Annotated in this window: 208 protein-coding genes and 4 pseudogenes (1 of these 212 running past the window's edge); 110 read left to right on the top strand and 102 right to left on the bottom strand. The window is 70.6% G+C overall.

All coding sequences use genetic code 11. The features are described 5' to 3' along the window. Window positions 1-794: the end of a proline--tRNA ligase gene (locus tag ACFXJ8_RS10285; protein WP_379643523.1), read on the top strand. Its footprint begins 952 nt before the window's first position; the window shows 794 of its 1,746 coding nt (coding positions 953-1,746); its start codon lies off the left edge, out of view; the stop codon is at window positions 792-794. A gap of 301 nt (window positions 795-1,095) precedes the next feature. Here the strand turns inward: ACFXJ8_RS10285 and ACFXJ8_RS10280 are convergent, their stop codons facing one another. From ACFXJ8_RS10280 to ACFXJ8_RS10270, 3 genes are all read right to left on the bottom strand, one after another. Beyond that, window positions 1,096-1,302: a DUF4236 domain-containing protein gene (locus ACFXJ8_RS10280; RefSeq protein WP_379643522.1), complete on the bottom strand. Its 207-nt coding sequence runs from the start codon at window positions 1,300-1,302 to the stop codon at window positions 1,096-1,098. A gap of 219 nt (window positions 1,303-1,521) precedes the next feature. Next, entirely contained in the window at window positions 1,522-2,055 is a 534-nt protein-coding gene (locus ACFXJ8_RS10275; protein WP_379643521.1) for a ferritin-like domain-containing protein, read from the bottom strand. Window positions 2,056-2,210: 155 nt separating this feature from the next. After that, a complete protein-coding gene (locus tag ACFXJ8_RS10270) occupies window positions 2,211-2,693 on the bottom strand; it encodes a hypothetical protein (RefSeq protein WP_379643520.1) in 483 nt (160 codons plus the stop codon). A gap of 241 nt (window positions 2,694-2,934) precedes the next feature. Here ACFXJ8_RS10270 and rimP point away from each other — a divergent pair, with 241 nt between their 5' ends. The 8 genes from rimP (at window position 2,935) to truB (ending at window position 11,243) form a co-directional block, all read left to right on the top strand. Next, complete coding sequence (gene rimP, locus ACFXJ8_RS10265) at window positions 2,935-3,438, top strand: ribosome maturation factor RimP (protein ID WP_379643519.1); 504 nt, start codon at window positions 2,935-2,937, stop codon at window positions 3,436-3,438. Window positions 3,439-3,461: 23 nt separating this feature from the next. Further along, window positions 3,462-4,454 (top strand): transcription termination factor NusA, encoded by a 993-nt coding sequence (gene nusA, locus ACFXJ8_RS10260; protein ID WP_379643555.1) that lies wholly within the window; start codon window positions 3,462-3,464, stop codon window positions 4,452-4,454. Then, entirely contained in the window at window positions 4,438-4,734 is a 297-nt protein-coding gene (locus ACFXJ8_RS10255) for a YlxR family protein (protein ID WP_379643518.1), read from the top strand. The genes nusA and ACFXJ8_RS10255 overlap by 17 nt, the downstream gene beginning before the upstream one ends. 124 nt (window positions 4,735-4,858) lie before the next feature. After that, complete coding sequence (infB, locus tag ACFXJ8_RS10250; RefSeq protein WP_379643517.1) at window positions 4,859-7,975, top strand: translation initiation factor IF-2; 3,117 nt, start codon at window positions 4,859-4,861, stop codon at window positions 7,973-7,975. 490 nt (window positions 7,976-8,465) lie between these two features. Continuing rightward, complete coding sequence (locus ACFXJ8_RS10245; protein ID WP_379643516.1) at window positions 8,466-8,762, top strand: DUF503 domain-containing protein; 297 nt, start codon at window positions 8,466-8,468, stop codon at window positions 8,760-8,762. 22 nt (window positions 8,763-8,784) lie between these two features. Then, the gene (rbfA, locus tag ACFXJ8_RS10240) at window positions 8,785-9,255 is read left to right on the top strand and encodes a 30S ribosome-binding factor RbfA (RefSeq protein WP_379643515.1); all 471 of its coding nucleotides are present in this window, start codon (window positions 8,785-8,787) and stop codon (window positions 9,253-9,255) included. After that, window positions 9,252-10,382: a bifunctional oligoribonuclease/PAP phosphatase NrnA gene (locus ACFXJ8_RS10235; RefSeq protein ID WP_379643514.1), complete on the top strand. Its 1,131-nt coding sequence runs from the start codon at window positions 9,252-9,254 to the stop codon at window positions 10,380-10,382. Before rbfA ends, ACFXJ8_RS10235 begins: the two co-directional genes overlap by 4 nt. Beyond that, entirely contained in the window at window positions 10,383-11,243 is an 861-nt protein-coding gene (gene truB / locus ACFXJ8_RS10230) for a tRNA pseudouridine(55) synthase TruB (protein ID WP_379643513.1), read from the top strand. Window positions 11,244-11,258: 15 nt separating this feature from the next. Here the strand turns inward: truB and ACFXJ8_RS10225 are convergent, their stop codons facing one another. After that, window positions 11,259-12,245 carry a TRM11 family SAM-dependent methyltransferase gene (locus tag ACFXJ8_RS10225; protein ID WP_379643512.1) on the bottom strand — a complete coding sequence of 329 codons (987 nt, stop codon included), beginning with the start codon at window positions 12,243-12,245 and terminating at the stop codon, window positions 11,259-11,261. A gap of 72 nt (window positions 12,246-12,317) precedes the next feature. Between ACFXJ8_RS10225 and ACFXJ8_RS10220 the strand changes: the two genes are divergently transcribed. From ACFXJ8_RS10220 to ACFXJ8_RS10170, 11 genes are all read left to right on the top strand, one after another. Further along, the gene (locus ACFXJ8_RS10220; RefSeq protein WP_379643511.1) at window positions 12,318-13,301 is read left to right on the top strand and encodes a bifunctional riboflavin kinase/FAD synthetase; all 984 of its coding nucleotides are present in this window, start codon (window positions 12,318-12,320) and stop codon (window positions 13,299-13,301) included. A 58-nt stretch (window positions 13,302-13,359) separates the two neighbouring features. Continuing rightward, window positions 13,360-14,160, top strand: coding sequence for a pentapeptide repeat-containing protein (locus ACFXJ8_RS10215; RefSeq protein ID WP_379643510.1), 801 nt, complete (start codon window positions 13,360-13,362; stop codon window positions 14,158-14,160). 189 nt (window positions 14,161-14,349) lie between these two features. Next, entirely contained in the window at window positions 14,350-14,619 is a 270-nt protein-coding gene (gene rpsO, locus ACFXJ8_RS10210; protein ID WP_379643509.1) for a 30S ribosomal protein S15, read from the top strand. A gap of 264 nt (window positions 14,620-14,883) precedes the next feature. Continuing rightward, the gene (locus ACFXJ8_RS10205; RefSeq protein ID WP_379643508.1) at window positions 14,884-17,223 is read left to right on the top strand and encodes a polyribonucleotide nucleotidyltransferase; all 2,340 of its coding nucleotides are present in this window, start codon (window positions 14,884-14,886) and stop codon (window positions 17,221-17,223) included. Next, a complete protein-coding gene (locus ACFXJ8_RS10200) occupies window positions 17,220-18,530 on the top strand; it encodes a M16 family metallopeptidase (protein WP_379643507.1) in 1,311 nt (436 codons plus the stop codon). Before ACFXJ8_RS10205 ends, ACFXJ8_RS10200 begins: the two co-directional genes overlap by 4 nt. Before the next feature lie 318 nt (window positions 18,531-18,848). Beyond that, the gene (gene dapB, locus ACFXJ8_RS10195; protein ID WP_379643506.1) at window positions 18,849-19,586 is read left to right on the top strand and encodes a 4-hydroxy-tetrahydrodipicolinate reductase; all 738 of its coding nucleotides are present in this window, start codon (window positions 18,849-18,851) and stop codon (window positions 19,584-19,586) included. 137 nt (window positions 19,587-19,723) lie between these two features. Then, the gene (locus ACFXJ8_RS10190; RefSeq protein ID WP_379643505.1) at window positions 19,724-20,197 is read left to right on the top strand and encodes a GNAT family N-acetyltransferase; all 474 of its coding nucleotides are present in this window, start codon (window positions 19,724-19,726) and stop codon (window positions 20,195-20,197) included. Then, complete coding sequence (locus ACFXJ8_RS10185) at window positions 20,194-20,853, top strand: TenA family protein (protein ID WP_379643504.1); 660 nt, start codon at window positions 20,194-20,196, stop codon at window positions 20,851-20,853. Before ACFXJ8_RS10190 ends, ACFXJ8_RS10185 begins: the two co-directional genes overlap by 4 nt. Continuing rightward, window positions 20,823-22,349: a PucR family transcriptional regulator gene (locus tag ACFXJ8_RS10180; protein ID WP_379643503.1), complete on the top strand. Its 1,527-nt coding sequence runs from the start codon at window positions 20,823-20,825 to the stop codon at window positions 22,347-22,349. Before ACFXJ8_RS10185 ends, ACFXJ8_RS10180 begins: the two co-directional genes overlap by 31 nt. A gap of 54 nt (window positions 22,350-22,403) precedes the next feature. Beyond that, the gene (locus ACFXJ8_RS10175; RefSeq protein ID WP_379643502.1) at window positions 22,404-23,843 is read left to right on the top strand and encodes an ATP-binding protein; all 1,440 of its coding nucleotides are present in this window, start codon (window positions 22,404-22,406) and stop codon (window positions 23,841-23,843) included. A 60-nt stretch (window positions 23,844-23,903) separates the two neighbouring features. Then, window positions 23,904-25,385 carry an ATP-binding protein gene (locus ACFXJ8_RS10170; RefSeq protein WP_379643501.1) on the top strand — a complete coding sequence of 494 codons (1,482 nt, stop codon included), beginning with the start codon at window positions 23,904-23,906 and terminating at the stop codon, window positions 25,383-25,385. A 4-nt stretch (window positions 25,386-25,389) separates the two neighbouring features. Here the strand turns inward: ACFXJ8_RS10170 and ACFXJ8_RS10165 are convergent, their stop codons facing one another. Both ACFXJ8_RS10165 and ACFXJ8_RS10160 read right to left on the bottom strand, forming a co-directional pair. Then, the gene (locus tag ACFXJ8_RS10165) at window positions 25,390-26,055 is read right to left on the bottom strand and encodes an alpha/beta fold hydrolase (RefSeq protein WP_379643500.1); all 666 of its coding nucleotides are present in this window, start codon (window positions 26,053-26,055) and stop codon (window positions 25,390-25,392) included. Between the two features lie 2 nt (window positions 26,056-26,057). Next, a complete protein-coding gene (locus ACFXJ8_RS10160; protein ID WP_379643499.1) occupies window positions 26,058-26,201 on the bottom strand; it encodes a hypothetical protein in 144 nt (47 codons plus the stop codon). 71 nt (window positions 26,202-26,272) lie between these two features. On the opposite strand from ACFXJ8_RS10160, the gene ACFXJ8_RS10155 reads away from it, so the two are divergent. Beyond that, on the top strand, window positions 26,273-27,157 hold the full coding sequence (locus tag ACFXJ8_RS10155) for a LysR family transcriptional regulator (RefSeq protein WP_379643498.1): 885 nt from the start codon (window positions 26,273-26,275) through the stop codon (window positions 27,155-27,157). Window positions 27,158-27,283: 126 nt separating this feature from the next. Here the strand turns inward: ACFXJ8_RS10155 and ACFXJ8_RS10150 are convergent. From ACFXJ8_RS10150 to ACFXJ8_RS10140, 3 genes and pseudogenes are all read right to left on the bottom strand, one after another. Then, window positions 27,284-27,406: pseudogene (locus ACFXJ8_RS10150) on the bottom strand (IS5/IS1182 family transposase); the annotation flags it as partial. Window positions 27,407-27,678: 272 nt separating this feature from the next. Then, on the bottom strand, window positions 27,679-28,155 hold the full coding sequence (locus ACFXJ8_RS10145; protein WP_379643497.1) for a hypothetical protein: 477 nt from the start codon (window positions 28,153-28,155) through the stop codon (window positions 27,679-27,681). Next, window positions 28,152-28,382, bottom strand: coding sequence for a hypothetical protein (locus ACFXJ8_RS10140; RefSeq protein WP_379643496.1), 231 nt, complete (start codon window positions 28,380-28,382; stop codon window positions 28,152-28,154). The genes ACFXJ8_RS10145 and ACFXJ8_RS10140 overlap by 4 nt, the downstream gene beginning before the upstream one ends. Here ACFXJ8_RS10140 and ACFXJ8_RS10135 point away from each other — a divergent pair. Continuing rightward, window positions 28,318-28,629, top strand: a pseudogene (locus ACFXJ8_RS10135) (IS5/IS1182 family transposase); the annotation flags it as partial. The gene ACFXJ8_RS10140 and the pseudogene ACFXJ8_RS10135 sit on opposite strands and share 65 nt — an antisense overlap. A gap of 280 nt (window positions 28,630-28,909) precedes the next feature. On the opposite strand, the gene add reads toward ACFXJ8_RS10135, so the two are convergent. The 6 genes from add to ACFXJ8_RS10105 all read right to left on the bottom strand — a co-directional run bounded on the left by add (window position 28,910) and on the right by ACFXJ8_RS10105 (window position 36,106). Continuing rightward, window positions 28,910-29,902 (bottom strand): adenosine deaminase, encoded by a 993-nt coding sequence (gene add, locus ACFXJ8_RS10130; protein WP_379643495.1) that lies wholly within the window; start codon window positions 29,900-29,902, stop codon window positions 28,910-28,912. Further along, complete coding sequence (locus tag ACFXJ8_RS10125; protein ID WP_379643494.1) at window positions 29,899-31,623, bottom strand: adenine deaminase; 1,725 nt, start codon at window positions 31,621-31,623, stop codon at window positions 29,899-29,901. Before ACFXJ8_RS10125 ends, add begins: the two co-directional genes overlap by 4 nt. Beyond that, window positions 31,616-32,965 carry a purine-cytosine permease family protein gene (locus tag ACFXJ8_RS10120; RefSeq protein ID WP_379643493.1) on the bottom strand — a complete coding sequence of 450 codons (1,350 nt, stop codon included), beginning with the start codon at window positions 32,963-32,965 and terminating at the stop codon, window positions 31,616-31,618. Before ACFXJ8_RS10120 ends, ACFXJ8_RS10125 begins: the two co-directional genes overlap by 8 nt. Window positions 32,966-33,071: 106 nt before the next feature. Continuing rightward, window positions 33,072-33,947 carry a 1,4-dihydroxy-2-naphthoate polyprenyltransferase gene (locus tag ACFXJ8_RS10115; protein ID WP_379643492.1) on the bottom strand — a complete coding sequence of 292 codons (876 nt, stop codon included), beginning with the start codon at window positions 33,945-33,947 and terminating at the stop codon, window positions 33,072-33,074. Continuing rightward, a complete protein-coding gene (locus ACFXJ8_RS10110) occupies window positions 33,947-34,555 on the bottom strand; it encodes a GNAT family N-acetyltransferase (RefSeq protein WP_379643491.1) in 609 nt (202 codons plus the stop codon). The genes ACFXJ8_RS10115 and ACFXJ8_RS10110 overlap by 1 nt, the downstream gene beginning before the upstream one ends. A gap of 153 nt (window positions 34,556-34,708) precedes the next feature. Then, window positions 34,709-36,106, bottom strand: coding sequence for a PLP-dependent aminotransferase family protein (locus tag ACFXJ8_RS10105; protein ID WP_379643490.1), 1,398 nt, complete (start codon window positions 36,104-36,106; stop codon window positions 34,709-34,711). Between ACFXJ8_RS10105 and ACFXJ8_RS10100 the strand changes: the two genes are divergently transcribed. The 3 genes from ACFXJ8_RS10100 to ACFXJ8_RS10090 all read left to right on the top strand — a co-directional run bounded on the left by ACFXJ8_RS10100 (window position 36,105) and on the right by ACFXJ8_RS10090 (window position 38,780). Further along, complete coding sequence (locus ACFXJ8_RS10100; RefSeq protein WP_379643489.1) at window positions 36,105-37,028, top strand: DMT family transporter; 924 nt, start codon at window positions 36,105-36,107, stop codon at window positions 37,026-37,028. The genes ACFXJ8_RS10105 and ACFXJ8_RS10100 overlap by 2 nt on opposite strands. Window positions 37,029-37,083: 55 nt before the next feature. Further along, window positions 37,084-38,106 (top strand): hypothetical protein, encoded by a 1,023-nt coding sequence (locus ACFXJ8_RS10095; protein WP_379643488.1) that lies wholly within the window; start codon window positions 37,084-37,086, stop codon window positions 38,104-38,106. Window positions 38,107-38,372: 266 nt separating this feature from the next. Then, window positions 38,373-38,780: an ASCH domain-containing protein gene (locus ACFXJ8_RS10090; protein ID WP_379643487.1), complete on the top strand. Its 408-nt coding sequence runs from the start codon at window positions 38,373-38,375 to the stop codon at window positions 38,778-38,780. Here ACFXJ8_RS10090 and ACFXJ8_RS10085 read toward each other — a convergent pair. Both ACFXJ8_RS10085 and ACFXJ8_RS10080 read right to left on the bottom strand, forming a co-directional pair. Next, entirely contained in the window at window positions 38,766-39,254 is a 489-nt protein-coding gene (locus tag ACFXJ8_RS10085; protein WP_379643486.1) for a GntR family transcriptional regulator, read from the bottom strand. The two genes, ACFXJ8_RS10090 and ACFXJ8_RS10085, sit on opposite strands and share 15 nt — an antisense overlap. A gap of 26 nt (window positions 39,255-39,280) precedes the next feature. After that, window positions 39,281-39,769: a GntR family transcriptional regulator gene (locus ACFXJ8_RS10080; protein ID WP_379643485.1), complete on the bottom strand. Its 489-nt coding sequence runs from the start codon at window positions 39,767-39,769 to the stop codon at window positions 39,281-39,283. 108 nt (window positions 39,770-39,877) lie between these two features. Between ACFXJ8_RS10080 and ACFXJ8_RS10075 the strand changes: the two genes are divergently transcribed. Beyond that, window positions 39,878-40,378: a hypothetical protein gene (locus ACFXJ8_RS10075; RefSeq protein ID WP_379643484.1), complete on the top strand. Its 501-nt coding sequence runs from the start codon at window positions 39,878-39,880 to the stop codon at window positions 40,376-40,378. Between the two features lie 1,226 nt (window positions 40,379-41,604). Here ACFXJ8_RS10075 and ACFXJ8_RS10070 read toward each other — a convergent pair. Both ACFXJ8_RS10070 and ACFXJ8_RS10065 read right to left on the bottom strand, forming a co-directional pair. Further along, on the bottom strand, window positions 41,605-42,345 hold the full coding sequence (locus ACFXJ8_RS10070) for a RadC family protein (RefSeq protein WP_379643483.1): 741 nt from the start codon (window positions 42,343-42,345) through the stop codon (window positions 41,605-41,607). Window positions 42,346-42,654: 309 nt separating this feature from the next. Beyond that, window positions 42,655-43,377, bottom strand: coding sequence for a GntR family transcriptional regulator (locus ACFXJ8_RS10065; protein ID WP_379643482.1), 723 nt, complete (start codon window positions 43,375-43,377; stop codon window positions 42,655-42,657). Between the two features lie 833 nt (window positions 43,378-44,210). Here ACFXJ8_RS10065 and dapA point away from each other — a divergent pair. Together dapA and ACFXJ8_RS10055 are read left to right on the top strand one after the other, a co-directional pair. Next, window positions 44,211-45,125, top strand: coding sequence for a 4-hydroxy-tetrahydrodipicolinate synthase (gene dapA, locus ACFXJ8_RS10060; RefSeq protein ID WP_379643481.1), 915 nt, complete (start codon window positions 44,211-44,213; stop codon window positions 45,123-45,125). A 59-nt stretch (window positions 45,126-45,184) separates the two neighbouring features. Continuing rightward, window positions 45,185-46,870: a ribonuclease J gene (locus ACFXJ8_RS10055; RefSeq protein ID WP_379643480.1), complete on the top strand. Its 1,686-nt coding sequence runs from the start codon at window positions 45,185-45,187 to the stop codon at window positions 46,868-46,870. Between the two features lie 329 nt (window positions 46,871-47,199). On the opposite strand, the gene ACFXJ8_RS10050 is transcribed toward ACFXJ8_RS10055, so the two are convergent. Continuing rightward, complete coding sequence (locus tag ACFXJ8_RS10050; RefSeq protein WP_379643479.1) at window positions 47,200-47,961, bottom strand: ABC transporter permease; 762 nt, start codon at window positions 47,959-47,961, stop codon at window positions 47,200-47,202. A 74-nt stretch (window positions 47,962-48,035) separates the two neighbouring features. After that, window positions 48,036-48,665, bottom strand: a pseudogene (locus ACFXJ8_RS10045) (ATP-binding cassette domain-containing protein); the annotation flags it as partial. Between the two features lie 195 nt (window positions 48,666-48,860). Here ACFXJ8_RS10045 and ACFXJ8_RS10040 point away from each other — a divergent pair. From ACFXJ8_RS10040 to ACFXJ8_RS10030, 3 genes are read left to right on the top strand one after another with little or no spacing between them, the layout of a single operon-like run. Beyond that, window positions 48,861-49,997, top strand: coding sequence for a sensor histidine kinase (locus ACFXJ8_RS10040; protein WP_379643478.1), 1,137 nt, complete (start codon window positions 48,861-48,863; stop codon window positions 49,995-49,997). After that, on the top strand, window positions 49,994-50,626 hold the full coding sequence (locus ACFXJ8_RS10035; protein ID WP_379643477.1) for a response regulator: 633 nt from the start codon (window positions 49,994-49,996) through the stop codon (window positions 50,624-50,626). The genes ACFXJ8_RS10040 and ACFXJ8_RS10035 overlap by 4 nt, the downstream gene beginning before the upstream one ends. Next, window positions 50,623-51,114: a DUF402 domain-containing protein gene (locus ACFXJ8_RS10030; RefSeq protein ID WP_379643476.1), complete on the top strand. Its 492-nt coding sequence runs from the start codon at window positions 50,623-50,625 to the stop codon at window positions 51,112-51,114. Before ACFXJ8_RS10035 ends, ACFXJ8_RS10030 begins: the two co-directional genes overlap by 4 nt. Before the next feature lie 608 nt (window positions 51,115-51,722). Here the strand turns inward: ACFXJ8_RS10030 and ACFXJ8_RS10025 are convergent. Continuing rightward, window positions 51,723-53,210 (bottom strand): hypothetical protein, encoded by a 1,488-nt coding sequence (locus ACFXJ8_RS10025; RefSeq protein WP_379643475.1) that lies wholly within the window; start codon window positions 53,208-53,210, stop codon window positions 51,723-51,725. A 5-nt stretch (window positions 53,211-53,215) separates the two neighbouring features. Beyond that, window positions 53,216-54,472: a glucarate dehydratase family protein gene (locus ACFXJ8_RS10020; RefSeq protein ID WP_379643474.1), complete on the bottom strand. Its 1,257-nt coding sequence runs from the start codon at window positions 54,470-54,472 to the stop codon at window positions 53,216-53,218. Between the two features lie 113 nt (window positions 54,473-54,585). Here ACFXJ8_RS10020 and ACFXJ8_RS10015 point away from each other — a divergent pair, with 113 nt between their 5' ends. Next, on the top strand, window positions 54,586-56,013 hold the full coding sequence (locus tag ACFXJ8_RS10015) for an aldehyde dehydrogenase (NADP(+)) (RefSeq protein ID WP_379643473.1): 1,428 nt from the start codon (window positions 54,586-54,588) through the stop codon (window positions 56,011-56,013). Between the two features lie 48 nt (window positions 56,014-56,061). On the opposite strand, the gene ACFXJ8_RS10010 is transcribed toward ACFXJ8_RS10015, so the two are convergent. The 5 genes from ACFXJ8_RS10010 to ACFXJ8_RS09990 are packed head-to-tail and all read right to left on the bottom strand — an operon-like array spanning window position 56,062 to window position 60,870. Continuing rightward, complete coding sequence (locus ACFXJ8_RS10010) at window positions 56,062-56,964, bottom strand: 5-dehydro-4-deoxyglucarate dehydratase (RefSeq protein ID WP_379643472.1); 903 nt, start codon at window positions 56,962-56,964, stop codon at window positions 56,062-56,064. 34 nt (window positions 56,965-56,998) lie between these two features. After that, window positions 56,999-57,757 carry an IclR family transcriptional regulator gene (locus ACFXJ8_RS10005; protein WP_379643471.1) on the bottom strand — a complete coding sequence of 253 codons (759 nt, stop codon included), beginning with the start codon at window positions 57,755-57,757 and terminating at the stop codon, window positions 56,999-57,001. Window positions 57,758-57,797: 40 nt separating this feature from the next. Next, the gene (locus ACFXJ8_RS10000) at window positions 57,798-58,658 is read right to left on the bottom strand and encodes a carbohydrate ABC transporter permease (protein WP_379643470.1); all 861 of its coding nucleotides are present in this window, start codon (window positions 58,656-58,658) and stop codon (window positions 57,798-57,800) included. Beyond that, window positions 58,655-59,545, bottom strand: coding sequence for a carbohydrate ABC transporter permease (locus tag ACFXJ8_RS09995; protein ID WP_379643469.1), 891 nt, complete (start codon window positions 59,543-59,545; stop codon window positions 58,655-58,657). Before ACFXJ8_RS09995 ends, ACFXJ8_RS10000 begins: the two co-directional genes overlap by 4 nt. After that, the gene (locus ACFXJ8_RS09990; RefSeq protein ID WP_379643468.1) at window positions 59,542-60,870 is read right to left on the bottom strand and encodes an ABC transporter substrate-binding protein; all 1,329 of its coding nucleotides are present in this window, start codon (window positions 60,868-60,870) and stop codon (window positions 59,542-59,544) included. Before ACFXJ8_RS09990 ends, ACFXJ8_RS09995 begins: the two co-directional genes overlap by 4 nt. A gap of 137 nt (window positions 60,871-61,007) precedes the next feature. Between ACFXJ8_RS09990 and ACFXJ8_RS09985 the strand changes: the two genes are divergently transcribed. After that, on the top strand, window positions 61,008-61,802 hold the full coding sequence (locus ACFXJ8_RS09985; RefSeq protein ID WP_379643467.1) for an NAD-dependent epimerase/dehydratase family protein: 795 nt from the start codon (window positions 61,008-61,010) through the stop codon (window positions 61,800-61,802). Between the two features lie 7 nt (window positions 61,803-61,809). Here ACFXJ8_RS09985 and ACFXJ8_RS09980 read toward each other — a convergent pair whose 3' ends face one another. Genes ACFXJ8_RS09980 through ACFXJ8_RS09965 form a run of 4 tightly spaced genes read right to left on the bottom strand, consistent with a single transcriptional unit; the run spans window position 61,810 to window position 66,526 of the window. Next, the gene (locus ACFXJ8_RS09980) at window positions 61,810-63,705 is read right to left on the bottom strand and encodes a DUF6807 family protein (RefSeq protein WP_379643466.1); all 1,896 of its coding nucleotides are present in this window, start codon (window positions 63,703-63,705) and stop codon (window positions 61,810-61,812) included. Then, entirely contained in the window at window positions 63,696-64,745 is a 1,050-nt protein-coding gene (locus ACFXJ8_RS09975) for a mandelate racemase/muconate lactonizing enzyme family protein (protein ID WP_379643465.1), read from the bottom strand. The genes ACFXJ8_RS09980 and ACFXJ8_RS09975 overlap by 10 nt, the downstream gene beginning before the upstream one ends. Further along, window positions 64,742-65,623 (bottom strand): 5-dehydro-4-deoxyglucarate dehydratase, encoded by an 882-nt coding sequence (locus ACFXJ8_RS09970; RefSeq protein ID WP_379643464.1) that lies wholly within the window; start codon window positions 65,621-65,623, stop codon window positions 64,742-64,744. Before ACFXJ8_RS09970 ends, ACFXJ8_RS09975 begins: the two co-directional genes overlap by 4 nt. A gap of 21 nt (window positions 65,624-65,644) precedes the next feature. After that, window positions 65,645-66,526, bottom strand: a complete 882-nt coding sequence (locus ACFXJ8_RS09965; RefSeq protein WP_379643463.1) for an NAD-dependent epimerase/dehydratase family protein — start codon at window positions 66,524-66,526, stop codon at window positions 65,645-65,647. A 171-nt stretch (window positions 66,527-66,697) separates the two neighbouring features. Between ACFXJ8_RS09965 and ACFXJ8_RS09960 the strand changes: the two genes are divergently transcribed. From ACFXJ8_RS09960 to ACFXJ8_RS09895, 14 genes are all read left to right on the top strand, one after another. Further along, complete coding sequence (locus ACFXJ8_RS09960; RefSeq protein WP_379643462.1) at window positions 66,698-67,687, top strand: LacI family DNA-binding transcriptional regulator; 990 nt, start codon at window positions 66,698-66,700, stop codon at window positions 67,685-67,687. After that, window positions 67,684-68,637 (top strand): aldose epimerase family protein, encoded by a 954-nt coding sequence (locus tag ACFXJ8_RS09955; RefSeq protein ID WP_379643461.1) that lies wholly within the window; start codon window positions 67,684-67,686, stop codon window positions 68,635-68,637. The genes ACFXJ8_RS09960 and ACFXJ8_RS09955 overlap by 4 nt, the downstream gene beginning before the upstream one ends. Window positions 68,638-68,898: 261 nt before the next feature. Further along, complete coding sequence (locus tag ACFXJ8_RS09950) at window positions 68,899-69,870, top strand: carbohydrate ABC transporter permease (RefSeq protein WP_379643460.1); 972 nt, start codon at window positions 68,899-68,901, stop codon at window positions 69,868-69,870. Continuing rightward, window positions 69,854-70,717, top strand: coding sequence for a carbohydrate ABC transporter permease (locus ACFXJ8_RS09945; RefSeq protein WP_379643459.1), 864 nt, complete (start codon window positions 69,854-69,856; stop codon window positions 70,715-70,717). The genes ACFXJ8_RS09950 and ACFXJ8_RS09945 overlap by 17 nt, the downstream gene beginning before the upstream one ends. Before the next feature lie 27 nt (window positions 70,718-70,744). Then, complete coding sequence (locus tag ACFXJ8_RS09940; protein WP_379643458.1) at window positions 70,745-72,019, top strand: ABC transporter substrate-binding protein; 1,275 nt, start codon at window positions 70,745-70,747, stop codon at window positions 72,017-72,019. Between the two features lie 62 nt (window positions 72,020-72,081). Then, window positions 72,082-73,374 carry a Gfo/Idh/MocA family protein gene (locus ACFXJ8_RS09935; RefSeq protein WP_379643457.1) on the top strand — a complete coding sequence of 431 codons (1,293 nt, stop codon included), beginning with the start codon at window positions 72,082-72,084 and terminating at the stop codon, window positions 73,372-73,374. Window positions 73,375-73,385: 11 nt separating this feature from the next. Next, window positions 73,386-74,486, top strand: coding sequence for a dienelactone hydrolase family protein (locus ACFXJ8_RS09930; protein ID WP_379643456.1), 1,101 nt, complete (start codon window positions 73,386-73,388; stop codon window positions 74,484-74,486). Next, window positions 74,477-75,493, top strand: coding sequence for a LacI family DNA-binding transcriptional regulator (locus tag ACFXJ8_RS09925; RefSeq protein ID WP_379643455.1), 1,017 nt, complete (start codon window positions 74,477-74,479; stop codon window positions 75,491-75,493). The genes ACFXJ8_RS09930 and ACFXJ8_RS09925 overlap by 10 nt, the downstream gene beginning before the upstream one ends. Before the next feature lie 61 nt (window positions 75,494-75,554). Beyond that, a complete protein-coding gene (locus tag ACFXJ8_RS09920; protein WP_379643454.1) occupies window positions 75,555-78,056 on the top strand; it encodes a DNA translocase FtsK in 2,502 nt (833 codons plus the stop codon). 77 nt (window positions 78,057-78,133) lie between these two features. Continuing rightward, the gene (locus ACFXJ8_RS09915) at window positions 78,134-78,895 is read left to right on the top strand and encodes a helix-turn-helix domain-containing protein (protein WP_379643453.1); all 762 of its coding nucleotides are present in this window, start codon (window positions 78,134-78,136) and stop codon (window positions 78,893-78,895) included. Window positions 78,896-78,952: 57 nt separating this feature from the next. Next, window positions 78,953-80,359 (top strand): 30S ribosomal protein S12 methylthiotransferase RimO, encoded by a 1,407-nt coding sequence (gene rimO / locus ACFXJ8_RS09910; RefSeq protein ID WP_379643452.1) that lies wholly within the window; start codon window positions 78,953-78,955, stop codon window positions 80,357-80,359. Continuing rightward, window positions 80,356-80,928: a CDP-diacylglycerol--glycerol-3-phosphate 3-phosphatidyltransferase gene (pgsA, locus tag ACFXJ8_RS09905; protein ID WP_379643451.1), complete on the top strand. Its 573-nt coding sequence runs from the start codon at window positions 80,356-80,358 to the stop codon at window positions 80,926-80,928. Before rimO ends, pgsA begins: the two co-directional genes overlap by 4 nt. Window positions 80,929-80,932: 4 nt before the next feature. Continuing rightward, complete coding sequence (locus ACFXJ8_RS09900) at window positions 80,933-81,436, top strand: CinA family protein (RefSeq protein ID WP_379643450.1); 504 nt, start codon at window positions 80,933-80,935, stop codon at window positions 81,434-81,436. A gap of 259 nt (window positions 81,437-81,695) precedes the next feature. Next, complete coding sequence (locus ACFXJ8_RS09895) at window positions 81,696-82,055, top strand: helix-turn-helix domain-containing protein (protein ID WP_379643554.1); 360 nt, start codon at window positions 81,696-81,698, stop codon at window positions 82,053-82,055. Window positions 82,056-82,064: 9 nt separating this feature from the next. Here the strand turns inward: ACFXJ8_RS09895 and ACFXJ8_RS09890 are convergent, their stop codons facing one another. The 3 genes from ACFXJ8_RS09890 to ACFXJ8_RS09880 form a co-directional block, all read right to left on the bottom strand. Further along, on the bottom strand, window positions 82,065-82,847 hold the full coding sequence (locus ACFXJ8_RS09890) for a DNA-formamidopyrimidine glycosylase family protein (RefSeq protein ID WP_379643449.1): 783 nt from the start codon (window positions 82,845-82,847) through the stop codon (window positions 82,065-82,067). 128 nt (window positions 82,848-82,975) lie between these two features. Beyond that, window positions 82,976-83,425, bottom strand: a complete 450-nt coding sequence (locus ACFXJ8_RS09885) for an RrF2 family transcriptional regulator (protein ID WP_379643448.1) — start codon at window positions 83,423-83,425, stop codon at window positions 82,976-82,978. An 8-nt stretch (window positions 83,426-83,433) separates the two neighbouring features. Beyond that, on the bottom strand, window positions 83,434-85,263 hold the full coding sequence (locus tag ACFXJ8_RS09880; protein ID WP_379643447.1) for an endonuclease/exonuclease/phosphatase family protein: 1,830 nt from the start codon (window positions 85,261-85,263) through the stop codon (window positions 83,434-83,436). Between the two features lie 52 nt (window positions 85,264-85,315). Between ACFXJ8_RS09880 and ACFXJ8_RS09875 the strand changes: the two genes are divergently transcribed. After that, on the top strand, window positions 85,316-86,476 hold the full coding sequence (locus ACFXJ8_RS09875; protein ID WP_379643446.1) for an ROK family protein: 1,161 nt from the start codon (window positions 85,316-85,318) through the stop codon (window positions 86,474-86,476). Between the two features lie 32 nt (window positions 86,477-86,508). On the opposite strand, the gene ACFXJ8_RS09870 is transcribed toward ACFXJ8_RS09875, so the two are convergent. From ACFXJ8_RS09870 to ACFXJ8_RS09855, 4 genes are all read right to left on the bottom strand, one after another. Next, on the bottom strand, window positions 86,509-87,939 hold the full coding sequence (locus tag ACFXJ8_RS09870) for a glycoside hydrolase family 3 protein (protein WP_379643445.1): 1,431 nt from the start codon (window positions 87,937-87,939) through the stop codon (window positions 86,509-86,511). 247 nt (window positions 87,940-88,186) lie between these two features. After that, the gene (locus ACFXJ8_RS09865) at window positions 88,187-89,038 is read right to left on the bottom strand and encodes a carbohydrate ABC transporter permease (protein ID WP_379643444.1); all 852 of its coding nucleotides are present in this window, start codon (window positions 89,036-89,038) and stop codon (window positions 88,187-88,189) included. After that, window positions 89,035-90,051, bottom strand: a complete 1,017-nt coding sequence (locus ACFXJ8_RS09860) for a carbohydrate ABC transporter permease (RefSeq protein ID WP_379643443.1) — start codon at window positions 90,049-90,051, stop codon at window positions 89,035-89,037. The genes ACFXJ8_RS09865 and ACFXJ8_RS09860 overlap by 4 nt, the downstream gene beginning before the upstream one ends. A gap of 2 nt (window positions 90,052-90,053) precedes the next feature. Next, on the bottom strand, window positions 90,054-91,394 hold the full coding sequence (locus ACFXJ8_RS09855; RefSeq protein ID WP_379643442.1) for an extracellular solute-binding protein: 1,341 nt from the start codon (window positions 91,392-91,394) through the stop codon (window positions 90,054-90,056). A gap of 166 nt (window positions 91,395-91,560) precedes the next feature. Here ACFXJ8_RS09855 and ACFXJ8_RS09850 point away from each other — a divergent pair, with 166 nt between their 5' ends. Together ACFXJ8_RS09850 and ACFXJ8_RS09845 are read left to right on the top strand one after the other, a co-directional pair. Next, window positions 91,561-92,721: an ROK family protein gene (locus ACFXJ8_RS09850; protein WP_379643441.1), complete on the top strand. Its 1,161-nt coding sequence runs from the start codon at window positions 91,561-91,563 to the stop codon at window positions 92,719-92,721. A 12-nt stretch (window positions 92,722-92,733) separates the two neighbouring features. Beyond that, window positions 92,734-93,375: a M15 family metallopeptidase gene (locus tag ACFXJ8_RS09845; protein WP_379643440.1), complete on the top strand. Its 642-nt coding sequence runs from the start codon at window positions 92,734-92,736 to the stop codon at window positions 93,373-93,375. 286 nt (window positions 93,376-93,661) lie between these two features. Here the strand turns inward: ACFXJ8_RS09845 and ACFXJ8_RS09840 are convergent, their stop codons facing one another. After that, entirely contained in the window at window positions 93,662-95,386 is a 1,725-nt protein-coding gene (locus tag ACFXJ8_RS09840) for a 2-isopropylmalate synthase (RefSeq protein WP_379643439.1), read from the bottom strand. 178 nt (window positions 95,387-95,564) lie between these two features. Here ACFXJ8_RS09840 and ACFXJ8_RS09835 point away from each other — a divergent pair, with 178 nt between their 5' ends. After that, entirely contained in the window at window positions 95,565-96,233 is a 669-nt protein-coding gene (locus ACFXJ8_RS09835; RefSeq protein WP_379643438.1) for a FadR/GntR family transcriptional regulator, read from the top strand. A gap of 97 nt (window positions 96,234-96,330) precedes the next feature. Here ACFXJ8_RS09835 and ACFXJ8_RS09830 read toward each other — a convergent pair whose 3' ends face one another. Together ACFXJ8_RS09830 and ACFXJ8_RS09825 are read right to left on the bottom strand one after the other, a co-directional pair. After that, window positions 96,331-97,065: an NIPSNAP family protein gene (locus ACFXJ8_RS09830; protein ID WP_379643437.1), complete on the bottom strand. Its 735-nt coding sequence runs from the start codon at window positions 97,063-97,065 to the stop codon at window positions 96,331-96,333. 77 nt (window positions 97,066-97,142) lie between these two features. Beyond that, window positions 97,143-97,574, bottom strand: coding sequence for an Rrf2 family transcriptional regulator (locus ACFXJ8_RS09825; RefSeq protein ID WP_379643436.1), 432 nt, complete (start codon window positions 97,572-97,574; stop codon window positions 97,143-97,145). A gap of 448 nt (window positions 97,575-98,022) precedes the next feature. Here ACFXJ8_RS09825 and ACFXJ8_RS09820 point away from each other — a divergent pair, with 448 nt between their 5' ends. Beyond that, entirely contained in the window at window positions 98,023-100,005 is a 1,983-nt protein-coding gene (locus tag ACFXJ8_RS09820) for a hypothetical protein (protein ID WP_379643435.1), read from the top strand. Window positions 100,006-100,403: 398 nt separating this feature from the next. On the opposite strand, the gene ACFXJ8_RS09815 is transcribed toward ACFXJ8_RS09820, so the two are convergent. After that, complete coding sequence (locus ACFXJ8_RS09815; protein WP_379643434.1) at window positions 100,404-105,152, bottom strand: ATP-dependent helicase; 4,749 nt, start codon at window positions 105,150-105,152, stop codon at window positions 100,404-100,406. A gap of 117 nt (window positions 105,153-105,269) precedes the next feature. Between ACFXJ8_RS09815 and ACFXJ8_RS09810 the strand changes: the two genes are divergently transcribed. From ACFXJ8_RS09810 to ACFXJ8_RS09800, 3 genes are all read left to right on the top strand, one after another. Further along, on the top strand, window positions 105,270-106,589 hold the full coding sequence (locus ACFXJ8_RS09810) for a pyridoxal phosphate-dependent decarboxylase family protein (protein WP_379643433.1): 1,320 nt from the start codon (window positions 105,270-105,272) through the stop codon (window positions 106,587-106,589). 41 nt (window positions 106,590-106,630) lie between these two features. Continuing rightward, on the top strand, window positions 106,631-107,119 hold the full coding sequence (locus ACFXJ8_RS09805; RefSeq protein WP_379643432.1) for a VOC family protein: 489 nt from the start codon (window positions 106,631-106,633) through the stop codon (window positions 107,117-107,119). Between the two features lie 242 nt (window positions 107,120-107,361). Continuing rightward, window positions 107,362-107,556 carry a DUF3046 domain-containing protein gene (locus ACFXJ8_RS09800; protein WP_379643431.1) on the top strand — a complete coding sequence of 65 codons (195 nt, stop codon included), beginning with the start codon at window positions 107,362-107,364 and terminating at the stop codon, window positions 107,554-107,556. 2 nt (window positions 107,557-107,558) lie between these two features. Here ACFXJ8_RS09800 and ACFXJ8_RS09795 read toward each other — a convergent pair whose 3' ends face one another. After that, a complete protein-coding gene (locus ACFXJ8_RS09795; RefSeq protein ID WP_379643430.1) occupies window positions 107,559-107,879 on the bottom strand; it encodes a DMT family transporter in 321 nt (106 codons plus the stop codon). 12 nt (window positions 107,880-107,891) lie between these two features. Next, window positions 107,892-108,233, bottom strand: coding sequence for a DMT family transporter (locus tag ACFXJ8_RS09790; protein WP_379643429.1), 342 nt, complete (start codon window positions 108,231-108,233; stop codon window positions 107,892-107,894). A gap of 82 nt (window positions 108,234-108,315) precedes the next feature. On the opposite strand from ACFXJ8_RS09790, the gene ACFXJ8_RS09785 reads away from it, so the two are divergent. Beyond that, window positions 108,316-108,738: a MarR family winged helix-turn-helix transcriptional regulator gene (locus ACFXJ8_RS09785; protein ID WP_379643428.1), complete on the top strand. Its 423-nt coding sequence runs from the start codon at window positions 108,316-108,318 to the stop codon at window positions 108,736-108,738. A gap of 14 nt (window positions 108,739-108,752) precedes the next feature. Here the strand turns inward: ACFXJ8_RS09785 and ACFXJ8_RS09780 are convergent, their stop codons facing one another. Further along, window positions 108,753-109,052 (bottom strand): hypothetical protein, encoded by a 300-nt coding sequence (locus tag ACFXJ8_RS09780; protein WP_379643427.1) that lies wholly within the window; start codon window positions 109,050-109,052, stop codon window positions 108,753-108,755. 249 nt (window positions 109,053-109,301) lie between these two features. On the opposite strand from ACFXJ8_RS09780, the gene recA reads away from it, so the two are divergent. Both recA and ACFXJ8_RS09770 read left to right on the top strand, forming a co-directional pair. After that, on the top strand, window positions 109,302-110,399 hold the full coding sequence (recA, locus tag ACFXJ8_RS09775) for a recombinase RecA (protein WP_379643426.1): 1,098 nt from the start codon (window positions 109,302-109,304) through the stop codon (window positions 110,397-110,399). Window positions 110,400-113,718: 3,319 nt separating this feature from the next. Beyond that, a complete protein-coding gene (locus ACFXJ8_RS09770) occupies window positions 113,719-114,189 on the top strand; it encodes a regulatory protein RecX (RefSeq protein ID WP_379643553.1) in 471 nt (156 codons plus the stop codon). A 78-nt stretch (window positions 114,190-114,267) separates the two neighbouring features. Here the strand turns inward: ACFXJ8_RS09770 and ACFXJ8_RS09765 are convergent, their stop codons facing one another. Continuing rightward, complete coding sequence (locus tag ACFXJ8_RS09765; protein WP_379643425.1) at window positions 114,268-114,918, bottom strand: alpha/beta hydrolase; 651 nt, start codon at window positions 114,916-114,918, stop codon at window positions 114,268-114,270. Between the two features lie 34 nt (window positions 114,919-114,952). On the opposite strand from ACFXJ8_RS09765, the gene ACFXJ8_RS09760 reads away from it, so the two are divergent. Both ACFXJ8_RS09760 and rny read left to right on the top strand, forming a co-directional pair. Next, window positions 114,953-115,378, top strand: a complete 426-nt coding sequence (locus ACFXJ8_RS09760; RefSeq protein WP_379643424.1) for a TetR-like C-terminal domain-containing protein — start codon at window positions 114,953-114,955, stop codon at window positions 115,376-115,378. A gap of 357 nt (window positions 115,379-115,735) precedes the next feature. Then, a complete protein-coding gene (gene rny, locus ACFXJ8_RS09755) occupies window positions 115,736-117,355 on the top strand; it encodes a ribonuclease Y (protein ID WP_379643423.1) in 1,620 nt (539 codons plus the stop codon). Window positions 117,356-117,388: 33 nt separating this feature from the next. Here the strand turns inward: rny and ACFXJ8_RS09750 are convergent, their stop codons facing one another. From ACFXJ8_RS09750 to ACFXJ8_RS09730, 5 genes are all read right to left on the bottom strand, one after another. Next, window positions 117,389-119,215, bottom strand: coding sequence for a S9 family peptidase (locus tag ACFXJ8_RS09750; protein WP_379643422.1), 1,827 nt, complete (start codon window positions 119,213-119,215; stop codon window positions 117,389-117,391). A gap of 38 nt (window positions 119,216-119,253) precedes the next feature. Next, window positions 119,254-120,162 (bottom strand): amino acid ABC transporter permease, encoded by a 909-nt coding sequence (locus tag ACFXJ8_RS09745; RefSeq protein WP_379643421.1) that lies wholly within the window; start codon window positions 120,160-120,162, stop codon window positions 119,254-119,256. After that, on the bottom strand, window positions 120,159-120,827 hold the full coding sequence (locus tag ACFXJ8_RS09740) for an amino acid ABC transporter permease (RefSeq protein ID WP_379643420.1): 669 nt from the start codon (window positions 120,825-120,827) through the stop codon (window positions 120,159-120,161). Before ACFXJ8_RS09740 ends, ACFXJ8_RS09745 begins: the two co-directional genes overlap by 4 nt. A 72-nt stretch (window positions 120,828-120,899) precedes the next feature. Beyond that, window positions 120,900-121,769, bottom strand: coding sequence for a glutamate ABC transporter substrate-binding protein (locus ACFXJ8_RS09735; RefSeq protein WP_379643419.1), 870 nt, complete (start codon window positions 121,767-121,769; stop codon window positions 120,900-120,902). A 14-nt stretch (window positions 121,770-121,783) separates the two neighbouring features. Further along, on the bottom strand, window positions 121,784-122,533 hold the full coding sequence (locus ACFXJ8_RS09730; protein ID WP_379643418.1) for an amino acid ABC transporter ATP-binding protein: 750 nt from the start codon (window positions 122,531-122,533) through the stop codon (window positions 121,784-121,786). Between the two features lie 124 nt (window positions 122,534-122,657). Between ACFXJ8_RS09730 and miaB the strand changes: the two genes are divergently transcribed. Beyond that, on the top strand, window positions 122,658-124,139 hold the full coding sequence (gene miaB / locus ACFXJ8_RS09725) for a tRNA (N6-isopentenyl adenosine(37)-C2)-methylthiotransferase MiaB (RefSeq protein WP_379643417.1): 1,482 nt from the start codon (window positions 122,658-122,660) through the stop codon (window positions 124,137-124,139). A 155-nt stretch (window positions 124,140-124,294) separates the two neighbouring features. Here the strand turns inward: miaB and ACFXJ8_RS09720 are convergent, their stop codons facing one another. Further along, window positions 124,295-124,672: a hypothetical protein gene (locus tag ACFXJ8_RS09720; protein WP_379643416.1), complete on the bottom strand. Its 378-nt coding sequence runs from the start codon at window positions 124,670-124,672 to the stop codon at window positions 124,295-124,297. Between the two features lie 305 nt (window positions 124,673-124,977). Between ACFXJ8_RS09720 and ACFXJ8_RS09715 the strand changes: the two genes are divergently transcribed. Together ACFXJ8_RS09715 and ACFXJ8_RS09710 are read left to right on the top strand one after the other, a co-directional pair. Continuing rightward, entirely contained in the window at window positions 124,978-125,547 is a 570-nt protein-coding gene (locus ACFXJ8_RS09715; protein ID WP_379643415.1) for a hypothetical protein, read from the top strand. Between the two features lie 111 nt (window positions 125,548-125,658). Then, the gene (locus ACFXJ8_RS09710; protein WP_379643414.1) at window positions 125,659-126,336 is read left to right on the top strand and encodes a hypothetical protein; all 678 of its coding nucleotides are present in this window, start codon (window positions 125,659-125,661) and stop codon (window positions 126,334-126,336) included. A 25-nt stretch (window positions 126,337-126,361) separates the two neighbouring features. Here ACFXJ8_RS09710 and ACFXJ8_RS09705 read toward each other — a convergent pair whose 3' ends face one another. Further along, window positions 126,362-127,258, bottom strand: a complete 897-nt coding sequence (locus ACFXJ8_RS09705) for a ribonuclease Z (protein WP_379643413.1) — start codon at window positions 127,256-127,258, stop codon at window positions 126,362-126,364. 13 nt (window positions 127,259-127,271) lie between these two features. Between ACFXJ8_RS09705 and ACFXJ8_RS09700 the strand changes: the two genes are divergently transcribed. Continuing rightward, the gene (locus ACFXJ8_RS09700; protein ID WP_379643412.1) at window positions 127,272-127,796 is read left to right on the top strand and encodes a methylated-DNA--[protein]-cysteine S-methyltransferase; all 525 of its coding nucleotides are present in this window, start codon (window positions 127,272-127,274) and stop codon (window positions 127,794-127,796) included. 26 nt (window positions 127,797-127,822) lie between these two features. Here ACFXJ8_RS09700 and ACFXJ8_RS09695 read toward each other — a convergent pair whose 3' ends face one another. Beyond that, window positions 127,823-128,104 carry an antitoxin gene (locus ACFXJ8_RS09695; protein ID WP_379643411.1) on the bottom strand — a complete coding sequence of 94 codons (282 nt, stop codon included), beginning with the start codon at window positions 128,102-128,104 and terminating at the stop codon, window positions 127,823-127,825. A gap of 83 nt (window positions 128,105-128,187) precedes the next feature. Between ACFXJ8_RS09695 and miaA the strand changes: the two genes are divergently transcribed. From miaA to ACFXJ8_RS09665, 6 genes are all read left to right on the top strand, one after another. Further along, window positions 128,188-129,066 (top strand): tRNA (adenosine(37)-N6)-dimethylallyltransferase MiaA, encoded by an 879-nt coding sequence (gene miaA / locus ACFXJ8_RS09690; RefSeq protein ID WP_379643552.1) that lies wholly within the window; start codon window positions 128,188-128,190, stop codon window positions 129,064-129,066. Beyond that, entirely contained in the window at window positions 129,063-129,869 is an 807-nt protein-coding gene (gene dapF / locus ACFXJ8_RS09685) for a diaminopimelate epimerase (protein ID WP_379643410.1), read from the top strand. The genes miaA and dapF overlap by 4 nt, the downstream gene beginning before the upstream one ends. Window positions 129,870-129,892: 23 nt before the next feature. Beyond that, complete coding sequence (locus ACFXJ8_RS09680) at window positions 129,893-130,684, top strand: hypothetical protein (protein WP_379643409.1); 792 nt, start codon at window positions 129,893-129,895, stop codon at window positions 130,682-130,684. 19 nt (window positions 130,685-130,703) lie between these two features. Then, entirely contained in the window at window positions 130,704-132,986 is a 2,283-nt protein-coding gene (locus ACFXJ8_RS09675; RefSeq protein WP_379643408.1) for a tetratricopeptide repeat protein, read from the top strand. Further along, window positions 132,987-133,745, top strand: coding sequence for an SDR family NAD(P)-dependent oxidoreductase (locus tag ACFXJ8_RS09670; RefSeq protein ID WP_379643407.1), 759 nt, complete (start codon window positions 132,987-132,989; stop codon window positions 133,743-133,745). 179 nt (window positions 133,746-133,924) lie between these two features. Continuing rightward, window positions 133,925-134,587 carry an HNH endonuclease family protein gene (locus ACFXJ8_RS09665; RefSeq protein WP_379643406.1) on the top strand — a complete coding sequence of 221 codons (663 nt, stop codon included), beginning with the start codon at window positions 133,925-133,927 and terminating at the stop codon, window positions 134,585-134,587. A 1-nt stretch (window position 134,588) separates the two neighbouring features. On the opposite strand, the gene ACFXJ8_RS09660 is transcribed toward ACFXJ8_RS09665, so the two are convergent. From ACFXJ8_RS09660 to ACFXJ8_RS09650, 3 genes are read right to left on the bottom strand one after another with little or no spacing between them, the layout of a single operon-like run. Then, window positions 134,589-134,891 carry a PepSY domain-containing protein gene (locus ACFXJ8_RS09660; RefSeq protein ID WP_379643405.1) on the bottom strand — a complete coding sequence of 101 codons (303 nt, stop codon included), beginning with the start codon at window positions 134,889-134,891 and terminating at the stop codon, window positions 134,589-134,591. 35 nt (window positions 134,892-134,926) lie between these two features. Then, window positions 134,927-136,171: a sensor histidine kinase gene (locus ACFXJ8_RS09655; RefSeq protein ID WP_379643404.1), complete on the bottom strand. Its 1,245-nt coding sequence runs from the start codon at window positions 136,169-136,171 to the stop codon at window positions 134,927-134,929. Then, on the bottom strand, window positions 136,168-136,848 hold the full coding sequence (locus tag ACFXJ8_RS09650; RefSeq protein WP_379643403.1) for a response regulator transcription factor: 681 nt from the start codon (window positions 136,846-136,848) through the stop codon (window positions 136,168-136,170). The genes ACFXJ8_RS09655 and ACFXJ8_RS09650 overlap by 4 nt, the downstream gene beginning before the upstream one ends. A gap of 92 nt (window positions 136,849-136,940) precedes the next feature. Here ACFXJ8_RS09650 and ACFXJ8_RS09645 point away from each other — a divergent pair, with 92 nt between their 5' ends. Next, window positions 136,941-137,375, top strand: coding sequence for a hypothetical protein (locus ACFXJ8_RS09645; RefSeq protein ID WP_379643402.1), 435 nt, complete (start codon window positions 136,941-136,943; stop codon window positions 137,373-137,375). Here the strand turns inward: ACFXJ8_RS09645 and ACFXJ8_RS09640 are convergent. Together ACFXJ8_RS09640 and ACFXJ8_RS09635 are read right to left on the bottom strand one after the other, a co-directional pair. Next, window positions 137,356-139,260, bottom strand: coding sequence for a hypothetical protein (locus tag ACFXJ8_RS09640; RefSeq protein WP_379643401.1), 1,905 nt, complete (start codon window positions 139,258-139,260; stop codon window positions 137,356-137,358). The genes ACFXJ8_RS09645 and ACFXJ8_RS09640 overlap by 20 nt on opposite strands. Window positions 139,261-139,291: 31 nt before the next feature. Further along, the gene (locus ACFXJ8_RS09635; protein WP_379643400.1) at window positions 139,292-139,504 is read right to left on the bottom strand and encodes a DUF2277 domain-containing protein; all 213 of its coding nucleotides are present in this window, start codon (window positions 139,502-139,504) and stop codon (window positions 139,292-139,294) included. Window positions 139,505-139,580: 76 nt separating this feature from the next. Here ACFXJ8_RS09635 and ACFXJ8_RS09630 point away from each other — a divergent pair, with 76 nt between their 5' ends. Next, on the top strand, window positions 139,581-140,474 hold the full coding sequence (locus ACFXJ8_RS09630) for an SPFH domain-containing protein (protein ID WP_379643399.1): 894 nt from the start codon (window positions 139,581-139,583) through the stop codon (window positions 140,472-140,474). Between the two features lie 4 nt (window positions 140,475-140,478). Here ACFXJ8_RS09630 and ACFXJ8_RS09625 read toward each other — a convergent pair whose 3' ends face one another. From ACFXJ8_RS09625 to aceB, 5 genes are read right to left on the bottom strand one after another with little or no spacing between them, the layout of a single operon-like run. After that, window positions 140,479-141,228, bottom strand: a complete 750-nt coding sequence (locus ACFXJ8_RS09625; protein WP_379643398.1) for an IclR family transcriptional regulator — start codon at window positions 141,226-141,228, stop codon at window positions 140,479-140,481. Further along, the gene (locus ACFXJ8_RS09620) at window positions 141,225-142,469 is read right to left on the bottom strand and encodes a (Fe-S)-binding protein (RefSeq protein ID WP_379643397.1); all 1,245 of its coding nucleotides are present in this window, start codon (window positions 142,467-142,469) and stop codon (window positions 141,225-141,227) included. The genes ACFXJ8_RS09625 and ACFXJ8_RS09620 overlap by 4 nt, the downstream gene beginning before the upstream one ends. Before the next feature lie 4 nt (window positions 142,470-142,473). After that, on the bottom strand, window positions 142,474-143,643 hold the full coding sequence (locus ACFXJ8_RS09615) for an FAD-binding oxidoreductase (RefSeq protein ID WP_379643396.1): 1,170 nt from the start codon (window positions 143,641-143,643) through the stop codon (window positions 142,474-142,476). Further along, window positions 143,640-145,082, bottom strand: coding sequence for an FAD-linked oxidase C-terminal domain-containing protein (locus ACFXJ8_RS09610; protein WP_379643395.1), 1,443 nt, complete (start codon window positions 145,080-145,082; stop codon window positions 143,640-143,642). The genes ACFXJ8_RS09615 and ACFXJ8_RS09610 overlap by 4 nt, the downstream gene beginning before the upstream one ends. Before the next feature lie 48 nt (window positions 145,083-145,130). Beyond that, the gene (gene aceB, locus ACFXJ8_RS09605) at window positions 145,131-146,708 is read right to left on the bottom strand and encodes a malate synthase A (protein WP_379643394.1); all 1,578 of its coding nucleotides are present in this window, start codon (window positions 146,706-146,708) and stop codon (window positions 145,131-145,133) included. A 146-nt stretch (window positions 146,709-146,854) separates the two neighbouring features. Here aceB and ACFXJ8_RS09600 point away from each other — a divergent pair, with 146 nt between their 5' ends. From ACFXJ8_RS09600 to ACFXJ8_RS09575, 6 genes are all read left to right on the top strand, one after another. After that, entirely contained in the window at window positions 146,855-147,547 is a 693-nt protein-coding gene (locus ACFXJ8_RS09600) for a DUF4097 family beta strand repeat-containing protein (protein WP_379643393.1), read from the top strand. 73 nt (window positions 147,548-147,620) lie between these two features. Further along, complete coding sequence (hflX, locus tag ACFXJ8_RS09595) at window positions 147,621-149,075, top strand: GTPase HflX (protein ID WP_379643551.1); 1,455 nt, start codon at window positions 147,621-147,623, stop codon at window positions 149,073-149,075. Window positions 149,076-149,472: 397 nt separating this feature from the next. Beyond that, the gene (gene hutI / locus ACFXJ8_RS09590) at window positions 149,473-150,681 is read left to right on the top strand and encodes an imidazolonepropionase (protein WP_379643392.1); all 1,209 of its coding nucleotides are present in this window, start codon (window positions 149,473-149,475) and stop codon (window positions 150,679-150,681) included. Window positions 150,682-150,695: 14 nt separating this feature from the next. Further along, entirely contained in the window at window positions 150,696-151,529 is an 834-nt protein-coding gene (locus ACFXJ8_RS09585; RefSeq protein ID WP_379643391.1) for a DegV family protein, read from the top strand. 936 nt (window positions 151,530-152,465) lie between these two features. Then, on the top strand, window positions 152,466-153,251 hold the full coding sequence (locus ACFXJ8_RS09580; protein ID WP_379643390.1) for a helix-hairpin-helix domain-containing protein: 786 nt from the start codon (window positions 152,466-152,468) through the stop codon (window positions 153,249-153,251). A 587-nt stretch (window positions 153,252-153,838) separates the two neighbouring features. Further along, window positions 153,839-156,448, top strand: a complete 2,610-nt coding sequence (locus tag ACFXJ8_RS09575) for a ComEC/Rec2 family competence protein (protein WP_379643389.1) — start codon at window positions 153,839-153,841, stop codon at window positions 156,446-156,448. Between the two features lie 243 nt (window positions 156,449-156,691). Here the strand turns inward: ACFXJ8_RS09575 and ACFXJ8_RS09570 are convergent, their stop codons facing one another. Both ACFXJ8_RS09570 and ACFXJ8_RS09565 read right to left on the bottom strand, forming a co-directional pair. Then, window positions 156,692-157,171 (bottom strand): DUF4440 domain-containing protein, encoded by a 480-nt coding sequence (locus ACFXJ8_RS09570; protein ID WP_379643388.1) that lies wholly within the window; start codon window positions 157,169-157,171, stop codon window positions 156,692-156,694. Beyond that, window positions 157,168-158,493, bottom strand: a complete 1,326-nt coding sequence (locus tag ACFXJ8_RS09565) for an NmrA family NAD(P)-binding protein (protein WP_379643387.1) — start codon at window positions 158,491-158,493, stop codon at window positions 157,168-157,170. The genes ACFXJ8_RS09570 and ACFXJ8_RS09565 overlap by 4 nt, the downstream gene beginning before the upstream one ends. Window positions 158,494-158,563: 70 nt before the next feature. Here ACFXJ8_RS09565 and ACFXJ8_RS09560 point away from each other — a divergent pair, with 70 nt between their 5' ends. Together ACFXJ8_RS09560 and holA are read left to right on the top strand one after the other, a co-directional pair. Further along, window positions 158,564-159,532 carry an AraC family transcriptional regulator gene (locus tag ACFXJ8_RS09560; protein ID WP_379643386.1) on the top strand — a complete coding sequence of 323 codons (969 nt, stop codon included), beginning with the start codon at window positions 158,564-158,566 and terminating at the stop codon, window positions 159,530-159,532. Between the two features lie 606 nt (window positions 159,533-160,138). Then, window positions 160,139-161,077, top strand: a complete 939-nt coding sequence (gene holA / locus ACFXJ8_RS09555) for a DNA polymerase III subunit delta (protein ID WP_379643385.1) — start codon at window positions 160,139-160,141, stop codon at window positions 161,075-161,077. Window positions 161,078-161,106: 29 nt separating this feature from the next. Here the strand turns inward: holA and ACFXJ8_RS09550 are convergent, their stop codons facing one another. Beyond that, window positions 161,107-161,523, bottom strand: a complete 417-nt coding sequence (locus ACFXJ8_RS09550; RefSeq protein WP_379643384.1) for a MarR family winged helix-turn-helix transcriptional regulator — start codon at window positions 161,521-161,523, stop codon at window positions 161,107-161,109. Between the two features lie 121 nt (window positions 161,524-161,644). Here ACFXJ8_RS09550 and ACFXJ8_RS09545 point away from each other — a divergent pair, with 121 nt between their 5' ends. Then, window positions 161,645-162,817, top strand: a complete 1,173-nt coding sequence (locus ACFXJ8_RS09545) for an MFS transporter (RefSeq protein WP_379643383.1) — start codon at window positions 161,645-161,647, stop codon at window positions 162,815-162,817. Here the strand turns inward: ACFXJ8_RS09545 and ACFXJ8_RS09540 are convergent. The 6 genes from ACFXJ8_RS09540 to ACFXJ8_RS09515 form a co-directional block, all read right to left on the bottom strand. After that, the gene (locus ACFXJ8_RS09540; RefSeq protein WP_379643382.1) at window positions 162,774-163,472 is read right to left on the bottom strand and encodes an ABC transporter ATP-binding protein; all 699 of its coding nucleotides are present in this window, start codon (window positions 163,470-163,472) and stop codon (window positions 162,774-162,776) included. The two genes, ACFXJ8_RS09545 and ACFXJ8_RS09540, sit on opposite strands and share 44 nt — an antisense overlap. Continuing rightward, window positions 163,462-164,391 carry an ABC transporter ATP-binding protein gene (locus ACFXJ8_RS09535; RefSeq protein ID WP_379643381.1) on the bottom strand — a complete coding sequence of 310 codons (930 nt, stop codon included), beginning with the start codon at window positions 164,389-164,391 and terminating at the stop codon, window positions 163,462-163,464. Before ACFXJ8_RS09535 ends, ACFXJ8_RS09540 begins: the two co-directional genes overlap by 11 nt. 3 nt (window positions 164,392-164,394) lie before the next feature. After that, window positions 164,395-166,986 (bottom strand): hypothetical protein, encoded by a 2,592-nt coding sequence (locus tag ACFXJ8_RS09530; RefSeq protein ID WP_379643380.1) that lies wholly within the window; start codon window positions 166,984-166,986, stop codon window positions 164,395-164,397. Beyond that, the gene (locus tag ACFXJ8_RS09525; RefSeq protein WP_379643379.1) at window positions 166,983-170,153 is read right to left on the bottom strand and encodes an FtsX-like permease family protein; all 3,171 of its coding nucleotides are present in this window, start codon (window positions 170,151-170,153) and stop codon (window positions 166,983-166,985) included. The genes ACFXJ8_RS09530 and ACFXJ8_RS09525 overlap by 4 nt, the downstream gene beginning before the upstream one ends. Window positions 170,154-170,368: 215 nt before the next feature. Next, window positions 170,369-170,641: a 30S ribosomal protein S20 gene (gene rpsT / locus ACFXJ8_RS09520; RefSeq protein ID WP_379643378.1), complete on the bottom strand. Its 273-nt coding sequence runs from the start codon at window positions 170,639-170,641 to the stop codon at window positions 170,369-170,371. Window positions 170,642-170,792: 151 nt separating this feature from the next. After that, window positions 170,793-171,797, bottom strand: a complete 1,005-nt coding sequence (locus ACFXJ8_RS09515; protein WP_379643377.1) for a hypothetical protein — start codon at window positions 171,795-171,797, stop codon at window positions 170,793-170,795. Window positions 171,798-171,853: 56 nt separating this feature from the next. Here ACFXJ8_RS09515 and lepA point away from each other — a divergent pair, with 56 nt between their 5' ends. Both lepA and ACFXJ8_RS09505 read left to right on the top strand, forming a co-directional pair. Then, complete coding sequence (lepA, locus tag ACFXJ8_RS09510; RefSeq protein ID WP_379643376.1) at window positions 171,854-173,683, top strand: translation elongation factor 4; 1,830 nt, start codon at window positions 171,854-171,856, stop codon at window positions 173,681-173,683. 547 nt (window positions 173,684-174,230) lie between these two features. Then, the gene (locus tag ACFXJ8_RS09505) at window positions 174,231-174,539 is read left to right on the top strand and encodes a hypothetical protein (protein WP_379643375.1); all 309 of its coding nucleotides are present in this window, start codon (window positions 174,231-174,233) and stop codon (window positions 174,537-174,539) included. 207 nt (window positions 174,540-174,746) lie between these two features. Here the strand turns inward: ACFXJ8_RS09505 and ACFXJ8_RS09500 are convergent, their stop codons facing one another. Further along, window positions 174,747-175,994, bottom strand: a complete 1,248-nt coding sequence (locus tag ACFXJ8_RS09500) for a glycoside hydrolase family 18 protein (RefSeq protein WP_379643374.1) — start codon at window positions 175,992-175,994, stop codon at window positions 174,747-174,749. 200 nt (window positions 175,995-176,194) lie between these two features. Between ACFXJ8_RS09500 and hemW the strand changes: the two genes are divergently transcribed. Together hemW and ACFXJ8_RS09490 are read left to right on the top strand one after the other, a co-directional pair. Continuing rightward, a complete protein-coding gene (gene hemW / locus ACFXJ8_RS09495; protein ID WP_379643373.1) occupies window positions 176,195-177,415 on the top strand; it encodes a radical SAM family heme chaperone HemW in 1,221 nt (406 codons plus the stop codon). Between the two features lie 71 nt (window positions 177,416-177,486). Continuing rightward, a pseudogene (locus tag ACFXJ8_RS09490) lies at window positions 177,487-177,549 on the top strand (SUMF1/EgtB/PvdO family nonheme iron enzyme); the annotation flags it as partial. A 54-nt stretch (window positions 177,550-177,603) separates the two neighbouring features. On the opposite strand, the gene ACFXJ8_RS09485 reads toward ACFXJ8_RS09490, so the two are convergent. Genes ACFXJ8_RS09485 through ACFXJ8_RS09475 form a run of 3 tightly spaced genes read right to left on the bottom strand, consistent with a single transcriptional unit; the run spans window position 177,604 to window position 179,652 of the window. Further along, the gene (locus tag ACFXJ8_RS09485) at window positions 177,604-178,248 is read right to left on the bottom strand and encodes a DUF4870 domain-containing protein (protein ID WP_379643372.1); all 645 of its coding nucleotides are present in this window, start codon (window positions 178,246-178,248) and stop codon (window positions 177,604-177,606) included. Further along, window positions 178,248-179,054 carry a DUF3097 domain-containing protein gene (locus ACFXJ8_RS09480; RefSeq protein ID WP_379643371.1) on the bottom strand — a complete coding sequence of 269 codons (807 nt, stop codon included), beginning with the start codon at window positions 179,052-179,054 and terminating at the stop codon, window positions 178,248-178,250. The genes ACFXJ8_RS09485 and ACFXJ8_RS09480 overlap by 1 nt, the downstream gene beginning before the upstream one ends. Further along, window positions 179,041-179,652 (bottom strand): hypothetical protein, encoded by a 612-nt coding sequence (locus tag ACFXJ8_RS09475; protein WP_379643370.1) that lies wholly within the window; start codon window positions 179,650-179,652, stop codon window positions 179,041-179,043. The genes ACFXJ8_RS09480 and ACFXJ8_RS09475 overlap by 14 nt, the downstream gene beginning before the upstream one ends. Before the next feature lie 141 nt (window positions 179,653-179,793). On the opposite strand from ACFXJ8_RS09475, the gene hrcA reads away from it, so the two are divergent. From hrcA to ACFXJ8_RS09460, 3 genes are all read left to right on the top strand, one after another. Continuing rightward, window positions 179,794-180,798 carry a heat-inducible transcriptional repressor HrcA gene (gene hrcA, locus ACFXJ8_RS09470; protein WP_379643369.1) on the top strand — a complete coding sequence of 335 codons (1,005 nt, stop codon included), beginning with the start codon at window positions 179,794-179,796 and terminating at the stop codon, window positions 180,796-180,798. Window positions 180,799-180,809: 11 nt separating this feature from the next. Beyond that, entirely contained in the window at window positions 180,810-181,949 is a 1,140-nt protein-coding gene (gene dnaJ, locus ACFXJ8_RS09465) for a molecular chaperone DnaJ (RefSeq protein ID WP_379643368.1), read from the top strand. 126 nt (window positions 181,950-182,075) lie between these two features. Next, window positions 182,076-182,807, top strand: coding sequence for a 16S rRNA (uracil(1498)-N(3))-methyltransferase (locus ACFXJ8_RS09460; protein WP_379643367.1), 732 nt, complete (start codon window positions 182,076-182,078; stop codon window positions 182,805-182,807). Between the two features lie 3 nt (window positions 182,808-182,810). Here the strand turns inward: ACFXJ8_RS09460 and ACFXJ8_RS09455 are convergent, their stop codons facing one another. Further along, the gene (locus tag ACFXJ8_RS09455) at window positions 182,811-183,446 is read right to left on the bottom strand and encodes a hypothetical protein (RefSeq protein ID WP_379643366.1); all 636 of its coding nucleotides are present in this window, start codon (window positions 183,444-183,446) and stop codon (window positions 182,811-182,813) included. Next, window positions 183,443-183,922 carry a SigE family RNA polymerase sigma factor gene (locus ACFXJ8_RS09450; RefSeq protein WP_175595049.1) on the bottom strand — a complete coding sequence of 160 codons (480 nt, stop codon included), beginning with the start codon at window positions 183,920-183,922 and terminating at the stop codon, window positions 183,443-183,445. Before ACFXJ8_RS09450 ends, ACFXJ8_RS09455 begins: the two co-directional genes overlap by 4 nt. A gap of 300 nt (window positions 183,923-184,222) precedes the next feature. Here ACFXJ8_RS09450 and ACFXJ8_RS09445 point away from each other — a divergent pair, with 300 nt between their 5' ends. From ACFXJ8_RS09445 to era, 8 genes are all read left to right on the top strand, one after another. Next, window positions 184,223-184,567, top strand: coding sequence for a histidine triad nucleotide-binding protein (locus ACFXJ8_RS09445; RefSeq protein ID WP_379643365.1), 345 nt, complete (start codon window positions 184,223-184,225; stop codon window positions 184,565-184,567). Between the two features lie 90 nt (window positions 184,568-184,657). Beyond that, the gene (locus ACFXJ8_RS09440) at window positions 184,658-185,692 is read left to right on the top strand and encodes a PhoH family protein (RefSeq protein ID WP_379643364.1); all 1,035 of its coding nucleotides are present in this window, start codon (window positions 184,658-184,660) and stop codon (window positions 185,690-185,692) included. Between the two features lie 40 nt (window positions 185,693-185,732). After that, window positions 185,733-186,209 (top strand): rRNA maturation RNase YbeY, encoded by a 477-nt coding sequence (gene ybeY / locus ACFXJ8_RS09435; protein WP_379643363.1) that lies wholly within the window; start codon window positions 185,733-185,735, stop codon window positions 186,207-186,209. Next, entirely contained in the window at window positions 186,206-187,498 is a 1,293-nt protein-coding gene (locus ACFXJ8_RS09430) for a hemolysin family protein (RefSeq protein ID WP_379643362.1), read from the top strand. The genes ybeY and ACFXJ8_RS09430 overlap by 4 nt, the downstream gene beginning before the upstream one ends. Before the next feature lie 467 nt (window positions 187,499-187,965). Next, a complete protein-coding gene (locus tag ACFXJ8_RS09425; RefSeq protein WP_379643361.1) occupies window positions 187,966-188,616 on the top strand; it encodes a hypothetical protein in 651 nt (216 codons plus the stop codon). 9 nt (window positions 188,617-188,625) lie between these two features. Beyond that, window positions 188,626-188,946 carry a cytidine deaminase gene (locus tag ACFXJ8_RS09420; protein ID WP_379643360.1) on the top strand — a complete coding sequence of 107 codons (321 nt, stop codon included), beginning with the start codon at window positions 188,626-188,628 and terminating at the stop codon, window positions 188,944-188,946. A gap of 7 nt (window positions 188,947-188,953) precedes the next feature. Beyond that, window positions 188,954-189,427, top strand: coding sequence for an NUDIX domain-containing protein (locus tag ACFXJ8_RS09415; RefSeq protein ID WP_379643550.1), 474 nt, complete (start codon window positions 188,954-188,956; stop codon window positions 189,425-189,427). Between the two features lie 14 nt (window positions 189,428-189,441). Beyond that, complete coding sequence (era, locus tag ACFXJ8_RS09410) at window positions 189,442-190,344, top strand: GTPase Era (protein WP_379643359.1); 903 nt, start codon at window positions 189,442-189,444, stop codon at window positions 190,342-190,344. A 148-nt stretch (window positions 190,345-190,492) separates the two neighbouring features. Here era and ACFXJ8_RS09405 read toward each other — a convergent pair whose 3' ends face one another. Beyond that, window positions 190,493-190,948 carry a hypothetical protein gene (locus tag ACFXJ8_RS09405; RefSeq protein WP_379643358.1) on the bottom strand — a complete coding sequence of 152 codons (456 nt, stop codon included), beginning with the start codon at window positions 190,946-190,948 and terminating at the stop codon, window positions 190,493-190,495. 97 nt (window positions 190,949-191,045) lie between these two features. Beyond that, the gene (locus ACFXJ8_RS09400) at window positions 191,046-192,269 is read right to left on the bottom strand and encodes an MFS transporter (RefSeq protein WP_379643357.1); all 1,224 of its coding nucleotides are present in this window, start codon (window positions 192,267-192,269) and stop codon (window positions 191,046-191,048) included. Window positions 192,270-192,369: 100 nt separating this feature from the next. On the opposite strand from ACFXJ8_RS09400, the gene ACFXJ8_RS09395 reads away from it, so the two are divergent. After that, window positions 192,370-192,831, top strand: a complete 462-nt coding sequence (locus ACFXJ8_RS09395; protein WP_379643356.1) for a MarR family winged helix-turn-helix transcriptional regulator — start codon at window positions 192,370-192,372, stop codon at window positions 192,829-192,831. An 84-nt stretch (window positions 192,832-192,915) separates the two neighbouring features. Then, window positions 192,916-193,827 carry a TAXI family TRAP transporter solute-binding subunit gene (locus ACFXJ8_RS09390; protein ID WP_379643355.1) on the top strand — a complete coding sequence of 304 codons (912 nt, stop codon included), beginning with the start codon at window positions 192,916-192,918 and terminating at the stop codon, window positions 193,825-193,827. A gap of 16 nt (window positions 193,828-193,843) precedes the next feature. On the opposite strand, the gene ACFXJ8_RS09385 is transcribed toward ACFXJ8_RS09390, so the two are convergent. From ACFXJ8_RS09385 to ACFXJ8_RS09365, 5 genes are all read right to left on the bottom strand, one after another. After that, on the bottom strand, window positions 193,844-195,190 hold the full coding sequence (locus ACFXJ8_RS09385) for a sensor histidine kinase (RefSeq protein ID WP_379643354.1): 1,347 nt from the start codon (window positions 195,188-195,190) through the stop codon (window positions 193,844-193,846). Beyond that, window positions 195,187-195,849 (bottom strand): response regulator transcription factor, encoded by a 663-nt coding sequence (locus tag ACFXJ8_RS09380; RefSeq protein WP_379643353.1) that lies wholly within the window; start codon window positions 195,847-195,849, stop codon window positions 195,187-195,189. The genes ACFXJ8_RS09385 and ACFXJ8_RS09380 overlap by 4 nt, the downstream gene beginning before the upstream one ends. A gap of 62 nt (window positions 195,850-195,911) precedes the next feature. Continuing rightward, a complete protein-coding gene (locus ACFXJ8_RS09375) occupies window positions 195,912-197,225 on the bottom strand; it encodes an MFS transporter (protein WP_379643352.1) in 1,314 nt (437 codons plus the stop codon). A gap of 106 nt (window positions 197,226-197,331) precedes the next feature. Continuing rightward, a complete protein-coding gene (locus ACFXJ8_RS09370; protein WP_379643351.1) occupies window positions 197,332-198,333 on the bottom strand; it encodes a GNAT family N-acetyltransferase in 1,002 nt (333 codons plus the stop codon). A gap of 41 nt (window positions 198,334-198,374) precedes the next feature. After that, window positions 198,375-198,620 carry a DUF2630 family protein gene (locus ACFXJ8_RS09365; protein WP_379643350.1) on the bottom strand — a complete coding sequence of 82 codons (246 nt, stop codon included), beginning with the start codon at window positions 198,618-198,620 and terminating at the stop codon, window positions 198,375-198,377. A 38-nt stretch (window positions 198,621-198,658) separates the two neighbouring features. On the opposite strand from ACFXJ8_RS09365, the gene ddaH (ACFXJ8_RS09360) reads away from it, so the two are divergent. Both ddaH (ACFXJ8_RS09360) and leuA read left to right on the top strand, forming a co-directional pair. Then, on the top strand, window positions 198,659-199,417 hold the full coding sequence (gene ddaH / locus ACFXJ8_RS09360) for a dimethylargininase (RefSeq protein ID WP_379643349.1): 759 nt from the start codon (window positions 198,659-198,661) through the stop codon (window positions 199,415-199,417). A 153-nt stretch (window positions 199,418-199,570) separates the two neighbouring features. After that, a complete protein-coding gene (leuA, locus tag ACFXJ8_RS09355) occupies window positions 199,571-201,277 on the top strand; it encodes a 2-isopropylmalate synthase (RefSeq protein ID WP_379643348.1) in 1,707 nt (568 codons plus the stop codon). Between the two features lie 75 nt (window positions 201,278-201,352). Here leuA and ACFXJ8_RS09350 read toward each other — a convergent pair whose 3' ends face one another. Continuing rightward, window positions 201,353-202,048, bottom strand: a complete 696-nt coding sequence (locus ACFXJ8_RS09350) for a TetR/AcrR family transcriptional regulator (protein WP_379643347.1) — start codon at window positions 202,046-202,048, stop codon at window positions 201,353-201,355. A gap of 115 nt (window positions 202,049-202,163) precedes the next feature. On the opposite strand from ACFXJ8_RS09350, the gene ACFXJ8_RS09345 reads away from it, so the two are divergent. From ACFXJ8_RS09345 to ACFXJ8_RS09335, 3 genes are all read left to right on the top strand, one after another. Beyond that, window positions 202,164-202,517, top strand: a complete 354-nt coding sequence (locus tag ACFXJ8_RS09345) for a YrdB family protein (RefSeq protein ID WP_379643346.1) — start codon at window positions 202,164-202,166, stop codon at window positions 202,515-202,517. A 202-nt stretch (window positions 202,518-202,719) separates the two neighbouring features. Next, entirely contained in the window at window positions 202,720-203,631 is a 912-nt protein-coding gene (locus ACFXJ8_RS09340) for an NAD-dependent epimerase/dehydratase family protein (protein ID WP_379643345.1), read from the top strand. After that, complete coding sequence (locus tag ACFXJ8_RS09335; RefSeq protein WP_379643344.1) at window positions 203,628-204,539, top strand: Gfo/Idh/MocA family protein; 912 nt, start codon at window positions 203,628-203,630, stop codon at window positions 204,537-204,539. Before ACFXJ8_RS09340 ends, ACFXJ8_RS09335 begins: the two co-directional genes overlap by 4 nt. A 180-nt stretch (window positions 204,540-204,719) precedes the next feature. On the opposite strand, the gene ACFXJ8_RS09330 is transcribed toward ACFXJ8_RS09335, so the two are convergent. From ACFXJ8_RS09330 to ACFXJ8_RS09320, 3 genes are all read right to left on the bottom strand, one after another. After that, entirely contained in the window at window positions 204,720-205,478 is a 759-nt protein-coding gene (locus ACFXJ8_RS09330; RefSeq protein ID WP_379643343.1) for a trypsin-like serine peptidase, read from the bottom strand. A 374-nt stretch (window positions 205,479-205,852) separates the two neighbouring features. After that, complete coding sequence (locus ACFXJ8_RS09325) at window positions 205,853-206,332, bottom strand: cupin domain-containing protein (RefSeq protein WP_379643342.1); 480 nt, start codon at window positions 206,330-206,332, stop codon at window positions 205,853-205,855. A 59-nt stretch (window positions 206,333-206,391) separates the two neighbouring features. Further along, window positions 206,392-207,669, bottom strand: a complete 1,278-nt coding sequence (locus ACFXJ8_RS09320) for a Glu/Leu/Phe/Val dehydrogenase (protein WP_379643341.1) — start codon at window positions 207,667-207,669, stop codon at window positions 206,392-206,394. A gap of 201 nt (window positions 207,670-207,870) precedes the next feature. On the opposite strand from ACFXJ8_RS09320, the gene ACFXJ8_RS09315 reads away from it, so the two are divergent. From ACFXJ8_RS09315 to ACFXJ8_RS09300, 4 genes are all read left to right on the top strand, one after another. Then, complete coding sequence (locus ACFXJ8_RS09315) at window positions 207,871-209,379, top strand: alkaline phosphatase D family protein (protein WP_379643340.1); 1,509 nt, start codon at window positions 207,871-207,873, stop codon at window positions 209,377-209,379. Next, a complete protein-coding gene (locus ACFXJ8_RS09310; protein WP_379643339.1) occupies window positions 209,369-209,653 on the top strand; it encodes a hypothetical protein in 285 nt (94 codons plus the stop codon). Before ACFXJ8_RS09315 ends, ACFXJ8_RS09310 begins: the two co-directional genes overlap by 11 nt. Before the next feature lie 66 nt (window positions 209,654-209,719). Then, window positions 209,720-210,295, top strand: a complete 576-nt coding sequence (locus tag ACFXJ8_RS09305) for an RNA polymerase sigma factor (protein ID WP_379643549.1) — start codon at window positions 209,720-209,722, stop codon at window positions 210,293-210,295. Beyond that, a complete protein-coding gene (locus tag ACFXJ8_RS09300) occupies window positions 210,288-211,520 on the top strand; it encodes a CU044_5270 family protein (protein WP_379643338.1) in 1,233 nt (410 codons plus the stop codon). Before ACFXJ8_RS09305 ends, ACFXJ8_RS09300 begins: the two co-directional genes overlap by 8 nt. A 49-nt stretch (window positions 211,521-211,569) precedes the next feature. On the opposite strand, the gene rocD is transcribed toward ACFXJ8_RS09300, so the two are convergent. The 5 genes from rocD to ACFXJ8_RS09275 all read right to left on the bottom strand — a co-directional run bounded on the left by rocD (window position 211,570) and on the right by ACFXJ8_RS09275 (window position 216,958). Further along, a complete protein-coding gene (gene rocD, locus ACFXJ8_RS09295) occupies window positions 211,570-212,778 on the bottom strand; it encodes an ornithine--oxo-acid transaminase (RefSeq protein WP_379643337.1) in 1,209 nt (402 codons plus the stop codon). Between the two features lie 2 nt (window positions 212,779-212,780). Continuing rightward, entirely contained in the window at window positions 212,781-213,578 is a 798-nt protein-coding gene (gene ddaH / locus ACFXJ8_RS09290) for a dimethylargininase (protein ID WP_379643336.1), read from the bottom strand. A gap of 51 nt (window positions 213,579-213,629) precedes the next feature. After that, a complete protein-coding gene (locus tag ACFXJ8_RS09285) occupies window positions 213,630-214,142 on the bottom strand; it encodes an Lrp/AsnC family transcriptional regulator (RefSeq protein ID WP_379643335.1) in 513 nt (170 codons plus the stop codon). 603 nt (window positions 214,143-214,745) lie between these two features. Then, window positions 214,746-215,450, bottom strand: a complete 705-nt coding sequence (locus tag ACFXJ8_RS09280; protein ID WP_379643334.1) for a DUF5941 domain-containing protein — start codon at window positions 215,448-215,450, stop codon at window positions 214,746-214,748. After that, complete coding sequence (locus tag ACFXJ8_RS09275) at window positions 215,447-216,958, bottom strand: CDP-alcohol phosphatidyltransferase family protein (RefSeq protein ID WP_379643333.1); 1,512 nt, start codon at window positions 216,956-216,958, stop codon at window positions 215,447-215,449. Before ACFXJ8_RS09275 ends, ACFXJ8_RS09280 begins: the two co-directional genes overlap by 4 nt. A gap of 118 nt (window positions 216,959-217,076) precedes the next feature. Here ACFXJ8_RS09275 and recO point away from each other — a divergent pair, with 118 nt between their 5' ends. Both recO and ACFXJ8_RS09265 read left to right on the top strand, forming a co-directional pair. Continuing rightward, on the top strand, window positions 217,077-217,814 hold the full coding sequence (recO, locus tag ACFXJ8_RS09270; RefSeq protein WP_379643332.1) for a DNA repair protein RecO: 738 nt from the start codon (window positions 217,077-217,079) through the stop codon (window positions 217,812-217,814). After that, window positions 217,811-218,584, top strand: coding sequence for an isoprenyl transferase (locus ACFXJ8_RS09265; protein WP_379643331.1), 774 nt, complete (start codon window positions 217,811-217,813; stop codon window positions 218,582-218,584). Before recO ends, ACFXJ8_RS09265 begins: the two co-directional genes overlap by 4 nt. A 16-nt stretch (window positions 218,585-218,600) precedes the next feature. On the opposite strand, the gene ligD is transcribed toward ACFXJ8_RS09265, so the two are convergent. The 6 genes from ligD to ACFXJ8_RS09235 form a co-directional block, all read right to left on the bottom strand. Beyond that, complete coding sequence (ligD, locus tag ACFXJ8_RS09260) at window positions 218,601-219,551, bottom strand: non-homologous end-joining DNA ligase (RefSeq protein WP_379643330.1); 951 nt, start codon at window positions 219,549-219,551, stop codon at window positions 218,601-218,603. A 7-nt stretch (window positions 219,552-219,558) separates the two neighbouring features. Continuing rightward, window positions 219,559-220,107 carry a CGNR zinc finger domain-containing protein gene (locus ACFXJ8_RS09255; RefSeq protein WP_379643329.1) on the bottom strand — a complete coding sequence of 183 codons (549 nt, stop codon included), beginning with the start codon at window positions 220,105-220,107 and terminating at the stop codon, window positions 219,559-219,561. A gap of 98 nt (window positions 220,108-220,205) precedes the next feature. Beyond that, complete coding sequence (locus ACFXJ8_RS09250) at window positions 220,206-220,595, bottom strand: Fur family transcriptional regulator (protein ID WP_379643328.1); 390 nt, start codon at window positions 220,593-220,595, stop codon at window positions 220,206-220,208. Then, a complete protein-coding gene (locus tag ACFXJ8_RS09245) occupies window positions 220,592-221,428 on the bottom strand; it encodes a metal ABC transporter permease (protein WP_379643327.1) in 837 nt (278 codons plus the stop codon). The genes ACFXJ8_RS09250 and ACFXJ8_RS09245 overlap by 4 nt, the downstream gene beginning before the upstream one ends. Next, a complete protein-coding gene (locus ACFXJ8_RS09240; protein WP_379643548.1) occupies window positions 221,425-222,180 on the bottom strand; it encodes a metal ABC transporter ATP-binding protein in 756 nt (251 codons plus the stop codon). Before ACFXJ8_RS09240 ends, ACFXJ8_RS09245 begins: the two co-directional genes overlap by 4 nt. Window positions 222,181-222,194: 14 nt before the next feature. After that, window positions 222,195-223,106, bottom strand: a complete 912-nt coding sequence (locus tag ACFXJ8_RS09235; RefSeq protein WP_379643326.1) for a metal ABC transporter substrate-binding protein — start codon at window positions 223,104-223,106, stop codon at window positions 222,195-222,197. Between the two features lie 182 nt (window positions 223,107-223,288). Here ACFXJ8_RS09235 and ACFXJ8_RS09230 point away from each other — a divergent pair, with 182 nt between their 5' ends. Then, window positions 223,289-224,497, top strand: coding sequence for a molybdopterin molybdotransferase MoeA (locus ACFXJ8_RS09230; RefSeq protein WP_379643325.1), 1,209 nt, complete (start codon window positions 223,289-223,291; stop codon window positions 224,495-224,497). The last annotated feature ends 23 nt before the right edge of the window (window positions 224,498-224,520 follow it).

The raw sequence follows: 224,520 nt of genomic DNA, 5'->3' as shown, positions 1-224,520 counted from the left end.
GCCTGGAGGCCAACCTCGCCCCCGGCGAGCCCGCCATCTTCGAGGCCGACGACTTCGCCAAACACCCCGGCCTGGTGCGCGGCTACATCGGCCCGCAGGCGCTCAAGGACCTCGGCATCCGCTACCTCGTCGACCCGCGTGTGGTCACCGGCACCTCATGGGTGACCGGCGCCAACGAGCCCGGCAAGCACGCCGCCAACGTCGTCGCGGGCCGCGACTTCTTCCCCGACGGCACCATCGAGGCCGCCGAGGTGCGCGCGGGCGACGCCTGCCCCCGCTGCGGCAACGAGCTGTCTATCGACCGCGGCATCGAGATCGGGCACATCTTCCAGCTCGGACGCAAGTACGCCGACGCCGCCGGCCTCGACGCCCTCGGCCCCGACGGCAAGCCGATCAGGATCACCATGGGCTCCTACGGCATCGGCGTCTCGCGCGCGGTGGCCGTGATCGCCGAACAGAAGTTCGACTCGCTCGGCCTGCTCTGGCCGCGCGAGGTCGCCCCCGCCGACGTCCACATCGTCGGCACCGGCAAGGACAACCAGGTCGAGGTGGCCGTCCAGCTCGCCGAGGAGCTCGAGTCGCGCGGCCTGCGCGTCCTCGTCGACGACCGGCCCTCGGTGTCGCCGGGCGTGAAGTTCAAGGACGCCGAGCTGCTGGGCATGCCCACCATCCTGGTGGTCGGGCGCGGGCTGACGCAGGGCGTGGTCGAGCTGCGCGACCGCGCGACGGGGACCAAGGAGGAGATCCCGCTGGCCGAGGCCGCCGACCGCGTCCTCGCCGCGTGCCGCGACTGATCCGGTTTCTTCCTGTCAGGTTTCTTTGTGGCAGGTTTCTTTCTGGCAGGGCGCCCGCCGGTCCTTTCCGGTGCGGCGCCCGCCCGGTTTCTCTCTGGTACGGCAGGCGGGGTCAAGGCCACCGGGGTCACCGGTGGCCGCCCGTCCATCACGCCACGCCAGCGCGACTTCGGCCGGCCGCCGTCACATCGCCCGCCAAACCCGATAATCTGGGTTTACGCGGGGCGTCGCCCGTGCTGATCGCGCCCCACCAGGCCTGATGGAGGGGTGCTGGGCCGCGCGTTCCCGGGCCTGGTGCTCGCTAGTACCGGTAGTGGCGGTATTTGCCCCCGCCCAGGGACTTGCTGAGGTGGAAGCCGCCGGGGAGCCTGAGCGTGAGGTGGCGGCGACCGTCGGGGGTGGTGCTGACGTTGAACCTGCGGTTGCCGAAGCTGTGGCCGACCCCGTGGCGAGAAAGGTGGATTCTGAACGGTCCCACCTTGATCGACTTGCGGTAGTGCCAGCCCATCGATCCTCCTTGGGGAAGTCTTCCGTGGTGCCCTGAAAACGGACGGCGCGCCGGAAGAGTTCCCTGACCAGCGGCAAGAGCCGCTCCCTCATGACCCGCGGTGGCCGTCGCGGCGTGGGAGCCGGTGGCTGCGGCACGCGGTGGGTGGGGCAGCCGGTTGGCGTGGGAGAGGGTGGCTGGGGCGCGGTGGCCGTCGGGCGTGGGAGCCGGTGGGCCGGGTCAGCCGCTGGGCTTGGGAGAGGCGGGCGGTTGAGGTGCGCGTGGGGGCATGCCGGGGAAGGCGGTGACCGCGGGGCGGAAGCCGTACGACCTGACGGCGGACTCCTGCATGGCCAGCGCCGCCAGGCGGCGCGTCGCGGGCTCGGTGGCGGCGGCCAGCTCCAGGTAGGCCGCGGTGATGCCCGCCTCCACGTGGACGGCCAGCTTGACGGCCTCCGTCGCGCTGTCGGGCACGACGGGCAGCGCGTAGGCAGCCTCCGGCTCGGCGGGCTTGCCGCCGCCCGAGGAGACGAGTGTGCGCAGCTGGTCGCGCCTGGCCCTGTGGGCGTCGAAGGCGGCCGTCACCTTGGCCCGCAACGAGCCCGTCGTGCGCGCGCCCATGAGACCGTAGGCGTAGACGGCGGCATGCTCGGCGGCCAGGGCCTTGTTCACGACCGCCACATCGTTCACGGCAGCCCGGCTCATGACGGTCTCGTTCTCGGCCGCTGTGTCTTTCACGGTCGCCCCGGTGTTCGCGGTCGTCGCTTCGTTCATGATCGCTACGTCGTTCACCCTGAGCGAGCCCGCGCTGCGCCTCGCGGGTTCCCTGGAGAGCCCCGTGGAGGGATGCATGGCGAGCCCCGCCGAGGGGCGCGTGGCGAGTTCTGGGGGTGGCGTCGCGGACAGCTCCGTGCCGTGCCACGCGGTGTTCAAAGGGACCTCGGCAAGGCGTGGGCGTGCAGGGACTCGCAGGCGCCGATGCTGGCGATCAGCTGGGCCAGCGACGGCGAGGCCGTGCCGAGCTGGCGGGCGCGCGTGGCGGCCGCCTTCCGCTCGGTGGCGCGCAGCTTGGTCAGCGACACCCGCTTCTGCGAAAGCGGCTTCTTGGAGGGCGTCGCCGAGGCCGCCCCCGAAGGTGTAGTGGAGGGCTCCGCGGGCAACCGTGAGCGCAGCGCGGCCAGGTGCTCCTCGTGCCGCGCCATGAACGGCGCCAGCTTCGCGCCGCCCGCGTCCACCAGCACCGCGTAGAGGCCGATCATGCGCTCCTTGTCGGCGATCAGCTCGCGCAGCAGGAGCTGCTCGGGATCGGGCGCCTTCGGGACGACGGGCTCCGGCGGCCCCGCCGTACAACCGGAGAGCGCCGCCATCGCCGCGCCGCCCACGAGCACGGCACGCCGGGACAGGGGACGCAAGGAGAACCTCCGGTCGGATGAGGAACGCACACAGCATGGTAAGGGCAGACACCTGCCGTTGGCGCGTTCCGCCTGATCGCGCCGCAGTGCGATATGGTCTCGCTCTCTCAACTCTTCGCCGCTCGACCCGGTCGAGTGGCGCTCTTTCCGTGCCCTTGTACGGATAGGGTATTGAGCAGTCGTCGACTGAGCGGCCGCCACCACGGGCGGCCATGGATCGCAACACAATAGGGAGGTCGATATGGGCAGCGCATCATCCCGCGACCACCTGATGAAGCTCCTGGAGCCCGTCGTCGCCACCGCAGGTCTCGACCTGGAGGACGTCACGGTCACCCGCGCGGGCAAGCGAAGCCTGCTGCGCGTGGTCGTCGACAAGGACGGCGGGGTGACGCTCGACGACATCGCCGAGGTCAGCCAGGCCGTGTCCGACGCGCTCGACGGCGACGACACGATGGGCCAGGCGCCCTACACGCTCGAGGTCTCCTCGCCGGGCGTCGACCGTCCGCTCACCGAGCCGCGCCACTGGCGCCGCGCGGCCAAGCGGCTGGTCAAGGCCGAGCTGCGCGACGGCGGCCTGGTCGAGGGCCGCGTTCGCGGCGCCGACGACGAGGGTGTGGAGATCGACGTCGCCGGCGCGCTGCGCAGGATCGACTATCAGGACCTGACCCGAGGACGGGTTCAGGTGGAATTCCGCCGGTTCGAGGACGAGGAAGACGACCTCGACGATGACGGCGACGAGGGCTAAGGGGGAGCCTCGTGGACATCGACATGAGCGTCCTGCGCAGCCTTGAACGGGAGAAGGACATCTCCTTCGACCTGGTCGTGAAGGCGATCGAGGACGCGCTGCTGATCGCTTACTTCCGCACGGAGGGCGCCGCGGCCAAGGCCAGGGCGGAGCTCGACCGCGCCACCGGGCACGTCACCATCTACGCCGCCGAGCTCGACGACGAGGGTGACATCGTCAGAGAGTTCGACGACACCCCGAGCAACTTCAGCCGCATCGCCGCCACCACCGCCAAGCAGGTCATCCTGCAGCAGCTGCGCGACGCCGAAGACGAGATCAACTTCGGCGAGTTCGCCAGCCGCGAGGGCGAGCTGGTCTCCGGCGTCATCCAGCAGGGGCAGGACCCTCGCGTGGTGCTCGTCGACCTCGGCAAGATCGAGGCCATCCTGCCGCACAACGAGCAGGTGCCCGGCGAGGACTACGTCCACGGCGAGCGCATCCGCGCCTACGTGGTGCAGGTGAAGAAGGGCCACAAGGGCCCCTCGGTGACGCTGTCGCGCACCCACCCCGGTCTGGTGAAGAAGCTCTTCGCACTGGAGGTGCCCGAGATCGCCGACGGCACCGTCGAGATCGCGGCGGTCGCCCGCGAGGCGGGTCACCGTACGAAGATCGCGGTCGCCTCCCGCAAGGCGGGCGTCAACGCCAAGGGCGCGTGCATCGGCCCGATGGGCGCACGGGTGCGCAGCGTCATGACCGAGCTGCACGGCGAGAAGATCGACATCATCGACTGGTCCGAGGACCCCGCCGAGTTCGTGGGGAATGCGCTGTCGCCCGCCCGTGTTTCGCATGTAGAGGTTCTCGACCTCGCCGGACGAGTGGCCCGCGTCACCGTGCCTGACTACCAGCTCTCCCTGGCCATCGGCAAGGAGGGGCAGAACGCCCGGCTGGCGGCCAGGCTCACCGGGTGGCGGATCGACATCCGTCCGGACACCCAGGCGGATGATCCCGCCGGTTCCGTAGATGCGTCCAAGCGGTAAGCTGGAATATGGTGGCCAGGCGGCCCCGCTGAGAACATGCGTGGGCTGCAGGGTTCGCACGGCTAAGTCCGAGCTGCTCCATCTGGTGCTTGTCGAGGGCCACGTGGTCCCTGACCTGCACGGACGGCTTCCTGGCCGGGGTGCTTCGCTGCATCCCGACCTGGGCTGTCTGGAGCTTGCCGAGCGTCGCCGAGCGTTTCCGCGCGCTTTTCGCGTGCCGGGGCCGCTTGACGTCTCGCGACTGCGAGCGCACCTAGAGGGAGAACCACATGTCATGTAGGACGCCGAGTTGATGGGCGGAGTCAGATTGCTATGAGCGCCTGATGAGCACGCGGCGATGAAGACGTCAAGGTAACGACGGTCCGGACGGCACTGCCAGCCTCCCGGGCCAGTAAGGGAGTGCAGTGGCGAAGGTCCGGGTATACGAGCTCGCCAAGGAGTTCGGCGTCGAGAGCAAGGTCGTCATGGCCAAGCTCCAGGAGATGGGAGAGTTCGTCCGTTCGGCGTCCTCGACCATAGAGGCGCCGGTCGTCCGCAGGCTCACCGAAGCTCTGGGCGTATCCAAGCCCTCGAAGGGCGGCGGTTCGTCGTCCAAGCCGCAGCCGCCTAAGGCTGCGCCCCGGCCGGCTGACAGCCAGGCCGGCACCGGCGCCGCGGAGGCGCCTGTTTCCTCGAGCCCGCGTCCGGGCCCGGTTCCGAAGCCGGGGCCGCGCCCCGGTCCCGCCGGTGGCACTCCGCGCCCGCCGGTTCCGATGCCTCACCAGGCGCAGCCCGAGGCCGCGCCCGCCGAGGCTCCTCGCGAGGCTCCGCAGGCCCCGCAGGCTCCCAGGTTCGAGAGCCCGCGCCCCGCGTCTGGTCCTCGTCCGGGTCCCGCGGCCCGTCCAGGCCCGCGTCCTGGTCCCGCCCAGCAGGGCGGCCGTCCTTCCGGTCCCGGCGGCCAGCAGTCCGGCGCGCCGCGTCCCGGTGGTGCCGGTGGTCCAGGCCAGCGCGAGGGTGGGCGTCCCGGCCCGAAGCCGGGTCCGCGTCCTGGGCCCCGTCCTGGCAACAACCCGTTCTCGTCCAACGCCACCGGCATGGGCCAGCGCCCGCCGCGTCCCGGCGGCCCGCGTGAAGACCGTCCTCGCGACGAGCGCGGTCCCCGTCCCGGTCCCGGTGGCGGCGCTCCGCGTGACGGCGCGATGCCGCGTCCGCCCGCCGGTCGTGGCCAGGGTGGTCCCGGCGCGGGTGGTCCGCGTCCCGGGCCTGGCGCCGGTGGTCCGCGTCCCGGTCCCGGTGCGGGCGGTCCCCGTCCCGGTGGTCCGCGTCCCAACCCGATGATGATGCCGCAGGGTCGTCCTGCGGGCCCCGGCGGCGGTGGCGGCGCAGGCCGTCCCGGCGGCGGTGGCGGTCGTCCGGGTGGCGGCGGCGGTGGCGGTCGTCCGGGTGGCGGCGGCTTCGGCGGTCGTCCCGGTGGTGGCGGTGGCGGCGGCGGCTTCGCCGGTCGTCCCGGTGGTGGCGGTGGCGCGGGTCCGCGCACCGGCACCGGCGGTCCCGGTGGCGGCGGCGGCGGTTTCGCCGGCCGTCCCGGTGGCGGCGGTCGTGGTCGCGGCGGCGGTACGGCAGGCGCGTTCGGTCGTCCCGGTGGCCGTCCCGCGCGTGGTCGCAAGTCCAAGCGCCAGAGGCGCCAGGAGTTCGACAACATGTCGGCGCCGGCGATCGGCGGCGTGCAGGTTCCTCGCGGCAACGGCGCGACGATCAGGCTCCCGCGTGGTGCGTCGCTGTCCGACTTCGCCGACCGCATCGGCGCCAACCCCGCGTCGCTGGTGCAGATCATGCTGCACCTCGGCGAGATGGTGACCGCCACGCAGTCGGTGAACGAGGAGACCCTGCAGCTGCTGGGCGCCGAGCTCGACTACAACATCCAGGTCGTCAGCCCGGAGGAGGAGGACCGCGAGCTTCTCGAGGCCTTCGACATCGAGTTCGGCGAGGACGAGGGCGACGAGGCCGACCTGGCCGCGCGTCCGCCGGTCGTGACCGTCATGGGTCACGTCGACCACGGTAAGACGAAGCTGCTCGACGCCATCCGCAACACCAACGTGGTGGCGCGCGAGGCCGGTGGCATCACCCAGCACATCGGTGCCTACCAGGTCTCCACCGAGCACGAGGGCGAAGAGCGGAAGGTCACCTTCATCGACACCCCGGGTCACGAGGCGTTCACCGCCATGCGTGCCCGTGGTGCCAAGGCCACCGACATCGCCGTCCTGGTGGTCGCGGCCGACGACGGTGTGAAGCCGCAGACGATCGAGGCGCTCAACCACGCCCAGGCGGCCGACGTGCCCGTCGTGGTCGCGGTCAACAAGATCGACAAGGAGGGCGCGGACCCGAACAAGGTGCGGGCCCAGCTCACCGAGTACGGTCTGGTGGCCGAGGAGTTCGGCGGCTCCACGCTGTTCGTCGACATCTCCGCCAAGAACGGCATCGGCATCGAGAACCTCCTCGAGGCGATCATCCTGACCGCCGACGCCGAGCTCGACCTGCGGGCCAACCCGACGATGGATGCTCAGGGCCTCACGATCGAGGCTCGCCTCGACAAGGGCCGCGGCCCCGTCGCGACCGTCCTGGTCCAGCGCGGCACGCTGCGCGTCGGCGACTCCATCGTCTGTGGCGAGGCCTTCGGCCGCGTCAGGGCGATGCTCGACGACAACGGCGACCCGGTGGAGGAGGCCACGCCTTCGCGTCCCGTCCTGGTGATGGGTCTGACGGCGGTGCCGAGCGCCGGAGACAACTTCATCGTCGTCTCCGACGACCGGATGGCCAGGCAGATCGCCCAGCAGCGCGCCGCGCGCAAGCGCAGCGCCGACATGGCGAAGTCGAGCCGTCGCCTGACCCTCGAGGAGCTGTTCAGCAACCTCGAGAAGGGTCGCGTCGACGAGCTCAAGCTCATCATCAAGGGTGACGTGTCCGGTTCGGTCGAGGCGCTGGAAGACGCGCTGCTCAAGATCGACGTCGGCGACGAGGTCAGGCTCCGTGTCCTGCACCGCGCCGTCGGTGCGATCACCGAGTACGACGTCAACCTGGCCGTCGCCGACGACAACGCGGTCATCATCGGCTTCAACGTCAGGCCCGAACCCCGGGCCCGCGACCTGGCCGAGCGCGAGGGCGTCGACATCCGCTACTACTCGGTCATCTACCAGGCGATCGAGGAAATCGAAGCGGCGCTCAAGGGCATGCTCAAGCCCGAGTTCGAAGAGGTCCAGATGGGCACCGCCGAAGTCCGCGAGGTCTTCAAGGTGCCGAAGATCGGCAACGTCGCCGGTTCGCTGGTCCGGTCGGGCACGATCGTGCGCAACAGCAAGGCCCGGATCATCCGGGACGGTGTCGTCGTCGCCGACAACCTCACCGTGTCGTCGCTGCGTCGCTTCAAGGACGACGCGACCGAGGTCCGCGAGGGCTTCGAGTGCGGTATCGGTGTCGGGTACAACGACATCAAGCTCGACGACGTCATCGAGACGTTCGAGATGCGGGAGAAGCCGCGCGTGTAACGCGCGGTCGGGCGCCCGGCGGAGTCTTCGCCGGGCGCCCCTCGCACGCCAGGGTCCCTTCGGACCTCCCACCCCAGCCCCGGGACATCCCTGAGGCTGGGATCGGGCTCTTTCCGCGCATGCCGGGCCTCGAGTCTTCCCAGGTTCTTCTGGGGAGAGGGGGTTCGGTGGCCGCGGGGCCCGCCCGGGTTCCGCCGGGCCTCGTGCCTTCCTGGGGTCTCCCGAGGCGGCGGGGTCCTGTGTCCGCGGGCGGGAGCCGTACGGGCCGGTGGAGTGTGCAGTCTCACCCAGGCGAACCGGACTATCGGGTCGTGTGGGAACGTTGTCGATAATGGTGCCGGACGTGCGTCGCACGGACGGCGCCGCACCGCACGCCGGGGGACGGCCCGGGCGTGCGGGGCGTGCGAGGAATCGGGTAGGGCCTTCCACCGCGGCCCGTCCGGACGGCCTCGCACGCGACCGGAAAACGGACCCGCGGTGGTTGCCAACGATGTATGTCGGTGCCCTGACCCTGGACCTCCTGCTCGGCGACGTTCACTCGCTGAAGGAGAAACGATCCGTGGTGCGTCCCATCGTCGCCGAGGTGCAGCGGCGCTTCCCCAGCGTCGCCGTCGCCGAGACCGGTCATCTCGACCTGCATCGCAGGGCGGAGATCGGCATCGCCGTCGTCTCCGCCACCGCGGGCAACTGCGGCGAGGTGATGGACGCGTGCGAGCGGTTGGTGGCCTACCGCCCCGATATCGAGTTGCTGTCGGCCAGGCAGCGCCTCTACAACGACGAAGATTGACCGAACACTAGGGGGATCGAAGATGGTGGACGCCGCACGAGCGCGCAAGCTCGCCGACCGCATCCAGCAGGTCGTCGCCGAGATGCTGGAGCGCCGGATCAAGGACCCGCGGCTGGGCTTCGTGACCGTGACCGACACGCGCATCACCGCGGACCTGCGGGAGGCGACGGTCTTCTACACGGTGTTCGGCTCCGAGGCCGAGCGCGCCGACAGCGCCGCGGCGCTGGAGAGCGCCAAGGGCGTGATCCGCTCGGAGGTGGGCAGGCAGACCGGCGTCCGCTTCACGCCGACGCTGACGTTCAAGCACGACCCGTTGCCCGACAGCGCTCGCCAGATGGACGAGCTGTTCGCCGCGGCGAAGGAGCGTGACGCGGAGGTCTCCAGGCGGGCCGAGAGCGCCTCCTACGCGGGTGAGGCCGACCCGTACAAGAAGCCGGAGCTCGACGAGGAAGAGGACGAGCCCTCCGGCCGCGCGGGGTCCTCAGCGACGTGACGCCGGACGTGCGCGACGAGACCCGCCGCCGCTCCGCAGGGCCCGCCAAGGGTTCGGCGGGCGGCGGTGCGGCGCGCCCCGCGTCCACCAACCGTGGCCCCGAGCGTGCCGGCCCGAGCGCGCCCGCGGGTGGCGGCCCGGCAGGGCGCGCGTCAGGCGCGATCTCCGAATCGACATGGGCTGAGGCGCTCGACCTGATCCGTGACGCCGACGAGGTGGCGCTGGCCTGCCACATCTCGCCCGACGGCGACGCGCTCGGCTCGATGCTGGCCGCGGCCAAGGCCTTGACGGCGATGGGCAAGCGGGTCGTCGCCTCCTTCGGCGAGCGCAGGTTCGCGGTGCCCAGGCTGCTGCGCTTCCTGCCCGCGCAGGACCTGCTGTCCGTTCCCTCGGCCTTCCCCGCCGAGCCCGAGGTGATGATCACCTTCGACTCCTCGACGCTCGACAGGCTCGGGCTGCTGGCGGTCAACGCCGCCAAGGCGCGCGAGGTGATCGTCATTGACCACCACGCCTCCAACGACGGCTTCGGCACCGTCAGCCTCATCGACCCCGGCGTGGCGGCGACGGCCGTCCTGGTCGAGGAGCTGATCCGCCGCCTCGGGCAGCCGCTCGACCGCGACATGGCGACGCTGCTCTACGTCGGGCTGGTGACCGACACGGGCTCGTTCAAGCACTCCTCGACCACGCCCGCCGTCCACGAGATGGCGGCCAGGCTGGTGGCGGCGGGGCTGCGCACCGACGAGATCGCCCGCGAGCTGTGGGACCGCTCGCCGTTCGGGTACCTGAAGGTGCTCGGGGCGGCGCTCGACCGCGTGGTGCTGGACGACGACCTGGTGTGGACGTACGTGCCGCACACCGACAGGGCCGCGTACGGCCTGCCGTACGACGAGGTGGAGGGGATCATCGACGTGATCCGCCGCACCGACGAGGCCGATGTGGCGGTGGTGTTGAAGCAGGACGACGACGGCGTGTGGCAGGTGTCCACGCGCTCCAAGGGCGGCGCGGACGTCGGCGCGATCTGCACGGCGCTCGGCGGCGGCGGCCACGTCTACGCGGCGGGATTCACCTCGCACGACGGCGTGGAAACGACGATGGACCGATTTCGAGAACTGCTGAGGAAAAGGTAGATGGCCGAGAGCGGTCTGATCATCGTGGACAAGCCCGCCGACTGGACCTCCCATGACGTGGTCGGCAAGATGCGGCGCATCGCGGGCACCAGACGGGTCGGCCATGCCGGCACGCTCGACCCGATGGCGACCGGCGTGCTGGTGATCGGCGTGGAGAAGGCGACCAGGCTGCTGGGGCACCTGGCGCTGACCGAGAAGGTGTACGAGGCGACGATCCGGCTCGGCGTCACCACCAACACCGACGACGCCGAGGGCGAGGTCACGGCCACCGCGGCGACCGACGGCGTGACGGCCGAGGCCGTCCGCAAGGAGATCGGGGCGCTGACCGGGCGGATCATGCAGGTCCCCCCGCAGGTGTCGGCGATCAAGGTGAACGGCGAGCGCGCCTACAAGCGGGCGCGGGCCGGTGAGGAGGTCGAGCTGGCGGCCCGTCCCGTCACCGTCCACGACTTCGACGTCACCTCCATCAACGGGCCCGAGGTCAGGGCCACGATCAGATGCTCCAGTGGCACCTACATCAGGGCGCTGGCCAGGGACCTGGGCGCGGCGCTCGGCGTCGGCGGCCACCTGACGTATCTGCGGCGCACCCGGGTGGGGCCGTACGACCTGTCGCTCGCCAAGACGATCGAGGAGCTGGCGGGGGAGTGCGTGGTACTGCCGATCGGGCAGGCGGTCTCGGCTGCCTTCCCCCGGCGGGACGTGACGGCCGACGAGGCGCGGGTGATCTCGCACGGCGGGCGGCTGCCGTCGGCCGGGCTCGGCAAGGGGCCGATCGGAGTGTTCGGGCCCGAGGGCGAGCTGCTGGCGCTGGTGGAGGAGCAGGGCCGTACGGCCAGGCCGCTGGCGGTCTTCGTCGGCTGAAACCCCTCGATGGGGTTACGGCTTGCGGGCGACCATGATGTCGCGGACGATCGCCTGGTCCACCCAGTGGGCGAAGTCGGGGTAGTCGCGCACGTCGAGCCCGTTCGAGGTCAGGATCGCCGCCAGGTCGTCGCGCGAGCCGCCGTAGGTGTTCCACGCGATCCCGATCGCCCCTCCGGGCCGCAGCAGCTCGGCCCACACCGGCACCGCCTTGGCGATCAGGTCGAGCGGGCTGCGCGACAGCCCGGCCGAGCCCTTGCTGCCGTGCTGCACGCCGTACGGCGCGTCGGTCACGATGACGTCGAACGAGCGCGGCTTGAAGAACTCGCGGCTGCGCAGGGTGTCGGCGTTGACCACGGACACCTGCTGCGTCTCGCCCGTCTTGAACGCCTCCTTCGACAGCCCGAACGACACGTTGAGCCGCCGCCCGACCAGCGCCCGCTCCCGCCTGACCGGCACGGTCTCGGCGGTGTGCTTGAGTCGCTTGTTCTTCAGCCACGTCTTGAGGAAGCCGCTGTAGGCGTCGAAGTCCTTGCCGTCGACGTCGATCCCGTAGGCGTCGTAGCCGTACATGAGGGCCTGGTTGAGGGTCGTGCCGCGCCCGCACATCGGGTCGAAGACCGACAGGTGGCCGTCCAGCGGGAAGTCGGAGGCGAGCACGGTGACGTTGAGCAGCAGCTTGGTGAAGTGCTCGTTGGTCTTGCCCGCGTACTTCTGGATGGTGAGCAGGTCGCTGGACAGCCGGTCGAGCGGCCGCATGTGCATCGGTCGCAGCAGGTCGCCCTCGACGCCGAAGATCGCGTAGACGGATGACAGGTTCGACAGGAGCGCGAGATCGGGCTCGTCGGCCTCGAACGTCACGTACGGCACGCCGCCGATCCGCGTCTCCTCCACGTCGGAGACGGCGGCGAAGACCTCCAGCTCGCTGCGGGTCAGGCGGACGGAGCTCTCGCCGTAGACCCGGTTGAAGGCGGGCAGGATCAGCAACGCGTAACGGGACATGGAGCGGATGCTACCGCGCGGCCGTCCTTCACCCCGTTGCCAAGACCCACGTTGCCGACCACCCCGCGGGGCATGGCACGCTTGAGGGTGGTTGATCGGCCACGAGACGAATGGGGCACGGGCGTGCAGGAGTCGGGAAGATCCGTCGTCACGGTCGGTGTGTTCGACGGCGTGCACCGCGGCCACCGGCGCGTGGTCGAGCGCGCCGTGGCCGTCGCCCGCGCCCAGGGCATGCCGTGCGTGGCCGTCACGTTCGAGCCGCACCCCGCGCAGGTCGTACGGCCCGGCACCCAGCCGCCCCGCCTGAGCACCGCGCGGCACCGGGCCGAGCTGCTGACCGCGCTGGGCGTGGACGAGGTGTGCGTCGTGCCGTTCACGATGGAGCTGTCGCGCCTCAGCCCCGCCGACTTCGCGCAGAGCGTGCTGGCCGACCGGCTGCGCGCGGCCGTGGTCGTGGTCGGCGCGAACTTCACCTTCGGCCACAAGGCCGCGGGTGACCCTTCGACCCTGCGCGAGCTGGGCGACAAGTACGACTTCACGGTGGAGGAGATCCCCCTGGTGTCCGGTGTTTCATCCACTGCCGTCCGCGAGCTCGTCGCCGCGGGGGACGTCGAGTCCGCCGCCGCGGCGCTGGGCCGCCCGCACCGCGTCGAGGGCGTCGTCGTGCGCGGCTACCAGCGCGGCCGCCAGCTCGGCTTCCCCACGGCCAACGTCGAGACCCCGCCGGACACCGCGATCCCCGCCGACGGCGTCTACGCGGGCTGGCTGCGGTGCGTCGCGGTCGGCAACCTGCCCGCGGGCTACGACGGCTGCGTGTGGCCGGCCGCCATCTCGGTCGGCACCAACCCGACCTTCGAGGGCGTGCCGCGCACGGTGGAGGCGTACGCGCTCGACCGGGACGACCTCGACCTGTACGGCATGCACGTGGCCGTCGACTTCGGCGCGCGGCTGCGCGGGAACACGAAGTTCGACTCGATCGAGGCGCTCATCGCGCAGATCCACGCCGACGTGGACGAGGTCCGCCGTCTGACCGTCGCAGGCCCGCCCACCGCATAGGTCGCCGAGGTCCCCGGGCGGCGGCGCACTCCGCCGCCGCGGCTATCGTTGGGGGCCTATGGGAAGTCATGTGGACGGGCCCGGCAACCGTCGAGCCCTGGTGGCGCTGCGCGCCGACTGCGAGCGCTGCGTCGGGCTGTGCTGCGTCGTGCCGGCCTTCGCCGCCTCCGCCGACTTCGCGATCGACAAACCGGCCGGGAAGGCCTGCCCCAACCTGCGCGCCGACCACCGGTGCGGCATCCACACCCAGCTGCGGCAGAAGGGCTTTCCCGGCTGCACGGTCTACGACTGCTTCGGGGCAGGTCAGCAGGTCACCCAGGCGGGTCTCGCGGACCGGGCCGCCGAGGTGTTCCCCGTCATGCGGGACCTGCACGAGCTGCTCTACTACGTCACCGAGGCGCTGGGCTGGCCGGCCGCCGCGCCCGTGCACGAGGCGCTGGGCCGTACCGCCGACGAGATCGAGGCCATGGTCGGCGGCGACGCCGACGTCATCGCCAAGGTCGACACGGGGGCGTTGCGCGCCGGGATCAGCCCGCTGCTGCTGAGGGCCGGCGAGCTGGTCCGCGACCAGGCCGGCGGAGTCGGGCGCAGGATGAAAATGGACCTCATGGGCGCCAAGCTCAGGAAAGCCGACCTGCGCCGCGCCACGCTGCGGGGCGCCTACCTGATCGGCGCCGACCTCAGGGGCGCGGATCTGCGCGAGGCCGACGTCATCGGCGCCGACTTCAGGAACGCCGACCTCAGTGGGGCCGACCTCAGGGGCTGCCTGTTCCTGACCCAGTCGCAGCTCGACGCCGCCAGGGGCGACGCGACGACACGCATCCCGCCGTCGCTGACCCGTCCGGGGCACTGGCGGTAACCCCCGCCTGACGTGGGCCGGTCATGAACGATGTGTCAGGGGGTGGACCGCGATGGTAACCTTGCATGTCGGCTCTGTAACGGTGGCGCTGTGCGCTGCCCTGAAGTGCCTTCTCGCGGCGACTGTAGGCACGCACGGTCGCTCGCTTTCTCATCTCGTTCACGCGTGTCCGTAGATCGAAGGAGAGCCGTGTCCCTCGACACCGCTGCCAAGAAGGCAATCATCGCCGAGTACGGGACGGCCGAGGGCGACACCGGGTCGCCCGAGGTGCAGATCGCGCTGCTCAGCAAGCGCATCAGCGAGCTCACCGAGCACCTGAAGACGCACAAGCACGACCACCACAGCCGTCGTGGTCTGCTGCTGCTCGTCGGTCGCCGGCGCCGCCTGCTGAAGTACCTGCAGAACAACGACATCGCGCGTTACCGTTCGCTCATCGAGCGCCTCGGCCTGCGCCGATAAGCTAGGAGGGGAGTGGCGCGGCGCGCCGCTCCCCTCTCGCATAGATCCCGGCGCGCCTGGCGCCGGACAACTGAATATCCGAGACACACTGAAAGCCCCCGCGTCCGCTACAGCACCATGCGACCCGCGACGCCTGCGGGCCGGTCCTCGGTAGTGGCTTCCGGTCATCGTGACCGGGCGCTTCGATCGAAGACCGGCGCTGCACCTTACGAAGGGTGCCGGTGAAAAAGGGCGCGGGAGACCAACTCATCAAGGAGGTCCCCCGTGGAGGGTGTCCACACCGCCGAAGCCGTCATAGACAACGGCTCGTTCGGCACGCGCACGATCCGGTTCGAGACCGGCAGGCTCGCGCGGCAGGCGGCCGGTTCGGCCGTCGCCTACCTCGACGGCGAGACGATGGTCCTGTCCGCCACCACCGCGTCCAAGAGCCCCAAGGAAAACCTCGACTTCTTCCCGCTGACGGTCGACGTCGAGGAGCGCATGTACGCCGCGGGCCGCATTCCCGGCTCGTTCTTCCGCCGTGAGGGCCGTCCCTCCGAGGACGCCATCCTCACCTGCCGCCTGATCGACCGGCCGCTGCGCCCGTCCTTCGTCAAGGGTCTGCGCAACGAGGTCCAGGTCGTGGCGACCGTCATGGCGCTGAACCCCGACCACCTCTACGACGTGGTCGCGATCAACGCCGCCTCGCTGTCCACCCAGCTGGCGGGGCTGCCCTTCTCCGGCCCGATCGGCGGCGTCCGCGTCGCGCTGATCGACGGCCAGTGGGTCGCCTTCCCGACCCACCCCGAGCTGGAGCGCGCCACGTTCGACATGGTCGTGGCCGGTCGCGTGCTCGAGGACGGCGACGTCGCGATCATGATGGTCGAGGCCGAGTCGACCAGGCACACGCTCAAGCTCGTCGCCGACGGCGCGGTCGCCCCGACCGAGGAGACCGTCGCGCAGGGCCTGGAGGCGGCCAAGCCGTTCATCAAGGTGCTGTGCGAGGCGCAGTCCAAGGTCGCCAAGGTCGCGGCCAAGGAGACGGCCGAGTTCCCTGTCTTCCTCGACTACCAGGAAGACGCGTTCGAGGCGGTCGAGGGCGCGGTCAAGTCCGAGCTCGCCGCCGCGCTGACGATCGCGGGCAAGCAGGAGCGCGAGGCCGAGCTCGACAGGGTCAAGGGCCTGGTGGCAGAGAAGCTGCTGCCCGACTTCGAGGGCCGCGAGAAGGAGCTGAGCGCCGCCTTCCGCAGCCTGACCAAGAAGCTCATGCGCGAGCGGGTCGTCAAGGAGGGCGTCCGCATCGACGGCCGCGGTCCGAAGGACATCCGCGAGCTCAACGCCGAGGTCCACGTGGTCCCGAGGGTGCACGGCTCGGCCTTGTTCGAGCGCGGCGAGACCCAGATCATGGGCATCACCACGCTGAACATGCTGCGCATGGAGCAGGTCGTCGACACGCTCAACCCCGAGCGGACCAAGCGCTACATGCACAACTACAACTTCCCGCCCTACAGCACCGGCGAGACCGGCCGCGTGGGCTCGCCCAAGCGGCGCGAGATCGGCCACGGCGCGCTGGCCGAGCGGGCGCTGATCCCGGTCCTGCCGACGCGTGAGGAGTTCCCCTACGCGATCCGCCAGGTCTCCGAGGCGCTCGGCTCCAACGGCTCGACCTCGATGGGCTCGGTCTGCGCCAGCACCATGGCGCTGCTCGACGCGGGTGTCCCGCTCAAGGAGATGGTCGCGGGCATCGCCATGGGCCTGATCGGTGAGGGTGACACCTACGTCACCCTGACCGACATCCTCGGCGCCGAGGACGCCATGGGCGACATGGACTTCAAGGTCGCCGGCACCAAGGAGGTCATCACCGCCCTCCAGCTCGACACCAAGCTCGACGGCATCCCGGCCTCCGTGCTGGCCGCCGCGCTGAAGCAGGCCAAGGGCGCCCGCCTGGCGATCCTCGACGTGATGCAGGAGGCGATCGACTCTCCGGCGGAGATGAACCCGACCGCGCCGCGCATCATCACCATCAAGGTCCCCGTCGACAAGATCGGTGAGGTCATCGGCCCCAAGGGCAAGATGATCAACCAGATCCAGGACGAGTCGGGCGCCGAGATCACCATCGAGGACGACGGCACGATCTACATCGGCGCCACCGACGGCCCGTCGGCCGAGGCCGCGCGCAGCGCGATCAACGCCATCGCCAACCCGCACATGCCCGAGGTGGGCGAGCGCTACCTGGGCACGGTCGTGAAGATCGCCGCCTTCGGCGCGTTCGTCTCGCTCATGCCGGGCAAGGACGGCCTGCTGCACGTCTCCCAGATCCGCAAGCTGCACGGCGGCAAGCGCATCGAGAACGTCGAGGACGTCATGGGCGTCGGCGAGAAGATCCAGGTGGAGATCGCCGAGATCGACTCGCGTGGCAAGCTCTCCCTGGTGCCGGTCGAGGTCATCGAGAAGGAGGCCGCCGCCAAGGAGGCCGCCGGCTCGGACGCCGCCGAGGGTGAGGCCGCTCCGGCCGACGCTCCCGCCGCTGCCGCTCCCGCCGACGACAAGCCGCGCGAGGACAAGCCCCGCCGTACGCGCACCAGGGTCCGCAAGCCCGCCGAGGGAGAAGACCGCAACTCGTGAGCACTGTCACGCTGCATCCCGGCAAGGACGGTGCCGGGGTCGTCAGGCGCACCGTCCTGCCCGGTGGGCTGCGTGTGGTGACCGAGACCATGCCGACCGTGCGTTCCGTCGCGGTCGGCATGTGGGTCGGCATCGGCTCCCGTGACGAGGCCCCTGAGCACACGGGGGCCACCCACTTCCTCGAACACCTGCTGTTCAAGGGCACCCCGACGCGCGACGCCATGCAGATCTCCGCGTCCATCGAGGGCATCGGCGGCGAGATCAACGCCTTCACCGCCAAGGAGTACACCTGCTACTACGCGCGGGTCCTCGACGAGGACCTGCCGCTGGCCGTCGACGTGCTGGCCGACGTCGTCACCTCGTCGCTGGTCACCGAGGAGGACGTCGAGTCCGAGCGTGGCGTGATCCTCGAAGAGATCGCCATGCACGACGACGACCCGTCCGACGTGGTGCACGAGCAGTTCTCCGCCGCCCTGTACGGCGACTCGCCGATCGGGCGGCCGATCCTGGGCACCGTCGAGTCCATCAACGCCCTCGGGCGGGAGCGGATCGTCGAGTACTACCGCGCCTACTACCAGCCGCCGCGCACGGTCGTCTCCGTCGCGGGCAACATCCAGCACGAGCAGGTGGTGGAGCTGGTGGCGCGGGCCTACGAGCGGGCCGGCGCGCTCGACGGCCCACGCGAGTGCGCGCCGCCGCGCACCAGCGGCCCTGGGGCGCAGGCGCGCTCCGGGGTGCGGGTGCTCGACCGGCCCACCGAGCAGGCCAACCTCGTGCTGGGCACGACCGGGATGTCGCGCACCGACGACCGGCGCTTCGCGCTCGGCGTCCTCAACGCGGCGCTGGGCGGCGGCATGTCGTCCAGGCTGTTCCAGGAGATCAGGGAGAAGCGCGGGCTGGCGTACTCGGCCTACAGCTACACCTCGGCCTACGCGGACACCGGTCAGTTCGGGATCTACGTCGGCTGCCTGCCGTCGAAGATCGACGACGTGCTGGCGATCTGCCGGGACGAGGTGGCCAGGGTCGTCTCCGACGGGATCACCGAGGAGGAGATCCTGCGCGGCAAGGGGCAGATGCGCGGCGGGCTGGTGCTGGGGTTGGAGGACACCGGGTCGCGGATGTCGCGGATCGGCAAGAACGAGCTGGTCTACGACGAGCTGATGGCGGTCGACGAGGTGCTGGCCCGCATCGAGTCGGTCACGGCCGACGAGATCGCGGCGGTGGCCAAGGACGTTCTCAGCCGCCCGCTGACGCTGGCGGTCATCGGCCCCTACGCGGACAAGGACTTCTCCTCCGCGATCTCCTAGCCATGTGTTCCGTGCCGCGGGCGTCTGTTTCTGTACGGCAAGCACGGTCAAGGCCACCGGGGTCACTCGGTGGCCTTCCGCTTTTCACGCCACTCCAGCGGGACTTCGGTGCTCGCCGTCACGTCGGGGTCGTCATCCGGCCGTCGCGTAACGGCGGCCCGCCACGTGCGCTGGAGTGGCGTCTCCCTGGACGGGCCCCGGCCACGGGCGGCGGGTGGGCTGGGCCCGGCCTGCCGTACGGGATGAATCGGAGGGGACCCCAGACCCCGGGCTTGCCTTATGAGATGGATCGGTAGGGACCCCGCTATGGTGGGGGGCGTGATTAGAGTGGGTGTGCTCGGGGCCAGGGGCAGGGTCGGCGTCGAGGTGTGCAAGGCCGTCGAGGCGGCAGGTGACCTGGAGCTCGTGGCGGCGGTCGACAGGGACGATCCGATCGAGACGCTGCAGGGCGCCCAGGTGGTCGTCGACTTCACCCATCCCGACGTGGTCATGGGCAACCTGGAGTGGGCCATCTCCCACGGCATCCACCCCGTGGTCGGCACCACCGGCTTCGACGAGGGGCGGCTGGCCACCGTGCGCGGCTGGCTGGAGCGCTTTCCCGGCACCAACTGCCTGATCGCCCCCAATTTCGGCATCGCGGCCGTGCTGATGATGCACTTCGCCCAGCAGGCCGCCCGCTACTTCGACTCGGTCGAGATCGTCGAGCTGCACCACCCGAACAAGGCCGACGCACCCTCGGGCACCGCCCGCCGTACGGCGGAGCTGGTGGCCGAGGCGCGTGCCAAGGCGGGGATGGCACCGATGCCCGACGCGACCAGTTCCGAGCTCGACGGGGCGCGCGGCGCCAACGTCAACGGCGTCCACGTCCACGCGGTACGGCTGGCCGGGCTGATCGCCCACCAGGAGGTGCTGCTGGGTGGCGGTGGCGAGACCCTGACCATCAGGCACGACACGATGAACCGGGCCTCGTTCACGCCGGGTGTGCTGCTCGGCGTGCGCAGGGTGGCCGAGCTGCCGGGCCTCACCGTGGGCCTGGAGCAACTCCTCGACCTGTGACCCGACAAGAGCCTGTGACACGAGAATGTGCCCATGCCTGAGCATGGGCACATTCTTCGGAGGGGTGCCGGCCCCGCACGGCCGGTCGCGATCATCACACTAATGCCAAAGTCGACCATCCTCTGAAAGGCGAGTGCGTGTCGGTGGTGCGTTGGGCGGACAAGGACGAGCTGCCGGGCCTGGCCGACGTGGAGCGGGCGGCCGACGGGCTGTTCGAGCAGGTCGGGATCGTTTTCCCGCCCGGCACGACGATGATCGAGGAGTGCGACGACCCCGGCAGGGTGCTCGTCGAGGGCAGGGGCTTCGCCATGATCGACATGGTCGACGGCAACGTGCATCTCGACCAGCTGGCCGTCCATCCCGACAGCATGCGGCAGGGGATCGGCGGCAGGCTGATGGCGGCGGTGATCGACCACGCGGCGGCCGTGGGCGCGCCGGGCGTGACGCTGACGACGTTCCGCGACGTGCCGTGGAACGGGCCCTGGTACGAGCGGCACGGGTTCGCCGTCATGGACGATCCAGGCCCTGAGCTGCGCGCCATCGTCGAGCACGAGCGGGAGCTCGGCATCGAACTCGCACCACGGATAGTGATGTACCGTCCCGTAGTGTGAGGCTTCGCGATGAACTGTGGCGGGCGATGGACGGCGTCTATCGCCAGATCCTGCGGCACCCCTTCCTTGAAGGGCTGACCGACGGGTCGCTCCCGCGCGAGTCCTTCCGCCACTACGTCATGCAGGAGGCGCACTTCCTGCCCGACTACGCCAGGGCTCTGGCCGCATGCGCCGCCAGGTCACCGCAGCCGGTCGCCGTCCACAGGTTCGCCGCCGACGCGGCCAGGACCGTCGAGGTCGAGCACAGCCTGGTCGTCGAACTGCTGGCCGCGTTCGGGCTCGACGAGGCCGAGGCGCTGAAGTCGCCCGCCGGTCCGACCACCGTCGGCTACGCGGCGTACCTGGTGCGGACCTGCTCGCTCGGCACGTTCCCCGAGGCGCTCGGCGCGATCGTGCCCTGCTACTGGATCTACGCCCGCGTGGGGGAGAAGCTGCTGGCCGACTCCTCGCCCGACCCGCTCTACGCGTGGTGGATCGAGACCTACGGCGGCGAGGACTACCAGGACACCGTCGCGGGCGTGCTCGACCTGCTCGACGGCCTCACGCTGACGGCCGACGAGCGTGAGCGGCTGGTGGAGCGGGCCATCACCACCGCCCGCTTCGAGTGGATGTTCTGGGACGCGGCATGGCGGCAGGAGAGCTGGCCGTGCGGCTGAGGGATCTCGTCAACGACGACCACCTCGCGCTGAAGGTGCTGACCGGCCATGACCTGCTCGACCGCCGGGTGCGCGGCGTCGCCACCACCGACCTGCCCGAACCGTCCCGCTTCGTCAAGCCGGGCGAGCTGGTGTTGACGGAGCTGACCTGGCACACCGGCGCCGCCTCCTCGACCGCGTTCGTCGGCGGCCTCGGCGACGTGGCGGCGCTCGTCTGCGGCACCGCGCTGAAGGTTCCACCGTCCGATCTGCTCGACGCGTGCGCCGCCGCCGGGCTCCCGCTGCTGACGCTGCCGGTGGACGTGCCGTTCAGCCAGCTCACCGAGCACGTGCTGCGGGCGCTGATCGCCGAGCTCGGCTCCGCCCCCCGCAGGCCGTACGGCGGGCGCAGGCGCCTGGCCAGCACCCTGGTCGACGGCGGCAGCCTCACCAAGCTGGTCGACACCGTCGCGGGTGAGCTCGATGTGCCCTGCTGGGTGATGTCGTCGACCGGACGCGTGATCGTCGGCTCCCAGCCGCTCGACGAGAGCTCGCGTGGCCGGCTCGCCCACACGTTCCTGACCGCGCGCTACCTGCCCGCCATGGTCGACCGCCTGTCGGTCTTCCCGATCAGCAAGGGCGCGCCCCACCGGATCGCCAACTGGTTCCTCGCCTACCGGGGCGAAGGCGCGCAGGGTGACAGCGAAGACGTCCTGGTCGAGCTGGCCGCCCTTGTCGCGCTCGAACGCTCACGTCTCGAAGCCGCCCAGCGCATCGAACGCCGTGTCCTCGACCAGTTGCTGCGCCTGCTGGAGTCGGGCGACGCGTCCCTGCCTGGGGTCGTCTCCCGCCTGCACACCCTCCACGTGGAGACCGAGCACGGTCTGCTCGTCGTCGCCCTGACGGCCGCCGGGCCCGAGGCGAGCGTCGCCGTACTCGACGAGCTCCTGCGCCCCCTCGCGCCCGGCATCGTGACCGCGTCGGGGGAGGAGGCCATCGCGCTGGTCCCCCTCGCCGGCAACAGCGCCGCCGAGCTGGCCGACCACCTGGTGAAGGGCGCGCACACCCTCGAAGCGGGCCTGGGAGACGAACGCATCGCGCTCGGCGTCAGCAGCGTCACCACCGGGCCCGCCGGGTTGAGCGGGCTCATCGAGGAGGCCAGGCACGCCCGCTCGCTCGCCTCGCTCGGCGCCGACCGGGTCAGCGTGGTGACCGGCGACGACGTGAGCTCACACCGCACGTTGCTGGCGGCGATCCCCGACCCGTTGCGGCGCTCGTTCCGGGCGCGGCTGCTGGGACGGTTGGAGGCCTACGACGCGACCAACCAGACGGATCTGCTGGAGACGCTGGAGACGTTCCTGGAGGAGTCGGGCTCGTGGTCGGCGACGGCCGACCGGCTGCACGTCCACGTCAACACGCTGCGTTATCGGCTGAAGCGGATCGAGGAGCTGACGGGGCGGTCGCTGAACTCGTGGGACGAACGCGTCGACTTCCTGCTGGCCCTGCGGATGCGCTGAGCGTTATGTAGACTGCATCTACGTAGATTCAATCTACATAACCTGGAGGCCGCCATGACGGGGTTCGTGGGCCGCGCGGCCGAGCTGGCCCTCCTGGAGAAGTGGTCACGTCGCGTGCGCGAGTCGGGCACCGGCGAATCGCTGTCCATCCGCGGGCGGCGGCAGGTCGGCAAATCGCGTCTCGTCCAGGAGTTCTGCGACCGGGCAGGCTTGCCGTACTTCTACTTCACCGCCGTGAAGGGCGCCTCGCCCGTCGACTCCGTGAGCCGGTTCTGCGCCGAGCTCAAGGAGTCCTGTCTGCCCGCCGAGCCCGACCTGGTGACCGTCCCCGAGTCAGGGGACTGGCTGGACGCCTTTCGGCAACTCGCCTCCGCTCTCCCCGCATCGCCTTCGGTCGTCGTCATCGACGAGATCCCGTGGCTCGCCGAGCAGAGCGACACCTTCGACGGGTCCCTCCAGGTCGCATGGGACCGGCTGCTGAGCAGGCGACCGGTCATGCTCCTGCTCCTGGGCAGCGACCTGCACATGATGGAGCGCTTCTCCGCCTACGACCGGCCCTTCTACGGCAGATCGTCCCCGCTGCTGCTCAGGCCGTTGAACCCGGCCGAGACGGCGCGGGCGACGGGCCTGTCCGGGGCCGATGCCCTCGACGCATTCCTGGTCGCGGGCGGCCTGCCCGGGATTCTCAGGGTCTGGCCGTACGGCACGCCCGCCATCGAGTTCCTCCGAGAGCAGTGCGCCGATCCGACATCTCCGGTGTTCGTCATCCCCGACGAGATGCTGTCGGCCGGATTCCCCGCGCCCGACCTCGCACGACGCGTGATCGAGGCGGTGGGCAGCGGTGACCGTACCCAGGCGAACATCGCCGCCACGGCGGGCGGCCAGCAGGGCGGTCCGGCCTCCGGCACCCTCTCGCCTCTTCTCCAGCGCCTGGTGAAGGAGAAGCGGATCATCGAGGTGGACGAACCGCTGTCGACGAAGCCCGGCAAACCCGCCCTCTACCACGTGGGCGACACCAACCTGCGCCTGTATCTGGCCTGCCTGCGCCAAGCCCAGCAACTGGTCCTTCGCGGGCGCCCGGACGCCGGATTCACCATCGTGGAACGTCGCTGGTCATCATGGCGGGGGCGGGCGATCGAGCCCGTCGTGCGCGAATCCCTCACGCTCGCGGGGCTGGCCGGGGAACTTCCGTGGGCGGGCGTCGAAGCGGTGGGCGGCTGGTGGAACCGGCGCTTCGACCCTGAAGTCGATCTCGTGGGAGCCGACCGGGCACTGGTGGCCAGGCGAGTGCTGTTCGCCGGATCGGTGAAGTGGCTCGACGGAGCCTTCGACCAGCACGATCTCCGGGCGATGCTGAGCGGGGTGGCGCAGGTGCCGGGGTTCGAGCCGGGGGCCTCTGGCACGGTCGTGGTGTCGAGGGCGGGGATGGCACCGGGGGTCACGGGCGCCGACCTGGTCTGGAACGCCGACGACGTGGTCAACGCATGGACCTGACCCAGCGGCATCGTGCGATTACCATGCGTGCTGCAATTTGCAGGACTACATTTTTAAGACATGGGCTCCTACCAACTTCCTCGACCACCGGCCATGTTCGACCGCGAGTGGGAGTGGAAGCAGCTCTCCCGCTTCGTCACCAATGACGCGGCAGGCGCCACGCTTGGGATCATGTCCGGCCGCAGGCGCCAGGGAAAGACCTTCCTGCTGCAGGCAGCGTGCGATGCCACCGGCGGGTTCTACTACGGGGCGACCGAGGCGGTCCCCCGGGGGGAAGCGTTGCGGCAACTCGGTGCCGCGGTTTCGGCGTTTCTTGGCACCCCAGGACAGCTGCGATTCTCGGACTGGGCCGAGGCCATCGACGCCCTTCTCGGACTGTCGCGCGAACGGGCGATCCCCGTGGTGCTGGACGAGTTCCCCTATCTGGCACGGGAGGCGAAGGACCTGCCCTCGGTCATCCAGGTCGCGCTCGGACCACTACGAGCGGAGAAGCTGGAATCCAGGGCGCGGTTGCTGCTGTGCGGGTCGTCGATCTCGTTCATGGGCGGGCTGCTGATGGGTTCGGCCCCCCTGCGGGGCCGCGCGGGAATCGAGTTGATCGTGCCGCCCTTCGACTTCCGCAGGATGGCGGAGTTCTGGGGCATCTCCGATTACCGCCTGGCCGCCCTCGTCTACTTCATCCTCGGCGGCACCCCGGCCTACCGCACCGAGTTCGTGTCGGGCACCTCGCCCGAGAGCCTCGAAGACTTCGACGCCTGGGTGGTCGATCACGTGCTCAATCCGGCGAGCCCGCTCTTCCGCGAAGTAAGGGCGCTCCTCGCCGAGGACCCCAACCTTCGTGATATGGGGCTCTATCACACCGTGCTGGCCGCCGTCGCCGAAGGGAACGCGACCAGAGGCGGCATCGCGAGCCGGATCGAACGCAAGGCGACCGACATCTCCCACCACCTGACCGTGCTCCAGGAAGCGGGCCTCCTCGTCGCGGCGCCCGACGCCTTCCGTGCCAACCGCTCCGAATACCGCATCACGGAGCCGTTCGTCCGCTTCTACCACGCGATCATGCGCCCCTTCTGGGCGCAGTTCGAGTCGGTACGGCCCGGCCGCACCGAACGGTTCTGGGAGAGTCTGTCGAAAACGCGTTTCCTCAGCAGCGTGGCAGGCCCGGTTTTTGAGGAGATGTGCCGGGTGTGGGCGGCTGACATGGTCGCCGACGCCACGCTGGACGGCTCTCCTGCCCTGGTCCGATCGGGCGTGGTCACGGACCCGGCCACGCGGAAGAGCTACGAGGTCGACGTGGTCGTGTCCGGTATGGACGGAGAGTTGCTGGCGATCGGGGAGGCGAAATGGGGGGATGTCATCGGATCGGGGCACCTGGCCAGACTGCGAGAGATCGCCGGGGTCCTGGAGAAGCGGGGGCGCAGGCCCGGCAGGCTGCTGCTGTTCAGCGGAACGGGCTTCATGCCGGCGCTGCGCGCCGAGGCGGCGGCCAGCGGGGGAGAGGTGCAACTGGTGGACCTCGCCCGGCTGTACGAGGGCGAGTGAGATCTCAGAGCGCTTTCAGGAGGATCTTCAGCAGGTCGTCAGGCGCGTCCCGCATGAGGTTGTGCCCGCTGTCCAACGCATGCGTCGTCCACTCGGGGTCGTCGCGCAGCCGCTGGTATACGGGGGTGAACGGCGACTGGTCCGCCCAGCCCGCCGCGTAGACGTAGGTTCTGCGCCGCGGGCGCGACAGATCGCCGGTGAGCCGGATCGCCTGGAGCAGGGAGGCGAGCGGATGGGGTGTGGCTCGCGCGTCGAAGAACGGCAGCGGCCGTACGGCGTAGCCGGTCTCCGCGACGTCCAGGTACCACGCTCGTTCCTGGTCGGAGACGAGCGTCCAGCAGGAATCGCCGTGCCGCGGCACCACCGCGTCCAGATACACCAGGGAGCCCGCCCGCTCCGGCGCCCGGTCGGCGGCCCCGGTGATCACCATCCCGCCGTAGCTGTGGCCGACCAGCACTGCGTCCTCGATGTTCTCGGCCGCCAGCAGGGCGACCACATCCTGGATGTGCGTGTCGAGGTTCACCCCCGCACCGAGCAGGTGGCTGCGCTCGCCGACCCCGGTCAGCGTCAGCGGATACACGCGGTGACCATGGAGCCGCAACAGGTCGGTGAGCGGCTCGAAGCTCCAGCCGCCATGGCACATGCCGGGGATCAGGACGAAGGTCGCCACGATCACGCTCCTCGGGCGGGCGGGACGAACTCGGGCTGGTCGAGCGCGCGCAACCAGCTCCCGTCGGGCTGGCGTCGTACGTTGGACCGTTCGACGAACAGGCGGGTGATGTCCTCGGGCCGCATGGCCTTCTCGTACTGCGTCATGAGTCCCAGCCTGGTCGCACGGCTTCCAGAAGTCCAACAGATGGATCGGATGACAACTAGAATCTGAAGTCATGGAGCTCAGGCAGCTGGAGTACTTCGTCGCCGTCGCCGAGGAGCGGAACTTCACCCGCGCCGCCGAGCGCGTGCACATCAGCCAGTCCGGCGTCAGCGCCCAGATCCGCCAGCTCGAACGCGAACTCGGCGCCGAACTCTTCGACCGGTCGGCGCGCAGCGCCACCCTCACCGTCGCGGGAAAGGCCGCGCTCCAGCACGCCCGCGCCGCGCTCGCCGCCGCCGAGGCGGTCGCCCAGGCGGTGGGCGAGGTGACCGACCTGATCAGGGGCCGCCTCACGGTCGGGATGGTCATCGGCTGCACCGTCACACCGCTGTTCGAGGCCCTGGCCGCGTTCCGCCGGGCGCATCCCGGCGTGGAGATCTCGCTGCTGGAGGACAACTCCGACCGGCTCATCGAGGCGGTCCACGCCGGCACCGTCGACCTGGCCCTCGTCGGTACGGCGACCGCCACTCCCGACGGGCTGGACGCCCTGACGATCATCAGCGAGCGGCTCGTCGTCGCGGTACCCGCCGGGCACCCCCTGACGGACCTCCCGCGGGTCACCCTGCGTGACCTGAGCGCCCACCCGATCGTGTGCATGCCGCCGGGCACCGGCCTGCGCACGGTGTTCGACCAGGCCTGCGCCGCGCAGGGTCTCCAACCGATGATCGCGCTACAGGCCAGCGCCGCCGACGCCATCGCCGACCTCGCCGCCCGCGGGCTCGGCGTCGCCGTCCTCAGCGAGTCGATGGCCGCGCACTACCGCGACCGCCTCACCGCTCTCGTCATCTCCGACGTCGAAACGCCCGCGCTGCTGGCGCTGGTGTGGAAGAGCACGCACAACCCGGCGGTGCGGGAGTTGCTCGGGTACGGCAGGCGAGCCTTCACCGGGGCCGGCTGATTCCTGCTCGGCTTCGCGGCCCGGGCCGTCCGCTATCGGCACTCGGCGCCGCCGCGATCGGTCACCGCGGCACGGTGGAGATCAGGCGTCCAGGGGGCGCCAGGCGGGGGCGTTGCCGCCTCGGCGGATGCCACGCTTGCGTCCGGCGATCTTCTTGCCGGCGTCGATGGCCTGGGTGTCGAGCGGGACGTTTGTTGAGGTCTTGATGCTTTGGCTGTCAATGACGCAGGCGCTGGGCTCGGCTTTGCGAGGCCGGAGACGTTGGTAACGCTGATGTCGGCAGTGTCCGGGTTGCCGCAGGAGGCAAACACCACACTCACGCCGTCCTCACCGAATACATCGACCACCACAACGGGCATCGACCCCACCGGACGCTTCAACAGCGATCGCCAGAAGCCAGTACCCGCGCGGCTCCATCACCACCGAACACCCAGTCATGCATTCTCCGGCGCTCGAGTCGGCGGACTCATCCGCGAATACCAGCAGGTCACCTGACAGGACAGGTATTCGGCACCCACACTCTACGTCAGGCACTGTTGCATGGTCTTCAGTCGCGAGCCCATGATCGGGCAGACCCGGATCTCGCGACCCGCCTCGTCGACGACCTTCCTGCGCCCCAAGGGCCGGTCAAGCGTGACGGGCACAAAAACGACCCCGCCGGTACCGATGTAAGCACGCGGCCACAACTCGTCCCGCCACTTCTCCAATAGCGTGCGCTCACGTCTCGGGCAGACGTCGCGAAGCACCACCCGGACCCGCACGCTCGTCTCGAACTCGGCCGCTTCAGCTTCGTCGGCCTTGAGGCAGTCCGTGGAGGTCATCCCACTGACCGCGTGCAGGATGAGGGCCCGTCCTTCCACCTCGACCGTGTCGATCCACCCGGTGAAGGGTGGTTCGGTCGGCCGCGACTCCCGTATTCCGGCCGCCATGGAGATCGCGACGGCCAGGACCAGGAGGCAGCATATGCGCCACAGGAAGGACGGGCCCAGGGGGTTCATTTCTTGTAGATGTCCTTGCCGACGGCCTTCATCACGTCATGGAAGTCGGTGAAGTAAGTCACGCAGGTGGACTGGATAGGATTGTCGTCGCGGTCTCCGGTGCCGCTGTGGATGCCCTTAGCCACCGCGTATCCATCACTCTTGCGGAAAGTGTAGACCGGGGCGCCTGAATCACCCCCGACGATCGCCAAAGCGTGGGCGGACACCGGCTTCAAGAACGCCGTCATCGAACACGGCGCCACGTTGGGGATCGACGTCGAAGTCGTTCCATGCCGCTCTGAGCCCGGCTTTCACGTCGTCAAACGCCGCTGGGTCGTCGAGCGCACCCTGGGCTGGCTCATGCTCCACCGCCGACTCGCCCGCGACTACGAAACCCGGCCCGACCACGCCGCAGCCATGATCCGCATCGCGTCGATCGACAACCTCGCCCGGCGCATCACCGACGAAACCACCCCGACCTGGCGAGACACGTAACCGACAATCAATCATGAACTTCGCTTTTCAGATGCCCTCTAAGTCGCGGAGGCCAAACGCCGGGGAGCGCGAGGGGCGGGCCCCTCGCCCGGGGGGTGTGGGGGGAACTCCCACAAAGGACAGCCCGAGCCCTTGGGCGAGGACCGAGCTTTTGTGGGGGTGTGGGGGGCGCCGAGCCTCCCACCGGGCGCTGCCCGAGCCTCGATGCGCGTAGCGCCCCGTGCGAGGACCATGCCGTTGTGGGTCGCGATGCCGTAGCGCCCCCACGAGGACCATGCCGTTAGGGTTTGGCGGCGTACTCCTCCAGCTCAGCCAGGTACCCGTCCTTGACGTGCCGCGGCAGCCACGCGATCTCGAACGCGTTCCGCTGCACCTGCAGCAGTTCCTCCCGAGAAAGCTCCAACGCCGCCAGGTTCTCCTGCACGTACCCGGGGAAGTACGCCGGATCGTCGGAGTTGATCGTGACCCGCACGCCCAGGTCCAGCAGCTTCCTGATCCCCTCGGCCTTCGTCGAGTCCGTGACGATCGAGTTGGAGATCGGGCAGCACGTCAGCCCGATTCCCCTGTCGATGACCCGATGCACCAGCGCCGGGTCCTCCAGGATATTCACGCCGTGGTCGATCCGGTCGACCTGGATCTCGTCGAGGCACTGCCGGATGTGCTCGATGGAGTTGTCTTGGTCGACGTCGCAGTGCATGGTCAGCAGGTACCCCTCCTGCCTGGCCCGCTCGTAGACGGCGGCGAACTTGGCGGGCGGGTTGTCCTTCTCGTCCGAGTCGAGGCCGACGCCGACGATCCACTCCTTGTACGGCAGCGACTCCAGCAGCGTCGCCATGGCGTACTCGGCCTGGAAGTCGCGCAGGAAGCACATGATGAGCTGGGCGCGGATGCCGAGCTGGGCGTCGGCGTCGATGAGCGCCCTGCGCAGGCCGCGGATGACCACGTCGAAGGGGACGCCGCGGGAGGTGTGCGCCTGCGGGTCGAAGAAGATCTCCGCGTAGCGGACGTTCTGCGAGGCGGCCTTGCGCAGGTACGCCATGGCCAGGTCGTAGAAGTCGGGCTCGGTGCGCAGCACGCCCATGCCCTCGTAGTAGACGGCCAGGAAGGACGGCAGGTCGTCGAAGGCGTAGGCCGCACGCATCTCCTCCACCGACGCGTACGGCATCGTGATGCCGTTGCGCTGGGCCAGCTCGAACTTGAGCTCAGGCTCCAGGGTGCCCTCGATGTGCAGGTGGAGCTCGCACTTGGGCAGGCCGGCGATGAAGTCGTTCACTGGATGACCTCCACGATCTCGAGGTTGACGCAGTCGACCAGGCCGAGGTCGGTGACCGCGTAGTCGGGGATGGCGGTGATGGACAGGAAGAACAGGTACATCAGCGGCGCGGGCAGCTCGCACCCCAGCGAGCGTGCCACGTCGTCGAGCCGCTCTTCCAGCACCGCCATCTCGGCGGCGGAAAGGTCGGACACGATGCCGGCGACGGGCAGCGGCAGCGACTCCACGACGGTGCCGTCCACCACGATGACCTGCCCGCCGCCCATGGCGGAGACGGTGTTGATGGCCAGCGCCATGTCGGAGCGGGAGGCGCCCACGCAGATGATGTTGTTGTCGTCGGGCGCGGCGCTGGTGGCGATGGCGCCCTTGCGCAGGCCCATCCCGCTGACCATGGCGACGGGCCGGTTGCCCGTCTTGCCGTACCTCTCGACGACGGTGACGAGCAGGGCGTCCTGCTCGACGGATGGCTCGACGACGCCGTCGACGACGGGCAGGGTGACGTCGCGCCGCCTGCGCACGAAGACCTGCTCGGTGAAGTTGAGCGTGAGCACGGTGACCTCGTCGGCGTCCGAGCGCAGCGCCAGGTCGTCGGCGGTGACCTCGCGGACGGGGAAGGGCCGCACCTCACCCCTGGCCGGCGGTACGGCGGGCACGACCATGGCGCCGTCCCTGGCGACCAGCCTGCCGCCCGCGACGACCTCCCTGATCGTGAAGTCGTCGAGGGAGTCCACGATCAGCACGTCGGCGAAGCGGCCAGGCGTGATGCTGCCGACCAGGTCGTCGATGCGGTACATCTCGGCGCAGTTGACGGTCGCCATCTGGATCGCGGTGACCGGGTCGACGCCCGCCTTGATCGCCATCCTGACCAGCTTGTCCATGTGCCCGCCCGCCAGCACGTCGGCGGCGTGGACGTCGTCGGTGCAGAAGGCGACGCGGCGCGCGCCGACCTTGGCGACGACCTGGATGTTCTCCTCCAGGAAGTGGGCGACCGACGACTCGCGGACGATCGCGTAGATGCCCTGCCGCAGCTTCTCGAGCATCTCCTCGTGGCTGTAGGACTCGTGGTCGAGCCTGATGCCGGCGGCGGCCAGGCCGGCGATGCGGCGGGCGTCCGACAGGGGCGCGCAGCCGAAGATCGGCAGCCGTCGCCGGTGGGCGAGTTCGAGCGCCTCCAGCACGGCGGGGTCGCCGTGTTCGACCATCTCCTGGACGGTCTCCCAGATGCCGACGCACTCGGGCCACTCGTGGGCGACGCGGTGCTCGGCGGGGCCGAAGGTGTGGCCGACGGTCGACTGCGGCACGGTGTAGGGGGCCTTGGCGGGGGCGCCCCACCAGATCCGCATGCTGGTCGCGGCCGCCTCGTCGAGCGCCTGCCGTACCCCGTCGAGGCCCTCGGCCACGAGGATCTGGTCCAGGCCGGAGACCACGCTGGTGGTGCCGAAGGGGACGACCAGGTTGGCGAAGCTGGTCACCGACAGCTTGCTGCACTCGATGTGCAGGTGGCCGTCGATGAGGCCGGGCACGAGGTAGCCGCCGCGCGCGTCGATGATCTCGGTCTGCGGGCCGCGCTGGAGAGCGGGGCCGACGGCGGCGATCCGGTCGTCGCTGATGCCGATCTCGGCGGGGTAGAGCTCGCCGGTGAGCACGTTGACGAGCGTGCCATTGGTGATGATCGTGTCGGCGGGCCTGCGGCCGTAGGCGACATCGAGCAGGTCATGCATGGGCGAGCTCCTTGACGGGGACCGGACGGCGGTCCAGTGCGGCGTAGACGATTCCGGCGACGAGGAAGCCGGCGAAGATGCTGAAGTCGGAGCCTCCGGTCATGCCGGAGATCCAGCCGACGAACACGCTGGAGTTCAGCCAGAGGGCGGCGGCCACCATGCCGACGGCCTGGGCGATGAGGCCGGACCAGCGGACCTGGTCGGGCGCGTTGCCGTCGAAGAGCGACGCGGCGTCGTAGCTGCCCCTGCGGCGCAGCCAGTCGGTGACGTACACGCCCGCCCACGGCGCCAGCCAGATCACCAGCAGGCTGAGGAAGGCGTTCAGCATCGTGTTGAACGAGTCGGAGGTGATCGCGACGAACGTGATGATCACGCACAGGATCAGGTCGAGGACGACCGCCAGCCACCGCTTGATGTTGATCCCCGCCGCCTGCAGGTTCAGGCCCGAGGAGTAGAGGTCGGTGGTGTTGGCGGCGAAGAGCGTGACCACGGTCAGCAGCAGGTACGGCACGACGAACCAGGACGGCAGCGCCCCCGGCAGGCCCGAGATCGGGTCGCTGGCGTTGGTCACGACCGTGGCGACGGCCGCGCCCAGGACCATGAGCAGCAGGTACGGCACGAAGCCGCCCAGGAAGGCGTAGCCGAACACGGCCTTCTTGGAGGAGTCGACGGGCAGGTAGCGCGAGTAGTCGCCGCCGAGGGGCGCCCACGACAGGCCGCCGCCCGACATCACGAGCATGACCGCCAGCGTGAACGTCGAGAAGTCGGCCGAGCCGGCGGCCGACAGGTTCGCCTTGGGCGCGACCAGGATCGCCATGATCACGAACATGGCCAGGAAGACCCAGGTGAGGTACTTCTGCGCCTTCATGACGGCGGAGTGCCCGATCAGCGGCAGGATGAGCTGGATGACCGCGGCGATCAGCACGATCGCGACCTTCAGCCCGAGCCCGTCGCTGTGGATGCCTGCCTGCTCCAGCAGGGTGAGCCCGGCCAGGGTGATCATCACCATGCCGCCCGCCTCGAAGCCGACCATGTTCAGCCAGCCGAAGAAGCCGAGCACGCGGGCGCCCTTGTTGCCGTAGGCGGCACGGGAGATCGCCATCGTGGACGTGCCCTGCTGCATCCCCTGGATGCTGCTGAACCCGACGAGCGGGAAGGCCAGCAGGTTGCCGATGACGATGGCCGCGACGGCCTGCCAGAAGCTCAACCCCATGGCGACCACGATCGTGCCGTAGACCACCGTGAACACGGTCGTCGTCGTGCCGGCCCAGAGGAAGAGCAGGTCACGCGGGCGGCCGTACCGCTCGGCCGCAGGAACCAGCTCGATCCCGCGTTGCTCCATGGACGGTCCCTTCCGGAGTGCTGAATATCCGGATTCAGTGAACCAGGTGGAGCTGACCAGGCCGTTTATCCGCGCATACGAGCTCGGCCGGGCGGTTTGTATCCGCCTACAAGGTGATCGCCAAGCCGACGGCGAACAGCAGGCCGTAGGCCATCTGCAGCTTGCCGGTGGCCTGCAGCACGCCGATGAGCGTGGGGCCCGTCGCGCCCGACAGCACCGTCTTCACCGGGCCGATCGCCAGCGGCGCGGCCAGCACCGGCAGCGCGGCGAAGGGCGTGAACGGGATCAGCAGCAACGGGATCACGAGCGGCGCGACGAGGCACACGGTATACAGCACCCTGGTGCGCTCGGCGCCGAGCACGACGGCCAGCGTGCGCTTGCCCGCGGGGCCGTCGGTGACGACGTCGCGCAGGTTGTTGATGACGAGCATCGAGCACGACAGCAGGCCGATCGGGATGGAGGCGGCCAGCGCCGCCCACGACAGGTGGCCCGTCTGGACGAACGCGGTGCCCATCACGGGGACGGGGCCGAAGAAGACGAAGACGGCCGCCTCGCCGAGCGCGCGGTAGCCGTACGGCCGCTTGCCGCCGGTGTAGAACCAGGCGGCGGCGATCGCGGCCGCGCCGACGAGCAGCACCCACCAGGCCCGCGTGGCGACCACCAGCGTCAGGCCCGCGACGGCGGCGGCGGCGAAGCAGCCGAGCGCGGCGGTCAGCACCTCGCGCGGCGCCGCCGCGCCGGAGCCGACCAGGCGCATCGGGCCCACCCGCTGGTCGTCGGTGCCCCTGACACCGTCGCTGTAGTCGTTGGCGTAGTTGACGCCGATCTGCAGCAGCAGCGCCACCAGCAGCGCGACGACGGCGCGCCACCAGATCGGGCTGCCCTCGCCGATCGCCAGGCCGGTGCCGACCACGACGGGCACGACCGCGTTGGGCAGGGTGCGCGGGCGCGCGCCGGCCACCCACTGGCTGAGCGTCGCCATCAGCTGATGTCCGTCGTGAGCCTGACCATCCGGATCGGACGGCCCATGTCGAGCACGCGTTCGGCCATGTCCTCGCCCCAGCCCGCCGACTCCAGGAAGCCGAGGACCGCGTAGTTCTCCGCGAACACCCAGGTGACGATCTGGCGGAAGCCGTCCTCGCGCAGGTAGTCGACGGTCGCGTTGAGCAGGCGGCTGCCGTGGCCGCGCCTGACGAAGTCGGGGTCGACCAGCAGCGTCAGCATCTCGGCCGTCACCGTCGGGTCGAGGTCGGGGTCTTCGGCGGGGGCGTGGGAGGCCAGGCCGACGACCTTCTCGCCGCCGCGCGGGGTGGCGGGGGCGTTGGCGCCGCCCAGGCCGAGCGCGGGAAAGCCCTCGGTGTCGAGGATGGTCTCCACGGCCACCAGGACGCGGTGCATGCGCGTGGGCGGCGAGACGATCGCCTCGTCCCACTGGCGCAGCCACATCTTCTCGGCGGCCGGCCCCGTCATCTGCTCAAGCGGCCCCTCGGGCAGGAAGTCCCGATAGCCGTAGCGCCAGGCGCGGATCTGAGTGTTCGCAACCTGGAGCACATCCTCGCGCCGGGCCGCCCGGACGCCTACGTCTGCCATCTCGGCCCGCTCCTTCGCCTGCCGTTGTGCCCGCGACCGGAGGATCTCGAGGGCACGTGTAACACCGTATCGGTGATTCGGGGCTCGCGATGACGCCTGGCTCGATAAGCGCGGGTGTTCGTCCGGTTACGGGTCTCCATGCTAATCGCTTGATCAGGTCAACCGGGCGTAGGCGGCGGCCAGCCTGCGCACCCCCTCGGTCAGCTCCGCCACGTGGACGGCGGCGCTGTGCGTGAGCCGCAGGCGCGGCCCCGGCGGTTCGGCGGGGTAGTAGATGCGGCCGGGGCTGACCTGGACGCCGTTCCTGCGCGCCTCCTCCACCAGCGCGTCCTCGTCGACGTACGGCGGCAGCCGTACCCACACGTGCATGCCGCCGCGCGGCACCAGGTGCGGCTCGGCCTCCGGCAGCAGCGCGGCCAGGGCGGTGAGGAGCGCCGTGCGGCGCGTGGCCAGCTCGGCGTGGACGGCGGCCAGGTGGCGGGGCCAGGCGGGGGAGCTGACGAACTCCAGCGCCGTCTCCTGCAGGGGCCTGGCCACGAAGAACGACTCCACGAGCTGGCTGGCCCTCAGCCGGCGGGCCGCGGGCCCGCGGGCGATCACGGCGGCCAGGCGCAGGCTGGGAGCGAGGATCTTGGTGAGTGAGCCGATGTGGACGACCGTGCCGTAACGGTCGAGGGCGATCATCGGCGTTGGCGCGTGCTCGGTCAGGTAGCGGGCGTAGTCGTCCTCGATCACGAACGCGTTGTGCGCCCTGGCCACCTGGAGCACCTGCTGCCTGCGCTCGTCGGTGAGCGTCGCCCCCGTCGGGTTGTGCAGCGTCGGCTGGCAGTAGAACACCCGCGCGCCCGTCACCGCGAACGCCTCGGCCAGCAGGTCGGGCAGCACGCCGCCGGGGTCCATCGGCACGGCCGCCGTGCGCAGGCCCGCCGCCTTGGCCGCGGCCATCGCGCCAGGGTAGGTGGGCGTCTCCATCAGCACGGTCGTGCCGGGGGCGGCCAGTGCGCGGAAGGCGTGGCTGAGCGCGGCCTGCCCGCCGCTGACGATCAGCGCGTCGGCGGCGGTCACCTCGCCGCCCGCCTGCCTGGCGAACCAGGCCCGCAGCTCAGGGACGCCCGTCAGCGGGGGCATCGCCCACGCGTCCGGGCGCTTGACCGCCCGCGACGCCGCCGCGGACAGCTGCCTGTCGGGCCGCGTGGCCGGGTTCAGGTAGCCGCCGGTCAGCGGGATCACGTCCTCGGGCGGCGCGGTGAGCAGCGCCGTGACGCCCGAGTCGTCGATGACCCTGTCGCCGAGCGCCACCGTCTGCCACGACAGGTCGGAGACCTCGTTGATCCGCGCGGGTCTGGGCGCGACGAAGGCGCCGCTGCCCGGCCTGGTGACGACCCTGCCCTCGGCGGCCAGCTGCCCGATCGCCCTCGACACGGTCACCGGGCTGACCCCGTGGCGGCGCATCAGCTCGCGGCTGGACGGCAGCCGGTCGCCCGGCTGCCGCCCCGCGATCTCCTCGCGCAGCATCGCGGCGATCTGGGCGATACTGCTATCGTCTTTCATGAGAGACAACAATAGCGCTATCGTTTCCAGCGGAGTAACGGTTCCTGTCGCGGTCGATCACGCACGGCGCGGCACGCTCCTGGCCTTCCTCGGCGTGCTGGCCTTCTCCGGCTCGTTTCCCGCCACCGTGTTCGCGATGCGCGGCTTCGACCCGTGGCTGGTGGCGATCGGACGGGCGCTGCTGGCCGGGCTCGTCGCGCTGGCCTGCCTCAAGGCCGCCCGGCTGCCGCTGGTGCCGCCGCGCGCCCAGTGGGGCTCCTACGCGATCATCTCTCTGGGCGTGGTCTTCGGCTTCCCCGTCTTCTCCGGCCTGGCACTGAACCTGGGCGCAGGAACCGCCCACTCCGCCGTGGTGATCGGCCTGCTTCCCGCCGCCACCGCCGCCATCGCCGTCTGGCGCGCGGGCGAGCGCCCGCGCCCGATGTTCTGGGTCGCCTGTACGGCCGGAGCCGTGGCGATCACTGTCTTCACCGTCTCGCAGGGCGGCGGCAGCGTGTCCCTCGCCGACGTCCTGCTGGTCGCCGCGCTGCTCTCGGCCGCCATGGGCTATACCGAGGGCGGCCGCCTGGCCCGCACCACGCCCGGATGGCAGGTCATCTCCTACGCCCTGGTGATCTCGATCCCGGTGACGCTGCCCGTGTCCGTGGCGCTCGGCCTGGCCACTCCCGTGTCATTGTCCGTCGCTTCCGTCGGCGGGTTCCTCTACGTCGGGCTCATCTCCATGTTCCTCGGCTTCATCCCCTGGTACGCGGGCCTGGCCCAGGGCGGCATCGCCCGCGCCGGGCAGACCCAGCTCACCCAGCCGCTGCTCACCCTGGTGTGGGCGTGGCTGCTCATGGGCGAGCGGTACGGCGTGGCCACCCTGCTCGCCGCCCTCGCCGTCCTGGTGTGCGTGGCGGTCACGCAGCGAAGCCGTACATAGTGCTTGAAAGACGTGACACCTCAGCGCAGGATAGGGGCAGGAGGTGTCACAAATCATGGCCGACCTCACGATCCCCGAAGGCGGATTCTGGCCAGCGCCCGAGATCCCCCAGCCGAACATCTATCCGATGGAATGGCGGGTCGAGACCGAGAAGCTGGCGGCTATCTACGAAAAGTCCAAGCGCATGGTCTGGAACCCCGCCGACCTGCCATGGGACGGGCTCTCCCCCGACGACTTCACCGTCGAGCAGCGTCTGGGGATCATGTATTGGTTCGCCGTCCTGGCCAACTTCGACGCCTCAGGGCCCGCGGTCTTCGCCCGCGCGACCATCCAGGCGTTCGAGAAGCACGAGGAGGACCCCGTCCGCAAGTGCTTCTTCTCGATCACCAGGGACGAGATGAACCACGAGGAGTGCTGCCAGCGCACCATCGCCAAGCTGTGGCCGGGCGGGCCGCTCGACTGGACGCCCGTCACCGACCTGGAGAAGGCGGCGCACAACAACATCGGATGGCTCTACCACAACGGCGGGCGCTACTGGAACGGCTACAGCTCGGCCGTGGGCAAGTACTCGCTGCCGGTGCTGTTCACGTCGTTCATGATGGGCGAGATGGCGGCGTCGACCCTGTTCAGGGGGATGGCGTCGGGAACCAAGCATCCCGTCTTCGGCGAGATGTTCCAGCGCATCGGCCGCGACGAGTCCCGACATCTCCAGATCTGCATGACGATTCTGGAGAACGAGTGGCCGGGGCTCACCGACGACGTCCGCTCGCTCATCACGCGACAGCTGCGGGCCGGCTTCGTGTTCCTGTCGATGATCCTGTGGGAGCCGCCCGAGGGATTCTGGGACCTGCCGCCGTACTTCCTCGCCAACCACCGGGTCCTCATGGACCATGCGCGGACGGCGGGGCTGGGCGTGCTGTCGTACGAGGAGCAGGCCGAGAACTGGCGCGTGGCGATGGCCAGGGTCCGGGCGATCGTCGAACGATGGGGGATCGAGTTCCCCGCCATTCCCGAGCTGGACATCGAGGGCGTGCCGGTCGACTTCATCGACCCCGAGGAGATCATCCCGGTCTTCTGACGCGCGTGTCCCGACCGCGCGGCTCGTCTGGCACGCGTGTCCCAGCCGCGCGGCTCGGACATCCGGTCTTCTGACACGCGTGTCCGAGTCGCGCGACCTCTCGGTGGGAGTTGGCCGCGCGGCTCGGACAGGACCCGGGCGGCTCGCCGGGGCCCGAGCCAGCTCCCTGCCCCCGTCGCCACGATCCCCTTCCCCACGCCTTCACCCCCACCCCTGCGACGAGCCCCGCTGGCCGCCCCTCCGCGGGCGCCGGTAGGCTGCGGATCGTGTGGGGACGAATCGACGGGCTCAGGACCCTGGACCTCGGCACGCCGGGTGATATGCGCACCCAGCTGAACGACCTGGTCCTGTCCGGCGCCAAGACCGGCACGGCGAGCCTGCTCGAACACGACTACCGCGCGGAGAACGAGGAGCTCGAGCACGTCGGCGAACGGCTCGTCCTGGTCGACGACAACGACGGCCGGCTCGCCGAGGTGGAGGTGACGGCGGTCGAGGTCGTCCCGTTCAAGGCGGTCACGTGGAAGTTCGCCGAATCTGAAGGCGAGGGGTTCCGCTCGGTCGAGCACTGGGGCGAGGCCCACCGCCGCTTCTGGGCCAACGCCGGCTACGAGGTCGACGACACCACGGAGATCGTCTGCGTGAACTTCCGCCTGGTCGGCTCAGGACCCTTCTGAGGTCGGCCAGGAATCCTCCGGCGAGACGTAGCTGCCCCGCGCCGGCACGGTGTAGATCCATCCCTGCTCAAGAAGCGACGCCATCGCCTTGCGAACCGTTTCGCGGGCCACGCCGTACCGCCGCACCAGCGTCGACTCGGCGGGAACCGACCGCCGGGGAAGCAGGGAGCCCGCTCTGATCTGCCGCTCGATGTCCCCCGCGATCTGCCGGAACAGCGGCGTCTTGCCCCGCTCTCGCGGGGCCTGCTCCGGCCCGCCGACGAAGCTGCCCTGCCCGTGCACGGTGTAGATGAGGCCCTCGTCGCGAAGCGCCCGGATCGCGCGTCGAGCTGTGGTGCGGGCGACGCCGAACTCCTGCTGCAACTCCGCCTCGCTGGCGACGAGGTCGCCCGGGGAGAGGGAGTTGACGATGCGCGACCGGATGATCTCACTGATCTGCAGATAGAGATGGGTGTCACCATCGGGATCGAGCATGGGCTCAGCATATACGGGCGATGGGACTAGCGGAGGCGTCCCTCCGGCCAGTTCTCCTCCGCCGCCACGTAGGTGCCGCGGTAGGGGACCGTGAACGCCCAGCCCTTCTCTCTGAGATGGGCCACCGCCTGGCGGGCCGTCACCTTGGCGACGCCGTACTGCTTCATGAGCGTCTTCTCGCTGGGGATGGCGCGGTTCGGCTGGATCTGGCCGCGACGGATCAGATCGGCGAGCTCCTCGGCGATCTTCTGGTACATCGGCGTCTTGCGAGGGGCTCGCGGAATGCCCGGCTCGCCGACGAAGGTTCCCTCGCCCTGGATCGTGTAGACGACGCCCTGTTCGCGCAGTTCGCGGGCGACTCGCCGTGCCGTGGTGCGCGCGATCTCGTAGTCGGCCTCGAGTTGGGCCTCGCTGGGGACGGGCTCGCCTGGCTTGAGGTCGCCACTCGCTATGCGGGCGCGGATCAGATCGGCGACCTGCTTGTAGATGGGTACGGGTCCGTCTCGGTCAAGCACACTCGAACTATAGACGAAAAGGTACATGGCCGTACAAAGCAGACGTTCAATTGAGCCTATAGATAGGAGTAGGTAGACCCAGAGATACGGCTGCCCTATAGTCAAATCGTGGCCGACAACCTGAACCAGGAGGACCAGTGGCTGCGAACCGCCGAAGTGGAGGTGCCTTCTCCTGGTGTGGAGATGGGTGTCGGCGAGGAACTCGACTGCGTGGGTCGGCACATTGCCGAGGTGACGGACAAGTACATGGCCGTGGTTCATGAGTCGCCGTTGTTGCGACCCATGGAAGTGGAGGCGCCTTCTCCTGGCGTGGAGAAGGGCGTCGCGGAGGAACTCGACTGCGTCGGCAGGCACATTGCCGAGGTAGCGGACAAGCACAAGCGGATCCACTGGTCACCCAGTGCGCCGCGAGCTACGCGGGTGCGGGTCAGGGCACACACGTGCAGTTGCGCGCCGGTGTCCTACGAGCTCTGTCAGGCGGCTGGGCTGATGTTCATCCGGCGGACGAGCCGAGCGAAGGGCGTGACCGTGGTGCATGAGTCGCCGTGGCTGCGAACCGCGCAGGTGGAGGCGCTCTGGCAAAGCCTGCTCCGTGGGGAGGCTCGATGATCATGTTCTGGAGGGTGGTCGTGTGGCGGAGGCATCTGATGGGCGTTCGACAGGCTCCTCGGCTCGGACGCCATCGGTCCGGAGTGCAGTCATGGGGCTGGTGGATGCCGATGCTCGGTCTGTCCGAGGGCGGTGTTCATCGTGGCCGGTGGGACTGAGAGGTGTCCCCGGCCTTGCTGGTCGTACCTCGGGTACGGTGCCCTGCCACCCGAGGTGCACGGCCTCTCACAGGGGTCATCCCAGGTTCGTTGCCCCTGTGAGAGGCCACTTCGGAGGGCTGGGCCCGGCCCTCCGGAGTAGTTCGGGATCGGTCCCGCGTCGCGTCGCGCGGGACCGACTCCAGGGTCCTGGGTTCTTGATCGTGCCTCGGGTAAGGCTCACTCTCCCGCCCGAGGCGCTCGGCCTCTCGCAGGGGCCATCCCCTGGATCAGCCCCTGCGAATGGCCGCCTCCGGCAGGTTAGGCACGGCCCGCCGGAGGAGAGACGGGTGGCCCCGCGCTCCCAGGGGCGGGGCTCACCTTCGCCATAGAACGTGTCTCGGGCGGGACGTTCACTCTCCCGCCCGAGGCGCCCGGCCTCTGTAGAGCTCATCACCGATGTCCTCACAGCTCCGCAGAGGCCCACAACTCGCCTTGGGCGGGAGCCGATGACCCTCCCGCTCCGGGCGCGCGACCTCTCGCAGGGCCATCCCCTTAGGTCAGCCGTTTCTGCGAGAGGACGTCTCCGGCGGGTCAGGCGCGGCCCGCTGGAGCTGCACGAGGGTGGTCCCGCCTGCGTTGCGGGACCACCTGGGCGGTTTCAGTCGTGCCTCGGGCGGGTTGTTCGCTCGTCCGCCCGAGGCATCTGGCCTCTGGGGAGTCGTCGCCGGTGTCGTCCGTCACCGTCCCCAGAGGCCACCTCCGGCGGGCCGGGCGCACCACGGCGCGGCTCGCCGGGGCGCTGTGTCGTGACGGTTGTTCGTCGCGGAGTGCGTGACTTTCTGGAGCGCGCGGCCGTGTCTCCGTCGGGGGAGACGGGCTGTGCTGAGGACGCTCGGCGGACCTCGGGTCGCATGGGGCGGCTGTCCGGGTCCGCCGGGCGTTCTCCTGCGCGAGGGCGGGGTGTCCACCGTTCTCGTTCGTGGGGAGCGGGGTGCTGGCGGGCGTGTTCGGTCCCCGCTCACCGCGAAGGGGTCAGCGGGGTTGTTAGCGGGCGTGCTCGTTTCCCCGCCCACCGCGAAAAAGGGGTCAGCCGGGCGAACGGGTCGATGGGTTTCCGGGGTGAGGTTCCCGGAGGCCTGTCGGGTGTTCGGCCGGTACTTCCGGCCGTGGGGGGAGGGGGACGCGGCGCCAGGCGGTGTCGGTGACGATCACGTGGTCGAGGAAGCGCAACCCCACCGTGTCGGCGGCCTCCGCGAGGCGTTGTGTGGCGGCCAGGTCGGACTCGCTCGGGTCGAGGGAGCCGCTTGGGTGGTTGTGGGCCACGCCGAACGCCGCACCCCCTGAGGTGAGGACCGTGGTGATGATCTCGCGGACCGGAGCGGGCGTGTGGTCGGCGCCGCCCTCGGTCATCAGGACCCGGCGCAGGACCGAGCCGCGCGGGTCGCAGATCACGACCACCAGGCGTTCCCGAGGGTGTCCGCGGAGGAACGGCGCGGCTTGGGCGGCGAGGTCGCCGGACGAGGTGATCCTGGCGCGGGCCGGGCCCTCCTGCGCTCGCCGTACGAGATGGAAGGCCGCGGCGATGCGGGCCGCCTTGGCGGGGCCGACGCCGGGGACGGCGAGCAGGCGATGGGCATCGGATCGGGCCAGCTCGCCCAGGTCGCCGCAGTGGGCGATGAGCTCGGCGGCGAGGTCGACGGCGTTGCTCTCCCTGGTGCCGTGGCCGAGGAGGAGGGCGAGCAGTTCCCTGTCGGCCAGCGCTGCGGCACCGCCGGCGAGCAGGCGCTCGCGCGGACGGTCGGTGACGGGCAAGTCCTTGACGCGCAATCGGCACCTCCGGATCGGCACCCTGCAGGTTTACCAGCGGGCACCGACAAAAGCGCGGCCCATGCGGTGGGGTCCGGCGCCGTCAGCCGCCGCACCCGGGATGATCATGTCTGCGGCGGCAGGGAGGTCATGTCCGCCGGGTCCGGAGGTCACCTCCGCGGCGTCCGGAGGGTCAGGCCCGCGAGGGTCGGGCGACCATGTCGGCGAGGTGGGGACGCCGGGGAGGTGAGGGGTGCCGTCCGGGCGGGTGTGTTCGCGGGGCGGACGGCGCGGGGGTGGGGCGCCGTCCGGGTGCCGGTCGCGGTCGGACTAAAGGTGCACGGCCATGCTGTAGACGATTTCAAAGCGGTCGCCTGGGACCACGATGTCGCTCGTCTCCACGGGACGTTCGCCGGCCCAGTGGGTGCGTTTGAGGTGCAGGACGTGGACCCCCGCGGCGAGGTCGAGGGCGTCGATCTCGGCGGGACGGGGGACCCGGGTGTGCACGCTCTCGACGATCTCCGTCACCTTGATCCCGTAGGAGGAGAGCCGGCCGATCAGGCCGCGGCGTTCCTCGTCCGAGTGGGGCGCGAACTCGAGCGGTTCGTAGGACGTGGCGAGTTGGAGGGGTTTGCCGTCGCCGCGGAACACGTAGTGGGTCCTGGTGAGGGTGGTCGACTCCTCGACGCGGAGGCGCTGGGCGATCTCGGGAGTGGCTTCCACGGGTTCGCTGTGCCAGTCCCAGGTGACACGTCTGCCCTGGCTCTGCAGGTCGGCCGCGAAGGGGGCCTGGTGATCGTGGAAGCGCCAACGATGCAGGGGAGCGAGATCTGGGCGCTCCCTGACATAGTGTCCCGAACCCACCCGGCCGAAGATGAGCCCTTCGCCGGCCAGGACGCGGAGCGCGTGGCGGGCGGCGGTCTCGCCGACCTGGTATTTGCGGGTCAGCTGCGCCCGTGAGGGAATGGGCGCGCCGGGGGGAAGGGTGCCGTCGTTGATCTGCCGCCGAATGTCTTCGACGACGCGCAGGTAGACCGGATCGGAACTTGCCACTAGTCCATCCCTGAGGTTGCTGTGAGGCGTTGCCCCATGTTGCCGTATTCGACAGGTAACCCACCGTCATCGAATGTACTTGGAGCTCCAACTTTGGGCGATTGGAAAAATATTCTGAGAACTCTGTAACGCGGGCGTAAGGTGCACCGATTCTCCGGTAGAGGTCGTCGATGTGTGTACCCCCGAGCACATATCGGCGACCTCTTCCAATGCGCGGACCTTTCCGCCTCCAACCCCCCATGCCGTCCTACTCGCAATGCGCGGACCTTCCGGTCCACAACCCCCATCCCGTACGGCAAGCCGCCCAACGCGCCGCCCTGGGCACGTGGCCGGCGTCTGTCGAGGGATACGCGTCACCGAGCGCGCGTGGCCGGGCACCCCAACGGAAGGCCCCCACCAAGGAAGGCTACGCGGGCGGAAAAGCGGTGACCTGCGACGGGCGACGTGACGGCGGCCCGCCGGAGTCCCGCCGGAGTGGCGTGATGGACGGGCGTCAGGCGGTGACCACGGTGGCCTTGACCCGGCCTGCCGTACAGACCGGGGGACGGTGAAGATCCGCGCGGACGTAAGGCCGGGACCCGTGCAGCCGGGAAAGCGGAAGGAAGGCCATCCACACCGCCGGGAAGGCGGACGGAAGGCGGAGATCCGCGCAGCCCGGAAGGCAGGCGGAAGGCCGGGACCCCCGCCGCAGGGAAGCGGGTTGAGGCAACGGGGGATGGCGCCCTTCGATGGCAGGGGGGCGGAGACCCAGAGGCGCCGGACAAGGGCTCGGAAATGCCGTTATGGGGGTGGCGGGGTTCGGGACATGAGGGAATCCGGGTACCGTTCGCACTATGGGATCGCCCTCTCGCACCTCCGAAGCCCCCTTCGGCCGCATGCTGACCGCCATGGTCACGCCGTTCACCGTCGACGGCGCCGTCGACTACGACAATGCGCGCGAACTGGCCACCTACCTGGTCGACGAGCAGCGCAACGACGGTCTGATCGTCAGCGGCACCACCGGGGAGTCGCCGACCACCAGCGACGCCGAGAAGGAGCGCCTGCTGAGGGTCGTGCTGGAGGCCGTGGGCGACAGGGCGACCGTCGTCGCCGGGGTCGGCACGAACGACACCCACCACACCATCGAACTGGCCAGGCAGGCCGCGCGGGCCGGCGCCCACGGCCTGCTCGTGGTGACGCCGTACTACAACAAGCCGCCGCAGGAGGGCATCTACCGGCACTTCACGGCCGTCGCCGACGCGACGCCGCTGCCCGTGATGCTCTATGACATTCCAGGCCGCACCGGCGTCCCCATCCACAGCGATACGCTGATCAGGCTGTCGCAGCACGAGCGGATCGTGGCCGTGAAGGACGCGAAGGGCGACCTGTTCGCCGGCTCCATGGTGATGATGGCCACTGACCTAGTCTTCTACTCGGGCGACGACGCGCTGAACCTGCCGTGGCTGTCGGTGGGCGCGGCGGGGTTCGTGAGCGTGGTGGGCCACGTGGTGGGCGCCGAGCTGGCCAAGATGATCGAGCTGCACCGCGCGGGCGAGGTCGCGCGGGCGAGGGCCGTCCACCGGCAGCTGCTGCCCGTGATCGACGGGATCATGAACCGGGCCGGGGGCGCGATCATGGTCAAGGCGGCACTCGGTCTGACGGGCCGCCCTGTCGGCCCGATGCGGCCTCCTCTGGCGGAGGCCACCCAAGAGCAGATCGCCGAGCTGCGGGCGTGCCTCGTGGCCGGCGGAGTGAAGTTGGTCGACTGATGGAAACGGGGAGGAACGGAGATATTGAGCGCACGATTTAACCGACCTGGGGGCAGCGTATGAGCCACCCGCATCCGGAACTCGGTCCCCCGCCGCCGCTACCCGATGGCGGATTGCGCATCGTGGCGCTCGGCGGTCTCGGGGAGATCGGCCGGAACATGGCGGTCTTCGAGTACGAAGGCCGGCTGCTGATCGTCGACTGCGGGGTCCTGTTCCCCGATCCCGAGCAGCCGGGCGTCGACCTGATCCTGCCCGACTTCGAGTACATCAGGGACCGCCTCGACGACGTCGAGGCGGTGATCCTGACGCACGGCCACGAGGACCACATCGGCGCCGTGCCGTACCTCCTGCGTGAACGGCGCGACATCCCGCTCGTCGGTTCGAAGCTGACGCTGGCCTTCATCGAGGCCAAGCTCACCGAGCACCGCATCCAGCCGGAGAAGGTGCAGGTCGTGGAGGGGGAGCGGCGCAAGTTCGGGCCGTTCGACTGCGAGTTCTTCGCGGTCAACCACTCCATCCCCGACGCGCTCGCCGTCGCCGTGCGCACGCCGGCGGGCATCGTCCTGCACACCGGCGACTTCAGGATGGACCAGTTGCCCAGCGACGGGCGGCTGACCGACCTGGGCGGGTTCGCCAGGCTCGGCTCCGAGGGCGTCGATCTGCTGATGTCCGATTCGACCAACGCCGAGGTGCCCGGGTTCGTCACCTCCGAGCGGGAGATCGGCCCGGTCATCGACGAGGTGATCCGCACCTCGTCCAAGCGCGTGATCGTGGCGAGCTTCGCCTCCCATGTGCACCGCATCCAGCAGGTGATCGACGCCGCCCAGAAGCACGGCCGCAAGGTCGCGCTCGTCGGCCGGTCGATGGTGCGCAACATGGGCGTGGCCCGCGACCTCGGCTACCTCCATGTGCCGCCGGGTCTGATCGTCGACTCCCGCGACATCGAGGAGTGGCCGCCGGAGGACGTCGTGCTGATCTGCACGGGTTCGCAGGGCGAGCCGATGGCGGCGCTGTCGCGCATGGCCAACCGCGACCACGCGATCCGCATCGCGTCCGGCGACACCGTGCTGCTGGCCTCCTCGCTGGTGCCGGGCAACGAGACCGCGGTCAACAAGGTCATCAACGGGCTGACCAGGTGGGGCGCGCGCGTGGTCCACAAGGGCAACGCGAAGGTGCACGTGTCGGGGCACGCGGCGGCCGGTGAGCTGCTGTATGTGCTCAACCTGACGCGTCCGTCGAACTTCATGCCCGTGCACGGCGAGTGGCGGCACCTGCGGGCGCACGCCAAACTTGCCGCGCTGACCGGCGTGCCCGACGACCACATCGTGATCGCCGAGGACGGCGTCGTGGTCGACCTGGTCGACGGTCGGGCGAAGATCGCTGGCGCGGTGCAGGCCGGGTACGTCTACGTCGACGGCACCTCGGTCGGCGAGATCACCGACACGTCGCTGAAGGACCGGCGCATCCTCGGCGACGAGGGGTTCATCTCGGTCGTCGTAGTGGTCGACTCCAACACCGGCAAGCTCACCGCGGGGCCGGAGATCCACGCGCGCGGGTCGGGCATCGACTCCGAGCGGTTCGAGGAGATCATCCCGGTGATCGAGAAGGCGATCGAGCAGAGCGCCGCCGACGGGGTGGTGGACATGCAGCAGATCCGCCGCGTGGTCCGCAGGACGGTCGGACGCTGGGTGAGCGACACCTACCGTCGCCGCCCGATGATCATCCCGGTGGTCGTCGAGGTCTGACCCGCTTTCCCGGCCGTGCCCCTACGCGCGCATGTCGCGAGTGGGGTCGCGGCCGGGCAGCTCTCGCCTCCCACCCGGAAGCCCGGCTCGTTCCGCGCGCACGTCGCGTGGGGTCACGGTCGGGCGGCCCACGCCTTCAGCCGAGGGACCAGGCTCCGTCGCCCGCGCGCGTTTGCGAGTGAGGTTCCGGTAGGGCCGCCCCTGCCGCGCTCGCGCGGTCCGTCGGGTGGCCTCGGGCCGAGGTCATGGGGTGGGTACGGCGGGCGCAGGCGTCATACGCAGAACGCCGGTCAGGCGTGGCGGCCACTAACTAAGGAGCGGGTCCGGGGTCAGGCGTCGCGGTGGCGGAGGAGCAGCAGCCCCGCAGCCACCGGCGCCACCGCGTACAGCGCCAGCACCACCCCCGCCACCACCGGCGGCAGCAGCGCCCCGTACACCGACGACGTCAGGTCCGCCCCCGTGATCTCCCGCGGAAGCGCACCGATCATCACCGATCCCAGGCGCTCGCTCCACGGCTCGGGCAGGTTCCCCACCACGATCGGGATCACGTAGACGAGCCCCACCAGCACCGCGATCGCCCCCGCCGCTGACCGCAGGACCGCGCCGAGCCCCAGCCCGAGCAGCGCGAACACCGCCACCGTCACCGACGAGGCCACCAGCGTCGGCCACCGCTCGGCTAACGGGGCCACGGGAAACCGCCCGTCCAGCATCGCCGCCGTCACCGCATACGTCGCGAACACCACGACCGGCCCGACGACGAGCCCGAGCCCGCCCACGACCGCCGACTTGGCCGTCAGCACCGGCCAGCGGCGCGGCACGAGGGCGAGGCTGGTCCTGATCAGCCCCGTGGCGTACTCGGAGGTGATCGCCAGCACCCCCATGATCCCCATGCACAGTTGCGGGACGATCAGCACCACCTCCTCGAGCTCCGCGATCCGCGCGGTGCGTCGCATGGCGGGGGTGGCGCTGTCGTACATGCCGATCGCCGACCACGCCACCGCGACGGCGAGCGGGATCGCTGCGAGGCTGAGCCCCAGCAGCAGGTGGCTGGACCGGATCGAGCGGAGCTTCAGCCACTCCGCGGCGATCATCGGGTGGCTCCGTACTCGACGCTGCCCGCGGTGAGGGCGAGGTAGGCCGACTCCAGCGAGTCGTAGCCGTCGGTGAGGTCCTTCATGGCGGCCTCGGCGATGAGGCGGCCCCTGCCGACGATGACGATCCGGTCGGCGGTCAGCGCCATCTCGCTCATGAGGTGGCTGGACAGCAGGACGGTCCTGCCCTCGGCGGCCAGCGAACGCATGAGGTCGCGGATCCAGCGGACGCCGTCGGGGTCGAGCCCGTTGACCGGCTCGTCGAACATCAGCACGCCAGGATCGCCGAGCAGGGCTGCGGCGATGCCGAGCCGCTGCTTCATGCCGAGCGAGAACCCGCCCGCCCTCTTGCGGGCCACCCCCGCCAGGCCGACGCGTTCGAGGACCTCGGCGACGCGGACGGGGCCGATGCCGTTGGTGAGGGCCAGGCTGAGCAGGTGGTTGTAGGCGCTCCTTCCCGGATGCAGGGCGTTGGCGTCGAGCAGCGCGCCCACCTCGTGCAACGGCCTGCGCAGGCCGGCATAGTGGCGGCCGTTGACCAGGGCCTGGCCCGAGGTGGGCGCGTCGAGGCCGAGGAGCACTCGCATCGTCGTGGACTTGCCCGCGCCGTTCGGGCCGAGGAATCCGGTGACGTGTCCCGGCTCGACGGTGAACGACAGGCGGTCGACGGCGCGCGTCGCGCCGTACTGCTTGGTCAGTCTCATTACTTCGATCACCCCTGCACGGTCGGGTACGGCCCGCGGTCGGCGCATCGGACCTGGGTATGACGTGGCTTGGTGTGGTCGCGGGATAGCGTGCGGGGCGTGGATTTCACCTTCAGGGTCGGGTACGGCTCGCGGCTGGCACATCGGACCTGGGTATGACGCGGCTTGGCGCGGTCGCCGGATAGCGTGCGGGGCGTGGATTTCACCAGGCGGCTGAGCCGCGCCCAGCTCATCGCGTTGGACGGCGCAGCCGGATGGGTCGTCGCGCTGGTCGCCATGACGTCCGCGGCGGCCACGCCGGCGCCGCTGTTGGTGAAGGCCGCCCTCGCGCTTGGCCTGGGGCTGCCGCTGATGGTGCGCAGGCTGTGGCCGGTGGCGGTGTTCGCCGCGGTCTTCGCAGTGGCGCTGGTGGCGGGCCTGTCGGGCGTGGTGAGCGGGGCCTACGTCGCGCCCGCTTACGCGCTCTACACGGTGGCGCTGTCGCGCGCGGGCCGGGCGCCGAGCACGACGATCGTGGCCGTCACCGCGGCGGCCGTGGTGATGACGGCCGTGGCGGGCGCGCCGGGGGGCTGGGGGCGTGGGGCGGGAGAGATCGTCCTGGGGGTCGCCGCGCTGTGCGGGTCGTGGACCGTCGGGCGGGCCGTGCGCGAGCGGCGCGGCTACGCGGCGCGCGAGGCGGAGCGGCTGGTCACGGAGGAACGGCTGCGCATCGCCCGCGAGCTGCACGACGTCGTCGCGCACAGCATGGGCCTGATCGCGGTCAAGGCGGGTGTCGCCAACCATGTGATGCACAGCCGGCCGGAGGAGGCGCACGACGCGTTAAGGGTGATCGAGATCGCGAGCCGCGACGCGCTGACGGAGATGCGGCACCTGCTCGGGGTGCTGCGCACCGAGCCGCCTGACCTGCGTCCCGTGCCCGAGCTGGAGGAGCTGGCCGAGCGGGCCAGGCACGCGGGAGTGAAGGTCGAGCTGACGGCGTCGGGTCTGGAAGGGCTTCCGGACGGCGTCCGCCTCGCCGTACACCGTATCGTCCAGGAGGCGCTCACGAACGTCGTCAAGCACGCCGCCCCCGCCCGCTGCACGGTGACGGTGGCGGCGGACGGAGAGCGGGCGCGGGTCGAGGTGACGGACGACGGCCAAGGTCTTGGGGTGGTGCCGGGACAGGGCCGGGGACACGGCCTGGTCGGGATGAGGGAGCGGGTCACGATGTACGGGGGAGAGTTCGCGGCGGGGCCGCGCCCCGAGGGCGGCTTCCGCGTGGCCGCGACCATTCCCTACGTCGCCGACGCGGGGGTGGCGCAGCGCCGCCAGGCGGACGCGGGTCCGGCATGATCCGCGTCCTCATCGCCGACGACCAGGTGCTGCTGCGCGGCAGCTTCAGGGTGCTGGTGGACAACGAGCCCGACCTTGACGTGGTCGGCGAGGCGGGCACCGGCGCGCGGGCGGTCGAGCTCGCCGCGGCCACCCGGCCCGACGTCGTGCTGATGGACGTGCGGATGCCGGAGATGGACGGCATCGAGGCGACCCGCAGGATCGGCGACGCGGCCAAGGTGCTGATCGTGACCATGTTCGACCTCGACGCCTACGTCTACGCGGCGCTGCGGGCGGGGGCGTCGGGGTTCCTGCTCAAGGACACCCCGCCCGCCGACCTGCTCGCCGCGATCAGGGTCGTCGCGGCGGGGGAGGCGTTGCTCGCGCCCACGGTCACGCGCAGGCTCATCGAGGAGTTCGCGCGTCCGTCGGTGCGTGGGCTCGACGGGATCACCGACAGGGAGCGGGAGGTGCTGAAGCTGATCGCGCGGGGCCTGTCCAACACCGAGATCACCGAACGCCTGCACCTCAGCATGGCCACCGTCAAGACACACATCGGCCGCCTGCTGACCAAGCTGGCCGCCCGCGACCGGGCCCAGTTGGTCATCGCGGCGTACGAGAGCGGGCTCGTTGTACGGTCGGGGGCATGAAGGTCATTTTCCGCAAGTACGGCGGCTCCCTCCATTGGCACCACCCGGCCAGGCTGCTCGGCGAGGACGCCCACGGGGTATGGGTGGGATGCGAGGCGGGCACCACGGGGGCGAAGGGCGACGGGCCTCTGGTGGTGTGGGAGCGGGCGTTCGTGATGCTGTTCCCGAGGAACGAGTGGTGGGTGGCGCTGTTCAACGACGAAGGCCACAAGCTGGACGTCTACGTTGACGTCACCACGGTGCCCGAGTGGGGCGACGGCGAGGTGACGATGGTCGACCTGGACCTCGACGTGGTGCGCACGCGGGAGGGGCGGGTGTTCGTCGACGACGAGGACGAGTTCGCCGACCACCAGGTGCTGCTGGGCTACCCGCCCGAGGTGATCGTCCAGGCCGAGAGCGCGGCGGCGGCGCTGACGAGGGCGGTCACCGACCGTCTCGCCCCGTTCGACGGGGCGACCCATCTGCCATACCTGTCCCAAGTCCGATGATCTGATCCGCCGTTTCCGGATGCGGCGGTCTGATCCGCTACGGCGCCGGTGATTCGATCCGGCACGGCGCGGGTGCGGTGGTCTGATCCGGTACGGCGCGGGGACGGCGGTCTGATTCGGTACGGCAAGCCGGGTCAAGGCCACCGTGGTCACCCGTGACCGCCCTTCCTTCACGCCACCCCAGCAGGACTCCGGCCCCCGCCGTAACGTCGCCCAGAAGCCCGGAAGCCCGGAAGCCCGGAAGCCCGGAAGCCCGGAAGCCCGGAAGCCCGGAAGCCCAGAAGCGCGGAAGCGCGGAAGCGCGGAAGCGCGGAAGCGCGGGAGCCCAGAAGCGCGGAAGCGCGGAAGGCCGCAAGCGCCGAAGCCACGAAGCCCCTGAGCCGTCAAGCCCCCGAAGCTCCTGAACCGCCAAGCCCCCGAAGCCTCTGAGCCGTCAGGCCGTCAGGCCGCTGAGCCCTTAAGCCGCTGAGCCCTTAAGCCGCTGAGCCCTTAAGCCGCTGAGCCCTTAAGCCACGGAGCCCTTAAGTCACGGAGCCCTTAAGCCACGGAGCCCCTTAGCCGCTGAGTCCCTTGAGCCGTTATGGCCCGAACCCCTATAGCCCGAATCCCTATGGCCGGAGGAGGCTGAGGGCCTCGGTGAGGGTGGTCAGTCGGGCGGGGGAGGCGAGTCCCACGTGGTAGAGGTGCAGCTCGTCGGCTCCCGCCTTCGTGAAGGTGGTGAACGAGGCGGCCAGTTCCTCCGGATCGGCGGGCTTGGGTGGCAGGAGCAGCGCATAGGCACCGAGCCGCTGCCTTGGGGTGAGGTTGGCGGCCAGCCGGGACAGGTTGGCGACGGCCTCGTCGGGGGTGCCCCAGCACATGCCCACCAGCCCGTCGAGCGAGGGATCCCCGTCGGGCAGGGTGGCGAACGGGCCGGTCGCCCACGGGTCGGGGCTGGCGTGAGTCCTGATCGGCAGGCCGGGTGCCAGCTCGCGCACGGCCGCGACGAGCCTGGCCCTGAGCGCGGCCGCCAACCCCGTCCGCAGCTCCCGCACAGGCCGCGCCAACTCGCCAAGCGCCTCCTCCACCGAACCGGGACCCGCCGAACCGGGACCCGCCGGACCGGGACCCGCCGGACCGGGGACCGCCGAGCCGAGGGCCGCCGAGCCGGGAGCCATCGACCGGGGAGAGCCGGGGGCCGCTGAGCCGAGAGCCGCCGAACCCGGAGCCGCCGGACCGGGGACCGCCGAGTCAGGGACCGCCGAGTCAGGGGCCGCCGAGCCGGGGGCCGCCGAGCCGGGAACCATCGAGCGGGGAGAGCCGGGAGCCATCGAGCGGGGAGAGCCGGGGGCCGCTGAGCCGAGAGCCGCCGGACCGGGGACCGCCGAGTCAGGGGCCGCCGAGCCGGGAGCCGCCGAGCCGAGGGCCGCCGAACCCGGACCCGCCAGGCCGGGGGCCGTCGGGCTGCCGTCGATCGCCCTGCGGGTCAGGGCTCGTAGCCGGTCAGCGTCCGGGTAGCCGGGCGAGCATGCCGTACAGAAACACAGCGACAGCAGCGCCGCCTGCGTGGATGTCCAGTCGGCGCCGGCGGTCTTCTCGTGGACGCTCTGGTGGCCGAACCCCATTGGCCCGCACGCCTCCAGGATGATCCCGTCGGGCGCGCCCACCGAGACGATCTCCCGCACCAGCCGCTCGCAGTACTCCCCGACGTCCTCGTGCGAGGGGCACAGCGCGTACGGGTACGGGTCGCCGAAGGCGTTGCGTACGGCCACGTCCGGGTGCGCGGCGCCGAGGTGGCTGTTGTGGGTCAGGACGATCCAGGCATGCACGGGCAGCCCGGCGGCTCTGAGCGCGTCGCGGGCTTGGAGGAAGGCGTCGGGCGTGGTCCACGTCGGGTTCGGTGGGACGAGCCGGCCCCATGCCGCCTGCCGTACCGGAAGGTAGAAGGCGGAGTACGGCACGTCGAGCACCCGGTGCGCGGGGTGGAACGGGGTGGCGGCGCGGGTGGAGTGGTAGGAGGCGGCCAGCGCGACCGCGTCCACGCCGAGCGCGGCGAGCCTGGCGGGCGCGGCGGGGTCGCCGACGATGTCCCACGGGTAGACGTAGGCGATGTTCACCGGCGTCACCACCGGGGACGGCTGGTGCTGAAGGAGGGGTCGAACCTGCGCATGTAGCCGGTGTCGTCGCGGGAGGTGAGCCCGCACTTGAGGTACTGCTCGTGCATCACGGCGAGCGCGTCCCTGTCGAGCTCGATCCCGAGCCCGGGACCTGTCGGCACGGGCACCGCGCCGTCGACGAACCGCAGCGCGCCGGGGGCGACCACGTCCTGCCCGTCCTGCCACGGCGTGTGCGTGTCGCAGGCGGTGGTGACGTTCGGGACCGCGGCGGCCAGATGTGTCATCGCGGCCAGGCTGATCCCGAGGTGGCTGTTGGAGTGCATCGAGAGCGAAATGCCGAAGGTGTCGCAGAGTCGGGCGAGCTGCACCGAACGCTCCAGGCCGCCCCAGTAGTGGTGGTCGGACAGCAGCACGCCGATCGCACCTTCCCTGATGGCGGGCGGCAGGTGCTCGAAGGTCACCACGCACATGTTCGTGGCCAGCGGCATCGGCGCCTGCCTTGCCACCTCGGCCATGCCGGAGATGCCGGAGGTGGGGTCCTCCAGGTACTCCAGGGTTCCGTCGAGCGCGCGGGCGACCTCGAGCGAGGTCTCGACCGACCAGACGGCGTTCGGGTCGAGGCGCAGCGGGTGGTCGGGGAAGGCGTCGCGTAGCGCGCGGATCGCTTCGACCTCCCGCGCGGGCTCGAACACGCCGCCTTTGAGCTTGATGGAGCGGAAGCCGTACTCCTCGATCAGCAGTCGCGCCTGCGCCACGATCCCTTCGGGGTCGAGCGCCGCGCCGAACCTGTCGTCGGGCTCGCCGGGGTGGCCGGCCCACTTGTAGAAGAGATAGGCGCTGTACGGCACGGCCTGCCTGACGGCGCCGCCGAGCAGGTCGCTCACGGGACGGCCGGTCGCCTTGCCGCGGATGTCGAGGCAGGCGACCTCGAACGGGGAGTAGACCCGGTCGACGCTCTTCTCCTTGGTGGCCGCGCCGGTGAGGCCGTGCAGGTCGGAGACGACCTCGCCGACGAGGGAGGCGACGCGGGCGTAGATCTCGTTCTGGGCGTGTACGTCCAGGCCGATGAGGGCAGAGGCCACGGTGCGCACCTTCTCCAGGTGCGCCAGGTCGCCGTAGGTTTCGCCCAGCCCTGACAGGCCCTCGTCGGTGACCACCTCGACGACCGTGCGCAGCGCCCACGGTTCGTGGACTCCGGCGGCGTTGAGCAGGGGCGGGTCGCGGAAGGCGACCGGGGTGACAGTGATCTCTCGAATGTTCATATATGTGAACGACCGCCAGAATTGTGGACAACTGTCGGTACTGTAAGAATCGGGCCGAGTGAGTGTCAAGACCAGGCTAGAGTGAAGTGTGATATTGCATAAGGGGTGAAGCGATGATCCACGCATACGATCCACGCACCGGCGAGACCTTCGGCGAGGGCGTCCCCGAGGCCACCGACGCCGTGGTCGACGCCGCTGTCGAGGCCGCCCACGCGGCCGGACCGGCCTGGCGTGCGGCGAGCAGGGCCGAGGTGCTCGAGGCCGTCGCCGCCGCGCTGGAGGCGAACGTCGAGGAGCTCTGGCAGGTCGCCGACAGGGAGACCGCGCTCGGCGAGACCCGGCTGCGCGGCGAGGTGGCCAGGGCGGCCGGCCAGTTCAGGCTCTTCGCCGACGTGCTGCGCGACGGTGGCCACCTGGAGGCGGTCATCTCGACGCAGCCCGACGTGCGCCGGATGAACCAACCGCTGCCGGGCGTCGTCGGCGTCTTCTCCGCCTCGAACTTCCCCTTCGCCTTCTCCGTCGCGGGGGGCGACACCGCCTCGGCGCTGGCGGCGGGCTGCCCCGTCGTCGTCAAGGCGCACCCCGCGCACCCGCTGACCTCCGAGCTGTCGGCGAAGGTCATCAGGTCGGCGCTGCCCGACCCCGCGCTGCTCGGGCTGGTCCACGGCCTGTCGGCGGGCAAGCGGCTCGTCCAGCACCCCCACGTGGTGGCGGTCGGCTTCACCGGGTCGATCCCCGGAGGCAAGGCCATCCAGGCGCTCATCGACGAGCGCCCCGACCCCATCCCCTTCTACGGCGAGCTGGGCAGCGTGAACCCCGTCGTCGTGCTGCCGTCCGCGGCCCGCGAGGGGCTCGCCGACGGCTTCGCCGCCTCGCTCACGCTCGGCACGGGGCAGTTCTGCACCAACCCCGGCCTGGTGTTCGCGCCCGACGACGCGGACCTGATCGCCTCCCTCGGTACGGCGGTGGCCGGCAGCAACGGCTCGGCGATGCTGAGCTCGCGCATCAGGGAGGGCTACCTCCAGGGCGTCGAGCGCCTGTCCAAGCTCACCCTGCTGGCCGAGGGCACGCAGGGCGAGGGGGAGTGGGCGGTCGCGCCCAAGGTCTTCACCATCGACCTGGCCGCGTTCGCCGCGCAGCTGCCGTCGGTCGCCGAGGAGTGCTTCGGGCCGTCGTCGATCGTGGTCACCTACCGCGACGTGGCCGAGCTGGCAGAGGTGCTGGGCCGGCTCGACGGCTCGCTCACCGCCACCGTGCACGCCACCGACACCGACGAGGCGCGGCCGGTCGCCGAGGCGCTGGCGCGCAAGGCGGGCCGCCTCATCTGGAACGGCTGGCCGACCGGCGTGGCGGTGTGCTGGGCCATGCACCACGGCGGCCCCTGGCCGTCCAGCACGGCGCCCGCGCACACGTCGGTGGGCGCGATGGCCATCCGCAGGTGGCTGCGCCCGACGGCTTACCAGGGATGGCCGCAGGACCTGCTGCCGGTGGAGCTCAGGGACGGCAACCCGGCGGGGATCCCGCAGCGCGTCGACAGCTGATGACCACTCGGTGGCCGCGCCCGCATGAGGCGCGGCCACCGAGGCGGTTCAGCCCGCCAGCTCCAGCCCGGCGGTGAGGATGCGCTCCAGCTCGGCGACGTGCTCGGGGGCGGCGTCGACCAGCGGCGCGCGCACGCTGCCCGCGTCCAGCCCCCGCAGCCGCACCCCCGCCTTCACCAGCGACACCGCATAGCCCGGCACCAGGTCGCGCAGCTCGACCAGCGGCAGATAGAACGTGGTGAGCAGCCGCCGCACCATCACCTCGTCGCCGCCCGTCACCGCCTTGTAGAAGGCCAGCGCGATCTCCGGCGCGAACGCGAACACCGCGCTCGAATACAGCGGCACCCCCATACCCCGGTAGGCCTGCACGGTCAGCTCGGCCGTCGGCAGCCCGTTGAAGAAGGTGAAGGGGCGGTCCGTCGCCTGTCGTACCCGCAGGATGATCCGCTGCAGCAGGTCGAAGTCTCCCAGTCCGTCCTTGAACCCGATCACGCTGGGCAGCGAGGCCAGCTCGGCCGCCGCCGAGGGGGTGAAGCGGGCCGTGCCGCGCTGGTAGACGATGATCGGCAGCTCGGTGACGGCCGCGACCTGCCGTACGTAGGACACCAGGCCGGAGGGGGGAGCGGTCACGAGGTAGGGCGGCATGAGCAGCAGCCCGTCGGCGCCCGCCTCGGCGGCGGCCCGCGCGCACGCCTGCGCGAACGGCAGCGACCCGCCCGCTCCCGACAGGACGGGCACCTCGCCCGAGGCGGCGGAGACGGAGGTGGAGACCACGGCCGAGTACTCCTCCAGCGACAGGGCGTTGAACTCGCCCGTGCCGCAGGCGGCGAACACTCCTCCGGCCCCCGCCGCGACCCCCCTGGCCACGTGGGTGGCCAGCGCCTGGCCGTTCACGGAGCCGTCGTCGCCGAAGGGCGTCACGGGGAAGAACAGAACACCATCAAGACGCATTACTTTCCTCCAGAGAAACGCGCCGGATGATGTGTTATCGGATGCCCTCCCGGCGCAGAGTGGCAGCGAACGTGCGGGTGTGCCTGATGACCGCCTCGGCGATCCGCTCGATCTCCTCCCGGGGCAGCCCGGCGGGCATCGAGCAGCTGATGGCGTCGGTGGCGGGGATGCGGTAGTCGACGGCCACGGCCACACACGCCACGCCAGGGGTGCCCTGCTCGCGTTCGAGCGCGTAGCCGCGGGCGCGGACCTGGCAGAGTTCGTCGGTGAGCTTGGCCAGGTCGGTGATCGAATGGGCGGTGAGCGCGGGCAGCGGGTCGGGCAGCAGCGTGGCCACCTCGTCGTCGGTCAGCTGCGCCAGCAGCGCCTGGCCGAGCGCGGTGACACTCGCCGGCAGCCTGCGGCCCACCCTGGAGATCGCGTGCCGGTCGCGCGACTCCCTGGTGGCCAGGTAGAGCACGTGCGCGCCGTCGCGGCGGGCGAAGTGGACCGTGTGCCCGATCTCCTCCCTGAGGTCCTCCAGCGCGTCGTGCGCCAGCGGTACGGCGGGGTCCTTGTCCAGGTAGGCGGTGCCGGTCAGCAGAGCGTGCGGACCGATCCCGAAGGCGGAGTCGCCCTGCTCCGTCTCGACCCACTTCAGCTCGACGAGCGTGCGCATGAGGGCGTGCAGGCTGCTGCGGGGGAAGCCGGTGCGCTGCTGGAGCTCCGACAGCGTCAGGCGCTCCGGCGAGGCTGCCAGCGTTTCGAGGATCCGGACCGTTCGCTCGGCTGACTTGACCATCGAGGGCTCCATGGGCGACAGAATAATGGATGCCATCCATATACATGGACATCTAACCCTTGATTGCGCCGCTGGTAAGACCGCGCATGAACTGCCGCTGGAAGGCCAGGAAGGCGATCACCGAGGGCAGCAGCGCCAGCAGCGACGCGGCCAGCAGGATGCCGATCCCGACCTCCTCGTCCGAGCGGAGCGAGCGCAGCGCGATCGGCAGCGTCCAGTGCTCCGGCTCGTTGGCCACGATCAGCGGCAGCAGGTACTGGTCCCAGATCATGGTGAACCCGAAGACGCCGATCACGCCGAGCGCGGGCTTGCACAGCGGCAGGATGATCGTGAAGAACGTGCGCAGCTCGCCCGCGCCGTCGATCCGCGCGGCCTCCTCCAGCTCGACCGGCACCTCCTTCATGAACTCGGTCATGACCAGGATCGAGAAGCCCCAGGCGCCCACCGGCAGGATCATGCCCGCGTAGGAGTCGATCAGGTTGGCGTGGATCAGCGGCAGGTCGGCCAGCACCAGCGAGAGCGGGATCGCGATGATCTCCTCGGGCAGCATCATCGTGGCCAGCATGATCAGCATCACGAACGTCATGCCCCTGAACTTCTTGCGCGCCAGCGAGTAGGCCGCGAAGACGCTCACCACCATCTGCAGCGCGAGCCCGAACCCGACCACCACGAAGGAGTTGGCCAGATAGAGGTAGACGTTCTTGTCCGCCGCCTGGGTGAAGTTCTCCAGCGTGAACTCGTCGGGCCACAGCGTGAAGCTGGTCGGGTCGAGCGTCCTGCTGAACGCGCTGACGAGCAGGCCGACCAGCGGCCCGGTGAAGACCAGCACCATCGCCGAGTAGACGAGGATCTTGCCCGTCCTCGCCAGCGGCCCCTTGCGCGGCTCCAGGCCGAGCGCGCTGTCGAATCTCATGCCGCCTGCCTCCTGCGCATCAGCTGGACCAGCACGGTGAGCGCCAGCGTGGCGACGAACAGCACGATGCCTCCCGCCGCCGCGATGCCGAGCTCGCTGCGCTGGAAGCCGAGCTTGTAGATGAGGGTCATGAGCACCTCGGACGAGCCGTTGGGCCCGCCGTTGGTCAGCACGTACACCTCGACGAACACCCGCAGACCCCGGATGGCCGCCAACGTGAAGAGGATCCAGAAGACCGGCCGCAGCGCCGGCAGCGTGATGTGGCGCAGCCTGGACCAGGTGCTCGCCCCGTCCACCGCCGCCGCCTCGTACTGGGTCCTGTCGATCCCGACCAGACCCGCCAGGAAGATCATCATGTCGTACGGCGTGCCGCGCCAGACGCTCATCCCCATGATCGACCAGAGCGAGGAGTCCTCGCTGGCCAGGAACGGCTGGGGATCCAGGGCGACCCAGCCGAGGATGCTGTTGAGCAGGCCGGTGTCGCCCGGGTGGTACATGATCCGCCACACCTCGGCCACCGCCGCCATCGTGGTGACCACCGGCAGGAACGCGGCGGTCCTCACGAACCACAGGTAGCGGGCCGGGCCCTCGATGAGCAGGGCGAGCGCCAGGCCGAGGACGAGCGACCCGACGGTGGTGCCCACGGCCAGGACGAGGCTGTGCCAGACGGCGCTGACGAACGCGTCGTCCGACATGATCGTCCGGTAGTTGCCGAGCCCGACCCACTCGTCGCCGAGGAAGGGCTGGACCTTGAAGAAGCTCATCCGCAGGCCCTCGACCATGGGGATGAACTTGAAGTACAGGAACAGGATCAGCGCGGGGGTCAGGAACAGCCACGCGACGGCGGTGCCGCGCCACCTGCCCTGCCGGGTGAGCGTCGGGGTCACGATGTCTGGGCCTGCAGTTCCGCGGTCAGCTTGGCCGCCAGACCATCCATGGCCGCCTTCACGTCGGCGCCGCAGTCGGCCCACACCGCGTTGATGGCGTCGGCCGAGAGCTGCCTGATGGGCGCCCAGTTGGGCACGGGCGAGCTGTAGACGGCGTCGGCGTAGGCGTCCTGGAACACCTTCCAGCGCGGGTCGCTGCGCTCGGTGGCCAGGTCCACGCCCTTGTTGACCGGCAGCCTGACGATCGCGCCCGCCTCGTCCTTGTTCATGCCGATCTTCTGGCCCTCGGGTGAGACGGCGAACTCGGCGAACTTCCGCTGGCCCTCCTCGTTGCCCGATCCGGCCATGAGGTAGACGTTCTCGCCCTCGCCGAGCGTGCCGGGACCGCCGGAGGGGCCCTTGGGCACCTTGACGACCTCGAGCCTGTCGACGCCGATGCTCTTGACGAACCTGGCCAGCACGTAGGGCCCGACCAGGTAGATGCCGCCCTGGCCCTTCTCGAACACCTCGTGCGTGACGGTCGTGTCGTTGCTGACCGCGCCGGGGTTGACGGTCTTGGCGACGCAGAACTGGTCCTGCAGCCACGTGACGGCCTCGACGGTCCTGGGGTCATTGACTGCGGGGGTGTACTTGCCGCCGCCGCCGTCTGACAGGAAGTTGCCGCCGTTGGCGTAGATCAGCGAGGAGGCGTACCACGAGGCGTAGCCGCGCTTGGTGCCCGCGGGCGCGACGAAGCCGTAGGTGTCCTTCTGTCCGTTGCCGTCGGGGTCCTGCTCGGTGAACGCCTTGGCCAGCTTCGCCAGATCGTCCCAGGTCTGCGGAGGTTGCAGCCCGACCTTCTCCCTCCAGTCCTTCCTGATGATCAACGCGAAGGCCTGGGCGGAGAACGGGGCCGCGTAGTACTTGCCGTCGCCCGCCTGGGCGGCCTGCCAGGCCCGGTCGGCGAGCTGGTCGCCGCCCTTGAGCTTCGTCTTGTCGACCTCGCGCAGCCAGCCCTGCGTCCGCATGTTGCCGAGCTGGGCGGTGTCGTTGATGACGATGTCGGGCAGGTTCTTCTGCGCCGCCTGCTGCTGCAGCTTGGTCTCGAAGTCGTCGAAGAGCGCGACGACCTTCGTCTTGACCCCGCTGGCCTTGGTGAACGCGTCGGCCAGCTTCCTGGCCGTCTTGGCGGACTCGGACTCCGGCGCCTGCCGGATCCAGATCTCCAGCGCGTCGTCGCCCGAACCCCCGCCGGAGCCGCCGTTGGACCCGCCGTTGGACCCGCAGCCGGACAGGGTGACGGCGAGCGCCGTGACAATCGCGGCCCCGAGCAGATGGCGTGGCATCAGACCGCCTCCTTGTTCACATACGTGGATGGCTTTCGCGAATGTGTACTCCGTTCATGTGAAGGTAACGAGCGGCCCAGATCACGTCAATATTCCATGGATGTGAATTCTGGTCAGAGCCGTGTACAACAGTCACCATGCGCATCCTTGTCACCGGCGCCGCCGGGAAAGTCGGCACCCTGCTCCGCCCCCTGCTCGCCCGCGAGGGGCGGACCCTCCGCCTGTCCGACGTGGTCCCCTTGGAGGCGGGCCCCGGCGAGGAGGTCGTGGTCGCCGACCTGACCGACGCCGACGCCATGGCCGCCGCCATGAAGGGCGTCGACGCCGTCATCCACCTCGGCGGTCAGAGCCGCGAGCACCCCTGGGCCGACATCGTCGAGGCCAACATGAACGGCACCTACGTGCTGATGGAGGCCGCCCGCCAGGAAGGGGTACGGCACGTCGTGCTCATGGGCAGCCACCACGCGGCGGGCTTCCACACCCGCCCCGCCGACGGCGGCGAGCTGCCCGACTACGCCTTCCCCCGCCCCGACACCCTGTACGGCGTGAGCAAGGTCGTGATGGAGGCCCTGGGCAGCCTGTATCACGACAGGTTCGGCATGAACGTGACGGTCGTCAGGCTCGGCACCTGCAACGACGGTTCGGAGGACACCAGGGGACTGGCCACCTGGATCTCGCCCGCCGACTGCGCCCGCCTGATGGAGGCGGCGATGACGGCCACCGGGTACCACGTGGTGTGGGGCGTGTCCGACAACGCGCGCAGGTGGTGGTCTCTGGAGGAGGCGAAGGCGATCGGCTACGAGTCGCGCGACGACTCCGCGGCGCACGCCGCGCCGCTCATCGCCGAGCAGGGCGAACCCGACCTGACCGAGCCCCTGCACGACCGGGCGGGTGGGTCGTTCACGTTGAAGGAGCTCGGCGGCAAGTGGTGACGGCCCGTCAGAGCCGCGCCGCCTCGTTGGCCAGCGTCTCGGCGGCCCCGCGGGTGAGCCTGCCGTCGGCGACCACCGTCACGATCCGCCTGGACAGCGACTCCTCGACGGGCAGCGGGCGGTCCCACGCGAGGGCGGACCCCACTCCCGGGTACTCGGCGACCCGTACGAACCACGGATCGACCGGACCAGCCTGCGTGAACACCAGGCTCCACGCGTCGGACACCAGCGCCAGCCACGGGGTGCGGCTGCCGTGCACGTCCCGCTCGCCCTCCGCCCCGGCGGTGAAGACCGCCGGATTCCGCCCGGACCTGGGCGCCCGCCAGAAGAATCCGCCGTACCCGGCGCCGTCCCTGCCCTTGCACGCCGAACTGCTGACGTGGACGGGTTCAGGCACGCTGAGGGTGAACGCGAAATCCAGCGCCCACGCCCCGTCCACGGCCAGCGCCCGCACCGTGCGTCGCTCCCGCGCGAGCGTCGCGCCGTCGGGGCCGAGCCAGGTCAGCGCCTCGGCGAACCCGCCCTCGATCTCCTCGAAGGCGTCGTGCCGCTGAACGCCGTGATCGGCGAGCCAGGCGGGCCCCCGGTCGCGGACGAACGTGCGCCCGCCCCAGAAGTTCACCCCGCCCAGGTCAGAGACGGCCAGGCTGACGCCGAGGTGATGGACGTGGTCGGCGGGCCTGAACTCGCTCACCTCGACGCCGCCCAGCGTCCGCACCGGATGGATATAGGGGCGGGGGGAGTCGGTGACCGGCAGGTCCGCGCGCCATTCGTAGGTGGACACCGGTGTCCCGCGCACCCGTAGCGTGCGCCCGGCCGCCCACGGGACCTCCAGCTCGGAGAACAGCGCCAGGCGCCGAGCCGACAGATCGGTGAGCTCCCCGATGCCCGGCACCTCACGCCGGTCCTGGTGGATCTTCTGGTGCTCGTCGGCGATCGGCAGCGGGTCGGGCGCGGTGCGCACCGCCTCGAGGAACTCCATGAACGCGCCGGTCCGCGCGAGCGGCACCAGCAGGTCGGCCCCCGACCTGACGTGATCCACCAGGTTCTCCAGCAGGTTCGTCCGGGGATGGACGACGCCGTCCAGGTCGTCGGTGGTGTAGGTGAGCCGCGCCGTGCCCTCGGTGCCGTGGACGAGCATGTACGGCTCGGCCCTGCCGGTCGCGCACAGCGACACGGCCACGGTGATGACCCCGCCACCGGCCAGGTGGATCCTGGCGGCCGAGGTGTCGTCGGACTCGATCGCGTTGGCCTGGAACAGCTCCAGCTCGACGGAGGAGATCGCGCCCCGCTCCTCGGCCCCCGCCACGGCCAGTGCGGTCGCCACGGCGTGCGCGAACGGGTTGGTGAGCGCGCCGTCCACGACGTCGGCGCCGTCGAGACGACGCCGCCCCGACCACGCCGACCTGGTGAAGTAGGCGGCCGGCCGCTCCCACGCCCCGGCCACGCCGATGCCGGTGAGCTCGCCCAGGCGGCCCGAGCCGATCAACTCGCGCAGCGCGGGAACGGCCGACGAGCCGAGGCTCTGGAAGCCCACCTGGCAGGACCGCCCGCAATCGCGCGCGGCCTCGGCGATCCGCTCGAAGGCGGACAGCGACGCGGCGGGCGGCTTCTCCAGCAGCAGGTGCGAGCCCGCGCGCAACGCCGTCACGGCCAGGTGGGCGTGCGTGTTGATGGGCGTGCACAGGATGGTGATCTCGGCGCCCGTGCGCTCGATCAACCCGCCGAGGTCCTCGGGCCCGGCGTGCTCGAAACCGCCGTACGGCCAGGCGAAATCCGCGGGGCGGGGGTCGCACACGCCGACCAGCTCCACCAGCCCCCTGTCGGCCAGCGCGCGCACGTGCTCCAGATGCCAGCGGCCATGACCGTGGGCGCCCGCGAGCACGACCTTGGTCAACTCCATGTCAGGCCCAGCCCTCTGGCTCGCGCCGAGCGCAGCTCGGCCTCCTCGATCACGACAGGATACGGTTCGGCCAGCAGGCCCAGGCCGGTCAACGTCGCGTCCTCCACCGCCTCCACCATCGCGGGATGCGGCAGCGTGAGCGCCAGCTGTCCCGACAGCTCCGTCAGCAGGTGCGGATGGACGGGCACGTCGAAGGCGTGGGCCAGCCGCGCGATCCGCAGGAACGGGGTGATGCCGCCGACCCTGACCACGTTCGGCTGGACCACGTCGCAGGCGCCGGCCGTCAGCAGGTCGCGGAAGCCGTGGACGGTGTAGACGTTCTCGCCGACCGCGACGGGCACGTCGATGTGGCGGCGCAGCTCGACGTGCGCGGCCACGTCGTCGGCGGGCAGCGGCTCCTCGATCCAGTGCAGGTCGTACGGCGCGAGCGCGTCGATCGCGCGGCGGGCGCGGTGCAGGTCCCAGCGCTGGTTGGCATCGATCATCAAAGTCACGGCGGGACCGATGACCTCGCGAACGGCGGCGACCCGCTCGACGTCCTCGGCCAGGTCGGGCCTGCCCACCTTGATCTTGACGGCCCGATGGCCCGCCGCGATCCACCGCCTGGCCTGGGCGACCAGCTCGTCCAGGGAGTAGTGCAGGTTGACGCCGCTGCCGTACACGGGGACGCGGTCGCGGCGGGCGCCCAGCACGTCGACCAGCGAGGACGCGCCGCAGTGCAGATCCCACAGAGCCAGATCGAGCCCCGCCATCGCGACGGTGGTCAGCCCACCGCGTCCCGCCTCGCTCAGGTGCCTGGACAGCCCTTCCCAGACCAGCTCCGGGTGCGCGGGCCCGCCGAGCACCGCCTCGCGGATGTCGTTGTCCAGCAGCGCCTTGACGGCCTGCGCCCCGATCTGCGGGGTCCACGAGAACCCGGTGCCGACGCGGCCGTCCTCCAGCGTGACCGTGCAGATGACCACATGGTTGTACGGCACGTCGGCGCCCCACGGCCGGCGCAGCGGCGCCGAGCGCAGCTCCGTCACCAGCTCCTTGATCATGCCGCGACCAGGGAGAGACCGGTCTTGATGAGCAGGTCGAGCTCGGCCTCGTGCTCGGGCGTGAGGTCCGTCAGCGGCGCCCTGACCGGGCCGACGTCGAGGCCGCGCAGCCGGAGCCCGGCCTTGACCAGGGAGACCGCGTAGCCGGGCGCCTTGCTGCGCAGCTCGACCAGCGGCGCGTAGAACTCCGTCAGCAGTCGTTCGTCACCGGCGAAGTAGGCCTTGGCGATCTCGGGGGCGAAGGCGAACACCGCCGAGGAATAGAGCTCCACCCCGAGGCCCCGGTAGGCGGGCATGGTCAGCTCGGCGGTCGGCAGGCCGTTGAAGAAGGCGAAGCCGGGGCCGATCTCTCTGCGCACGGCCAGCACGGTGCGCTGCATCCTGTCCACGTCGCCCAGGCCGTCCTTCAGCCCGATCACGCCGGGGACGCGCGCCAGCTCGACAACGTCCGCGGGGTCGAGGACGACGGGGCCGCGCTGGTAGACGATCACGGGGAGCTCGGCGGCGACGGCGCGCACGTAGGCGGTGAACCCCGCCTTGCTGCCGTGGGCCAGGTAGGGAGGCATCAGCAGCAGGCCGTCCGCGCCCGCCTGCCTGGCCGCGCGTGCCTGCGCCAGAGCCAGGCCCAGCGGCCCGCCCGCCCCCGCCAGCACGGGCACCGCGCCCCTGACGACCTCGACGGCCACCTGGACGGCCCGCGCGTGCTCGTCCTGGGACAGCGCGGAGAACTCGCCGGTGCCGCACGCCACGAAGACCGCGCCGGGGTCGTGGCGCAGGCCCCGGCCGAGGTGCTCGGCCAGCACGTCCTCGGCCAGCGCGCCTTCACCGTCGAACGGGGTCACCGGGAAGAACAGGACACCACTCAGCTTCATCGTCATCGTTCCTTCAGGAGAGTTCGGTCAGGAGAGTTCGGTGCGCCAGCTGCGCTTGGCCTGCCAGCCGAGCAGCCGCTCGGCCTTGGCGGAGGTGAAGGCGGGCAGCGAGCCGGTGAGGGCGTCGGCGAAGCCCGCGGTGGACGGCATGATCGCGGGCAGCAGTTCGGCCAGCGGTTCCCTTGCCAGCGCGTCGCCCGCCCCGGCGAAGAAGACCTCGCCGTTGGGCAGCTCCGGCAGGCGGGCCAGCAGGGCGATGAACAGGTCGGCCGCGTCACGGGCGTCGATGTAGTTGAACAGCGACACCCCGGCGATCTCGGGGCGGTCGAGGCGCTCGGCCACCGTGTGGCCCGACTGAGTGGGAGCGCCTTCCCACTCCTCAGGCGCGATCACGAAGCAGGGCCGTACGGCGGCCATCCTGGTGGCGGCCGTGCGGGCGAAGGAGCGCATCGTCTCCTCGGCGACCAGCTTGGACAGGCTGTAGGCGTTCCACGGCTTGGCCGGGTGGTCCTCGTCGATGGGCAGGTAGGCGGGGCTCCAGCCGTCCGGCGAGCCGTACCCGACGACGGTAGGGCTGCTGGCCAGGATCAGCTTGGGCACGCCGAGCGCGACCGCCGCGTCGCACACGTTGAAGGCCAGCTGGGTGTTCGTCCGGTAGGTCACCGCGTCGCTGCGGCTGAACGGCGTGGCGATGGCGGCCAGATGGAGCACGGCCTCGGGGCGGAAGCGGGCGATGACCTGGTAGGCCTCTCCCAGGTCGGTCAGGTCGGCGGGCAGCGTGGCCGCGGCGTCGTCAGGAGTGCCAGGCGCGGTGTCCACGCCGATCACCTCGTGTCCGGCCGCGGCGAGCGCGGACACGACGCTGCGGCCGAGGCGACCCGCGCTCCCGGTGACAAGGGTTCTGCTCACAGGTATGTCTTTCCTTCCGGCACTGCAACCAGTTGCATGAAACAGTGTCGGTCGGCGGCGGAATCGTCAAGAGGCGTCCTCGTGTGCTGCGGCGACGCAGGTGTGCTTTACGCAACCGGTAGCAGAATGGCCAGTGGTGGCGATGCAACCGATTGCGTTAGGGTGCGGCACATGGCGGTGACGATCAGGGATGTCGCGGCGGCGTCGGGTGTGCATGTCTCGACGGTGTCGCGGACGTTCTCGGCGCCGCATCTGGTGAACGCGGAGACGCGTAACCGGGTGTTGGCGGTGGCCGAGGGGTTGGGGTATCGGCCGAATCGGGCGGCGCGGGCGTTGACGACGGGGCGGACGCACAATCTTGGGTTGATCGTGGCGGATATCGCCAATCCGTTCTTTCCGCCGTTGATCAAGGCTGCGCAGGCTCAGGCGCGGGAGCGGGATTATCACGTGTTCGTGGCGGACACCGATGAGGATCCGTTGCTGGAGCAGGAGTTGATCGAGGCTTTTGTGAAGCAGGTGGACGGGGTGCTGCTGTGCAGCCCCCGCCTGCCCAACACCGCCATCGCCAAGCTGGGCGCGCAGGTCCCGTTCGTGCTGGTGAACCGGGCGGTGAAGGGGATGACCACGGTCCTCATGGACGTGGGGGAGGGCGCGGCCGCCGCCGTCGAGCACCTCCGCGCCCTCGGACATCACGCCCTCGCGCTGGTGGCGGGCCCCTCGGGCTCGTGGACCAGCCGCCAGATCCACCGGCACGCGACCGCCAGGGCCGAGGAGCTCGGCGCCGAGCTGACCGTGCTCGGTCCGAACGAGCCGACCGTCCATGGCGGGCTGGAGGCGGCCGACGCCGTGGCGGCCTCCGGGGCGAGCGGCGTGCTGTGCTACAACGACCTGGTCGCCATCGGGCTGATCGACGGGCTGGGCCGCCGTGGCCTGCGCGTTCCCCGTGACGTGAGCGTGGTCGGCGTGGACGACAGCCTGCCTGGCCGCCTCCACCGGCCGAAGCTGACCACCATCACCATGCCGACCGCCGCGGCCGGGCGGATGGCCGTCGACCTGCTGCTGGCCGCCGTCGCCTCGGGCGAGCAGGCCAGTGCCACCACCGCCAGGCTGGAGACCAGCCTCGTGATCAGAGATTCCACCGAGAGAGTGAGACCACCGTGATCTTTGGCAGCACGCCCGCGGGCGAGGTCGTGGACCGGCACGTCCTGTCCAACGGCCGGATGAGCGTGGCGATCCTGACCCTGGGCGCGACCATTCAGTCCGTCGAACTGGCCGACGGGACCGACGTCGTCCTCGGCCTGCCGACCGTCTCCGACTACCTCACCCGCAGCCGCTACTTCGGCGCGGTGGTCGGCAGGTACGGCAACCGCATCGCGCACGGCCGCTTCACCCTCGACGGCCGCACCCACCGGCTCGCGCTCAACAACAACGGGCACAGCCTGCACGGCGGTGAGAGCGGTTTCGACAAGAAGGTGTGGCGGGCCGAGCCGGACGCGGAGCGGGCCGTCAGGCTCACCCATGTCAGCAAGGACGGAGAGGAGGGCTATCCCGGCACCCTGACCGCCTCGGTCACCTACACGCTGACCGACGCCGACGAGCTGCGCCTGGACTACCACGCCACCACCGACGCGCCTACCGTCGTCAACCTGACCAACCACTCCTACTTCAACCTCGCGGGATCGGGGGACGTGCGCGGGCACGTCATCACGATGCCGGCCGACCACTACCTGGAGGTCGACGAGGGCAAGATCCCGGTGCCGGGTGCGCCGGTCGCCGTGGCGGGCACGCCGTACGACTTCACCGTGCCGACGCCCGTGGCCGCGCGCATGGACGGGGCCTACGACCACTGCTACGTGTTGCGGCCCGGCGCTGTGGTGCGGGTGGAGGAGCCGGTGAGCGGCAGGGCGATGGAGGTGACGACCACCGAGCCCGGCGTGCAGTTCTACACCGGGCACCTGCTGGACGGCATCGCCACGCCGTACGGCAGGCAGGCCGGGTTGTGCCTGGAGACGCAGCACTTCCCCGACTCACCGAACCGGCCGGACTTCCCCTCCACCGTGCTGCGGCCGGGGGAGGACCTGACGTCGCGGACGACATACCGGTTCCTGTGACGTCGAGGGCAATCGGGCTCCTCGTGCTGCGGCTTACGCTGCAACCGTTTGTAGCAAACAGCGGAAAGTAGCAAGATTCTTTGTCTGATCAACTTCTTTTGCAAGCACGTTGACCTCGAAATATGTCGTTTCCGATATATCGATAACGGCAAGGTAACACCTGCAAAGGGTTGACGGAACTTTTGTCGGCGCTATAGGAAAGCGCCATCCATTCACGTCACATGGAGGTCCCGTGAAGGCGACTGCTCCAGAGGTGCCGCCGTGGTCGACTCACTGTCGTTGAAGTCGGCGGTCACGGCCGAACCCCCCGCTCATGACAGCGCCCCCCGCGCCCCCCGCCCTGTCAACCGCGCCCGCCGTGAGGCGCTGACGGCCTACGTCTTCCTCGCGCCATGGTTCGTGGGCCTGTTCCTGATCACGATCGGGCCGATCGTCGCGTCGCTCTACCTGTCCTTCACCGACTACAGCCTGCTCGACACGGCGAAATGGGTCGGAGCGGACAACTACCTCCAGATGTTCACGCAGGACCCGCGCTTCTGGGCCTCGCTGAAGGTCACCACGATCTACGTCGTCGTCTCCGTGCCGATGCAACTGGCCTTCGCGCTGGCGCTGGCGCTGCTGCTGGACCGCGGGCTGCGCGGGCTGTCGTTCTACCGCTCGATCTTCTACCTGCCCTCGTTGCTGGGCGGCAGCGTCGCCATCGCGATCCTGTGGCGGAAGATCTTCGGCGCCGACGGTCTGGTCAACTCCGTCCTCGGCTTGTTCGGCATCCAGGGCACCAGCTACGTGAACAACCCCGACACGGCGCTGGGCACGCTGATCCTGCTGCACGTCTGGACCTTCGGGGCGCCGATGGTCATCTTCCTGGCGGGCCTGCGGCAGATCCCGCGCAGCTACTACGAGGCGGCCGCGGTGGACGGGGCCAGTCCGCTCAGGCAGTTCAGGACCATCACGCTGCCGCTGCTGTCGCCGATCATCTTCTTCAACCTCGTGCTCGAAGTGATCAAGTCGTTCCAGTCGTTCACCCAGTCGTTCATCGTCAGCAACGGCTCGGGCGGACCGAACGACTCGACGCTCTTCTACACGCTCTACCTCTACGTCAACGGGTTCAAGGAGTACGAGATGGGCTACGCCGCCGCGCTGGCCTGGGTGCTCGTCCTCATCATCGCCGGTCTGACCGGGGTCAACTTCCTCGCGTCCAAGTATTGGGTCTTCTATGGCGACAGCAAGTAGGCGGCTGCCGGTCCTCTACCGGCACCGCGTCACCAGGGGTGCCAAGCACCTGATGCTGATCGGCTTCGGTCTGGTCATGCTCTACCCGCTGCTGTGGATGTTCTCCAGCGCGCTCAAGCCCGAAGAGCTGATCTTCAGGGAGCCGGGCCTGATCCCGACCGAGATCACCTTCGACAACTTCGCCGACGGCTGGACCGCGCTGGCCCACCCGTTCGGCTACTACCTGTGGAACTCGGCCGTCGTGACGGCCCTGTCGATCCTCGGCAACCTGGCCGCCTGCTCGATGGCCGCCTACGCCTTCGCCCGCCTCGACTTCCCGATGAAGAAGTTCTGGTTCGCGATCATGCTCGGCTCCATCATGCTGCCGCTGCACGTGGTCATCGCGCCGCAGTACATCATGTTCGCGAAGCTCGACCTGATCAACACGATCTGGCCGCTGGTCCTGCCGAAGTTCCTGGCCCACGACTCGTTCTTCATCTTCCTGATGGTGCAGTTCATCAGGACCCTGCCCCGCGAACTGGACGAGGCGGCCTCCATCGACGGCGCCGGCTACTGGCGCACCTTCTTCAGGGTCATCCTCCCGCTCTGCACGCCCGCCCTCGCCACCACGGCGATCTTCACCTTCATCTGGACGTGGAACGACTTCCTCAGCCAGCTGCTCTACCTGAACAACCCCGACAACTTCACCGTCCCGGTCGCGCTGCGCACCTTCCTCGACTCCAGCGGCGAATCGTCGTGGGGGCCGATGTTCGCCATGTCGATCATCGCCCTCGGCCCCATCTTCGGCTTCTTCCTGGCAGGCCAGAAGTACCTGATCCGTGGTGTGGCCACCACGGGCCTGAAGTAACCACCCCCCACTGAAAGGGAGCGAGAGATGCGCTCTGTCAAGACCGTCGCCCTCCTCGCCGCCGCCGTGCTGACCCTGACGGCCTGCGGCGGCGACGCAGGAAGCTCCGCCGGCACCGCAGACGGCAAGGTGAAGCTGCGCTTCTCCTACTGGGGAAGCGACTCCCGGCAGAAGCTCACCGAACAGGCCATCGCCGCGTTCGAGAAGAAGAACCCCACGATCGACGTCGTCGGCGAGTTCTCCGACTGGCCGAGCTACTACGAGTCGCTGGCCACCAAGGTGGCAGCCAACGACGCTCCCGACGTCATGACCATCGAGATCAGGGGCCTGGCCGAGTACGCAGGGCGCGGCGCTCTCGCCGACCTCACCGGCAAGGTCGACACCGCCGACCTCGACCAGGGCGTCCTGGCCTCAGGCAACCTCGACGGCAAGCAGTACGCGATCCCCACCGGGGTCAACGTCTGGACCATGATGGCCAACAAGGCGGCCGTCGAGAAGGCCGGCCAGCAGCTGCCCGACGACAAGACCTGGACGTGGGACGACTACATCGGCCTGGCCGAGAAGATCAGCAAGTCGGGCGACGGCTCGGTCTACGGCACCGAATACACCTTCAACCCCGCCAACCTGACCGTCTTCGCAGCCCAGCGCGGCGAGAAGTTCTACGCCGACGGCAGGATCGGCCTCACCCCCGACACGCTGAAGGCGTGGTGGGCGACCTTCATCAAGCTGCAGGAGACCAAGGGCTCGCCCGACGCCGCCAAGATGGCCGAGATCGCCGCGGCGGGTCAGGAGCAGTCGCTCATCGCCACCAACAAGGGCGCCTTCGGGATGTGGTGGAGCAACCAGCTCGGCGCCATGTCCAAGTCGTCGGGCAGCGAACTGACCCTCCTGCGCCTGCCCAGGCTGGCCGACGCCGCCACCTCCGGCATGTTCCTGCAGCCCGCCATGTTCTGGAGCGCCTCCAGCAGGAGCGAGCACCAGGCCGAGGCCCACAAGTTCATCGACTTCCTGCTCAACGACCCCGAGGCGGGAGGCATCCTGCTCAGCGACCGCGGCCTGCCCGTCAACGCCAAGGTCCTCGAGGCGGTCAAGAGCAAACTGCCCGCGGCCGACCAGCAGACGCTGACCTTCCTCGACGCCGTCAAGAGCGAGCTGACGCCGGTCGTCGTGCCGCCCAAGGGCGGCTCGAAGATGGAGGACATCATCAAGCGCTACTCCGAGGCGGTGACGTCGGGGCAGCAGAGCCCGGACGAGGCGGCCGCCAAGCTCCTGGAAGAAGCCAACGCGGCCATCGCCGGCTAGATCCACACCTTCGCCGCCGTACGGCTCGCGCGAGCCGTACGGCGACCACTCGGGGAGACGAGATGAGATACGCCTTCGTCGGGCTCGGGCACCGCGCCCAGATGTACGTCGACGCCCTGCTCGGTGACTGGCGCGACACCGGTGCGATCGCCGCCTTCTGCGACACCAACCGCACCCGCATGGACTACTACGCCGAGAGGGTCGGCGAGCCGGTCCCGCGCTTCGCGCCCGGCGACTTCGGCGCGATGCTGGAGCTGTGCGACGCGGTGGTCGTGGCCTCCGTGGACGCCACCCACGCCCGCTACGTCGTGGCCGCGCTGGAGGCGGGCAAGGACGTCGTCGTCGAGAAACCGCTCACGACCGACGCCGACGGCTGCGCGGCCATCGCCGCCGCGGCCGAGCGGTCGAGCGGCAGGCTCGTCGTCACCTTCAACTACCGCTACTCGCCGCGCAACTCCGCGGTGCGCCGCCTGATCATGGACGGCGCGATCGGGGAGGTCACCTCCGTCCACTTCGACTGGGCGCTGGACACCATCCACGGCGCCGACTACTTCCGCCGCTGGCACCGCGACAAGCGCCACTCCGGCGGCCTGCTCGTCCACAAGTCCACCCATCACTTCGACCTGGTCAACTGGTGGCTCGACGCGTCGGCGCGCAGCGTCTACGCCCATGGCGGCCTCCGCTTCTACGGCGCGGACAACGCCAGGGCGCGCGGCCTCGGCGAGCGGCCCGAACGCGGCAACGGCGCGCGGGGGCTCGGCACCGACCCGTTCATCCTCGACCTCGCCGCCGACCCCCGCCTCAGCCGCCTCTACCTGGAGGCCGAGCACGAGGACGGCTACGTGCGCGACCAGGACGTCTTCACCGACGGCATCACCATCGAGGACAACATGGCCGTCATGGTCGGCTACGACGGCGGCACCATGCTCACCTACTCGCTCAACGCCCACGCGCCCTTCGAGGGCTACCGGGTCGTCTTCAACGGCACGGGCGGCCGGATCGAGCTGGAGGTGTGCGAGCGGTCGTGGACACCACCGCACGCCGCCATCGACCCGAGCGCCGCCGCCAAGGAGCATGCCGCGGGCTCATGGGAACGCCTGACCCTGCACCAGCACTGGCAGCGGCCGAGGGAGATCCCGATCGAGCGGGGCGAGGGCGGCCACGGCGGCGGCGACCGGCTGCTGCTCGACGACGTCTTCCGCGGCCCCGGCGACGACCCGCTGGCCAGGCAGGCCGGCTACCTCGACGGGATCCGCGGCGTCATGGTCGGCGCCGCGGCCAACGAGTCGATCCGCACCGGCGGGCCCGTCCACCTGACCCACGGCGGCACCCGCATGACGCCGGCCGTCCCGTGACGGACGGGCCTTTGCGGCATCTCGGCGAGTTCTCCGGACTCGCCGGGATCGCCGAACGACAGTTCGGCCTGTTCCCCACGCCGGGGCCAGGGCTGCGGGAACAAGCGCGCGACCTGATGGGTGTGCTCGACCTGACCGCGGCCGACGCGCGCGTCGAACGGACGTGGACCGCGGGCGACCTGGCGGGCGAGGAGGTCTCCTGGGACGTCGGGTACGGCCCGCGTACCCGGGCCTTCGTGCTGCGCCCCCGCGAGGCGGGCGGGGCCGTCCTGCCCGGCGTGCTGGCCCTGCACTGCCACGCGGGCATGAAGTGGGCCGGCAAGGAGAAGATCGCCGACGCACCCGAAGGTCCGTCGCCCGAGGTGGCGCGGTTGCGGGCCGCCCTCTACGACGGCAGGGCTTGGGCGGCCGAGCTCGCCCTGCGCGGGTTCACCGTCCTGGTGCCCGACGTGCTCGGCTGGGGCAGCCGCCGGATCCCGCTCGCCGACATGCCGGAGCAGGCGGTCGACGGCCTGGACTTCTCGATGAGCGAGGCCGACAGGTACGACGTCGCCGCCGCCCGCCACGAGCACGTGCTGGCCAAGTACTGCACCCTGCTCGGCACCTCCTTCGCGGGAGCCGTGGCGGGCGAGGACCTGGCCGCCGCGGCCTACCTGCGCTCGCGCCCCGACACCGGCCGCGTGGGCTGCGCGGGACTGTCGGGCGGCGGCCTGCGCGCGGCCCTTCTCGGTGCCTTCGACCCCGGCATGGACGCGATCGCGGTTGTCGCCATGATCTCCTCCTACCGGGACCTGCTCGACCGGCACGTCTCCGGCCATACCTGGATGCTGTACCCTCCGGGCTTGACCAGGTTGTGCGACCTGCCCGACCTGGTGGCGTGCGCCGCTCCCCGGCCCCTGCTCGTCTGCTACGGCGAGCGGGACGAGATCCTGCCGCTGAGCGGCATGCGCCGTGCGCATGCGATGATCGCGGCACACTACCGGCAGGCCTCGGCGGGTTACACGGGCATCTTCGCCGACGCGGGGCACGCCTTCGGCCGCCCCCAGCAGGAACAGGTCTTCGGCTGGCTGGCCCGCCACCTGGGAGCGGAGGGAGGTGTGCCGTGGCGGTGACGATCAGAGATGTCGCGGCGGCGTCGGGTGTGCATGTCTCGACGGTGTCGCGGACGTTCTCGGCGCCGCATCTGGTGAACGCGGAGACGCGTAACCGGGTGTTGGCGGTGGCCGAGGGGTTGGGGTATCGGCCGAATCGGGCGGCGCGGGCGTTGACGACGGGGCGGACGCACAATCTTGGGTTGATCGTGGCGGATATCGCCAATCCGTTCTTTCCGCCGTTGATCAAGGCTGCGCAGGCTCAGGCGCGGGAGCGGGATTATCACGTGTTCGTGGCGGACACCGATGAGGATCCGTTGCTGGAGCAGGAGTTGATCGAGGCTTTCGTGAAGCAGGTGGACGGGGTGCTGCTGTGCAGCCCCCGCCTGTCCAACCGGGTGATCGAGAAACTGCGCGACCAGGTGCCGTTCGTGGTGGTCAACAGGCGGCTCAAGGGGCTGACCACCGTGCTGATGGACGTCGGACAGGGCGCTCGGGCCGCGGTGGAGCACCTGGCCGAGCTCGGGCACCGGCGCGTGGCGCTGCTGTCGGGCCCCGGCGGGTCGTGGACCAGCGAGGAGATGCAGGCCGCCGCCACGGCCACCGCCGCGGAACGCGGCGTCGAGCTGACCGTGCTCGGCCCCAACGAGCCGACCGAGCAGGGCGGGCTGGCCGCGACCGCGGCCGTCGCGGCCTCGGGGGTGACGGGCGTGCTGTGCTACAACGACCTGGTCGCCCTGGGCCTCGTCTCGGGCCTGCACGACAAGGGGCTGGAGGTGCCCGGCGACCTGAGCGTCATCGGCGTCGACGACAGCCTGCCGGGCAGGCTCAACCGGCCGAAGCTGACCACCGTCACGATGCCGACCGCCGCCGCCGGACGGATGGCGGTCGACCTGCTGCTGGCGGCCGTCAACGCGGGCGGGTCGGGCACGCCGACGCTGGCCAGGCTCGAGACCACCCTGGTCGTCCGCGAGTCCACGGGAGCGGCGGCCCCTGCCGCCCCGGCTGTGTCGAAGGTCATGACCTGACATAGAGGACATCGGCGAGCCTCCACCCCATCGCCGTGGTCTCCGACGTACCTTTGGCATCATGGCCACCCGTACGCCGAAAGGCGCATCGAAGGGGCCGGCGAAGCGCCCGACCTCGTCACGCTCGACTCCGGCCAAGCGGACGACAGCCCAGTCATCCTCGCGATCCAAGGCGAAGACGTCGACGTCGGCCCGCAGACCCCCCGCCACCCATCAGGACCCGATCAGCTGGGTCTTCACCATGATCGGCAAGCTGATCGTCGGCCTGTGGATGCTGGTGGCCAACGGCATCGGCGGCGCCGCCAGGGCCCTGGGCAACCAGGCGCGCGAGCTCGACCCCGCCCACCGGCGCGACGGGGCGGGCCTGGCGGTGCTGGCGGGGGCGATCGTGCTGGCCGCCATGACGTGGCGGCAGTCGAAGGGCACGGTCTCCGAGATGGTCAGCGCCGTCATGCACGGCGTGTTCGGCTCGCTCGCCTGGGCGCTTCCGCTGCTGCTCGGCCTGCTGGCCTGGCGCTTCCTGCGCCACCCCGACCAGAACGCCGACACCGGGCGCATGGTGATCGGCTGGAGCGCGCTGCTGACCGGCGTGCTCGGCGTGGTCCACGTGGTCAACGACGTGCCGTACCCGGCGGGCGACGCCACCGACGGCATGGACAAGGTGTCGGCGGCCGGCGGCATGGTCGGGTTCATCGTCTCCGCTCCACCGGCCAGCATCCTGACCGCGTGGGTGACGATCCCCCTGCTGCTGCTCCTGTCCGGCTTCGGCGTGCTGGTCATCACCGCGACGCCCGTGCACAGGATCCCCGAACGGCTGGCGGAGCTGCGCCACCTGCTGTTCGACAAGAGCGCGCCGCCCCGGCAGGGGAGCGAGACGGCCAAGAAGCGGGTCAGGACGAAGAAGCAGGACCTGCCCGACGGCGTCAAGCCGTACGACAGCCCGGTGCTGGCGGAGAAGGACAGGCACTCGCCGGAGATCGTGCCGGGCCTGGTCGACGACGAGCCGCAGGAGGCGCCGGAGCCGCAGCGGCAGCCCACAGCCCCGCCCGAGCCGACCCCCGCGCCGCGCAAGGTCGAGCAGCTGGTGCTGTCGCCCCAGGCGGGCCCCTACGTGCTGCCCGACCTGCAGAAGCTCAGCACCGGCACCGCGCCCAAGCCGCAGACCAAGGCCAACACCACCGTCGTCAACGCGCTGACCAGCGTGCTGGAGCAGTTCGCCATCGACGCGCAGGTGATCGGCTTCACCCGCGGCCCGACGGTCACCCGCTACGAGATCGAGCTCGGCCCGGCCGTGAAGGTGGAGAAGGTCACCGCGCTCACCAAGAACATCGCCTACGCCGTCAAGTCGGCCGACGTCAGGATCCTGTCGCCGATCCCCGGCAAGTCGGCGATCGGCGTCGAGATCCCCAACGCCGACAAGGACCTGGTCGCGCTCGGCGACGTGCTGCGGGCGCAGGTCGCCCAGGCCGACCACCACCCGATGATCGTCGGGCTCGGTAAAGACGTCGAGGGCCGCACGATCGTGGCGAACCTGGCCAAGATGCCGCACCTGCTCATCGCGGGCGCCACCGGCGCGGGCAAGTCCGTCTGCGTCAACGGCCTCATCACCTCGATCCTCATGCGCGCCACCCCCGACGAGGTGCGCATGGTGCTCGTCGACCCCAAGCGCGTGGAGCTGTCGGTCTACGAGGGCATCCCCCACCTGATCACGCCGATCATCACCAACCCGAAGAAGGCCGCCGAGGCCCTCGAATGGGTCGTGGGCGAGATGGACCGCCGCTACGACGACCTGGCAGCCAGCGGCTTCAGGCACGTCGACGAGTTCAACAAGGCCGTCAAGGCGGGCAAGCTGGTGCCGCCGCCCGGCAGCGAGCGGGTCTACCAGCCCTACCCCTACCTGCTGGTGATCGTCGACGAGCTCGCCGACCTCATGATGGTCGCCCCCCGCGACGTCGAAGACTCCATCGTCCGCATCACGCAGCTGGCCCGCGCGGCCGGCATCCACCTGGTGATCGCCACCCAGCGGCCCTCCGTCGACGTCGTCACCGGGCTCATCAAGGCCAACGTCCCCTCCAGGCTGGCCTTCGCGGTCTCCTCGCTCACCGACTCGCGGGTCATCCTCGACCAGCCAGGCGCCGACAAGCTGGTCGGCCAGGGCGACGCGCTCTTCCTGCCGATGGGCGCGAGCAAGCCCATCCGCATCCAGAACGCGTTCGTCGCCGAGAAGGAGATCGCCGAGATCGTTTCGCACTGCAAGCAGCAGATGCAGGCCGAGTACCGCGACGACGTGGCCGCCGTGGTGGTCAAGAAGGAGATCGACGAGGAGATCGGCGACGACCTCGACGTGCTGATCCAGGCCGCCGAGCTGATCGTCACCACCCAGTTCGGCTCGACCTCGATGCTGCAGCGCAAGCTCAGGGTCGGCTTCGCCAAGGCGGGCCGCCTCATGGACCTGCTGGAATCTCGCGGCGTCGTCGGCCCCAGCGAGGGTTCCAAGGCGCGGGAGGTGCTGCTGAAGCCCGACGATCTGCCCGGTTTGCTGGCCGACCTGCGGGGCGAGTGACCCCTTGCGCACCCATGCCGACTGTTACTGGTTGAATAGGAGTAACTACGCAACGTCGGGGCGGGGAGGCGTTCGTCGTGAACGAACAGAGCATTGGGGCAAAACTGGCTGAGGCCAGGCAGACGGCAGGGCTGAGCATCGGACAGCTGAGCGCGACCACCCGGATTCGCGAAGCTCTCCTGTACGCCATCGAGCGGGACGACTTCTCCATGTGCGGAGGAGACTTCTACGCCAGGGGTCACGTCAGGGCCATCGCCAAAGCGGTCGGCGCCGACCCCGAGGCGATGGCGCACCTGTACGACGCCCAGCACGGCGGCGTGTCGCAGCCGTTGCGGGCGGCGGCCGTCTTCCAGAACTTCAAAGGGCTCAAGCTGCGCGAGCGCCGGGGCCCCAACTGGACGATGGCACTGGGCATCGCCCTGGCCATCGTGGTGGTCTTCGGCGTCGTCAGGGTGATGGGCGGGCCGGGCGAGGTGCCCACGGCCGACATCGAGCCCGCCTCGTCGGCGCCCAGCGTGCCGCCGAACGCGTCGGCGGGTCCTGCCCGCCGTACGGCGGCGCTGTCCACCCAGAAGAAGTCCGACATGGTGGTCGTCAAGGTGGTGGCCAAGCGGTCGTCCTACCTCAACGTGCGCGACTCCGAGGGGCGCAAGCTCTTCGCGGGCACGCTGAAGGCGGGCAAGACCTCCACGTGGACGGCGAAGAAGACGGTGCGGATGACCATCCACGACGCGGGAGCGGTGTCGCTCCAGGTCAACGGCAAGGACCTGGGATCACCGGGCGCTCGGGGCGAGCTCGTCAGGAGGACCTACGGGCCGTCGGCCGCCCGTCCGCGATGACAAGTGCGGGGGAGGTGCGCCAGGTAGTGGCCAAGTGCCGATACCGTAGTGTCCACCATGTCATCCCGCCGAACCGTATCGCTGATCACTCTGGGCTGCGCGCGCAACGAGGTCGACTCCGAGGAGCTCGCCGCGCGACTTGATGCTGCCGGTTGGCAGCTGGGCGACGACGACGCCGATGTCGTCGTCGTCAACACCTGCGGCTTCATCGACTCGGCGAAGAAAGACTCGATCGACACGCTGCTGGCCGCGGCCGACTCGGGCGCCAAGGTGGTGGCCGCGGGCTGCATGGCCGAGCGCTACGGCAACGAGCTGGCCGAGGCGCTTCCCGAGGCCAGCGCGGTCATCTCCTTCGACGACTACGCCGAGATCGGTGAGCGCCTCGACGACGTGCTGGCCGGCAAGCCGCTCAAGCCGCACACGCCGCGCGACCGCCGTACGCTGCTGCCGATCTCGCCGGTGGAGCGCTCCGCCGCCAAGGCGAGCATCCCCGGCCACGGCGACCTGCCCGCGGGCCTGGCGCCCGCGAGCGGGCCGCGCGTGCTGCGCAAGCGCCTCGACGAGAGCCCCGTCGCCTCGCTGAAGCTGGCCTCCGGCTGCGACCGCCGCTGCTCGTTCTGCGCCATCCCCGCCTTCCGCGGCGCCTACGTCTCGCGCGCCCCCGAGGAGCTGCTGGCCGAGGCCGACTGGCTGGCCCACCGCGGGGTGCGCGAGCTGGTCCTCGTCAGCGAGAACTCCACCTCCTACGGAAAAGACCTGGGCGACCTGCGCGCGCTGGAGAAGCTGCTGCCGCAGCTGGCCGCGGTCGAGGGCGTCGAGCGGGTGCGGGTCAGCTACCTACAGCCCGCCGAGCTGCGCCCAGGGCTGCTCGACGTCATCGCCGCCACCGACGGCATCGCCCCCTACTTCGACCTGTCCTTCCAGCACGCCAGCGGCACCGTCCTGCGCAGGATGCGCCGCTTCGGCGACCCCGAGCGCTTCCTCGGCCTGCTGGAGCAGGTCAGGGCCAAGGCGCCGGAGGCGGGCGTGCGCTCCAACTTCATCGTGGGCTTCCCCGGCGAGACCGACGAGGAGTTCGGCGAGCTCGTCGGCTTCCTCGAGCAGGCCAGGCTCGACGTGATCGGCGTGTTCGGCTACTCCGACGAGGACGGCACCGAGGCCGCCACGTTCGGGTCGAAGGTCGAGCAGGAGGTCATCGACGAGCGGGTGCGCGTGCTGACCGAGCTGGCCGAGGAGCTGACCTCGCAGCGCGCGGAGGAGCGCATCGGCACCGAGGTCGACGTGCTGATCGACGAGGACCTCGGCGACGGCGGCTACGAAGGCAGGGCGGCCCACCAGGGTCCCGAGGTCGACGGTTCCGTCACGGTTCAGGGCATCGGCCTGGTCCCCGGCCAGATCGTCAGGGCGATCGTGGTCGATGCCGAGGGGGTCGATCTGATCGCGCGCATCAAGGCCGGTCCATGACCCGAGACGAGCGCAGGGTGGTGAGCCCGTGGAACATCGCCAACGTCCTCACGGTGCTCAGGCTGGCGCTCGTCCCCTTCTTCGTCGTCTGCTTGTTCCTGCCGGGCACCGGCTGGCGGTACGCGGCCCTGGGGGTGTTCGGGCTGGCCTCCCTGACCGACCATCTCGACGGGGAGCTGGCCAGGCGCTACCACCTGATCACCGACTTCGGGAAGATCGCCGACCCGATCGCCGACAAGGCGCTCACCGGGGCGGCGCTGGTGAGCCTGTCGATACTCGACGAGCTGCCGTGGTGGGTCACGGTCGTGATCCTCGGCCGCGAGCTCGGCATCACGCTGCTGCGCTTCATCGTGATCAGGCACGGCGTCATACCGGCCAGCTACGGCGGCAAGGTCAAGACCGTGCTGCAGATCGCGGCGATCGTGCTCTACCTGCTTCCGCCCGTGCCCGACGTGATCCGCTGGGTGGTCATGGGGGCCGCGCTGGTCGTGACCGTCGTCACGGGCGTCGACTACGTCATCCGCGCGATCAGGCTGAGGCGGGTGGCCAGGCGGGCCAGGGCGGAGTGAGCCGATGAGGACCGACGTGCTGGCCGCCGAGAACGTGATCGTGCTGCTGGTCAGGCAGGGCGCGACGCTCGCCGTGGCGGAGTCGCTGACCGGCGGGCTGCTCGGCGCGACGTTCACCGCGATGGGCGGGGCCTCGGCGGCCTTCAGGGGCGGCGTCATCTCCTACTCCAGCGACCTGAAGCGGGAGCTGCTGGCCGTACCGGGGGAGCTGCTCGAACGGGAGGGCGCGGTGCATCCCGAGGTGGCCGCGGCCATGGCGCGGGGGGTGGCCCGCCTGTGCGGCGCCACGTACGGCCTGGCGGTCACCGGAGTGGCCGGGCCCGACCCGCAGGACGGCAAGCCGGTCGGCACCGTCCACGTGGCGCTGAGCGGCCCCGAGGGAAAGATGTGGCACCGCGATCTTGCGCGTGGCGGCTCGCGCGGCCGCATCAGGCAACGAACCGTGGACGAGGCCGTAGATCTCCTCGCAGGTGTGCTGAAGGCGAACATCGGGGAACATTCCGGGTGATTACCGTGTTACGTCCCCAGCGAACATGCGAACCACGGTCTGACGCGGTGTCGGTGGATACGGGTACGGTGGAGCTGTGAGTGAGGTCCGTGAGCCATCTGCAAGCCCCGCGAGCCAGGCTGGCGGGCCCAACGATCCGCGCAGGCGCCCGATGATGACGGCGAGGAGTATGTACGAAGCGAAGAGAAAGAACGGGCGGCACGATCCGATCGCGCATGGCACGGTGAAGACGACCACCGCGCCGGGGAGGGAGCGACAGATGATTCTGCTGCGTCAGCTTCTTGGAGACGTTCTGAGGCGGCTGAGGGTGCGGCAGGGCCGCACTCTGCGTGAGGTGTCGACGCTGGCGCGCGTGTCTCTGGGCTACCTGTCCGAGGTGGAGCGCGGTCAGAAAGAGGCCTCGTCCGAGCTGCTGGCCTCGATTTGCGGCGCCCTGGGCGTGCCGCTGTCGCAGGTGTTGCGTGAGGTTTCCGACCAGTTCGCGCTGGCGGAGCTCCAGGCTGCCCCTGTGCTGGCGGACGTGCCCGAGCGAGAGCGCCTGGCTCTGTCCGAGACGGTTGTCCCCGGGTCGATCTCCGATTCGGTGTTCCCCGAAGTCAAGGACATGGTGGCCGCCTGACAGCAGGGCTCAGCCCGGTTGGCAGCGGTCACACCACAGGATCAGCCGTTCCTGTGGGCCCACCCCCATCTCCCCGCTCCTGATGCGAGACCCGCATCGGCGGCAGGGTCTGCCTGCCCTGCCATAGACCCACGTCTCGAAGCCGCGACGGCGATCACCCGTGGTGACGGTGCCCGCGTGATCCTTGTTCGCCGCCAGCAACCGCTGGGCGAGCGAGACCAGGCCGTCGAGATCGGCCACGGCTCTCACGGGACTCCAGGGTGACACTCCCCTGAGGAAGAGCGTCTCCGCGCGGTAGATCGTGCCGATCCCCGCGAGATTGCGCTGGTCGAGCAGCGCCTCCCCGATCGTCGTGTCCGGATGCGCGCGCAACCTGGCGACCGCCTCGTCCTGATCCCAGCCCGGCCCGAGCAGGTCGGGCCCGAGATGGCCGATCACGGTGTCCTCCCGCTCGGTCGCGAGCAGGTCCACCATCCCCAGCCGCATCCCGACCGCCTGCCAGGCCGCGTTGGCCAGCACGAGCCGCACCCTGTCGCCGCCCTGTGGCAGCCGCCGTCCCGCGGGCAGGACGAGCCAGCTGCCGTCCATGCGCAGGTGCGTGTGGACGGTCAGGCCGCCCTCGACCCTGGTGAGCAGGTGCTTGCCGTACGACACGGTGTGCGTGACCGCGCGGCCCGTCAGGTCGGCGGTGGCGTGGCGCGGCACCCTGAAGTCGGACCGGGTCAGCACCCGGCCGTCGAGCGCCTCGCGCAGGCGTTCGGCGGTCCGGTAGACGGCGTCACCCTCGGGCAAGGGCGCTCACCCGTTCGTCCACGACGACAGGCCGTTGTCGGCCAGGCAGTCGACGATCGAGTCGAGCAGTTCGGAGCGCCGCCGCAGGTCCGCCGTCCTTTCCATGCCGCTCCTCGGTGGGCCGGACGTCAGTCCCAGGCGGCCGGGTCGGCGGCCAGCGTGCGCACGCTCTCCGGCAACGCGCCGGTGGCCACGTGATCGAGCGTGACCTCCTCGAGGATGGACCGCTCGGTCGCGCGCAGGGCGATCCACACCTGCTGAAGTGACTCTGCGGGGCCGCGGTAGCCGACGTGCTCGGGGCGCTCGCCCCGCACGTTGGCCAGCGGGCCGTCGACCGCGCGGATCACGTCGGCCAGGGAGATCTCCGCAGCGGGCCTGGCCAGCACGTAGCCGCCCTCGGGGCCGCGCTGGCCCCTGACGAGCCCGGCGCGGCGCATCTGGAGCAGGATGTTCTCCAGGTATTTGGGCGGCATGTCCTGCTCTTTGGCGAGTTCGCCCACGGTGGTCGGGCCCGCCCCTGCTGCGGCGAGTTCGGCGGCGGCACGGAGGGCGTAGTCGACACGAGCGGAAAGGCGCATGTTGTCGATTATCCCTCCTGGTCAACACTGGTTATGCGCATGGTGACCTTCACCGGCAGATGATCCGAGTACGGCAAGCGCGGTACCTCGGCCGATTCGGCCGCCAACCCGTCGGTGAGCAGCACGTGGTCGATCCTCTCGACAGGAGCGTCGGCCGGTGAGGTGGCGGGATCGCCCAGGGCGGTCAGCGGATCGGACAGACCCGCGGACTCCAGCACGCGCATCTCGGGGTCGCCGGGCCGGGTGTTGAGGTCACCGGCCAGGACGACCGGCCGCCGCGCTCCGGCGGCTGCGTCGCCTCCCGCGCTCATGGGGCCCGTCGGACGCCCTCCCGCCTCGGCGGCGCTCATCCCCGAGGCCAGATTGTGCACCAGCGCGGCCACCTCGGGCGCCTGCCCGGGGGGCGACTGGAGGTGGGTGTTGACGATGCCGACCTCCCTGCCGCCCACCTCGATGACGGCGGCCTGCGCCTGGGCGAGCGTCGGGTAGCCGTGCCTGCCGAGCGGGTGCGAGGCCAGCTGCCTCACCGGCAGGTTCGTCAGCAGCGCGTCGCCCCACACCGGGTCGGCCGCGGGGGCGAAGTAGGCCCGCATGCCCAGGCCGCGGGCGATCCTGTCGAGGTCGTCGTGGCCGCCGTTGAGCAGCCAGCCCCTGTCGACCTCGCTGAGCAGCACCACGTCGGGCCGCTCGCCCGCCGCCCACCGGGCGATCTCGTCCAGCGACAGCCGCCCGTCGAGGCCGAACCCCATCCTGATGTTGTAGGCGACGAGCGTGAATGTGTCGCCTCGCTTCTCCTGTACGGCAGGCACCGCCCGCCACCAGGACGCGAGCCCGAGGCCCGCGATCACGACCGCCGCCACGAGCGGCCGCCACGAGAAAGCCGTGGGCGCCGTCGCCGCCGCGCCGGTCCCTGCGGCGGCGGCCGCGGCCAGCGCGACGGCGACCACCACGACGGTGTTGGGGAAGCCCAGGTCCATGTCGTAGGCCGCGTAGTAGCCGAACACGCCCGCCAGGAACACCAGCCCGCCGCCGAGCAGCCCCGCGCCCGGACGCCTGGCCGAGGGTCCCGGGCGGCCTGCCGCCGCGAGCAGGCCGCCGACGCCCACGGGGACCAGCGCGCCATGTCCCGTGGCGAGCATCACGGCGGTGCCGGCGCACAGGAGGGCCGCGTAGACGAACGTCGACCAGGGGAAGGCGGGCGGCCACACCATGAGCGCGAGGCCGAGGGCGAAGGCGGCCAGCCACAGCGGCCGGTCGTGCCATGCGGCCGTGGACAGGCCCGCGCTCATGCCGACGAGCAGCAGGGAGGGGCCGAGCAGGAACCAGGCGTTGCCGGGCGCGAGGTCCTCGGACGGCGGCGGCGCCAGCCGGAGAAGGGCGAGGAAGGCGGCGCACAGCGTGAGGACGGCGAGCCAGGGGAGGGGGCCGTCGCGCCAGACCAGGTCCACGCCGTCGAGCAGCAGGTGGATGGTCACCGCGAACGCCAGCCCTCCCGCGATGCCGGTGGGGACGGCGGCGCGGGGCAGCGTGCGGGCGCAGCCGTACAGGAAGAACAGGCCCGCGCTGACGCCCGCCGAGGCGAGAGCCAGTTGTGGCATGCCGCCGTCGAAGGCCTGCAGGCCCAGCCTGGCCACGACGAGGACGGTCGCGCCGCCCAGCAGCGACCAGCGGGGCCGCAGCAGCGGCGCCAGGCACGGCAGGACGAACCAGGCGGCGGCGTAGAGGCCCATGAGTTCGGCGGGCGTCTCGCCCGCGCGGCCGAACAGCGTGATCAGCGAAGGGAGGAAGACGCGCAGCACCTCGCACAGGAGGGCGAGGCCTAAGGCGAGCAGGAGCATGAGCCATCCTCACGTCATGCGAGCCGTCTGGCAAGGGGGCTAAACTTTGACCGTGGAGCGACGTCCTGGTGTGCCCAGGTTGCTGAGGGAGATCAACGACCGGGCCGCATTGGAGTTGCTGCTCGCCACCGGGCCGATGACCCGCGGCCAGATCGGCGATCACACGGGCCTGTCGAAGGTGACCGCCTCCCAGACACTCGCGAGGCTGGAGGAGCGCGGTCTGGTCGAGGTGGTCGGTGAGCAGGCGGGAGGGCGCGGTCCCAACGCCGCCCTCTACTCCGTGGTCGCCTCCAGCGCCTACGTCGCGGGCCTCGATGTCGGGCCCGAGTCCGTCTCCGCTTCCGTCGCCGACATCCACGGCCGCACGATCGCCGAGGTCACCGTCGCGCCCAACGGCAGCGACGACCCCGTCTCCGTCGTCCACGGCGCGGTGGTCAAGGCCTGCCGCAGCGCCAAGGTCAGCCTGGCCAAGCTGCGCGGCGTCGTGATCGGCACGCCGGGCGTGGTCGACCCGCGCAGCGGCGACGTGCGCTTCTCCTTCGACCTGCCGGGCTGGCACGAAGGCATCCACGAGGCCCTCGCCGGAGACCTCAGGCGCGAGGTCACGATCGAGAACGACGTCAACCTGGCCGCCCTGGCCGAGCGCGCCTCGGGCGCCGCCAAGGGTGTCGACGACTTCGTGCTGATGTGGGCGGGGCGCGGCCTCGGTCTCGCGGTGATGCTCGGCGGCAAGCTCCACCGGGGCAGGTCGGGCAGCGCGGGCGAGATCGGCTACCTGCCCGTGCCTGGCGTGCCGCTCGCCGAAGACGTCACGGCGGAGCCGGGGCGGCTGCCGTCCCTGGCCGGTGGCCTGCAGTCGCTGGTCAGCGCGGTGGCGGTGCAGGAGCTCGCCCAGGGGTACGGCTTCGGCGGCATCGCCGAGGCGGTCGCCGCGGGGGAGCGGGGCGCGCCGCTGCTCGACGAGATCGCCCACCGGCTCGCGCTCGGCGTCGCCTCGGTGTGCGTGGTGCTCGACCCTGGGCTGGTCGTGCTGGGCGGCGACGTCGGCAAGGCCGGCGGGTCGGCGCTCACCGCGCGGGTGGAGGAGGCCGTGGCCAGGATCTGCCCGATCAGGCCCGAGGTCGTCACCACCGCCGTGGAGGACAACCCCGTGCTGCGCGGCGCCGTCCTCGCGGCCCTCGACCAGGCCCGCGAGGAGATCTTCGCCTCCTGATCAGGCGGTCAGCAGCACCAGGCCGAACGGCGTCAGGCGGTCAGCAGCTCGACGGCCGCCTGCGCGTTGGCCTTCGCCGCGCCGTACGTCGCGATGTAGGCGGCGCTGTCGGGTCGCCAGATCGGCAGGCCCATCTCGATCACGGTGGTGTCGGGGCGGGCGCTCACCAGCGCGCTCACCAGGTCCTTGCTGTCGGTGTAGCGGTGCGCGTCCTTCACCACCACGACGAGCGAGCGGCCGTCGGCCCTGCGCAGCAGCGTGTCGAGGTCGGCGTCGGCCGGCTTGAGCCGTACCGTCTCGGCGGTGGGCAGGTCGAGGCCCCACGGCACGTCGCCGACCGCGATGGTGGGCGGGGTGTCGATCTCGATCACCAGCGGGTCGCGCAGCGGGTTGGTGGCGCCGGTGACGCTGACCGCCCTGCGGGCCGCGTCCAGGCCGACGCCCTTCTCGACCGCGCCCGCCGTACCGGAGCCGAACCAGGCGCGCAGGTCGGCCACGCGGGCCGCCGCCTCCTCCAGCCGTGACAGCGGCAGCCGGCCCTCCTCCACCGCGGCGACGATCTCCGCGATGATCTGCCTGACGTCGTCGTAGGTCGGCACGGGGCCCAGGCACAGCAGGTCGGAGCCCGCGGCCAGGGTGCGCACCGCGCCACCGGCCAGGCCCACGCTCTTGGTGATCGCGTGCATGTCGAGCGCGTCGGTGATCACGACGCCCCGGTAGCCGAGCTCACCCCTGAGGAGCCCGGTCAGCGCGGCGGCCGACAGCGTCGCGGGCTGGTCTCCCGTGATCACGGGGACCGCGACGTGCGCGGTCATGACGGACTTCGCGCCCGCCTTGATCGCCGCCTGGAAGGGCACGAGCTCCCGCTCGCGCAGCACCTCCAGCGAGACGTCGACCACGGGGACGGCCAGGTGCGAGTCGACCCTGGTGGCCCCGTGGCCGGGGAAGTGCTTGACGCAGGCGGCGACGTTCACCGACTGCAGGCCGCCGACGGCGGCGACGGTGTGTCTGGCGACCAGCGCGGTGTCGTTGCCGAACGAGCGGGTGCCGATCACCGGGTTGTCGTCGGCGGTGTTGACGTCGGCGTCGGGGGCCATGTCGAGGTTCACGCCGCAGGCGGCCAGCTCCGAGCCGATCGCCTGGTAGACGCGGTGGGTCAGCTCCACGTCGTCCACGGCGCCGAGGGCGGCGTTGCCCGGGTAGGGGCTGCCGACGTGGTAGGCCAGGCGGGTGACGTCGCCGCCCTCCTCGTCCAGCGAGATGACGGGCTCGCCGGCCGCCTTCAGCATCGAGGTGAGGTCGCTGAGCTGGGCGGCGTCGGCGACGTTGAAGCCGAAGAGCGTGACGCCGCCGAGGCCGGCCTCCAGTTCGCGAAGAACCCAGTCCGGGGCGGTGGTGCCCTGGAAGGCGACGAGCAGCGTGCCGGCCGCTAGACGGCGCAGCCCCCGATCACTCTGGCTCATCTGACAATTTCCCCTTTTGGCGGTCGAATCCCCTCGTGCCCAGGGATGGCCGGGCAGGTCGGGGTGAAGGCATGCATGGTGTGCTCGCCCCCTCGCGGGGGCGGTGTGGTGGTCTGTGAGCAGGGAGCCGGTACGGCCCGCGGCGTCCGCGGTCGGGGCGCGAGCCGTACCCCCTGCCGGCGGGCAGGGTCAGGTACGGCCGCCGCGTGGGTGTGCGGCAGCCGTACCAGCACCTGGGGTGGGTTGGTCAGCCCTTCACGGCGCCGGCCACCAGGCCGGAGACCATGCGGCGCTGCACCAGGAGGAAGAAGATGACGACAGGAAGCGTCATCAGCGTCGACCCGGCCATGATCGCGCCCCAGTCGACGCCCTTCTGATCGAAGAAGTACCGGAGGGCGACGGGCATGGTGTAGCCCTCGGAGCCGGACATCAGGTAGAGCGCGAAGACCAGATCGTTCCACGCGGTGATGAACGAGAAGATGCTCGTCGCCACCAGGCCGGGCGCCACCAACGGGAACAGGACCTTCCAGAAGGTCGTGAACCTGCTGGCACCGTCGATCCAGGCCGCCTCTTCGAGGGTCTTGGGCACCGCGGCGACGAAGGTCCGCAGCATCCAGATGCCGAAGGGCAGGGTGAGGGCCACCTGCGTGACGATCAGGCCGAGCAGCTGGTCGCCCAGGCCGACGCGCTTGACCATCAGGTACAGCGGGATCAGCAGCCCCTCGGCGGGGAGCATCTGCACGATCAGCAGCACGATGAGGAACGGCGCGCGCCCCTTGAACCTGAACCTGGCGATGGCCGTGGCCGACAGCAGCGCGAACGTCGAACCGATCAGCACCGTGCCGAGCGCGACGATCGCGCTGTTGCGCATGTAGAGCCAGATCGAGTTGTTGGCCACGCCCTCGGTGAACACCCGGGCGAAGTGGTCGAAGGTGAAGTGGGTGGGGAAGGGGATGAACTCGGTGGTGAAGATCTGGTCGTTGGCCTTGAAGCCGGTCGAGACCATCCAGTACACGGGGAAGGTCGCGTAGAGGAAGACCAGGATCCCCGCCCCGTTGAGGAGGATCTTGCCGAGCCTCTTGCGGGCGATGGGAGTCATGACATTTCCTCCTGCTTCACGATCTGCCGCACGTAGACCACCGTGATGATCAGCAGGATGATCGTCAGGATCACGGAGATGGCGGCGCCGGTGCCGAGCTTCTGCGGCGGCTGGAACGCCTCGGCCACCGAGTACATCGACAGGTTGAACGCCTCACGGTTGGTCGGGCCGTTCATCAGCACGTAGAGCTGGCTGAAGACCTTGAAGTCCCAGATGATCGACAGGACCGTCAGGACGGCGAAGACCGGCTTCAGCAGCGGCAGGGTGATCTTCCTGAAGGTCCGCCACGCGCCCGAGCCGTCCACCCTGGCCGCCTCGTAGAGCTCGGCGGGGATGCCCTTCAGGCCCGCCAGCACCGAGACCGCGATGAACGGGAAGCCCGCCCACACCACGCAGAAGACCAGCACGATGTAGAGCGTGAACGCGTCGTTCAGCCACGGCTCGGCCGTCCAGTCGGCCCGGCCGAACAGGAGGGTCGACAAGCCGTCGGGCAGCAGGTTCAGCGCCCAGTTGATGACGCCCGCGTCGGCGTCGAACAGCCAGCGCCAGATGACGCCCTGCGCGACGGGCGGCACGGCCCAGGCGAACATGCAGCCGATGACGACGAACAGCGACATCTTCTTGCCGAGCTTGTTCAGCAGCACTCCGACGGCGGTGCCCACGATCAGCGTGAGGCCGACCGCCACCACCGCGAAGACGATCGTGTTCCGGAGGGCCGTCCAGAAGATCTCGTTGCCGAGGACTCTCTCGAAGTTGGCCCAGCCGACCCACTCCGCCGGCCGGCTGCCCCTGATCTGGGCCAGGCCGACCTTCTGGAAGGCCATGATCGCCAGCTGGACCATGGGGTAGAGCAGGAGTCCAGCGATCACCAGCAGTCCGGGCACGAGCAGGACGTACGGGACCGCCCAGGTGGGGAGCCCGCTGGCCCGGTTGGGGCGGGCGGAGCTCCTGCGGCGCCGCCCCGGGGCGGGGGAGTTCCCCCCGCCCCGGGCGATCGTAGACGTGTTCGTCATTACTACTGGTTCAGGATCTCTTCGAGTTCCTTGTTGGCGTCAGCGAGGGCCGTCGCGGCGTCCTTCTTGCCCTCGATGACCGCCCTGGCCGCGTTCTGGAGCACGGCCTTGGTCTCGTTGGCCTCGGTCCAGTTCGAGTCGGCGGGGAAGGCCTTGGCCTTGGCGAAGGCGCGGGCGAACGGGCCCTGGGCCGGGTCCTCGTTCAGCGCGGCCAGCGTGTCGGGGTAGACCGGGAGCAGGCCGCCCTCCTTGGCGTACCGGTCCGCCCAGGTCTTGCTGGTGGCCAGCTTGATGTACTCCTTGCCCAGCTCGGCCTGCTGGGTGCTGCCCCACAGCGCGATGTCGTTGCCGCCGAAGAAGGAGGGGGCCTCACCGCCGGACTTGGCGGGCAGCGGGAAGAAGGCGAGCTTGTCGCCCTTCAGCTTGCCCTTGCTGTCCTCTTCGATGCCGGGCAGGTCCCAACCGGCGGTCAGGTACATGCCGACCTTGTCGTTGGCGAAGCGCTTGCGGATGTCCACCGTGTTCAGCGTGAGGCGGGACTTGCCGGACAGGCCCTCCTGCACCAGGCCGGTGTAGGTCGCGAAGCCCTTGGCGAAGGCCGGGTCGCTCAGCTTGCCGACCCACTTGTCGCCCTCCTTGACGGCGTACTCGCCGCCCTCGGACCAGGCGAACGCGCCGAGCAGGTGGTTGGCGTCGGAGCCGCCGTTGAAGGCGAAGCCGTCGACGTCCGAGCCCTTCTCCTTCTGGATCTTCTTGGCCGCGGCCACGAGCTCGTCCCAGCTCTTGGGGACCTCGATCTTGAGCTCCTTGAACCAGTCGGCGCGGTAGAGGACCGCACGCGCTCCGGCGCCCCACGGCATGCCGTAGACCTCGTTGTCGATGGTCTCCAGGCCGAACAGGTTCTGCGGGATGGCCGCCTGCTCGCCCGCGTGCGCGATGTCGGTCACGGGGGAGAGGGCGTCCTGGCTCTGCCACAGCGGCACCTGGTCGTTGCCGATCTCGGTGACGTCGGGGCCGCCCGTGCCGGTCGCGGCGGAGGCGAACTTGTCGTTCACCGTCGGCCACGGGATCCACTCGAGTTTCACCTGGGCGCCGGTCTGCTTGGTGAACTCGGCGTTCAGTTCTTCCATGTAGGCGGCGGCGGCGGGGTTGCTGTTGCCGAGACGCCAGACGCTGAGGGTCTTGCCCGCGTACTTGGGCCCTGCCTCGGAGGCGGCGGCGGAGCCGGTGGCGGCGGGGGCGGGTGCGGCCGTCTCGGCGGGCTGGCTGGAGCCACAGGCGGCCAGGCCCAGCGCGAGTGCGGCGGTGGTCGCTGTGGCGGCCGAGATCTTCGCGATCTTCACTAGGGTTCTCCCTTCCCGGCTAACGCGTCGGGGGTTGCGCTCATTTCATGCCGTAGAGATCACCGAAGCCTTGATCGCCGGCCTCGGTTGACTGCTGCTAAACTAACAAGAAACTTTCTTAAAAGAAACGGCTGTTAGCGGATCGTGACGAGAGGAGGGGCCGCCCATGGCGAGGCACCCGGGAACCCCGCAGTTGTTGCGCAGGCTGAACGACCGCACGGCGCTGGAGCTCCTTCTCTCCGAAGGGCCACTCACCCGGGCTGAGCTGGGGGAACGCACCGGCCTTTCCAAGGTAACCGCCGGTCAACTGTTGTCACGCCTCGAAGAAAGAGGCCTCGTCGAGGTGGCCGGACAACGCGCCGGAGGCAGGGGGCCGCACGCCGCCCTCTACACCGTTGTTCCGTCCAGCGCGTACGTCGCGGGTCTCGAAGTGCTGCCAGAGAGCATCACTGTGGGTGTGGCCGACATCACAGGTAAAATCGTGGTCGAGGTCACTGTCGACCCCTGCGACGGCGGCGACCCGGTCAAGACCGTTCACAACGCCGTCCAGCGGGCCTGCGACTCCGCCGTCATCGGCCTGTCCCAGTTGCGCGCCTTCGTCATCGGCACGCGAGGCGTCGTCGACCCGCGCACCGGCGACGTGCGCTTCTCCTACGACCTGCCGTCCTGGCACGCCGGCGTGCTGGCCAGCCTCCGCGAACGGCTCAGCGCCTCCGTCACCATCGAGAACGACGTCAACCTCGTCGCCCTCGCCGAGCACAGGTACGGCATCGCGGCCGGTCACGACGACTTCGCGGTGATCTGGGCGGGCACCGGGCAGGGGCTCGGCGTCATGCTCGGCGGGCGGCTGCACAGGGGCATCACCGGCGGCGCGGGCGAGATCGGCTGGCTGCCCGTGCCGGGCGAGCCGCTGCCCGTCGACGTCTCCCATCCCCAGTCGGGCTCCTTCCAGCGCCTGGTCGGCAAGGAGGCGCTGGAAGGGCTCGCCCAGACGTACGGCGTCGCGGGCGTCAGCGTCGCCGACCAGGTGCGCCTGGCGACCGCGCAGGGCAACGACGCCTACCTGCGGGAGGTCGCGGGACGGCTGGCCGTCGGGGTGGCCGCCGTCGCCGTGGTCCTGGATCCCGGGCTCATCGTCCTGAGCGGCGACCTCGGCAGGGCGGGCGGGCAGGCGCTGGCCGAACGGGTGGAGCAGGCCGTGGCCAAGGTGTGCCCGAGCCAGCCGCGCGTGGCGGCCACGGCGGTGGCGGGCAACCCGGTGCTGCGCGGGGCCCTGGTCGCCGCGCTGGAGCAGGCCCGGGAGCAGGTCTTCTCTGACACTGTGTGAGAATTCTCGACTATGCGTGACATCGTGTTGATCTCCGATCCTCGGGTGACGGCGCTTCCCGTGCGGGAGTGCGGCGAGCCGCTCGAGGACGTACGGGGGAGGTTGCGGGTCGACTCGCGCCTGGCGGACGCGGACGGCGCCTACGCGCATCTGCGTGCGGGGTTGCTCGCAAGGCTGGAGAAGGCGGCGTTGCCGTCGGGGTACGAGCTGCTGATCGTCGAGGGGTACCGGCCGATCGAGACGCAGCGGACGTACTTCGAGGAGTATCGGAGCCAGCTACTCACCGATTTCCCCGACATGTCGCCCGACGAGGCGTATGTCGCGGCAAGTCGGTACGTGTCGCCGGTGTCCGTCGCTCCGCACACGGCGGGGGCGGCGGTGGATCTGACGCTGTGCTCGCCCGACGGGGAGGAGTACGACATGGGGACGGCGGTCAACGACAACCCCGAGCAGAGCGAGGGGGCCTGCTACACGGGGGCGGCCAACATCTCGGCCGAGGCGCGCGGCCACAGGGAGATCCTGGTGGCGGCGCTGGAGGAGGTCGGGCTGGTGAACTACCCGACCGAGTGGTGGCACTGGTCGTACGGCGACCGGTACTGGGCGATGTCGTCGGGCGCGCCGCACGCCCTCTATGGGCCGACCGACCTGTCCTGACCCGCTTTTGGAACCCCAGCCCCACGAGGAGACCACGGGGCTGGGGTTTTTCGTGTCGTGCGGGCGGCCCCGGGGCGGGGGTTGTACGGGCGCTCGGGGTGGTGAGGGGCTGGGGTTCTTCATGTCGTGCGGGCGGCCCCGGGGCTGGGGTTTTGTGGGGCTCATCGGGTGGGTCGGGGTCCGGGAGTGTGCGGGGCTTACCGGGCGGTCGTGAGCCCGTGGGTAGGGGCGGCGTAATCCTGCTGGTCGCCCCTACCGGTGTCGTGGCGCTTCTCGTCGAGTTGGCTCAGCTCTGGCGGGTCGCGGCGTTGAGCACGGCGGTCAGGCTAGCCTCCAGGACCGACTCGCTACGGCCTGCCGACCATCCGTCCCGGTGCTCCAGGAAGGTGATCGCATCGCCGCCGTTTCCCGGCCCGAGTGACTGCTGCGTCAGGCCCACGATCTCCACTGGGTATCCCACCTCGGCCAGTGCCCGCGTCAGTGCGTCGACTGGTCCGGCGCCGAGGTAGGTGCGCGTCACCTCCTCGCCGCCGACGGCGAGGGTGATGCTGGTGGACTCGGGCGTGGCCGCCCAGCCCTTCAGCGTCACCGGCGCATCACCCGGGTCGAGGTAGGTCCGCTCGAACAGGTCCCACAGCTCGGCCGCGGTGATTTCGCCGCCGGTGGCGTCAGTGTGCCCCTGCACATGCCGCGAGAAGTCGATCTGGAGCCGCCGCGGCAGGTCGATGCCGTACTCCGACTCCAGCAGGTGAGCGATGCCGCCCTTGCCGGACTGGGAGTTCACCCGGATGACCGCCTCATATGAACGGCCCAGGTCAGCGGGGTCGATCGGCAGGTACGGCACGCGCCAGGCCAGCTCGCGCTCCGGCGTCGCCGTACTGGCAGCCCGTCGCCGCTGCTCGGCCAGGCCCTTCCTGATGGCGTCCTGGTGGGTGCCGGAGAAGGCGGTATGAACCAGGTCGCCCACGTAGGGGTGGCGCTCGTGCACCGGCATGCGCGTGCAGTACTCGACCACCCGGCGGATCTCGTCGACGTCCGAGAAGTCGATCATCGGGTCGATGCCCTGGGCGTGCAGGTTGAGAGCCAGCGTGGCGATGTCGACGTTGCCCGTGCGCTCGCCGTTGCCGAACACGCAGCCTTCCACGCGCTCGGCGCCCGCGAGGATCGCCAGCTCGGCGCAGGCGACGCCGGTGCCACGATCGTTGTGCGGGTGCACCGACAGGATGACCGAGTCGCGGCGGGCCAGGTTCTTGTGCATGTACTCGATCTGGTCGGCGTACACGTTCGGCGTGGCCACCTCGACGGTCGCGGGCAGGTTGAGGATCACCGGCCGGTCCGGTGTGGCCTGCCACAGCTCGGTCATCGCGTCGCACACCTCCAGCACGTAGCCGGGCTCGGTGAGGTTGAACACCTCGGGCGAGAACTCAAAGCGCACGTTGGGCAGGTCGCCGGCCAGGTCCAGCACGTCGCGGCCACCGGCCAGGATCAGCTCCTTGAGCTCCTGGCGTGAGGCGCCGAGCACCACCTCGCGCCAGGTGGGCGCGGTGGCCGTGTACATGTGGATCACCACGGGGTTGGCGATGCCCCTGATCGACTCCACGGTGCGCTCGATCAGGTCGCGGCGGGCGGGGGTGAACACGACGATCGTCACGTCGGCGGGCGCCAGGTTGGTGTCGGCGATGAGGCGGACGAAGTCGAAGTCGGTCTGTGAGGCGGATGGGTAGCCGACCTCGATCTCCTTGTAGCCCATGGCGACCAGGAGTTCGAAGAACCGCCGCTTGCGCGCCGGATCCATGGGCTCGGCCAGGGCCTGGTTGCCGTCACGCAGGTCGACGGGCACCCACAGCGGCGCCTTGGTCAGCCGGGCGGTCGGCCAGTCGCGCTCGACCAGCGGCACCTCCACCCGGGAGTACACGTCGAGGTAGCGGTACGAGGGCATCTGCGAGTGGCGCTGCCTGTTCCATGCGGGCGCGCCCGCCGGGAACTCGCCACGGGGCGTATCGATGGACATGTGCGGTCTTCTCCTTGCCGGTCTTGTGAGGGGCGACCGGCGGGAACGACGAGACTCCACGGCGGGGAGCCGGTCGGATCAGGCCCCGCCGTGGCAGCCGAGAAGAAGCAGCCCACGCAGCGACATGGCGCTAGACTGTAACAACTCCTAACTCCTCAGACAAGCTGAGAGGTTCCCTATGCTTGACATGCGGCGGCACCCGCTGGCAGAGAAGGCCGCGGAGCTGCTGCTCGCCCGCGTCCGTGCCGGCGAGTGGGTGCTCGGCCAGAAGCTGCCGGGGGAGACCACGCTCGCTGTGCAACTCGGCGTCGGCCGCTCCACCGTGCGGGAGGCCATCCGCGAGCTGGCCGGCAAGGGAGTGCTGCAGCCTCGGCAGGGCGCCGGCGTCTTCGTCACCGCCCTCGACGTCGCCGAAGACTGGGACTCGGTGGTGCGCCGGGCGGCCATCACCTCGGTCATCGAGGCGCGCGTCGCCATCGAATCCGAGGCCGCGGCCCTGGCGGCAGCCCGCCGTACCCCCGCCGATCTGCGGGCCCTGCGCCGCACCCTGCGCGTGCGCGCGAAGCACTGCCACGACGCGGAGGAACTGGTGGACGCCGACATGGCCTTCCACCGGCAGGTCGTCCTCGCCTCGCACAACGAGATCCTCCTGGAACTCTTCGACGGGTTCGTCCCGCGCCTGCGCCCGGCAATGATCGACATGCTGCGGATCCGGCCGGTGCCGTCGCCGGAGGACGACCACGCCGCCCACTTGGCCGTGGTGGAGGCGGTCGCGGCGCGTGACCCGGCCGCTGCGTCCCGGCACAGCCGCGCCCACCTGGAGGCCATAAAAGCCACCCTGTCCTGACCCCGTCGGCCTCGACCCGATGGCCCTTCCCCGACACCCTGGTGACCTCTCCTGGTTAACGTCGAGGCTCTGCGGATTTGGGGTCAGACCGACGCGCTCAGCGCAGCAGGGATCTCGCGGTGGGAGCCAGTCGCAACCGCTGCGGGGTTCTGGCCAGCATCGCCGACAAGGTGGGCAGCACCTTGTCGCGCCACCGATCCGAGTGCTCCAGGCGGTCCAGATGCTCGATGAGGTGCCGCTCGTCGGCGAACCGGGCGAACCACACGAAGACGTTCTCGCCGGTCCGCACCGGCAGCGCCGGGAAGGTGTTCGCCGCGTGTTCGGACTGCAGGCAGGCCAGCGGCGTGGCGCCCGCCTCCGTCAGGGCGGGGCATATCTGCCGGTCGAAGAACTCCACGAACGTCTCGTCGAACGGGCCGTCGCCGTAGTAGATCGTCGCGAGCACGACCGACGGAGGCGGGGTCGTCTCGCCGGCCGGCGGCCGGGCGGCGGCGGGGGCCGGGAAGCCGGTCCGCGCTGTGACGGGCCTCAGGAGCAGTACGTCGTCCGAGTCGATCATCGTGGCGTTGGCCTGCTCGCGGTGCGCCTTCCAGATCGGCCCGCCGTAGAAGCGGCCGAGCGCCTCGGCTCGGTGCGGCATGTCGTCGAATCCCCGCAGCCAGACGAACCGGTCCGGGTCGTCCAGGTCGCGGAACTGCCCCAGGAGCGTCATGCCGACCGCCTCCTGTGACTCGACGAACTCCCGGTCGAAAAGGCTGATCAGCACGTCGCGCTGACCAGGGTGCAGCGTGTACTGCCTCAGCTCGACGACCGGGCATCGTACGTCGTACACGAGGATCTCCTTCAGCTCATTAGAACAATTTTTGTTACAACAAGGGGTACGCCGAAAGCCGCCGGACACGGGGGCGTCTAGCTCACCAGCAGGGTCTCGCGTAGCACGTCAGCTATCGACGTGCGTCCCAACTCCGCACGCAGGGCCAGCTCGGCCCTGCCGTACACATCACCCAGTGCAGGCCGGATCCCCTTGCCGACCGGGCATTCGAGGTTGGGCTCGGTGTGGTGCATGCCGAACAACGGCTCTCGCTCGACGGCGTCGTACACGTCGAGCAGCATGATCTCCTCCGGCACGCGGGCCAGGCTCCACCCCGCCCCCGCGCCGTGACGTACGGTCACCAGGCCTGCCCGCCGCAGGTCGCCGAGACTGCGCCGGATGATCACCGGATTCGTGTTGACGCTGGCGGCGACCTGGTCAGAGGTCAGCAGCTCCGTTCCGCGCCGGTGCGCGAGGGCCAACCACGTCAGAATGTGCACGGCGATCGTGAGCCGGCTGTTCGCTGCCATCATCCCTCCTGCTGTAACAGCCTCTATTACAGTCGGGCGGCTGTCAACCGGGCGCCCATCCCAGGCGGGGCGTCAGCCGCTCCACCATCTACAAGTACGTGCCCGAGTTGAAGTCCAGCGGCGACCGCCAAGCCGTCGCAGCCCCGTTGCACGCGCCGAACTCACCGCCGTCAACTGAGCCACGCCATCGCCCCCTTCAGCCGCCAATAGAGCGTTCGCCCAGGTCGTGAGCCTCTCGGAACCGTTTCTCAGAACGTTCCGGTTCTAAGAGGAGTTCTGCGAGCGGCGTCCTGGGCGAACGTCTCGCCGAACGAAGGTGCCGCCGACATCCACTTTCTGCGAATCGCGCACTGTGACACAAGGGACGAGCAGGGCATGACGGTTGCGAAGCCGGTGGTGACCTTGGAGCATCTCCTTACCGACGCGTGCGACGTTCCGGGAGTGCCCTGTGATCATCGAGGATCTGCTCGAGCCGGAACTCGCCCTCTGGGAGGCGTTTCCCGCAGCGCGTCCTGTAGATCTTCCCGGCACCCCCGTTCGGGCTGCGATCATCGCAAGAATGCTGCTCGGCGCCCGGGAACACCTTCCAGGGCAGACGCCTGGCATGCACCTTTCCGGAGCCCGGATCACCGGCCGGTTGGACCTGTCGTACGCCGAGGTTCAACACCCTCTGATCTTGACCACGTGCGACTTCGAGGAAGCACCGGTCTTCACCGGAGCCCGCACCGGCCTGGTCGACCTCGCGGCTTCCCGGTTGCCCGGACTGCAGGCTGCAGATGCCGTGATCGGCGGGGGCCTGCGCCTCGAAGGCTGCGCAATGGATGGCCCGATTCAGCTGGCTGGGGCCCACGTGTCCGGGACGATGAACCTCAACGACATGGTGATCCACGCAGATCTGGCCGTCCATGCCGACGGCCTGATCGTCGACCGAGATCTCCTGTGTGCGAACGCCGTCATCGACGGTGAGGTACGTGTCGCGGGCGCCAGGATCGGCGGGACGATGACCTTCGATGGCGCGCGGGTCGGGCGGTCAGGCGGCTTGAGCCTCACCGCCGAGGGCATCGTCATCGACGGTGGGTTGTCGTGTGGTCACGGCTTCCACTCCTACGGCGAGCTGAGCGTGCAGGACGCCCGGGTAGGGCGCCGGTGCGTGTTCAGCGGGGCTCGGCTGTCCAACCCCGACGGCATCGCCCTGAACGCAGAAAGGCTCACCGTCGAGGGTGGGCTGCTCATCGATGAGGGCTTCACGGCCGAGGGCGAAGTCCTCTTGCGGGGAGCCCACGTGGCCGGTTCGCTCTCCTTCGCTCAGGCGACCCTCGCCAATCCGGCAGGACGCGCCCTGAACGCGCCGCTCATGGAGATCGGCAGCGGACTGCGAGCCACACCGGGCTTCGTGGCGACCGGAGAGGTCTTCCTGGACTCGACCCAGGTCCGCGGATCGGTCAACATCGACGGCGGGCGACTGTCCCACCCAGGTTCGACGGCACTCTCACTGCGGCGGCTGGTGGTCACCGGCAGGCTCAGCTGTAGCGAAGGCTTCAGTGCCGATGGGGAGATCGTGCTCATCAACGCCAAAGTCGAGGGCACCGTGGAGTTCCACGGTGCTGCCCTCAGCAATCCCGGGGGTCGGGTTCTGGCCCTCTGGGAAGTGATCGCGGGCGGTGGCATCGACTGCTGCGAAGGCTTCACGGCCAAGGGAACTCTCTCGATCAGAGATTCCCGGATCGCGGCCACACTGTGCTTTGCGGAGACCACCATCGACGGTGACCTTCACCTACGTGGCGTCGAAGCGGCTTCGCTGAAGATCGGGGCTGAGACTGTACTGCTCGGCGCCGTCGACCTTCGCCACACCCGGGTCGGCGTGCTCGATGACGTTCCTGGCCGGTGGCCTGCTCACCTCCTGATGAATGGCTTCACCTACGACAGCCTCGAGGCTCTGCTGCCTGTGCAGGAGCGTCTTGACTGGCTGGCCAAGGAGGCCTACCAGCCCCAACCGTATGAGCAGCTGGCCACCGTCTACCGCAGGCATGGTCACGATGAGGCCGCTCGGGACGTGCTGCTGGCCAAACAGCGTCGCCGTCGCACGGGGCAACGGGTCGGGGCGCGGCTGTGGGGGCACCTGCAGGACTGGACCGTCGGGTACGGCTACCGCCCATTCCGTGCCGCGCTCTGGCTCGCAGCCCTTCTCCTCATCGGCTCGGTCGTTTTCACCGTCCACCAGCCACCGGCCTTCAAGCCAGGCGAGGCGCCCCCCTTCAACGCCTTCCTCTACACCCTGGACCTGCTCCTCCCGATCATTAGCTTCGGACAGGAGACCGCCTTCGGCCCGCGCGGTTTACAACAGTGGCTCGCCGCCGCGATGATCACTGCGGGGTGGATCCTTGCAACGACCATCCTGGCAGGCCTCACTCGTGCACTCTCCCGCCAATAACGCAGCCATAAGGTTCACCTCAGCACCCTCAGCAGCGTCAGGTTGGTCTACTTAGGTGCGGGGGTCACGGTCGGGAGAGCACCCCCGACCTCGCACGATCGCCATTTCTGCGGATCACACACCGCAACCATCGTCGCTCAGCGTTACCTTGCGGTCGGTGGCACGGACCCGAGTGTGCTGAAGCCGGGTATGCCTGGTTGTCTCCGTGGTGTGCTTGGCGACCAGTGAGAGGACAGCTATAGCCCGCTGCCGCATTGCGGAGATCGCCCGAACCCATGTCCGTTGCCGTGTTTCGCGTCAGCTTCACTCTGTGGCGGCAATCGCCCAGCTCGCAGAGGGAAGGAACGGCTTTGCGGCGGGTTGGGCATGTGGCCCGGCGTGCGGCGGGACCGGTCGGGTCAGGCGCGTAGGCGGAGGCCGCGGGGTGTTGGGTGGAACCCGGCCGCCTCCAGCGCCGCCGCCAGCGGAGAGTCGTTGATCGACCCCCCGTTGGCCCGCTCCACCGTGAGCTTCCCGAGCGCCCCATCCCGTACGGCCAGCGCCAGCGCGTCGACCGCGGGCTGAAGCCGTCCATCGTCGGCGAACGACAGCAGCGTCTTCCCGCCCCGCTCCACGTACAGCACCAGATGCCCGTCGACGAGCACGACCAGCGCGCCCGCCTTGCGACCCGGCTTGTGCCCGACGTCGCCGGGGTGCGCCGGCCAGGGGAGTGCCGCGCCGTACGGGCTGGCGGGGTCAGCCGCCGCCAGCACCACCGCCCGCTGCCCCGCCCCCGCACCGAACCCGCCCGAGCCAGACCTGGACCCGCCTGGCTCAGGCCCATCCGACCCGGCATCGGACCTGCCCGGTCCCGGCCCGCCCAAGCCCGCAACGAACCCGCCCGAGCCCGGCCCGGACCCACCTGAACCCGTACCGAATCCGGCTGAGCCGGAGGAGCCTGTCGCGTCCGGTGACAAGGCGCGCATGCGGTCGACGGCTCCCGGCAGGGCGAACTGCGCCCCGCCGAGGCCCTCGACGAAGTACCCCCGACGGCAGCGCCCGCTCTCCTCGAAGGCCCGCAACACCTGATAAACCGCCGCGAACCCGCCAGGCAGCCGCTCGGCCATCACCGCGCCGCGCGTGACCACGCCGTGCCGTTCGAGCAGCGCCTCCGCCTGCGCGTGCGCCCGCTGCGTGGTGTCGGGCGACGGCGAGGGCAGCAGCCACCACCGCCCCCCGACCAGCGGCGATCCGCTCCTCGACGGCAGCACCGCCCGCCGTCGCCTGGTGGTCGCCGGCCGATGCGCGGGGCGCCCCGAGCCGAGCGTCGCCCTGAGTGGAGCTAGCGTGTCGCCGGAGATCCGGCTCGACCACACGAGGTCCCACAGGGCGGCGGTCAGCGTGAGGTCGTCGAGCGACCCCACGCGATCGGACAGCCCGCGGAAGAAGAGCGCGCCACCGCCGTCGAGCACGTCGAGCACCTGCTCGTGCAGCGGCGTCATGGTGATCTCGGCGGGCGGGGGGAGCAGCAGCGGGGCGGTGTCGGCGAAGTAGAGCGACACCCAGCCGTCGCCGCCGGGCAACGAGCCCTGCCCGGCCCAGATGACCTCTCCCGAGGAGGTGAGCTCGTCGAGCAGCGCGGGGTGGTAGCCGGGAACCCGTGAGGGCAGCACCAGCGTCTCGAGCGAGGAGGCGGGCACCGCCGCGCCCTGAAGTTGCTCGATGGCGTTGACCAGGGCGTCCATCGACCTGGCCGCGCCGATGGCCCCGCTGCCGGCCGAACCGCCCCGGGAGGACGAGGAACGGCCCGAGATGCCGTGCCAGCTCGGCGCGAACAGCGCGAGCGTCTCCGGCGAGACCGGTTCGACCTCTTTGCGCAGCCGTGCCAGCGATCTGCGCCTGAGCATCCGCAGCACTCCGGCGTCGCACCATTCCTCGCCGCGCCCGCCGGGCCTGAACTCGCCGCTCACCACCCGCCCCTGCGCGGCCAGGCGGCGCAGCGCGTCGGTGATCACCGCGACGCCGAGCCCGAACCTGGCCGCCGCCGCACCGGCGTGGAACGGCGTGCGGGTGCGCGCGTGCCTGGCCACCAGATCGCCGAGCGGGTCGGCCACAGGCTCGAGGAAAGCGTGCGGCACCCCCACGGGCAGCGGCGCGCCAAGCGCGTCGCGCAGCCTGGCCGCGTCCTCGATCGCCGCCCACTGCTCCTCGCCCGCGACGCGCACGCTGATCGCCCGGCGTGCCCGCTCCAGGTCGGCCAGCCAGGCGGGCTCGCCGCCGCGCACGCTCACGTCGGCTGCCAGCAGCGGCCCGTGCGAGCGCAGCAGGTCGGCCAGATCCTCGGCGTCACGCAGCGGCCTGTCGAGCCTGGCCAGCTCGCGTTCGGCGTCGGCGATCACGTCGGGATCGAGCAGCTCGCGCAGGTCGGCCTGGCCCAGCAGTTCGGCCAGCAGCGTGGTGTCGAGCGCCAGCGCCTGCGCCCGCCGCTCGGCCAGCGGCGCGTCGCCTTCGTACATGAATGCACCGATGTAGTGGAACAGCAGCGACGCCGCGAACGGCGAGGCCTGCGAGGTCTCCACCTCCACCACGCGCACCCGCCGCGCCGCGATGTCACGCATGAGCTGGACCAGCCCCGGCACGTCGAACACGTCCTGCAGGCACTCGCGCATCGTCTCCAGCACCACGGGGAAGCTCGCGTACTGCGAGGCCACCCCGAGCAGGTGCGCGGCCCGCTGGCGCTGCTGCCACAGCGGCGTGCGTTTGCCCGGGGTACGGCGGGGCAGCAGCAGCGACCGCCCCGCGCACTCCCTGAAACGCGAGGCGAACAGCGCCGAACCGCCCAGCTCCTCGGTGACGATCTGCTCGATCTCGTCGGCGTCGAAGGCGGCCACGTCGCTCGGCGGCTCGGCCAGCGTGTCGGGGATGCGCAGGACGATCCCATCGTCGGAGTGGACGGCCTGCACGTCGACGCCGTAGCGCTCGCGCAGCCGCCGGTTGATGGCCAGCGCCCAGGGCGCGTGGACCCGCGCGCCGTAAGGGGAGTGGATCACCACCCGCCAGTCGCCCAGCTCGTCGTGGAAGCGCTCGACCAGCAGCGTGCGGTCGTCGGGCACATAGCCCGTGGCCTCGCGCTGCTCCTGCAGGTAGGCGAGCAGGTTGCCCGCCGCCCACTCGTCGAGCCCCGCGGCCCGCATCCGTTCGACGACCCCGTCCGCGGGGGACGGCGCGCCTGCCGTACTGGAAGCGGACAGCTCCCGCAGGAACGCCCCGATGGCCCGGCCCAGCTCGGCGGGCCGGCCAGGGGCGTCGCCGTGCCAGAACGGCAGCTTGCCCGGCTGGCCGGGCGCGGGCGAGACGAGCACCCGGTCGGCCGTGATGTCCTCGATCCGCCAGGAGGTCGCGCCGAGCACGAACACGTCGCCGGCCCGCGACTCGTAGACCATCTCCTCGTCGAGCTCGCCGACCCTGGACCCCTTCTCGCCGACCAGGAAGACCCCGAACAGGCCGCGGTCGGGGATGGTGCCGCCGTTGGTGACCGCGAGCCGCTGCGCGCCTGGACGGCCCTGCAGCACGCCGGTCACCCTGTCCCACACCAGGCGGGGACGCAGCTCGGCGAACTCCTCGCTCGGATAGCGGCCGGCGAGCATGTCGAGCGTGGCCTCCAGCGCGGTGCGCGGCAGCGTGGAGTAGGGCGCCGCCCGCTTGACCACCTCTTCGAGCTCGTCGACCGTCCAGTCGTCGAGCGCGGTCATCGCCACGATCTGCTGGGCGAGCACGTCGAGCGGGTTACGCGGATAGCGCATCTCCTCGATCTGGCCGCTGCGCATCCGCTCGGCCACGACCGCCGTCTGGATCAGGTCGCCGCGGTACTTGGGGAAGATCACGCCTTTGGAGACCGCGCCCACCTGGTGCCCAGCCCTGCCGATCCGCTGCAGGCCGCTGGCCACGCTGGGCGGCGCCTCGACGCAGGCCACCAGGTCGACGGCGCCCATGTCGATGCCCAGCTCCAGGCTGGAGGTGGCGACCACCGCGGGCAGCCTGCCCGATTTCAGCGCCTCCTCGATCTGCGCCCGCTCCTCCTTGGACACCGACCCGTGGTGGGCGCGCACGATCTCGGGAACCGCGCCCTTGCTCGCCCCCGCCTGCGCCATCATCTCGGCGGGCGGCCGGGCGACGGGGCCGTTGCCGGGCGGGCTCTCCCAGATCGACAGGTCGATCGCCTCGGTGCCCTGTTCGCGCTCGTAGGCCAGCTCGTTGAGCCGCGTGCACAGGCGCTCGGCCAGCCGGCGCGAGTTGGCGAAGACGATCGTCGAGCTGTGGGCCTCGATCAGGTCGAACAGCCGGTCTTCCACGTGCGGCCAGATCGACCTGCGCGCGGGCTCCTGCACGAACGCGTCGGGGTCGGTCACCGGTTGCGCGTCGAGCTCGGTCATGTCCTCGATCGGGACGACGACCTCCACCTCGATGCGTTTGTCGGACGGCGGCTGCACCACGGTCGCGGGCCGCGCGCCGCCGAGGAAGGCGGCCACCTCGCTCACCGGCCGCACGGTGGCCGACAGCCCGATGCGCTGGGCGGGCTTGTCGAGGAGGGCGTCGAGCCGTTCCAGGCTGAGCGCGAGGTGGGCGCCGCGTTTGGTGGCCGCGACCGCGTGGACCTCGTCGACGATCACGGTCCGCACGCCGTGCAGCGCCTCCCTCGCCTGGCTGGTGAGCAGCAGGAACAGCGACTCGGGCGTCGTGATGAGGATGTCGGACGGCTTGGCGGCGAACCTCCTGCGATCCTCGGCCGAGGTGTCGCCCGACCGGATGGCCACCGAGATCTCGGGCGGTGCCAGGCCGAGGCGTCGCGCGGTCTGCTTCAGCCCCGCCAGCGGCGCCCGCAGGTTGCGCTCCACGTCGACGGCGAGCGCTTTCAGCGGCGAGACGTAGAGCACCTTGCAGGTCTTCTTCGACTCCTTGGCATCCGCGGCGGGCGGCTCGGCGGCCAGCCTGTCGAGCGACCACAGGAAGGCGGCGAGCGTCTTGCCCGAGCCCGTGGGGGCGACGACGAGCGTGTTGTCACCGCGCGCGATGGACTCCCATGCCCCCAGCTGGGCAGGGGTGGGCGCCGCGAAGGCCCCGGTGAACCACTCGCGGGTCACCTTGCTGAAGAGGTCGAGGAAGCTCACATGCCCATGGTGCCCTGCGGCACCGACAAAACCGCGCCGGGCCGTACCGGCCAGGAGGTTTTTAAGATCATTGCCTGCTATTTCCCATTTTGCCGTTTTTATCCCCATACTGCATGCGTGCATAGCTACGACGAGCGCCTCACCACCCTGGTCTTCGACTACATGAGGCAGCGCCTTGCCCTGGACCCCGTCCCCCTCGACCATCCGGGTGAGAAGGACAAGCTGGATGCCGCGCTCGCCGGACTCATCACCCCGGAGGGCGCCGACCCGGCCAAGGTGCTGGACGTCTACGACCAGCAGCTCTCCCGCGCGGTCATCTCCGCCGACAGCAACCGCTTCCTGTCCTTCATCCCCGCCGCCCCCACCAAGGCCGCGCTGCTGTTCGACATGGTCGTCTCCTGCGCCTCGCTGCAGGGCATCAGCTGGCTGGAGGCCTCCGGTGCCATCGCGGCGGAGAACCAGGTCCTGCGCCTGATCGCCGACTACGCGGGCATGCCGCAGACGGCGGGCGGCTGCTTCGTCTCCGGCGGCAGCGCCGCCAACCTGTCCGCCCTGGTCGTGGCGAGAGATACGGCCGGCGTGCCGAACGCGAAGATCGCCGTGAGCGACCAGGCGCACTCCTCGATCTCCAACACCCTGCGCATCATCGGCGTCGAGGCCCTCGTCGTGCCCTCGGAGGACCATCGGCTCACCGGCGCGTCCCTGCGGAAGGCGCTCGAAGGCCAGGAGAACGTCATCGGCGTCGTCGCCACCTCCGGCACCACGAACGCGGGCATCATCGACGACCTCAAGGGCGTCGCGGAGGTGGCGCGCGAGCGCGGCCTGTGGTTCCACGTCGACGGCGCGTACGGCGGCGCGGGCCTGTTCGCCCCTTCCGTACGGCACCGCTACGAGGGCATCGAACACGCCGACTCGTTCGTGGTCGATCCACACAAGTGGCTGTTCGCCCCGTTCGACTGCGCCGCGCTGATCTACCGCAACCCCAACCTGGCGCGTGCCGTACACACTCAGGACGCCTCATATCTGGACGTCCTGCACACCGACGGCGGTGAGTGGAATCCCACCGACTACGCCTACCACCTGACCAGGCGCGCCCGCGGCCTGCCGCTGTGGTTCTCGCTGGCGGTCAACGGAACCGACGCCTACACCGAGGCCGTCGAGCGAGGGCTCGCCCTCGCCAGGGAGACCGCCGAACTGATCAAGGAGAGCGACCACCTCGAGCTCATCAGGGAGCCCGAACTGTCCGCGGTGCTCTTCCGCCGTCCGGGATGGACCGCTCAGGACTACTACGCGTGGTCCGACAGACTGCTGGCCGGACAGATCGGATTCGTCACCCCGACCGGGTGGGAAGGCGAAACCGTCGCGCGTTTCGCGTTCCTGCACCCCGGCACCACGATCGAGATCGTGAAAGAGATTGTCGCCACCATGCGCGATTGAGAAGGGAATCGCGGGGACATAGAGCGGTAGAGGTGAGCGACGTGACCATCGATTACCCGGCCATCGAGGCTGATCGCGAGCGCATCAAGCGGGAATACCTCCTGCCGCACCGTCCATCGAGCAGCGCGCGCGGCCTGCACCACTTCGCGCTGCTCTCCTCCGATGTGGAGCGGACGATCCGCTTCTACCAGGAGCTCCTGGAATTTCCCCTCACGGAGATCTTCGAGAACCGCGACTACAAGGGCTCCAACCACTTCTTCTTCGACATAGGCAACGGCAACCTGCTGGCCTTCTTCGACTTCCCCGGGCTCGACCTCGGGCCGTACCAGGAGGTCCTCGGCGGGCTGCACCACATCGCGATCTCCGTGGACCCCGCGACGTGGGAACGGCTGCGCGGCAAGCTGGAGATGGCCGGCGTGCCGCACCAGATCGAAAGCGGCGCCTCCATCTACTTCAGGGACCCCGACGGCGCCCGACTGGAACTGCTCGCCGACCATCTGGGAGAGATGTACGGCTCGCGGGTGTTGTAGCCGCTTACCTCCGTGATGCCCGGCGGGTGCGCGGTGCGCCCTCGCGGGGTTCGCGTCTCAGGCCGGCGTGCCGTTCGGCGCGTTCGGCCTTCTCCTTCTGTACGGCGAGCCGCTGCTGGAGGAGCAGGTCGCGGCGACGCTCTCGATGTGATCTGGCGGTGGCTGACGGCTTGGGCGCCGTTTTGGGGGTTTTCGCCATGCGCATGTCCTACCCACTCCGGAGCCGGTTCCATACTGGGGTGATGCGCCTGACCGAGTTCTGGAGAAGGATGCGCGCCCACTTCGGCGATGCCTACGCCGAGTCGTGGGCCAGGGACTACGTGCTCGCCCCGCTGGGCGGACGCACGGTCGAGCAGGCGCTCGCGCAGGGTGAGAGCGCCAAGGACGTCTGGCGCGCGGTGTGCCAGGTGGAGAACGTCGCCAGCAGGCTTCGCTGACCTCAGATCCCTGCGGAGAGCTTGAGCAGGACGACGCCGCCGATGATCGCGGCGAACGAGACCAGCTTGGGCACGGTGATCTTCTCCTTATAGACGAGGGCGCCGAGGACGACGGTGCCGATCGAGCCGATGCCCGTCCAGATGGTGTAGCCGACGCCGACATCGAGGGTCCTGAGCGCGAGGCTGAGGGTGAAGATGCCGCCCGCCGCGGCCAGCAGGGTGAAGACCGAGGGCCACAGGCGGGTGAAGCCCTGCGTGGCGTTGGTGCCGAGCGCGAAGCCGATCTCGAAGACGATCGCGATGGACAGGTAGATCCAGGCCATGGTGGTGCCTCCTCAGGCGGCGGTGGTGGAAGGGGCGAGGCGGTCGGCCAGCTTGAGGCCGAGGACGCCGCCGATGATCAGAACGAACGCCAGGGCCTTGCCGAGCGTCATCGCCTCGTCGAAGATCACGGTGCCGAGCACGACGGTGCCGACGGAGCCGATGCCGGTCCACACGGTGTAGCCGACGCCGACGTCGAGCGTCTTGAGCGCGAGGCTGAGGAAGAAGATCCCGCCGGCCGCCGCGGCGATGGTGAGCAACGAGGGGCCGAGCACGGTGAAGCCTTCGGTGGCGTTGGTGGCGAGGGCGAAGACCACCTCGAACACGGCGGCGACGAGCAAGTAGATCCAAGCCATGGGGATTCCTTCATTTGTTTGCTTGTGCATGCATATTCTGTGCATACATATAGAGTGGATGTCAACACAGAAGGAGGGCCGGATGGCGACGCTCGACGACGACATGTGGGTCGGGGTGGTACGGCTGCACGCCAGGGTGGAGCACGAGCTGGCGAGCGCGTTGCAGCGGCACGGTCTCGGACTGTCGGAGTACAGGGCGCTCTGCCACCTGTCCACGGCCGCCGGTGGCGAGCTGCGCATGCAGGAGCTGGCCGACCTGCTCGGGCTCAACCAGAGCTCGGTCACCCGCCTGGTCGGGCGCCTGGAGGCATCCGGTCTGACCCGCCGCGACCTGTGCGCGAACGACCGCCGGGGCGTCTACACCGTGATCACCGAGGCGGGTAGGGAGCGCAAGAGCGGGGCGAGCGCCACCTATGAGGACACCCTCACGGCGGCTCTCGACCGGGCCGCCGCCGAAGGACTGGGGTCCACCGTGGAGGGCCTGCGGGCGGCTTTCGTTGGCTAGATCGCCTTCGTCGTTTAGGTCGCCTGGGTTACCTGGGTCGTCGGTTTGGTCGGTTCGGTGAGGGAGGTGTGGAGGGCCTCCGCCGTACCGGCGAGATCGTCGGCGTGCCCCTGGCCGCCGGGAGACCACAGGAAGACCCACGCTTTCGCGGCAGGGGTGGCGAAGATGATGGTCTGACGGCCCGTGCGCGGGTGCCACACCCACAGCACGGGGTCGTCGCCGCCGACCATGCGCCCGACGAGCCCGCAGCCGGGGAGCAACGCCGCCAGCGACTCCAGATGGGCGCGCCGCTGCCCGGTGTACGTGCTCTTCACGACCCCGCCTCTCGACCTTTTCCTCAGGATCTCCCCAGGTCAGCGCCATGGCAACAGGCCCGGCGTATTGTCAGGGAATGTCGGCGGGGCTCGGTGCGACGGTTGGCGTGTTCGGGGCGCGATCGAACAGCCGTTCGGCTACCATGAGAAGCGCCGAACCGCGGCTTCCCTCGGGTCGGCGGAAAATTGTCGGTCCCACGGCGTAGCTTTCACTCGACCGACCAGACCACGACCCTCCGGGGAGTTCCCATGGCTATCAACGACCGCGAGAAGGCCCTTGAGACTGCCCTCGCACAGATCGAGCGGCAGTTCGGCAAGGGCTCCGTCATGCGCCTCGGCGATGACGCCAGGGCTCCCATCGAGGTGACCCCGACCGGTTCGATCGCGCTCGACGTGGCCCTCGGCATCGGCGGCTTCCCCAGAGGCCGCATCGTCGAGGTCTACGGTCCTGAGTCCAGCGGTAAGACCACGGTGGCGCTGCACGCGGTGGCCAACGCGCAGCGGGCCGGCGGCATCGCCGCCTTCATCGACGCCGAGCACGCCCTCGACCCCGAATACGCCAAGAAGCTCGGCGTCGACACCGACGCCCTGCTCGTCTCCCAGCCCGACACGGGTGAGCAGGCGCTCGAGATCGCCGACATGCTGATCCGCTCGGGCGCCGTCGACATCATCGTCATCGACTCGGTCGCGGCCCTGGTGCCCAAGGCCGAAATCGAGGGCGAGATGGGCGACAGCCATGTCGGCCTCCAGGCGCGACTGATGTCCCAGGCGCTGCGCAAGGTCGCGGGCGCGCTCAACAGCACGGGCACAACCGCCATCTTCATCAACCAGCTCCGCGAGAAGATCGGCGTCATGTTCGGCTCGCCCGAGACCACGACCGGTGGTAAGGCGCTGAAGTTCTACGCCTCGGTCCGCCTCGACATCCGCCGCATCGAGACGCTGAAGGACGGCACGGAGGCGGTCGGCAACCGCACCCGCGTCAAGGTCGTCAAGAACAAGATGGCGCCGCCCTTCCGCGTCGCCGACTTCGACATCCTGTACGGCGTGGGCATCTCCCGCGAGGGCGGCCTCATCGACATGGGTGTGGAGCACGGCTTCGTCCGCAAGTCGGGCGCCTGGTACACCTACGAGGGCGACCAGCTCGGCCAGGGCAAGGAGAACGCGCGTAACTTCCTGCGCAACCACCCGGACGTGGCCAACGAGATCGAGAAGAAGATCAAGGAGAAGCTCGGTGTGGGCCCGCGCGTCGACGCCCCCGCCGAGGCAGCCGCTCCTGCTGCCCCTCCGGCCCCCGCCACCTCGGGCCGCGGCTCCAAGGCCTCCACGCCCAAGCCTGGTGACGTCTGATCCGGCCTGAGTCATGAGCCTGTCGTCGGACCCTGACCAGCGGCCACCCGGCACCACCCCGGAGCCGCCCCCGCCCAACCCCACGACCCCTCCGTGGGGCGGCCAGGGTCCCGACAGCTCTCTTACTGAGGTCGTACCCGGCCCCGTTGAGGGCCTTTCGCCCTCGACTCCCGGCAGCTCCATCCCCGAGGCCACGCACGGTCCCCTCGGCGACCCTTCGACCAACCCAGCAGATGGTCAGCCGCCCGGCAAGAGCGCCACCTCCCCGGCCGAACCGGAGGGTCACCTTGGCCTGGACGGTCAGCGTCTCGGCGAGAGCGCCACCGCCTGGGCCGAGTCAGAGGGTCGCCTTGGCCTGGATGGTCAGCCTCCCGGCGGGAGCGCCGCCACCCGGGCCGAGCCGGAGGGCTACCTCGGCATGAACTCCGGCAGGGGCACTGCCGACGACGCGGACGATCGAGATCGGGGTCCCCGCAGCCCATCCAACTGGAGCGCCGACCACCCCGAAGACGCGGACAGTGGAGACCGAGGTCCTCGCAGCCCGTCCGCTTGGAGCGCCGACCACCCCGAAGACGCGGACAGTGGAGACCGAGGTCCCCGCAGCCCGTCCAACTGGAGCGCCGACCAGACCTCCAGCGATCGCATGCCCAACGACAGCGTCCCCAGTGACCCCGCCTCGAACGCCGGCGCCACTGACGGCCAGAGCGCCGGCGACCAGGGATCCACCGAAGGGGCCACCACCGACCGAGCACCTGACGGCTGGAACCCGCGTGACACTTGGGCCACGAGAAACGCTGACACCTGGGATACCCGGGGCTCCAACGGCTGGGGCCCGAGCGATCGCATGGACTCGGGTCCCTGGTGCCCCGGTGCTGGTGAGCATTCCGCCGGTCAGGGTTCGAGTGATCGTGAGCAGTCTGATGGTTGGGGTCCGGGCGTTCGTGGGGACGCGGGCGCCTGGGACGTAGGTGATCGTGGGTTGTCCGGCGGCTGGGGTCCGGGTGACCTTGAGCAGTCCAGCGGTCGGGGTTCGGGCGACGCAGGGCAGTCTGGCGGCTGGGCTCAGGCCGACGCCGGGCAAACTGATGGTTGGGGTCCGGGCGTTCGTGGATACGCGGGCGCCGGGGGCGTAGGTGATCGTGGGTTGTCCAGCGGTTGGGGACCGGGCGACCCTGGGCAGTCCGGCGGCTGGGGTTCGGGCTCTGGGGCTTGGACCTCCGGAGCCTGGGACACGAACGGCTCCGGCTCGGACGCCTGGAGCCAGATCCCCGACGGAGTGGCCGACCTCGCCGCGCCCCGGCCCGCCCGATCGGGCCGCCCCGCCTGGGCGCCTCCGGAAGGCGACCCCGCCCCCGCATGGCCGTTCGCGGAAACCGGCCCTGCATGGACGCCCACCCGCACGGCCACCCCTGCCGACGACGTCCCAGCCGACGAAGAAGCGGCGACCACGTCGGAGGGGCCATACCTCCGCACCCCGGAAGACCTCCGTGACGGCGAGGCCCGTGAAGACGACACCGGGAACGATGGCGGCGAAGACGACACTGTGCACGGCAACCGGGAAGTCGGCACTTGGGAAGTCGGCGTGAATGATGCTCGTGACCATGGTGCTGAGGGCTATGGCCGTGAGGATGGCGTCCCGAATGACGATCGCGAAGACGGCGGCACAGGGCACCAGGGCCGTGAAGGCGGCCGGAATGGTGGCCGTGGAGACGGAGTCGGGCGCAGCAACCGTGGAGACGGTATCGGAAGTGCCCGTGAAGACGGCGGCAACGGGAACCACGGTCATGAAGGCGGCTGGAATGGTGCCCGCGAAGAAGGCGCCGGGCGCTATGCCGATCAAGAGGGCGTCCGAAATGACGCTCGTGAAGACGGCGGCACCAGGCACCACGGCCGTGAACAAGGGGGCACGTCGGCCGACTCCGTCTCCCGATCGTGGTCGGCGGGCCGAGGGCAGAAGAGGCTGGCCGAGTCGCCTACCGATGGGGCCGATCATCCAGGAGCGTCACACGACTGGGGTGCGTGGCCGGACATCGCGCAGCGAGAGCCCCGTCCGAAGCGTCGATCCCGCATGGGCTCATCGTCGGGTGCGTGGGCCGTTCCCGACGGAGGGCTCGGCTCGGGCGATGACGGGAGCCGCTCATACGAGTGGCTGGACTCGGGTGACGACGGGGACCGGCGGTATGGGGGGCTGGAATCCGGAGACGACGGCGACTACCCGAACAGGGGGCTTGGTTCGGGAGACGACGGCTCGCCGGGTCGTCGCAGGACATCGCGCTCCCGCAAGGGGTCGCGCCGCAACCGCGACTCCGGCTGGCCTGACCGAGACTCAGGAATGCGATCCGCCCAGGGCACTTCCGAAAGTGATGCGTCGTCATCCGGTGGCTGGGGGTCCGGTCGTTCCCGGGGGCGCGACGGATCCGACGCTGGCCGAGCTCAAGCACGAGACGCTGGCCCCACTCAAGCGCGAGACTCTGCCCGGGCTCAAGCGCGAGACGCTGGCCCCACTCAAGCGCGAGACTCTGCCCGGGCTCAAGCGCGAGACTCTGCCCGGGCTCAAGCGCGAGACTCTGCCCGGGCTCAAGCGCGAGAGGCTGGCCGGGCTCAAGCGCGAGACGGCTTCGGTTCAGGCCGGCGAGGCTTCGGTGGTTCCGGCTCCGGTGGGGGAGGAGGTCGTGACGAATTCGATTCCATCGGCGAGGCACCAGAGTGGGCCAGAGAAGAGGGAGCGTCGACCGATCTGGCGCCTGATGCCGGGTGGCCTGCGCCGACCCACCGAAACGACAGTCCCACCGCCTCACGGGCGTCCATTTCCAGGGGCATAGGTGGATCGTCGGCGGGGGGTTCCGCAGGATGGCCAAAGGTCGTTCCGCGCAACCGCAACGCAGGGAACGAGCACCGGAACGATTCCGGAAGCGAGCCAACCGGCGAGGCGCAGCGGGACGCCGCTCCCGACCATGCGGTGGGTGTTCCTCCCGAGCGTCAGGCTGGGCGATGGCAGGAGGGTGGCTTCCTGTCCGAAGAGGCCGGTGAGGGTGGACGGGGTTCCGCTGGTGCCGGGCGGCGGTCGGGTCCTGAACAGGGCGGCTGGTCGGGGGGTCTCTTCGGTGACAGGCCGGGAGATCCTTCTGGCGAGGCGCCAGGAGACGGGGACGAGAGACCGGGGTCGGAGGACGGGACCGCCGCAGGGCGGCGAAAGGGCCGAGGCAGGCGCGGGGAAGGCTCGCGGCGACGGGTCGGGAGAGCGCGCTCGGCGGGATGGGCGGAGGGGCCGCAAGAGGGCTCCGGTCCCGAGGCGGACCCTGAGTCGGTCGCCAGGGCCATCTGCCTGAGGCTGCTCACCATGGCGCCGAAGACGCGGGCGCAGCTCGCCGAGGCGTTGCGGAAGCGCGACGTGCCCAAGGACGCGGCCGACGCCGTGCTGGATCGGTTCACGGAGCTTGGGCTGATCAACGACGAGGCGTTCGCGGAGGCGTGGGTGGACTCGCGGCACCATGGTCGTGGTCTCGCACGGCGGGCGCTGGCGGCGGAGTTGCGGCACAGGGGTGTGGACGGCGACACGGTCAGCGAGGCCGTCGAACGGGTCGACGACGATCAGGAGGTCGAGACGGCGCGCAGGCTGGTGGAACGCAAGCTCGCGTCAACCCGCGGGCTGGATCCGCAGGCCCGAACCCGGCGGTTGGCGGGGATGCTGGCCAGGAAGGGATACGGGGCCGGGGTGGCCTACCGGGTGGTTCGCGAGGCGCTGGAGAACGAGGGTGTCGCTGTGGAGGAGGACTATCCCCCGGTGTGACGGCATCACTCCCCAGCGCCACACGACCGGAAGCCTGCGCGGCCGCGCAATTCACCGGCGGCAAACTCGGTTGAGCGGCTATCGCGGATCGGGCGCATCCCGGTCGGGCGGGCCGGGTGGTGGGAGGACCGCGTTGCCCTGGTGGCCGACCTGCGTGGCAGCCAGGGCGTGGACGCGTTCCAGGAATGCCTCGAACGCCCGGCCGTACCCGGCGGGTGAACAGGACGGTGACCGGCTCACGGCAGCAGTTCGGCGACCAGCGCGATGGCCTCGTGGAGCTCGCGCCGGTCCTGCAGGCGGCTGAAGTGCAGACCATCCGGGGTCACCAGCGCGGTGGCGCCCAGGTGCTCGCTGAACAGCCGCACGTGTTCGAGGGGGTCGGGTGAGCACCGGGTCGTCGACGGCGACCAGCACCCGGATCTGCGCGGCGGCGCGCCTGATGCGGGCCCAGTCGAATCCGCCCGCGAAGAAGCCGGCCAACGCGTCGTAGCCGACCTCATGCGCCGGTGTGGCGACCAGCAACGCCCCGGCGAAAATCGCTGAGTCGTGCTGCTCGAGCAGGCGCAGCACGTTGACCCCGCCGATGCTGTGACCGACCAGCACGGTGTCGGCGGGGTCGGCCACCTCGGCGGCCAGCGTCTTCAACCAGGCCTCGGGCTGCGGCGCCTCGGGGTCGGGCAGTTGGGGCACGCGAACCTCGTGCCCGCGGGCGGTCAGCTCGTGCACCATCTATCGGTGGTGGAGCTCGCGCGCCGAACTGGTGATGGAGGCCTACACCCAGCGGGTCGCCCACCGGATGCCCGAACCGGACACGGGCAGTGTCGACGGCGATCTGACCGCGTTTCTCGCCCAGCTGTATCGCGTGGTGGACCATCCGCCGCGGGTCCGGGCGCTGCGCGGCCTGATGGCCGAGGCGCAACTCGATCCGGCGTTCGCCGACCCTTTCCGTGACTGGGTCGACAGCCGCCGGCAGGTCGTCGTCCGGCTCCTGGAACGCGCCGCCCACCGGGGGGAGATCGTTCCCGATGCGGACCTCGGGTACGTCGCCGACCTCGTCTTCGGCCCCTTCTGGTACCGGCTGCTCGTCCAACATGCCCCACTCGACCCCGCCGACGCGCCCGGCCACGCCACCCGGCTGCTCGAGGGACTGCGCCCAAGATCTGGCCCGCCAGCAAGGGGTCAGATGTGAATCAGCTGGGTAAATGACGGCATGTCGGCCATTCCAGGCAAGATCGTGCGGTATGTGCTCGATTCGACGGTAGGACACGCTTGACAGCACGTCTTTGCTTGCCCGTTACCTCTTCGACGCATAACCTCGACGGCAGTGAGGAGTTACTCCGCGCAGTGCGGATTGCCATACCGGTGAACTACGGACGAGTGAGCTCGATTGACCATGAACGACAAGGTGTCGGCTGTCCACGTCGACTCCCGGTCCGCCTTGGCTTGATATTTGTCCTGGTGGAGACACCGATGGGGCGATCCGTGCCGTGCACGTGACCCCTCCTGAGGCGTTTGGAAATTTTGACGCGAGGAGGGCGGGGCGCACATGGAGACGCCTGTCGTGGTGCTGGCGGTCGCGGTACTGCTGCTGGCATGCGTGATGATCGTCGCGTTTGTCATACTGCTGCGCCGTACTGCCGCCTTGACAGCGCCCGCGGTCTCCAAACCGTCGCCTGACGAGCTGGCCGAGGTGCACGCGGAGTTGGAGGAAGCGCGCCGCGAAGCCGTACAGATCAGGGACAAAGCCCAGGCCGACGCCGTTGAGATCCTGCGCAGGTCGGAGGTGGCGGCCGAGACGGCCGCGCAGATGCGGCAGGAGGTCGAGGAGGAGAGCCACATCCTCAAGTCCGAGCTGAAGGAGCTGCGGGCCGACCTGGAACGCAGGGAGAACCGCCTGGGCGAGCGGGAGCAGCGGCTCGACGAGGAGGCGCGCAGGCAGGCCGAGCGCGGCAGGACGCTGGCCGAGACCGAGACGGAGCTGGCCGACCGGCGCGAGGAACTGCTGCAGGTCGAGAACGAGCGCAGGGCCATCCTGGAGCGGGTGGCGCGGCTGACGGCCGAGCAGGCCAAGAACGAGCTGGTCAGGGAGATCGAGAACCAGGCCAAGCGCGAGGCGGCGCTGATCATCAGGGAGATCGAGGGCACGGCGCGCAAGGAGGGCGAGAAGCGCGCCACCAAGATCGTGACGCTGGCGGTGCAGCGGATCGCCGCCGAGCAGACGGCCGAGTCCGTGGTCAGCGTGCTGCATCTGCCGGGCGACGACATGAAGGGCCGGATCATCGGTCGTGAGGGGCGCAACATCAGGGCGTTCGAGTCGACGACCGGGGTCAACCTGATCATCGATGACACGCCGGAGGCGGTGCTGCTGTCCTGCTTCGACCCGGTGCGCAGGGAGACGGCGCGGCTGACGCTGGAGAAGCTCGTGCTCGACGGGCGGATCCACCCGCAGCGTATCGAGGAGGCCCACGACCGCAGCCGCCAGGAGGTGCAGGAGCTGTGCGCGCGGGCGGGCGAGGACGCGCTGGTGGAGCTCGGCATCACCGAGATGCATCCGGAGCTGACGCTGCTGCTGGGCCAGTTGCGCTACCGCACAAGTTACGGGCAGAACGTGCTCAAGCACCTGATCGAGTCCGCGCACATCGCCGGGATCATGGCCGCCGAGCTCAGGATGAACCAGTCGCTGATGAAGCGGTGCGCGCTGCTGCACGACATCGGCAAGGCGCTGACGCACGAGGTCGAGGGCAGCCACGCGCTGATCGGCGCGGAGATCGCCCGCAGGTACGGCGAGCACGAGGACGTCGTCCACGCGATCGAGGCGCACCACAACGAGGTCGAGGTGCGCACGGTGGAGGCGGTGCTCACGCAGGCGGCCGACGCGATCAGCGGGTCGCGTCCGGGAGCGCGGCGCGAGTCGCTGGAGGCGTATGTGAAGCGGCTGGAGCGGCTGGAGGAGATCGCCACCTCGTTCGACGGCGTCGACAAGGTGTTCGCCATGCAGGCGGGCCGGGAGATCCGCGTCATGGTGAAGCCGGACGCGATCGACGACATCCAGGCGCAGGTGATCGCGCGCGACGTGGCCAAGCAGGTGGAGGAGGAGCTCACCTACCCGGGCCAGATCCGCATCACCGTGGTCCGCGAGTCGCGGGCGACCGAGTTCGCCCGCTAGCCTCCGGCGCGGCAAGCGCGGCTCCACGGGCCGTCACGTCGCAGGCATCGTGAAGATCTGCTGGTAGAACGACAGCTCGGCCGCCAGGGCCGCCGTTCGCGTCTCCGTGCGGCGAAAGCCGTGCGACTCTCCCTCGAACGAGAGGTACGTGCACGGCACTCCCCGCTCCGACAGCGCGTCCGCGAACGCCGACGACTGCGAGGGCGGCACCACCGGATCGTCCAGCCCCTGCAGCAGCAGCATCGGACACGACACCCCGCCCACCAGCGCCAGCGGCTCCCTGGCGGCGTAGAGCACGGGATCCTCCGGCCCGACCAGCCACTCGGTGTAGCGCGACTCGAAGTCGTGGGTGTGGGCGTTGAGCGGGGCGAGCGCGCTCACCCCGTAGTAGGAGACGCCGCCCGCGAACACGTTCGACGTGCAGCAGGCGGCCATCACCGTCCAGCCGCCCGCGCTGCCCCCGCGGACGGCGACGCGGGCGGGGTCGGCCAGGCCCTCGGTGACGAGCCATTCGGCGGTGGCGACGGTGTCCTCGACGTCGACGACGCCCCACTGCCCGCGCAGCCGGTCGCGGTAGGCCCTGCCGTACCCGGTGGAGCCGCCGTAGTTGACGTCGATCACGCCGATGCCGCGCGAGGTGAAGAACGCCTTCTCAAGGTCGAGCGCGGACCCGCTGTGCCCGGTCGGTCCGCCGTGGACGAACACCACGTAGGGGGCGGGACCCTCGGCGTGCAGCGGACGGTAGAGGAAGGCATGCACCCGCCGCCCGAACCGTCCGCTGAACTCGACGGGCTCGGGGGTGGGCAGGTAGGCGACGTCTGGCAGTTCGGCGATGTCGCGGCGCAGGCCCTCGACCCTGCCGGTCACCGTGTCGATCCTGGCCACCGAGCGGGGGATCGCCCCGCCGTACGCCACTCCTGCCAGGGTGGTGCCGTCGGCGGACAGGGCCGGGTCCCACCCCGCGTAGGGCACGTCGAGGTCGCGCAGCTCGCCGGTCTCCGGGTCGAGCAGACCGAGGCGCAGGTCGCCCTGCCCGTGGAGTACCGCGAGCCGCCCGTCGGCCATGACGAGGTACGGCCGGCCGCCCAGCTGCCACAGCGGCCCGGCGAACTCCTCCTCGGCGGGGTGGAGCGCCTGGGAGGAGGTGCCGTAGATGCCGATCTGGTAGAGGTTCCACCAGCCCGACCAGTCGGAGACCAGGTAAAGGTGCTGGTCGTCCTTCCACGCCGGCGCGAGGACGGACTCGCTGGAGCCGCCCTTGACGGTCCACGAGTTGCCGTCGGCCAGGCGGGTGATGCGCAGCTCGGTGCCGTTCCACGGCATGCGCGGGTGGTTCCAGCAGATGTAGGCCAGGTGCAGGCCGTCGGGGGAGAGCGTGGGGTAGGCGTAGAAGTCGCTGCCGGTCACCAGCTCCTCTGAGGCCCCGCCGTCAAGGGGGACGGAGACGATGGCGCGGGTGACCTTGCCGTCGTGGCGTTCGCGCACGCACCACAGCCGGTCGTCGCCGAGGTGCAGGTCGGCGTAGCGGGAGCCGTCGTCGGAGGTGAGCGGCTCGGGCTCGCCTTCGCCGCTCAGCAGGTAGAGCCGCTGGTCGGCGAGGTTGACGAAGACCACGCCGCGCGGGGTCACGAGGTACGGCTGTCCGCCGTACTCGTGGACCCTGCTGCGGGCGTTCCACGGAGCGGCCAGCAGCTCGGTGCGGGTGCCGTCGGCCGCCCGGTGGACGATGGTGGTGCGGCCGCCCTCGTCGGGCCGGTCCTCGGTCCACCAGATCTCCTCGCCGGAGACGGTGGGCCACGCCAGGCGCAGGCCAGAGCTCGCGACGTCGGTGGTGGAGATGGGAGAAGGCCAGAGAGGCATAGCGGCATCCTGCCGGAAAACCATGCCTCTCGTGGCCGTTACTCCATCCCGGCCGTGGCCTCCGAGCCAGGTCCGGGGGCGAGCCCGCCGCCGAGCATGCCCGGGGCGGGCGGGGCGACGGGCGGCGCCGCGGTCTTGCGGCTGCGCCTGCTGCGCCGCTCCAGCCAGGTGGCCAGCGCGCTCAGCGCCATGTTGAGACCGATGTAGATGATGCCGATGACGATCGCGGCGGGGATCAGCGAGCCGAAGAACACCGCGGGCAGGATCTTGAATCCGGTGTTGAGCAGGTCGACGTAGGCGATGATGTAGCCGAGCGCGGTGTCCTTGAGCAGGACGACGAGCTGGCTGACGATCGCCGGCATCATGGCCGTGACCGCCTGCGGCAGCAGGACCAGGCGCATCACCTGGTTCTTGCGCATGCCGATCGAGTAGGCCGCCTCCGACTGCCCCTTGGGCACGGCCAGCACGCCGGCCCTGACCACCTCGGCCAGCACCGAGCCGTTGTAGAGCATCAGGCCCAGGACGACCGAGATGAACGCGTAGTCACCGCCGCCGAAGAGCGTGGGCGCCAGGTAGAAGATGAAGAAGATCAGCAGCAGCAGCGGGATGGCGCGGAAGACCTCCACCACCAGGCCCGCGGGGACCCTGATCCACTTGTGGTCGGAGAGCCTGGCCAGGCCGAACACCGCGCCGAAGATCAACGCGAGCACGGCAGCCACGGCCGCCGCCTCCAGCGTGCCCCTCAGGCCGGGCAGGATGTAGACCGTCCACGTCTCGGCCCGCAGGAAGGGCTCCCAGATGCGGCCGTCCCACTGGTTCTTGGCGTCGAAGCCCGCGTAGATGCCGTAGAGCACACCCGCGACCAGGAGCACGCCGACGACGGTCAGGATGCCGTTGCGGACCCTGGCCCGCGGCCCCGGCGCGTCGAACAGAACAGAAGTGCTCATCGGGCCACCGCCATCCGACGAGCCAGCCAGCCCGTGAAGTAGCCGATGGGCAGGGTCACGGCCATGAAGGCCACGACGATGCCCAGGAAGATCGGGATCGAGGCGCCCGTGGTGTCGAAGGTCTCCTTCATCACCGCCGCCGAGTCGGCGAGGTATCCGCCGGCGGTGGCCACGGTGGTGTTCTTGATCATGGCGATGATCACGCTGCCCAGCGGCGCCACGACCGCGCGGAACGCCTGCGGGAGGATGATCAGCGTGAGCGACTGGAAGAACGTCAGCCCGATCGCCCTGGCCGCCTCGGCCTGCCCGAGCGGGACCGTGTTGATGCCCGCGCGCAGCGCTTCGCAGACGAACGCCGCCGTGTAGAACGACAGGCCCATCGCGACGATCCAGAAGGAGTTGGTCCGCGGCACGCTGGAGAAGACCAGCCCGAGCGTGTCGCTGAGGCCCAGTGCCGAGAAGGCCAGCACCAGCGTCAACGGCGTGTTCCGCACGACGTTGACGTAGATCGTGCCGGCGGCGCGCAGCACGGGAGTCGGCGACACGCGCATCGCCACCAGCACCGTGCCGATGATGAGCGAGCACACCACGCCCACAAGGGAGAGCTTGACGTTCTCCAGGAACCCCCGAGCCAGCTCAGGGGCGTATTGAATAAGTTCGTCCACAGTGCTCCACCGTTGATATGACAGCGGCGGCCGAGACCACCCGGCCGCCGCGTCCGGTCTGTCGCCGTACGGCTACGCGCAGCCCTCAGCCTTCGGGGCTTCCGCCGACAGCTTGAGGCCCTGGATGCCGCCGAACCACTTGTCCAGCAGCGTCTTCATGGTGCCGCTCGACCAGACCTTGGCCACGGCCGCGTTGACCGCCTCGCAGGTCTTGGTGTCGCCCTTCTTGAGGCCGATGCCGTACTTCTCGTCGGTGAACGGCTGGCCGAGCACCTTGAAGTTGCCGCCGGCGGCCTGGGCCTGCTTGGCGAAGCCGGCCAGGATCAGGTCGTCGGTGGTGACGGCGTCGAGGTTGCTGCCCTGCAGCTTCTGGACGCACTCGGAGTAGTTGGCGGCGTCGACGGTCGTGGCGTCGAGGTCGAGCTGGCCGTCCGGCGGCGGGTCGGTGATCCGCTTGTAGGAGTTGGAGCCCGCCGCCTTGCAGATGCGCTTGCCGGTCAGGTCCTGCGGCTTGGTGATCGCGGCGTCGTCGCCGCGGACCATCACGTCCTGGTGGGCCACCACGTACGGCCCGCCGAAGGTCACCTTCTGCTTACGGGCCTCGGTGATGGAGTAGGTGGCGAAGATGATGTCGACCGTGCCGTTCTCGAGGAACGGCTCGCGGTTGGACGAGGCCGACTCCTTCCACTCGACCTTGACATCCTTGCCGCCGTTCATCTCCTTGAGGACGGCCTTGGCGACGTCAACGTCGAAGCCCTCGGGTTCGGCGCCCTTCTTCAACCCCAGGCTCGGCTGGTCCCACTTGGTGCCGACCACGATGGTGGCGCCGTCGGCGACCTTGTCGGCCACGCTGGAGTAGGTCTTGTCGCCGCCACAGGCCGCCAGGCTCCCTACCAGGACGCCGGCGGCCGCGAGCGCGGCTCCCGCACGTTGGATACGCATGTGTGACACCTCTTCTAGTGCGTAAGAATCTTGGAAAGGAAATCCTTGGCCCGGTCGGTCTGGGCGTTGGTGAAGAACTCGTCGGGGGCGGCCTCCTCGACGATCTGGCCGTCGGCCATGAACACCACCCTGTTGGCCGCCCTGCGGGCGAAGCCCATCTCGTGCGTGACCACCACCATGGTCATGCCGTCGTGGGCGAGGCCGATCATGACGTCGAGCACCTCCTGAACCATCTCGGGGTCCAGAGCGGAGGTGGGCTCGTCGAACAGGATCATCTTGGGGTCCATCGCCAGCGCTCTGGCGATGGCCACACGCTGCTGTTGACCGCCGGACAGCTGGGCGGGGTACTTGTCCGCCTGCGCGGCGATGCCGACACGATCCAGCAGCTCCAGCGCCCGCGAGTCGGCCTTGTCCTTGGAGATGCCGCGCACCTTGATCGGCCCGAGCGTGACGTTCTCGCGAATCGTCTTGTGGGCGAACAGGTTGAACGACTGGAAGACCATGCCGACCTCGGAGCGCAGCCCTGCCAGTGCTTTGCCCTCGGCTGGGAGCGGAGTGCCGTCGAAGATGATCTGACCACCGTCGATGGTCTCCAGGCGGTTGATCGTCCTGCAGAGGGTGGACTTGCCACCGCCTGAAGGGCCGATCACGACCAGGACCTCACCGCGGGAAACGGTCAGATTGATGTCCTTCAGGACGTGCAACGCCCCGAAGTGCTTTTGGACGTTCTCCAGCTTGACCAGCGGAGTCGAGTTCTCCGTCATGCATGACAACGTAGAGGGGCTGGATGCACTGGTCACTAACCAGGTGGTACCGATCCGATCACGGCATCTTCATTTTCGGGCCCGGCGCGAGTGTTACGGCGGAACGCCTACGCTTGGAAGTGCCATGACTGTGACCCGGACTTACCAGGTGCGCACCTACGGGTGCCAGATGAACGTGCACGACTCCGAGCGGCTGTCCGGCCTGCTGGAGGACGCCGGTTACGTTCCCGCCCCCGAGGGCCAGGACGCCGACGTGGTCGTGTTCAACACGTGCGCCGTTCGCGAGAACGCTGACAACCGCCTTTACGGCAACCTCGGCCACCTACGGCCCGCCAAGGTGAAGAACCCCGGCATGCAGATCGCCGTCGGCGGCTGCCTGGCCCAGAAGGACCAGGGCGAGATCGTCCGCAAGGCGCCCTGGGTCGACGTGGTGTTCGGCACCCACAACATCGGCTCGCTGCCGGTGCTGCTGGAGCGGGCCCGCATCGCGGGTGAGGCGCAGGTCGAGCTCAAGGAGTCGCTCGAGGTCTTCCCCTCGACGCTGCCCACCAAGCGCGAGTCGCCGTACGCGGCCTGGGTGTCGGTCTCGGTCGGCTGCAACAACACCTGCACCTTCTGCATCGTGCCCGCGCTGCGCGGCAAGGAGAAGGACCGGCGGCCAGGCGACGTGCTGGCCGAGGTCAGGACGCTGGTGGAGCAGGGCGTGCTCGAAGTCACGCTGCTCGGCCAGAACGTCAACACCTACGGCGTCGAGTTCGGCGACCGGCTCGCCTTCGGCAAGCTGCTGCGCGCCTGCGGCGACATCGAGGGCCTGGAGCGGGTCCGCTTCACCTCCCCGCACCCCGCCGCCTTCACCGACGACGTCATCGCCGCCATGGCCGAGACGCCCAACGTGATGCACCAGCTCCACATGCCGCTGCAGTCGGGCTCCGACCGCGTGCTGAAGGCGATGCGCCGCTCCTACCGGGCCGACCGCTACCTCGGGATCATCGAGCGGGTCCGCGCGGCCATGCCCGACGCGGCCATCTCCACCGACATCATCGTCGGCTTCCCCGGCGAGAGCGAGGACGACTTCCAGGCGACCCTCGATGTCGTACGGCAGAGCCGCTTCGCCAACGCCTTCACCTTCCAGTACTCCATCCGCCCAGGAACCCCCGCGGCCACGATGCCCGACCAGGTGCCGAAGGAGGTCGTGCAGGAGCGGTACGAGCGCCTGATCGCCCTCCAGGAGGAGATCTCGTGGGAGGAGAACAAGAAGCAGGTGGGCCGCACGCTCGAGGTGCTGGTCGCCGAGGGTGAGGGCCGCAAGGACGAGGCCACCAGGCGGCTTTCCGGGCGGGCCCCCGACAACCGGCTCGTCCACTTCGCGGTGGGCGAGCAGACGCCGAGGCCTGGCGACATGGTCACGGTCGAGGTGACCTACGCCGCCCCGCACCACCTGGTCGCCGACCGCGCGCTCGGCCTGCGCCGCACCCGCGCGGGCGACGCGTGGGAGGCCCGCCAGGGCGCTCCCGCCAAGCCGAAGGGGGTCTCCCTCGGCATGCCGACCATCGGCAGGCCCGCGCCGCTTCCCGTCGAGCCGTCGGGCTGCGCCGTCACCTCCTGACCCATCCCGCACGCCGACCTCACACGCGGGCCCGCAGGCCGACCTCGCACGCGGGCCCGTGCGTGGCCTTGCACGCCGACCCCGCCAGCCTCTTGCTGCCGGGGTCGCCGTCATGCCCGCGGACTCCCGCGGGTTCCTGCAGGGGCCCCGGTGGCTCAGTGCGTCAGATCGTCGAGCACCTGGTAGCAGTAGTCGCGGCGCAGGCCGTCGAACGTGGCGCAGGGGTCGGGCCGGATGCTCGCGGGCCCATCAGCGGGCCTGGCTGTGGGCGGTGTGGCGGCAGGCAGGCGGGGCGCGCTCCTCGGGGTCTGCACGGCGACGCGTGCCTGGCCATCGTCGACTCCGCCGGCGCGGGGCCCATCGGTGTGCGGCCCGCCAATGAGAGGCGCATCGAGGCGTGGCCCGCGGTCGCCGACCACTGCGCCGGTTCGCTGCCCGGTGCCGATCCTGGTGCGGTACGGCGGTGGCGCGGGCACCTGCCGTACCCAGGAGATCGCGGGGGAGTGGGGCGGCACGAACGCCCGCGCTCCCACGGAAGTTGATATTTCGGGGATTGCGATAATAGGCGTTATCGGAGCGGGTCGCGCCACCTGGGAATGATCACTGGAATCCCCGGAAAACGCCAGGAAAACGCCCAGTCCAGCGGTGCCGAGGACGGCGGCCACCCCCGCCGCAGGAACCGCCCTCGCCCCCCAACCTGGGCGTATGGGTCCAAGAGAAGACAAGTCGTGATTCCTTCGTGATTGGTGCGCGGGCATTCCACTCCTGCGGTTAGTGTGGTCCATCACCCGCGGAGGCCATCGCGTTTCCCCCCGATACGACCGCAGGGAGTTTTCTCATGCACGGGCACGTCCCCTCCCCGACGGGCCAGCCTGACCAGGGTCTGGAGATCCTTTCCGGGCCCGGACACGATCCACGACCGAACAAGAGCAAGAAGACCCTCATCATCGCCGCCTCGGCCCTCGTCGCCCTGCTGGCGGCCGGTGGCGTCGGGTTCGCGGTGCTCGGCACGGACGCCGGTGGCACCGGCAGCGGCCCGTCGGTCTCGCAGCCCACTGATGGGGCCGAGCAGTCCGGTTCCGAGCAGTCCGGTTCCGAGGACGCCGAAGGCCCCGGCGAGGATCTCGGTGACTCGGGCGAAACGGCGGAGGGCGACGCCACGCTCCCCGAGGCGGGCGGCGAGTCCGCCGAGGGCGACGCCGTTCCCGCCGACTCGCCCTCCGACGAGTCCGACTCGGGTTCGGCCGGTCCCTCGAGCAACGGCGACGGCTCGAAGGGCACGCAGAACACCGGCTCGAAGGACAAGCCCCAGACCGGCAAGGGCCAGCAGCAGGAGCCCGCCGAGACCGGCCCGGCCGACGGCCCCGCGGGTTCGGTCCCCGGCCAGTGCGCCAAGGACGGCTGCTGACACCTCACCCTTGACTGGCCCCGGCCGAGTGCCACCGCGCCGGAGCGCAAGTCGTCGATGTCGCCGTCCTGCTCGGGCGGATGTGGCGACGGCTCGGGTTAGCCTGGGCAGGTGCTTGTCGCCGCCGCCGTGTGCCCGCATCCGCCCCTGCTCGTGCCCGCGCTCGCCGGGGCCGCCGCGCCCGAGCTCGACGGCCTGCGCGCCGCCTGCGCCGCCGCGGTCGAGGCGATGCTCGCCGTGGAACACGACCGGCTCGTCGTCGTGGGCGGCGGCGAGACCACGAGGGCGTACGGCGGGCGGCCCGCGGGCACGCTGCGTCCGTGGGGCGTCGACGTCAGGGTGGGCGACGGCGAGCCCGTCCTGCCGCTGTCGCTGACGATCGGCCGGTGGCTGCTGGGCGACGAGGCGGGCGCGAGGGCGCTCTTCCACGAGGTCGCCTCCGGCGCGGGCACGGACGAGTGCCTGCGGCTGGGAGAGCTGCTCGTCGCCGACGGGCGTACGGCGCTGCTGGTCATGGGCGACGGTTCGGCCTGCCTCACCGAGAAGTCGCCCGGCTACCTCGCCCCCGCGGCTCTGCCGTACAACGAGGGGATCGCGGGGGCGCTGGCGGAAGGTGACGCGGGCGCGCTGGCGGCGCTCGTCCCGGAGGAGGCGGCACGGCTCTGGGTGGGCGGCAGGGCCGCGTTCCAGGTGCTGGCGGGCGCGGCGGGCGGCACCCGGCCGCGGGCCGCGCTGCTGGAGAACGCCGCGCCCTACGGAGTCGGCTACTTCGTGGCCACCTGGACCTGACCAGGCCCCAACGACCTGAAGACGGTCAGCGCCGCCTGGGCACAGGGACCGTGGTGAAGTCGCGGGCCAGCACCACCTCGCCGTCGTAGCTGCGCCGTACCTCCTCCAGGAACGCGGGCTCCTCGGCGACGCCGTACCGCTCGGAGAAGTGGGTCAGCACCAGCCGCCTGACGCCCGAGCGGGCGGCGACGACTCCGCAGTCGAAGGCGGTCAGGTGCCCGTACTCCTTGGCCAGCGTCGCCTCCGACGACAGGAACGTCGACTCGATCACCAGCAGGTCCACGCCGTCGGCCAGCTCGAACACCGGGTCACAGAGCCTGGTGTCCATGACGAACGCCACGGCCTGCCCCTGACGCGGCACGCTGCACTGGTCGAGCGTGACGCCGCGCACCGAGCCGGTCCGCTGGAGCTCGCCGATCTCGGGGCCCTTGATGCCGAACGCCTTGAGCCGGTCGGGCAGCATGCGGCGGCCGTCAGGCTCCTGGAGGCGGTAGCCGTACGACTCGACGGGGTGTGACAGACGGCGGGCGGTCAGCGGCCCCACCACGGCGGCCTCGCCCGTGACGGGATGCTCGCTGATCCGGTCGGTGTCGGCGAAGGCGGCGGCGTTCCTGAGCCTGCGCCAGTAGAGCTCGCCCGAGCCGGGGAAGACCGCGCGTACCTGGTGCCTGACCTTGTCGCGGGCGATGCGCTGCACCACGCCTGGCACGCCGAGGCAGTGGTCGCCGTGGAAGTGGGTGACGCAGATCCAGTGGACGTCGTGCGCGCTGAGCCCCGCGTGCACCATCTGCCGCTGCGTGCCCTCGCCCGGGTCGAACAGCAGGCCCTGGCCGTCCCAGCGCAGAAGGTAGCCGTTGTGGTTACGGTGTCTGGTAGGGACGGCGCTGGACGTGCCCAGCACCACGAGTTCACGAGAGGACACGATGACCTCCCAGATGACCTTCCGGACGAGCCACGAGCCGGTCACCGTCGCGTACGCCGAGGTCGCGACGCCTGTCGGCAGGTTCACGCTGGCCGTCACGGAGGTGGGGCTGGTGGCCGCGGGCTGGGGTTCCAGGCCGCGCCTGAAGGACCTGGTCGAGGTTCATGACCCGGATCGTACGGCCGGAGCCGTAGCCGAGTTGACCGAATATTTCGCGGGACGGCGCCGCGTGTTCGAGACGCCCGTCGACTGGCGGTTCATTCCCGCGACGCCGCGCCAGGTGCTGCAGGCGCTGCACAGGGTGCCGTTCGGCACCGTCGTCACCTATGGCGAGCTGGCCCGCAAGGCGGAGTCGAGGGTTCCAGCGCGGGGCATCGGGTCGATCATGGGAGCCAATCCCATCCCGATCGTGGTGCCGTGCCACAGGGTGGTGGCGGGCAACGGGCTCGGCGGGTTCAGCGGGGGCGAGGGTGTCGAGACCAAGCGCTGGCTGCTCACCCACGAGGGCTATCTGCAACCGACGCTTCTCGACCTATAGCCACGCGCCCCGCACCTGAACTCGGGTCAACCCTGCTCGCCGTCGATCTTGTCGGCGACGTCCTTCGCCTTCTCCGCGCCCTTGTTGATCTGGTCGGTGTACTTACCTCCCGTGGCCTCGTCGACGTTCTTGGCGGCCTCGTCGATGCCGCTCATGGCCGCTTCCTCGGCCTTGTTCTTGAAGTCGCTGAGCACGTCGCCCGCCTGGGCGCTTCCCGCGGCCTCCTCGGCCGCAGGACCGCCCTGCTCAGGGACGCTCTTGGACTTCTCGCCGCCCAGCATCTCCTTGACCTTGTCGAAGATCGACATACTTTCCCCCGAATGGTGTGCCGATACTGCGGACCGTTCATACCCATCGGCTTGTCACACTTATCCGTGTGGGGAAACAGCCAGTGATCGCCGTCGTCGGACCGACCGCGGCCGGAAAGTCCGATCTCGCCGTGGATTTGGCACTCCGGCTGGGCGGGGAGTGCATCAACACCGACTCCATGCAGCTTTACCGAGGAATGGACATCGGTACGGCAAAGCTCGACGAAGCAGAGCGTCGTGGGGTGAAGCATCACCTTCTGGACATCTGGGACGTTACGGTCACGGCGAGCGTCGCCGAGTACCAGCGGCTGGTCCGGCCGCTGATGGACGACATCGACGTGCCCATCCTGGTGGGCGGCTCGGGCCTGTACGTCAGGGCGGCGCTGGACGACCTCGACTTCCCCGGCACGGACGCCGACATCCGGGCGAAGCTGGAGGCCGAGCTGGCCGAGCGCGGATCGGGCGCGCTGCACACGCGGCTGCGCGAGCAGGACCCCGCCGCGGCCGCCGCCATCCTGCCCAGCAACGGGCGCAGGATCGTGCGCGCCCTGGAGGTCATCGAGCTCACCGGGCGCCCCTTCTCGGCCAACATGCCCTCCTACGACGCCGTCTACGCCAGCGTCCAGATCGGCGTCGAGGTGCCGCGGCCGGTGCTCGACGAGCGCATCGAGCTGCGCGTGCGGCGCATGTGGGAGGCGGGGCTCGTCGACGAGGTGCGCGGGCTGCTCCCGCTGGGCCTGGCGCAGGGCCGTACGGCGAGCAGGGCGCTGGGCTACGCGCAGGTCCTGCGCTTCCTCGACGGGGAATGGAGCGAGGAGCGGGCCTTCGAGGAGACGGTCAGAGCCACGCGCAGGTTCGCCAGGCGCCAGGAGTCGTGGTTCCGCCGCGACCCCAGGGTGGTCTGGCTGCCCTTCGACGCGCCGGACCTGCTCCAGCGGGCCCTGGATAGGGTTGGGGCATGAGATTCCTCAAGGGGCACGGCACCGACAACGACTTCGTCATCCTCCCCGATCCCGACGGGGAGCTCGACCTGCCTCCCGCCAGGGTGGCCGCGGTGTGCGACCGCAGGGCGGGCATCGGCGCGGACGGCGTGCTCCATGTGGTCAGGACCAAGCTCAGCCCCGAGGTCGCCGACCAGGCCGACCGGGCCGAGTGGTTCATGGACTACCGCAACGCCGACGGCAGCCTCGCCGAGATGTGCGGCAACGGCGTGCGCGTCTTCGCCCGCTACCTGGTCGAGGCGGGCCTGGCCGAGCCCGGCGAGTTCGCCGTCGCGACCAGAGGAGGGCCCAAGCTCGTACGGCTGGCCGCCGACGGCGACGTGAGCGTCGACATGGGCAAGCCGGTCGTGCTCGGGTCGAGCACCGCCATCGTGAACGGCCAGGAGTACACCGGGCTGCACGTCGACATGGGCAACCCGCACCTGGCGTGCGTCATCGGCGACCCCGTCGCCCACCTCGACCTCACCCACCAGCCGGCCTTCGACCCCGCGGTCTTCCCCAACGGGGTCAACATCGAACTGCTCAACGCGGTGGGCACGCACCGGGCGCTGATGCGGGTCTACGAGCGGGGCTCGGGCGAGACGCGCTCGTGCGGCACGGGCGCGGTCGCCACGGCGGTCGCGGCGGCGCACCTGGCGGGGGAGAGCACGGGCACGTGGACCGTGGAGGTGCCGGGCGGGATCCTGACCGTCACGCTCGACGAGCGGACCAGCCATCTGGCGGGGCCCGCGATGATCATCGCCTCGGGAGAGCTGACGATCTGAGGCCACAGGGAGGCCACAGCCCCTTGCAGAATGATGTTCTGCTGGGCGATGCTGGCCGCATGGTCGACTCCAGGAGCACCGCGGCGGCGGTCAAGGGCACGATCGGCAGGCTCGGCGGCGGATTCATGATCTCCCGCGAGGCCAAGCAGCTGTGCGAACGAACCGGGCTGGGCCCGCGCGAGCTCTACTTCAGAGGCAGGTGCGGCGTCCTCGGAGAGGTCGACGCCGACGTCGTCACCTCGGCGGCCGTCTTCTTCCCTCCCGGCCACGTGCGCGAGAGCTGGGAGGGCGGCCGCAAGCTTGCCGTGGAGGAGGCCGTCGAGCTCTACACCGCCGCCTGCCACGCCTGGGGGCGACGCAAGCTCGGCGCGGTCGAAGGCTGCGTCCGCATCGCCGACCTGCTGGAAAAGGTCGCAGGCGGCGCCTCCGTGCTCGGCGCCCCGCTGTTCGCCGGCTGGCGGGCCGTACCGCTGCCTGACGATCGGGTGGCCAGGGCCACCCAGCTCATGCACGTGGTCAGGGAGTTGCGCGGCGGCGTGCACGCGATCGCGATCCTGTCGAAGGGCCTCGACGCGCTGACCGCGGCGCTCGCCACCGACCACGAGGGCACGCCGATAGGCCTGTCCTCCGGCCGGGACATGGCGCGCTTCTTCACCTGGCCCGAGCCGTATCCCGCCATCTCCGAGGAGACGGCCGCCCGCAGGCGGGAGGCCGAAGACCTGACGGACGAGCTGATGGCGCCCGCCTTCGCCGTCCTGACCGACGCGGAACGCGACGAGCTCGTCACCTTGATGCGTTTGGGGCATGTCCATTGACCTGGCAGACTGACTGCCCATGGACGTGGACATCTGGGCCTGGGTCGGCGAAACCCAGCAGCAGCTTTCCGAGGCGGGTAACGCGCCGTTCGCCATGGCGCTTGGCGACCTGCCGGCTCAGGCCTACGAGGGTCGATACCCGCAGCTCGACGTGATGGCACCGGCCATCGCGCAGCAGGCGGAGAGCGTCGGCCTGCCATGGCTCGAGTTCTACGCCCGCTACTGGCACCTGATCGGCCGGGTGGGCGACAGGGCGCAGGGCGCGGTCGCGATCGGCGACGCGGAGGAGCTGCTGGCGTTCGCCCAGCGCGAAGACGTGCGCGACTGCCCGTCGGCCCCCGCGGCCGTGGAGGCGCTCGCGATCGCCCAGGCCAACGCCGACGGCCCCGGCTACGCCGCCGAGCGCCTGGCCCTCCTCGGCCCGGCCGTCGAGGCGCTCGAGCCGACCGACCCCGCCTACGCGGGCCTGGTCACGCAGTACGTCTCGGCGCTGACCGACGCGGGCCGGGCCGACGAGGCCGTCTCCTACGCCGAGGCCGCCATCCAGCGCCTCGGCGCGGTCGGCCGCGAGGCCAGCTGGGAGCTCGGGGCGGAGAGCTCGCGCGCCCTGCTGGCCGCGGGCCGCGCCGAGGACGCGCTCGCCGCCATCCAGGCCGCCGCCGACTTCAAGCCCGACAACCCGGTCGCCAAGCCCCACCGCGAGGGCGTGCGCCGCGCGCTCATCCTCGCCACGCTGCAGCGTACGGCCGAGGCCGTCGACGCGCTGCCCGACCTCGACATCGTCGGCGACCACCCGCGCGACTTCGTGGAGTGGGCGCGGGCCGTCGAGAAGCTGGCGAGCTCCGCGCAGATCACCAACACCTGGCAGCTCGGCCGCGTCCTTCGCCAGTGGATCGACTACTTCGGCATGATGGGCGGCTACCGCGCCCGCCTCGAGCTCGCCCTGGTCGCCGGTGACCTCGCCGTCGCCAGGAAGGGCGTCTGGCAGGCCGAGCTGCTGGCCGACCTGGCCGAGCAGGCCGCGGCCGAGCTGCGCACCACCGACGGCGTGGCCGAGCGGATCGCCGCCCTGCGCGCCGCCGCCGCGGCCACCGCCGCGCCCGAGGCGTCCAGCCCGCTGGAGGAGCGCGTCGCCTACTTCGACGCCGCCGACGGCATCAACGCCAACCCCGAGGAGTGGGTCGGCTGGCTGGCCCCGCTGTCGGGCACGGACATCGAGGCCACCCGCCGCCACACCACCACGCTGGGCTTCCTCGGCTACCCCGCCACGGGCGCCGACATCTACTGGAAGATGCTCGTCGACGGCGGCAGGATCGCCACCGCCGGCTCCCAGGACGTCGACTTCCTGACCAACCTGCTCGTCGAGGCCCGCCAGGACGAGCGGCTCGAGCAGCTGGCCGAGCTGCTGCCCGCCAAGGCCAAGCACCTCGCGCTGGCCAGGCTCCACCTCGCCCGCGAGCGGTGGGAGCAGGCCGCCGCCGAGTCCGAGCAGGCGCTGGCGGCAGGCGCGGGCATCGAGGCCAGGCGCGCGTTCGCCAGCGCCAGCCAGCAGCTCGACCAGGACGCCAAGGGCGCCCAGGTGCTGCGCGAGGCCCTCGACGGCGACGACATCACCGACGAGGACGTCTGGCGCATGATCGTGCTGGCGACCTCGGCCGAAGACTGGGAGACCGTCCGCGTCGGCGCCAAGAAGATCGGCATGCCGGTCAAGTCGACCGAGGGGCCGGTCGAGGAGGAGCTGGGCCTGGTCAGGATCATCCTGCCGGCGCCCGACGGCGGCCAGCGCCAGGTGCTGTCCATCCGCACCGGCCCCGCCACCGCCAGGCTCGCGCTGCCGCAGCCGCGCGGCATGGAGTACAACGCGGGCGACCTGGTCGTCTTCGACCCGCAGCTGCTCGAGCCCGTTCCCGACGACCCGCAGGAGCAGCAGAACTTCGTGCCGCCGTTCGCGGCGGTCCGCATGCTCAGGCCGGGCGGCTACACCAGCTTCTTCTTCGACGGCGCCGCGCCGAGCGAGGAGGACTGGGCCGAGTTCACCGAGGTCATGGCCGAGCGCGGCTGGCCGATGTGGGTCTACAGCGACGAGAACTACAAGGTCACCCACCCGACCAGCAACGAGCAGCTGCCGGGCGTGTTCGGCTGGCTCGCCGTGCCGCCGAACGTGTCGGCCGTCGAGGTCGACGCCCTGCTCGACGACGCCACCGAGCGGTGGGTCCACCCGCTGGCCTGGCTCGACCTGGCCAGGGAGGTCGACGTCGAGGTGGAGCGCCACGAGCGGATCGTGAAGGAGTACGGACTCTAGATGCTCGACAGGTTCAGCCTTCGGGGGAAGGTCGCCATCGTCACCGGAGCCTCTTCGGGGCTCGGCGTGGCTTTCGCCCGGGGGCTGGCCGAGGCCGGCGCCGACATCGTGATCGGCGCCCGTCGCAAGGACCGGCTGGAGGAGACGCGCCGGCTGGTCGAGGAGACCGGCAGGCGGTGCGTGGCCGTACCGACCGACGTGACCGTCGTCGCCGACTGCGACGCGCTCGTCGAGGCCGCCGTGTCGGCCTTCGGCGCCGTCGACGTGCTGGTCAACAACGCGGGCGTCGGTACGGCGGTGCCCGCCACACGGGAGACGCCGGAGGAGTTCCGCCAGGTCGTCGACATCAACCTGCACGGCACCTACTGGATGGCGCAGGCGTGCGGCCGGGTCATGCGGCCCGGCTCGTCGATCATCAACGTCGGCAGCATCCTCGGCGAGACGACCGCGGGGCTGCCGCAGGCGGCCTACAGCGCGTCCAAGGCGGCGGTCGTCGGGCTGACCCGGGATCTGGCCCAGCAGTGGTCGGGGCGCAAGGGCATCAGGGTCAACTGCCTGGAGCCGGGCTTCTTCCGCTCGGAGATGACCGAGGCCTACAAGCCCGACTACATCGAGACGATGCTGCAGATCCGGGTGCCGATGAAGCGCGTGGGCGAGGCCGCCGAGCTGGTCGCCGCGGCCGTCTTCCTGGCCAGCGACGCCTCCTCCTACGTCACCGGCGTGACGCTGCCGGTCGACGGCGGCTTCCTCCTCACCTGAGGCCCCGCCCTCCCGCGTCCGGCGACGACCAGGGCAGGCGGGCGTCACCCCTTCACCCCTCCCCTTCGTCACGCGCGGCGGCGACGAGGGCAGGCGGCCGTCAATCCCGTGGGTTGTCCTTCAGGCGTGGCCGGATGGATAGTCGAGCCTTTGACCGTTTACATCCTAGAATTTTACGAATGAAGAGGATGTTGGGCGCTCTGGCCTCGATGGCGGTACTGACGGGGTGCGGGGGGTTACAGGCGGCCGACATCGACACCGAGCCGCAGAAGGCGCCGGCGGCCGACGTCGGCCAGGCGCGCAAGGACCTGGACAAGCTCGCGGTCAAGGGACGCGCGCCGAAGACCGGCTTCGAGCGGGAGAAGTTCGGGCCCGCGTGGTCGGACGTCGACCGTAACGGGTGCGACACTCGCAACGACATCCTCAAGCGGGACCTGCGCGAGGAGACCTTCAGGCCGGGCACGCACGACTGCATCGTGCTGACGGGTGTCCTCGACGACCCGTACTCGGGCAAGACGATCCACTTCAGGCGCGGCCAGGACACCAGCTCGGACGTGCAGATCGACCACCTGATCCCGCTGTCGGACGCCTGGCAGAAGGGCGCCCAGCAGTGGACGAAGGACAAGCGCAAGGAGTTCGCCAACGACCCGCTGAACCTGCTGGCGGTCGACGGGCCGCTCAACGGGCAGAAGAGCGACGCCGACGCGGCGACATGGCTGCCGCCGCGCAAGGCGTACAGGTGCGCCTACATCGTCCGCCAGGTCAAGGTCAAGACGAAGTACGCGCTGTGGGTCACCGCGGCGGAGAAGGCCGCGATGAAGGACATCCTGTCCTCCTGCTGAGTCAGTCGTCGTCTCCGTCCCGATCCCGGTCGTCGTCGTCCCTGTCGTCCCGGTCCTTGTCGTCGTCGAGGTCCTTGTCGACCTTCACGATCTTGCCGTTCTTGACGGCCACGTGGACCTCGTACTCCCAGCGGCCCTTGCGCAGCTCGACCTCCCAGGTGCGCTGGCCGTGCTCCCAGTCGCGGTCGACGTCCACGACGGTCGCGCCGGGAACGCGCTCCTTGGCGAGGTCGACGGCCTGGGCCTCGGTGACGGGGGCGGCGGTGAGCAGCAGCGCCGCGGTGATGAGTGTTGTCGTCGTCATGACCACAGGTTCGCCCGCGCCGCGATAGCGCCGCGCTAGGAGATCGTTAACGGCGGGCTAAGGGTGAGCGTGACCGTCGCGCCGGGCCCCGGAGACAGCTCCAGCGCGCCGCCCGCCGACTCGGCGGTCCTGCGGGCGATGTCGAGGCCGAGCCCGGTCGAGCCGGTGCCGCTGCGCCCCCGCTCCAGCGCCGCGGGAGGGAAGCCAGGCCCCTCGTCGGCGACGACGAGCCGCACCCCGGGCGTCAGCCGTACGGCGAGCGCGACGCCCTCGGGGGTGTGCGCGAAGACGTTGCCCAGCAGCGCGTCGACGCACGCGCCCAGCTCGGCCGCACCCACCCGCACGGGCAGCGGGCCTGGCGCCAGGTCGAGGTCCATGCGCCGGTCCTGGTCCTCGGCCAGCACCGACCAGAACGCGGCCCGCTCGGCCACCACGGCGGCGGCGTCGCAGGACTGCTGCCCGCCCGTGCGCCGCCTGGCCTCGGTGATGACCGCGCTGACCGCCCGCTGCAGCTCGTCGATCCTGGCGGAGATCCTGGCCGCCTCGCCGGGATCACGCAGCGACTCCGCGTCCAGCCGCAGCCCGGTGAGCGGGGTGCGCAGGCGGTGGGACAGGTCGGCGACCGACTCGCGCTCGGCGGCCAGCAGGTCGTCGATGCGGCCCGCCAGGTGGTTGAGCGCCAGCGCGACCGAGCGGACCTCGGGCGGCCCGTCCAGCGCCGCCCTGGCCGTCAGGTCGCCACCGGCCAGCCGGTGAGAGACCTGCGCCATCGCGCCGATCGGCCTGGTGATCGCCAGCGCCAGGCGGTCGGCGAGCGCGATGCCGAGCGCGACCAGCGCCAGGCCGAGCAGCGCCAGGCCGAGCCACGCCTCGCGCACGCCCCTGGTGAGCTCGGCGTCGCTGACGAACACGCGCACCACGACCGTCCCCTCGGGGGTGAGGGCGGAGACCAGGACGGCCCTGCCGCCCGGGGCCTCGGCGGTGACGCTGCGGCCCGTGGCGGCCAGCCGTACCGCGTCGTCACGGGGGGCGGGCGCGCCCAGCACGCCGCCGCCGGGCAGGAAGACGGTGACGGGGAACGCGCCGCCGCGCGCCTGCTCGACGGTCAGGGCCAGGTCGGGGGAGCCGGCCGCGACGGCGACGGACTCGGCGGTGCCGGTGGCCCTGCCCATCGCGCCGTTCTCGGCGACCGAGCCGATCAGCAGCGCCAACGGCACCAGCAGCGCCACCAGCACCAGCGAGGTGATCGCGGCGGCCAGGAGGGCGAGCCAGCGCCTCACGAAGGGCTCACGAGCTTCACGCCCACACCGCGGACCGTGTGCAGGTAGCGGGGGCTGGCGGCGGTCTCGCCCAGCTTGCGGCGCAGCCACGACAGGTGGACGTCGACCGTCTTGTCCGCCCCGCCGTACGGCACCTGCCACACCTCGGTCAGCAGCTCGCGCTTGGTCACCACCTCGCCGGGCCTGGCGGCGAGGTAGTGCAGCACGTCGAACTCGCGCGGCGTCAGGTCGAGCGCGACACCGGCGAGCGTGGCCGTCCTGGCCCGCGGGTCGAGCAGCAGCTCGCCGACCTCCAGCTCCAGCTTCTCGCGGACGTCGCCGCTACGCCTGAGCACCGCTCTGATGCGGGCGTCGAGCTGGGCCGAGCTGTACGGCTTGACCACGTAGTCGTCGGCTCCGGCGTCGAGTACGGGCACCATCTCGGCGTCGCCGTCGCGGGCGGTGGCCACGATCACCGGCACTTTGCTGACGGCGCGCAGCATGCGCAGCAGGTCGACGCCGTCGAGGTCGGGCAGGCCGAGGTCGAGGACGACCAGGTCGGGCCGGTCCTGTACGGCCAGGCGCAGCCCGTCGAGCGCGTTGGGGGAGGAGGAGACGGCGTGGCCAAGCTCCCGCAGGCCACGGCTGAGGGCCGTGCGGATGGTCGCGTCGTCCTCGATGAGCAGGATGTCGGCCATATGAGAAAACCGTAGACGGTCGCGGGGGTGCGGTTAACCGGCTTATCCCCGCGTTAACCTCGCCTTATCGCAGGATGGGGGATGGTGATGGGGTGAAACGCCTCTTCCTGGCCTGGGTGGTCGCCGCGCTGGTCGCGACGGGCGCCGGCATCGCGGTGCTCGGGCTGCTCGGCGGATCGCTGGGCGGGACGGCGGCCGGCCGTACGATGTCGGACGCCGACGTCCGCGCCGCCCTGGCCGCCGCGACGCCCCCACCCTCCGCTCAACCCCGCCCCTCGCCCTCGAAAGCAACGGCCGCCGGTCAGGCCAAGGCGTTCAGGACCCCTGGCGGGACCGTGGTGGCGGCCTGCGACGCGGGCCTGGTGAAGCTGCGCTCGTGGAGCCCCGCCCAGGGCTACACCACCGACGACGTCGACACCGAATCGCGAGAGAAGGTCACGGTCGAGTTCGAGTCGGGCGAGCGCGACGTCGAGGTCGAGATCCGCTGCGACGGGCAGGACCGCCCCGTCATGACATCTCGGCGCTGAGCGCCTGCTTGGTCAGCGCCGCCTGCCGTTCGATCTGGCCCAGCACGATGGGATTGACCCCCTTGGCCGCGAACCTCGACACCATGCCGTCCATCAGGTCGAAGGCCCGATCCAGGTCGCCCCGCCGCGCCACGGCCCTGGCCAGGCGGCGCGTCACCATGTTGAGCGTGATGTTGTCGATCGTCGCCTCCCGCGCCACCTGGCCCAGCAGCGCGATGCTCTCCCGGGTGTCGGGCGGGCGCACGTGCAGCTTCTTGTCCGGGCCGAGGTCCTTGAACGCGCGCTCGGCGTTCAGGCCCTTCACCATGCGCGCGTAGACGGCCAGCGGGTGGTCGCCGAACCGGTCGATGACCTCCTCCAGCGCCTCGTTGCCCGAGCGCAGCGCAGGGGAGTCGGAGCCCAGCAGCGAGAACAGCTTGCCCTGCTCCTCGCCCAGCATCAGCTCGCCCACCTGGTGGTCGGCGGCGGTGATCGGCTGCCGGACCCGCACCAGGCAGGGGGAGGAGACGATGCGGGAGCCGTCGGCCCCGATGTACTGGCCGCGCACCAGGTAGTCGCCCGGCTGCTGGAAGTAGTGGCCGTCGCGGCCGTGGCCGATGTAGGCGCTGCGGTACATCGCCGGATTGCCGGCGTCGAGCCTGATCTCGGGTGACTCGTCGACGCAGTGGCGCATCATCGGGTGGTACAGGACGGTCCTGCCCGACGGCTGGGTGATGGAGATCTGCGTGAACTCGGTGTCGGGATGCAGGTGGCCGTGCGTCGTACGGGGCTGGCCGGTGGCCGACAGCTTGAGCTCGACGACGACAGGCTCGCCGTACCCGAAGGAGTCCTTCGCCCGCAGCTCCAGCAGCAGCCCCGACCGGTCGGCGACCGGCTGCTCGAACGGGTCGACCTCGGCCGCCCCGGCGCCGAAGGCGTTGGCGCCCATGGCCACGTCGCGGAAGAAGCCGTGCCGCAGGTGGACCAGCTCGGGGTCGGTGAACTGGAACGGGAAGCTCTCCCAGTAGCCGCGTTCGCCACCGGGCCGATAGTTCTGCACGTAGTTCATCCACGACAGGTCGCCGAGGCCGCCGTGCGGGCCGAGCGGCTGGGGCGGGCGGGCCAGGTTCTTCTGCCAGGAGTGCAGCAGGTTGAAGGCGTGGCCGAGCTCGTGCACGTAGGTGCGCAGCTGGGCCCGCTGGGCCTGCGGCGAGTCGCCCTTGATCGCGTCGTGGAAGACGGCGGCGCCCTGACGCTGGCAGCCGTCGTTGTAGTCGAACATGATGCCGCGGAAGCCGCCCACGTGCCTGCTGGCGACCAGCAGCCACACCCGCCACGCCGCCTGGTCGCCGAACGAGGCGAACTGGCTGGTCATCGCGTTGTGCAGCTCGGCGTCGTCCCACGCCAGGTCGTCGCCCGCGCCGTCGACCGGGATCACCCCCGGCTCGGCGAGACGCAGCTCCACGCCCGCCTCGGCGTACGCCTCCGCCACCGTCAGCACCCGCCGGCCCGAGGGGCACGGCAGCGAACCGGTGTCGTAGGAGGCGAACGGCACCGCCCCCACGACCGAGTCCTGCTCCAGCAGCACGCTCCTGAAATACGGCGAGGCGCGCTCGATCCGGTACGTCCTGCCCGCGACCGTCGCCGTAGCCGTGTCGGCGGTGATGGTGACGGTCACGTGCCTGTCGGGCGCGGCGAAGGTGAACGCGCCCTGCCCCTCGATCCGGTCGCCCTGCCGGGTCGTGGAGTGCACGACGAACGAGCCGTGATAGATGGTCGTCGCGCCGGTCGTGGTGAACACGTCGCCGCTGAGCCGCCCGGTGGGTCTCGCTCCGTCGACGTCGACCCTCAGGTCGAGCTGGGATTCACCGTCCTGGCCGCGGTACAGGCCGCTGATGGGGGGCATACGAGGAACATTCCCCCGCCTCGCGGGGCTGTCAATGGGCTCCGCGGACGTGCAGGGCCGCCAGAAGCTCTTCCGAGGCCTTGGTGATGGCCTCGACGGCCGCGTCGAACGCCTCGGCGTTGTGGGCGGCGGGGGCGCGGAAACCCGAGATCTTCCGCACGTACTGCAGAGCCGCGGCGCGCACGTCCTCTTCCGTCACGTCGTCGGTGTACGGCGGGCGCAGCGTCTTGATGCTTCTACACATGCCTCGCACGCTACCTGCCGCCACCGACTTTTCCCCTGCCCGTTACCCGGCCTCAGTAGGATCTCGGCCCGTGAGAATGAGAAAAGGACTCTTAATAGCAGCGGCGGGCGCGGCGCTCATCGCCCTGATCGTCGTCGCCACCAGCTTCTCCCGCGTCAGCACCGAGCCCGACGAGGTCGTGCTCCACTACGCGGGCGGCACCTTCGAGGCGATCAAGTTCGAGCGGTGCATCAACCCCTCCAGCGGAGCCACCTGGCTCGGCCCGGGCGACACCGACTACCACTACCCCTTCGGCCAGCGGACCTTCGACTTCTCCGGCAGGGACGACGCGGAGTCGGGCGGGATCAGCATCGTGTCCCGCGACAACGTCGAGATGAAGGTGTCGGGCTCGGCGACCTTCACGCTCAACACCGACTGCAAGGTCCTGCAGCAGTTCCACGAGAAGATCGGCCGCAAGTTCGGCGCCTACTTCGAGGACGGTTCGTCCAGCGGCTGGACCAGGATGCTCAACTTCTACTTCAAGCAGCCGCTCGACCGGGCGATGGACGCCGCCTCGCAGGAGTTCGAGTGGAAGAAGCTGTTCAACGACCCCACGATCAAGCAGCAGTGGGAGCAGCGGGTCGGCCAGCTGGCCAGGCAGTTCATCAAGGAGACGGCCGGAGCCGAGTACTTCTGCCAGCCCAACTACGCCGGCAGCGGCGACTGCGGTGACGTGGTGCTGACCATCCAGAAGCCGCAGCCGCCCGAGAGCCTCATCAACGCCCTGGCCGCCGAGCAGGCCGCCAAGCAGCAGAACCTGGCCCAGCAGCAGATCAACGCGAAGGTGAAGACGGAGCTCGAGTCAATCCAGGACCTGGTCAGGGTGCTCGGGCCGAACGGCGCGATCCTCTGGAAGGCGATCCAGGACGGCAAGGTCGACGTGGTGCCCGTGCCGCAGAACGGCACGATCAACATCACACCGCGACGCTGAGAGGTCACCAGCCGTTGGTGGAGCTCAGCTCGCGGCCAAAGTCGAGGGCGATCTTCCGCATCCCCTCGGCCAGCTCGTCCCTGTCCAGGGCCTCGATACGCTCGGCGGGGCCCGAGACCGACATGGCCGCCACCACGCGCGCCCCGTCGTTGACCGGCACGGCCAGGCAGTGCACGCCGAGCTCCTCCTCGCCGAGGTCCATGGCGTACCCGCGGTCCCTGACCGTGGCCAGCTCGGCCTGCATGGCCGCGCCGTCGGTGATCGTGTTGGCGGTGCGCCTGGGCATTCCGGTCCGCTCGAACACCGCCATCGCCTCGCCGTCCGGCCGGTCGGCCAGCAGCACCTTGCCCACGGCCGTGCTGTGCGGCAGCACCCTCCTGCCCACCTCGGCGAACATCCGCAGCCTGCGCGGCGAGGGCACCTGCGCCACGTACACGATGAAGTCGCCCTCCAGCACGGCCAGGTTGGCGGTCTCACCCGACAGCTCGACCATCCTGGTGAGGTACGGCTGCGCCCACACCCCCACCATCCGCTCGGCGACCCCGCCCAGCCTGACCAGGGCGCCGCCGAGCGCGTACCTGCGGTCGGACTCCTGCCGCACGTAGCCGCGGGCCAGCAGCGTCTGCAGCAGCCGGTGGATCGTCCCGTACGGCAGGCCGGTGCGGGCCGCGATCTCCGACAGCCCCGCCTCGCCGCCGTGCGCGGCCAGCGCCTCCAGCACGTCGAGCGCCCGGTCGACCGACTGCACGCTCACGCGAGCCTCCCCAGCGCTGAAGGGGACACGCCGCGAAGGGAGGCGTCCAGCACCTCGGCCGTGTGCGCGACCCTGATCTCCTCACCCCGCCGCCGCATCGCCGCCGCGATCTGCATCGTGCACCCCGGATTGGCCGACACCAGCAGCTCCGCCCCCGTCGACCGCACCCTCTCCGCCTTCCTGTCGCCGAGGTCGCGCGCGGCGGCCGGCTGGAAGATGTTGTACGTCCCTGCCGATCCGCAGCACAGGGCCGACTCGGGGATCTCCCGCATCGACAGGCCGGGGATACCGCGCAGCAGTTCCCTCGGCTGCGCCCTGATGCCCTGGGCGTGGGCCAGGTGGCAGGCGTCGTGGTAGGCCACGGTCACCGGCAGCGGGTGCCGTTTCGCCACCGGCCCCAGTTCGGCCAGCCATTCGGCCAGGTCGACGGTCCTGATCGCGCGGGCCCTGGCGGCCCATTCCGGCGAGTCGGCCAGCAGCTCCGGGTACTCCTTCATCGACGAGCCGCAGCCCGCCGCGTTCACCACGACGGTGTCGACCCCGGCCCGCTCGAACGTCCTGATCGTCCGCTTGGCGAACCGCCGCGCCTGCTCCGGCCGCCCCGAGTGCACGCTCAGCGCCCCGCAGCACCCCTGGTGCGGCGGGATCACCACGTCGCACCCCTCCATCGCCAGCACCCGCGCGGTGGCCGCGTTGACCTGCGGGAAGAACTCGCCCTGCACGCACCCGGTCAGCATCCCGACCACCGCCCTGCGCGGCCCCACGGCCGAGACGCGGCGCGGCAGCCGCTGCCGCCTGACCGGAGGCGGCGCGAGGGCGATCATCGCGCCCAGGCTCGGGTGCGCCCGTTCGAGCAGCGGCTGCAGCCGTCTGGCCATCCCGAGCGTCGGCCGCAGCGCGCGCAGCCTGCGCGGGTAGGGGAACAGCCCGAACACCAGCCCGCGCACCGCCCGCTCCTGCGGGTCGCGCACGTGCTCGCGCTCGACCGCGGCGCGGGTCTGCTCGATCAGCCGGTCGTACTGGACGCCGGAAGGGCAGGCGGTCACGCACGCCATGCAGCCCAGGCACGCGTCGAAGTGCCCGGCCATCGCGGGCGTGATGGGCGTGCCCTCGACGTGCTGGCCCATCAGATGGATACGGCCACGCGGGGAGTCCATCTCCTCGCCCCAGAGCACATAAGTGGGGCACGTCGGCAGGCAGAACCCGCAGTGCACGCAGTCCTTGATCAGCTCGGGTTCCATCGGGTCAGATCCCTCCCACGAACCTGCCGGGAGACATCCTGCGCCCGGGATCGAAACGTTCCTTCACGCGCCGCATCAGCGGCAGCGCGCTGATGTCACCCCACCTGTCCACCCCCTGGTACGGCGGAGCGGCCACCACGGTGACCCTGCCGCCGAGCTCGCCGAGCCGTTCCCGCAGCGGCGGCACGTTCGCCACCAGCCGCTCGTCGCCGCCGAGCCACAGGGCCCCCGAGGCCAGGGAGCCGCGCGCCACCGCCGCGCCAAGACCGAGCGTCGCCCGAAGGACCTGGTCGGCGCGTGAGGGCGGGAAGCGCACCTCCAGCAGCACCTCCTCGTCGGGCAGGACACCCCACCACGAGGGAGGGCGCTCCTCGATGGTGGCCGCGCCGCCGGTCAGGGCGGCGAGGGCCTGCGCGCGGGGCAGGGCGGCCGTGCCCTCCACCAGGACGGCCAGCTCGGCCCGCCCGTCGTCGCCCGCCCGGTCGACCTCGATGGCCGCGGGCTCGGCCTGGGAGGCGGCCAGGACGGTGGCGAGCGAGCCCGGGTCGTCTACCTGGCGCACGGTCACCCAACGGCGGTCGGCGGCCCGCGGGTGGAGGCGGAACGTCGCGTCGGCGATCACGCCGAGCGTGCCGTGCGAGCCGGTGAAGAGCTTGCCGAGGTCGTAGCCGGCGACGTTCTTGACCACCTTGCCGCCCGAGCGGGCGACGGTGCCGTCGGCCAGGACGACGGTGATGCCGATGAGCAGGTCGCGGGCCGTGCCGTACCGGAAGGAACGGGGGCCGGCCGTCGCGGTGGCGAGCGTGCCGCCGACGGTCGCGCCCTCCACCGGGACGTCGAGCGCCAGCTCCTGGCCGCGCGTGGCCAGAGCGGCGGCCAGCGCGTCCATGGTGACGCCCGCCTGCACCTTCACCACCAGGTCGCCCGAGGCGTGCTCGACGACCTGGTTGAGGCAGCAGGTGTCGAGCAGCACGTCGCAGCGCTCGGGCGGCGGGCCCCAGTGCAGCTTGGAGCCCCCGCCGACGGGGACGACGGCCAGGTCCTGTTCGGCGGCCGACCTCAGGACGGCGGCGACCTCCTCGGTGCTCTCGGGCAGCGCGACCCAGCGCGGCCGCACGCCCGCCACCTCGTCGTCCGGGCCCGCCTGCCTGACGGTGGCACCGCTCGGCCTCAAAACTGCTCCGCCTTTCCGGACTCGACCAGCGGGTGCACGCCCTTGCGCACGCCCGGCACCTCGCCGCACAGGCGCGGTGTGGGGAACACCTTGCCCGGGTTCGACAGCCCGCGCGGGTCGAACGCGCACCTGACGAGCTGCATGGTGTCGAGGTCGTCGGCCGAGAACATCCTCGGCATGTACCGGGCCTTGTCGACGCCCACGCCGTGCTCGCCGGTGATCGAGCCGCCGTGCTCGATGCACAGGTCGAGGATCCGGCCTGAGACGATCTCGGCCCGCTCGCCCGCGCCCGGCTCGGCGTCGTCGAACAGCACCAGCGGGTGCAGGTTGCCGTCACCGGCGTGGAAGACGTTGGCGACCCTGATGCCGTGCTCGTGGGAGAGCCTGTCGATGCCGGCCAGGACCGCGGGCAGCGCGGTGCGCGGCACCACGCCGTCCTGGACGATGTAGGCGGGGCTGATGCGCCCGACCGCGGCGAAGGCCGACTTGCGGCCCTTCCAGATCGCCGCCCGCTCCTCGGCGCTCGCGGCCACCCGCAGCTCGAAGGCGCCCGAGCAGATCTTCTCGAGCTGCTCGAACTGCGTCTCGACCTCCGCACGCGGCCCGTCCAGCTCGACGATCAGCACGGCGCCCGCGCCCTCCGGGTAGCGGCAGGCGACGGCGGCCTCGGCGGCGGCGATGGCCAGCGCGTCCATCATCTCGATCGCCGCGGGCACGATGCCCGCCGCGATGATCGCCGACACCGCCTCGCCGCCGCGCTCGATGCTGTCGAAGGCCGCCAGCACCGTGGTCACGGTCTCGGGAGCGCGGCTGAGCCGTACGGTCACCTTGGTCGTGATCCCCAGCGTGCCCTCGGACCCGACGAACGTGCCGAGCAGGTCGTAGCCGGGGTCGTGGCGGTCGAGGACGACGATGTCGCCGTCGGGCGTGACGATCTCGCAGGCCTCGACGTGGTTGACGGTGAAGCCGTACTTCAGGCAGTGCGCGCCGCCGGAGTTCTCCGCCACGTTGCCGCCGATCGAGCAGATCTGCTGGCTGGAGGGGTCGGGCGCGTAGTAGTAGCCCTGGTCGCGGACCGCCTCGGTGATCGCCAGGTTCGTCACGCCCGGCTCGACGACGGCCCTGCGGTTGGGCAGGTCGATCTCCACGATCGACCGCATCCGCGAGGTGACGATCAGCACGCCGTCGGTGCGGGGGAGCGCGCCGCCGGAAAGGCCCGTGCCGGAGCCGCGCGCCACGAACGGCACGCCGTACTCGTTGCACAGCCTGACCACCGCCGCGACCTGCGCGGCGCTCTCGGGCAGGACGGCGACGCCCGGCACGGCACGGTGATAGGTGAGGCCGTCGCACTCGTAGGTGCGCAGCCGCACCGGATCGGTGATCACCGAGTCGTCCGGCAGGAACGCCCGCAGGCCCTCGGTGAGCGCGTTCGAGATCATGGACACCTCCCCGGGACCGGGCGCTCCGGCCGGTCCCGGGTCAGAAAGCTACGGCATTCGGGCATAGGCGGGCAGGGTGAGGAACTCGGCGAAGTCGTCGTTGAGCGCGACCTCCTTGAACAACGCCTCGGCCTGGCCGTACAGCCGCTCGTCGTAGCCGGGCTCGGCGGCGATCTTGGCGAGCTCCTCCGCGATGATCTGCTCGACCAGTTCCTTGGTCACCAGCGCGCCGCTGTCGGCGAGCGTGATGCCGTTGTGGATCCACTGCCAGATCTGGGAGCGGGAGATCTCGGCGGTGGCCGCGTCCTCCATGAGGTTGTGGATGGCGACCGCGCCGAGCCCGCCCATCCAGGCGGCCAGGTAGCGCAGGGCGACGTCCACGTTGTTGCGCAGGCCGTTCTCGGTGATGTCGCCGGGGGTGGCGGAGACGTTGAGCAGGTCGGCGGCCGACACCTCGACGTCCTCGCGGAGCCGGTCGAGCTGGTTGGGCCGGTCGCCGAGCACGGCGGTGAAGACCTCGCGGCAGATCGGCACCAGGTCGGGGTGGGCCACCCACGAGCCGTCGAAGCCGTCGCCCGACTCGCGCGTCTTGTCGGACCTGACCTTGTCGAGGGCGACGGCGTTGACCTCCGGGTCCCTGCGGCTGGGGATGAAGGCGGCCATGCCGCCGATGGCGTGGGCGCCCCGCTTGTGGCAGCTGCGCACCAGCAGCTCGGTGTAGGCGCGCATGAACGGCGCGGTCATCGTCACCGCGTTGCGCTCGGGCAGCAGGAACTCGCGGCCCCTGGTGCGGAACTTCTTGATGACGCTGAACAGGTAGTCCCAGCGGCCCGCGTTGAGCCCGGCGGAGTGGTCGCGCAGCTCGTAGAGGATCTCCTCCATCTCGAACGCGGCCGGATAGGTCTCGATCAGCACGGTCGCCCTGATCGTGCCGTTGTCCAGGCCGAGGGCGCGCTGGGCGTGGACGAAGACGTCGTTCCAGAGGCGGGCCTCCAGGTGCGACTCCATCTTCGGCAGGTAGAAGTAGGGGCCTTTGCCCTTGGCGATCTGCCGCGACGCGCAGTGGAAGAGGTAGAGGCCGAAGTCGAACAGGGAGGCCGCGACCTCCTGCCCGTCGACCAGGGCGTGCTTCTCGTTGAGGTGCCAGCCGCGCGGCCGCACGACGATGGTGGCCAGCTCGGCGTCGGGCTTGAGCGTGTAGCTCTTGCCGCCGGTCTCGAAGTCGATCGTGCGGTCGAGCGCGTCGCGCAGGTTGAGCTGGCCGCTGACGGAGTTCTCCCACAGCGGGGAGTTGGCGTCCTCGAAGTCGGCCAGCCACACCTTGGCCCCGGAGTTGAGGGCGTTGATGGTCATCTTGCGGTCGACCGGCCCGGTGATCTCGACCCTGCGGTCCTCAAGGCCCGGCGCGGGCGGCGCGACCTGCCAGTCGCCCTCCCTGACCGCCTTGGTCTCGGCGAGGAAGTCGAGCGTGCCGCCGGCCGACAGCTCGGCCTGCCTGGCCTGCCGCGCTTCCAGGAGCTCCAGGCGCCTGGCGTCGAACTTCCGGTGGAGCTCCGCCACGAAGGCCAGCGCCTCCGGCGTGAGGATCTCCTCGAACCGGTCGAGCATCGGGCCGGTGATCTCCATTGGAGCCTCTTTCCGCATCGTGGTTTCCACATGATGGAAAAACAGTTCTGGATTATGGAAGCGACGCTACTTCACGGGGTCGGTCCGGGACAAGGCAAGGGGGATCCCCGATGCTGCCTTTCCCCTCGCCGAGAGAGCATGGAGGTATGACGACGAAAGGCGTGATCGCCCTGGGTGCGCTGGCGGTCGCCGCCACGGCGCTGACCGGCTGCGCGGTCGTCGGGACGGGCAACGCCGCCGACGAGAAGACCGAGACCTACGTGGTGTCGGACAAGGTCGCCGTCCTCGACGTCAAGAGCGGGGCGGGCGACATCGTGGTCACCGAGACCGACAGGACCGGGGTCAAGGTCACGGAGAAGCGGCACTGGAAGGACCACCCGCCCGAGGTCACGCACGAGGTCAGCGGCGACACCCTCGCGCTCTTCTACGACTGCAAGGACTACGACGGCTGCTGGGTCGACTACACGATCGAGATCCCCAAGGGCCTCAAGGTCAAGGCCGACGCCGGCTCCGGCGACGTCAGCCTGCGCTCGCTGACAGGGGAGATCGAGGCGAAGGCGGGCTCGGGCGAGATCGACGCCAACGGGCTCAAGGGCAAGCGCGTCCTCGCCGAGACCGGTTCGGGCTCGATCGAGCTGAAGTTCGCGGGCCAGCCCGACAACGTGGAGGTGGAGGCGGGCTCCGGCGACGCCACGCTCTACCTCCCCTCGGGGCCGTACGACGTCACCACCGACACCGGTTCCGGCGACGCCCAGGTGAAGGTGACCGACGACGCCAACGCGCCGCGCAAGGTCCTGGTCACCACCGGCTCCGGCGACGTGCGGGTTCTCCCGCTTTAACCAGGTGACTGAGTGGCCGCACGTCGGGGATGATTCTGGGACGTCCGAACGTTCCCTCTTAGAGATGACACGAATGCACAACGACTCCCGTACTCGCTACACGCGTGACTCCGCTGCCAACGCCGCCTTCGACGACGTCGATGACGTCGAGCTCGGCGAGCTGGATCTGGAAGAGCGCAACGCGCTCCGCCGTGTGGCGGGTCTGTCCACCGAACTTCAGGACGTCACCGAGGTCGAGTACCGTCAGCTACGGCTGGAGCGGGTCGTCCTCGTGGGCGTCTGGACCTCGGGCACGGCGGCCGAAGCCGACAACTCGCTCATGGAGCTCAAGCTCCTGGCCGAGACCGCGGGCTCAGAGGTCCTCGACGGCCTCATCCAGCGGCGGCAGAGCCCCGATCCCGCCACCTACATCGGCTCGGGCAAGGCGCTCGAGCTGCGCGACGTGGTCGAGTCGACCGGCGCCGACACCGTGATCTGCGACGGCGAGCTGAGCCCCGGCCAGCTGCGCCAGCTCGAAGAAGTGGTGAAGGTCAAGGTCATCGACCGCACGGCGCTGATCCTCGACATCTTCGCCCAGCACGCCAAGAGCCGCGAGGGCAAGGCCCAGGTCGAGCTGGCCCAGCTGCAGTACCTCCTGCCGCGCCTGCGTGGCTGGGGTGGCAACCTGTCCAGGCAGGTCGGCGGTCGCGCCGCCGGCGGCGTGGGCATCGGCGGCCGCGGTCCCGGTGAGACCAAGATCGAGCTGGACCGCCGCCGCATCCGCGAGCGCATGGCCAAGCTCCGCCGCCAGATCGCCGGCATGTCCACCGCGCGCGAGACCATGCGCGCGCACAGGGCGGGCCGCGAGGTCCCTGCCGTCGCCATCGCCGGCTACACCAACGCGGGCAAGTCCTCGCTGCTCAACCGCGTCACCGGCGCGGGCGTGCTGGTCGAGGACGCGCTGTTCGCCACCCTCGATCCGACCGTGCGCAAGGCGCGTACGCCGGAGGGCAGGCTGTTCACGATCGCCGACACCGTCGGGTTCGTACGGCTGCTGCCGACCCAGCTGATCGAGGCGTTCCGCTCCACGCTCGAGGAGGTCGCCGACGCCGACCTGATCCTCCACGTGGTCGACGGCTCGCACCCCGATCCCGAGGGCCAGCTCAGCGCGGTCCGCCAGGTGTTCTCCGAGATCGAGGGCGCGCTCGACGTGCCCGAGATCGTGGTGATCAACAAGGCCGACGCCGCCGATCAGGAGGTGCTCGACCGGCTCACCAGGAGCGAGCGCGACAGCGTCGTCGTCTCGGCCCGCACGGGCGCGGGGCTCGACGAGCTGATGGCCGCGATCGAGCGCGAGCTGCCCAGGCTGGACCACGAGGTGTCCATGCTGGTGCCGTACGACAGGGGAGACCTGATCTCCCGGGCGCACGCGGAGGGCGAGGTGATCTCCGTCGAGCACGTCGGCGAGGGCACCATCCTCCACGCTCGCGTGCTGCCGAGCCTCTTCCACGATCTGGAACAGGTGGGCAAGCCCGTCGAGCGGGTGTGAGCTGCGAAAATCGCGCGGGGATTCCCCGCGCGATTTTCTCATTCTCGGACAAAAGCCGCAGTGGTTCTTGAACGCTTGGATTGCTACCATAAACCAAGCCTTACGACACTGATGGCGCGGGTATCGAGATGGCTGCTGCGAGTGATGTCGCCCGCCCCAAGGGACACATGCGTTGTTTTGGTGCGCATGCTTTCTTCCGAATAACTCTGTACAGCGAGCCGACCTGTGAAATAACGTAACTGAACTGAAATCGCCGGATCATGAGCCCCGGCGACCGGTCACCGCACCATCAGTGCGGATGAGACAGGAGACCCCCGATGTCGGCCGGACCCGGAGCGGACTCAGTGGGCGCGGCAGCCGCCGCTCGCTGTCCGCTGCCCAAGTGCGGGGTGGTGCGATGACCGTTCGGCTGCTCACCAACATCGGCCGCATGTGGACCGGCAACGACGTCATCAGCAACGCGGCCCTCCTCGTGCACAACGACCGCATCGCCTGGGTGGGCCGTGCGGCCGACCTGCCGCAGAGCGTCCCCGGCGTCGTCGACGACATCGTCGACGTCGACCAGGTCGAAAACCTCAGCGGCGCGCTCGTCACCCCCGGCCTCATCGACGCCCACACCCACCCCGTCTACGCCGGCAACCGCTACGCCGAGATGGCCATGCGCTCCAGCGGTTCCTCCTCCTCGGCGATCAACGCGGCCGGCGGCGGCATCGCCTCCACCGTCACCGTGACCCGCGGCACCGACCCGTGGACCCTCTGCAACGGCGTGCGCGAGCGGCTGCGCTCATGGCTGCTCAGCGGCACCACCACGGTCGAGGCCAAGACCGGCTACCACCTCACCCGCGACGGCGAACTGGCCGACGTGCGGCTCCTGCGCGAGCTGGAGAAGGAGCCGATGATGCCGCGCGTGCACGTCACCTTCCTCGCCGCGCACGTCGTGCCGCCGGAATACTTCGGCCGCCAGCGCGACTACGTCGAGGCCGTGGGCGCCTGGTGCGCCGACGCGGCCGCCGCGGGCGCCGACAGCGTTGACGTCTACTGCGACGAGGGCCACTTCACCACCGAGGAGTCGCGCTGGGTGCTGGCCTCGGGGCGCAACGTGGGCCTGCTGCCCCGCGTCCACGCCGGCGCCTACAGCCGCCGCGGCGCCGTCCAACTGGCCGCCGAGCTCGGCTGCGCCTCGGCCGACCTGCTCCACCACACCTCCGACGAGGACATCGCGGTCCTTTCCCGCTACGGCGTGCCCGCCGTGCTCTGCCCCGCCACCGCGATGCAGCGCGGCAGCCTTCCGCCGGTCCGCCGGATGATCTCCCAGGGCGTCACGATCGCGCTCGGCAGCGACCACAACCCCGGACACTGCGGCATCACCTCGATGTCGCTGGTCATCAGCCTGGCCGTGGCGGCGTTCGGGATGAGCGTCGGCGACGCGCTGCGCGCGGCCACCCTCGGCGGCGCCACCGTGCTCGGCGCGCCCGACAGGGGCGTGCTCGCGCCCGGACGGCTGGCCGACATCGTCCAGTGGGACGCCGACCACGAGGGCGCCTTCGCCTGGTCCTTCGGGCTCAAGCCGCGCCGGGTCTGGCGGGGCGGGACCCCGGTCCAGTAGTTAACCTTTCCGGTATGCCACCTTCGGTCGCGATCGTCACCGACTCCACGGCCTACCTGCCGGCCGTACCCCCAGGGGTGACGGTGGTGCCGCTCCAGGTGATCGTGGGCGGCCGGCCGTACGACGAGGGGACGCAGGCCGGCATCGGCGAGTGGACCCCCGTGACCACCTCCCGCCCCGCACCCCACCGCTTCGCCGAGGTCTACGCCGAGGCGTTCTCCTCCGGTGCCTCCGGGGTGGTCTCGGTGCACCTTTCCGGCGACCTGTCTGGTACGGCGGAAGCCGCCCGGCTGGCCGCCGCGGAGGCCGCAGGTCCCGTCGAGGTGGTCGACAGCAGGTCGATCGCGATGGGTCTCGGCTTCCCCGTCCTGGCCGCCGTGCGGGCCGCCGGCGCCGGGCGGACACTGGAGGAGGTCGCGACGATCGCCAGGACGTCGGCCGCGCGCACCCAGACGTACTTCTACGTCGACACCCTCGAATACCTGCGCCGAGGCGGACGCATCGGGGCGGCGGCGACACTCGTCGGCTCGGCGCTGGCGATCAAGCCACTGCTGCGGATCGACGGCGGGCGGATCGTGCCGCTGGAGAAGGTCCGCACGGCCGCGCGGGCCATCGCCCGGCTGGAGGACCTGGCCGTGGCCGCGGCGGGATTCGGGGCGGCGGGGGAGGAGCCGGTCGACGTGGCCGTCCAGCACCTGTCCGCGCAGGGACGAGCCGAGGCGCTGGCGGAGCGGCTGGCCAAGCGGCTGCGGAAGCTGGTACGGCTGAGCGTGGTCGAGGTCGGGGCGGTGATCGGCGTCCACGTGGGGCCCGGAGCGCTGGGCATCACGGTGTCGCCCTCGTCCTGACGTTATCCACAGAACCGGGTTCGGCCGGTTGGCCGGTGGGGTGGGTGGCCTACCTTTCCGCGTGTGCGGAACTCAGAGGAGAACGTCGAACGAGCCGTGGCCGTCAGGCGGCTGCGGCGGCTCCGGCGCGCCCGTGGCGGCGTCCCCTCCGCGGCCGGCGACTCCGTCCAGATGGGCGATGTCCCTCTTCCCCGTGGGCACGAGCCCATCGGGCGGGTGCGGGGTGATGCCACGCTGCCGTCGCGCCAGATCTCCGCCGACGACCTCTCCGCGTGGGCACCGAGCCTCGTCCCGCCTTCGGCGTCGCGGCGGACCCCAAGCCACGGCCCCGCGGATCCTCGCCTCTCCGCTGAGGCGTCAAGCGACCTCTCCTCGATCCTTCCTCCACACGACGGCCCTTCTGCGGGGGCGCCGAACGTCGTCCCGCTTTCGTCGTCGCGGGCCGGAGATCATGGCCCTGGGGACCCGGCGGCCTCTCCCGCGGCGTCGGGCGATCTCCCCTCGATTCCTGCAGCCGACCCCTCTGTGGGGGCGTCGAGCGTCGTCCCGCTTTCGTCGTTGTCGCGGAGCGGAGGCCATGCGCCCGTGGACCCGCCCGCCTCCCAGGAGGTCCCAGCCGGCCTCCCATCCGTTCTCCGTAGGCCTCCAGCCGACGGCCTCACCGCGTGGGCGCCGAGCCTCGTCTCGCCTTCGGAGTCGCGGCGGATCCCAAGCCGCGGTCCGGTGGACACGGCGGCCTCTCCCGGGGCGTCTGACGACCTTCCCTCGACCCCCCGTAGGCCGCGAGCCGACGACCTCGTCACGCGCTCCTCCCGCGGGTCGCGGGGTGATGACGGCGACCTTGCCACGCACCCTTCCCACTGGTCGGGGGACCATCGCGACGACCTTGCCACGCGCTCCTCCCGACGGTCGCGGGGTGATGACGGCGACCTTGCCATGCACCCCTCCCACTGGTGGCGGGATGATGACGACGACTTCGCCCTTCCGTCCTCCACCACCCATCGAACACGCCGCGAATCCCGCGCACCCGGTCACGATCGACCCGACGACGCCCGAGCCAACCTCTCGCCGCCCGTCCCGTCCTCCTTCGCCGCCTTCCGCGCGGCCGTCACCGCCCAGGCTCCCGCACTCGACCCCGGACGCCCAGGTCTGCGTGTCCTCGTGGCCCTCGGTCTCGTCGCAGCCCTCATCGGCGGCATCTACGCCTGGCGCGCCAGCCCCACCCCCGAACCCCTCGCCGCCCCACCCCCGATCAGTGGATCGGCCGCATCCCCCGCCGTCATCGCCACCCCATCGGTCACGTCGTCGGTGCTGGTCCACGTCGCGGGCAAGGTACGAAAGCCGGGCGTCTACACCCTCCCCACCGGATCCCGGGTCGCCGACGCCGTCCAGGCGGCGGGAGGCGTACGCACCGGAACCCCCACCGGATCGGTCAACCTCGCCAGACGCCTGATCGACGGCGAGCAGATCGTCGTCGGCGCACCAGGCGCCCCAAGCGCAGGCGGAACGGTCGCCGCCGCGCCCGTCGCCGACATCCTCGACCTCAACACGGCCACCACAGACCAGCTCGAGCAGTTACCAGGAGTAGGCGAGGTGCTCGCAGCCCGCATAGCGGAGTTCCGCACCACCCATGGCGGATTCCGCAGCGTCGACCAGCTCCGCGACGTCACCGGTATCGGTGAGCGCAAATACGCCGAACTGAAGGACAAGGTCCGCGTCTGACACCACCCAACCAGCGGGAGGGAGTCTGGATCCGAGGACCGTGTCCAGGCGGGCGCGGGCATGGCCCTGTACGGGTTGGAGCGTGCGTTGTTCGTGTGGCGGCGTCCTGCGTGGGTCCTGGAAGCGCGCGCCCGGGTCGGCGTGAGATCGCGTCCGGCGGCACCGGGGGAGCTCAGGTTGCGTGCACATGTCGCGTGGGCTTTGGGGCGTGCGGGCCTTGAGAGGGCGCATGCAGCTTGGCATGGAGCTGGGCTCAAAGACACGACGGGTGGGTTCGGGCGTGGCGTGCGCATGAAGGCAAGCGGCTGCCTCCGCACGGGCGCGGAGGATGCGCTCGGCTGGCATAGGCGTGGGTCTGTGGGCGGCAGTGTCCGCGTGGACTTGGGGGATGCGGTCGGACGGTGTGGGCGGGGACATGTGGGCGGCAATGTCCGCGTGGAGTCGGGGGATGCGGTCGGCTCGCATGGGCGTGGTGTGTGGGCGGCGCCCGCGTGGAGTTGGGGAATGCGGTCGGACGGCCTGCGCATGGGTCGGGTCTGTGGACCGTATGCCAGTGAACACCGAGGACGCGTTCGGATGGGCAGGAGGTGACGAAACGAGTGCCGCCGTCGAAGCATGGCCACCAGCCCGCGTCGGTGCCGGGCGGGCCGGATGTGCGCGCCGCTCAGGACGGAGGTGGTGCGACCCAACCGCCCTACTCGCTGGTCCTGGTGCTACCCGCGCTCGCCTCATGGGCGACGGCGCTGGTGCTGCTGGGCTGCCCCGCACCGGTCGGCGCGACCTGCGCGGCGGTGGCCGCCGTGGGCGCCGTCGCGGTCGCCTGCCGCCGTACTGTGCCTCGCGCGGCAGTGGCCGCCCTGGGCGCCAAAACGCTCGCCTGCCGCCGCATTGTGCTCCGCTCGGCAGCGGCCGCCCACCGCAATGACACGCTCACTTCACGCATACCGCTCCACGGTTGGTGGCACGCGCCGTCCAGCGTCCCCCAACTGGGCCCACCCGCAGATAACGGGCAACGACGCTCCGCCGTCTGGCTCAATGTGGCCGTCGCCGTGCTCGCCTGCGTCGCGGCGACCTCGGCAGGAGTGGCGTTCCGTGTGCATGCCGTCACCACCGGCCCGATCGCCGAACTGGCGGCCAGGAACGCCACCGTGCACGGCGAGATCGTGCTCACCGGCGACCCCCGGGTGAGGCGCGCCAAGGCCGCCTTCCACGGCGAAAGCGTGGTCGTCGAGGCCACTCTCGAATCCCTCGACACCCCGGACGGGCGGCTTGCCGTACACACGCCTGTGGTCGTGTTCGGATCGGGCGGCGGATGGCGTTCGCTCCTGCCCAGCCAGCGCCTGCGCGTGACCGGCAGGCTGGGTCCCGCGGAGCGGGGCGAGCTCGTCGGCGCCGTCCTTCTCGTGCGCGGCCCGCCGACGGTCCTGTCCGCGCCCTCGGGTCTGCAGAGCGCCGCAGGCGAGTTGCGGGCGGGGCTGCGCCGCGCGGCGGACGTCCTGCCGCCCGACCAACGCGGCCTGCTGCCCGGCCTCGTCGTGGGCGACGTATCGCGGATGGACCCGAACGTCAGCGCTGACTTCAGGGATGCGGGCCTCAGTCATCTCACCGCCGTCAGCGGCGCCAATCTCGCGATCATGTCGGGGGCGGTGGTCGCGCTGTCGCGGCTGGCGGGGATGCCGCTCGCCGTACGGGCGGTGCTCGCGGGGATCGCCATGCTCGGGTTCGCGGTCGTGGCGCGCCCCTCGCCCAGCGTGTTGCGGGCGCTGCTGATGGGCCTGGTGGGAGCGATCGCGCTGGGCACGGGCCGCGCACGCGACGGTGTCGCGGCGCTCTCGGCGACGGTGCTGCTGTTGATCATGTTCGATCCCGGTCTGGCCCGCGAGTACGGCTTCGCGCTGTCGGTCAGCGCGACCGGCGGCATCCTGCTGCTCGCGCCCCGATGGCGCGACAGGCTGGCGACCCGGATGCCGCGCTGGGCCGCCGAGGCCGTGGCCGTACCCGCGGCGGCGCAGGCGGCGGTGACCCCGGTGCTGGTGCTCATGGCAGGGCAGCTGCAGCTGGTCGCGGTGCCCGCCAACCTCCTGGCGGGTCCGGCGGTCGCGCCCGCGACGGTCATCGGGTTCGCGGCGGCGCTGGTGGCGCCGGTGTCCGCGGATCTGGCGCGGATGCTCGTGGTCCCCGCGGGCTACGCGGTCGGCTGGATCATCACCGTGGCCGAGCACGCGGCCCGCGTCCCGCTCGCCGATCTGCCCTGGCCGGGTGGCCTGCCCGGCCTGCTCCTGCTGGCCGGGGCGGCCGCGGTGGCGATCCCCCTCCTACGGCGCGCGGGCGCGCGAACCATCGTCCTGATCATGGGTACGGCAGGCATGGCCACCCTCCTCATCGCGGGACCGGTGATCGCCCCATGGCCGCCGTCTCGGTGGCTGTTCGTGGTATGCGACGTCGGGCAGGGTGACGCGCTCGCGATAGCCGCAGGACCGGGCAGAGCGGTCGTCGTGGACACCGGACCCGACCCCACACTGGTGGACCGTTGCCTCCGCGATCTGGACATCCGCGAAATACCGCTGGTCATCCTCACCCACCCGCACCGCGACCATGTGGGCGGCCTCGACGGGGTCTTCAGGTCGGGCCGGCGGGTGGGCGCGGTCGTCGTCAGCCCGGGCCGCGCCCCCGCCGCCGAGTCCGCCCGCATCTCGAACGACCTGACCCGACGCCGTATCCCCGAATGGGTCGCCATACCTGGCACCCGGTGGCGTTTCGGGCCGTCCGAGCTGAACGTCCTCGGCCCGTCACCAGGCTCCCTGCCCAGTGGTCCAGGCGAGGGCAGTGTGATCAACAACGAGAGTGTCGTCCTCCTCGTGCGGTGGGCGGCGGGCTCCATCCTGCTCAGTGGCGACGTCGAGACGGAGGCGCAGGTGGAGCTGTTGCGGACCGGCTTACCCCGCGCCGACCTGCTCAAGGTCCCCCACCACGGGTCCGTACGGCAGGACCCGCGCTTCCTCGCCGCGATCGGAGCGAGGGCGGCGTTGATCAGTGTTGGCTCGGACAACGGGTACGGGCACCCGGCACCGCGCACGGTGGGGCTGCTGCATCGGCTCGGCATGCGCGTCCACCGCACCGACCAGTCCGGCGCCCTCGCCGTCGTCGACCAGTCGGGCCGCCTCGTGGTGGTGTCCAGGGGGCGACCCGATGGATGATGCGCCGCTTCCCGCTGGATCCAGGTCCAGCGCGTGTCAACGAACCTTCGCCGGGGTCGGGTGTGGGTCGTCACCGTCGGCACCCCATGCCCGAAGCCGGTGCACGTTAGTGGACACCGCAGCGGGGGGTGTCCTTCGCAGCATCCGTGGGGTGCGGTGGTCTGCGCGGGGTGGGGCCGGATGGTTGACGTGCTGCTTTGTGCTGGAACCGGGTCTGGGGGTCGGTCCAGTTGGGTGGCGGTCTCAGGAGGTTTGGCCGGGTGGACGAGGTGCCGTGTCGTGCTGGATCCAGGTCTCGTGGAGGTGGCGCCAGCGCAGTCCATGGGGAGCGTCGGCGTCGCGAACGAAGACCACGGTGGCACGGCGGTTGCGAGGGTCGGGGCCGTAGTGGCGCTCCTCGTACGTGGCCACCACCACGGTGTCGGCGCTGGCCACGACCTCTACGTCGCGGATCTCGATCACGAGGGAGGGTGCAGCACCGTGGGCCGATTCGATCATGGCCATCAGGTCGGGCATCGGCAGCGTCCGGCCGTCGGGGCTGGTGTAGGCGAAGTCGGAGCTGTGAGCGCTGGCGAACACATCGAGGTCGGATCGCGGTGCGCGTCCGTTGAGCCAGCCCTCGATGGTCTCGTGGTGGCGGACGATCTCCGCCTGGCAGGCGGTGGCCTCCACAGGGGAGACACCCTTCCGCAGGGGCGTGGGATGCGGGGTGTTGATGGTCAACGAGCGAGATCCTTCCAGGGGCGTGAGGCGATCCAGTCGCGCAGTCGGGTGAGGCGGACGCCGAGAGTGCTCTCGACGTCGGCGGAGCTCCGGCCGTAGAGGGTGTGGTCCTTCTCGGCGACCCAGCGGTAGGTCGAGGCGACGGCTCCCGCGGTGGACGGGCCGAAGGTGAGGGCCAGGCCTGCCTCGAACTCGTCGATCTCCTGGGCCTCATACCGGACGGGGTGGCCCAGGACGGTGGCGAAGGCGGCGGCGAGTTCGGGCCCCGTCACGACATCGGGACCGCTGAGGTCCAGGGCAAGGAACGGCGCGGCGGCGGGGCGAAGGCCGGTGGAGGGGTGACCCGTCGCGGCGAACGGGCCGGTGGTGTGGTGGTCGGTCGTGGCGGGAGCAGCGGTGGTGTCGAGGCCGCTGGCGGAAGCGGTGGTGGTCTGGAACCCGGTTGTGGTGGGAGCGGCGACGCTATGGAGGTCGGTGGGAGCGGGAGCGGCGGCTGTGCCGAGGTCGGTGGTGGAGGGAGCGTCGGTGGTGTGGTGGCCGGTGGCGGAGGCGGTAATGGTCTGGACGCCGATGGTGGCGGGAGTTGGGGTGGTGTCGAGATCGATGGCGTTGGAAGCGGCGGTGGGCGGGAGATCGGCGGTGGTGGGAGGGAGGGTGGCACGCGGGGTTGTGGTGGTGGAAGGGGAGGCGGTGGGACGGTTGGTAGTGGAAGAGGTGACGGCAGGGTCTTCGGTGGCAGTGGAAGCGGTGGGGAAGAGATCGGGAGAGGTGAGGGCGGCGACAGTGGCGGTGGCGAGGTCGTCGTGGCTGAGCCAGGAGACCGGCACGTGCGCGGGCAGCGGGTACCGGAGCACCCCTTCGCGGACGAGCGGCTCCACCACCCACGGCGCGGACAGGTTGTCCAGGTACACGGGCGGGCGCAGCACCACGGTCGGCACTCCTGACGCCGCCAATGCCGACTCCGCGGCTCTCCGCGTCTCGAAAGCCGCCACGGCGGTGGGCCAGGACGGGATGCGGTTGCCCGTGTTGAACACCAACCGTCGCAGTCCCACCTCGGCGGCCGCCGCGGCGATGTTACCCACGTACGACTCGACGATGGCGGCGTCATAGACCATGGGCAGCAGCACGCTGGCATGCGTCACCCCGTCGAAAGCGGCTCGTACGGCGGCCGCGTCCGCGAGGTCGCCGATCGCGGGCTTCACGCCGTCGGGAAGCCCGATGCCGGTCCTGGACAAGCCGCTCACCGCATGTCCCAGGCTGACCAGGCGTCGAGCCGTGGCACCGCCTTGGGCGCCGGTGGCTCCGATCACGAGAACGTTCATGTCGACCAGACTGCCGACCCCTACCCTTACGATCCATAAAGAAGAGTCGCCAAGCATTTAAGGATCGTCCGTGGACGAAGATCTGCTGAGCGAGCTGCTGGCACCGCTTCGGCTGCACGGCGTCTTCCACAGCCGGTGGTCGGCGCACGCGCCGTGGGGAGTGGCGGGCGAGCGCGAGAACTGCGCGCTGCTCCACTACGTGCAGGAGGGCGAGTGCACGGTGGAGCTGCCCGAGGCACCCGAGCCGGTACGGCTGCGCGCGGGTGACCTGGCCGTCTTCCCGCACGGAACCGCCCATCGCCTGGCCGACCGGCCGGGCAGGCCGACGGTGCCGCTGGCCTCGATGCTGCCCCGGCGTGAGCCTGGCGCGGTGCGGACGGTGGAGATCGACGGCCCCGGCGAGATCACCACGATGCTGTGCGGAGGGCTGCACTACGACGGGGCGGCGGCGGCCCCGCTGTACCAGGCGTTGCCGCCGGTGCTCGTGCTGGACCGAGAGCTGGTCGAAGGCCAGCCGCTGCTGTCCGGCACGCTCGACATGCTGGCTGGGGAGTGGGCGGGTGGTGAGCCGGGCGCGGCGCTGGTGGCGTTGCGGGCGTTCGAGCTCGTGTTCGTGCTGGCGCTGCGGGTGGCGTTGAACGATCTGGACACCCCTGTGCTGCACGCTCTCCGGCATCCGGAGATCAGCAGGGCGTTGCTGGCGGTGCACACGAGGTTCGCCGAGCCGTGGACGCTGGAGTCGTTGGCGGGGGAGGCGGGGTTGTCGCGGTCGGCGTTCGCGGCGAGCTTCCGCGAGCTGGTGGGAGAGGCGCCGATGCGGCATCTGACGGGCAGGCGGATGCAGGAGGCGGCGCGGTTGCTGAAGGAGTCGGCGCTGCCGCACAGCCGGATCGCCGAGCGGGTGGGATATCGGTCGGGGGTGGGCTTCCACCTGGCCTTCCGCCAGTGGAGCGGGCAGACGCCGGGAGAGTACCGGCGCTCGGGCGGAGTACGTCCGGCCGAACTCGCCACCGCCCCAGGGGCTCCGGCGCCGCGGTGATCCAGCCTCCAGGTGATGTGCTGCTGGCGTGGCGGCGTCGTCGGGGAGGTGCTGCGGGTGAGGGCGTCTTCGGTGGTGGTTTCGCAGGCGGGCACGGCCTTCTCGGGGCGCGACCAGGCGGTGCCGCCGTGCGGATGACGCGGCTCGGGATGGCGGTGTCTCGGGGGCAGGGAGAGCCGGGCGGTGGCGGGCGTTCGATGATGGAAGGTGGGTGGGGGATCCACGTAACGGCGGCCGGGCACGTGGGCCCGCAGTAGCGTGATGGACGGGCGGTCAGCGGTGACCGCGGTGGCCTGTCGGGTGCTTGCCGTATCGAAGCCCGGGGGCCGGAGTGCCGAGAATGCCGGAACACTCGGAGTCGCGGGGTGCCGGGAATGCCGGAACCCCCGAGTCCCCAGGGCCGGAATAGCCGGAACAACAGAATCCCCGGAGTCTCGGGGGGTGCCGGAACAACAGAATCCCCGGAGTCTCGGGGGTGCCGGAACAACAGAACCGCCGGAGTCTCGGGGGGTGCCGGAGTAACGGAACCTCCGGAGTGCCGGGGCCGGAGTAATGGAGTCCCGGAGATGGAACGTCGGAGTACGGGAGTGCAGGAGAATTGACCGCATGGTGACGTTGGTGGTCGGGGACGAGGAGTTGCTGGCCGAGCGGGCCGTCGGCGTCGTGGTCGGCGCCGCGCGGGCGCAGGACGCGGGCGCGGAGGTGCACGATCTGGTCGGCGGCAAGGTCGAGCCCGGCGAGCTGACCCGCCTGACCTCGCCCTCGCTGTTCGGCGACAGGTCGGTGGTGGTGATCAGGTCCGCGCAGGACCTGTCCAAGGACACGATCGCCGAGATCGTCGCCTACGCCAAGAATCCCGCCGACGACGCGGTCCTCGTGCTGGTGCATCCGGGCGGCGTCAAGGGCAAGGCGCTGATCGACGGGATCAAGAAGACCAAGGCCGATATCGTCACCGTCACCAAGCTCACCAAGCCCGCCGAACGCCTCGACTTCATGAAGAGCGAGTTCAAGCGCGCGGGCCGCGCGATCACCGGTGAGGCCGCCCAGGCGTTGCTCGACGCGGTGGGCAACGACCTGCGGGAGCTGGCCGCGGCCTGCAGTCAGCTGATGTTCGACACCGAGGCCAAGAGTGTCGACCTGAACGCCGTCGCCCGCTACCACAAGGGCCGGGCGGAGGTGAGCGGGTTCACGGTTGCCGACTCGGCGGTGGAGGGCCGTTTGGCGGACGCGTTGGAGCAGGTGCGCTGGGCGCTCGGCACGGGCGTGGCACCGGTGCTGCTGGTCAGCGCGCTGGCGCGGTCGTTGCGGTCGCTGGCCAAGGTGGGCGGGGCGGGGCGCAATGTGCAGCCCGCGCAGCTCGGCATGGCCCCGTGGCAGGTCAACAACGCCAAGCGGCAGCTCAGGGGGTGGGGGCCCGAGGGGCTGTCCGCCGCGCTGATGGCGGTCGCGGACGCCGACGAGCAGGTCAAGGGCGGCGGCGCCGACCCCGCCTACGCGCTCGAGCACGCCATCCAGACGATCGTGGCGAGCAGGAACGGCCGCTGACAAAACCCTCCGGTGGGAGCGGGTGATCCCTAAGCGGGCGAGCGGCGGGCGGTTTCCACGGTCACCAGCATGCGCTTGAGGAGCCCGTCGAGTGTCTCCTGCTCGCCCGGCTCCAGCGCCGCCACCATCGACGCCTCGGCCGTCGCCCTGACGTCCATCGCCGCCTTCCACCGCTCGTGCCCCTTGCCGGTGAGCGCCACGTCGACCCTGCGCCGGTCCTCCTCGCTGCGGATCCTGCGCACCAACCCCGCCTTCTCCAGCGTGTCGATCCGTCCGGTCATCCCCGCGGGCGACAGCATCAGCTCGTTCGCCAGCTCCGACGGCGTCGCCCGCCGCGAGTCCCGGGCCGCGAGCCTGTGCAGCGTCTCGAACTCGAAGTCCTGGATCCCGACCTCGGCCAGCGCCGCCTCCTTCGCGAGCCGGACGTGCTTCACCAGGAGCTGCATCCGCGTGACGATCGCCTCCGTCCGCTCGTCGTAGGGCGCCTTGCCATGCCAGCGCGCCAGATGCTCGTCAACAGAATCATACGTTGACGAAACATTCGCTGACGAACTAATCTTCGGGGCCATGCTCACCAGACTAGTGATCGGCCGCGCCCTGTCCGCGCTGGCGACCGCGCTCATCCCGACCACGCTGACCCTCGTCGTGCTCAGGATCACCGGCGACGGCGCCGACCTGGGACTCGTGCTGGCCTGCGAGCTGGTCCCGATGCTGGTGCTGCTGCCGTTCGGCGGCGTGCTCGCCGACCGCTTCCCGCCCGAACGCGTCGCGCTGCTCGCCGACCTGACCAGGTGCGCGGCCCAGACGGCGATCGGCGTGGAACTGCTGGCAGGCGTGGAGCGCATCGCCGACCTGGCGGTGCTCGCGGCGATCACCGGCGCCGCGGTCGCGTTCGGCACGCCCGCCGTACCCAGGCTGGTGGCCGCGACCGTGGAGGGACCGGCGCGGCTGCGCGCCAACGCCCGCATCAGCCTGGCCACCAGCCTGTCGGCCGTGGCCGCGCCCGCCGTCGCCGGAGCGCTGATCCTCGGCGCGGGGCCCGGCTGGGCCTCGATGGCCACCGCCGCCCTCTTCGCCGCCTCCGCGGTCACCCTCGGCGGCGTCCGTACGGCCAGCGCCGCCCCCACCGGCAAGCCGTCGCTGTCGAGGGGCTGGCAGGAGATCAGGCGCCGCCCGTGGTTCCTGGTGAGCGTCATGGGCCACGGCGTGTGGCACTTCTGCGCGGGACTCTTCCTCACGCTCGGCCCGCTGATCACCGTCCGGGGCGGCGAGGCGATGTGGGTGATCGTCGTGCAGTCCGGCACGGTCGGCATGCTCGCGGGCGTGTTCGCCGCGCCCCGCCTGCCTCTGCGCAGCCCGCTCGTCGGCTGCGCCGTGGGCGCCTCGCTCTACGCGGCGCCCCTGGCGGCGCTGGCCGTGCCGATGGACGGGTGGGCGGTGGCGCTCGCCTACGGCATCGCGATGTTCGGCCTCGGCATCCTGGTGCCGCTGTGGGAGACCGTCGTCGCCGACCGGATTCCGGTGGAGGCGCTGGGCAGGGTGCGCTCGTTCGATTCGCTGATCTCGTTCGCCAGCCGTCCGCTGGGCCTGGCCATCGCCGCCCCGCTGGCCGGATGGGCCGGTACGGCGCTGCCGCTGTGGGTCGCCGCGGTCGCGGTGGCGGCGGCCAGCCTGGGCGTGCTGGCCGTACGGGAGGTCAGGACTGCTGAAGCGCCGCCTCTCGCAGCACCCCGTCGCTGATCTCCAGCACCCTGTCGGCCAGCGCGATCAGGCTCTGGTCATGGGTGGCAACCAGCGCGGTGACGCCCTCGCTGCGCACCAGCGCCCTGATGAGCTGCATGATCTGCCGCCCGGTCTGCGAGTCGAGCTGCCCCGTCGGCTCGTCGGCCACCAGCAGGCGCGGCCGGTTGGCCAGCGACCTGGCGATCGCCACGCGCTGGCGCTGCCCGCCCGACAGCTCGTAGGGGCGCTGGTTGGCGTGCTGTTCGAGCCCGACCAGGGACAGCAGCATGCGTACCCGCCGGTCCCGCTCGTCGACGGGCGTGCGGGTCAGGCGCATCGGCACGCCGACGTTCTCGGCAGCCGACAGCACGGGAATCAGCCCGAAGGACTGGAACACGAAGCCGACCACGTCCCTGCGCAGCGCGAGCAGCTGGTCCTCGGGTAGCGCGGTCACTTCCTGCCCCGCCACGACCACGCGTCCGGCGTCGGGCTTGTCCAGGCCGCCGATCTGGTTCAGCAGCGTGGTCTTGCCCGAACCCGACCTGCCCCTGATCGCCACCAGTTCGCCGGGGTGGGCGGTGAAGGAGACCTCGCGCAGCGCGACGACCTCCTTAGGCCCCGTCCGGTAGACCTTGCGCAGGCCCTCCACGACCACCAGCGGTTCACTGCTCATCGGAGGACTCCTCACGGGACGGCCACACGCCGATGTGGTCGGACTCGAGCTCGAGACGCACCCTGCGCTCCATGTCGAGGGCGTTCATGAAGTCGCGCGGCAGTTGGAGGCGGCCGACGCGGTCGAGGACGGCGTACTCCTCGGCGATGATCTCGCCCTCGGCGCCTTCCCTGCGCAGCGTCTCACTGCTGGTACGGCCGTCGCGGATGCCGATGGTCCTGTCGACCTGCTCCGACACCAGCGCGTCGTGCGTCACGATGACCACGGTGACGCCGAGCTCCCTGTTGGCCCTGCGCAGCGCCTCGAACACCTCCTCCGAGGTGTCGCTGTCGAGCTCGCCGGTCGGCTCGTCGGCCAGGATGAGCTGCGGCGAGTTGGCCAGCGCCACGGCGATCGCCACGCGCTGCTGCTCGCCGCCCGACATCTCCGACGGCTTCCTGCCCGCGCAGTAGTCGACGCCCAGCAGCGTCAGCAGCTCCATCGCGCGGTCCTTGCGACTCCGGCCCGCCAGCCGCATCGGCAGCTCGACGTTCTCCCGCGCGATCAGGTAGGGGAGCAGGTTGCGCGCGGTCTGCTGCCAGATGAAGCCGACGACCTCGCGCCGGTAGCGCAGCCGGTCCTTGGCCGTCATCGACAGCAGGTCCATGCCTGCCACCCTGGCCAGGCCCGCGGTCGGCACGTCGAGCCCCGACAGCACGTTGAGCAGCGTGGACTTGCCCGAGCCCGACGCGCCGACGATCGCGATCAGCTCGCCCTTCTGGATCAGCAGGTCGAGACCCTGGAGGGCGACGACCTCGACGCCCTCGGTCTTGTAGATGCGCACGAGGTTGTCGCAGACGATGTGCGCGTCACCGCCGAAGACGGCGCGCTCCTTGGTGGCCTGCGCCTCCAGGTCGGACATGGTGGGGGTGTTCGTCACTGGTCACCTACTCGTCGAACGGGGCCGGCCGATGGCGGTGTGCGCGTAAGCACCGAGCACGGAGACCGCGGTGAGACCCGCGGCCAGCAGGATGGGCGTCAGGAGCTCGATCCGGTAGCCGCGCACCGCGAGGTCGCCCGCGTAGGCGGACAGGTCCATGCCGGGGCCCAGCGCCGCGGGCAGGCCGAGGCCCAGCGCGAGCCCCGCCAGCGCGGTCATCAGGATCATGGGGGAGATCTCCAGGACGGTCAGGCGGCGCGCCTGGCGCCGCGACAGACCCAGCGTACGCAGCAGGGAGAGCGCGCCCGCGCGGGCCGGTGCCGTGATCACCAGCGCGAGCACGACGGCGACCAGGGAGTAGGCGGCCAGCGCCACGGTGGCGATCACCAACGTGTCCAGGACGGTGCCCGTCAGTGGTGAGCCCTTGATCGCGGCCAGCGTCTGCGCCCTTGACCGCACCACGGGCGGCAGGGCGCCCTTGGTCGTCGCCGCCGCGAGCACTGCGGCGGGGTCGGCGGAACCTCTGATCAGCAGCACGTTCGGCCTGGTCGGCGTGCCCGCCCGCTCGTTGGCGTCGGCGGGCAGGACGACCAGGTGGCGCCGGGTGTCCAGCCCGGGGAAGCCGCTGACCGGGCCGCGCGGGTTCACCCGCATCGCCACCTGCCAGCGAACCGGCAGCGGCTGCCTGCCCAGCAGGGGCGAGGCCAGCGCGGGGATGCCAGGACCGTCGGGCTGGGCGGGCACCTCCAGCGGGCCGCCCGCCACGAGGTCCCTGTAGGCGTCCAGGTCGATGGAGACGACCTTGATCGGGGTCCTGCCGACGACCGCGTCACCCGTCATCGCGGTCAGCACCGCCCGCACGCCCGGCACCTTCCTGACGCGGGCCACGACCTCGGGAGTGATCGCGACGGGGTGCTCGACCCTCACGTCCGCGCCGACCTTCTGCCAGGCGCCCAGCTCCTGGGTGCTGGACAGGCCGCCGGAGACGATCGAGGCGAACACCGACACCGCCAGCGCGGGCAGCAGGATCAGCACGGGGAGCACGGCGAACGGCTTCGACCTGGCCGCCATCGTCAGGCCGAGGAACGGCACGGCGGGGCGGCGGCGCGCGGCCAGCCGTACGAACGCCCGGAGGGGGTAGGGGTAGCAGCGCAGGGTGACCAGGGCCGCGGCCACCGCCAGCGCCACGGGGACGAGCAGCAGGAACGGGTCCGCGCCCTGCGTGGCCGCCTCGGTCGACACGCCGCGCGAGCGCACCAGGTAGGCCCCGGCCAGCGCCAGCGTCACGGTCGTCAGCTCCAGGGTGATCCGGCGGGGCGACGGCCGGGCGGCGGCCACGTCGTCGCGGCGCTCGTGCAGCGGCGCGCGATGGGTGAGCGCCAGCCTGGCCGCGGCGAACCCCGCCGCCGTCGCGAGCACGGCCGGCGGGCCCACGTGGACGATCGGTGTGACGGGCCCTGGCACCAGCGCGGCCAGCAGGTAACCCGCCACCGCCGCGGGCCCGGCCGCGACGGCCACGACCGCTGTGCCCGCGCCGACGACCTGCCCCAGCGACCCGCCCCGCGCCCGCATCAGCGCGAGCGCGGCGTCCATCCGCTCGATCAGGAGCTGTACGGCGAGCACGATCACGCCGAGCGCCACCGCCAGCAGCCCGCCGAGCACCAGGAACATCACCGTCCGCGCGGTGGCCAGCGAGCCCAGGTAGCCCGTCAGCTGCCTGGGCAGGCCGGTCGCCACGCTGTTGGCCTCGTACTCGCCGGCCTCCAGTGCCACCTTGCCGCTGTAGTCCTTGAGCGACCCGAGCATCGACGGCACGTCGAGCGCGTCGGCCTTGGCAGGCTCGACGCCGAGCACCCAGGAGTAGACGGTCCTGCGGTCGCCGTAGGTGATGAGTTCGAGACCCCGGTCGCCGGTCAGCGCCGTGAGGTAGAGGTCGGGTTCGAGCTGGCCGGGCGGGAGCCGCTGGTCGACGGTGATCGTGTCGCGCTCGTGGGTCCAGTAGGGGTCGGCGGGGTCGCGCGGCCGGTAGACGCCCGAGACCCGCACCGCGATCTGCCGGGTCTGGCCGATGACCACGGTGGTGCCGACCCGCAGGTTCATGGTGGTGGTCGCGCTCTCCGGCACGCCCACTTCGAGCAGCGGGATCCTGCCGAGCCTGCCCGCGGTGAAGCTGCCGGGCGCTCCGGGTTCGCCGCCTTCGACCCAGGTCAGCCGCCGGTCGAAGTCGGACAGCCAGCCGACGTTGAGGTACTGCTTCGGCCGGTCGAAGGCGGGTGTGTCGACCGTCCTGACCGAGAAGTGGCTGGTGCCGCCGCTGGTCGTGATCGCGGCGAGCGAGGGCGGCAGCAGCTCGCGGAACGTCTGGTCCCTGGCCGCCAGCTCCGCGCGCCTCGTGATGGGCGCGGCGTTGTGGACCAGCACGCGCAGGTCCCTGTCCTGGGCGGTCGTCGCGGCGAGGGTCTGCTGGAGCCCCCGGTCGTAGGCCAGCTGGAGCGCCCGGGGCATGCCGGAGATCAGTAGGCACGCGCTCAGCGTCAGGACCGACAGCACGGCGGCCGCGCCCGCGTGCACCCGCGCCATCGTCAGGATCTTCATCGCTCCTCACCTGCGCGCAGGCCGCCAGGACCCCGGCCGCGCACCGCGCGGGCCAGCCCGGCCACGATCGCGAACAGCAGCACCGCGACCAGCGCCAGCATCAGCGCGGTCGCGGGCCACGGTACGGCGAGCAGCACGCCGGGCGTGACGGCCGCGGCCTGGCCCGTCAGCACGATGTGGGGCACGACCAGGGCGCCGATCACCAGCGCCAGGACCGTCCCCGCGACCAGCGAGAGCCCGATGACGAACGCCTGCTCGATCGCCAGCAGCGCGAACACCTGGCGGAAGCCGACGCCCAGCGCCCGCAGGATCGCGAACTCCGCGAGCCGCTCGCGTGCCGCCACCGCCGCGCTGGTCAGGAACCCGAGCGCGGCGAAGACCAGCGCGGCCAGGAAGCCGAGCGTCAGCGCGCCCTGGAGCCCGGCGGCCAGCGGGTCGTCACGCAGGCGCACGGTCAGCTCCCGCAGGTCGACGGCCGTGGCCACCCACTGGGGGTGGCTCGACAGCACCCGCGCCGCGGCGGTGGTGTCGCCGTCGCGCGCGGCCAGCCACCATTCGGTGGCCGGACGCAGCCGTTGCGCCGCCGCGAGCGCCCTGCCCTGCAGCGTGGTCCAGTCGACGAGGACCGAGGGCTGGTCGGCCTGGGTGCTCGGCATCCGCTCGACGACGCCCGCGACCTTCACCTCGATGTTGGCGCCGTCGAGGTTCATCGGCACGACCTGGCCCGTGGTGAGCCGCAGCCGGTCGGCCAGGTCGGCGGTGAGGACGACGGGCAACGGCTTGAAGATCCGCTGCGGGTCGGGTCCGCGAGGCGGCGCGAACAGCTCGCCTGCGCCTTTCGCGGCGACGACGCTGAAGGCCGGGCTCGCGGCCGTGGCGGGGATCGGCAGCGTCCACCGGCCGCCGTCCGAGGTCACCTGCTGCCGTGCCGCCCAGCGCAATCCAGGCGGCATCTCGATGCCGGGGTCGACCGTCACCGTGACGCCCGACGCGCGTACCGTGAAGCCGCGCAGCCGCAGCGGCGGGGTGAGTCTTCCGGTACGGCCGGCGAGCGTCCTCAGGTCGAGCTCGACCCGGTTGACGCCCGCCCGCAGCGGCCCCGCCGACACCTCGCGCCAGACACCGAGCCCGTCCTCGACCGCCACGCCCAGGTCGACGGGCCTGCGCCCGGACCCGCTGATCAGCACGGTCAGCGGCAGCCGCTCCGGTATCGCCACCGCCTCGATCTCGGGGCGGGCCGCGCCGAGCCGTGCCGCCATCTCCCGCACGCCGTCTTCCGACAGGTCGGAGCGCAGCTTCAGCAGCGCGGTCAGCTTGCCGGACTCCAGCGCCATCAGCGTGGCGGGCTCCCCGCCTACCGTGGCGGGCCCCCTGAACGCGGGGCTGGCCGTGGTGATGCCGGGCAGGCCCGCGAAGGCGGTGCCCCTGCCGAGCGCGCCGAGCTCGCGGGCCTCCGGCGGGCCAGAGATACGCAGGTCGGCGCCCGCCTGGTGGCGGGCCTGGTCCTCCTGCGAGGCCCGCCAGGTGGCGGCGGTGGCCATCGAGACCACGCCGATCGCGATCGCCATCGTGAGCAGCAGCGCGGGGCCCGCGTAGCGCGCGGGCCTGCGGCTGACCTGCCGGGCGCCGAGCGCCGCGGCCAGCCCCGCCCGCCCGGCGGTCAACCGCTCGGCGAGCGCCGAGACCCTCGGCACCAGCCGCAGGCCGAGCAGGCCGCCGCAGAGCAGGGCCAGCGCGGGTCCGGCGACGATCAGCGGGTCGATGCCGATGCCGCCGCCCGCCGTGGCCGTCACGGGCCCGCCGTAGTGCCGCAGCTGCCAGATCGCCAGCGCCGCCAGCACCAGCAGCGCCAGGTCCGCGCCCGCCCGCTGGACGAGCCCCCTGCCACCTGACCGTCCGCGCGCCGCCTGCTCGTCGACATAGGTACGGCGGACGCCGCCCAGCGCGGGCAGGGCGAGCAGCACCGAGCAGGCCAGGGCCACGGCCGCCGACACGGCGAACGCGCCAGGACCGGCCTCGGGCGCCGGCCGTACCCCCGACGCCCTGATCCAGGGGAGCGTGTCGACCAGACGGAGCAGCGGCGGCCCGAGCAGCGGCGCCACGATCGCGCACGGAAGCGCCACCAGCAGCGCCTCGCCGCCCGCGAGCAGCGCGAGCCTGCCCGCGCCCGCGCCTCTGGCGCGCAGCAGCGCCACCTCCATCCTGCGGTGGTCGGCCAGCAGGCGGGCGGTCAGCATGAGCGCGTAGGCGGCCAGCAGGATCAGTTGCAGGACGGGGATCAGCATGGTGGAGCGGGCCACCAGCGCGGCTGTGTCGAGTTGGGTGAGCATCTCTGGCAGCCGCGTGGTGGCGCGGCACTCGGGGCAGCCGCTGTCCCTGAGCCGGTCCTGAAGCCGGCCGACGCCCTCGGCGAACGGGCGCAGCCGTTCGGGAGACAGGCGGGTCAGGTTGGGCAGGGCGGTCCAGGTGGCGCTGACGTTGGTGGCGAAGCGGGCCAGGAAGGTCTGTTCGCTGACCATCAGCGGGCCGAACGTGGTGAAGTCGCCCACCTGGACGCCCGCGCTCAGCAGTTCCTCACCGGCCCAGCGCTCGCCGAAGGTGTCGTTCAACTGGAAGACGCCGGTGATGCGCACGGTGACGCGCTGCCTGGCGTCGATGCGGCTCTCGGTGGTGAACTCCTGGCCGGTCTTCAGCCCGGCCGCGGTGGCGGCGGACAGCGAGACGGCCGCCTCGACCCGCGTGCCGTCTGCCGTCGGCCACGCGCCGTCGACCAGCCTGGCGTGCCGCTGGAGACCCTCGTAGGCGCCGAAGCGGTACAGCTCGGGCCTTGCCTGCCGTTCCTGACCCGGCACGACGTAGGAGTCGGAGCGCATGCTCGCGGTCAGCGCGACGGGGACGCCCGCGTAGACCCGGCCGGTGACCTCGTCGATCGTGCGCTCGACCCGCGGGAAGGAGGCGGCGGTGACGGGGGTGGTGATGGTGGCCGCCGTCGTCCTGATCGACGCGGTCTCCACCGTACGGCGCACGCCCGCCTCGGCGGTCGAGGAAGCGTACATCGTCAGCGCGACGAGGGTGGTGGTGGCCAGCAGGATGGAGCCGAAGGCGGCCAGCAGCAGCAGTGGTTGGCTGGCGGCTCGGCTGAGCACCAGCGGAACGCGCCCCCGCATCTCGCCCCCGCTCTTCAGTTCCTCCCGTTCTGTGAACCTTTGAGGACGGCCGGGGGCGACGGCAAGACGATCATCTCAACGGTGACACAGCCGATACGCTGGAGTGATGTCGAAACTGTGACACTTTCCGGACGCGGTCTGGATAGTTGTGTGGGGACACGAAAACGCCGCACTCCGTCATCGTGCGGAGTGCGGCGTCGCTGGAGCGTCTGCGACTACTTGGCAGCCTGCAGAGCGGCGGTGCGCTGAGCGATCGCCGACTTGCGGTTGGCGGCCTGGTTCTTGTGGATGACGCCCTTGCTGGCGGCCTTGTCGAGCTGGCGGGCGGCGGCGCGCTGCAGCACCACGGCCTCCTCGACGTTGCCCTGCTCGGCGGCCTCGCGGAACTTGCGGATCGCCGTCTTCAGGGAAGACTTGACAGCCTTGTTGCGCAGACGAGCCTTCTCGTTCTGCTTGTTGCGCTTGATCTGGGACTTGATGTTCGCCACGAAGAAGCCTCGGTGAAGGTCAGGAATCGGATGGGGCGCGCGGGCTCGATGAGAGGGCGCGCCACACGCAGTTGAACAGGTTACCAATAATCCAGCTCGCCGCTCAAATCGACGACCTGGCCCTCATCAGCATACGGGGTCTCCCGCCCGGTCAGGGGAGATCCGGTCCCGTGTTCCAGTGGTCGGCGTACTCCTTCCAGTCCTCCGCCGTCGCCGCGAAGTCGACGTACAGGGCCAGCCCGAACCGCTCCCGCCTGCCGTACGAGGAGAGGGCGAGCCGCGCCCCCTCGCCCGCCAGCGCGACGCTCTCCACGTCGTCGGAGAACGGCACGCCGTGGTCGTGGTAGGCGGGCGCCCCGACGAGGATCGACGTCGTGGCGGGGGTCAGGTCGAGCGCGAGCGCCGCCTGCCGCGCGACGTGCCCGCCGTACAGGGACCGTTCGGGCATGAACGAGTCGTAGGTCATGATCGCCACCTGGTCGGTACGGCGGGCGACCTCCTGGTAGAAGCCGTGCGACCAGTACTTGTCGTGGCCCAGCGTCGCGCGGGCGGCCAGGCGCATGAGGGGGTACGGCTCGAGCTGCGGCGTCGCCACCGAGAGCAGCTTGGTCAGCGGCCGCGTGCGGTCGAGCAGGTCCAGGAAGTTGGTGTCGCCGTCGCCGATCGGCTCGAAGTTGTAGTGGATCCCGTCGAACCCGAGGTCCACGATGTGCTTGGCCCCGGCCAGAACGCGGGCGCGGGCGGCGGGGTCGTCGAGGTCGAGGCCGTTCTTGACGGACTGTCCGAGCCAGGCCGAGACGCGCACGTCAGGCAGGTGTTTCCGCCACCATTTCAGGAAATTTCCGGCGTTGGGGTGCTTGGCGGGATCGAGGGTGCCGTCCCACTCAAAGGGGCCGGAATGGACGTAGACGTCCCTGATGCCGGTGGCGCGTAGCCGTACCGCCATCGCCTTCACGTCGCGCTCGGTGCGGCGGCCGTCGACCCAAGCGTGCCCCAGCCACAGCGCATCGTTACCCGTGCTCTTCGCCCAGGCCTCTGGAGCCCCGGTAAACTGGAGGCGGAGCGCCACCGCCACGAAGGCGGCGAACGCGACCGAGACGGCCAAGGCCAGCGCCAGGACGCGCAGACCGCGGCGGATGACGGTTCGGGCAATCACCTGGGCATGTCACCATGAAAGACGCTTGACCTCAATCCTTGTCGAAACGGACTTCGGTGCGCAATCAGCCTGGCCAGACCGACCCCGCGTTGATCCGCAACTTCTGCATCATCGCGCACATCGACCATGGCAAGTCGACGCTTGCCGACCGGATGCTGCAGATCACCGGCGTGGTCGACGAGCGCTCGATGCGCGCGCAGTACCTCGACAGGATGGACATCGAGCGCGAACGCGGCATCACGATCAAGTCGCAGGCCGTACGACTGCCGTGGAACGGCCACGTCCTCAACATGATCGACACGCCGGGCCACGTCGACTTCACCTACGAGGTCTCGCGGTCGCTGCAGGCGTGCGAGGGCGCGATCCTCCTGGTCGACGCCGCGCAGGGCATCGAGGCGCAGACGCTGGCCAACCTCTACCTGGCCATGAACAACGACTTGCACATCATCCCGGTGCTCAACAAGATCGACCTGCCCGCCGCGCAGCCGGAGAAGTTCGCCGAGGAGCTCGCGGGGCTCATCGGCTGCGACCCCTCCGACGTGCTGAGGGTCTCGGGCAAGACAGGCGTCGGGGTGAAGGAGCTGCTCGACCACGTCGTGGAGACCGTTCCTGCCCCTGTGGGCGACGCCGACGCGGCGGCCCGCGCGCTGATCTTCGACTCGGTCTACGACACCTACAGGGGCGTCGTCACCTATGTCCGGGTCGTCGACGGCCACCTGGGCAAGCGCGAGCGCATCACCATGATGTCCACGCAGGCCACCCACGAGACGCTCGAGATCGGGGTGATCTCGCCCGAGCCGAAGGTGGCCGAGAAGGGCCTGGGCGTCGGCGAGGTCGGCTACCTCATCACCGGCGTGAAGGACGTGCGCCAGTCGCGCGTCGGCGACACCGTCACCTCGGCCGTGCGTGGTGCCACCGAGATGCTGGCGGGATACGACCACCCCAGACCGATGGTGTTCTCCGGGCTCTACCCCATCGACGGCGACGAGTATCCCGAGCTGCGCGAGGCGCTCGACAAGCTGCAGCTCAACGACGCCTCCCTGGTCTACGAGCCCGAGACCTCCGCCGCGCTCGGCTTCGGCTTCCGCGTGGGCTTCCTCGGCCTGCTGCACATGGAGATCATCCGCGAGCGGCTTGAGCGGGAGTTCGGCCTGTCGCTGATCTCCACCGCGCCGAACGTGGTCTACCGGGTCGTCATGGAGGACGGCAAGGAGCTGACCGTCACCAACCCGTCGGAGTTCCCGACCGGCGGCAAGATCGCGCAGGTCTTCGAGCCCGTCACCAAGTCGACGATCCTGGCGCCCGCCGAGTTCATCGGCGCGATCATGGAGATCTGCCAGGGTCGGCGCGGCCAGCTCCAGGGCATGGACTACCTGTCTGAAGACCGCGTCGAGATCCGCTACTCGCTGCCGCTCGGCGAGATCATCTTCGACTTCTTCGACCAGCTCAAGTCGCGCACCCGCGGCTACGCCTCGCTCGACTACGAGCCCGCGGGCGAGCAGGAGGCCGAGCTGGTCAAGGTCGACATCCTGCTGCAGGGCGAGCCCGTCGACGCCTTCAGCGCGATCGTGCACAAGGACAAGGCGTACGGCTACGGCGTCGACATGGCCAAGAAGCTGCGCGAGCTGATCCCGAGGCAGCAGTTCGAGGTGCCGATCCAGGCGGCCATCGGCGCGCGCGTCATCGCCCGCGAGAACATCAGGGCGATCAGGAAGGACGTCCTCGCCAAGTGCTACGGCGGTGACATCTCGCGTAAGCGCAAGCTGCTGGAGAAGCAGAAGGAAGGCAAGAAGCGGATGAAGATGGTGGGCAGGGTCGAGGTGCCGCAGGAGGCCTTCGTCGCCGCGCTGTCCACCGAGTCCAGCACCGACAAAGCCAAGAAGTAGCCGGTAAACGCGACAGGCCCGATGCGCACGCACGACGCGCATCGGGCCTTGTCGCGTCATGGGGCGTTGAGTGGGTCCGGCGACGGGGGTCCGCAGCCCGAACCCACATGGGCCGCTGTTCCCCGCCTGCCGCTGACAGGGCAGTGCTCCACCCCGGCCATCGCCGCGGCGCGGCGGGCGGCGCGGGGATACGGCGCCCTCGCCGGTTCGGCTGACGCTCGCGCCGGTCAGCCGCGGCGGCGTCGTGCCGTACGCGTTGGACGGCTGGATCTTCGAGGGTCACCGGCCGCACCAACTCGTTGTCGGCCCTATCTCCACCCGGGTCGCACACCACGGTGATCCCGATGGCCGCCTCATCGCCGCTGTCCACTGTTGGGGGTGCGGACAGGAGCGGCGTGTGCGTGTGCGGGTGGTGCGGCGGGAACAGCGCCGCCACCGCCATGCCGCGAGCCTGGGACAAGGCATGTCCCGGCGGCCTTCCCGATTTTGTCGGTGCGGTGCCGTAGCTTCTCTCCAGATCGAACACGTGTCCGACAATGGAGGTGGCATGGACGGCGACAACGCCGAGTCCGAGCGGTTCGTCAAGGCCGCCATGCTGGGCGTGGCGGTGGCCGAGGAGACCCGCCGGCTGCTGCGGCTGCATTTCGCGCCGAGCGAGGTGGGGTCCGACGGGAGGGTCCACGTGGAGGTGCCGTACCCCGACTCGGCGGTGGTGGAGGCGGTGCTCGACGTGGCGGCAGAGTGTTTCGGGGAGAAGGGGGCCTCGGTCGAAGAGATGCGGCAGGCGGCGCTCGACAGCCTGTTACAGCTGGCCGAGTTCGACGAAGAGTCGCTGCTGAACCAGCGGGCCTGCTGACCCGGGGCCAGGGACCAGCCGCGCCGGTGGGATAGGCCCACGCCCTGCGCGCGGACAGGAGCCGCAGGCCCTGGCGCACCCAGAGACCGCACTCTGAGCGTGGGCGGGGGGTGACGGGAAAGGAGCGCGGGGACGGCGCGAACCCCTTGCGCCGTCCCCGCGGGATCGAACCCTCGCCGGCCGTCGTTCACCGGCAGGCGAGGAAGGTCAGCGGAGGACCCGATACAGAGCCGAGGTGAGGGACGCCTTGGCGTCGTCCTGGTCGATGGACCACATCATCGACCCGCCCAGCCCCTTGAGCCGGATGTAGGCCGCCTTCTGCACCATCACCGCCGGATCGTCGTACGACCAGAACTCGTTCCCGTCGTACAGCCACACCGTGCCGGCTCGCAGATCGCGGTAGCGCTTGCCGGGCTTGCCCACCAGGTCCTTGTAGTCCTCGGTGCCCGCCGCCCACTTGCCGGGCGCGGGTCCGGTCGCGGGCTTGTACAGGCCGTCGCCGCCGGCGGTGACGCCGGTCCAGCCCTGGCCGTAGGCGGGCACGCCGATCACGATCTTCCTGGCGGGGGCGCCGCGGGACAGGTAGTCGCGGACGGTCTGGTCGACGCTGTAGCGAACCTGGTTCGGGTCGCGGCGGTCGGTCAGGAGGTTGCCGTTGTGCCCGGTCTGCAGCTCCCAGGAGCCGTGAAGGTCGTACCCCTGGATGGTGGCGAAGTCGAGCAGCCTGAACACCTTGCGCACCTCGAACCCGGCGTCGATCTTCGCCGCCGAGGCGGGAAGGAAGGCGGTGAGTTCGGCGGATCGGGAGTGGGCGTTCATCTGCGACCTGAGCTCGGCCAGGAAGAGCGTGAAGTTCCGTTTGTCCTCGGGCCTGATCACGTTGCCCGGCGCGCCCTCGGAGCCCGGCCACTCCCAGTCGAGGTCGAGGCCGTCGAACACGCCCGCGGCCGCGCCCGCCTCGAGCCCCGGCAGGTTGCCCTTGAGCCACATGTCGACGCAGGAGGTGGCCAGTTTGGCGCGCGCCTCGGGGGTGAGGACGGCGTCGGAGAAGTAGCGGGAGCCCGTCCAGCCGCCGAGGGAGAGCAGCACGCGCAGGCCGGGGTGCTTGGCCTTGAGCTTGCGCAGCTGGTTGAGGTTGCCGTTGAGCGCCTGACCGGGGGCGTCGGCGACGCCGTCCACGCTCTGCTCGGCGGGGACGGGGCGCTGCCAGTCGGCCCACGGGTCGGCGGAGACGCAGGTGCCGTCGGCGCCGACGAAGCCGAAGGCGTAGTTGATGTGGGTCAGCTTGGCGGCCGCGCCGCTGGTGTCCATGTCCTTGACGTGGAAGTTCCTGCCGTAGACGCCCCACTGGATGAAGTAGGCGACGCGCTTGAAACCGCCGTGGGCCTCGGCGGGCAGCGCCACCGCTGCGAGAGCCAGGACCAAGGAGGACAGGATGACGAGGACTCTCTTCATGGGCGCCTCCGGTGGCCAACTTATAGGAAACTTTCCTTAAAGTTGTCCCGGATCGTAGGCCCGCGTGATCGACTCGTCAATGGGGTCCGGGCACGCGCGTATGGACGGGATGTCTTGACGGCGTCGCGCTTCATGTCGTCGGCGGGTCCGGGCACGTGCGTATGGACGGGGTGGTCCGCGGCGCACGGCAGACTGGAAGCGTGCCATCCACCCTTCCCGACGGCGACCCCGCGCCCGCGTCAGGCGAACTGCCCGCGAGCGCGCTGAGCGGCCTGGGCGAGCGCCCCTTCGGCTTCTACGTCCACGTGCCGTTCTGCGTCACCCGCTGCGGCTACTGCGACTTCAACACCTACACCGCCGCCGAGCTGGGCCCAGGGGCCTCCCATCGCGACTACGCCGACACCGCCATCGAGGAGGTACGGCTGGCCCGCCGCGTCCTGGGCGAGGCCGAGCTGCCCGTCGAGACGGTGTTCTTCGGTGGGGGCACGCCCACCCTCCTCCCCGCGGCCGACCTGGCCAGGATCCTGCGCGCGATCGACGAGGAGTTCGGGCTGGCCAAGGGCGCCGAGGTGACGACCGAGGCCAACCCGGAGTCCGTCGACCCCGCCTACCTCGACCAGTTGCGCGCGGGCGGCTTCAACCGGGTCAGCTTCGGCATGCAGAGCGCCAGGGAACACGTGCTGAAGGTCCTCGACAGGCACCACACCCCTGGCCGGGCGGCGCAAGCCGTACAGGAAGCGAAGAAGGCCGGGTTCGACCACGTCAACCTGGACCTGATCTACAGCACGCCGGGGGAGAGCGACGACGACTGGCGGGCCTCGCTGCGGGCGGCGATCGAGGCCGAGCCCGACCATGTCTCCGCCTACTCGCTGATCGTCGAGGACGGCACCAGGCTGGCGGCGCGGATCAGGCGTGGCGAGTTGCCGATGCCCGACGACGACGTGGCGGCCGACCGTTACCTCATCGCCGACGAGATGCTGTCGGGGGCGGGCTTCGAGTGGTACGAGGTGTCGAACTGGGCGACCTCCGACGAGGGCAGGTGCCGGCACAACCTCCTCTACTGGACCGGCGGCGACTGGTGGGCGGTCGGTCCCGGTGCGCACAGCCATGTCGGCGGCACCCGCTGGTGGAACGTCAAGCATCCCGCCGCCTACGCGCAGCGCCTTTCGGCGGGCGTCTCGCCCGCGCACGCGCGCGAGGTGCTCACCGCCGAGGACCGCGAGGTCGAGCGGTTGATGCTGGAGCTGCGGCTGGTTTCCGGCTACCCGCTGGCCGAGGTGACGGGCGCGGCGCGCACGGCTGTGGCCAGGGCGCTGGCCGACGGGCTCCTGGAGGTCGAGCCGTTCAAGGCGGGGCGCATGGTCCTCACCCTGCGTGGCCGGCTGCTGGCCGACGCCCTGATCCGTGACCTGACCGTGTAGCGCGTCGGCGCGGCGGGCGTCGAGCTCACGCTGCACCCTGTCAGAGCCCGGTCGCCAGGACCAGCACGCCCTTGCCCGTCACGTGGCACGACGCCATGGCCTACTGCGCGTGGGCGGGCAGGCGGCTGCCCACTGAAGCCGGGGGCCACGCCCCGGCTCCGCCGCCGGCAACTGCGGATTCAGAACGGTCAGCTGACAAAGTTGATGTTGATCGGGTAGCGATATCTCTCGCCCCGGTTCGCGGCGATGGCCGCGATGATCTCGAAGGCCAGCGCCGCGATCCACAGGATGAACATCAGCAGGACGCCGATCAGCACGAACGCCAGCACGATGCAGACGATGTACCCGATGAACACGGTGATCTGGAAGTTGAGCGCCTGCGCCGCCTGATCGCGGACGTAGGGGGACTCGTCACGCTTGACCAAGTAGAGGATCAGCGGGCCGACGAAGCCGGAGAAGATGCCGAGCAGGTGGGCGAGCATCGCCATGCTGGTGTCGTCGCTGCCGGGCCTGGGGCCGTACATGCCCGGGATGTGGGGCGGGCGCTGGTAGCCGGGAGGGCCGTAGCCGGGCTGCGGGCCGTAACCCTGTGGCGGCGGATAACCCTGAGGAGGTCCGTAGGCAGGTGGCGGGCCATAGGCCGGGCCCGACGGCTGGCCGTAACCCCCTGAGGGCTGGCCATAGCCGCCCGACGGTGGACCGTAACCCCCTGAGGGGGGACCGTAACCGCCTGAGGGGCCGGGCTGTGGCTGCGGGTCCGGGCCCGGCAGGTCGGGACGCTCGACGCGAGCGGTGGCGTCGTCGTCGGGCGGTTGCGGGAGGTTGTCGCTCATCATGTCTCCGTCACGAAGTCGATCAGCTCTTCGACCCTGCCGAGCAGCGAAGGCTCGAGGTCGGCATAGGTGGAAACCGCGCCGAGGATCCTGCGCCACGCGTCGGCGGGTTCGAGCCCCCAGCCCAGCGCGGCGATCACCCCTTCCTTCCACGGTAGCCCGCGCGGCACCTGCGGCCAGGCGGGGATGCGCAGCACGGAAGGTTTGACCGCCTGCCAGATGTCGACGAAGGGATGCCCGACGACCAGCACGTGCGGCGAGGACACCTGGGCGGCGATGCGGCTCTCCTTCGAGCCGGGAACCAGGTGGTCGACCAGCACGCCGAGCTTGCGCTCCGGCCCAGGACCGAACTCGGCCACGATCGAGGGCAGGTCGTCCACGCCCTCCAGGTACTCCACCACGACGCCCTCGACGCGCAGGTCGTGGCCCCAGATCTTCTCCACGAGCGCCGCGTCGTGGACGCCCTCGACGTAGATGCGGCTCTCCCTGGCCACCCTGGCGCGCAGGCCCTCGACGGCGACCGAGCCCGAGGCGCTGCGCCGCGGGCCGGTGGCGGGGGAGGCGACCGGCCTGGTGAGCGTCACCGGCCGGCCGTCCAGCAGGAAGGCGGCGGGCGCCAGGGGGAACAGCCGCCGCTTACCGTTGCGATCTTCGAGCGTGACGGCCTCCTTGTCGCAGGCCACCACCGCGCCGCAGAAGCCGCTGTCGGCGTCCTCCACGACCAGGTCGCGTTCGGCGGGCACGATAGGGATCTTCCCCTTGCCCGGGCGCCGCCAGTTCCCCGCAAGCACGTCACGCTCGTACATGGGGGGACCGTAGCAAATCGATCCTCCTGCGCGCGTAGCTCCTGCGCACGAGGATCGCGATCGTCATGATGATCGCGAACAGGACGCCCGCTCCCGGTACGGTCACCAGCACGACGACGTTGCCGACGATCTCGCCGGTCGCCGCGCTGAGCTGGCGGCCGATGCCGAAACGCACGTCGGTGACGGCGTCCTCGTCGATGGTGCAGTAGACCTCGTATTCGCCTTTCTCGGGCACGTCGATCACCTCGACGAGCTCCCAGACGTCGACGGTCTGCGTGCCGGTCGGCTCCGACAGGTCACCGCCGGCGACCGCGCACGAGTAGTGCACGGGTTGCCGGCTCGCCAGGTAGAGCCCCGGCTCGACGGCAGGGTCGATCGGCATGGTGACGAGTTCGCCGGGCGCGAAGGCCTTGGCGGGAGCGACCTCTTTCAACGTGGAATGAAGGTCCGCGCTGAACCCGACGAATCCACTGACCGCCGTCAGTAACGCCACCAGCCAGACAACGGCGATCCACCAGGCGCGCGGCCTGATCTGCCTCTGCCCAGGAGGTGGAACGTACCCATGGAACTGCTGGTACGGCGGTGGAACGTCGGTCATGACCACTATTGTCAACCTACGGGTCGCGGCGACCTTGACCAGGTGTGTTATCGCACCTTGTGGGCGGGAGCCGTACACTTGGCACTCGGGAACACAGAGTGCTAGACCTGTCGTTTCCTCAACAGGCAGGGAGGTGAGCACGTGCTCGATGATCGGAAGCTTGCGGTGCTCCGCGCCATTGTCGAGGACTACGTGTCCACCAACGAACCGGTGGGCTCCAAGGCGCTGGCCGAGCGCCACAATCTGAACGTCTCCCCGGCCACGGTCAGGAACGACATGGCGGCGCTGGAGGAGCAGGGCTACATCGCCCAGCCCCACACCAGCGCCGGGCGGGTGCCGACGGACAAGGGCTACCGGCTCTTCGTCGACAAGCTCTCGCAGATCAAACCGCTGTCGGGCGCCGAGCGCAGGGCGATCGAGACGTTCCTCGCCGGCGCGGTCGACCTCGACGACGTGGTCACCCGCACGGTGAGGTTGCTGGCGCAGCTGACCAGGCAGGTCGCGGTGGTGCAGTACCCAGCGCTTTCGCAGTCGACGGTCCGTCACCTGGAGTTGGTGCCGCTGACCGACAGGCGGGTGATGTTCGTGCTGATCACGAACACCGGCCGGGTCGAGCAGCGCGTCATCGAGCTGCCTGAGACGATCGAGGAGTCGAGGGTCGCGCACCTGCGCGCGGTGCTCAACGCGTGCCTCGACGGTTGCGGGCTCAACCGGGTGCCCGAGCAGGTCTCCGATCTGCCCGAGCGGCTGCCCGTCGAAGACCGTCCGGCCGCGGCGACGATCCTGTCGGTGCTGCTGGAGACCCTCGTCGAGCGCCACGAGGAGAAGATCGTCTTCGCCGGGGCGGCCAACCTGGCGGGCGCCGACTTCACCACGGGCCTGCGCGACGTGCTCGAGGCGCTGGAGGAGCAGGTCGTGCTGATGCGCCTGCTCGGCGAGACCTCCGACATGCCGACCGCGCTCACCGTCAGGATCGGCTCGGAGAACCCCTACACAGGACTGCGTGGCACCTCCCTCGTCGCCACAGGGTACGGTTCGGGGGCCCGCCTCGGCGTGCTCGGTCCCACCCGGATGGACTACCCCGTGACGATGGGCGCTGTGCGCGCGGTGGCACGCTACGTCAGCCAGATCCTGGCTGCTTCATAAGAGGTCGATAAGTGGCAAACGACTACTACGGCACCCTCGGGGTACGCCGTGACGCCAGTCAGGACGAGATCAAGAAGGCCTATCGTCGCCTGGCCCGCGAGCTGCACCCCGACGTGAACCCCGATCCTGCGACCCAGGAGCGCTTCAAGGAGATCACTCAGGCCTACGAGGTCCTGTCCGATCCCAACAAGCGGCAGATGTACGACCTGGGCGCCGACCCGTTCGCGGGCGCGGGGGCCGGTGGCGCCGGAGCCGGCGGATTCGGCGCGGGCTTCCCCTTCAGCGACATCATGGACGCCTTCTTCGGCACGGCGGGCGGCAGCCGGGGCCCCCGCTCGCGCGCCAGGAGAGGGCGCAACGCCACGATCAGGGTCGAGCTCGACCTGCGCGAGGCGGCGTTCGGCACCACCAGGGAGCTCAACGTCGACACGGCCGTGCTGTGCGAGGTGTGCACGGGTTCGGGCGCCGCGCCCGGCACGCATCCCGACACCTGTGACATGTGCCAGGGGCGCGGTGAGATCTCCCAGGTCACCAGGTCCTTCCTGGGCCAGGTCATGACGTCGAGGCCGTGCCCGCAGTGCGGCGGCTTCGGCTCGATCATCAGGCACCCGTGCCAGGAGTGCTCGGGCGACGGCAGGGTCCGCACCCGCCGTACGATCAAGGTCCGTATCCCCGCGGGCGTCGAGGACGGCACCCACATCCAGCTCGCCGGCGAGGGCGAGGTCGGCCCCGGTGGCGGTCCTCCCGGAGACCTGTTCCTGGAGATCGTCGAGAAGCCGCACGAGATCTTCGAGCGGCGCGGCGACGACCTCCACTGCACCGTCCAGATCCCGATGACGGCGGCCGCGCTCGGCACGTCGCTGACCGTCGAGACCCTCGACGGCGCGGAGGAGATCGACGTCCGTCCTGGCACCCAGTCGGGCCAGGTCATCACCATGTACGGCAGGGGCGTCCAGCGTCTCAACGAGCAGGGCAGGGGCGACCTGCTGATCCACGTCAACGTGGAGACGCCGATGCGCCTCGACCAGCCGCAGGAGGACCTGCTGCGCGAGCTGTCCAAGCTGCGCGGGGAGGAGCGCCCGCCGGGCAAGTTCGCGCCCGGCCAGCAGGGGTTCTTCTCCAGGCTGAGAGACGCGTTCAACGGCCGTTAGATCATCTTCTGGTACGGCAGGCCGGCTCGGCCCCACCGCGGTCACGTGGCTGGGGCCCGTCCATCACGCTACTCCAGCGGACTCCGGCCGGCCGCCGTCACATCGCCCGCCTAGGGGGAGACTGCTGTGACCGTGCCCGTGTTCCTCGCCGACGCCGCGGATCTCGGCCGTTCTGAGTTCGTGCTCGGCGGCGCCGAGGGACGGCACGCGGCGGCCGTGCGGCGCATCCGCCAAGGTGAGCGGATCGACCTGACCGACGGGGCCGGATCGGTCGCCGAGTGCGTGGCCCTCGAAGTCGCCAAAGACTCGTTGCGCGTCGAGGTGCTGCGCCGCTTCGAGGTGCCCCCGCCCTCGCCGCGCCTGGTCGTGGTGCAGGGGCTGCCGAAGGGCGACAGGGGCGAGCTGGCCGTCGAGATGATGACCGAGGCGGGCGTGGACGTGATCGTCCCGTGGTCGGCCTCGCGCAGCGTGACGCAGTGGAAGGGCGAGCGGGCGGCCAAGTCGCTGGCCAAGTGGCAGGCGACGGCCAGGGAGGCGGGCAAGCAGGCGCGCAGGTTCCATGCCGCCACGGTTACCCCCCAGCACTCGACGGCGCAGGTGGCCGACCTGCTCGCGGGCGCGGCGCTGGCGCTGGTGCTGCACGAGGAGGCCGAGGAGGGGTTGGCGACGATCGAGCTGCCCTCGGCGGGCGACATCGTGCTCGTCGTGGGGCCCGAGGGCGGGATCGCGGGGGACGAGCTCGACAGGTTCACGGCGGCGAAGGCCGTACCTTGCCTGCTGGGGCCGACGGTGCTGCGGACCTCGACGGCCGGGGTCGCGGCGGCCGCGGTCGTGCAGGCGCGCACGGGCCGCTGGTAGTCCCTACGGGCTGGACAGCGGGGTGGCGGTCTCGCTCGGGGAGGGCGCGGGGTCCTCAGGCGAGCACTGGTCGGCGCTGCAGTCAGGGTTGTTGGGATTGCCGGGGTTCTCGGCGGTCTCGGACGGTGTCGCCGACGGCGTGGGCGTCGGGGTGGCGTCGAGACAGTCCTCCTCCAGCGCCTCCTCCACCGCCTGCTCGCTCTCCTTCGCGCATGGCGTCGGCGTGGGCGTCGGCGTCGGGGTCTTCTTGCTCGGCGCGCGCGTCTCCGACGTCTCGGTGGGCGGCACGCTGGCCACGGGCGGCGGCGGAACCGCCGGTTGGCTCCGCCTGGTCGGCGGAAGCTTGGCCGGCGGGCGGGTGGTCGAGGAGTTTTCCGGCAACTCGGTCATGCTGTCGACAGGGGCCGTGAAGACCACCATGTTGCGCAGTTCGGGGACGACCATCACGATCGTCCCTGCCACGAGGACCGCGCCCGCCGCCGCCGCGCCCGCCCGCCACCAGAACAGTCTCCTCAGCCCGCGCCTTTCGATGCGGGCGCGGATGATCTCCAAACCCTCCGGAGACGGCACGACCACGTCCGCCTCCGCGCGCAGCACCCGGCGCAGGATCTCGCCGTGCTCGTCGGGCGGCTGGGTCATGACATCTTCTCCAGAACGGAACGCAGGGCGGCCATGCCGCGAGCCGTGTGGCTCTTGACGGCGCCCTTGCTGATGCCCATGGCATGGGCGATCTCGGCCTCTGACAGGTCACCGTAGTAACGAAGAACGAGCGCCTCTCTCTGTCGCGCCGGCAGGGCACGCAGCGCCTCGATGACCGCCGAGCGCTCAAGCTCGCCGATCGCGCCGTTCTCGGCGCTCGGGGCGTCGGGCAGACCCTTGGGAGCATACTTTTCGACGACCGCGCGGTGACGCAGCACGGAACGGGACCGGTTGACGACAGACTGACGTAGGTAGGCGAGTGCTTTGTCGGGGTCGCGAAGTCTGCGCCAGGCGCCGTGGATGGCGACGAACGCGTCCTGCACGACTTCCTCCGCGGTTGCCATGTCGCGTACCAGCAACACAGCGAGACGCACCAATGACCGAAAGTGTGCGCTGTAGAGCGCAGTCACGGCCATGTCGGCATCCCACCCGACCGGCACCGCCCCTAACGACCTGTCGGCCAGAAGGGTTTCGGTGGTCACATCAGTGGGACGCTCAGCCTTCCCGGAGGGTTTACGCTCTTGCGGTTCCTTAGGGGGCATGACCCAGTCGTGTCCTCGCCAGGTGGCCTCGCCCGACCCTGAATCGTCTTAGTTTCCGGTGGATTGTCGCACACACACCCTAACTGCGGGGATCTTTGTACGCACGGTATGACGGATTACCGATTGGCAACAGCGGGTCACCTCCTTTCTCGTGAGTGACGATAGGGTTCCGGCGTGACCGACTGTCTCTTCTGCAAGATCGTGGCCAAGGAGATTCCTGCCGAGATCGTTTACGAGAACGACAGGACGCTGGCCTTTCGCGACATCAATCCGCAGGCGCCCACGCACGTTCTGGTGATCCCCAAGGCGCATCACGCCGACGCGGCAGCGCTGGCCGAGGCCGACGACGGCCTGGCCGACGACGTGCTCAAGACCGCGCACGCCGTGGCCACCCAGGAGGGCGTGGCCGACGGCGGCTACCGCGTGGTCTTCAACACAGGGCCCGGCGCGGGCCAGACCGTTTTCCACGTGCACGCGCATGTCCTGGGCGGGCGCGGTCTCACCTGGCCGCCCGGCTGATATTGCCGCGAAACGCGCGGGGGTGCCCGGCTACCATGAAGTGAGAACACCCGACCGAGACCGGGAGGCATCAGGCCGCCAGGCCTGCCCATGTCCGAGCTAAACGAATCCCGCAGAACAGCACCACCCTCGCGCACTCAGGCAAAGGTGCTGATTCCGGACGAATACCCGATGGTCAGCCTCCTTGGCTCTCGCGACGAGTTGCTGCGCGTCATCGAGGGCGCTTTCCGCGCCGACATCCACGTCCGTGGCAACGAGATCACCATCACCGGCAGCCCCGACGAGAGCGGCGCCGTCGTGCGCCTGTTCGAGGAGCTGGTGGAGGTGCTGCGCAACGGCGGCGAGCTGAGCGCCGACGCCGTCGAGCGCAGCATCGCCATGCTGAAGATGACCTCCGAACGCCCCGCAGAGGTGCTGTCCCTCGACATCCTCTCCTCGCGCGGGCGCACCATCCGGCCCAAGACCGTCAACCAGAAGCGCTACGTCGACGCGATCGACAAGCACACGATCGTGTTCGGCATCGGCCCCGCAGGCACCGGCAAGACCTATCTCGCCATGGCCAAGGCCGTACGCGCGCTTCAGGAGAAGAAGGTCAACCGGATCATCCTGACCAGGCCCGCCGTGGAGGCGGGAGAGCGGCTCGGCTTCCTGCCCGGCACGCTCTACGAGAAGATCGACCCCTACCTGCGCCCGCTCTACGACGCGCTGCACGACATGCTCGACCCCGAGTCCATCCCCAAGCTGATGGCCGCGGGCACGATCGAGGTCGCGCCGCTGGCGTACATGCGCGGGAGGACGCTCAACGACGCCTTCATCATCCTCGACGAGGCACAGAACTCCTCGGCCGAGCAGATGAAGATGTTCCTCACCCGACTGGGCTTCAACTCCAAGATCGTCGTGACCGGTGACGTCACCCAGGTCGACCTGCCCACCGGCACGACCAGCGGCCTGCGCGTGGTGCAGGAGATCCTCTACGGCATCCCCGACATCCACTTCGCGCGGCTGACCAGTTCCGACGTGGTGCGCCACAAGCTGGTCAGCGACATTGTCGACGCCTACGGGCGCTACGACGCGCTCCAGGAGCCGAAGCAGATCCACCAGCAGCGACGGGGGAAGCGTCCGTGAGCGACTTCGGGGCCTTCACTCACGTGATCGAGGTGATCGCATGAGCATTGAGGTCAACAACGAGTCGGGCGTCGAGGTCGACGAACAGGGCTTCGCCGCCCTGGCCGGGCACGTGCTGCAGGAGATGGGCGTCAACCCTCTTGCCGAGCTGTCGATCCTGGTGGTCGACGAGGGGGTCATGGCCGACCTGCACGAGAAGTGGATGGGCGAACCAGGGCCCACCGACGTGCTGTCCTTCCCGATGGACGAGCTGCGCCCCGGCGGTGGCGCGCGGGGCGACGCCGACGACGCCACCGACCCCGCGCTCCTCGGCGACGTCGTGCTGTGCCCGCAGGTGGCGGCCAAGCAGGCCACCACCGCCGGCCACAGCACGCAGGACGAGCTCGACCTGCTGCTCACCCACGGCATCCTCCACCTGCTCGGCTACGACCACGCCGAGCCGGAGGAGCACAAGGAGATGTTCGGCCTGCAGGCCAAGCTCCTGGAGTCGTGGCGGGAGGTGCGCACCCAGCGGTGAACGCGTGGCTGCCCTCGGCCGTCGTTCTCGTGGTGATCGGCGGTTTGATCGCCAGCGCGGAAACGGCCATGTCCCGCATCTCCCGGGTGCGCGCGGAGGAGTTCGTGCGCGAAGGACGCAGGGGAGCGGCGCGGCTGCAGGCCATCGTCGCCGACCCGCCCCGCTACCTCAACCTGCTCCTGCTGCTCAGGCTGAGCTGCGAGCTGATCGCCACGGTGATCGCCACGCTGCTGTTCATCGACCTGCTCGGCGACCAGGGCTCCGCCTACGCCGCCGCGGCCGCCGTCATGATCGTGGTGAGCTACGTCATCGTCGGCGTCTCGCCGCGCACGCTCGGCCGTCAGCACGCCGAACCGATCGCCCTGGCCGGCGCTCCCATCGTGTACGGCCTGACCAGGATCTTCGGGCCGCTGCCCAAGCTGCTGATCCTGCTGGGCAACGCGCTGACACCCGGCAAGGGGTTCCGCGACGGGCCGTTCACCTCCGAGGCCGAGCTGCGCGACCTGGTCGACCTGGCCGAGGAGCGCAGGGTGATCGAGCCCGACGAGCGCGAGATGATCCACTCGGTGTTCGAGCTGGGCGACACCCTGGTGCGCGAGGTCATGGTGCCCCGTACCGACATGGTGTTCATCGAGCGGGGCAAGACGCTCAACCAGGCGATGTCGCTGGCGCTGCGCAGCGGCTTCTCCCGCGTGCCCGTGGCGGGCGAGAACGAGGACGACGTCATCGGCATCGCCTACCTCAAGGACCTCGCGCGGCGGGTGCAGGAGTCGTCGGACGACGCGAGCGCGAAGGTCGAGTCGATCATGCGGCCGGCCACGTACGTGCCCGAGAGCAAGCCGATCGACCAGCTGCTGCGGGAGATGCAGGCGCGCCAGATCCACCTGGCGATCGTCATCGACGAGTACGGCGGCACGGCCGGCCTGGTCACCATCGAGGACATCCTCGAGGAGATCGTCGGCGAGATCACCGACGAGTACGACCAGGAGGCGCCCCGCGTCGAGGCCCAGCCAGACGGCGCGATGCGGGTGACGGCCAGGATGCCGGTCGACGAACTGGCCGAGCTGTTCGACACCGAGATCGACGTCGACGACGTGGAGACGGTGGGCGGGCTGCTGGCGCACGCGCTGGGGCGGGTGCCGATCGCCGGATCGCAGGCGGTGGTGGCGGGGCTGCAGCTGACCGCCGAGAGCCTGGCGGGGCGGCGCAACCGGATCAGCACGGTGGTCGTCCGGCGCGTCACCCCACCCGAGGACGAGGCCGTCGTCGCCGCCGCCGAACAGGACTGACAGCCGGGGGTTCTCGGGATCGCTGCTCGCGTGACCACCGATCCGCCACGAGGAATCCGAGCCTGGGGTTCCGGCGGTGTGGTTGTGGGGTGGAAGGCCGCTTTGAGTGCTGGTTATCACTTGAGGCCGCACAAGCCCCCAATGCCGCAAGTGTTCTACAAGCATCTTGCAAGGACCCCGGTCCACGATGTTTCTCGACACCCTGTGCGGTGGGTGTCGGAGGGGGTCTCCGAGGCGTCGGAAGGGGTTCGCGGCGCGGAGGGGGCTCCGGGGGGAAACGCGACGCCCGGCCTGCTAGCCGCGGCCAGGCGTTGCATTTCGTAAAGGGTGCTCTCGCCCGGGTTGAACCGGGTGAGAGCACCCTTACTTATTTGCCCTGACACGTACGGAATTGGCGACTCCGGTGGATTGCCGTATTCGTCGACCGGGCAGGTATGCCGTCGGCTGAGCGATCATCGGGGGAGATCATGAAGCTGATCATCAGAGCGGCGCTCGTCGCCATGGCCTTTGGGCTGCTCGCGACGAGCCTGACCGGCTGCGGTGAGCGGCGCCCTTACAAGGAATCGGCGGCCACAGAGGAGAGCGCCAGGCTGCGGCGGCTCCTGCGCGAACAGCCCGCCCTGCCCGACGGCTTCTCCGCCAAGGCGCACGCCGCGTGGCGCCCGCCGTTCCCCAAGATGGACCTCAGCTGCAGGGCCGCGTTCCAGACCGCCATGGGACGCCCGCCGGCGCGGTCGCTGGAGGCGCACGCGGCGGCCAGCTACCAGGGTGACGTGCTCGGCGAGCTGGCCGCCGTCGGGGTGGCCGTGTACGGCTCCGCGCAGGCCGGATGGCACCTGGGCGAGCTCGGCAGGGCCATGGACCGCTGTCCCAGGCTGGTGGGCCAGCCGGGCAAGGCCACCAGGCTGAGGATGTCGCCGCTCGTGCTGCCCGAACTGGACGGCGAGGTGCTCGGCAGGCAGTTGCGCGGGCGGCTGAACGGCTACCCGTACGCGCTCGACGTGGTCTTCGTCCGCGACGGCGACCGGCTCCTCTCGGTCGTGCACACGGGGCTCGGCAGCGTCGACGCCCGTCAGACGGAGGAGCTCGCCAAGGCGTTCGTCGAACTGGCTCGCTAACCTTGGCTCGTGACTCTCGATGCCGAAGACTCCAAGATCATCACGCTGGCGCGCGCGACCAGGGCGCGCAACGGGGCGAGGGAGGGCGCGGCGGTGCGCGACGAGACGGGCCGCACCTACTCCGCCAGCAACGTCGCCCTCGACTCGCTGACCCTGTCGGCCGTGCAGGTGGCCGTGGCCATGGCGGTCTCCAGCGGCGCGCAGTCGCTCGAGGCGGCCGCGCTGGTCACCGAGGGCGAGGGGGCCAGCGAGAACGACCAGGCGGTGGTCCGCGAGCTGGGCGCCAAGGCGCTGTTCGTGGCCGGGCCCGACGGCACGCTCAGGAGCTGACGTGGCCATGTCGCCGTTCCTCGCCGACCTGCGCAAACTGGTCGGCAACAGCCTGCTCATGCTGCCCGCCGCCACCGGGTGCGTCTTCGACGACGAAGGGCGGCTGCTGGTGGCCCGCCACGCGGGCCAGGGCGTGTGGGCGCCGCCCGGAGGCGGCATCGACCCCGACGAGCGGCCCGAGCACGCGGTGGTGCGCGAGCTGCGCGAGGAGCTCGCCGTCGACATCGAGGTGCGCGGGCTCATCGGTGTGTACGGCGGGCCCGAGTTCCGCACCACCTACCCCAACGGCCACCAGGTGTCCTACGTCAACGCCGTCTACGGCTGCGCCCTCACCGGCGGCACGATCACGCCCGACGGCGAGGAGATCATCGAGGCCCGCTTCGCCACCGAGGCCGAGCTCAAGGCCCTGTCGATGCCCGCCTGGGCGCCGCAGGTCCTGCCGCAGGTGTTCGCCTGGTGGCGAGAGCGCTGGTCGGCATAGGCGAGAATTCTTAGGTGACCAGTAACCATCGCGCCGGATTCGCCTGCTTCGTCGGCCGCCCCAACGTCGGCAAGTCCACGCTGATGAACGCCCTGGTCGGCACCAAAGTGGCGATCACCTCCTCCAAGCCGCAGACCACCAGGCGCGTCATCAGGGGCATCGTCCACCGGCCCGAGGCTCAGCTGATCATCGTCGACACGCCCGGCCTGCACCGGCCGCGCACGCTGCTCGGCGAGCGGCTCGACAGCTTGGTGCTGTCCACCCTGACCGAGGTCGACGTCATCGGGTTCTGCGTGCCCGCCAACGAGCCGATCGGCAAGGGCGACCGCTTCATCGCCGACAAGCTCGGCGCGGTCAAGCGCACCCCCGTCGTGGCCGTGGTCACCAAGTGCGACCTCGCCTCCAAGCAGCAGATCGCCGAGCAACTGCTGGCGGTCTCGCAGCTGGCCGAGTTCGCCCACATCGTGCCGGTGTCCGCCGACAAGGGCGACAACCTCGGCGCGCTGGCCGACGTGCTGATCTCGGAGCTGCCCGAGTCGCCGCCGCTGTATGAGGGCGGGCAGCTCACCGACGAGCCCGAGCAGGTGCTGGTGGGCGAGCTGATCAGGGAGGCGGCGCTCGAAGGCGTGCGCGACGAGCTGCCCCACTCGATCGCGGTCGTGGTCGACGAGATGCTGCCCAGGGAAGGGCGCGACGACCTGCTCGACATCTACGCGCACATGTTCGTCGAACGTCCCTCGCAGAAGGCGATCGTCATCGGGCACAAGGGCGAGCGGCTGCGCGAGGTCGGCACCAGGGCTCGCAAGCAGATCGAGGCGCTGCTGGGCACGCGGGTGTATCTCGACCTGCGCATCAGCGTCGCCAAGGACTGGCAGCGCGACCCGAAGCAGCTGCGCAGGCTCGGCTTCTACGACTGATCCCCGGGGCCCTCTGAGGGAGCGGGCTTTCCAGGGCCGCGTTGCCGGGCGGTGCCGAAGTCCTGCTGGAGCATGCGTGATGGACGGGCGGTCAGCGGTGACCACGGTGGGCTTGACCCCGCCTGCCGTACCGGATGAGGGGCGACGCTCACGCCCGCGGGCGGGGGAGCGCGAGGAGAGCCAGGGCGGTGACGGCAAGGGCGGCGCCGAGGGCGGCGTACCAGCCGGGCCGCAGCCCGGGCTCGATCGACAGCACCCCGAGGTCCACCGACACCCGGTCGGCGATGCCGCGCGCGTCGGCCACGTACACCACCAGCAGCACGGCCGCGGCCAGGCCGGGCAGCGCCGCGAGCGCGGTCAGCAGGCGGCCGCGCAGCAGACCCGCGACGCCGAGCGCGGCCGCGGCCAGGCCCGCCACGAGCGTGTAGACGCCGAACGGGTCGTCGACGCCGCGCACGTCCTGGCTGATGCCCGCCCCCAGCGCCTCCAGCCTGGCGTCGACGCCCGCCCAGGGGAGCAGCGCGGTCAGGGCGAGGAGCATGCCCGCGAGGATCACGGCGACGGCGACGCCGCGCCTGCTCGGGCGTGCGAGAGTGTCGGCCACGCCCTCACGATACGCCGGGGGGACAGGAGATCGGCGGACGCGCACGGCGGTGGCCGGTCTGTGCGACGCGGCCACCGCCCTGGCAGATCTTCCTCGTTCAGACCGTTTCGGCGATCGTCACGCCGATGGCCGGGCTGGTCTGGCGTGCGGCCTTCCTGCGCTCCAGCAGCCCCGACAGCACGGCCAGCGCGAGCGCCGAGCCCGCCATCAGCGCCCCCACCCAGTTCGGGGCGGTGATGCCGAGTCCGCCGGAGATGACGAGCCCGCCCAGCCACGCGGCCAGCGCGTTGCCCAGGTTGAAGGCGCCGACGTTGACGGCGGAGGCGAGCGTCGGCGCTCCCGAGGCCAGGTCGAGCACCCGCTTCTGCAGGGGCGGCACGGTCGCGAAGCCCAGCAGGCCGATCAGCACGACGGCGACGGCCGAGGCGAGCTGGGAGTAGGCGGCGAAGGTGAACAGCGCGAGCACCACGGCGACCGCGGCGAGGGAGACGTGGAGCAGCGGCATCAGCGCGCGGTCGGCCAGCCGTCCGCCCACCAGGTTGCCGATCACCATGCCGACGCCGAGCAGCACCAGGATCCAGGTGACGCCGGATTCGGCGAAGCCCGCGGCCTCGGTCATCATCGGGGCGATGTAGGTGATCGCGGCGAAGACGCCACCGAACCCGAGCACGGTCATCGCCATGGCCAGCAGCACCTGCACGTCACGGAAGGCGGCCAGTTCGCGGCGGACGAGCCCGGGCTCGCCGTGGATGTGCTTGTTGGCGGCCGTGGGCGCCTCGTCGGCGGGCACGAGGGCGGCGACGCCTACAACGGCGAGGACGCCGAGCGCGGCGACGGCGGCGAAGGTGAGCCGCCAACTGGTCTGCTGGCCGAGCAGGGTGCCGAGCGGAACGCCGACGACGTTGGCCAGCGTGAGTCCGGTGAACATCAGCGCGATCGCGCTGGCCCGCTTCTGCGGGGCGACGAGGTTGGCGGCCACCACCGAGCCGATGCCGAAGAAGGCGCCGTGGGCGAGCGAGGTGACGATCCGTCCGGCCAGCATGAGGCCGTAGGCGGGCGCGATCGCCGAGAGCAGGTTGCCCGCGATGAAGATGCCCATCAGGGCCATGAGCATGGTCTTGCGTGAGACGCGGGTGCCCAGGATCGTCATGAGCGGGGCTCCGACGAGGACGCCCATGGCGTATCCCGAGGCCAGGTATCCGGCGGCGGGGATGGAGACGCCGTACTCCGCGGCCACCTGCGGCAGCAACCCCATGATGACGAACTCGGTCGTCCCGATCCCGAAGGCGCCGATGGCCAGGGCCAGGAGTGCGATGGGCATGTCAGATCCCCCGACTAGACGAATGGAATGCGTCCACAATAATTGCAAGCGCAGATACTTGCAAGCGCCTTATATTGCACGAGGGGGTTATCCTGGAGTCATGCGGAACCTTATGGCGCAGAGCTGGTGCACGCTGTCGGCGCTGCACAGCAGGATCGACGCGCACGTCGAGCGCGCGCTCCAGGCCGCGCACGATCTGAGTGTGCGCGAGTTCTCCGCGCTGCTGCTGCTCAGCGGGCAGCACCCGGGCGAGGGCGGGCACCTGAGGATGAACCAGCTCGCCGATGCGGTCGGGCTCAGCCAGAGCGCCACGACCCGGCTGGTGACCCGGCTGGAGGACCGCGGGCTGCTGTCGCGCTACCTGTGTTCGACCGACCGGCGCGGCATCTACACCGATGTCACGCCCGCGGGGCTGGAGCTGCTGGCCAAGGCACAGCCGACCAACGACGCGGCGCTCGCCGAGGCGCTGGCCGAGGCCGAACGCCAGCCGGAGCTGGCGACGCTGGTGGCCGCCGTCCGCGCGCTCGACTCGAGCTGGCCCAACCCGTCCGCATCCACGTGATCCCGGCGAGTCCGGCCCGCGGCGCGTGGACGCCAGGACTCACGGGGCGAGCTTGTTGGCCGGATGACCAGATAACTTGGGGGCATGTCCGTCACCCGCCGTGCCTTCCTCGCCGTAGCGGCGGGGCTGGTGGCGGGCTGCTCGGTGGGCGCCGACCATGCGCCCGCACTGCGCATCGCCACCGGTCCCGTCGGCGGCCCCTACGAGGTGCTGGGCGATCGCCTGGCCACCGAGCTGCGGCGGCGCGGCTTCACCGTCACGGTGCTGAGGACCGCCGCCAGCATCGAGAACCTCGCGCTGCTCGCCGACGGCAGGGCCGACCTCGGCCTGTCCCTGGCCGACAGCGCCGACGAGGCGGTCAGGGTGCGCCACGACCCCGTCTCCGCGCTGGCCAGGATGTATATGAACTACGTCCACCTGGTCGTAAGGAAAGACTCGGGCATCACGCGGATCCAGGACCTGGCCGGACGCGCGGTCTCGACGGGCGCGGAGGGCTCGGGCACCGCGTTCACCGCCGAGCGCGTACTGGCCAAGGCCGCGCTCAAGGAGCGCGCCCGCACCTCACGGCTCGGACTGGACGAGTCGCTCAGGGCCCTGGCCGTCGGCGGCGTCGACGCCTTCTTCTGGTCGGGCGGCGTGCCGACCCCGGCGCTGGCCACCAGCGAGCTGCCCATCAGGTTGCTGCCGCTCGACTGGCTGGTCGCGCCGCTGCGCAGGCAGTACGGCCCGCTCTACGAGAGCGCGATCGTCCCCGCCGAGGAGTACGCCCAGTCCGGCCCCGTGCCGACCGTCGGCACCGCCAGCTACCTGGTGTGCAGGACGGCACTCCCCGACGAGATCGCCTTCGCCGTCACCGAGACCCTCTTCGCCAGCCGCGACAGGCTCGAAGCCCCCGACGCGCCCGGCGGGCGGCTCGACGAGCGCTACGCGATCGGCACCGGCGCCGTCCCCCTGCACGCGGGCGCGGCCCGCTACTACAGGTCCGTCTACGGCTGAGCCGCACCCGGCCGAGCTACAGGTCCGGGTACGGCTGGGCCAGGCGGAGCTCCACCACCAGCCCGCGCGGCCGGTTCGCCTCCAGCGACAACGTCGCCCCGCACGCCCTGGCCAGCTCGGCCGCGATGGCCAGCCCGAGCCCGCTGCCCGGGACGTTCGCGTGCGTCCCGGCCCGCCAGAACCTGCCGAGTGCCTGCCCCCGCTCCTCCTCCGGCAGCCCGGGGCCGTCGTCGGCGATGCGCAGCACGCCGTCCTCCAGCGTGACGGTGACGGTGCCGCCGGGCGGGACGAACTTCTGCGCGTTGTCCAGCGCGATGTCGGCCACCCTGGCGGCCGCCTCGGGCACGGTCGCGTCGTCCCGCCCCAGGTCGACGTCGAGCGTGAGGTTCTTGGCCGAGTAGACCTCGCGCCAGCCCGCCAGCCGGGGCTCCAACGCGGTGACGGTGTCGAGCTGCTGGGTCACCGCGCCCGCCTCGACCCTGGCCAGCGCGAGCAGGTCCTCCACCAGCCCGGCCAGCCGGTCGACCTCGGCCAGCGCCTCCTCGAACTCCATGGAGCCCTCGTCCTTCAGGTGCGGCTCGAGGTTCTCCAGCCGCAGCGACAGCACCGTGAGGGGGGTGCGCAGCTCGTGGGAGGCGTCGGCGACGAAGGCCCGCTGCCGGTCGAGCGTCGTGGAGACGGCGTCGGCCATGGCGTTGAACCGTTCCTCCAGCCGCCGCAGCTCGGTGGGGCCGACCCCGGGATTGGCGCGGGCGTCGAGATGGCCCTCGGCGATGGCCTGCGTGGTGCGGTCGAGTTCGGTGACGGGCCGCAGGATCCACCTGGCCAGGCCCCTGGCGGCCAGCACCGAGTAGCCGAGCGCCACCAGCGCGCCGAGCGCGAGCCCCGCCCACACCAGTGAGACGTCGGCGCGCGCCTGCGTAGTGGGCGCCAGCAGCAGCACCACGCCCGACAGTTGCGCGTCGCGGCCCGCGGGCTCGGCGATGAGCACCTGGTCGGGGCCGAACGGGCTGATCGTCGGCAGGTCCTCGGTCGTCTGCCCGGACAGGGCAAGGCGGACCCCGGGCGCGGTGGCGACGCTCATGTCGCCCGCGTCGACCAGGTTCGTGCCGTCGCGGCTCTTGACCTGGATGGCGGCGCCGTAGAGCTCGGCGTAGCGGGTGACCTCGGCCGTCAGCGCCGTTCTGTCGCCCTCGCGGGCGGCCTGGTCGGCCAGTTCGGCGAAGCGGGTGGCGTCGGCGCGCCGGTCCAGCAGCAGCCGGTTGGTGCGGTGGGAGGCATAGGCCACCCCGAGGGGTACGGCGAGCGCCGCGATCATCAACACGATCAGCGTCGTGAACGTGACGACCAGGCGGTGTCTCACTGCCCGCCCAGCCGGTAGCCGGTGCCGCGGAGCGTCTCGACCAGCCCAGGCCGCCCGGTCTTGGACCGCAGGCCCGCGACGTGGACGTCGAGCGAGCGGGAGGCCGACAGCAGCGGGTCGCCCCACACCTCGTCGAGGATCTCCTCGCGGCTGCGCACCACGCCGGGCTCCCTGGCCAGCAACGCCAGCACGTCGAACTCCCGCCTGGTCAGCGTCACCGGCTCGCCGTCCACGCTCACCTGGCGGGTGCCCAGGTCGATCCGTACGTCGCCGACCGTGACCACGTGGTCCCTGGCCGGCATGGGGCGGGTGCCGCGGCGCACGACGGCCTCCATGCGGGCCATGAGCTCCGCCGTACGGAACGGCTTGACCAGGTAGTCGTCGGCGCCGGAGCGCAGACCCCGCAGGATCTCGCGCTCCTCCGTGCGGGCGGTGACCACGATGATCGGCACGGCGGAGACCCGGCGGACGCGGCGCAGCGCCTCCAGCCCGTCCATGTCGGGCAGGCCGAGGTCGAGCAGGACGAAGTCGACGCCCCCCGCCAGGCGGAGGGCGTCGACCGCGAGCCCCGCGCGCACGATCTGGTGACCGTGCCGCGACAGGGCCGTGGTCAGGGCGGCCGCGAGCCGGTCGTCGTCTTCGACCAGGAGAACTCGCATGGTAGGAGCGTAGTGACAGCGAACGCGTGATGCGGACCGCGGGCTCGTGAGGCTCAGGAGATTCAGGAGCGGACGAGTTCGGGCTCGGCCTTCTCGGTGGAGGACAGGGCCGCGTCGCGGGTCTCACGCATCGTGAAGTACACGACGAGGGAGACGGCCGCACAGCCCGCGACGTACCAGTAGAAGCCCGACTCGATGCCCGAGTTCTTGAACCACAGCGCCACGTAGGGAGCGGTGCCGCCGAAGATGGCGTTGGCGATCGCGTACGGCAGCGCCACGCCCAGCGCCCGCACGTTCGTCGGGAACAGCTCGGCCTTCACCACCGCGTTGATCGAGGTGTAGCCGGTGATGATGAGCAGGCCGACCAGCGACAGCACCAGCGCGCCCCCGAAGCCGCTGACGCTCGACAGCGCGTACATGAGCGGCACCGTGCCGAGCATGGACCCGAAGCCGAAGGTGATCAGCAGGGGACGGCGGCCGATCCGGTCGGACAGCGCGCCAGCCAGCGGCTGGATGCACATGAAGATGAACAGCGCGCAGAAGCTGACCAGCGTCGCGGTGGCCTTCGGCAGGCCCGCGGTGTTGGACAGGTAGGTCGTGAGGTAGGTCGTGTAGGTGTAGTACGCGACCGTGCCGCCCATGGTGAGGGCGATGACCAGGAAGAACTCGCGCTTGTGGGTGAACAGCTGGCGCAGCGTGCCGCGCTCGCGCTCGACCCCCTTCTCCTCCTCGTCGAAGACCTCGGTCTCCATGAGGCTGCGGCGCAGGTAGAACACCACGGCGGCGGCGAGCGCGCCGATGATGAACGGGATGCGCCAGCCCCACGACTTCAGCGCCTCCTCGGCCATCGTGTTCTGCAGGATGATCTGCAGGCCGAGGCCGACGAGCTGACCGGCGGTCATCGAGACGTACTGGAAGCTGGAGGCGAAGCCGCGCTTGCCCGCGGGGGTGGCCTCCGTCAGGTAGGTGGCGCTGGCGGCGTACTCGCCGCCGACCGAGATGCCCTGCAGGAGGCGGGCCACCAGCAGGACCACGGCGCCGAAGTAGCCGACCGTCTCGTACGTCGGGGCGATGGCGATCAGCAGCGCGCTGGCCGACATCAGCGTCACGGTCATCGTGAGCGCCGCCTTGCGGCCCTTCCGGTCGGCGTAACGGCCGAGCAGCCAGCCGCCGACCGGCCGCATGAGGAAGCCGACCGCGAAGATGCCCAGCGTGTTGAGGAGCTGGGCGGTGGTGTCGCCCTTCGGGAAGAACGAGCTCGCGAAGTAGACGGCGAAGCTGCTGTAGACAAACCAGTCGTACCACTCGACCAGGTTTCCGACCGATCCGCCGAGCACCGCCTTCCAAGGGGTGCGCGCGGGTGCGTGTGTCGTCAAGGGGGGACCTCCTGCGAGAGTCGTTGCAGGTCGTAGGCTCTCCGCAGAGGGTTGTTCCGTCCAGGGGGATGACGGTTTATCTAACGTCCGCTTAACACAACGGAAATCAGCCTGTTGTAGGATGAATTTCCCGCTGCCACTCGCACCACTCGTCGAGCAGCTCGAATCCCATCGCCTCGTTGATCGCCAGCATGTGGGAGTTGGACGTGGCGTTCCACGTGATGATCCGCTCCACCTCCGGCTCCATCTCGCCGAACCACAGCAGGTTGGCCAGCTTCAGCACCAGCCCGAGCCGGTGCCCCCGGTGCTCGCCCAGCACGACGGTGTCGGCCTGGCGGCCCCAGCCGTCCGGCTCGGCGCGATCGACGTAGATGCGGGTGTATCCGGCCACGGCTCCGTCGGCGGCCCGTCTGGCGATCATGGAATAGGTCTGCTGCGCGAACTCGGCGTCCATCGCCTCCATCACCCTGATGCGCTCGGCGTCCCACGTCATGTCTTCGATGTCGTCGGCTTGAGGCGCGTCGTTCATGCCCTCCATCAGCAGCGCCAGGTCCGCGTGGAGCTCGGGCCCGGCCGGGCCCGCCCACTGCTCGAGACGGTAGCCGGAGGCGTACGGCTCGGCCGCGGCCAGCATGCGTTCGAGGCGGGAGCGGTCGGCCGTGCGCAGGTCGAACACCCTTCGCGCCTCGCCGAGCGACGGGGTGAAGCCCATCGCGCGGGCGAAGCCGTCGGCGGGGTCCTTCGACGGGGTCTCGGCCTGCAGCAGGCGGCGGCCCACCGTACGGGCCCGGTCGGCGGCGTGGGCGACCAGTGCGCGGCCGAGGCCGCGGCGGCGGCGCTCGGGTACGACGACGAGGCTGCGCACCACGCCCAGATGGGTGTTGTCGGTCGTCGGCAGGCCCAGGCCGTACCCGGCCACGACCCTGCCGTCCTCGACCACCGCCCATGCCTCCCTCATGTCACCGGGGAAGCCGCGCGCCACCATCGCGGTGAAGACGGGCAGCGACATGCGGGGCCCGGGAAGCTCGGCGAGGGCGGCCAGAAACGCCGCGTGCAGCCCGGCCAGCAGGTCGCCGGGCGGGTCGAGGTCAATGCGCTGGATCTCCATGAGCCCAGGCAACCCCACCCCGGAGAGTGATCGCCAGCGAATTATTGCTGGTAGTTCTCGACCTCGTCGGCGGGGCGCGGGGAAGCGTAGTCGGGGTCGTCGCCGACGCCGCGGCGGGCCCTGCGCTGCCGCAGCAGGTCCCAGCACTGGTCGAGCGCCATCTCGAGCTCCTTGACCCGAGCGTTCTCCTCGTCCGTGGTCACCTCGCCGGAGGCGAGCCTGCCGCGCAGGTCGTGCTCCTCGCTGACGAGATCGCTGATCCTGCTGAGAATCTCGTTGTCCCGCATGAAACCGACTCTAGCCACCACGTGGTAGAAATCGTCCCATGTCTGGTATTGCGCTGGTCAGAACGCCCGGTCCCCGGCTGGCCGAGGGCATCGTCACGAACATCGAGCGTGAGCCGGTGGACGCGGACCTGGCCGCCCGTCAGCACGCCCGCTACGTCGAGGCCCTCAGCGCGTACGGCTGGCAGCCCCGCCACGTCGAGCGCGCCGACGACCTGCCCGACGGGGTCTTCGTCGAGGACGCGGTCGTCGTCAGCGATGGCGTCGCCGTACTCACCAGGCCGGGAGCGCCCGAGCGGCGGCCCGAGATGGAGACGGTGGCGGCCGCCGTACGGACTCTGGACCTGGAGATCAGGTGCATCGAGGGCCCCGGCACGCTGGACGGCGGCGACGTCCTGCAGGTCGGCTCGCGAATCTACGTCGGCAGGTCGGCCAGGACCAACGACGAGGGCATCGCCCAACTCGCCGCGCACCTGCCCGACCGGGAGGTCGTGCCGGTCGGGATGCGCGGCGTGCTGCACCTGAAGTCGGCCGTCACCGCGCTGCCCGACGGCACGCTCATCGGCGACCCTGCCTGCGTCGACCTGCCCGACCTGCTCGTCCCCGAGGAGGAGGCGGGCTCCCACGTGGTGCTGCTCGGCGGTGACCGGGTGCTGATGGCCGCCTCCGCGCCCGCGACCGCGGCCTCACTCGAACGGCGGGGGCTGGACGTGGTCCAGGTGGACATCTCGGAGTTCGAGAAGCTCGAAGGCTGCGTGACCTGTCTTTCCGTTCTCGTGTCTCGCGATGTGAGACCTTGACACAACCATTCTTGAGCGTCTGGTAGCGTGCTTGACGTGCTGCATGGACTGCTTCTTAGCTGCCGCGGCGGGGGCCTCTAGAAGGCCGGCTCCCTCGTCGCGGAGCGAGTCATGCGCGTCGGCCGCTTCCTTTCGACCGACGAGGATCGTGAAATGACCGCTCAGCAGCCCAGTTCCATGCCCTTCCAGCGTTATCAGCCGTTCGAGCCCGTCAGGCTGACCGACCGCACCTGGCCCGACCAGGTCATCACCAAGGCGCCTCGCTGGTGCGCGGTCGACCTGCGTGACGGTAACCAGGCGCTGATCGACCCGATGGACTCCCACCGCAAGCTGAAGATGTTCGAGCTCCTGGTACGCATGGGTTACAAGGAGATCGAGGTAGGCTTCCCGGCCGCGTCGCAGACCGACTTCGACTTCGTCAGGCAGATCATCGACGAGGGCCGGATCCCCGACGACGTCGTGATCCAGGTGCTGACGCAGGCCAGGCCGGAACTGATCGAGCGGACCTTCGAGGCCATCGAGGGCGCCAAGCAGGCCATCGTCCACCTGTACAACTCCACCTCGACGCTGCAGCGGCGGGTGGTGTTCGGGATGGACAAGGAGGGCATCACCGCGATCGCCGTCGAGGGCGCCAAGCTGGTGCGCAAGCTGGCCGAGGCGACCGACGTCGACGTCCAATACCAGTACTCTCCCGAGTCGTTCACCGGCACCGAGCTGGAGTACGCCGTCGAGGTGTGCGACGCGGTCACCGAGGTGTGGCAGCCCACTCCCGACCGCAAGGTGATCGTCAACCTGCCGGCGACGGTCGAGATGGCCACCCCCAACATCTACGCCGACCAGATCGAGTGGATGCACCGCAACCTGGCCCGCCGCGATTCCATCATCCTGTCGCTGCACCCCCACAACGACCGCGGCAGCGCCGTGGCCGCCGCCGAGCTGGGCTACATGGCGGGCGCCGACCGCATCGAGGGCTGCCTGTTCGGCAACGGCGAGCGCACGGGCAACGTCTGCCTGGTGACCCTGGGCATGAACCTGTTCTCGCAGGGCGTCGACCCCGAGATCGACTTCAGTGACATCGACGAGATCCGTCGCGTCACCGAATACTGCAACCAGCTGCCCGTGCACCCGCGCCACCCGTGGGGCGGGGAGCTGGTCTACACCGCCTTCTCCGGCTCCCACCAGGACGCCATCAAGAAGGGCTTCGAGCACCTGGAGGCCGACGCCGCCGTTGCGGGCGTGCCCGTCGACTCCTTCACGTGGGCGGTGCCGTACCTGCCGATCGACCCGAAGGACATCGGCCGCAGCTACGAGGCGGTCATCAGGGTCAACAGCCAGTCCGGCAAGGGCGGGGTCGCCTACATCATGAAGGCCGACCACCAGCTCGACCTGCCGCGCCGGCTGCAGATCGAGTTCTCCAAGGTCGTGCAGGCCCGCACCGACGCCGAGGGCGGCGAGATCTCGCCCGCCGCGATGTTCGAGATCTTTACCGACGAGTACCTGCCGAACCCCGCCAACCGCTGGGGCAGGCTCGGCCTGATGGCGCACCGCCACGAGTCCACCGTCGACGACAAGGACCGCATCAGCGCCGACGTGCGGATCGACGGCGAGATCCGCGAGGTCTCCGGCACCGGCAACGGTCCCATCTCGGCGTTCATCGACGCGATCTCGTCGCTGGGCTTCGAGGTGCGGGTGCTCGACTACGTGGAGCACGCGATGAGCGCGGGAAGCGACGCCAAGGCGGCCTCCTACCTGGAGTGCGACGTCGACGGCGAGGTGCTGTGGGGGGTGGGCGTCGACGGCAACACCACGACGGCCTCGCTCAAGGCGATCATCTCGGCGGTCAACCGCGCTTCGCGCTGACCCGCACGTCATTCCGAGGGGTCAACCTGACGTCTTTCCGAGGGGTACGGCTCGCCGAGCTGTACCCCTCGGGTGTTATCTGAGTCCGGCGTAGTGCGCCATGGACAGGGCGCCGTGCTCGAACGTGGCGGCCCGCTTGGAGATCACGTTGTTGTACATGCCGAACAGCTCGAAGCTGACCGACCCGTACACCCACGTCCACGCGTGCAGGGCCCGCAGGATCACCTCGTCGGGCACCCCCGTGAAGATCGTCTCGCGCAGGGCGGCCGCGTCCTCGTAGAACTCCACCGGTGCCGGAGTGTCGTCGGGCGTCTGGATCGCCCCCGCCGCATGAGCGTCGGCGATCAGCCTGGCGAACATGACCCCGTCACGTGAGGCGGGATCGACGGTGTCCTGCGGCGCCTGGTAGCCGGGCACGGGCGTGCCGTGGATCAACGCGTACTCGTGCGGGTGCGCCAGCGCCCACGCCCTGATCGCCCGGCACATCTCCAGCCACCGTCCGACGAAGTCGTCACGCGCGCATCCGGAGTCGGCGTGCTCGACGGCGTCGCCGACGGAGTTGTAGGCGTCGATGATGAGCGTCGTCAACAGGTCATCCTTCGTCGGGAAATAGCGGTAGATGGCCGAGGAGACCATCCCCATCTCCCGCGCGACGGCCCTCAGCGACAGGCCCGCCGCGCCCTCCGTGGACAGGTGGCGGCGGGCGATGTCGGTGATCTCCCTGATCAGCTCCGCGCGGACACGTTCTCTGGCGGTACGGCTAGCGGTCATGACAGGCACGCTACCAGAGCGCCGCCAAGAAACGAGAGCACTGCTCTTGACGGCTGACGCTCTCATGGGAGAGCATTGCTCTCGTAAGAGAACGGCACTCACCGAAGAGGCTCACATGCTCGCCATCGCCAAGGGGGCCAATATGGCCCTGATGTTCGTCCTTGAGCTCAGCGTCCTGGCCGCGGTCGGCTACTGGGGCTTCACCATGAGCTCGGCCTGGGCGCTGAAGCTGCTGGCGGGCATCGGGGCGCCCGTGCTGTTCGGCGTGCTGTGGGGGCTGTTCGCGGCGGGCGGCGGCGCCAACGCCACCTACCCGCTGACCGGGATCGCGAGGGGCCTGTTCGAGGTGGCCTGGTTCGGCGGCGGGGTGGTCGCGCTCCACGCCGCCGGAGCGCTCACCCCTGCTGTGGTCCTGGGCGCCGCCTTCGTGGTGAACGCGGTCCTGCGCCTGGTCTGGCACCAGTCCTGAGCCTTGCCCGGACCTCGGGGGCGGGCAGGGCCGGGGCCTCGGGACCTCGGGACCTCGGGGCCGACGGAGCCGGGGCCTCCGGCGGGGAGGGCCGGGGCCTCCATCGGGGAGGGGCCGCGGTCGTGGGAGGAATTCCGCGGCTCCCGTAGTGGATTGATCGGTATACATCTTTCGTCAGGTTTCGTCGGGAAGTAGGTTGATCATGGGTAAGCACGTCGTCGTCGGCGCGGGTCAGGTCGGTCCGCACGTCGCTCGCAAGCTGATCGCGCAGGGCCACGAGGTCGTGGTCGTCACTCGTTCGGGCAGCGGCCCCGAGGGCGCCACGAAGGTCGCGGCCGACGTGGCCGACAGCGCGCGGCTGGCCGAGATCGCCAAGGGCGCCGAGGCCATCTACAACTGCGTCAACCCGCCGTACCACCGCTGGCTCACCGACTGGCCGCCGATGGCCGCCTCGTTCCTGGCGGCGGCCGAGTCGAGCGGGGCCGTGCTGGCCACGCTCGGCAACCTCTACCCCTACGGTCCCGTTCGCGGGCCGATGACCGAGGACCTGCCGCTGGCGTCCGCCAACCCGAAGGCACGGGTCAGAGCGGCGATGTGGGCCGACCTGCGCGCCGCGCACGAGGCGGGCCGGATCAGGGCCACCGAGGTGCGCGGCTCCGACTACTTCGGCCCAGGCAGCACGGATCAGTCCTACCTGGGGGACAGGTTCGTCAAGCCGCTCAGGGCGGGCAGGACGATCCAGCTCCCGTGGCCCGCGGACGTGCCGCACAGCTGGACCTACCTGCCGGACGTCGCCGACGCGCTCGTCGTCGCGGCGACCGACGAGCGGGCGTGGGGCAGGGCATGGCACGTGCCGACGAGCGAGCCCCGGACGTTCAGGGAGATGGGCGAGCGGATGGCGGCGATCCTGGGCCGGCCCGCGCCCAGGATGAGCACGCTGCCGTGGCCTGTCGTGCGGGTGGCGGGACTGTTCAACTCGATGATCGGCGAGCTGCGCCACGTCCGGTACCAGTTCGTCGCGCCGTACGAGCTCGACTCGTCGGCCTTCACCGGCACCTTCGGGGTCAAGCCCACCCCGCTCGACGACGCCCTGCGCACTACGCTCGGTGCATGAAGATTGCCCTGATCGGCCTCGGTGACATCGCGGAGAAGGCCTACCTGCCCGTCCTGTCCGCCCAGCCCGACCTCGACCTGCACCTGTGCACGCGCAACGAGCGGACGCTGCACCGGCTCGGAGACGCGCACCGCGTGGCCGGGCGGTCCACGTCGGTCGAGGAGGTGATCAAGGCCGGGGTCGACGCGGCGTTCGTCCACGCGGCCACCGAGGCCCACCCGGCGATCGTCGAGCCGCTGCTCAGGGCGGGGGTGCACGTCTACGTCGACAAACCCGTCGCCTACACCCTCGACGAGACCCGCCATCTCGTACGGCTGGCCGCCGACGAGCGCGTCTCCCTCATGGTGGGCTTCAACCGGCGCCACGCCCCCGGATATGCGGGAATGCTCGACCTGTCCCGCCACCTGGTGCTGATGCAGAAGAACCGCCCGGCCATGCCGGACACGCCGCGCAGGGCGGTGTTCGACGACTTCATCCACGTGGTCGACACGTTGCGCTTCCTCGCGCCAGGACCGGTGACCGAGACGCGGATCCGCACCAGGATGCGCGACGGCCTGGTCGAACATCTGGTGCTGGAGCTGGCGGGTGACGGGTTCATGGCCCACGGCGTCATGAACAGGGTCGGCGCGGCCTCGGAGGAGAGCTTGGAGGTGCTGGGCGAGGGCGTGAAGCGGCGGGTGGTCAACCTGGGCGACATCATCGACTACGGCCCGGCGGGGGAGACGCTGGTGCGGCGGCCTGACTGGGTGCCGGTGTCGAGGCAGCGGGGGATCGAGCAGGTGACCATGGCGTTCGTGGACGCGGTGCGGGCCGGGCGGGTGCTCGGGGCGCAGGACGCGCTGGTCACGCACGAGATCTGCGAGGAGATCGTCGCCGCCTGCGAACGAGAGACGGCCCTCGTCTCCTGACAGCCGGTGAAGGAACTCGGGCTCACCTCTCCCGAACGCCCGCAGGCCCTCCAGCGCGCCGCTGGCCCCTCGGCGCGCCGCTGGGCCTTGCGAGCCCGGGACTGCGAGCGCGCACCGGGCAGCCGTGAGGCGGGGGAGCGGGGCCCGACCCAAGGGGTCAGCAGGCGGGGTCGGGGCGGGTCAGGGGGCGTAGGTTCGGGGGCGCATGGCGCGGTCGGCGGCGGCGAGGAGCTTGCCGAACGGCCTCGGGGTCAGCCGCGTCATCACCGTGAACCCGGCCGGGTCCCGCAGCGGACTGGACGACGAGACCACTCCGGCCACCGTCCTGCCGTACACCGCGGGTCCGCCGCTGGCGCCCGGGGCGGCGTGGCAGTTGCGGGTGACGAGCACCCCAGGCCCGGCGGCGCCGCCCTCAATGGTGTCGCCGACGCAGCGGTACATGTCGGTGCCCGAGTAGGGGCCGCCGATCGGGTAGCCGAGCAGCTCCAGGCGCGGCGTCGAGCCGCCCTTGCGGGTGAGGTACGGCCGCAGCCCCGGCCCCGTGACCTCCTCCAACTGCCGCCCGCCGCGGGCCACGCCGACGAGGCCGACGTCGTAGGGCAGCTGGGCGGTGGAGTACGGCCTGGCGCGCCACCGCTTGGGCACCCACACCCGTACGGCGGGCCAGACGCCGAGCTTTTTGTCATCGCCGTTGTAGGCGGGCAGGAAGGCGACCCGGTCGTAGCGGTGGCCGTCGCCGTACAGGCAGTGGGCGGCGGTCAGCACCAGGCTGCGGCTGCGCGACCTGAGGACGACCGCCCCGCAGACGAGGTCGGTGCGGGTGACGGGGTCGTGGCTCACCAGCATCCCGGCCAGTTGGTGCGGCCCCTGGTACGGCCGGGCGACCGGCGCGTAGCCGAGCCGGTCGCCGCGCGGGGTGAGAACCCGGCGGTTCGGCACCGAAAGCCGCGAAGCCCTAGAAAGGCCCGGGTGGGAGGAGGCACCGCTCCAGCCGACTGTGTCCCGCACACCCCCGTCGTCCCGTACACCCCCGTCGTCCCGCACACCCCCGTCGGCGGGAGCCGCTCCCGCCGACAGGAGCAGCCCCGCCGCCATTACGAGCCTGAGCACCCGTCCCCCCAAGAAGTGATCTTGCGAAGACTATCGGGCGCTGTAGCGTTTTGCCAGGTCGCGCCGCGTGGCGTGGGCCGCGCCGTACACCTCGGGGGGTTTGAGTACCGCCTTGGGGACGTTGGCGACCATTGTGTAGTTGGTGGCGCAGACGTTACCGACGGGTGCTTCGCCCGCCTCTGGTGCGGGCCCGCGACCCTGAATCAGAGCCAGTAGTTGTCGTGGCGCAGGAAGAACTCGGCCTTCTCCTCGTCGCTCATGTTCGCCACGTCGAGCAGGCCCTCGAAGTAGCCCTCACGCGGCGCGCCGGGAGAGAAGTGCAGCAGCATGGAGGCGGGTTCACCCGACTCGTTGCGGAAACCGTGCACACCGCCCGCGGGGACGTGGACCCAGTCGCCCGGCTTGGTGTCGAGCCAGCGGTCCCCGTTGTAGATCTTGATAGAGCCTTCGAGGATGAAGAAGGACTCGGTGATCGTCTTGTGGAAGTGCGGTCCTGGCCCTGACGGCGTCGGGCCCATGTTCCAGCGGTAGAGACCGAACAGGCCACCGGTGGAGGCGCCGGTGGCCAGGTAGTCGACGGTGTTGCCGGTCGGGTAGACCAGTTCGGGCTCGGAGCCCGCGGGACGGTAGACGGCGCTGTTCTCGCCCTTGTCCTCGAAATAGATCGGATCGGGATATGTCATAGGGCGCATCCTATGGACAGGGGCGGCACGAGCCTGCGCCCGCGCCGCCCCCGCGCGCCTCAGGGGTAGAGACCGCGCATCTGGTGGGCGTCGGCGACCCTGCCCACGCCGATCACGTGGGCCGCCTGGCGCAGGGTGATCCCGCGCTCCGCCGCCACCGACCTGACCTCGGCGAAGGCGCCTTCCATCAGGTCGCGCAGCCTGACCTCGACCTCGTTGGCGCTCCAGGAGTAGGCCTGCATGTTCTGCACCCACTCCAGGTACGACACGATCACCCCGCCCGCGTTGGCCAGGATGTCGGGGACGATCGTCGTGCCGTTCGCGGCGAGGATCTCGTCCGCCTCGGGCGTGGTCGGCCCGTTGGCGCCCTCGACGATGAGCCGCGCCTTCACCCTGGGCGCGTTCTCCGCGGTGATCGCACCCTCCAGGGCCGCGGGGACCAGCACGTCCACATCCAGTTCGAGCAGCTCCGCGTGCGCCATCGCGTCACCGTGGCGGTAACCGGCGACGCTGCCGGTCTCCACCACCCACGCGCGCAGGTCGGCCACGTCGAACCCGGAGGAGTTGTGGATCGCGCCGGTGACGTCGGAGACCGCGACGACCTTCGCGCCCGCGTCGGACAGGTACTGCGCGGCCAGCGCGCCCACCTTGCCGAAGCCCTGCACGGCCACCGTCACACCCTCGGGCGAGCGGCCGAGCGCGGACAGCGTGGCGATCTGCACACCCCTGGAGGTCGCTCCGGTACGGCCGAGCGAGCCGCCCAGCGTCATCGGCTTGCCGGTCACGACGCCCGGCACCGAGTACCCGGCGTTGACGCTGTAGGTGTCCATGATCCAGGCCATGGTCTGCTCGTCGGTGCCGACGTCGGGCGCGGGGATGTCCTTCTCGGGCCCGATGAGCGGCAGGATCTCGTTGACGTAGCGGCGGGTCAGCCGCTCGAGCTCCCTGGTGGTGAGCACGGCCGGGTCCACGGAGACGCCGCCCTTGGCACCGCCGTACGGGATGCCCACCAGCGCGCACTTCCACGTCATCCACATGGCCAGCGCCGTGACCTCGTGGATGTCGGTGGCGGGGTGGAAGCGGATACCGCCCTTGGCGGGGCCGCGCGAGACGTTGTGCTGGACACGGAAGCCCTGCACGACGTCCATCCTGCCGTCCTCGCGGCGGACGGGCACGGAGACGGTCAGCGAGCGGCGCGGCGTGGCCAGCATCGCGCGCAGGCCGTCGTCGAGGCCGAGCTGCTCGGCCGCCTGGTCGAGTTGGTGGAGAGCGGAGTCGAGGGCTTGTCGCCCGGGTGTGATCAGGGCCGGCGTCCTTGACGGCACCATGACGGTCATGGAAGAAATTCCTCCTGTTATGTACGCCCAACAGTGGGAAAAGCGCCATTGCTCAACCCCTGGGCGGTTCTGTGTGATCAGCGTAACCCGCGGCTGATCCTCATGGTGAAGAATCCAAGCCGGAGATCCACCTCTGGGGAACGTGCCACTCTGGCAGTCTTGAAAGTGGAACCACGCCGAAACGTCACATCGAGGGAACGAATGCCTGATCTGGTCGTCGGTCCAATGCTCCGCTACGTCGACTCCACCCGGGCCTCCATCTGGGTGGAGACCGACCAGCCCGGCGTGGTCACGGTGTGCGGGCGGTGGGACACGCCCACCTTCTCCGTGCACGGCCACCACTACGCGATCGTCGATCTGGAGGGCTTCGAGGGTGAGTACACCGTCGAGGTGGACGGCGAGCAGGTCTGGCCGATCGACCGGCCCAGCCGCATCAGGCTGATGCCGCCTGAGGGGCCCTCGCGGGTGATGTTCGGCTCGTGCCGTACCAGCGTGCCCCACGACGCCCTGCACAACGCGACGCACGGTGTGGACGTGCTGCGCACCTACGCCGCGAGCGACAGGCCGCTGCCCGACCTGCTGCTGATGATCGGCGACCAGGTCTACGCCGACAAGCCCTCGCCGCCGATGCAGGAGTTCATCTCCGCGCGCAGGAAGCCGGGCGAGCAGCCCGCCCAGGAGATCGCCGACTTCGAGGAGTACGCCGAGCTCTACCGGCTCGCCTGGACCGACCCCGACATTCGGTGGCTGCTGTCGACCGTGCCCACCGCCATGATCTTCGACGACCACGACCTGCGCGACGACTGGAACACCTCCAAGGACTGGCGAATCAAGATGGCGCGCACGCCCTGGTGGCCGCGGCGCGTGATCGCGGGACTCGGCAGCTACTGGATCTACCAGCACCTGGGCAACCTGTCGCCGGACGAGCGCGCCGACGACCCGCTGCTGCTCGCGTTGAAGCGTGGCGAGGGCTCCGAGGCGCTCGACGACTTCGCCGCGCGGGCCGACGCCGAGCCGAGCAGCAACAGGTGGAGCTACGCCCGCGACCTCGGGCACTCCCGGCTGGTCGTCGTCGACACCAGGTGCGCGCGCCAGCTGACCCCCGGCGACCGCAGGATGCTCGACCCCGGCGAGTGGGAGTGGCTGGAGGAGCAGATCGCGCAGACGAGCGGGCGGCTGATCATCGGCTCGTCTGTCCCGTTCCTGCTGCCGGAGGGCGTCCACCTCGTGCAGAACTGGAACGAGGCGCTGTGCGACGGCAAGTGGGGAAAGACCGTCGCCCGGATGTCGGAGGTGTTCAGGCAGGGCTTCGACCTGGAGCACTGGGGCGCCTTCCGCAGTTCGTTCGACGACCTGGCGCGGCTGCTGGTCAAGCTGCGCAAGCCGGTGCTGATCCTGTCCGGCGACGTGCACTACTCCTACCTGGCGCAGGCCCCGGGGCCGATCTACCAGATCGTCTGCTCGCCCATCCGCAACCCGCTGAGCAAGGCCCTGCGCCTGGCCAACATCTTCACCCAGTTCGGCGTCGCCACGCTGATCGGCAGCGGGCTCGCCTCGCTCGCCCGCATCCCGCGCCCGCCGTTCCGATGGAAGGTGACCAAGGGCCCGCTGTTCCAGAACGCGCTGGCGTCGCTGGAGTTCGGCGATCGGGTGACCGTGGTGTGGCATGGCGAGTCGCTGGAACCGCTAGAAACGGTGCATGACCTTTGACGCGTATGCCGTAGCCGTTCCCTTCTACGACCTGTGGCATGACGACGGCCACGTGCCCGACGTGCGGGAGAAACTGCCCCCGCTCGTCAGCGGCTCCGTGCTGGAGATCGGCGCGGGCACCGGCACCGGCGAAAACACCGTCATCGGCGAGGACGTCGTCGAAAGTGCCACCCATCGGCCCTCGGCGGCGACCCTGCGCGCCGAGCTGACCGAGGCGGGCTTCGTGCGCGAGGAGGCGCCAGAGGGACTGCTGTCATGGAGGCTGGCGAAGTAGGTGGAACCGGACTCCGGGCTGCGGCCAAGTACTGGTTGACCGCAGAAAGGAATCCCTCCCGTGGTGATGGCGCAGGCGTTGGACGACGCGACGCTGGTCGGGCAGTCAGTGAGCGAACCTGAGTTGTTCGCCACCCTGTTCGACCGGCACGCCGACGAGATCTTCAGGTACGCCGCGCGGCGGCTCGGCCCCGAACTGGCCGAGGACGCCGTGGGCGAGGTGTTTCTGGCCGCCTTCCGCGGCCGGGCGCGTTACGACCGTTCGCGACCCGACGCCAGGCCATGGCTGTACGGCATCGCGACCAACGTCGTGGCGCAGCACCGCAGGGCCGAGCGCCGCCGTACCCAGGCCATGGCGCGCCTGGCGCCCGACCGCCCTGGATCCTTCGACGAACGCAGCGCCGACAGGGTCACCGCGGAGCAACTTCAGCCCAGGCTCGCCAAGGCGCTCACCCGCCTGTCGGCGGCCGAACGGGACCTGCTGCTGCTGGTGGCGTGGGCGGATCTGACCTACGAGGATGTGGCGCTCGCACTCGACATCCCCGTGGGCACCGTCCGCTCCCGCCTGCACCGGCTCAGGACGAAGGTGCGCAGGGCCCTCGGCGGCACCGATCCCTTCCAGGAGGAGCCCGAGCATGGATGACGAGATCAGGATCTTCGCCGAGGGGCGGCCGGCCGTCCCTCCGTACCCGCAGGAGGCGCGGGAGGCCGCCCGCCGCCGCCTGGTGCAGGAGGCCACGGCCAGACGCGGCTTCCGCTTTCCCCGCCTCGGCTGGCAGGCGGCGGGAGCCTTCGGGCTGACCGTCGCGCTGGTCGGGGGAGTGGCCTTCACGCTCTCCTCCACCTCGGGGGGCGGCACGGTGGCCCGCCCCGCCGCGGCGGTGACGGTGGGGATGGGCGAGGAGCTCACGCCGAAGCCGGGGCAGTTCGTGCTGGTGGAGTCGGAGACGATGTACCGCGCCTCCACCATGGGCGAGAAGGAGAGCCGCTACCTCTACCGGACCAAGCGGCAGCTGTGGCGCTCGGCCGACGCCGGCGCGGGCGGCCTGCTGTCGATCGAGACGCTGGAGCCCAAGCCGTTCCCCGGCTGGCCGTTGCCGGAGGAGGCCAAGGACAGGGAGGGCACGGAGTGGATGCGGCTGGCCAGCTGCCCTGACCGGCTGGGCGCCTTCCGCAACGACTACGCCTTCCTGGCGACGCTGCCGACCGACGCGGACGGCATGCGCGCCTTTCTCGACAAGCGGGCCAATGGGACCAACTCCGATGCCTTCGTCGCCCTGGGCGACCTGATCAGGGAGACGTACGTGCCGCGGGCGCAGCGGGAGGCGCTGTTCACCGCCGCCAAGGCGCTGCCCGGCGTGGAGGTGGCCGAAGGCGTGGAGGACGGCGCCGGCCGCAAGGGGACCGCGGTGGGCCGCAAGGCGAAGGACGGCCTGCTGGAGCAGCTCATCTTCGACCCCGCGACGTTCAGGCTCCTGGGCGAGCGCGGGACCGTCGTCGACGAGAAGGCCGCGGGGGCTCCCGTCGGCTCGGTGCTCGCGCTGACCGCCGAGACGAGCGCCTCCGTCGTGGACACGCTGCCGGCGGAGGCCGCCGGTGCGGGGCACGACAGCAGCTGCGACGCCTCCGTCGAGCCGCCCGAGACGGTGGCCCCGACGCCCATTCCGTCCGACGTCGAGACGGTGACGCCGACGCCCATCCCGTCGACCGACCAGACGGTGATCGTGACGCCGGTGCCGAAGGGGAAGGTACCGGCCGACGGGCCCACCGTGTCAGCCGAGCCGTCGGTCGAGCCGACGTCCACGCCCGCGCGGCCGACGGAGGCTCCCGCCCCCACCGTGACGGTCACGGTGCGGCCCGACCGCTGACACCGGGTGGTACGGCCCGCGCTCTTGGGCGCGGGCCGTACCAAGGGAACTACCGGAACGAGGCGATCGCGTCGGCCAGCTGGTCGACGGCGTGCAGCAGATCCTCCTCGGAGATCACGATCGGCGGGGCCAGCCTGACCGTGGAGCCGTGGGTGTCCTTGGCCAGCACGCCGCGATCCATCAGCGCCTTGGACACCGCGCGTCCCGTCGCCAGCGAAGGGTCGATGTCGACACCGGCCCACAGACCACGCCCGCGCACCGTCACCACCCCGTTGCCGATCAGCTCGCCCAAGCGGGTGTGCATGAGCTCGCCGAGCCTGGCCGCCCTCTCCTGGTACTCACCCGTGTTGAGCATCTCGATCACCGCGTTGGCGACCGCGCAGGCCAGCGGGTTGCCGCCGAACGTCGAGCCGTGCTGGCCCGGCTTGATCACGCCGAGCACGTCCTGGTCGGCCGCGATGGCCGAGACCGGGACCACGCCGCCGCCGAGGGCCTTGCCCAGCACGTAGATGTCGGGCACGACGCCCTCGTGCTCACAGGCGAAGGTCTTGCCGGTACGGCCGAGCCCCGACTGGATCTCGTCGGCGATCATCAGCACGTTGTGCTCGGTGCACAGCTCGCGAATCTGGGTCAGGTACCCGTCCGGCGGCACCAGCACGCCCGCCTCGCCCTGGATCGGCTCCACCAGCACGGCCACCGTGTGGGCGTCGATCGCCTCGCGGACCGCCTCGGCCGAGCCGTACTTGACGATCTTGAAGCCGGGCGTGTAGGGGCCGAAGTCCGCATGCGCGTCAGGGTCGGTGGAGAAGCTGACGATCGTGGTGGTGCGGCCGTGGAAGTTGTCCTCCATCACGATGATGTTGGCCTGGTCGCGCGCCACGCCCTTGACCAGGTAGCCCCACTTGCGGGCGACCTTGATCGCGGTCTCGACCGCCTCCGCGCCGGTGTTCATCGGCAGGACCATGTCCTTGCCCGTCAGGTCGCCGAGTCCCTGGCAGAACGCGGCGAACTGGTCGTGGTAGAACGCCCGGCTGGTCAGCGTGAGGTTCTTGAGCTGCTCCTGCGCCGCCTCGATGATCTTCGGGTTGCCGTGGCCGAAGTTCAGGCTCGAGTAGCCGGACAGGAAGTCCAGGTAACGCCTGCCCTCGACGTCGGTCACCCAGGCGCCGTGCGCCTCGTGGATCACGACGGGCAGCGGGTGGTAGTTGTGCGCGCTGCGGCGCTCGCTTACGTCGATGTGTTCCGAGCTCTTGCTCATGGTTAGATTTCCCCCCTGATTTCCAGTGTGCAGCACTTGGGACCCCCGCCTGCCTTGCGGAGCTCGTCGAGCTCGACGGGGATGACCTCGTATCCGCGCCGCTTGAGGTCCAGCTGGAGGTCGTGCGCCTCCGCGTTGATCACGATGTGCCTGCCGTCGCTGACGGCGTTCAGGCCGAGCACCTCGGCGTCGTCGGTGCCCGCGATCACGGCGTCGGGGAACATCCTGCGCAGGACGCTCCTGCTCCCCTCGGAGAACGCTCCGGGGTAGTAGGCGATATTCCGCCCGTGCAGCGGGAACAGCGCCGTGTCGAGGTGGTAGAAGCGCGGGTCCACCAGTTGGAGCGAGACGACCGGCCGGCCGAGGAACTCCTGCGCCTCGTTGTGCGCCTCACGCGAGGTGCGGAAGCCGGTGCCGGCCAGGATCACCTCGTCCATCGCCAGGAAGTCGCCCTCGCCCTCGTTGACGTGGACGGGCTCGTGCGTCGGATAGCCGCGCTCGGCGAACCAGCGCAGATAGGCGGGGCCCTCCGCGGCCCGCTCGGGAAAGGCGAAGCGCGCGCCGTACACCCTGCCACCGGCCACCAGGGCGCCGTTGGCGGCGAAGACCATATCGGGCAGGCCCTCGACCGGGTCGATCAGGCTGACCTGGTGGCCCAGCTCCTCGTAGGCGGCCTTCAACCCCTCCCACTGCCTGACCGCCACGTCACGGTCGGCGCCCGCGCCGGGATCCATCCACGGATTGATCGCATACTCCACGGCGAAGAAATCAGGACGGCACATCAGATAGTGCTTGCGCATGCTGCGGCTCCAACTCGTCGGAGGGGGACGGCAGTAGCCTAGGAACAGCGTTTACGCAGGCCAAGCGCCCGATATTGCGTGTTGGGGCGGTTCTGTTGCGTCTTGGGGCACTGCGGCCCCGATCCGTTGCGCCTCGTCCACCAGCCGCGACAGGACGATCGAACTCTTGGTCCGCACGACGAACGGCTCGGCCGCGATCCGCTCGATGACCCGCTCCACATGACGCACGTCGGTGGCCCTGATGTGCAGCAGCGCGTCGGCCTCACCGGTGATCGTGCAGGCGGAGACCACCTCGGGATGCCGGGCGATGGCCAGGCCGATCGCGGCGGGCGAGGTCTTGCCCTGGCAGAACAGCTCCACGTAGGCCTCGGTGGTCCAGCCGAGGGCCTGCGGGGCGATCCGGGCGCTGAACCCGGTGATCGCCCCCGCGTCCCGCAACCGGTCGACGCGGCGCTTCACCGCCGACGCCGACAGGCCGATGCGCTGTCCGATTTGTGCATATGTCGCTCGGGCGTCGTCGACGAGCGCCCCGATGATGTCCCGATCCAGCCGATCCAGTTCCACGCCCCCTGTATACAGGCTGTCCTGTACGGCAAGCCGCTCCGGTCGGCGCCGCGGAGAGCCGGTCGTCGCGCACCGGGTGATAGAGGATGAACGACCCGGCGAACGGGGACCAGAGCCCGTGGCCCAGCCGCTCGGCCATCGCCAACACGATCCCGTCGATGTACCCGAGCGGCCCCGACGCCAGCTTCCTGCAGAGCTCCACGGCCCCAGTAGCCTGCCCTCCCATTCGGCGAGCAGCCGCACGCAGCGGTCGAAGTCGCGATCCCGGTCGTTGAAGCTGGCGATCAGCGGACCGGAGTCGCACAGGAGATCGCTCACGCGCTGCGTCGCACGGAGTCGATTGCCTCCATGACCTCCCGGTTGCGCCGGGCCTCCGCCATGATCTCCCGGTACCGCGCCGCGAGATCAGGCTCCTCGATGCTGGCTCGCCCACCCACGGAAAGCGGCGACGAAGCGCTTCCAGGTCGATGGGCTGCCATGACCACCACTGTAGACGAGGGCCCCCGACGTCGGTTCGATGACTGCTTGGTCATGAATCGTGACTCTATGGTGGTGACATGCGAAGGGCCCGTGCCGTTCAGCACGGGCCCATGACAGACGGCGTCAGGCCTTTTCGGCCTCGCCGGTCGCCTGCTCCAGCGCCTCCTCGGGCGAGGCCTCCAGGTCCTGCTCGGCGTCTGCGCCGGCCTGCGCCGACGCCTTGTCCAGCCGTACCCAGCTCGTCACGCTCTCCACCGCGAACAGCACGAGCAGATAGCCGGTCAGCACGTACAGCACAGGAGCCAGGATGCCCAGCGCGGCGCCGGCCGCGATGATCAGCAGGCGGACCTCCCAGCCGAGCCCGGCCATGAACACCCAGGTGGGCGGCCAGATGCTCTGCCTGGTGCGGTAGACCGTGTCGTAGGTGTGGTAGCCGACCACGTACAGCAGCACGAACAGCAGCCACTTGGGCGCGTCGTAGGCCAGGCCGATCAGGATGACGATCAGGAACTCGGTGCCCCGCAGCAGCGGCGGCACGAGCCAGTCCAAGCGGCCGAGGTGGTCGCGGGCCCCGGTGGGGAGCACGAGCACGATCATGACGGCCACCGAGATCAGCGGCGACAGGCCGGCGACGGCCACGCCGATGGTCGCCAGGAGCGCGACGAGCAGCATGGCGACCGGCGGGAGGCCCTTGCCCAGGCGCGGGGCGAGGGCGTGGACCAGCGGGCCGTCGTCGCGGTAGGCGAGCAGCCTGGCGGTCTGGATGCGGCGCCGTTCCTCGTCGGGGTCGGGAGCGGCGGTGGCGGTGGCCTGCGGCTGAGTGATCATGCGAGGGACCTCATGACGCGTCCGGTGACGGTGTAGGCGGCGGCGACGCTTCCCCAGATCAGCAGGGTGATGAAGGTGACCCGGGCGTCGAAGAGGGCGGCGGTGATCGCGATGGCCGCGAACCGCTCGCCGATGGGGAACACGACCATCTTGCGCGCCCAGTAGACGAAGCGGAACTTGCCCGCCTTCGTCCACATCTTGAGCAGGCCGCGGACACCGGAGCTGCGCTCGGCCTTGCGGTGTTCGAGCGCCTTGCGCAGGCCGCGGTCGTCGGGCGCGGTCAGCGGGGTGGTGGGCAGCGGGGCCGGCGGCTTGCGCCGGTTGGCCGCGCCGAAGGAGAAGTCGAGCAGGTGCTTGACCGACTGGAGGGCGAGGGCGGCCAGCGCCAGGATCCAGATGTCGTCGCTGTGGCCCGCCACGACGTAGCCGACGGCCAGCCCCGCGAAGACGACGTACTCCTTGAACCGGTCGAAGGTCGCGTCGAGCCACGCGCCGAGCACGCCGAACTGGCGGGCGTAGCGGGCGACCTGCCCGTCGACGCAGTCGAAGACGAACGCGAAGTAGATCAGCACGCCGCCGGCGACCATGCCGAGCCGCTCGCCGGTGGCGAAGCACACTGCCGCGGCCACGCCGAGGAAGATGGAGATCAGCGTCACCTGGTTGGGCGTCAGCCCGCGCCGCGCCGCCCAGCGGGCGATGAAGCGGGAGTAGGTGCTGACGAAGTACGTGGTGAAGAAGCCGTCGGCGCCCTTGACCGCGTTGTTGAGCCTGGCGCGGTCCTCGTCCATGCCGTGCATCTCGGTGGCGGCCTCGTTGGCCTCCGCCTGGGTGGTGATGCGTCGGTAGAACAGGTCGCGGCGGCCGCGGATGCCGACGGAGACGCCCTTGCGGACCAGCCCGAAGACGATCAGCTGGACCAGGTCGTCCTCGGGGCCGAACAGGTGGGCCAGGTCGGCGAGCTCGCGGCAGGTCTCGGCGAGCACGGGCGCGTTGCGGGCGCTGAGGTGGAGCGGCCCGAGCAGGATCGCGTTGGGCCTGGTGACGGCGTGGTGGGCGGTGCCTACCGAGATGACGCGCGACTTGCCGACACGGGTGCGGACCATGAGCCCTTCGAGGCTGTTGCCGCCGATCTCGGGCTGGGCCTCCTCGATGGGGACGTCGTAGGCGATCCGCTCGCCGTTCTCGTCTTCTGCTCGCGGCTCCTTGGCCACGAGCGCGATGGCGCCGCGCTTGGCCTTGGTGATCTGGTAGATCAGCTCGTCGTGGATGACCGAGTTGGTGGGCAGGAGGAGGAGGCTCTCCTGCGCCGACTCGGCGATCTCGGCGACGGCGCGCAGAGCGGTGGCCAGATCGGTGCGCTCGATCAGAGCCGGCCGCGGATCGAGCGAGAGCGCCTGATCGCGCAGTCGCTCGCCGATGGTGGGCGAGCCGGGCAGAGCGGCCAGCCTGAGGCCGGTCGCGGCGGTGTCGGGGCCGGGCGAAGAGCCCAGCAGGACCACGCGGGTCATGTCACCCTTTCGAGGCAGTTGCGGGGGGTCGAACAACAGGTAAACCAGGGGCAGGCGTCAAAGTCTAGTGAGACTCTGGTAAAGCCGGTCCACCCGAAGGTCGCCCTAGACTGGACCGGTGAGTCTCTACCGTGACGAGGGCGTCGTTCTGCGTACCCAGAAGCTGGGTGAGGCCGACAGGATCGTCACCCTCCTCACCAAGCGCACGGGCAAGGTGCGCGGCGTCGCCAAGGGCGTGCGCCGCACCACCTCCAGGTTTGGCGCGCGCCTCGAGCCTTTCACACATGTCGATCTCCAGTTGCACGTGGGTCGAACCCTGGATGTGATCACCCAGGCGGAGACCATTCATCCGTACGGCGAGGCGCTGGCCCACGACTATCCCCGCTACACGGCGGGCAGCGCGATGCTGGAGACCGCCGACCGGCTGACCCAGGGCGAGAAGGAGCCGGCGCTGCGGCAGTTCCTGTTGCTGGTGGGCGGGCTGCGCACGCTGGCCGACGGCAGCCACGAGCCCAGGCTGGTGCTCGACGCCTACTTCCTCCGCTCGCTCGCGGTCGCGGGTTACGCGCCCGCGCTGCAGGAGTGCGCCAGATGCAGGGCCGAGCAGGTGCGGGCGTTCGCCATCGTGGCGGGCGGCGCGGTGTGCGGGTCGTGCCGTCCCGCGGGCGCCGCCGTACCCGCTGGAGAGACCCTCGCCCTGATGACGGCGCTGTTGCGCGGCGACTGGGGGGTGGCAGACGCCTCGCAGTCGCGCCACCGCACGGAGTGCAGCGGGCTGGTCGCCGCCTACCTGCAGTGGCACCTCGAACACGGGATTCGCTCTCTCCGCCACGTAGAAAGGGAGTCAGCACGGTGAACGTCCGTCCCCCAGCCCCGCACCCCTCGGGCGCGGTGCCCCCGCCCATCCCGCGCGACCTGGTGCCCAGGCACGTCGCGATCGTCATGGACGGCAACGGCCGCTGGGCCAAGCAGCGCGGCCTGCCGAGGACGGAGGGGCACAAGGCGGGCGAGGCGTCGCTGTTCGACGTCATCGAGGGCGCGCTGGAGCTGGGCGTCCCCTACCTGAGCGCCTACGCCTTCTCCACGGAGAACTGGAAGCGCTCGCCCGACGAGGTCCGCTTCCTCATGGGCTTCAACCGCGACGTGATCCGCCGCCGCCGCGACGAGCTCCACGCGATGGGCGTGCGGGTGCGCTGGGCGGGCCGGCCGGGGCGGCTGTGGAAGAGCGTCATCTCCGAGTTGCAGGACGCCGAGGAGATGACCAGGCACAACCGCAAGCTCACCCTGCAGTTCTGCGTCAACTACGGCGGTCAGGCCGAGATCGTCGACGCCGCGGTCAGGCTGGCGCACGACATCGCGGCGGGCAAGGTCAAGCCGGGCAAGGTGACCGAGAAGGTGTTCGCCCGCTACCTCGACGAGCCCGACATCCCCGAGGTCGACCTGTTCGTCCGCTCCTCGGGCGAGCAGCGCTTCTCCAACTTCCTGCTGTGGCAGTCGGCCTACGCCGAGATGGTCTTCCTCAACCGGCTCTGGCCCGACTTCGACCGGCGAGACCTGTGGGAGGCGTGCGAGATCTTCGCCAAGCGCGACCGGCGGTACGGCGGGGCGGTCCCCAACCAGGTATGAGGCCGCAGGGGCCGGGTCAGCCCTTGCGGGCGCGGGCTCTGCGCTTGCCCTCGTGCATGGCCTGCACCCGGGCCACCGGGATGGTGTGCCCCTCCTCGACGAGGTCGGCGGGCAACCCCTGGGGCTCCGGCATGAGGTCGGCCCACGGATCTCCGTCGCCGGCCAGTTCGACGGCGGTGCGGATGGTGAAGTCGGCGGGCGCGACCCGGTCGAGGTCGTCCCACGCCACGGGGAACGACACGGTCGCGCCGGGGCGCACGCGCGGGCTGTAGGCGGCCACGACCGTCGCGCCGCCCGCCCTGGTCGAGTCGAGGAACACCTTGCCCTCGCGGTCCTCCCTGATGAAGGCCGTGGTGGCGAGGGCCGGATCGAGGCGCTCGGCCCGCGCGGCCAGGGCCCGGGTGGCGGCGGCGACGTCCGCCATCGCCAGGCCCTTGCGGAGCGGGACGAAGACGTGCAGCCCCTTCGCGCCGCTGGTCTTGACGGCGCCCGCCAGGCCCGCGTCGTCCAGCGCCCGGCGGATCAGCCCCGCGGCGCGCACCACCATGGGGAAGTCGTCTGCGGCGGGCGGGTCGAGGTCGAGCACGAGGTGTGTGGGATGCTCCCAGTCGCTCGCGTGCACCAGCGTCGGGTGGTACTCCACCGCCCGTTGGTTGGCGAACCACAGCAAGGTCCTGCGGTCGTCGCACAGCGCGTAGGAGACCTCCCTGCGCGAGGTCTCCGCCCACATCGTGACGGTGCGGATCCAGGTGGGCGCGTAGGACGGGACGTTCTTCTGCATGAACGGCGCCTGGCCCGCCCGTACCCTGACCACCGACAGCGGCCGTTCCCCCAGCGCGGGCAGGATGCGCTCGCGCATGGCGTCGAGGTAGTCGACCAGGTCTCGCTTGGTCACGCCCGCGTCGTCGAACAGCGGCTGGTCGAGATTGGTCAGCGAGACTGTGTCTCTGACCTCGTCGGTGGTCACCGCACCATCATGCCCGGCGCCGCGCCCGGTAAGCGGCGACATGCATGCGATTGCCGCACGTACGGCTGTCGCAGTAGACGCGCGACCTGTTGCGCGACTCGTCCACGAACACGTGGTCGCAGTCGGGCGCCGAGCAGGTGCGCAGCCGCTCCCACTCGCCCTCGACCAGCAGGTGCGCCAGCGCGATCCCGCAGTCGGCGGCCAGGTGCTCGGCCAGCGAGGCGTCGGGCGCGAAGTAGTGCATGTGGACCGGGTGCCCGTCGTGCTCGGTCAGCCGCGGGGTGATGCGCGTGTCGGTGAGCAGCGTGTTGAGCAGCCGCAGCGCGGTGGCCTGGTCGGAGGCGGTGAAGACCCGGTGCAGGTCCTCGCGCAGCAGCCTGACCTCTCCCAGGTCGCGTGGGGTGAGGGTCTGGATGCCGCTGACCTGGCGCACCCTGACGAACTCGGCGAGGTCGTCGAGATCGCTCAGCCCTTCGTCGCCTCCGGCCGACGGTGAGGTGTTCACCAGGTCGACCGCGGTCGCGAGCGAATACACCATGTCATGGCCGAACGGCATGTCAGCTCCTGTCGTGCCCTACTCCGGCGTGGGGGCACAGCGTATCTCCCGCACGGGGTGCCAGGGCGTTCCTATGGTTCACATACCCCGTCGCACGCTCAGGAAGCGCGAGCGGCGGCCGAGCAGGAGGCGCAGGTGCCGAAGACCTCGACGGTGTGGGTGACCTCGGTGAACCCGTGGTCGGCGCCGACGGCCTCGGCCCAGCGCTCGACGTCGGGCCCGGCCACCTCGACCGTGTGGCCGCAGTGGCGGCAGACCAGGTGGTGGTGGTGGTCGCCGCTGGCGCAGGCCCGGTAGACCGACTCCCCGTCGTCGGTGCGCAGCACGTCGACCTTGCCGCCGTCGGCCAGCGCCTGGAGCGCCCGGTAGACCGTGGTCAGGCCGATCTTCGCGCCGTCGGAGCGCATCTCGGCGTAGACGTCCTGCGCGCTGCGGAAACCATCGCTCCTACGAAGGGTGTCGTGAACGGCATCGCGACGAGTGGTCATGGATTGCTCTCCTGGGTTCGGCCTCGCCGTACGAATCTACCGACCCCGAGGGCCAGCACGAAGCCGGCGAGAGCGAGAAGCACGATGGCGGCGCCCGGCGGCACCTTGGCGGAGAAGGTGGAGCTCAGCAGCCCGCCCACGGCCGCGACGACGCCGAAGACCATCGACAGCAGCATGGTGGCCCGAAAGCCTCTCGTGAACTGCTGGCTGGTGGCCACGGGGATCACCATGAGCGCGCTGACCAGCAGCAATCCCACCACGCGCATGGCGATCACGACGGTGAGCGCGGCGGTGACGGCGATGAGCAGGCTCAGGAAGCGGACGGGCAGCCCGCTGGCCTTTGCCACCTCCTCGTCCTGGCAGAGCACGAACAGCTCCCTGCCGAAGACCGCCACGACCGCGATCACGGCGACGGCCAGCGCGCCGATGACCCACAGGTCCTCGGCGGTGACGCTGGCGATCGCGCCGAACAGGTAGGACGTCAGCTTGGCGTTGCTGCCGCCGGGCGCGATGGAGATCAACATCACACCGCCCGCGATGCCGCCGTAGAACAGCAGCGCCAGCGCGACGTCACCGCTGGTACGGCCGCGCGCCCGCACCAGCTCGATCGCCACGGCGCCGACCACCGACACCAGGACGGCGGTCAGCACGGGCGCGGTCCCGGTGAGGAAGCCGAGCGCCACGCCGGTCAGCGCCACGTGGCCGATGCCGTCGCCGAGCAGGGCCAGGCGGCGCTGCACGATGAAGGTGCCGACGAGCGGCGCGCACAGCCCGACCAGCAGCGCGGCGATGACCGCCCGCTGCATGAAGGGAAGCTGGAGGAGCTCGATCACGCCTCTGCCCTCCATCCCGCCAGCGGGCCCCCGACGGGCTCCTCGGCGTGGGGGTGGACGTGCTCGTGCCCGGGCTTGGCGCAGTCGCCCTCGGGCCGTGGCGGCACCCCGTCGTGGGCGATCACGCCGTCGCGGACGACGACGCCCCTGGTGATGAGCGGCTCCAGCGGGCCCAGCTCGTGCATGACGAGCACGATCGTCTTCCCGGCGCCGACCAGCGTGGTGAGAGTGTCGGCGAGCAGGCGCTGGCTGTCGGCGTCGACGCCCGCGTTCGGCTCGTCCATGACGTACACGTCGGGCTCGCCGGCCAGGGCGCGGGCGATGAGCACCCGCTGCTGCTGGCCGCCGGACAGGTTCTGGACGGAGTCGCCTGCCCTGCCGGACAGCGACACCGCCTCCAGCGCGCGCTCGACGGCCTGGTGGTCGGCGGCGTTGGTCGGGCGCAGGCGGCGCTGGCGGGCGATCCGGCCCGACGCGACGACCTCGCGGACCGTGGCGGGCACGCCGCCGCCCACCTGCAACCGCTGGGGCACGTAGCCCACGCGCCACCACTCGCGGAACCTCGCGGGCGGCCTGCCGTACAGGAGGGTCTGGCCGCCGGAGAGCGGCGTGAGGCCGAGCATGGCCCTGACCAGGGTGGACTTGCCCGATCCGTTGGCCCCCATGATGGCAACGACCTCGCCGGGGCAGATGGTCAGGTCCACGCCGCGAAGCACGGAACGATGGTCCAGGGTCACCTGGCCACCGGTCATGTCGAATACCGCTGTCACGCTGTGCACCCCAGTGCGGCTTGGAGGGTCGAGAGGTTCTGGCGCATGGCCGACAGGTAGTCGCCGCCGGACGGCTTGCCCTCCAGGGGGTCGAGCACCGCGGTCTTCGCCCCCACCTCGGTGGCGAGGACCTCGGCGACCTTGGGGCTGACGAGGGCCTCGGTGAAGATGGTAGTGACCTTCTCGGCCTTGGCGACCTTGGCGACCTCCGCGATGCGGGCGGGGGAGGGCTCGGCCTCGGGGTCGATGGTGATGCCGACCTGCTTGAGCCGGTAACGGTTGGCCAGGTAGCCGAACGCCCCGTGCGCGGTCACGATCGACCGGGTCGAGCAGGCGGCCAGCCCCTTGGCGAACTCCTGGTCGAGCGCGGTCAGCGCGGCGACGGCCTTGGCGGCGCGGTCCTTGTAGGCGGGCGCGTGCGCGGGGTCGATCGCGGCCAGCCGTTCGCCCAGCTTGGTGGCCACCCCCGCGAACCTGCTCGGGTCGAGCCACAGGTGCGGGTCGTAGGCGACCTCGTGCTCGTGCCCCTCGGCGCCCTCGGCCTCGGTCTCCGTCGCGGGCAGGGTCTGTACGGCGGCGGCCGCGTCGAACCCCTTGTCGCCCGCGTTCTGCTCGACCGCCTCGTCCACGGCGGGCTGCAGGCCCTTGACGTAGGCGGTGAGCGTGGCCCCGCCGACGTCGGCGACCTGCTGCGGCGTCAGCTCCAGGTCGTGCGGCTCGACCCCCGGCGCGGTCAGCGTCTCGACGGTGACGTCGGAGCCCGCGATCTGCTCGGTCAGCCACTGCAGCGGGTAGAAGGCGGCCACGACCGTGGCCTTCTCGCCTGGCTGCAGGGGGGCGGCGGAGGTGGTCTCGGCGGCGCCTGATCCGCACGCGGCGGCGGCCGCCAGCAGTGTTCCACCGGTCAACAGAGTCAGAAATCGGGTCTTAAGCGGCATCACACGCATCAGTATGGAACAGAATGAAAATGGTTGTCAAAGTCTCCAGATGGTCGTCAAGAAGCTTGGATGCGTAGGTCCATGGCAAGGTTCGTCTCGTGAGCACGAACGCAGGACTCCACTCGACCGCCAACCTTGGGCACAGTGGAAATGTGAACTGGTCGCAAGCCCGCGCCATCGCGCTGGGCGCCGCGCCGGCGTGGCCGGTGGCGGAGGTTCCGTTGTCCATGGCGTACGGCTGCCGCCTCGCCCGTCCGCTGCGGGCGCTCGTCGCCGTGCCCGGGGTGGACGTGTCGGCGATGGACGGCTACGCGGTCGCGGGGGAGGGGCCGTGGCGGGTGGTCGGGCGGGTGCTGGCCGGAGGGCAGGCGCACGCCGAGGTGCTGAAGCCGGGTTGCGCGGTGGAGATCGCCACGGGAGCTCCGGTGCCGGAGGGGGCGACGGCGGTCCTGCCGTACGAGAAGGCAACCGTCGAGGACGGCGGGACGCGGTTGCTTCGCGGGGTGGTCGAGGAGGGGCGGCACATCCGCAGGCGCGGGGAGGACGTCGGTCTGGACGAGGAGGTGCTCGTGGCGGGAACCACGGTGACGCCCGCCGTGCTCGGGCTGGCCGCCGCGCTGGGGCACGACGCGCTCGCCGTCCATCGCCGGCCCGAGGTGACGGTGGTGGTGACCGGGGACGAGGTGGTCGAGGCGGGGCTGCCCGAGCCGGGGCGCGTGCGCGACGCCATCGGGCCGTTCCTGCCGGGGCTGGTCGCGTGGGCGGGAGGCGTGCTGGGCCCCGCCGTCAGGCTGCCGGACGGCGCCGCCCCGCTGTGCGCCGCCCTCCACGAAGGACACCCGACCTCGGAGGGGAACGACCTCGGGAAGGCGGCCGCCCGTCCGGTCGAGATAGTGGTGGTGTGCGGGGCCTCATCGAAGGGGCCCGCCGACCACCTTCGCGGCGTGCTGGCCGAGGTCGGTGCCGAGGTGCTGGTGGACGGGGTCGCCGTGCGTCCGGGCCATCCGCAACTCCTGGCCCGGCTCCCAGACGGACGGCTGGTCGTCGGCCTGCCGGGTAACCCGTTCGCGGCCCTGGCGGCGGCGTTGACGCTGCTGGTCCCGCTGATCAAGGGTGAGCGGTATGAGCCTGGCGAACGTGTCACGCTCGCGGAGACGGCCGGTCATCCGGGGCATTCCCGGGGCCTGGCCCATCACCGGGACACGCGGCTGGTGCCCGTGCGAAGGTCCGGCACGGGCGCCGTGCCTGTGGGGCACGACCGGCCCGGGTCGCTCTGGGGTGCCGCGCTCGCCGACGCCCTGGCCGTCATTCCGCCCGGGTGGAACGGCGAACCGGTGGAGTTGCTCGACCTACCGGTCTGAGACTCACCCCTTCTGGCCCCCGG

The sequence above is a fragment of the Nonomuraea sp. NPDC059194 genome (assembly GCF_042754765.1).
In the GTDB taxonomy this organism is placed as follows: domain Bacteria; phylum Actinomycetota; class Actinomycetes; order Streptosporangiales; family Streptosporangiaceae; genus Nonomuraea.
Note: the sequence above shows the minus strand (reverse complement) of the source record. Positions and strands in the feature narration are given on the sequence as shown.

Excerpts from the sequence above, each read along its gene's own strand:
- ACFXJ8_RS10280 (WP_379643522.1), bottom strand. The coding sequence starts at position 1,302 with ATGGGCTGGCACTACCGCAAGTCGATCAAGGTGGGACCGTTCAGAATC.
- ACFXJ8_RS10275 (WP_379643521.1), bottom strand. The coding sequence starts at position 2,055 with ATGAACGAAGCGACGACCGCGAACACCGGGGCGACCGTGAAAGACACA.
- rimP (WP_379643519.1), top strand. The coding sequence starts at position 2,935 with ATGGGCAGCGCATCATCCCGCGACCACCTGATGAAGCTCCTGGAGCCC.
- nusA (WP_379643555.1), top strand. The coding sequence starts at position 3,462 with ATGAGCGTCCTGCGCAGCCTTGAACGGGAGAAGGACATCTCCTTCGAC.
- ACFXJ8_RS10255 (WP_379643518.1), top strand. The coding sequence starts at position 4,438 with ATGCGTCCAAGCGGTAAGCTGGAATATGGTGGCCAGGCGGCCCCGCTG.
- ACFXJ8_RS10245 (WP_379643516.1), top strand. The coding sequence starts at position 8,466 with ATGTATGTCGGTGCCCTGACCCTGGACCTCCTGCTCGGCGACGTTCAC.
- rbfA (WP_379643515.1), top strand. The coding sequence starts at position 8,785 with ATGGTGGACGCCGCACGAGCGCGCAAGCTCGCCGACCGCATCCAGCAG.
- truB (WP_379643513.1), top strand. The coding sequence starts at position 10,383 with ATGGCCGAGAGCGGTCTGATCATCGTGGACAAGCCCGCCGACTGGACC.
- ACFXJ8_RS10225 (WP_379643512.1), bottom strand. The coding sequence starts at position 12,245 with ATGTCCCGTTACGCGTTGCTGATCCTGCCCGCCTTCAACCGGGTCTAC.
- ACFXJ8_RS10220 (WP_379643511.1), top strand. The coding sequence starts at position 12,318 with ATGGCACGCTTGAGGGTGGTTGATCGGCCACGAGACGAATGGGGCACG.
- ACFXJ8_RS10215 (WP_379643510.1), top strand. The coding sequence starts at position 13,360 with ATGGGAAGTCATGTGGACGGGCCCGGCAACCGTCGAGCCCTGGTGGCG.
- ACFXJ8_RS10180 (WP_379643503.1), top strand. The coding sequence starts at position 20,823 with ATGGCGGCAGGAGAGCTGGCCGTGCGGCTGAGGGATCTCGTCAACGAC.
- ACFXJ8_RS10175 (WP_379643502.1), top strand. The coding sequence starts at position 22,404 with ATGACGGGGTTCGTGGGCCGCGCGGCCGAGCTGGCCCTCCTGGAGAAG.
- ACFXJ8_RS10170 (WP_379643501.1), top strand. The coding sequence starts at position 23,904 with ATGGGCTCCTACCAACTTCCTCGACCACCGGCCATGTTCGACCGCGAG.
- ACFXJ8_RS10160 (WP_379643499.1), bottom strand. The coding sequence starts at position 26,201 with ATGACGCAGTACGAGAAGGCCATGCGGCCCGAGGACATCACCCGCCTG.
- ACFXJ8_RS10155 (WP_379643498.1), top strand. The coding sequence starts at position 26,273 with ATGGAGCTCAGGCAGCTGGAGTACTTCGTCGCCGTCGCCGAGGAGCGG.
- ACFXJ8_RS10145 (WP_379643497.1), bottom strand. The coding sequence starts at position 28,155 with ATGAACCCCCTGGGCCCGTCCTTCCTGTGGCGCATATGCTGCCTCCTG.
- ACFXJ8_RS10140 (WP_379643496.1), bottom strand. The coding sequence starts at position 28,382 with ATGACGGCGTTCTTGAAGCCGGTGTCCGCCCACGCTTTGGCGATCGTC.
- ACFXJ8_RS10125 (WP_379643494.1), bottom strand. The coding sequence starts at position 31,623 with ATGCATGACCTGCTCGATGTCGCCTACGGCCGCAGGCCCGCCGACACG.
- ACFXJ8_RS10120 (WP_379643493.1), bottom strand. The coding sequence starts at position 32,965 with ATGGAGCAACGCGGGATCGAGCTGGTTCCTGCGGCCGAGCGGTACGGC.
- ACFXJ8_RS10115 (WP_379643492.1), bottom strand. The coding sequence starts at position 33,947 with ATGGCGACGCTCAGCCAGTGGGTGGCCGGCGCGCGCCCGCGCACCCTG.
- ACFXJ8_RS10110 (WP_379643491.1), bottom strand. The coding sequence starts at position 34,555 with ATGGCAGACGTAGGCGTCCGGGCGGCCCGGCGCGAGGATGTGCTCCAG.
- ACFXJ8_RS10100 (WP_379643489.1), top strand. The coding sequence starts at position 36,105 with ATGAGAGACAACAATAGCGCTATCGTTTCCAGCGGAGTAACGGTTCCT.
- ACFXJ8_RS10105 (WP_379643490.1), bottom strand. The coding sequence starts at position 36,106 with ATGAAAGACGATAGCAGTATCGCCCAGATCGCCGCGATGCTGCGCGAG.
- ACFXJ8_RS10095 (WP_379643488.1), top strand. The coding sequence starts at position 37,084 with ATGGCCGACCTCACGATCCCCGAAGGCGGATTCTGGCCAGCGCCCGAG.
- ACFXJ8_RS10085 (WP_379643486.1), bottom strand. The coding sequence starts at position 39,254 with ATGCTCGATCCCGATGGTGACACCCATCTCTATCTGCAGATCAGTGAG.
- dapA (WP_379643481.1), top strand. The coding sequence starts at position 44,211 with ATGGGATCGCCCTCTCGCACCTCCGAAGCCCCCTTCGGCCGCATGCTG.
- ACFXJ8_RS10055 (WP_379643480.1), top strand. The coding sequence starts at position 45,185 with ATGAGCCACCCGCATCCGGAACTCGGTCCCCCGCCGCCGCTACCCGAT.
- ACFXJ8_RS10050 (WP_379643479.1), bottom strand. The coding sequence starts at position 47,961 with ATGATCGCCGCGGAGTGGCTGAAGCTCCGCTCGATCCGGTCCAGCCAC.
- ACFXJ8_RS10035 (WP_379643477.1), top strand. The coding sequence starts at position 49,994 with ATGATCCGCGTCCTCATCGCCGACGACCAGGTGCTGCTGCGCGGCAGC.
- ACFXJ8_RS10030 (WP_379643476.1), top strand. The coding sequence starts at position 50,623 with ATGAAGGTCATTTTCCGCAAGTACGGCGGCTCCCTCCATTGGCACCAC.
- ACFXJ8_RS10020 (WP_379643474.1), bottom strand. The coding sequence starts at position 54,472 with ATGAACATTCGAGAGATCACTGTCACCCCGGTCGCCTTCCGCGACCCG.
- ACFXJ8_RS10015 (WP_379643473.1), top strand. The coding sequence starts at position 54,586 with ATGATCCACGCATACGATCCACGCACCGGCGAGACCTTCGGCGAGGGC.
- ACFXJ8_RS10010 (WP_379643472.1), bottom strand. The coding sequence starts at position 56,964 with ATGCGTCTTGATGGTGTTCTGTTCTTCCCCGTGACGCCCTTCGGCGAC.
- ACFXJ8_RS10005 (WP_379643471.1), bottom strand. The coding sequence starts at position 57,757 with ATGGAGCCCTCGATGGTCAAGTCAGCCGAGCGAACGGTCCGGATCCTC.
- ACFXJ8_RS10000 (WP_379643470.1), bottom strand. The coding sequence starts at position 58,658 with ATGAGATTCGACAGCGCGCTCGGCCTGGAGCCGCGCAAGGGGCCGCTG.
- ACFXJ8_RS09990 (WP_379643468.1), bottom strand. The coding sequence starts at position 60,870 with ATGCCACGCCATCTGCTCGGGGCCGCGATTGTCACGGCGCTCGCCGTC.
- ACFXJ8_RS09985 (WP_379643467.1), top strand. The coding sequence starts at position 61,008 with ATGCGCATCCTTGTCACCGGCGCCGCCGGGAAAGTCGGCACCCTGCTC.
- ACFXJ8_RS09980 (WP_379643466.1), bottom strand. The coding sequence starts at position 63,705 with ATGGAGTTGACCAAGGTCGTGCTCGCGGGCGCCCACGGTCATGGCCGC.
- ACFXJ8_RS09975 (WP_379643465.1), bottom strand. The coding sequence starts at position 64,745 with ATGATCAAGGAGCTGGTGACGGAGCTGCGCTCGGCGCCGCTGCGCCGG.
- ACFXJ8_RS09970 (WP_379643464.1), bottom strand. The coding sequence starts at position 65,623 with ATGACGATGAAGCTGAGTGGTGTCCTGTTCTTCCCGGTGACCCCGTTC.
- ACFXJ8_RS09960 (WP_379643462.1), top strand. The coding sequence starts at position 66,698 with ATGGCGGTGACGATCAGGGATGTCGCGGCGGCGTCGGGTGTGCATGTC.
- ACFXJ8_RS09945 (WP_379643459.1), top strand. The coding sequence starts at position 69,854 with ATGGCGACAGCAAGTAGGCGGCTGCCGGTCCTCTACCGGCACCGCGTC.
- ACFXJ8_RS09940 (WP_379643458.1), top strand. The coding sequence starts at position 70,745 with ATGCGCTCTGTCAAGACCGTCGCCCTCCTCGCCGCCGCCGTGCTGACC.
- ACFXJ8_RS09935 (WP_379643457.1), top strand. The coding sequence starts at position 72,082 with ATGAGATACGCCTTCGTCGGGCTCGGGCACCGCGCCCAGATGTACGTC.
- ACFXJ8_RS09920 (WP_379643454.1), top strand. The coding sequence starts at position 75,555 with ATGGCCACCCGTACGCCGAAAGGCGCATCGAAGGGGCCGGCGAAGCGC.
- rimO (WP_379643452.1), top strand. The coding sequence starts at position 78,953 with ATGTCATCCCGCCGAACCGTATCGCTGATCACTCTGGGCTGCGCGCGC.
- pgsA (WP_379643451.1), top strand. The coding sequence starts at position 80,356 with ATGACCCGAGACGAGCGCAGGGTGGTGAGCCCGTGGAACATCGCCAAC.
- ACFXJ8_RS09900 (WP_379643450.1), top strand. The coding sequence starts at position 80,933 with ATGAGGACCGACGTGCTGGCCGCCGAGAACGTGATCGTGCTGCTGGTC.
- ACFXJ8_RS09895 (WP_379643554.1), top strand. The coding sequence starts at position 81,696 with ATGATTCTGCTGCGTCAGCTTCTTGGAGACGTTCTGAGGCGGCTGAGG.
- ACFXJ8_RS09885 (WP_379643448.1), bottom strand. The coding sequence starts at position 83,425 with ATGCGCCTTTCCGCTCGTGTCGACTACGCCCTCCGTGCCGCCGCCGAA.
- ACFXJ8_RS09880 (WP_379643447.1), bottom strand. The coding sequence starts at position 85,263 with ATGCTCCTGCTCGCCTTAGGCCTCGCCCTCCTGTGCGAGGTGCTGCGC.
- ACFXJ8_RS09870 (WP_379643445.1), bottom strand. The coding sequence starts at position 87,939 with ATGAGCCAGAGTGATCGGGGGCTGCGCCGTCTAGCGGCCGGCACGCTG.
- ACFXJ8_RS09865 (WP_379643444.1), bottom strand. The coding sequence starts at position 89,038 with ATGACTCCCATCGCCCGCAAGAGGCTCGGCAAGATCCTCCTCAACGGG.
- ACFXJ8_RS09860 (WP_379643443.1), bottom strand. The coding sequence starts at position 90,051 with ATGACGAACACGTCTACGATCGCCCGGGGCGGGGGGAACTCCCCCGCC.
- ACFXJ8_RS09850 (WP_379643441.1), top strand. The coding sequence starts at position 91,561 with ATGGCGAGGCACCCGGGAACCCCGCAGTTGTTGCGCAGGCTGAACGAC.
- ACFXJ8_RS09845 (WP_379643440.1), top strand. The coding sequence starts at position 92,734 with ATGCGTGACATCGTGTTGATCTCCGATCCTCGGGTGACGGCGCTTCCC.
- ACFXJ8_RS09840 (WP_379643439.1), bottom strand. The coding sequence starts at position 95,386 with ATGTCCATCGATACGCCCCGTGGCGAGTTCCCGGCGGGCGCGCCCGCA.
- ACFXJ8_RS09835 (WP_379643438.1), top strand. The coding sequence starts at position 95,565 with ATGCTTGACATGCGGCGGCACCCGCTGGCAGAGAAGGCCGCGGAGCTG.
- ACFXJ8_RS09825 (WP_379643436.1), bottom strand. The coding sequence starts at position 97,574 with ATGGCAGCGAACAGCCGGCTCACGATCGCCGTGCACATTCTGACGTGG.
- ACFXJ8_RS09800 (WP_379643431.1), top strand. The coding sequence starts at position 107,362 with ATGCGCCTGACCGAGTTCTGGAGAAGGATGCGCGCCCACTTCGGCGAT.
- ACFXJ8_RS09795 (WP_379643430.1), bottom strand. The coding sequence starts at position 107,879 with ATGGCCTGGATCTACCTGTCCATCGCGATCGTCTTCGAGATCGGCTTC.
- ACFXJ8_RS09790 (WP_379643429.1), bottom strand. The coding sequence starts at position 108,233 with ATGGCTTGGATCTACTTGCTCGTCGCCGCCGTGTTCGAGGTGGTCTTC.
- ACFXJ8_RS09785 (WP_379643428.1), top strand. The coding sequence starts at position 108,316 with ATGGCGACGCTCGACGACGACATGTGGGTCGGGGTGGTACGGCTGCAC.
- recA (WP_379643426.1), top strand. The coding sequence starts at position 109,302 with ATGGCTATCAACGACCGCGAGAAGGCCCTTGAGACTGCCCTCGCACAG.
- ACFXJ8_RS09765 (WP_379643425.1), bottom strand. The coding sequence starts at position 114,918 with ATGGTGCACGAGCTGACCGCCCGCGGGCACGAGGTTCGCGTGCCCCAA.
- ACFXJ8_RS09760 (WP_379643424.1), top strand. The coding sequence starts at position 114,953 with ATGGAGGCCTACACCCAGCGGGTCGCCCACCGGATGCCCGAACCGGAC.
- rny (WP_379643423.1), top strand. The coding sequence starts at position 115,736 with ATGGAGACGCCTGTCGTGGTGCTGGCGGTCGCGGTACTGCTGCTGGCA.
- ACFXJ8_RS09750 (WP_379643422.1), bottom strand. The coding sequence starts at position 119,215 with ATGCCTCTCTGGCCTTCTCCCATCTCCACCACCGACGTCGCGAGCTCT.
- ACFXJ8_RS09745 (WP_379643421.1), bottom strand. The coding sequence starts at position 120,162 with ATGAGCACTTCTGTTCTGTTCGACGCGCCGGGGCCGCGGGCCAGGGTC.
- ACFXJ8_RS09735 (WP_379643419.1), bottom strand. The coding sequence starts at position 121,769 with ATGCGTATCCAACGTGCGGGAGCCGCGCTCGCGGCCGCCGGCGTCCTG.
- ACFXJ8_RS09730 (WP_379643418.1), bottom strand. The coding sequence starts at position 122,533 with ATGACGGAGAACTCGACTCCGCTGGTCAAGCTGGAGAACGTCCAAAAG.
- miaB (WP_379643417.1), top strand. The coding sequence starts at position 122,658 with ATGACTGTGACCCGGACTTACCAGGTGCGCACCTACGGGTGCCAGATG.
- ACFXJ8_RS09715 (WP_379643415.1), top strand. The coding sequence starts at position 124,978 with ATGCACGGGCACGTCCCCTCCCCGACGGGCCAGCCTGACCAGGGTCTG.
- ACFXJ8_RS09700 (WP_379643412.1), top strand. The coding sequence starts at position 127,272 with ATGACCTTCCGGACGAGCCACGAGCCGGTCACCGTCGCGTACGCCGAG.
- ACFXJ8_RS09695 (WP_379643411.1), bottom strand. The coding sequence starts at position 128,104 with ATGTCGATCTTCGACAAGGTCAAGGAGATGCTGGGCGGCGAGAAGTCC.
- dapF (WP_379643410.1), top strand. The coding sequence starts at position 129,063 with ATGAGATTCCTCAAGGGGCACGGCACCGACAACGACTTCGTCATCCTC.
- ACFXJ8_RS09675 (WP_379643408.1), top strand. The coding sequence starts at position 130,704 with ATGGACGTGGACATCTGGGCCTGGGTCGGCGAAACCCAGCAGCAGCTT.
- ACFXJ8_RS09670 (WP_379643407.1), top strand. The coding sequence starts at position 132,987 with ATGCTCGACAGGTTCAGCCTTCGGGGGAAGGTCGCCATCGTCACCGGA.
- ACFXJ8_RS09665 (WP_379643406.1), top strand. The coding sequence starts at position 133,925 with ATGAAGAGGATGTTGGGCGCTCTGGCCTCGATGGCGGTACTGACGGGG.
- ACFXJ8_RS09660 (WP_379643405.1), bottom strand. The coding sequence starts at position 134,891 with ATGACGACGACAACACTCATCACCGCGGCGCTGCTGCTCACCGCCGCC.
- ACFXJ8_RS09650 (WP_379643403.1), bottom strand. The coding sequence starts at position 136,848 with ATGGCCGACATCCTGCTCATCGAGGACGACGCGACCATCCGCACGGCC.
- ACFXJ8_RS09640 (WP_379643401.1), bottom strand. The coding sequence starts at position 139,260 with ATGCCCCCCATCAGCGGCCTGTACCGCGGCCAGGACGGTGAATCCCAG.
- ACFXJ8_RS09635 (WP_379643400.1), bottom strand. The coding sequence starts at position 139,504 with ATGTGTAGAAGCATCAAGACGCTGCGCCCGCCGTACACCGACGACGTG.
- ACFXJ8_RS09630 (WP_379643399.1), top strand. The coding sequence starts at position 139,581 with ATGAGAAAAGGACTCTTAATAGCAGCGGCGGGCGCGGCGCTCATCGCC.
- ACFXJ8_RS09620 (WP_379643397.1), bottom strand. The coding sequence starts at position 142,469 with ATGGAACCCGAGCTGATCAAGGACTGCGTGCACTGCGGGTTCTGCCTG.
- ACFXJ8_RS09610 (WP_379643395.1), bottom strand. The coding sequence starts at position 145,082 with ATGATCTCGAACGCGCTCACCGAGGGCCTGCGGGCGTTCCTGCCGGAC.
- aceB (WP_379643394.1), bottom strand. The coding sequence starts at position 146,708 with ATGGAGATCACCGGCCCGATGCTCGACCGGTTCGAGGAGATCCTCACG.
- ACFXJ8_RS09600 (WP_379643393.1), top strand. The coding sequence starts at position 146,855 with ATGACGACGAAAGGCGTGATCGCCCTGGGTGCGCTGGCGGTCGCCGCC.
- hflX (WP_379643551.1), top strand. The coding sequence starts at position 147,621 with ATGCACAACGACTCCCGTACTCGCTACACGCGTGACTCCGCTGCCAAC.
- hutI (WP_379643392.1), top strand. The coding sequence starts at position 149,473 with ATGACCGTTCGGCTGCTCACCAACATCGGCCGCATGTGGACCGGCAAC.
- ACFXJ8_RS09585 (WP_379643391.1), top strand. The coding sequence starts at position 150,696 with ATGCCACCTTCGGTCGCGATCGTCACCGACTCCACGGCCTACCTGCCG.
- ACFXJ8_RS09580 (WP_379643390.1), top strand. The coding sequence starts at position 152,466 with ATGCACCCCTCCCACTGGTGGCGGGATGATGACGACGACTTCGCCCTT.
- ACFXJ8_RS09565 (WP_379643387.1), bottom strand. The coding sequence starts at position 158,493 with ATGAACGTTCTCGTGATCGGAGCCACCGGCGCCCAAGGCGGTGCCACG.
- holA (WP_379643385.1), top strand. The coding sequence starts at position 160,139 with ATGGTGACGTTGGTGGTCGGGGACGAGGAGTTGCTGGCCGAGCGGGCC.
- ACFXJ8_RS09550 (WP_379643384.1), bottom strand. The coding sequence starts at position 161,523 with ATGCAGCTCCTGGTGAAGCACGTCCGGCTCGCGAAGGAGGCGGCGCTG.
- ACFXJ8_RS09545 (WP_379643383.1), top strand. The coding sequence starts at position 161,645 with ATGCTCACCAGACTAGTGATCGGCCGCGCCCTGTCCGCGCTGGCGACC.
- ACFXJ8_RS09540 (WP_379643382.1), bottom strand. The coding sequence starts at position 163,472 with ATGAGCAGTGAACCGCTGGTGGTCGTGGAGGGCCTGCGCAAGGTCTAC.
- ACFXJ8_RS09530 (WP_379643380.1), bottom strand. The coding sequence starts at position 166,986 with ATGAAGATCCTGACGATGGCGCGGGTGCACGCGGGCGCGGCCGCCGTG.
- ACFXJ8_RS09525 (WP_379643379.1), bottom strand. The coding sequence starts at position 170,153 with ATGCGGGGGCGCGTTCCGCTGGTGCTCAGCCGAGCCGCCAGCCAACCA.
- ACFXJ8_RS09505 (WP_379643375.1), top strand. The coding sequence starts at position 174,231 with ATGGACGGCGACAACGCCGAGTCCGAGCGGTTCGTCAAGGCCGCCATG.
- ACFXJ8_RS09500 (WP_379643374.1), bottom strand. The coding sequence starts at position 175,994 with ATGAAGAGAGTCCTCGTCATCCTGTCCTCCTTGGTCCTGGCTCTCGCA.
- ACFXJ8_RS09485 (WP_379643372.1), bottom strand. The coding sequence starts at position 178,248 with ATGAGCGACAACCTCCCGCAACCGCCCGACGACGACGCCACCGCTCGC.
- ACFXJ8_RS09480 (WP_379643371.1), bottom strand. The coding sequence starts at position 179,054 with ATGTACGAGCGTGACGTGCTTGCGGGGAACTGGCGGCGCCCGGGCAAG.
- ACFXJ8_RS09475 (WP_379643370.1), bottom strand. The coding sequence starts at position 179,652 with ATGACCGACGTTCCACCGCCGTACCAGCAGTTCCATGGGTACGTTCCA.
- ACFXJ8_RS09455 (WP_379643366.1), bottom strand. The coding sequence starts at position 183,446 with ATGACCCAGCCGCCCGACGAGCACGGCGAGATCCTGCGCCGGGTGCTG.
- ACFXJ8_RS09450 (WP_175595049.1), bottom strand. The coding sequence starts at position 183,922 with ATGGCCGTGACTGCGCTCTACAGCGCACACTTTCGGTCATTGGTGCGT.
- ACFXJ8_RS09440 (WP_379643364.1), top strand. The coding sequence starts at position 184,658 with ATGTCCGAGCTAAACGAATCCCGCAGAACAGCACCACCCTCGCGCACT.
- ybeY (WP_379643363.1), top strand. The coding sequence starts at position 185,733 with ATGAGCATTGAGGTCAACAACGAGTCGGGCGTCGAGGTCGACGAACAG.
- ACFXJ8_RS09425 (WP_379643361.1), top strand. The coding sequence starts at position 187,966 with ATGAAGCTGATCATCAGAGCGGCGCTCGTCGCCATGGCCTTTGGGCTG.
- ACFXJ8_RS09415 (WP_379643550.1), top strand. The coding sequence starts at position 188,954 with ATGTCGCCGTTCCTCGCCGACCTGCGCAAACTGGTCGGCAACAGCCTG.
- ACFXJ8_RS09400 (WP_379643357.1), bottom strand. The coding sequence starts at position 192,269 with ATGCCCATCGCACTCCTGGCCCTGGCCATCGGCGCCTTCGGGATCGGG.
- ACFXJ8_RS09395 (WP_379643356.1), top strand. The coding sequence starts at position 192,370 with ATGCGGAACCTTATGGCGCAGAGCTGGTGCACGCTGTCGGCGCTGCAC.
- ACFXJ8_RS09390 (WP_379643355.1), top strand. The coding sequence starts at position 192,916 with ATGTCCGTCACCCGCCGTGCCTTCCTCGCCGTAGCGGCGGGGCTGGTG.
- ACFXJ8_RS09380 (WP_379643353.1), bottom strand. The coding sequence starts at position 195,849 with ATGCGAGTTCTCCTGGTCGAAGACGACGACCGGCTCGCGGCCGCCCTG.
- ACFXJ8_RS09370 (WP_379643351.1), bottom strand. The coding sequence starts at position 198,333 with ATGGAGATCCAGCGCATTGACCTCGACCCGCCCGGCGACCTGCTGGCC.
- ACFXJ8_RS09365 (WP_379643350.1), bottom strand. The coding sequence starts at position 198,620 with ATGCGGGACAACGAGATTCTCAGCAGGATCAGCGATCTCGTCAGCGAG.
- ddaH (WP_379643349.1), top strand. The coding sequence starts at position 198,659 with ATGTCTGGTATTGCGCTGGTCAGAACGCCCGGTCCCCGGCTGGCCGAG.
- leuA (WP_379643348.1), top strand. The coding sequence starts at position 199,571 with ATGACCGCTCAGCAGCCCAGTTCCATGCCCTTCCAGCGTTATCAGCCG.
- ACFXJ8_RS09350 (WP_379643347.1), bottom strand. The coding sequence starts at position 202,048 with ATGACCGCTAGCCGTACCGCCAGAGAACGTGTCCGCGCGGAGCTGATC.
- ACFXJ8_RS09345 (WP_379643346.1), top strand. The coding sequence starts at position 202,164 with ATGCTCGCCATCGCCAAGGGGGCCAATATGGCCCTGATGTTCGTCCTT.
- ACFXJ8_RS09340 (WP_379643345.1), top strand. The coding sequence starts at position 202,720 with ATGGGTAAGCACGTCGTCGTCGGCGCGGGTCAGGTCGGTCCGCACGTC.
- ACFXJ8_RS09335 (WP_379643344.1), top strand. The coding sequence starts at position 203,628 with ATGAAGATTGCCCTGATCGGCCTCGGTGACATCGCGGAGAAGGCCTAC.
- ACFXJ8_RS09325 (WP_379643342.1), bottom strand. The coding sequence starts at position 206,332 with ATGACATATCCCGATCCGATCTATTTCGAGGACAAGGGCGAGAACAGC.
- ACFXJ8_RS09320 (WP_379643341.1), bottom strand. The coding sequence starts at position 207,669 with ATGACCGTCATGGTGCCGTCAAGGACGCCGGCCCTGATCACACCCGGG.
- ACFXJ8_RS09315 (WP_379643340.1), top strand. The coding sequence starts at position 207,871 with ATGCCTGATCTGGTCGTCGGTCCAATGCTCCGCTACGTCGACTCCACC.
- ACFXJ8_RS09310 (WP_379643339.1), top strand. The coding sequence starts at position 209,369 with ATGACCTTTGACGCGTATGCCGTAGCCGTTCCCTTCTACGACCTGTGG.
- ACFXJ8_RS09305 (WP_379643549.1), top strand. The coding sequence starts at position 209,720 with ATGGCGCAGGCGTTGGACGACGCGACGCTGGTCGGGCAGTCAGTGAGC.
- ACFXJ8_RS09300 (WP_379643338.1), top strand. The coding sequence starts at position 210,288 with ATGGATGACGAGATCAGGATCTTCGCCGAGGGGCGGCCGGCCGTCCCT.
- rocD (WP_379643337.1), bottom strand. The coding sequence starts at position 212,778 with ATGAGCAAGAGCTCGGAACACATCGACGTAAGCGAGCGCCGCAGCGCG.
- ddaH (WP_379643336.1), bottom strand. The coding sequence starts at position 213,578 with ATGCGCAAGCACTATCTGATGTGCCGTCCTGATTTCTTCGCCGTGGAG.
- ACFXJ8_RS09280 (WP_379643334.1), bottom strand. The coding sequence starts at position 215,450 with ATGATCACTCAGCCGCAGGCCACCGCCACCGCCGCTCCCGACCCCGAC.
- ACFXJ8_RS09275 (WP_379643333.1), bottom strand. The coding sequence starts at position 216,958 with ATGACCCGCGTGGTCCTGCTGGGCTCTTCGCCCGGCCCCGACACCGCC.
- ACFXJ8_RS09255 (WP_379643329.1), bottom strand. The coding sequence starts at position 220,107 with ATGCCGTTCGGCCATGACATGGTGTATTCGCTCGCGACCGCGGTCGAC.
- ACFXJ8_RS09250 (WP_379643328.1), bottom strand. The coding sequence starts at position 220,595 with ATGACCACTCGTCGCGATGCCGTTCACGACACCCTTCGTAGGAGCGAT.
- ACFXJ8_RS09240 (WP_379643548.1), bottom strand. The coding sequence starts at position 222,180 with ATGACCGGTGGCCAGGTGACCCTGGACCATCGTTCCGTGCTTCGCGGC.